Origin of the sequence: Turicibacter sp. GALT-G1, assembly GCF_025594995.1 — a bacterium.
Classification (GTDB): domain Bacteria; phylum Bacillota_I; class Bacilli_A; order MOL361; family Turicibacteraceae; genus Turicibacter; species Turicibacter bilis.
This window is the reverse complement of record NZ_JAMQUS010000008.1, coordinates 1-182,436: the sequence shown is the minus strand read 5'-3', so window position 1 is coordinate 182,436 and position 182,436 is coordinate 1. Positions and strand designations below refer to the sequence as shown.

At 34.8% G+C, this 182,436-nt stretch carries 181 protein-coding genes, 4 tRNA genes, 2 pseudogenes and 1 riboswitch; of the genes and pseudogenes, 166 read left to right on the top strand and 21 right to left on the bottom strand.

Annotated features, from left to right (window positions below):
• Nucleotides 1–357: 357 nt before the first annotated feature.
• The 20 genes from NEH74_RS02415 to NEH74_RS02325 all read left to right on the top strand — a co-directional run bounded on the left by NEH74_RS02415 (nucleotide 358) and on the right by NEH74_RS02325 (nucleotide 16,615).
• The gene (locus NEH74_RS02415) at nucleotides 358–735 is read left to right on the top strand and encodes a VOC family protein (RefSeq protein WP_055305953.1); all 378 of its coding nucleotides are present in this window, start codon (nucleotides 358–360) and stop codon (nucleotides 733–735) included.
• Between the two features lie 134 nt (nucleotides 736–869).
• Nucleotides 870–2,108, top strand: a complete 1,239-nt coding sequence (locus NEH74_RS02410; RefSeq protein WP_055305954.1) for an FprA family A-type flavoprotein — start codon at nucleotides 870–872, stop codon at nucleotides 2,106–2,108.
• Nucleotides 2,109–2,208: 100 nt separating this feature from the next.
• On the top strand, nucleotides 2,209–3,093 hold the full coding sequence (locus tag NEH74_RS02405) for a TraX family protein (protein ID WP_055305955.1): 885 nt from the start codon (nucleotides 2,209–2,211) through the stop codon (nucleotides 3,091–3,093).
• Nucleotides 3,094–3,214: 121 nt separating this feature from the next.
• Nucleotides 3,215–3,685 carry a hypothetical protein gene (locus NEH74_RS02400; RefSeq protein ID WP_055242109.1) on the top strand — a complete coding sequence of 157 codons (471 nt, stop codon included), beginning with the start codon at nucleotides 3,215–3,217 and terminating at the stop codon, nucleotides 3,683–3,685.
• 715 nt (nucleotides 3,686–4,400) lie between these two features.
• A complete protein-coding gene (locus NEH74_RS02395) occupies nucleotides 4,401–5,267 on the top strand; it encodes a S1 RNA-binding domain-containing protein (protein WP_055274816.1) in 867 nt (288 codons plus the stop codon).
• 43 nt (nucleotides 5,268–5,310) lie between these two features.
• On the top strand, nucleotides 5,311–6,183 hold the full coding sequence (locus NEH74_RS02390) for a YitT family protein (protein WP_055305957.1): 873 nt from the start codon (nucleotides 5,311–5,313) through the stop codon (nucleotides 6,181–6,183).
• Nucleotides 6,184–6,255: 72 nt separating this feature from the next.
• Complete coding sequence (locus NEH74_RS02385; RefSeq protein WP_055242115.1) at nucleotides 6,256–6,438, top strand: sporulation protein Cse60; 183 nt, start codon at nucleotides 6,256–6,258, stop codon at nucleotides 6,436–6,438.
• A 211-nt stretch (nucleotides 6,439–6,649) separates the two neighbouring features.
• On the top strand, nucleotides 6,650–7,531 hold the full coding sequence (locus NEH74_RS02380) for a YitT family protein (RefSeq protein ID WP_055274818.1): 882 nt from the start codon (nucleotides 6,650–6,652) through the stop codon (nucleotides 7,529–7,531).
• 179 nt (nucleotides 7,532–7,710) lie between these two features.
• A complete protein-coding gene (rsmB, locus tag NEH74_RS02375; protein ID WP_055305958.1) occupies nucleotides 7,711–9,042 on the top strand; it encodes a 16S rRNA (cytosine(967)-C(5))-methyltransferase RsmB in 1,332 nt (443 codons plus the stop codon).
• 230 nt (nucleotides 9,043–9,272) lie between these two features.
• Complete coding sequence (gene rlmN / locus NEH74_RS02370) at nucleotides 9,273–10,313, top strand: 23S rRNA (adenine(2503)-C(2))-methyltransferase RlmN (protein WP_055242121.1); 1,041 nt, start codon at nucleotides 9,273–9,275, stop codon at nucleotides 10,311–10,313.
• Between the two features lies 1 nt (nucleotide 10,314).
• Nucleotides 10,315–11,067 carry a Stp1/IreP family PP2C-type Ser/Thr phosphatase gene (locus NEH74_RS02365; protein WP_055274823.1) on the top strand — a complete coding sequence of 251 codons (753 nt, stop codon included), beginning with the start codon at nucleotides 10,315–10,317 and terminating at the stop codon, nucleotides 11,065–11,067.
• Nucleotides 11,064–12,368: a Stk1 family PASTA domain-containing Ser/Thr kinase gene (pknB, locus tag NEH74_RS02360; protein ID WP_082704855.1), complete on the top strand. Its 1,305-nt coding sequence runs from the start codon at nucleotides 11,064–11,066 to the stop codon at nucleotides 12,366–12,368. Before NEH74_RS02365 ends, pknB begins: the two co-directional genes overlap by 4 nt.
• Before the next feature lie 51 nt (nucleotides 12,369–12,419).
• Nucleotides 12,420–13,307, top strand: coding sequence for a ribosome small subunit-dependent GTPase A (rsgA, locus tag NEH74_RS02355; RefSeq protein ID WP_055242125.1), 888 nt, complete (start codon nucleotides 12,420–12,422; stop codon nucleotides 13,305–13,307).
• A gap of 20 nt (nucleotides 13,308–13,327) precedes the next feature.
• Entirely contained in the window at nucleotides 13,328–13,972 is a 645-nt protein-coding gene (gene rpe / locus NEH74_RS02350) for a ribulose-phosphate 3-epimerase (protein WP_055242127.1), read from the top strand.
• A gap of 5 nt (nucleotides 13,973–13,977) precedes the next feature.
• Nucleotides 13,978–14,607 (top strand): thiamine diphosphokinase, encoded by a 630-nt coding sequence (locus NEH74_RS02345; RefSeq protein WP_055274827.1) that lies wholly within the window; start codon nucleotides 13,978–13,980, stop codon nucleotides 14,605–14,607.
• A gap of 75 nt (nucleotides 14,608–14,682) precedes the next feature.
• Nucleotides 14,683–14,763, top strand: a complete 81-nt coding sequence (gene spoVM, locus NEH74_RS13665; RefSeq protein ID WP_070099811.1) for a stage V sporulation protein SpoVM — start codon at nucleotides 14,683–14,685, stop codon at nucleotides 14,761–14,763.
• A gap of 296 nt (nucleotides 14,764–15,059) precedes the next feature.
• On the top strand, nucleotides 15,060–15,434 hold the full coding sequence (locus tag NEH74_RS02340) for a hypothetical protein (RefSeq protein ID WP_055304471.1): 375 nt from the start codon (nucleotides 15,060–15,062) through the stop codon (nucleotides 15,432–15,434).
• A gap of 11 nt (nucleotides 15,435–15,445) precedes the next feature.
• Nucleotides 15,446–15,808: a DUF2089 domain-containing protein gene (locus NEH74_RS02335; protein WP_055274829.1), complete on the top strand. Its 363-nt coding sequence runs from the start codon at nucleotides 15,446–15,448 to the stop codon at nucleotides 15,806–15,808.
• A 15-nt stretch (nucleotides 15,809–15,823) separates the two neighbouring features.
• Entirely contained in the window at nucleotides 15,824–16,204 is a 381-nt protein-coding gene (locus tag NEH74_RS02330; RefSeq protein ID WP_055245026.1) for a hypothetical protein, read from the top strand.
• A 27-nt stretch (nucleotides 16,205–16,231) separates the two neighbouring features.
• Entirely contained in the window at nucleotides 16,232–16,615 is a 384-nt protein-coding gene (locus tag NEH74_RS02325; protein WP_055245028.1) for an SHOCT-like domain-containing protein, read from the top strand.
• A 408-nt stretch (nucleotides 16,616–17,023) separates the two neighbouring features.
• On the opposite strand, the gene rpmB is transcribed toward NEH74_RS02325, so the two are convergent.
• Nucleotides 17,024–17,215, bottom strand: coding sequence for a 50S ribosomal protein L28 (rpmB, locus tag NEH74_RS02320; protein ID WP_055245030.1), 192 nt, complete (start codon nucleotides 17,213–17,215; stop codon nucleotides 17,024–17,026).
• A gap of 213 nt (nucleotides 17,216–17,428) precedes the next feature.
• Here rpmB and NEH74_RS02315 point away from each other — a divergent pair, with 213 nt between their 5' ends.
• The 7 genes from NEH74_RS02315 (at nucleotide 17,429) to NEH74_RS02285 (ending at nucleotide 24,626) form a co-directional block, all read left to right on the top strand.
• Entirely contained in the window at nucleotides 17,429–17,794 is a 366-nt protein-coding gene (locus tag NEH74_RS02315; protein WP_055245032.1) for an Asp23/Gls24 family envelope stress response protein, read from the top strand.
• A gap of 14 nt (nucleotides 17,795–17,808) precedes the next feature.
• A complete protein-coding gene (locus tag NEH74_RS02310) occupies nucleotides 17,809–19,446 on the top strand; it encodes a DAK2 domain-containing protein (protein WP_055304467.1) in 1,638 nt (545 codons plus the stop codon).
• Between the two features lie 133 nt (nucleotides 19,447–19,579).
• On the top strand, nucleotides 19,580–21,625 hold the full coding sequence (gene recG / locus NEH74_RS02305; protein ID WP_055274832.1) for an ATP-dependent DNA helicase RecG: 2,046 nt from the start codon (nucleotides 19,580–19,582) through the stop codon (nucleotides 21,623–21,625).
• A 78-nt stretch (nucleotides 21,626–21,703) separates the two neighbouring features.
• On the top strand, nucleotides 21,704–22,702 hold the full coding sequence (plsX, locus tag NEH74_RS02300) for a phosphate acyltransferase PlsX (protein WP_055245037.1): 999 nt from the start codon (nucleotides 21,704–21,706) through the stop codon (nucleotides 22,700–22,702).
• Nucleotides 22,703–22,828: 126 nt separating this feature from the next.
• A complete protein-coding gene (gene rnc, locus NEH74_RS02295) occupies nucleotides 22,829–23,539 on the top strand; it encodes a ribonuclease III (RefSeq protein WP_055245039.1) in 711 nt (236 codons plus the stop codon).
• 84 nt (nucleotides 23,540–23,623) lie between these two features.
• Entirely contained in the window at nucleotides 23,624–24,397 is a 774-nt protein-coding gene (locus NEH74_RS02290) for an SDR family NAD(P)-dependent oxidoreductase (protein ID WP_055304465.1), read from the top strand.
• 152 nt (nucleotides 24,398–24,549) lie between these two features.
• A tRNA-Arg gene (locus NEH74_RS02285) sits at nucleotides 24,550–24,626 on the top strand.
• Nucleotides 24,627–24,699: 73 nt separating this feature from the next.
• On the opposite strand, the gene NEH74_RS02280 is transcribed toward NEH74_RS02285, so the two are convergent.
• Complete coding sequence (locus tag NEH74_RS02280) at nucleotides 24,700–25,353, bottom strand: M48 family metallopeptidase (RefSeq protein WP_055304463.1); 654 nt, start codon at nucleotides 25,351–25,353, stop codon at nucleotides 24,700–24,702.
• A gap of 477 nt (nucleotides 25,354–25,830) precedes the next feature.
• Here NEH74_RS02280 and NEH74_RS02275 point away from each other — a divergent pair, with 477 nt between their 5' ends.
• The gene (locus NEH74_RS02275) at nucleotides 25,831–26,100 is read left to right on the top strand and encodes a hypothetical protein (RefSeq protein ID WP_055245150.1); all 270 of its coding nucleotides are present in this window, start codon (nucleotides 25,831–25,833) and stop codon (nucleotides 26,098–26,100) included.
• A 254-nt stretch (nucleotides 26,101–26,354) separates the two neighbouring features.
• Nucleotides 26,355–26,939 (top strand): histidine phosphatase family protein, encoded by a 585-nt coding sequence (locus tag NEH74_RS02270; protein WP_055245152.1) that lies wholly within the window; start codon nucleotides 26,355–26,357, stop codon nucleotides 26,937–26,939.
• A 335-nt stretch (nucleotides 26,940–27,274) separates the two neighbouring features.
• On the opposite strand, the gene NEH74_RS02265 is transcribed toward NEH74_RS02270, so the two are convergent.
• A complete protein-coding gene (locus NEH74_RS02265; protein WP_055245154.1) occupies nucleotides 27,275–28,363 on the bottom strand; it encodes a PRK06851 family protein in 1,089 nt (362 codons plus the stop codon).
• Nucleotides 28,364–28,612: 249 nt separating this feature from the next.
• Between NEH74_RS02265 and NEH74_RS02260 the strand changes: the two genes are divergently transcribed.
• Nucleotides 28,613–29,506 carry a DUF368 domain-containing protein gene (locus NEH74_RS02260; RefSeq protein ID WP_055245156.1) on the top strand — a complete coding sequence of 298 codons (894 nt, stop codon included), beginning with the start codon at nucleotides 28,613–28,615 and terminating at the stop codon, nucleotides 29,504–29,506.
• A 340-nt stretch (nucleotides 29,507–29,846) separates the two neighbouring features.
• Here the strand turns inward: NEH74_RS02260 and NEH74_RS02255 are convergent, their stop codons facing one another.
• Nucleotides 29,847–30,932 carry a GntR family transcriptional regulator gene (locus NEH74_RS02255; RefSeq protein ID WP_082411169.1) on the bottom strand — a complete coding sequence of 362 codons (1,086 nt, stop codon included), beginning with the start codon at nucleotides 30,930–30,932 and terminating at the stop codon, nucleotides 29,847–29,849.
• 869 nt (nucleotides 30,933–31,801) lie between these two features.
• Here NEH74_RS02255 and NEH74_RS02250 point away from each other — a divergent pair.
• The 12 genes from NEH74_RS02250 (at nucleotide 31,802) to NEH74_RS02195 (ending at nucleotide 42,810) form a co-directional block, all read left to right on the top strand.
• Nucleotides 31,802–32,935 carry an exonuclease SbcCD subunit D gene (locus NEH74_RS02250; protein WP_055304461.1) on the top strand — a complete coding sequence of 378 codons (1,134 nt, stop codon included), beginning with the start codon at nucleotides 31,802–31,804 and terminating at the stop codon, nucleotides 32,933–32,935.
• Nucleotide 32,936: 1 nt separating this feature from the next.
• Complete coding sequence (locus NEH74_RS02245) at nucleotides 32,937–36,056, top strand: AAA family ATPase (protein ID WP_262941033.1); 3,120 nt, start codon at nucleotides 32,937–32,939, stop codon at nucleotides 36,054–36,056.
• Between the two features lie 303 nt (nucleotides 36,057–36,359).
• Nucleotides 36,360–37,061, top strand: a complete 702-nt coding sequence (locus tag NEH74_RS02240) for a DUF969 domain-containing protein (RefSeq protein WP_055304458.1) — start codon at nucleotides 36,360–36,362, stop codon at nucleotides 37,059–37,061.
• Nucleotides 37,061–37,975 (top strand): DUF979 domain-containing protein, encoded by a 915-nt coding sequence (locus tag NEH74_RS02235; protein WP_055304455.1) that lies wholly within the window; start codon nucleotides 37,061–37,063, stop codon nucleotides 37,973–37,975. Before NEH74_RS02240 ends, NEH74_RS02235 begins: the two co-directional genes overlap by 1 nt.
• A 26-nt stretch (nucleotides 37,976–38,001) precedes the next feature.
• Nucleotides 38,002–38,646, top strand: a complete 645-nt coding sequence (gene pcp, locus NEH74_RS02230; RefSeq protein WP_055304453.1) for a pyroglutamyl-peptidase I — start codon at nucleotides 38,002–38,004, stop codon at nucleotides 38,644–38,646.
• On the top strand, nucleotides 38,640–39,068 hold the full coding sequence (locus NEH74_RS02225) for a gamma-glutamylcyclotransferase family protein (protein ID WP_055304451.1): 429 nt from the start codon (nucleotides 38,640–38,642) through the stop codon (nucleotides 39,066–39,068). Before pcp ends, NEH74_RS02225 begins: the two co-directional genes overlap by 7 nt.
• A gap of 264 nt (nucleotides 39,069–39,332) precedes the next feature.
• On the top strand, nucleotides 39,333–39,974 hold the full coding sequence (locus NEH74_RS02220) for a YesL family protein (RefSeq protein ID WP_055243779.1): 642 nt from the start codon (nucleotides 39,333–39,335) through the stop codon (nucleotides 39,972–39,974).
• 101 nt (nucleotides 39,975–40,075) lie between these two features.
• Nucleotides 40,076–40,300 carry a hypothetical protein gene (locus tag NEH74_RS02215; protein WP_055243781.1) on the top strand — a complete coding sequence of 75 codons (225 nt, stop codon included), beginning with the start codon at nucleotides 40,076–40,078 and terminating at the stop codon, nucleotides 40,298–40,300.
• Nucleotides 40,301–40,630, top strand: coding sequence for a sigma-70 family RNA polymerase sigma factor (locus NEH74_RS02210; protein WP_055304449.1), 330 nt, complete (start codon nucleotides 40,301–40,303; stop codon nucleotides 40,628–40,630). It abuts the gene before it with no gap.
• Nucleotides 40,630–41,934 (top strand): DUF4179 domain-containing protein, encoded by a 1,305-nt coding sequence (locus NEH74_RS02205; protein WP_262941030.1) that lies wholly within the window; start codon nucleotides 40,630–40,632, stop codon nucleotides 41,932–41,934. Before NEH74_RS02210 ends, NEH74_RS02205 begins: the two co-directional genes overlap by 1 nt.
• Nucleotides 41,931–42,080, top strand: a complete 150-nt coding sequence (locus NEH74_RS02200) for a hypothetical protein (RefSeq protein ID WP_156344915.1) — start codon at nucleotides 41,931–41,933, stop codon at nucleotides 42,078–42,080. The genes NEH74_RS02205 and NEH74_RS02200 overlap by 4 nt, the downstream gene beginning before the upstream one ends.
• 217 nt (nucleotides 42,081–42,297) lie before the next feature.
• Complete coding sequence (locus NEH74_RS02195; RefSeq protein ID WP_055243827.1) at nucleotides 42,298–42,810, top strand: hypothetical protein; 513 nt, start codon at nucleotides 42,298–42,300, stop codon at nucleotides 42,808–42,810.
• A gap of 553 nt (nucleotides 42,811–43,363) precedes the next feature.
• Here NEH74_RS02195 and NEH74_RS02190 read toward each other — a convergent pair.
• Nucleotides 43,364–43,957 carry a hypothetical protein gene (locus NEH74_RS02190; protein ID WP_055304445.1) on the bottom strand — a complete coding sequence of 198 codons (594 nt, stop codon included), beginning with the start codon at nucleotides 43,955–43,957 and terminating at the stop codon, nucleotides 43,364–43,366.
• Nucleotides 43,958–44,237: 280 nt separating this feature from the next.
• Here NEH74_RS02190 and NEH74_RS02185 point away from each other — a divergent pair, with 280 nt between their 5' ends.
• The 3 genes from NEH74_RS02185 to NEH74_RS02175 all read left to right on the top strand — a co-directional run bounded on the left by NEH74_RS02185 (nucleotide 44,238) and on the right by NEH74_RS02175 (nucleotide 46,387).
• Complete coding sequence (locus tag NEH74_RS02185; RefSeq protein WP_055304440.1) at nucleotides 44,238–44,573, top strand: hypothetical protein; 336 nt, start codon at nucleotides 44,238–44,240, stop codon at nucleotides 44,571–44,573.
• 148 nt (nucleotides 44,574–44,721) lie between these two features.
• Entirely contained in the window at nucleotides 44,722–45,558 is an 837-nt protein-coding gene (locus NEH74_RS02180; RefSeq protein ID WP_055304439.1) for a hypothetical protein, read from the top strand.
• Nucleotides 45,559–45,730: 172 nt separating this feature from the next.
• On the top strand, nucleotides 45,731–46,387 hold the full coding sequence (locus NEH74_RS02175) for a hypothetical protein (RefSeq protein WP_055274862.1): 657 nt from the start codon (nucleotides 45,731–45,733) through the stop codon (nucleotides 46,385–46,387).
• A 32-nt stretch (nucleotides 46,388–46,419) separates the two neighbouring features.
• Here NEH74_RS02175 and NEH74_RS02170 read toward each other — a convergent pair whose 3' ends face one another.
• The gene (locus NEH74_RS02170) at nucleotides 46,420–46,704 is read right to left on the bottom strand and encodes a hypothetical protein (protein ID WP_055274864.1); all 285 of its coding nucleotides are present in this window, start codon (nucleotides 46,702–46,704) and stop codon (nucleotides 46,420–46,422) included.
• A gap of 271 nt (nucleotides 46,705–46,975) precedes the next feature.
• On the opposite strand from NEH74_RS02170, the gene NEH74_RS02165 reads away from it, so the two are divergent.
• From NEH74_RS02165 to NEH74_RS02150, 4 genes are all read left to right on the top strand, one after another.
• Nucleotides 46,976–49,603, top strand: a complete 2,628-nt coding sequence (locus tag NEH74_RS02165) for an SIR2 family protein (RefSeq protein WP_262941029.1) — start codon at nucleotides 46,976–46,978, stop codon at nucleotides 49,601–49,603.
• 134 nt (nucleotides 49,604–49,737) lie between these two features.
• Nucleotides 49,738–49,811, top strand: a tRNA-Cys gene (locus NEH74_RS02160).
• A gap of 871 nt (nucleotides 49,812–50,682) precedes the next feature.
• Nucleotides 50,683–51,159 (top strand): hypothetical protein, encoded by a 477-nt coding sequence (locus NEH74_RS02155; protein ID WP_068758863.1) that lies wholly within the window; start codon nucleotides 50,683–50,685, stop codon nucleotides 51,157–51,159.
• An 84-nt stretch (nucleotides 51,160–51,243) separates the two neighbouring features.
• The gene (locus tag NEH74_RS02150; protein WP_055304432.1) at nucleotides 51,244–51,522 is read left to right on the top strand and encodes a hypothetical protein; all 279 of its coding nucleotides are present in this window, start codon (nucleotides 51,244–51,246) and stop codon (nucleotides 51,520–51,522) included.
• Between the two features lie 244 nt (nucleotides 51,523–51,766).
• Here NEH74_RS02150 and NEH74_RS02145 read toward each other — a convergent pair whose 3' ends face one another.
• The gene (locus NEH74_RS02145) at nucleotides 51,767–52,084 is read right to left on the bottom strand and encodes a hypothetical protein (protein WP_055243811.1); all 318 of its coding nucleotides are present in this window, start codon (nucleotides 52,082–52,084) and stop codon (nucleotides 51,767–51,769) included.
• Between the two features lie 334 nt (nucleotides 52,085–52,418).
• Nucleotides 52,419–55,127, bottom strand: a complete 2,709-nt coding sequence (locus NEH74_RS02140) for an LTA synthase family protein (RefSeq protein ID WP_055304430.1) — start codon at nucleotides 55,125–55,127, stop codon at nucleotides 52,419–52,421.
• A 624-nt stretch (nucleotides 55,128–55,751) separates the two neighbouring features.
• Between NEH74_RS02140 and NEH74_RS02135 the strand changes: the two genes are divergently transcribed.
• The 4 genes from NEH74_RS02135 (at nucleotide 55,752) to NEH74_RS02120 (ending at nucleotide 59,677) form a co-directional block, all read left to right on the top strand.
• Nucleotides 55,752–56,993 (top strand): glycosyltransferase family 2 protein, encoded by a 1,242-nt coding sequence (locus NEH74_RS02135; protein WP_055304428.1) that lies wholly within the window; start codon nucleotides 55,752–55,754, stop codon nucleotides 56,991–56,993.
• Nucleotides 56,994–57,005: 12 nt separating this feature from the next.
• Nucleotides 57,006–57,791, top strand: coding sequence for a YwaF family protein (locus tag NEH74_RS02130; RefSeq protein WP_238581254.1), 786 nt, complete (start codon nucleotides 57,006–57,008; stop codon nucleotides 57,789–57,791).
• Nucleotides 57,792–58,251: 460 nt separating this feature from the next.
• Nucleotides 58,252–58,815, top strand: a complete 564-nt coding sequence (locus NEH74_RS02125; protein WP_055304426.1) for a LemA family protein — start codon at nucleotides 58,252–58,254, stop codon at nucleotides 58,813–58,815.
• A 61-nt stretch (nucleotides 58,816–58,876) separates the two neighbouring features.
• Nucleotides 58,877–59,677 (top strand): TPM domain-containing protein, encoded by an 801-nt coding sequence (locus NEH74_RS02120; protein WP_262941028.1) that lies wholly within the window; start codon nucleotides 58,877–58,879, stop codon nucleotides 59,675–59,677.
• A gap of 446 nt (nucleotides 59,678–60,123) precedes the next feature.
• On the opposite strand, the gene NEH74_RS02115 is transcribed toward NEH74_RS02120, so the two are convergent.
• Nucleotides 60,124–61,548, bottom strand: a complete 1,425-nt coding sequence (locus NEH74_RS02115) for a PTS transporter subunit EIIC (protein WP_055304422.1) — start codon at nucleotides 61,546–61,548, stop codon at nucleotides 60,124–60,126.
• 129 nt (nucleotides 61,549–61,677) lie between these two features.
• Here NEH74_RS02115 and NEH74_RS02110 point away from each other — a divergent pair, with 129 nt between their 5' ends.
• From NEH74_RS02110 to NEH74_RS02060, 11 genes and pseudogenes are all read left to right on the top strand, one after another.
• Nucleotides 61,678–61,869, top strand: a complete 192-nt coding sequence (locus tag NEH74_RS02110; RefSeq protein WP_055304421.1) for a hypothetical protein — start codon at nucleotides 61,678–61,680, stop codon at nucleotides 61,867–61,869.
• 967 nt (nucleotides 61,870–62,836) lie between these two features.
• Nucleotides 62,837–63,952, top strand: coding sequence for a hypothetical protein (locus tag NEH74_RS02105; protein ID WP_055304419.1), 1,116 nt, complete (start codon nucleotides 62,837–62,839; stop codon nucleotides 63,950–63,952).
• Complete coding sequence (locus tag NEH74_RS02100) at nucleotides 63,925–66,930, top strand: hypothetical protein (protein WP_262941026.1); 3,006 nt, start codon at nucleotides 63,925–63,927, stop codon at nucleotides 66,928–66,930. Before NEH74_RS02105 ends, NEH74_RS02100 begins: the two co-directional genes overlap by 28 nt.
• Complete coding sequence (locus tag NEH74_RS02095; protein ID WP_055304415.1) at nucleotides 66,923–69,340, top strand: pPIWI_RE module domain-containing protein; 2,418 nt, start codon at nucleotides 66,923–66,925, stop codon at nucleotides 69,338–69,340. The genes NEH74_RS02100 and NEH74_RS02095 overlap by 8 nt, the downstream gene beginning before the upstream one ends.
• 67 nt (nucleotides 69,341–69,407) lie before the next feature.
• Nucleotides 69,408–71,354, top strand: a complete 1,947-nt coding sequence (locus tag NEH74_RS02090) for a DUF2075 domain-containing protein (protein ID WP_055304414.1) — start codon at nucleotides 69,408–69,410, stop codon at nucleotides 71,352–71,354.
• Nucleotides 71,355–71,417: 63 nt separating this feature from the next.
• Nucleotides 71,418–72,188 (top strand): annotated as a pseudogene (locus tag NEH74_RS02085) (type I restriction enzyme endonuclease domain-containing protein); the annotation flags it as partial.
• Nucleotides 72,189–72,778: 590 nt separating this feature from the next.
• Nucleotides 72,779–73,771: a LacI family DNA-binding transcriptional regulator gene (locus tag NEH74_RS02080; RefSeq protein ID WP_055304409.1), complete on the top strand. Its 993-nt coding sequence runs from the start codon at nucleotides 72,779–72,781 to the stop codon at nucleotides 73,769–73,771.
• A 141-nt stretch (nucleotides 73,772–73,912) separates the two neighbouring features.
• Complete coding sequence (locus tag NEH74_RS02075) at nucleotides 73,913–75,346, top strand: PTS transporter subunit EIIC (RefSeq protein ID WP_055304407.1); 1,434 nt, start codon at nucleotides 73,913–73,915, stop codon at nucleotides 75,344–75,346.
• A gap of 2 nt (nucleotides 75,347–75,348) precedes the next feature.
• Nucleotides 75,349–76,827: a glycoside hydrolase family 32 protein gene (locus NEH74_RS02070; protein ID WP_055304405.1), complete on the top strand. Its 1,479-nt coding sequence runs from the start codon at nucleotides 75,349–75,351 to the stop codon at nucleotides 76,825–76,827.
• 375 nt (nucleotides 76,828–77,202) lie between these two features.
• Nucleotides 77,203–77,655 (top strand): hypothetical protein, encoded by a 453-nt coding sequence (locus NEH74_RS02065; RefSeq protein WP_055304403.1) that lies wholly within the window; start codon nucleotides 77,203–77,205, stop codon nucleotides 77,653–77,655.
• Nucleotides 77,656–77,797: 142 nt separating this feature from the next.
• Nucleotides 77,798–78,424 (top strand): EcsC family protein, encoded by a 627-nt coding sequence (locus NEH74_RS02060; protein WP_055304401.1) that lies wholly within the window; start codon nucleotides 77,798–77,800, stop codon nucleotides 78,422–78,424.
• 54 nt (nucleotides 78,425–78,478) lie between these two features.
• Here NEH74_RS02060 and NEH74_RS02055 read toward each other — a convergent pair whose 3' ends face one another.
• Complete coding sequence (locus NEH74_RS02055; protein ID WP_055304399.1) at nucleotides 78,479–79,165, bottom strand: MgtC/SapB family protein; 687 nt, start codon at nucleotides 79,163–79,165, stop codon at nucleotides 78,479–78,481.
• A 179-nt stretch (nucleotides 79,166–79,344) separates the two neighbouring features.
• On the opposite strand from NEH74_RS02055, the gene NEH74_RS02050 reads away from it, so the two are divergent.
• Together NEH74_RS02050 and NEH74_RS02045 are read left to right on the top strand one after the other, a co-directional pair.
• Nucleotides 79,345–79,674 (top strand): hypothetical protein, encoded by a 330-nt coding sequence (locus NEH74_RS02050; RefSeq protein WP_055241560.1) that lies wholly within the window; start codon nucleotides 79,345–79,347, stop codon nucleotides 79,672–79,674.
• Between the two features lie 90 nt (nucleotides 79,675–79,764).
• The gene (locus NEH74_RS02045; protein WP_262941025.1) at nucleotides 79,765–81,405 is read left to right on the top strand and encodes an SWIM zinc finger domain-containing protein; all 1,641 of its coding nucleotides are present in this window, start codon (nucleotides 79,765–79,767) and stop codon (nucleotides 81,403–81,405) included.
• Between the two features lie 30 nt (nucleotides 81,406–81,435).
• Here the strand turns inward: NEH74_RS02045 and NEH74_RS02040 are convergent, their stop codons facing one another.
• Complete coding sequence (locus tag NEH74_RS02040) at nucleotides 81,436–81,624, bottom strand: hypothetical protein (RefSeq protein ID WP_055241556.1); 189 nt, start codon at nucleotides 81,622–81,624, stop codon at nucleotides 81,436–81,438.
• A gap of 131 nt (nucleotides 81,625–81,755) precedes the next feature.
• Here NEH74_RS02040 and NEH74_RS02035 point away from each other — a divergent pair, with 131 nt between their 5' ends.
• The 6 genes from NEH74_RS02035 to NEH74_RS02010 all read left to right on the top strand — a co-directional run bounded on the left by NEH74_RS02035 (nucleotide 81,756) and on the right by NEH74_RS02010 (nucleotide 88,658).
• A complete protein-coding gene (locus NEH74_RS02035) occupies nucleotides 81,756–82,298 on the top strand; it encodes a hypothetical protein (RefSeq protein WP_055304394.1) in 543 nt (180 codons plus the stop codon).
• A 40-nt stretch (nucleotides 82,299–82,338) separates the two neighbouring features.
• The gene (locus NEH74_RS02030) at nucleotides 82,339–82,665 is read left to right on the top strand and encodes a LiaF transmembrane domain-containing protein (protein ID WP_262941024.1); all 327 of its coding nucleotides are present in this window, start codon (nucleotides 82,339–82,341) and stop codon (nucleotides 82,663–82,665) included.
• 164 nt (nucleotides 82,666–82,829) lie between these two features.
• Nucleotides 82,830–82,920: riboswitch (glycine riboswitch) on the top strand.
• Between the two features lie 175 nt (nucleotides 82,921–83,095).
• The gene (locus NEH74_RS02025; protein WP_055304392.1) at nucleotides 83,096–84,490 is read left to right on the top strand and encodes an alanine/glycine:cation symporter family protein; all 1,395 of its coding nucleotides are present in this window, start codon (nucleotides 83,096–83,098) and stop codon (nucleotides 84,488–84,490) included.
• A 195-nt stretch (nucleotides 84,491–84,685) separates the two neighbouring features.
• Entirely contained in the window at nucleotides 84,686–85,894 is a 1,209-nt protein-coding gene (locus tag NEH74_RS02020; protein WP_262941023.1) for a dicarboxylate/amino acid:cation symporter, read from the top strand.
• Between the two features lie 108 nt (nucleotides 85,895–86,002).
• Nucleotides 86,003–86,728, top strand: coding sequence for a hypothetical protein (locus NEH74_RS02015; RefSeq protein WP_262941022.1), 726 nt, complete (start codon nucleotides 86,003–86,005; stop codon nucleotides 86,726–86,728).
• 532 nt (nucleotides 86,729–87,260) lie between these two features.
• A complete protein-coding gene (locus NEH74_RS02010; RefSeq protein ID WP_262941021.1) occupies nucleotides 87,261–88,658 on the top strand; it encodes a cation:dicarboxylate symporter family transporter in 1,398 nt (465 codons plus the stop codon).
• A 49-nt stretch (nucleotides 88,659–88,707) separates the two neighbouring features.
• Here NEH74_RS02010 and NEH74_RS02005 read toward each other — a convergent pair whose 3' ends face one another.
• The 3 genes from NEH74_RS02005 to NEH74_RS01995 all read right to left on the bottom strand — a co-directional run bounded on the left by NEH74_RS02005 (nucleotide 88,708) and on the right by NEH74_RS01995 (nucleotide 91,026).
• On the bottom strand, nucleotides 88,708–89,193 hold the full coding sequence (locus NEH74_RS02005; RefSeq protein WP_055274909.1) for a hypothetical protein: 486 nt from the start codon (nucleotides 89,191–89,193) through the stop codon (nucleotides 88,708–88,710).
• A gap of 242 nt (nucleotides 89,194–89,435) precedes the next feature.
• A complete protein-coding gene (locus NEH74_RS02000) occupies nucleotides 89,436–90,149 on the bottom strand; it encodes a hypothetical protein (protein WP_055241541.1) in 714 nt (237 codons plus the stop codon).
• Nucleotide 90,150: 1 nt separating this feature from the next.
• Nucleotides 90,151–91,026 (bottom strand): AAA family ATPase, encoded by an 876-nt coding sequence (locus NEH74_RS01995; RefSeq protein ID WP_055304386.1) that lies wholly within the window; start codon nucleotides 91,024–91,026, stop codon nucleotides 90,151–90,153.
• Between the two features lie 173 nt (nucleotides 91,027–91,199).
• On the opposite strand from NEH74_RS01995, the gene NEH74_RS01990 reads away from it, so the two are divergent.
• The 4 genes from NEH74_RS01990 to NEH74_RS01975 are packed head-to-tail and all read left to right on the top strand — an operon-like array spanning nucleotide 91,200 to nucleotide 96,123.
• Nucleotides 91,200–92,546, top strand: coding sequence for an efflux RND transporter periplasmic adaptor subunit (locus NEH74_RS01990; RefSeq protein WP_055304384.1), 1,347 nt, complete (start codon nucleotides 91,200–91,202; stop codon nucleotides 92,544–92,546).
• A 15-nt stretch (nucleotides 92,547–92,561) separates the two neighbouring features.
• A complete protein-coding gene (locus tag NEH74_RS01985; protein WP_055304382.1) occupies nucleotides 92,562–93,254 on the top strand; it encodes an ABC transporter ATP-binding protein in 693 nt (230 codons plus the stop codon).
• Nucleotides 93,251–94,879, top strand: a complete 1,629-nt coding sequence (locus tag NEH74_RS01980; RefSeq protein WP_055304380.1) for a hypothetical protein — start codon at nucleotides 93,251–93,253, stop codon at nucleotides 94,877–94,879. Before NEH74_RS01985 ends, NEH74_RS01980 begins: the two co-directional genes overlap by 4 nt.
• A 2-nt stretch (nucleotides 94,880–94,881) precedes the next feature.
• Nucleotides 94,882–96,123, top strand: coding sequence for an ABC transporter permease (locus NEH74_RS01975; protein WP_055304378.1), 1,242 nt, complete (start codon nucleotides 94,882–94,884; stop codon nucleotides 96,121–96,123).
• A gap of 918 nt (nucleotides 96,124–97,041) precedes the next feature.
• Here NEH74_RS01975 and NEH74_RS01970 read toward each other — a convergent pair.
• Nucleotides 97,042–97,788, bottom strand: a complete 747-nt coding sequence (locus tag NEH74_RS01970) for a hydrolase (RefSeq protein ID WP_055274919.1) — start codon at nucleotides 97,786–97,788, stop codon at nucleotides 97,042–97,044.
• A gap of 424 nt (nucleotides 97,789–98,212) precedes the next feature.
• On the opposite strand from NEH74_RS01970, the gene NEH74_RS01965 reads away from it, so the two are divergent.
• From NEH74_RS01965 to NEH74_RS01905, 13 genes are all read left to right on the top strand, one after another.
• Nucleotides 98,213–99,118 (top strand): magnesium transporter CorA family protein, encoded by a 906-nt coding sequence (locus tag NEH74_RS01965; RefSeq protein WP_055241527.1) that lies wholly within the window; start codon nucleotides 98,213–98,215, stop codon nucleotides 99,116–99,118.
• A 49-nt stretch (nucleotides 99,119–99,167) separates the two neighbouring features.
• Entirely contained in the window at nucleotides 99,168–100,541 is a 1,374-nt protein-coding gene (locus NEH74_RS01960) for an aldehyde dehydrogenase (protein ID WP_262941018.1), read from the top strand.
• 43 nt (nucleotides 100,542–100,584) lie between these two features.
• Nucleotides 100,585–100,947: a YccF domain-containing protein gene (locus tag NEH74_RS01955; RefSeq protein ID WP_262941017.1), complete on the top strand. Its 363-nt coding sequence runs from the start codon at nucleotides 100,585–100,587 to the stop codon at nucleotides 100,945–100,947.
• A gap of 87 nt (nucleotides 100,948–101,034) precedes the next feature.
• Nucleotides 101,035–101,739 carry a restriction endonuclease gene (locus NEH74_RS01950; protein WP_055241519.1) on the top strand — a complete coding sequence of 235 codons (705 nt, stop codon included), beginning with the start codon at nucleotides 101,035–101,037 and terminating at the stop codon, nucleotides 101,737–101,739.
• A gap of 167 nt (nucleotides 101,740–101,906) precedes the next feature.
• On the top strand, nucleotides 101,907–102,035 hold the full coding sequence (locus NEH74_RS01945) for a hypothetical protein (RefSeq protein ID WP_262941015.1): 129 nt from the start codon (nucleotides 101,907–101,909) through the stop codon (nucleotides 102,033–102,035).
• 55 nt (nucleotides 102,036–102,090) lie between these two features.
• Nucleotides 102,091–103,047, top strand: coding sequence for a UV DNA damage repair endonuclease UvsE (gene uvsE, locus NEH74_RS01940; RefSeq protein ID WP_055304374.1), 957 nt, complete (start codon nucleotides 102,091–102,093; stop codon nucleotides 103,045–103,047).
• 99 nt (nucleotides 103,048–103,146) lie between these two features.
• Nucleotides 103,147–104,133 carry a serine hydrolase domain-containing protein gene (locus tag NEH74_RS01935; protein WP_262941014.1) on the top strand — a complete coding sequence of 329 codons (987 nt, stop codon included), beginning with the start codon at nucleotides 103,147–103,149 and terminating at the stop codon, nucleotides 104,131–104,133.
• Between the two features lie 128 nt (nucleotides 104,134–104,261).
• Nucleotides 104,262–107,837: a chromosome segregation protein SMC gene (gene smc, locus NEH74_RS01930; RefSeq protein WP_262941013.1), complete on the top strand. Its 3,576-nt coding sequence runs from the start codon at nucleotides 104,262–104,264 to the stop codon at nucleotides 107,835–107,837.
• A gap of 81 nt (nucleotides 107,838–107,918) precedes the next feature.
• Nucleotides 107,919–108,926, top strand: coding sequence for a signal recognition particle-docking protein FtsY (gene ftsY, locus NEH74_RS01925; protein WP_055241510.1), 1,008 nt, complete (start codon nucleotides 107,919–107,921; stop codon nucleotides 108,924–108,926).
• Nucleotides 108,927–108,990: 64 nt separating this feature from the next.
• Nucleotides 108,991–109,308, top strand: a complete 318-nt coding sequence (locus tag NEH74_RS01920) for a putative DNA-binding protein (RefSeq protein ID WP_055241507.1) — start codon at nucleotides 108,991–108,993, stop codon at nucleotides 109,306–109,308.
• Between the two features lie 264 nt (nucleotides 109,309–109,572).
• Nucleotides 109,573–110,997 carry a signal recognition particle protein gene (gene ffh / locus NEH74_RS01915; RefSeq protein WP_212723841.1) on the top strand — a complete coding sequence of 475 codons (1,425 nt, stop codon included), beginning with the start codon at nucleotides 109,573–109,575 and terminating at the stop codon, nucleotides 110,995–110,997.
• Nucleotides 110,998–111,464: 467 nt separating this feature from the next.
• The gene (locus tag NEH74_RS01910; protein ID WP_055304363.1) at nucleotides 111,465–113,003 is read left to right on the top strand and encodes an alkaline phosphatase; all 1,539 of its coding nucleotides are present in this window, start codon (nucleotides 111,465–111,467) and stop codon (nucleotides 113,001–113,003) included.
• An 87-nt stretch (nucleotides 113,004–113,090) separates the two neighbouring features.
• Complete coding sequence (locus NEH74_RS01905; protein WP_262941012.1) at nucleotides 113,091–114,269, top strand: YibE/F family protein; 1,179 nt, start codon at nucleotides 113,091–113,093, stop codon at nucleotides 114,267–114,269.
• A gap of 50 nt (nucleotides 114,270–114,319) precedes the next feature.
• Here NEH74_RS01905 and NEH74_RS01900 read toward each other — a convergent pair whose 3' ends face one another.
• Nucleotides 114,320–114,808 carry an RDD family protein gene (locus NEH74_RS01900; protein WP_055241500.1) on the bottom strand — a complete coding sequence of 163 codons (489 nt, stop codon included), beginning with the start codon at nucleotides 114,806–114,808 and terminating at the stop codon, nucleotides 114,320–114,322.
• Nucleotides 114,809–115,120: 312 nt separating this feature from the next.
• Between NEH74_RS01900 and rsmD the strand changes: the two genes are divergently transcribed.
• Complete coding sequence (gene rsmD / locus NEH74_RS01895) at nucleotides 115,121–115,681, top strand: 16S rRNA (guanine(966)-N(2))-methyltransferase RsmD (protein WP_055241498.1); 561 nt, start codon at nucleotides 115,121–115,123, stop codon at nucleotides 115,679–115,681.
• Nucleotides 115,682–115,732: 51 nt separating this feature from the next.
• On the top strand, nucleotides 115,733–116,230 hold the full coding sequence (coaD, locus tag NEH74_RS01890) for a pantetheine-phosphate adenylyltransferase (protein ID WP_055241495.1): 498 nt from the start codon (nucleotides 115,733–115,735) through the stop codon (nucleotides 116,228–116,230).
• A 225-nt stretch (nucleotides 116,231–116,455) separates the two neighbouring features.
• Here coaD and NEH74_RS01885 read toward each other — a convergent pair whose 3' ends face one another.
• Nucleotides 116,456–117,577: a nucleoside recognition domain-containing protein gene (locus NEH74_RS01885; RefSeq protein WP_068758833.1), complete on the bottom strand. Its 1,122-nt coding sequence runs from the start codon at nucleotides 117,575–117,577 to the stop codon at nucleotides 116,456–116,458.
• Between the two features lie 255 nt (nucleotides 117,578–117,832).
• Here NEH74_RS01885 and NEH74_RS01880 point away from each other — a divergent pair, with 255 nt between their 5' ends.
• Nucleotides 117,833–118,060 (top strand): ferrous iron transport protein A, encoded by a 228-nt coding sequence (locus NEH74_RS01880; RefSeq protein WP_055304357.1) that lies wholly within the window; start codon nucleotides 117,833–117,835, stop codon nucleotides 118,058–118,060.
• A gap of 31 nt (nucleotides 118,061–118,091) precedes the next feature.
• Complete coding sequence (gene feoB / locus NEH74_RS01875; protein ID WP_238581134.1) at nucleotides 118,092–120,074, top strand: ferrous iron transport protein B; 1,983 nt, start codon at nucleotides 118,092–118,094, stop codon at nucleotides 120,072–120,074.
• A gap of 78 nt (nucleotides 120,075–120,152) precedes the next feature.
• Here the strand turns inward: feoB and NEH74_RS01870 are convergent, their stop codons facing one another.
• From NEH74_RS01870 to NEH74_RS01860, 3 genes are all read right to left on the bottom strand, one after another.
• On the bottom strand, nucleotides 120,153–120,827 hold the full coding sequence (locus NEH74_RS01870) for a CPBP family intramembrane glutamic endopeptidase (protein ID WP_068758831.1): 675 nt from the start codon (nucleotides 120,825–120,827) through the stop codon (nucleotides 120,153–120,155).
• Nucleotides 120,828–121,508: 681 nt separating this feature from the next.
• Entirely contained in the window at nucleotides 121,509–122,624 is a 1,116-nt protein-coding gene (locus NEH74_RS01865; RefSeq protein WP_262941011.1) for a site-specific integrase, read from the bottom strand.
• 63 nt (nucleotides 122,625–122,687) lie between these two features.
• Entirely contained in the window at nucleotides 122,688–123,194 is a 507-nt protein-coding gene (locus NEH74_RS01860; RefSeq protein WP_262941009.1) for a helix-turn-helix domain-containing protein, read from the bottom strand.
• A gap of 169 nt (nucleotides 123,195–123,363) precedes the next feature.
• On the opposite strand from NEH74_RS01860, the gene NEH74_RS01855 reads away from it, so the two are divergent.
• Nucleotides 123,364–123,534, top strand: coding sequence for a hypothetical protein (locus tag NEH74_RS01855; protein WP_262941008.1), 171 nt, complete (start codon nucleotides 123,364–123,366; stop codon nucleotides 123,532–123,534).
• Nucleotides 123,535–123,536: 2 nt separating this feature from the next.
• Nucleotides 123,537–123,818, top strand: coding sequence for a hypothetical protein (locus NEH74_RS01850; RefSeq protein WP_262941007.1), 282 nt, complete (start codon nucleotides 123,537–123,539; stop codon nucleotides 123,816–123,818).
• Here NEH74_RS01850 and NEH74_RS01845 read toward each other — a convergent pair.
• Nucleotides 123,784–124,596, bottom strand: coding sequence for a TIGR02391 family protein (locus NEH74_RS01845; RefSeq protein WP_262941006.1), 813 nt, complete (start codon nucleotides 124,594–124,596; stop codon nucleotides 123,784–123,786). The two genes, NEH74_RS01850 and NEH74_RS01845, sit on opposite strands and share 35 nt — an antisense overlap.
• Nucleotides 124,597–124,659: 63 nt before the next feature.
• Between NEH74_RS01845 and NEH74_RS01840 the strand changes: the two genes are divergently transcribed.
• The 71 genes and pseudogenes from NEH74_RS01840 to NEH74_RS01485 all read left to right on the top strand — a co-directional run.
• Entirely contained in the window at nucleotides 124,660–125,427 is a 768-nt protein-coding gene (locus NEH74_RS01840; protein WP_262941005.1) for a Rha family transcriptional regulator, read from the top strand.
• 15 nt (nucleotides 125,428–125,442) lie between these two features.
• Entirely contained in the window at nucleotides 125,443–125,703 is a 261-nt protein-coding gene (locus NEH74_RS01835; protein WP_262941036.1) for a helix-turn-helix domain-containing protein, read from the top strand.
• A 275-nt stretch (nucleotides 125,704–125,978) separates the two neighbouring features.
• Nucleotides 125,979–126,224 carry a hypothetical protein gene (locus NEH74_RS01830; protein ID WP_262941004.1) on the top strand — a complete coding sequence of 82 codons (246 nt, stop codon included), beginning with the start codon at nucleotides 125,979–125,981 and terminating at the stop codon, nucleotides 126,222–126,224.
• A 10-nt stretch (nucleotides 126,225–126,234) separates the two neighbouring features.
• A complete protein-coding gene (locus NEH74_RS01825) occupies nucleotides 126,235–126,558 on the top strand; it encodes a hypothetical protein (RefSeq protein WP_262941003.1) in 324 nt (107 codons plus the stop codon).
• Complete coding sequence (locus NEH74_RS01820; protein ID WP_262941002.1) at nucleotides 126,558–127,343, top strand: hypothetical protein; 786 nt, start codon at nucleotides 126,558–126,560, stop codon at nucleotides 127,341–127,343. The genes NEH74_RS01825 and NEH74_RS01820 overlap by 1 nt, the downstream gene beginning before the upstream one ends.
• Nucleotides 127,285–128,130 carry an ATP-binding protein gene (locus NEH74_RS01815; protein WP_262941001.1) on the top strand — a complete coding sequence of 282 codons (846 nt, stop codon included), beginning with the start codon at nucleotides 127,285–127,287 and terminating at the stop codon, nucleotides 128,128–128,130. Before NEH74_RS01820 ends, NEH74_RS01815 begins: the two co-directional genes overlap by 59 nt.
• Before the next feature lie 185 nt (nucleotides 128,131–128,315).
• A complete protein-coding gene (locus NEH74_RS01810) occupies nucleotides 128,316–128,561 on the top strand; it encodes an AbrB/MazE/SpoVT family DNA-binding domain-containing protein (RefSeq protein WP_262941000.1) in 246 nt (81 codons plus the stop codon).
• Complete coding sequence (locus tag NEH74_RS01805) at nucleotides 128,561–128,827, top strand: hypothetical protein (protein ID WP_262940999.1); 267 nt, start codon at nucleotides 128,561–128,563, stop codon at nucleotides 128,825–128,827. The genes NEH74_RS01810 and NEH74_RS01805 overlap by 1 nt, the downstream gene beginning before the upstream one ends.
• Nucleotides 128,827–129,714, top strand: a complete 888-nt coding sequence (locus NEH74_RS01800) for a DUF1351 domain-containing protein (RefSeq protein WP_262940998.1) — start codon at nucleotides 128,827–128,829, stop codon at nucleotides 129,712–129,714. Before NEH74_RS01805 ends, NEH74_RS01800 begins: the two co-directional genes overlap by 1 nt.
• Before the next feature lie 14 nt (nucleotides 129,715–129,728).
• Nucleotides 129,729–130,472 (top strand): phage recombination protein Bet, encoded by a 744-nt coding sequence (gene bet / locus NEH74_RS01795; protein ID WP_262940997.1) that lies wholly within the window; start codon nucleotides 129,729–129,731, stop codon nucleotides 130,470–130,472.
• The gene (locus NEH74_RS01790; protein WP_262940996.1) at nucleotides 130,472–131,122 is read left to right on the top strand and encodes a putative HNHc nuclease; all 651 of its coding nucleotides are present in this window, start codon (nucleotides 130,472–130,474) and stop codon (nucleotides 131,120–131,122) included. The genes bet and NEH74_RS01790 overlap by 1 nt, the downstream gene beginning before the upstream one ends.
• A gap of 11 nt (nucleotides 131,123–131,133) precedes the next feature.
• On the top strand, nucleotides 131,134–131,709 hold the full coding sequence (locus NEH74_RS01785) for a DUF5651 domain-containing protein (RefSeq protein ID WP_262940995.1): 576 nt from the start codon (nucleotides 131,134–131,136) through the stop codon (nucleotides 131,707–131,709).
• The gene (locus NEH74_RS01780) at nucleotides 131,691–131,927 is read left to right on the top strand and encodes a hypothetical protein (protein ID WP_262940994.1); all 237 of its coding nucleotides are present in this window, start codon (nucleotides 131,691–131,693) and stop codon (nucleotides 131,925–131,927) included. The genes NEH74_RS01785 and NEH74_RS01780 overlap by 19 nt, the downstream gene beginning before the upstream one ends.
• On the top strand, nucleotides 131,927–132,370 hold the full coding sequence (locus tag NEH74_RS01775) for a helix-turn-helix transcriptional regulator (protein ID WP_262940993.1): 444 nt from the start codon (nucleotides 131,927–131,929) through the stop codon (nucleotides 132,368–132,370). Before NEH74_RS01780 ends, NEH74_RS01775 begins: the two co-directional genes overlap by 1 nt.
• Nucleotides 132,371–132,486: 116 nt before the next feature.
• Nucleotides 132,487–132,780 (top strand): hypothetical protein, encoded by a 294-nt coding sequence (locus NEH74_RS01770; protein WP_262940992.1) that lies wholly within the window; start codon nucleotides 132,487–132,489, stop codon nucleotides 132,778–132,780.
• Nucleotides 132,737–133,159 (top strand): helix-turn-helix domain-containing protein, encoded by a 423-nt coding sequence (locus NEH74_RS01765; protein WP_262940991.1) that lies wholly within the window; start codon nucleotides 132,737–132,739, stop codon nucleotides 133,157–133,159. Before NEH74_RS01770 ends, NEH74_RS01765 begins: the two co-directional genes overlap by 44 nt.
• Before the next feature lie 27 nt (nucleotides 133,160–133,186).
• On the top strand, nucleotides 133,187–133,390 hold the full coding sequence (locus tag NEH74_RS01760; protein ID WP_262940990.1) for a hypothetical protein: 204 nt from the start codon (nucleotides 133,187–133,189) through the stop codon (nucleotides 133,388–133,390).
• A gap of 43 nt (nucleotides 133,391–133,433) precedes the next feature.
• On the top strand, nucleotides 133,434–133,697 hold the full coding sequence (locus NEH74_RS01755; RefSeq protein ID WP_262940989.1) for a hypothetical protein: 264 nt from the start codon (nucleotides 133,434–133,436) through the stop codon (nucleotides 133,695–133,697).
• A gap of 227 nt (nucleotides 133,698–133,924) precedes the next feature.
• Nucleotides 133,925–134,077 carry a hypothetical protein gene (locus NEH74_RS01750; protein WP_262940988.1) on the top strand — a complete coding sequence of 51 codons (153 nt, stop codon included), beginning with the start codon at nucleotides 133,925–133,927 and terminating at the stop codon, nucleotides 134,075–134,077.
• A 40-nt stretch (nucleotides 134,078–134,117) separates the two neighbouring features.
• Nucleotides 134,118–134,414: a hypothetical protein gene (locus NEH74_RS01745; protein ID WP_262940987.1), complete on the top strand. Its 297-nt coding sequence runs from the start codon at nucleotides 134,118–134,120 to the stop codon at nucleotides 134,412–134,414.
• Nucleotides 134,415–134,438: 24 nt separating this feature from the next.
• Nucleotides 134,439–135,116, top strand: coding sequence for a hypothetical protein (locus NEH74_RS01740; RefSeq protein ID WP_262940986.1), 678 nt, complete (start codon nucleotides 134,439–134,441; stop codon nucleotides 135,114–135,116).
• 172 nt (nucleotides 135,117–135,288) lie between these two features.
• Nucleotides 135,289–135,364 (top strand) — tRNA-Ile (locus NEH74_RS01735).
• Between the two features lie 329 nt (nucleotides 135,365–135,693).
• Nucleotides 135,694–135,759 (top strand) — tRNA-OTHER (locus tag NEH74_RS01730).
• A gap of 528 nt (nucleotides 135,760–136,287) precedes the next feature.
• Nucleotides 136,288–137,013 (top strand): AAA family ATPase, encoded by a 726-nt coding sequence (locus tag NEH74_RS01725; protein ID WP_262940985.1) that lies wholly within the window; start codon nucleotides 136,288–136,290, stop codon nucleotides 137,011–137,013.
• Between the two features lie 128 nt (nucleotides 137,014–137,141).
• Complete coding sequence (locus tag NEH74_RS01720) at nucleotides 137,142–137,495, top strand: hypothetical protein (RefSeq protein WP_262940984.1); 354 nt, start codon at nucleotides 137,142–137,144, stop codon at nucleotides 137,493–137,495.
• Entirely contained in the window at nucleotides 137,492–139,174 is a 1,683-nt protein-coding gene (locus tag NEH74_RS01715; RefSeq protein ID WP_262940983.1) for a terminase large subunit, read from the top strand. The genes NEH74_RS01720 and NEH74_RS01715 overlap by 4 nt, the downstream gene beginning before the upstream one ends.
• Before the next feature lie 15 nt (nucleotides 139,175–139,189).
• Nucleotides 139,190–140,380 carry a phage portal protein gene (locus tag NEH74_RS01710; RefSeq protein WP_262940982.1) on the top strand — a complete coding sequence of 397 codons (1,191 nt, stop codon included), beginning with the start codon at nucleotides 139,190–139,192 and terminating at the stop codon, nucleotides 140,378–140,380.
• Nucleotides 140,380–141,099, top strand: a complete 720-nt coding sequence (locus NEH74_RS01705; RefSeq protein ID WP_262940981.1) for a head maturation protease, ClpP-related — start codon at nucleotides 140,380–140,382, stop codon at nucleotides 141,097–141,099. The genes NEH74_RS01710 and NEH74_RS01705 overlap by 1 nt, the downstream gene beginning before the upstream one ends.
• Complete coding sequence (locus NEH74_RS01700) at nucleotides 141,092–142,336, top strand: phage major capsid protein (RefSeq protein ID WP_262940980.1); 1,245 nt, start codon at nucleotides 141,092–141,094, stop codon at nucleotides 142,334–142,336. Before NEH74_RS01705 ends, NEH74_RS01700 begins: the two co-directional genes overlap by 8 nt.
• A gap of 146 nt (nucleotides 142,337–142,482) precedes the next feature.
• A complete protein-coding gene (locus tag NEH74_RS01695) occupies nucleotides 142,483–142,752 on the top strand; it encodes a head-tail connector protein (RefSeq protein ID WP_262940979.1) in 270 nt (89 codons plus the stop codon).
• Entirely contained in the window at nucleotides 142,742–143,053 is a 312-nt protein-coding gene (locus NEH74_RS01690; RefSeq protein WP_262940977.1) for a phage head closure protein, read from the top strand. Before NEH74_RS01695 ends, NEH74_RS01690 begins: the two co-directional genes overlap by 11 nt.
• Nucleotides 143,040–143,489, top strand: coding sequence for a hypothetical protein (locus tag NEH74_RS01685; protein ID WP_262940976.1), 450 nt, complete (start codon nucleotides 143,040–143,042; stop codon nucleotides 143,487–143,489). Before NEH74_RS01690 ends, NEH74_RS01685 begins: the two co-directional genes overlap by 14 nt.
• Nucleotides 143,482–143,856 (top strand): DUF3168 domain-containing protein, encoded by a 375-nt coding sequence (locus NEH74_RS01680; protein ID WP_262940974.1) that lies wholly within the window; start codon nucleotides 143,482–143,484, stop codon nucleotides 143,854–143,856. Before NEH74_RS01685 ends, NEH74_RS01680 begins: the two co-directional genes overlap by 8 nt.
• 4 nt (nucleotides 143,857–143,860) lie before the next feature.
• Nucleotides 143,861–144,382: a hypothetical protein gene (locus NEH74_RS01675; RefSeq protein WP_262940973.1), complete on the top strand. Its 522-nt coding sequence runs from the start codon at nucleotides 143,861–143,863 to the stop codon at nucleotides 144,380–144,382.
• A 37-nt stretch (nucleotides 144,383–144,419) separates the two neighbouring features.
• Entirely contained in the window at nucleotides 144,420–144,743 is a 324-nt protein-coding gene (locus tag NEH74_RS01670; RefSeq protein WP_262940972.1) for a hypothetical protein, read from the top strand.
• Complete coding sequence (locus NEH74_RS01665) at nucleotides 144,710–145,042, top strand: hypothetical protein (protein WP_262940971.1); 333 nt, start codon at nucleotides 144,710–144,712, stop codon at nucleotides 145,040–145,042. The genes NEH74_RS01670 and NEH74_RS01665 overlap by 34 nt, the downstream gene beginning before the upstream one ends.
• Nucleotides 145,042–146,979: a tape measure protein gene (locus NEH74_RS01660; protein ID WP_262940969.1), complete on the top strand. Its 1,938-nt coding sequence runs from the start codon at nucleotides 145,042–145,044 to the stop codon at nucleotides 146,977–146,979. The genes NEH74_RS01665 and NEH74_RS01660 overlap by 1 nt, the downstream gene beginning before the upstream one ends.
• Entirely contained in the window at nucleotides 146,979–147,674 is a 696-nt protein-coding gene (locus NEH74_RS01655; RefSeq protein WP_262940968.1) for a phage tail family protein, read from the top strand. Before NEH74_RS01660 ends, NEH74_RS01655 begins: the two co-directional genes overlap by 1 nt.
• Nucleotides 147,675–149,072, top strand: a complete 1,398-nt coding sequence (locus tag NEH74_RS01650; RefSeq protein ID WP_262940967.1) for a phage tail protein — start codon at nucleotides 147,675–147,677, stop codon at nucleotides 149,070–149,072.
• 2 nt (nucleotides 149,073–149,074) lie between these two features.
• Nucleotides 149,075–149,341: a hypothetical protein gene (locus tag NEH74_RS01645; RefSeq protein WP_262940966.1), complete on the top strand. Its 267-nt coding sequence runs from the start codon at nucleotides 149,075–149,077 to the stop codon at nucleotides 149,339–149,341.
• 13 nt (nucleotides 149,342–149,354) lie between these two features.
• Nucleotides 149,355–151,805: a sialidase family protein gene (locus NEH74_RS01640; protein WP_262940965.1), complete on the top strand. Its 2,451-nt coding sequence runs from the start codon at nucleotides 149,355–149,357 to the stop codon at nucleotides 151,803–151,805.
• Between the two features lie 301 nt (nucleotides 151,806–152,106).
• On the top strand, nucleotides 152,107–154,866 hold the full coding sequence (locus NEH74_RS01635) for a hypothetical protein (RefSeq protein ID WP_262940964.1): 2,760 nt from the start codon (nucleotides 152,107–152,109) through the stop codon (nucleotides 154,864–154,866).
• Between the two features lie 61 nt (nucleotides 154,867–154,927).
• Complete coding sequence (locus NEH74_RS01630; protein ID WP_262940963.1) at nucleotides 154,928–155,215, top strand: hypothetical protein; 288 nt, start codon at nucleotides 154,928–154,930, stop codon at nucleotides 155,213–155,215.
• Nucleotides 155,215–155,478: a phage holin family protein gene (locus NEH74_RS01625; RefSeq protein ID WP_262940962.1), complete on the top strand. Its 264-nt coding sequence runs from the start codon at nucleotides 155,215–155,217 to the stop codon at nucleotides 155,476–155,478. Before NEH74_RS01630 ends, NEH74_RS01625 begins: the two co-directional genes overlap by 1 nt.
• Nucleotide 155,479: 1 nt before the next feature.
• Entirely contained in the window at nucleotides 155,480–156,388 is a 909-nt protein-coding gene (locus NEH74_RS13615) for an N-acetylmuramoyl-L-alanine amidase (RefSeq protein ID WP_317453094.1), read from the top strand.
• A 316-nt stretch (nucleotides 156,389–156,704) separates the two neighbouring features.
• Nucleotides 156,705–157,247: an ImmA/IrrE family metallo-endopeptidase gene (locus NEH74_RS01610; RefSeq protein WP_262940961.1), complete on the top strand. Its 543-nt coding sequence runs from the start codon at nucleotides 156,705–156,707 to the stop codon at nucleotides 157,245–157,247.
• Nucleotide 157,248: 1 nt separating this feature from the next.
• Nucleotides 157,249–157,776: a hypothetical protein gene (locus tag NEH74_RS01605; RefSeq protein ID WP_195932320.1), complete on the top strand. Its 528-nt coding sequence runs from the start codon at nucleotides 157,249–157,251 to the stop codon at nucleotides 157,774–157,776.
• Nucleotides 157,777–157,941: 165 nt separating this feature from the next.
• On the top strand, nucleotides 157,942–159,402 hold the full coding sequence (locus tag NEH74_RS01600; protein ID WP_155223124.1) for an RICIN domain-containing protein: 1,461 nt from the start codon (nucleotides 157,942–157,944) through the stop codon (nucleotides 159,400–159,402).
• A 327-nt stretch (nucleotides 159,403–159,729) separates the two neighbouring features.
• Entirely contained in the window at nucleotides 159,730–160,236 is a 507-nt protein-coding gene (rimM, locus tag NEH74_RS01595; RefSeq protein WP_055241484.1) for a ribosome maturation factor RimM, read from the top strand.
• A complete protein-coding gene (gene trmD / locus NEH74_RS01590) occupies nucleotides 160,236–160,970 on the top strand; it encodes a tRNA (guanosine(37)-N1)-methyltransferase TrmD (RefSeq protein ID WP_055241482.1) in 735 nt (244 codons plus the stop codon). Before rimM ends, trmD begins: the two co-directional genes overlap by 1 nt.
• Nucleotides 160,971–161,218: 248 nt before the next feature.
• Nucleotides 161,219–161,569 carry a 50S ribosomal protein L19 gene (gene rplS, locus NEH74_RS01585; RefSeq protein WP_055241480.1) on the top strand — a complete coding sequence of 117 codons (351 nt, stop codon included), beginning with the start codon at nucleotides 161,219–161,221 and terminating at the stop codon, nucleotides 161,567–161,569.
• A gap of 218 nt (nucleotides 161,570–161,787) precedes the next feature.
• Nucleotides 161,788–162,342 (top strand): signal peptidase I, encoded by a 555-nt coding sequence (lepB, locus tag NEH74_RS01580; RefSeq protein WP_055241478.1) that lies wholly within the window; start codon nucleotides 161,788–161,790, stop codon nucleotides 162,340–162,342.
• A 77-nt stretch (nucleotides 162,343–162,419) separates the two neighbouring features.
• Nucleotides 162,420–162,974 (top strand): annotated as a pseudogene (lepB, locus tag NEH74_RS01575) (signal peptidase I).
• A 72-nt stretch (nucleotides 162,975–163,046) separates the two neighbouring features.
• Nucleotides 163,047–163,916 (top strand): ribosome biogenesis GTPase YlqF, encoded by an 870-nt coding sequence (gene ylqF / locus NEH74_RS01570; protein WP_055241476.1) that lies wholly within the window; start codon nucleotides 163,047–163,049, stop codon nucleotides 163,914–163,916.
• A gap of 325 nt (nucleotides 163,917–164,241) precedes the next feature.
• Nucleotides 164,242–165,012, top strand: coding sequence for a ribonuclease HII (locus NEH74_RS01565; RefSeq protein WP_055241474.1), 771 nt, complete (start codon nucleotides 164,242–164,244; stop codon nucleotides 165,010–165,012).
• A gap of 81 nt (nucleotides 165,013–165,093) precedes the next feature.
• A complete protein-coding gene (locus tag NEH74_RS01560) occupies nucleotides 165,094–165,891 on the top strand; it encodes a DNA-processing protein DprA (protein ID WP_055241473.1) in 798 nt (265 codons plus the stop codon).
• Between the two features lie 518 nt (nucleotides 165,892–166,409).
• Nucleotides 166,410–168,473 carry a type I DNA topoisomerase gene (gene topA, locus NEH74_RS01555; protein WP_055304353.1) on the top strand — a complete coding sequence of 688 codons (2,064 nt, stop codon included), beginning with the start codon at nucleotides 166,410–166,412 and terminating at the stop codon, nucleotides 168,471–168,473.
• 283 nt (nucleotides 168,474–168,756) lie between these two features.
• On the top strand, nucleotides 168,757–170,055 hold the full coding sequence (gene trmFO / locus NEH74_RS01550; RefSeq protein WP_055241468.1) for an FADH(2)-oxidizing methylenetetrahydrofolate--tRNA-(uracil(54)-C(5))-methyltransferase TrmFO: 1,299 nt from the start codon (nucleotides 168,757–168,759) through the stop codon (nucleotides 170,053–170,055).
• A 167-nt stretch (nucleotides 170,056–170,222) separates the two neighbouring features.
• On the top strand, nucleotides 170,223–171,131 hold the full coding sequence (gene xerC, locus NEH74_RS01545; protein WP_055274944.1) for a tyrosine recombinase XerC: 909 nt from the start codon (nucleotides 170,223–170,225) through the stop codon (nucleotides 171,129–171,131).
• A gap of 94 nt (nucleotides 171,132–171,225) precedes the next feature.
• Entirely contained in the window at nucleotides 171,226–171,675 is a 450-nt protein-coding gene (locus NEH74_RS01540) for an NfeD family protein (protein WP_055274946.1), read from the top strand.
• A 14-nt stretch (nucleotides 171,676–171,689) separates the two neighbouring features.
• Nucleotides 171,690–172,619, top strand: coding sequence for an SPFH domain-containing protein (locus tag NEH74_RS01535; protein ID WP_055241462.1), 930 nt, complete (start codon nucleotides 171,690–171,692; stop codon nucleotides 172,617–172,619).
• 458 nt (nucleotides 172,620–173,077) lie between these two features.
• Nucleotides 173,078–175,162, top strand: coding sequence for a class 1b ribonucleoside-diphosphate reductase subunit alpha (gene nrdE, locus NEH74_RS01530; RefSeq protein ID WP_262940959.1), 2,085 nt, complete (start codon nucleotides 173,078–173,080; stop codon nucleotides 175,160–175,162).
• A 17-nt stretch (nucleotides 175,163–175,179) separates the two neighbouring features.
• Nucleotides 175,180–176,145, top strand: coding sequence for a class 1b ribonucleoside-diphosphate reductase subunit beta (nrdF, locus tag NEH74_RS01525; protein ID WP_055241459.1), 966 nt, complete (start codon nucleotides 175,180–175,182; stop codon nucleotides 176,143–176,145).
• A gap of 283 nt (nucleotides 176,146–176,428) precedes the next feature.
• The gene (locus NEH74_RS01520) at nucleotides 176,429–176,824 is read left to right on the top strand and encodes a hypothetical protein (RefSeq protein WP_055241457.1); all 396 of its coding nucleotides are present in this window, start codon (nucleotides 176,429–176,431) and stop codon (nucleotides 176,822–176,824) included.
• A gap of 233 nt (nucleotides 176,825–177,057) precedes the next feature.
• Nucleotides 177,058–177,798: a 30S ribosomal protein S2 gene (rpsB, locus tag NEH74_RS01515; RefSeq protein ID WP_055241456.1), complete on the top strand. Its 741-nt coding sequence runs from the start codon at nucleotides 177,058–177,060 to the stop codon at nucleotides 177,796–177,798.
• A 277-nt stretch (nucleotides 177,799–178,075) separates the two neighbouring features.
• On the top strand, nucleotides 178,076–178,948 hold the full coding sequence (gene tsf, locus NEH74_RS01510; protein WP_055304348.1) for a translation elongation factor Ts: 873 nt from the start codon (nucleotides 178,076–178,078) through the stop codon (nucleotides 178,946–178,948).
• A 76-nt stretch (nucleotides 178,949–179,024) separates the two neighbouring features.
• On the top strand, nucleotides 179,025–179,741 hold the full coding sequence (gene pyrH / locus NEH74_RS01505; protein WP_055241452.1) for a UMP kinase: 717 nt from the start codon (nucleotides 179,025–179,027) through the stop codon (nucleotides 179,739–179,741).
• Nucleotides 179,742–179,743: 2 nt separating this feature from the next.
• Nucleotides 179,744–180,301 (top strand): ribosome recycling factor, encoded by a 558-nt coding sequence (gene frr, locus NEH74_RS01500; RefSeq protein WP_055241450.1) that lies wholly within the window; start codon nucleotides 179,744–179,746, stop codon nucleotides 180,299–180,301.
• Nucleotides 180,302–180,419: 118 nt separating this feature from the next.
• Entirely contained in the window at nucleotides 180,420–180,881 is a 462-nt protein-coding gene (locus NEH74_RS01495) for a metal-dependent transcriptional regulator (protein WP_144436935.1), read from the top strand.
• Between the two features lie 84 nt (nucleotides 180,882–180,965).
• Entirely contained in the window at nucleotides 180,966–181,430 is a 465-nt protein-coding gene (locus tag NEH74_RS01490) for a GNAT family N-acetyltransferase (protein ID WP_055241448.1), read from the top strand.
• A 106-nt stretch (nucleotides 181,431–181,536) separates the two neighbouring features.
• Nucleotides 181,537–182,436, top strand: a 900-nt coding sequence (locus NEH74_RS01485; protein ID WP_055304346.1) for a tyrosine-type recombinase/integrase, incomplete at its 3' end; no start/stop codon positions are given.

Below are 182,436 nucleotides of genomic sequence, written 5' to 3'. Positions count from 1 at the left end.
GTATTGACAATTCGTCATATCGTAAAAAAATTTAATTAGACTGTAGGATTTCTTATACACTGCTACTTGAGGATTAATGCTTCGCATGGTAGGTGACCGAGTATCAAAAAGCCTTAAGAACTATGTATTATTCAAAAAATTTGAAAGATATTTCGGCTTATATATAGTCACACATGAAGCTTATTTATTGAAGGTATAAGTCTTAAACTCATTAAATGTTTATCACATAGGCTAATAATAGAAACAGTAAATTTTTATGATTTATAAAAATGATGATTTCTTATTTATCATTTAAGGTAGCGTTTGTTTTTTTGGAGTAAAGCTAGTAAAATGATAGATAAAAGAGGGGGGAGATTAATGTTTAAAAATATTCATCATGTTGCGATTATTGCTTCTAATTATGAGGTATCGAAATCTTTTTATGTGAATGTCTTAGGTTTTGAAGTGATTCGAGAAAATTATCGTATCGACCGTAATTCGTATAAATTAGATTTAAAAATTGGAGACAGTGAAATTGAGCTATTCTCATTTCCAAATAGTCCAAAGCGTCCATCTTATCCAGAAGCATGTGGATTAAGACACCTTTGTTTTAAAGTAGATGATATAGAAGCAGCTGTTAACATGTTAAAAGATAAAGGAATTGAGACTGAAGAGATTCGTCTAGATGAATATACTAATACAAGATTCGTCTTTTTTAGAGACCCAGATGGTCTACCACTAGAGTTACATGAGTAGAAATAAATTTAAAACATAATAATGTTTAAAATTAAAGTGCATATTATTGGGAATAAAAAGGATAGTATGTTAAACTTTAAAGGTAAAAAAACTATATAAAATACTTCGCAATTTTCTAAAGGAGAGATCAGTTAATGGAGAGTTTGAAGCTAGTTGAAAATGTTTACTGGTTAGGGATTCAAGATCACGATCTTGAAGTGTTTGACGTTGTTATGGAAACAAAATATGGAACATCATATAATTCTTATTTTGTAAAAGGAGAAGACAAGGTTGCGTTATTTGATACAGTGAAAGCGCCTTATTTTGAAGACTATCTTCAAAAAATTCAAAAACATGTTTCAATTGATAAAATCGACTATATCATCGTTCATCATACAGAGCCTGATCATGCAGGATCAATTGAAAAATTAATCAAATTAAATCCAAATATTACGGTTATTGCTTCAGCCGTAGCTATTCGTTATTTACGTAACATTGTGAATATTGATTTTAAATCACAAGCTGTAAAAATGAATGATGTATTAGATTTAGGTGGGCGTACATTAAAATTCATCTCAGCACCAAACTTACATTGGCCAGATACTATTTATAGTTATTTAGTAGAAGAAGAAATTTTATTTACATGTGACTCATTTGGTAGCCATTATGCATTTGATGATGTATTAATGTCAAAATTACCAGTAGAAAAAAATGACGATTACATGGATGCATTATTAAACTATTATAATCCAATCTTCGCACCATTTAAAACGTATGTGTTAAAAGCAATTGCGACTCTTTCAGGATTAAATGTTAAGATGATTTGCCCTGGACATGGACCGGTATTAGATGCACGCATTGAAGAAATTATCAATATTTATAAAGAATGGTCAACGGAAGATTTCTCAGCAGAAAAATTAGTGGTAATTCCATTTACATCAGCTTATGGATATACAAAGATTATGGCTGAGACAGTTAAAGAAGGAATCGTAATGGTTAACCCGAATGTCACAGTTCGTTTATACGATTTAGATATTAAGAGCTTCCCAGAGGTAAAAGAACAATTATTTGCGGATTTATATGCAGCTGATGCAATTGCTATCGGAGCAACAACTGTGAATAAAGATGCAGTGCCAATCGTTTGGGATGTCTTAACAGGAATGAATCCAGTGACTCATGGTGGAAAATTTGGTGCAGCCTTCGGTTCATATGGATGGAGTGGAGAAGCGGTGGATAATGTTCATGCCCGTTTAACCCAATTAAAATTAAAAATGGTTGAACCGGTTAAGCTATGCTTTAAACCTGATGAAGAAAAATTAGCTGACGTATTAACACTTGGAAAAACAATTGGACGTAGTTTATTAGAAGGACGTTTAGTTTGTGATTTAGATTAGTTATTTAAAAGACAGTCAAATACGACTGTCTTTTTTATAGTGGTTATTTTGAGTGATTCATGTTATAATTTAAGAAAATTTTGGAAGAGAGGGTGCTTGAATGGAATTAGGAAATCAGTTAGATACCAGTCAAGGTTGTGTGATTGAAAAGAAAAAAGGATTAGATGCCTCACAATTAAAAATAATCGCTCTAGTCACGATGTTAATTGATCATATTGGTGCAATTATCATCCCTTTTTTACAAGGATATACTGAAAATATGACCACGTTTATTGCGCTTGAAGGAATGATGGTGATCATGCGTTTAGTTGGACGAATCTCATTTCCAATCTTTGCTTTTTTGGTTGTCAATGGGTTCTATCACACGCGTAATCGGAAAAAATATTTATTAAGATTAAGTATTTTTGCTTTGATTTCCGAGCCATTTTTTGATATTGCTATTTCAGGGAGATGGTTAGAATTCACTCACCAAAATGTCTTTTTCACCTTGGCTTTAGGTTTATTAGCCATTTGGGGATATGATAATATCTCTAAAGATCAAGGATTTAAATTTATAGGGGGATTATTTATTATTCTCATAGGCTTAATAGCTGCAAATTTAAGAACAGACTATGACCTTTATGGAATTCTCACCATTTTTATGATGTATCTCTTTTTTGAAAATAAAACTCGTATGAGTATTATGTTGGTTGTCCTTAATTTATTATTATATGGTCAATCGATTGGCATGTGGTCCTCTGTTTCATCTTTTATTCATGATGGATATGGCTTTGTGACGACCGATGGGTTTGGAATGATTCTACAAGTTTTAGTGTATTTACAGTGTGTTGCTCAATTGTTCTGTCTTGCTGCCTTATGGCCAATTTCGAAATACAATGGAGAGAAAGGATCAATAAAGCTGAATAAATATTTCTTTTATGCTTTTTATCCTCTTCACCTTTTTATTTTAAGTTTAATGATTGTTATTTTGAAGAATATATTATAACTCATTAGCGAAGGCTGGTGAGTTTTTTTTGATATAAGATTTTTATTCATGTAAAATAGTGTATTTTTTACTAAAAATATATTATAATTTACTTAAGTTTTAGTAAAAGGTGGTGTTGGTTATGGCGAGAATGAATATTAAAAAGGCATATAAGAAAAATTTCATGTTAGCAAAAGTGTTATATGAGGATGGCTTTTTTGCCTCTTATCATGTCTCGAAACACTTAAAAAATTTATTACGTATCCGTTCAATTTTATTGTCATTAGGTTCAGAGTGGCAACAATATGGTTATTTAGAAGCTTCATTGTATAAAAAACTTGAGGATTTACAGCATCATACACAAAAAAGTTTAAAACAATCAACCATGAGTATTAAAGAGTGGGAAGCAAAAGTGTATGAATTAGAAGCTCATGTGGAACGATTACCACTTAAGACTGGAAATGAACAGTTATTTTTATATCTTCAAAAGTTAAAAAGTTTAACGGTTGATTTAAATGATAAATTATTAACGTATCATCGCCGTTATGAGCGAGTTGAAGCTGATTTATTATTTATTATGGAACAAGTTGAAAAGGAAGACTTCGTTGCTTAATTTGAAAGAGAAAAAAAGCCTTAAGAACCCTTTAGGAGTTTCTAAGGCTTTTAATATGAGCAGATTAACGTTCATCCGAATCGCTATAAACATAAAATGAATGTTGCAAAGTCATACAGTTTTCATGACTTTATGCTTCGATATATAAGTCCAGATAAGTTTTTTACATTGTAAAAAATTTTAAATCCCTAGCAGTTGAGGATTAGATTGTCTTCGACAATCTGCCAGGTGACCCATTCCCTAGCAATGGTGGATTGTTTCACAAGTGAAGCTGCTAGGTGACCCCTGGACGATAGTCTGCCTTGCATTCCCTACCAATGGAGGAAACATGCTTCGCATGGCAGGTGACTCACGGTATGACTATCATATATTTGAGTTGCTATATTAAATGTAGAAAAGGTTTCTGTTTCTATATAGATTTGTCATCGTGTTTGAATGAGTAGAAATCTTTGGTTTTAGTTAGGTAGGGTTGATCTTTTATTTTTTCCTGCTCATGACGGTAAATGTTTTTTTAAAAATGAATATTTAATGAGTAGATGTTCAAATTTAAAAAATAAGAAAAAGATGGATTGATTTAAGTAACGTCGGTGATAATAAAATTATATGTGATTTGATACATAAAACGATTAAATAGAGTGAAAAAGCAATTTCCACTTTTCATGAATTTTGGTGCATGTTATAATATATTGACTTTAAAAGGAAAGTAAGTGATGAAATGTTAGCAGGAAAATTTCATGAAATGAAAGTGGAGCGTCAGACGCCACTTGGTTATACATTAATGCTAGATGGTGAAGAGTTCTTCTTACATCAAGCAGAAGTAACGCATCCTATCGAAGTTGGAGAAACAATCGAAGTCTTCGTTTATTATGATGCAAAAAAACGTTTAACAGCAACGATGCAAGAGCCAGCAGTGACAACAGAAGAATTCGGTTGGGTTGAAGTAGTAGATGTGCGTAAAGATTTAGGAGTTTTTGTTGATATCGGAATTAACAAAAACATTTTAATCGCACCATCAGACTTACCAATTTTCGAATCATTATGGCCACAAGTCGGAGATTATGTGTATTGTTATTTAAAAGAATCACAATCAAACTACTTATTTGCAATCTTAGCTCGCCCACAAGAGTTTGGCGGAGTTAAAGAGGAGGCGCCACAATCATTACATGGTAAAAAGGTAAAAGCGCGTGTAATTCGTACAGGTAAAATCGGAACAAACGTCATTACAGAAGAAGGATACATGGGATTCATTCATGAAAGTGAACGTCGTGAAGAACCACGTCTTGGAGAAGTAGTTGAGGGACGTGTCGTACGTGTAAAAGATAATGGTGAATTTAATATGTCATTAATTCCACAAAAGGAATTTGCGATTGTGGAAGACTCAGACATTATTTTAGAATATTTAATGGGACGTCGTGGGGCGATGCCGTTTTATGATAAATCAGAACCAGACGATATTCGTCGTGTCTTTAAAATGAGTAAGGCCTCATTTAAGCGTGCATTAGGGCGTTTAATGAAAGAGGGAAAAGTTTATCAAGAAGATGGATGGACTTATTTAAAAGAAGACACAGATTCAAACGAATAAGTCTAATTATTCATCAGGACATCAGAGAAGGAGTGTGGAACAGATGAATATTTTAAAAAATGAACAAGTTTCAATTAAACTGAAGAACTTAGGGATTATGATTATAGGGGTATTTTTATATGTGTTAGCGATGAATATGTTTATTTCGCCTGCTAATCTATATACAGGTGGAGTGACAGGGATTGCGCAGTTAATAATAGCCTTTGCTTCTTCTGCATTTGGGATTCAATTAAGTTTAGGTGGATTAATTTTCTTATTGAATGTGCCACTTTTATATTTAGCGTGGCGTTCAATTGGAAAACGATTTGCTGTCTTAAGTATTTTAACAGTTGTGTTGCAATCCATCATTTTAGAATTAGTTCCCATGGGAAAATTCTCTGATGATATTTTACTAAACGCTGTATTTGGTGGGGTGTTAATCGGTGTTGGTGTAGGAATGATTTTAAAAATTGGTGCATCAACTGGTGGAACAGACATTGTCTTCCAATATCTTTCAATGAAATTTAATGGTTCATTTGGAAAATATTCATTTGCGATTAATGCGATTATCATTTTGATTGCAGGACTTACACAAGGATGGGAAACGGCATTATATACCATCATCTCGATTTATATCACATCTGTTGTTATTGATAAAATTCATACTGTTCATCAAAACTTAACGTTATATATTGTAACGAGTAAAGAAGATGAGATGATTAAATCGCTTCAACAACAGTTATATCGAGGGATTACAATTTTAGAAGGACGCGGTGCTTATAGTAAAAATGATAAAAGTGTTTTAATGATGGTTTTATCAAGCTATGAATTATATGAGGCTCTTGCTGTTATTAAAATGGTAGATGAGCAAGCCTTTACAAATGTAGTGCAAAGTGAAATGGTTCAAGGATACTTTGTTAAAAAAGAAATTAAATAGATTTCTGTTTTTTGACAAAAATTCAAAGCTTCTAATGGTATTCTGTCTTTAATGTGATAGGAGGGAGACAGAATGTCCGTTCAAGTGAAATGTTTTGATGAAGAACATGAGCTAGATTTAGAAAGTGTCGTCAATGAATTTTTAAAAACATTACCTTATCAATCGGTCATAGATATTAAATACTCTATCTCTCACTTCAGTGATACAGAGGGACAGGTTTATAGTTATTCGGCTATGATTATTTATGAAGCATAGACAAAAAGTACCTTTTTTTAGGTGCTTTTTTTCATGGAATAATTACCTCTAAAATCATGGGATAAATTGTATGTGGATGTACACAAAATAGTAACAATTTTTTAGTTTCCTGTCGGGAGAAAACATGTTATAATTTCTCAAGAATTAAATCAAAGATTCCGTTTTAATAGAGAGAAAGCTTCATGAAAAACGGAAGTGGAGGAATTTAGTAATGGGTATTATTAAGGCAGAACATTTGAAAAAAGAATTTAAAAGTTTAGCAATGATTTCGGTTGGGATTTTACTATTCTCCATTGGAATTAACTGGTTTATCAATCCATCGGGGTTATATGTAGGTGGGGTCACAGGGATTTCTCAGTTAATTAGTCGATTCCTTTATAGTGCATGGGGGATTAAGATTAATCTCGGAATGCTTATTTGGTCAATTAACATCCCGTTATTACTAATTTCATATAAGTTTATTGGGAAACGTTTCACCTATCATACGCTATATACGGTAACACTGATGACGTTAGGTTTGAATATTGTTCCAGAAATTTCTTTTTCTGATGATGTGTTATTAAATATCGTTGTTGGTGGAATGATTTATGCTTTAGGTAGTGGAACGATCTTAAAGTATGGCGGTTCAACTGGAGGACTTGATATTTTATCACAAATTTTATCCATGAGAACGCAAGGGTCATTTGGTCAATACTCATTTGCTGTAAACTGTGTGATTATTGCAATTGCAGGATGTGTTGATGGATGGGAAATTGCATTATATACGATTTTATTAATCTTTGTTCAAATGCAAATTATTGACCGTATTCATACTCCACATCAAAGCTATACAGTGTTTATTGTCACAAATAAGCAAGATGAGGTGATTTCAACTTTACAAAGTCGATTAGGTCGTGGGATTACTATTATTAATGCGGAGGGAGCTTACACGCATCAAAATCGTAGTTTATTAATGATGGTTGTTTCAAGCTATGAATTATATATTGCTTTACAATTATTAAATGAGGTCGATCCAAACTCGTTTACGAACGTCTTACAAAGTTCACAAGTTCAAGGGAACTTCGGGCGTAAAATTGTTGATAAAACACAATAATCAAAAAGTTGCTTCTAATTTAGAAGCAACTTTTTTAAAATTTCTCAATCAATGAGGAAAGACTGATGAATTTAGGGGAGAATTGTGTGAAATGACAGATGAAAGTAGGCAGATTATGTTATAATATAAAATGACATCACTATACATACATCAGGTAAACAGGAGAACGGAGTGGTATTATGGCAAATGCCCGCGAATTGGCATTGCAGACGTTAACCGATATTTTAATAGATGGAGCTTATAGTAATCATGCTTTAAGTGAACAAATTGAAAAAAATGAGTTAACAGTTCAAGATAAAAATTTCATGACTGAATTGGTTTATGGAACATTACAACATGAACAGTTATTGAATTTTTATGTGACACCCTTCTTTAACGGAAAAGTCAAAGCATGGGTTCGTATTTTAATTCAAATGACCCTATATCAAATGTTATTTTTAGATAGTGTCCCAGAACACGCAGCAATCTCTGAAGCGGTTAAGATTGCTAAAAAACGTGGAGGGCAATTTAATGGCAAATTAGTGAATGCTATTTTACGTGAACTGACACGTACCCCATTGCCAAGTCTTGATACGATTAAAGATGAGGCGGAGCGTTTGGCGGTTGAAACGTCACATCCACTTTGGTTGATTAAATTGTGGAGTAAGCAATTCGGTTGGGAAAAAACGATTCAGATGGCTCGTGCTAATAATGAGCGTGTCAATGTGACGATTCGTGTCAATGGTGTTCGTGGAACACGTGAAGAATTAAAGCAAAAACTTGAATCGGAAGGCATCACATGTGAGTATGGTAATTTGAGCCAAGATGCACTAGTTATTTTAAAAGGTAATGTGATTAAGACGAAGGATTTTGAGCAAGGATGGTTCTATGTTCAAGATGAATCGTCAATGCTAGTCGCACGTGCGTTAAAACCAAAACATCATTCGAAAGTATTAGATACATGCTCAGCACCTGGTGGAAAAACGACACATGTAGCAGAGTTAATGCGTCAAACAGGAACGGTTTATGCCCATGACGTTTATGAGCATAAAATTAAATTAATCGAAGATAATGTGAAACGTTTAGGGTTAACAAACGTCGTAGCGACATTGCAAGATGCAACAACTTTAAATGAACGTTATGAGTCAGATAGCTTTGATGCCGTTTTAGTTGATGCTCCATGTTCAGGATTAGGTATTTTAAGACGTCATCCAGAAGTTAAAATTACGAAACAACCTTCGGATTTAGATGAAATCATGATGATTCAAAAGAAAATTTTAAATACAGTTGCCCCATTAGTTAAAGTAGGGGGAACACTGGTTTATAGTACATGTACCGTAAATCGTAAAGAAAATGACAAAATGGTTGAGCAATTCCTAGCACAACATCCAGAATATGAACTCGATCCAACATTAGTCAATCGACTTCCAGAGGTTTTACACGAGCAAACGAAAAATGGAATGGTTCAATTATTCCCAGGTGATTATCAAACAGATGGTTTCTTTATTGCTTGCTTAAAGCGCCAAGCTTAATTTCAGAAATGATTGCATGAGAATCTGTGTTTTAGCAGGATAATATATAGAAGAAACAGTCGTTTTTTTACATCGGTAAACGTGATTATTTCTGGCGTTAGCCTTAGTTTAGGATAGTTTAAGACTATAACTTTGAGTTAGGCAATGTAAATGATTGATCTGTTTCTATATAGATAGATGACTGACACAGCAATGACTTTAACGAATTTAGTAGAAATGGTGGTGCTAATATGGAGTTTAAATCCATTTTTAGTTTAAATATTGAAGATTGGCAGAATTGGTTAGTAGCCAATAACCAACCAAAGTTTCGTGCGAAACAAATTTTTGATTGGTTATATAAAAAACGTGTGCCATCAATTGATGAGATGAGTAATTTACCGAAAGATTTAAAACATTTATTAAGTGAAACATTTGATTTCACAACCTTATCAGAACGTAAAAAACAAATCGCAAGTGATGGAACAACAAAGTTTTTATTTGAATTAGCAGATGGAAACTTAATTGAAACGGTGTTAATGCGTCACAACTATGGTTATTCTGTTTGTGTGACGACACAAGTTGGGTGCCGCATTGGATGTAAGTTCTGTGCTTCTACCTTAAGCGGCTTAAAACGTAATTTAGAGGCAGGGGAAATTGTAGCACAAGTTTTACGTGTTCAACAATACTTAGATGAAACAGAAGGTCGTGTTAGTCATATTGTTGTGATGGGAATTGGAGAACCATTTGAAAATTATGATAATTTAACTCGATTCATTAATATTATTAATGATGATAAAGGGTTAAATATTGGAGCACGTCATATTACTGTTTCAACAAGTGGGATTGTTCCGAAAATTTATGATTTTGCCGAGCATCATCCTCAAGTTTCATTTGCGATTTCATTACATGCACCAACCGATGAATTGCGTACGCAATTAATGCCAATTAACCGTGCTTATCCATTAGAAAAGTTAATGGAAGCGGCGAAGTTTTATGTAAATAAAACACATCGTCGTATCACTTTTGAATATGGATTAATTAAAAATGTCAATGATACAGTAGAATGTGCAACAAAATTAGCGGACTTATTAAAAGGAATGAATTGTCACGTCAATTTAATTCCGGTGAATTATGTACCGGAACGTGGGTTTGATCGTACACCAATTGAACATATTGAACAATTTGAGAAGACATTAAAAAAACGTGGGATTAATGCAACTGTTCGACGCGAGTTAGGAAGTGACATCGACGCGGCTTGTGGACAGTTAAGAGCTAAAGAGGGGGCTTTATAGAATGTTTGACCAGATGTGTTATAAGACTGATGTCGGAAAAATCCGACCACATAACGAAGATGCTGTTAAAATTTATAAAAATCAACATTGCTCAATTATTGTAGTAGCCGATGGCATGGGAGGGCATGAAGCGGGAGAAGTCGCAAGTGCCATGGTATTAAAAACAATCGAGCAATACTTTAATGAGGACTTAACATTTGATGACTCAGAAATATTGAGAAAATGGTTAAAGAAGATTTTACATCAAGTAAATCAAGATATCTTGACGTATATTGAAGATCATCATATCTCACATGGAATGGGAACGACAGCTATTGTAACTGTGATGACTAAGTCTTTTATCGCATTTGCACATATTGGGGATAGTCGAGCTTATCTTTTATCCCATCACCAATTAAGACAGATTACAAAGGATCATACCTTCGTTCGTAAACTAGTCGAAGAAGGAAAACTATCTGAACAAGAAGCAAAAAATCATCCACATCGTAATATTATTATGAATGCTCTTGGGGTGAATAAAGAATTGAAATTTGATTATCTTGTGTTAGAGCATTATCAATTAGATGCCATCTTACTTTGTACAGACGGGTTAACATCGATGGTAGATGATCAAGAGATTCTTGCTATTTTAAGCAAACAAACGTCAACAGAAGAAAAAGTAAATTTACTGATTGAAGTGGCGAATCGTAATGGAGGAAAAGATAATATATCAGTGGCTTTATGCGAACGCCTCGAAGGGAGTGACTCTTTATGATTATCGGAACAACGATTAATTCGCGCTATGACATTAAGATGCTAATTGGTGATGGTGGAATGGCTAATGTTTATTTAGCGTATGACCGTACACTAAAACGACATGTAGCGATTAAAATGTTACGATATGAGCTTTCAAAAGATGAACGTTTCATTAAACGATTTAAACGTGAATCAGCACAAGTGATTAATTTGGATCATCCGAACATCGTTCATGTTTATACAGTTGGTGATTATAAGCAACAGCCGTTTATTGTCATGGAATATGTTAAAGGAAAAACATTGAAAGATTATTTACGTGAACATGGAGCGTTAGAACCTCAAACAGTGATTCATATTATGACACAATTAGCTGAGGGGGTTTTATATGCTCATCAAAACAATATCATTCATCGCGATCTTAAATCGCAAAATATTATGATTACTGATGATCAAGTTGTAAAAATTACTGATTTCGGAATTGCTCTTTCAAGTAATGAGGCAGATATGACACAAACGAACACGATTATGGGTTCGGTTCATTATTTAGCACCGGAATTAGCACGTGGAAATTTAGCAACTGAGCGCTCAGATATTTATGCGTTAGGAATTATTTTATATGAATTATTAACGGGAGATGTGCCTTTTAAAGGAGAAGGTGCGGTTAATATTGCCCTTCAACATTTAGAAGCAGAAATGCCTTCAATCAAGCTAGTCAAAGAGGAATTACCGAATAGTTTAGATAACATTATTAGTCGTTGTACCTGCAAGCTACCAAGCGATCGATACCACAGTGTTGATGAATTATTAATTGATTTAAACTCAGCGTTAACAACTGAGCGTGTCGATGAGCCTCTTCTAAGTGAAAGTATAAAAGATGAGGCACTTGAAAAAACGATGGTGATGTCTGACCTGAAGAAGGAGGTATCAGAAGAAATGGCTAAGAAATCAAAGAAAAAGCGTAAAGGACGAAAAGGAAAGAAATTTGACTTTTTAAACTCAGCTTTATTAGTCTCTTTCACTGTTTTCTTAATTTGTGCCATCACGCTTTATTATGTCATTATCTATCGACCTGCAACTCATAAAGTCGCTGAAGTTTATGTTCCAGATGTTTCAACGATGACAGTGACAGAGGCAGAAAAGGAATTAAAAGACATCGGACTTAAATATGCAAAAGTCATTTATATTGAAGATGAGAATTATGAAGATGGTGATGTATTTAAAACATCACCGGCTATCGGAACACGCGTAAAAGTGAAGTCTAGTGTTACGTTATATGTCGCAAAGACTCCAGAAAAATCATCTTCAACGAGACAAGAATAATAGACAATAAAGAAAATGATGAGTGAACCTGATCATTTAGTAGGTGATAATTTGAAAAAGGGAATTATTTTAAAAGCCTTAAGTGGGTTTTATTACGTTGAAGATTTAGAAAGTAAAGAAATGATTCAATGTCGAAGTCGAGGATTATTTCGTAAACAGAAAATTACTCCGTTAGTAGGAGATGAAGTTGAGTTTTTAGTTGAATCTGATGGAAATGGTTATGTGATGGAAATCGGCCCTCGAAAAAATGAATTAGTGCGCCCACCTATTGCTAATGTAGATTTAGCATTAGTTGTTTTTTCAGTGAAAGAACCCGACTTCAGTCCGAAGTTGTTAGATCGTTTTTTAGCTGTTATTGAAATGAATCGCATTGAACCTGTTATTGTGCTAACGAAGATGGATTTATTGAGTGAAGAAGAGAAACAATCAATTGAACCAACGATTAATTATTACCGTGAAATTGGTTATGAAGTCATTGAGACCTCATCTAAACGACAATTTGGATTAGAATCGATTAGTGATTTAATTAAAGATCGTATTGTTGTGATTTGCGGTCAATCAGGAGTAGGAAAATCGTCATTACTTAACTCAATCGATCATACATTAGATATTCAGGTTAATGAAATTTCAAAAGCACTAGGACGCGGAAAACATACAACCCGACATGTTGAATTACATAAGTTAAGCGAAGGCTTAATCGCAGATACACCAGGATTTAGTTCTTTAGATTTAGATCAATTAGAACCTATCGATTTATCACAATGCTTTATCGAATTCTATGAGCGTTCAGAGCAGTGTAAGTTCAGAGGTTGCTTGCATGAAAATGAACCTCGTTGTGCTGTCAAATCGGCTGTGGAGGCAGGAGAAATCATCCCAACCCGATATGAGAACTACTTACAGTTCTTAACAGAAATTAAAACTCGTAAACCGAAGTATTAAGACATGAAGGAGTAGGAAAGATGTTGAAAATTGCACCATCAATTTTAGCTGCTGATTTCTCAAAATTAGCAGAAGAAGTAAAATGTGTTGATTCACTAGGAGCGGATTATATTCATATTGATGTGATGGATGGTCATTTCGTCCCTAATATTACATTAGGTCCAGGGATTGTGAAATGTTTACGTCCTCATACAGAGTTGCCATTTGATGTTCATTTAATGATTGAAAATCCGGATCAATATATTAAAGATTTTAAAGAGGCGGGAGCAGATATTATTACAGTTCATGTAGAGGCATGCCGTCATTTACATCGTACGTTACAATTAATTAAGCAATATGAGATGCAGTGTGGAGTCGTTTTAAATCCGCATACACCACTTGAAATGATTAAACATGTTTTACAAGAGGTAGATTGGATTTTAATTATGTCAGTTAATCCAGGATTCGGAGGTCAAACCTTTATTCCGGATTCATTAAATAAAATTGCGACATTAAATCAGTGGCGTCAAGAACAAAACTTATCTTATGTGATTGAAGTTGATGGTGGAGTTAACGAGGAAACAGCCCGCTTATGTGAAGAAGCTGGGGCAGATGTGGTAGTTGCTGGATCAGCTGTGTTTAATGCAGTAGACCGTCAATTAGCCATTCAAAAAATTAAGGGGTAATTTGAATGAAAATTGCGATTATTAGCGGAGCACCAAATGCGTGGTTAGATTTAGAACATATTAAAGCGAGCTTCGTGATTGGAGTCGATCGAGGAGCTTTAACTTTAGTAGAGCATGGAATTTGTCCGGATATCGCCATTGGAGATTTTGATTCAGTGACGGAATCTGAGTTTGCTAAAATTAAAGATTCTGCGTTGGAACTTGTTCAATTACCAAGTGAAAAAGATGAAACGGATACTGAAGTGGCTTTGAATGTAGCGATGACGAAAGAAGCAACTGATGTTCGGATTTATGGATCATTAGGTGGACGAATCGATCATAGCTTAGCTAATATTCGCTTATTACTTCAGTTTGCTAAAAAAGGCTTACCGATTACATTAGTGGATGAAAGAAATCACTTAATGGTGTTAGCCTCAGGTCAGCATGAAATCAATCATCCAGGCTTGCCCTATATTTCATTTTTTGCCTTAGAGTCAACGGTAACTAATCTAACGTTAAATCGTTTAAAATATCCATTAACGAATTATGAGTTAACACAGGATGATATTCGTTGCATTAGTAATGAGACAACTGAATCTAGCTTTTTTGTCTCGTTTGATAGTGGTTATTTATTAATGATATTTAGTCGTGATTAAGTTGTAGTCATATCTTTTTCCATGAGGACATATAGTGTACAGTAATTAATATCCTTGAATAGGGGAGCGGATAAGATGAGATTTTATACGATTAAATTACCAAAATGGATCAGTGCAATTGTTGTAGGTATTATGAACATCTTTAAAAAACATTAAAAATAGTTGTCGATTTATTCGGCAACTATTTTTTATTATTGTCTTTGTTTTAAGGACGGGGGATATCATATTAAATTAGCTTGAAAATTATTTTGTGCTCATTGAATTAGAATAACGATTGAATGATATAAAACAGTAACAGTTATTTAAAACTAATTATTTTTCAAAAAATATATTGTTTTTTTAAATAATATTAATTTATATATTAATATTATTAATTATGGAGTTGGATTTTTAGATTCGTGGAGTATAATGGTAATGTAGAGACGTAGGAATTGAAAGGAGAGAAGCTTAAAGTGTCATATCTTTATGTTTTAGAGAAAATCGAAGACGGACGTCTGACAGTTCAGCAAGCAATTAAAGAGATTGAAAGAGAATCAAAACGGCGACAAAAGCATCGTTCTAAGAAGATTAAATTATTTATTGTCGATAATGGGAAGAGAATATATTTGCCGGCAGTTTCATTTGGATTGATTAAAAGTTTTTTTAGATTATGTGCTCCTTTTATTAAGTTTGATCAAGAGGCTATTAATGGGAAGTTTAGTAAAGAAGAGATACAGACTATTTTAGTAAACTTAGAAGAAGTGCTGAAGATTATGAAGGAGTATCCACCACTTGAGTTTATTAATGTGAAGTCTAAAAATACGGTTATTAAAATTATGACAAAGTAAGGAGGGTTTAGGTGAAACAGTACGAAGTGTTGGGACATTGTCCTATTTGCTATAAACGACTTTTAGTTACACAATTGACGTGCCAAGGATGTAAAACACAAATTAATGGTCAATACACATTAAATGAATTTTGTTATTTAGATAAGGAACTATTAAATTTTGCCATAGTCTTTATTAAAAATCGTGGGAATATTAAGGAGGTTGAACGTGAACTTGGAATCTCTTATCCAACCGTTAGACGAATGCTTGATCAAACAATTCAAGGATTAGGGTTTACAACAGGACAAGAAACAATCGATAAACAAGATAGTTTATCTCAGCTTGAACGAGGGGATATCACTGTTGAGGAGGCAACTGAGTGCTTAAAACGATAAAGAGGGGGAGTTTATATGGGTGATGAGTTAGGAAAGATTTTAAAAATGATAGAAAGTGGTGTTATTACGTCAGAAGATGGTCAAGCGTTGATCAAGGTGATTGATACAGCACATCGAAAAGTTAATGAGGTGAATCAGGGGATGACGGGACGTTTTTTACACATTAATGTAGACAGCCATGACAAAGAAGAAGAAGTCATTGAAATCAATATTCCTCTTAATCTTGCAAGGTCTGTTTTAAAAATGGGATTTATTCAAAAACAAATTAAGGCGCAGACTAGAACTGGAATTGAACCGGATTTAGATGAGATGATAGATTTGCTTAATCTAGATTCCATTGGTGATTTAATAACTATTGATCGTAATTCAGTAAATGTACGAATCTGGATTGATTAATGATTTTAGCTAGAAAGGATGATTAAAATGAGTGAAGAATTAATACGAGTATTAAAAATGATAGAAAGTGGTGTCATTACATCGGAGGAAGGTCAGAAACTGATTCAAGCTATGCAAAAATCTGAACAAAAAGTGGCCCGAGTAAATTCACACCCGATAGGACGATTCTTAAGATTAGACATATTATCGACGGAAGAGGGAGAAAAAGAAACAGTTCAAATTAATTTTCCATTAAATTTAGCTAAAGCCGTTCTAAAAATGGGAATTGTTCAAAAGCAATTAAATGCTAAAGTCGGTGAAAATGTTAATCTAGATATTGAAGAAATTTTAGCACTGATTGATTCAGAGGTAATGGGAGATCTAATGACGATTGATACGAAAGATGCTAAAATTCGAATTTGGATTGACTAAAGAGAGAAGAGAGAGATGAAGTAATCATCCTTAAAATGAGAAGATAATGAGGAACTTCATCGTTATGCATCAAAAGCTATATACGAATAGGCCCATGAAAAAAATCAAAATGTGGACTAAGAAGAAGTAGAAGTTGTAAAAATGTAAATAATTTGTTTAATTGTTTACTTTCTCAACAAGAGAAAATATTTGCTTGCTATCTCTATCTTTCGCTGGTAATTCCGGTATCTCATTGCAGAAGCTGTGCAATGATAAAGGCTTAACAAATTAAAGTTGTATGTTTTTGCACCTAATGAAGTGGCCGGCCATTTGTATAAGTTTTATGTTTGAGTCAATAAAGATTGATATGAAAAATTATTTAATAACATAAAAAAGGTTACCTCCGAAGAGATAACCTTTTTTATGTTATTAATAAACGCGTTCTACTTTTCCTGATTTTAATGCGCGAGCAGAAACGTATACTTTTTTAGGTTTACCGTTAACTAAGATTTTAACTTTTTGAACGTTAGACTTCCAAGTACGTTTTGAAGCGTTCATTGCGTGTGAACGAGCGTTTCCAGTTTTAGTACGACGTCCAGTTACTGTACAAACACGAGCCATTAGTAAAAACCTCCTTACTTCACATTCTTATCTAAGACTCCTATTAATTTATCATACTTTTTGTGGATTAGCAAGTTTTTTTGAAAGAAATGCAGAGAATAGTCATGTTAAGGCGGTTTTACAACTTCTAGATGACATTTTATATTTGTCAATGTGTATAATATATAGTAAAATTGAAAGTAAGAATATAGCGATGAGGGAGGTTTGTCACATATGACAGTCCAAATTAAAAATGAATATGGTCGAATTGACATTTCAAGAGATGCCCTTTCAACAGTCATTGGAAATGCAACAACAGAATGTTATGGTGTTGTCGGGATGGCTTCAAAGAATTTAGTTAAAGATGGTTTAGCTGTTGTTTTAGGAAAAGAAAACTATAGTAAAGGTGTTACACTGCGCGCAGATGAAAATAATAAACTGATTGTAGACTTATATGTAATTGTCGGAATCGGAATTAAAGTTTCAGAAGTATGTTTTGAAATTCAGAAAAAAGTTCAATATGTGATCGAAAAAACTTTCGGAGAACATGTTAAAGAAGTTAATGTGTTTGTACAAGGAGTTAAAGGGTTAGATCGCTAGGAGGAGTATTATTCATGTCGTTGAAACAGATTAATGGTATCGTATTTAAACAAATGGTAATTAATGGAGCTAACAACTTAGCGAACAGATCTAAATATGTAGACCAGCTTAACGTATTCCCTGTTCCAGATGGTGATACAGGGACGAATATGAGTATGACGATGACGGCTGGAGCTAAAGAATTAGTTTCTTTAGAAGAAGCTTCAATTGGAAAAGTTGCAAAAGTTTTATCACGTGGTTTATTAATGGGTGCACGTGGAAACTCAGGTGTTATTTTATCACAATTATTTAGAGGATTTGCAACAGGTCTTGAGGGGAAAGACGAAGCGGATATTGAAGATATTGCTAAAGCCTTAGAAAGTGGAGTTAAAACAGCATACAAAGCTGTTATGAAGCCTATTGAAGGAACAATTTTAACCGTTGCTCGTGAATCTGCTGAAGCAGCTGGTGCAAAATATGAAACAGTTGAAACAATTGTTGATTTATATGATTTAGTAGTAAATGAAATGCAAATTTCATTAAATCGTACACCAGAATTATTACCAGTTTTAAAAGAAGTTGGTGTTGTTGATAGTGGTGGACAAGGATTACTTTATATTTTTGAAGGATTCTTAAAAGCGTTAAAAGGAGAAACAATTGTTTTAGAAGCTCAAACAGAAGCAACAGGAGAATCTGCACAAACAGCTTTATCGAGTGATGAGGTAGAATTTGGATATTGTACAGAGTTTATCATCCGTTTAGATGAAGAACGTACACCATTTAAAGAAGATGTCTTCCGTGGACGTTTAGAGAAATTAGGAAACTCAATTGTTGTGGTACAAGATGAAGATATCGTTAAAGTACATGTTCATACATTAACACCAGGTGATGCGTTAAACTTAGCACAAAAACACGGTGAATTCGTGAAGTTAAAAATTGAAAATATGACGGAACAACATAATGAAATTATTGGTCAAAATGCACCACAATCAGAACCAGCGAAACGTGAACAAGCTGAATATGGAATTATTTCAGTGGTAGCGGGAGAAGGAATTAAGCATTTATTTGAAGAGCAAGGATGCCATTATGTGATTGAAGGTGGACAAACAATGAACCCTTCAACAGAAGACTTCTTAAAAGCTATTGATGAGTTAAATGCTAAAAATATTATTATCTTACCAAACAACAGTAATATCATTATGGCAGCTAATCAAGCCGCTCAAGTAACGGAAGATGTTAATGTCGTTGTTGTCCCATCAAAAACAATCCCACAAGGATACACAGCTTTAATGATGTTTAATGAACATGCATCAGTAGAAGATAATATAGAAGAGATGAATCAGGCGATTACAGAAGTGAAATCTGGACAAGTGACATATGCAGTTCGTGATACACAAATGAACGGTGTAGACATTAAAGAAAACGACTTTATCGGAATTTTAGATAAGGATATTATCGTGTCTGTTCCAGAGCGTTTCGAAAGTGCTTGTGCTTTAGTGGATAAAATGATTGATGAAGATAGTGAAATCGTCACAATCCTATACGGTGAGGGTGTCGATGAAGATGAAGCAGATGAATTAGCTGAATACATCGAAAATAAATACGATGACGTTGAAGTTACAATCTTCGACGGTCAACAACCTGTTTACTCATACATTATCTCAGTAGAATAATTTACAAAAGATGTGAGGTTTCACCTCACATCTTTTTTATGCTTTGAATGCCTAAACTGTTTATGCTAAAATATCAATTAGAGAACACTTGTTCACCAAATCATTTAAAAAATAGTTGAAAGGGCGTGATGAAATGTCACTAGCAAGTATTCCTGTTGAAAAAATAAAAGGGGTAGGTCCTTCGCTGCTTGAAAAATTACATCAATTAAAAATTGTAAGTGTGAAAGATTTACTGGAGTATTTTCCTTATCGTTATGAAAACTTTGAGTTAATTGACATTCATCGCGCCATGCATGAAGAAAAAATTACAGTTGAAGGGAAAGTTATTACAGCTTGCCAAGTTCAATACTATGGAAAAATGAAAGCACGTATGACGTTTAATGTGTTAGTGAATCATGAGGTTGTGAAAGTCGTTGTTTTTAACCGTACTTTCTTAAAAAATCAATTAAAGCTAGATACATTGATTACCGTGACAGGTAAATGGGATCTCGGACGTAAAGTGATTACTGCTACTGATATAAAAATGGGTACAGCAGATGGACGAGGGATTGAACCGGTCTATTCCCTAAAAGAAGTTCCACTTAAAACGTTCAAAAAGATTGTAAAAGAGGCCTATGATCAGTATGCGATGCAATTACGTGATGACCTCCCGCTTCAACTCAGACAACAGTATCGTCTCATTTCTTATGAAGATGCGATATTGTTTTCACACTTTCCGGAAAATAAAGAGCAAGTACGACAAGTTCAACGACGTGTTAAATATGAAGAATTATTAAAATTTCAATTGAAAATCCAATATTTACGTTATCAAACGAAAAGTGAGCGCCAAGGAGCAGAGAAGATTTTTGATGAACACCAAGTTATTGAATTTATGAATCGACTGCCATTTACGCTTACGGATGCTCAGAAAAAAGTATTAGAAGATATTAAACAAGATTTGCGTTCGGGAAGTCGCATGAATCGTTTATTACAAGGGGACGTTGGATCAGGGAAAACAGTCGTCGCGGCGATTAGTTTATTAATGGTTATGCTATCTGGGTATCAGACGGCGTTAATGGTGCCGACAGAGATTTTAGGACAACAGCATTATAAATCACTCTTAGAACTCTTTAAGCCTTATCCGGCGTTTAAAATTGAGTTTTTAAGTAGCTCGGTTAAAGGGAAACGCCGACGAGAAATTTTAGAGCAACTAGCGAGTGGTGAGATTCATTTAATTATCGGAACGCACGCCATTATCCAACAGGATGTCATCTTTAAGCAACTTGGACTTGTTATTACGGATGAACAGCACCGATTTGGGGTTAATCAGCGAAAGATGTTGCGTGAAAAAGGGGACTTTGTTGATGTTTTAATGATGACAGCAACACCTATTCCACGTACACTTGCGATTTCAGCATTTGGAGATATGGATGTCTCGATTATTAACCAATTGCCACAAGGTCGTAAACCGGTGGAAACGTTCTTGATCGATAGCTCCAAACTCGATCGTGCACTTGGATTTATTCAAGAAACGATTTTAGATCAAGGGCAACAAGCTTACGTTATTACGCCACTCATTGAAGAATCGGAAGCGATGGACGTTCAAAATGCCGTTGAAGTGTATCATTTATGGCAACATCATTTTGAGGGGAAAGCAAAAGTTGGATTAATGCATGGACGTTTATCACAAGCTGAAAAAGATGCCGTCATGGAAGATTTTGTCGCGAATCGTTCGCAAATTTTAATCTCGACAACGGTGATTGAAGTTGGGGTAAACGTTCCAAATGCGAACTTAATGTTGATTTATGATGCACACCGATTTGGACTTTCACAGCTTCATCAGTTAAGAGGGCGTGTCGGTCGTGGAAGTCAGCAAGCTTATTGTTTACTCATGAGTGATATTAAAAATGAGCAGAGTTTAGAGCGTTTAAAAATTATGACAGGAACAACCGATGGATTTGAAATTGCAGAGGCGGATTTAAAACTTCGTGGACCAGGGGATTTCTTTGGTGAAAAACAATCAGGTGCGCCAGTCTTTAAAATGGCAGATCTCGTTGAAGACTATAAAATTCTAGAAGTTGCGATGCAGGATGCTTATCATCTTGTGAGTTCAGATGAGTTCCATCATAATAATGAATTCTTAGGACTTCGTGATTATATTCAAGAGACTGTTGCCAATGAAATGCACCAATTTGATTAAAATAGTATTCTTTCTGTTATAAAATAGTTTATAATGGTAATTAGTGAAATAAAATAGAAGAGATAGGTGAACAAATACATGATTAAAATCGGATTAGATGCCATGGGTGGCGATTTTGCGCCAGAACAAACTGTCTTAGGTGCCTATGCTGCTGTTGAAAAATTTGATGATATTGAAATTAGCTTATATGGAATTGAATCAGAAATTCAAAAGTTTATGAAAGAACCACATGACCGTATTAAAATTGTTCATTGTGAGCAAGTCATTCCGATGGACGTTAAAGATCCTGCGATGGCGATTCGTAAATTTAAAGATTCATCAATGGTTCGTGCGTGTAAAGATGCGAAAACAGGTGATATTGATGCCGTCGTTTCAGCTGGAGCAACAGGAGCATTAATTGCAGCGGGAACATTAGTCGTTAAACGTTTAAAAGAAGTCGAGCGTCCAGCTTTAGCACCAGTGATGCCAACGATCAAAGAAAATAAATATACTATTTTATGTGATGCGGGAGCAACAAGTGACGCCAAACCTCAATATTTATATCAAAATGCTAAAATCGCTTCTATTTATGCACGTGAAGTGATGAATATTGAAAATCCTACAGTTGCGCTTTTAAATATTGGAACTGAAGATGGAAAAGGAACTGACTTACAAAAAGAAGCATTCGCCTTAATCGCAGCGGATCCAACGATCAACTTTGTTGGGAATATGGAAGGGAAAACGATGATTGCAGGTGAAGTGGATATCATTGTAGCAGATGGCTATTCTGGAAACATCGCTTTAAAATCAGTAGAGGGAACGTCTAAATCGTTATTATCATTAATTAAAGAAGAATTAATGTCATCCACTCGAGGTAAAATTGGAGCTTTATTATTAAAGCCAGCGTTTGCCCGTATTAAAAAGCGTATGGATGCATCAGAAGTTGGTGGTGGAATTTTATTAGGAGTTTCAGCGCCAGTTATTAAAGCACATGGATCATCAGATTCAATTGCGTTAATGAATGCGATTCGTCAGGCACGCGAAACGGTATCTAAAGATGTCGTAGCAAAAATTAGTCAGGCATTAAAAGCAGAGTAATGAGTGAATGATTTCGGCGAAAATATCATCTATTTTCGTCGAAACACGTCGTCTTAGCTTGAATCACTTGTGAAATAACAGGAAAAGGGTTATAATTATTTGGTCTTTGAATGGAGGTGAAAACACATGGCGTATTTAGATCAATTAACGGAGTTTTTAAAAGAAAATAAGATCCCATTTAAACAACTTGACCGTTATTGTCAAGCATTTACACATTCATCATACGTCAATGAACATCGTCACCTAAAAATTGAGGATAATGAACGTCTTGAATATTTAGGAGATGCAGTCTTAGAGTTGACGGTATCGAATTACTTATTTAATTTAAAACCTGCGTTATCTGAAGGGGAAATGACTAAAATTCGTGCCCAATTAGTCTGTGAGCCGTCTCTAGAGTCTTACGCGCGTAATTTAAATTTAGGAAAGCTAATGTTGCTTGGTCGTGGTGAAGAAAATTCAGGTGGACGTGAACGTCCAACTGTCTTAGCGGATGCATTTGAAGCATTTATCGGTGCGATGTATCTTGATTTAGGAATGGATACCGTGTATTCATTTGTTCATACGATTATCCATAAAGCTTATCAAAAAGGTGAAGTCACACAAGTCTTTGATTATAAAAGTACCTTGCAAGAACTTGTACAGGCTGACTCTAAAAAGGCAATCGAATATCGTATTGTCTCTGAAACAGGTCCAGCCCATAATCGTTCATTCGAGGCGATCGTTTTATTAGATGGCATCACATTAGGTCGTGGAATCGGTAAAACAAAGAAAGAGGCTGAACAACAGGCAGCTAAGGGAGCTATCGAAATTTTAGCAAAATCATGTGAGAAAAAATAATCTCATGAAGGAAGAATGCAAAACTCTATTTGTTTAAAATATGGTTTTGCTTTCTTCTTTTTCTTTTATAAGGAGGAGGCGACTATGTCTTATTTCATTGTAACGGGTGCTTCATCAGGAATTGGAGAAGCAATGTGTGATGTTTTAGCTCAACAAGGACATGATCTTATCATTGTAGCTAGACGAGTAGATCGACTTAAACAAATAAAAGCAAAGATTGAATCTAACTATCTACGCGAGGTCATCATAATGCCAGCTGATTTATCTGATCTTAGCAGTTTAAAACAGTTGCATGAAAATTGTCAAAGTTATCACGTTGTAGGATTAATTAATAATGCGGGTTATGGCTTATATGGTGAATTTTTAAATCTTGATATTGAAGATGAATTTAATATGATTGATTTAAATATTAAAAGTGTTCATTATTTAAGTAAGCTGTTTTTAAAAGACTTTGTCCGTCAAGATGAAGGATATCTATTGAATGTCGCCTCGACTGCTGCGTTTCAATCAGGTCCATTAATGGCAACCTATTATGCGAGTAAGGGATATGTCTTGCAGTTAACAGAAGCGATTGCAAAAGAACTAGAAGCAAAACAATCAAAGGTTGTAGTGAGTGTGCTTTGTCCAGGACCAGTTGATACAGAGTTTCAACAAAAAGCAGACATTAAAGTAGCAAAGTCAATATTAAAAGTTCCAACGGCAAAAGAAGTCGCAGAGTATGCGTATCAAGAGTTGATGAAAGGACAGACTTTAATTGTTCCAGGTCTTTCTAACCGAGTGTTACTCTTCTTCAATCGCTTCATTCCAAGAAAGCTAGGATGTCAAATTGTCTATAACACACAACTAAAGAAAAAATAAAAAATCGTCATTTCGACGATTTTTTTCATTAAGATTATTAGAATTTAGGTATGGAATAAGCTTAAGTTTTTAATAGTGATAAAAATCAAAAGGAATATATTGTAAAATGAAAAAAGTTATGTTAAACTTAAATAGTCGCAAATATTAAATTAGCGCTTGTAGCTCAATTGGATAGAGCATCTGACTTCGGATCAGAGGGTTGTGGGTTCGACTCCTGCCAGGCGCGCCATTTTGATTTTTATAGCCCATGGCTATATCATAGATAAAAAGCACTTTAGAGTATTCTAAAGTGCTTTTTACATTTAGATGGTCATAACACCACCGAATTTTTCAAGGTAAGCTTGGTGTTGTTTATAATTAGGGTCATACATTCCTACTTTACGCCAGAATGAACGGTCATGATTCATATGGTGAATGTGACAAAGCTCATGAATGACGACGTAATCAATGACGTTGGTTGGAGCCATTGAAAGCTTGTAATTAAACGTTAAATCTTTGTTTGAATTACAAGTTCCCCATGTGCGAGGGGAGTCAACAACGGTAATTGATTTAGCTTTGACGCCAATGATTTTTTCGAAATGAGTGACACGTTTCTTTACATACTGTTTTGTCTTTTTCGTATATAATTTCTTCAGTTGGGATTGAATTTCGACTTCTGTTTCAGGAATTTCATCTAGTAATTTATGAAGTGGGAATCCTTTTCCTAAATATAAAAATAATTCTTCATTATCATATGATTTTTGATTTGAAATATATTTTCGATTGTTTAATTTTTCTTGAAGATTTAATAAAAACTTTGATTGAGATTTCATATAGGTCATAATTTCATCTTCACTTGTTTTAGTCGGAACTTTTAATGTCAGATATCCTTCTGGGCTGACATCTAAGTTTATTTTTGAACGTTTTGAAAATTGAACCTCAAAATAAATTGGCACCTCATTAATAATAATTTGCATCTTATTACTCCATTACTCTTTAATCTTTTGTTTTATTATAACACAAATGAAAAAAAGATGACCGTTTATTCAAACTTCTTAACATTCGTGAGTAAAAAATTCATTGCTTTTATTTAGACGCTTAAGAAGATAGATCAACGTCATGTAATAACATCTGATTAAGGAAGGGCTATATTGTTTGTATGGGGACGATTAAATATTGATGTGGGGAATGCAATTGCTAAAAAAATAAGTATTCTTTTAAATGTGAAAATAGTAGTCGTTTTTATAGATATTTCCTGGGAAAATGTCGAGTGTTTTGGATAAGTGAGTATGGTGATTCATGTGCTTTAAAAAAGTAAGTGCATAGCTTAATTTTTTTGCATATTTCATTCATCTAAGCATACAGTTTAATGTGACGCAGGGCATTCTGCCAATACGAAAATGATAGTCGCATCAGATGTATTTTAAATTGTATAAGCAAAGGGAGAGAGAAATATGTGGAAAGATACTAACAATGGTTCTGTTAAACAATTCGAAACTAGACAAAAAGAGGTAGTCACAGTAGAAATTAAAAAGAAAGAAGGCGTTGCAGTCGTTGTACGTCCAAATTATGAACAGGTCATTGCAGGAATGCGTGATAACCAGGTGAAAATTTGGAATGATTTATTATTTGATCCTGTGAGTTATCATCAAATTAAAACTAAAATGGAGGCGTTATTGGTTAAAAAAGAAGCTAAAGGCAACGATAAGTCAAAGCGCCGCTAATTAAATACAAAGGCTCTGTTTTAGAAGCGTGTTGATATTTCTTTAAAACATACTAATTTACTTACATCATTGTTCGATAACTACAAGATATATAGTAGTTAATATCAATGGTTTTAAACCTCAACATTTATTTAAAACACAACCTAAAAAAGATAAAACTTTTTATTTCTCCTATTACAATCAAATCCTAAGATAGAAACGCTTTACATAAGTTGTGTAAAACTGTTAAAATAAGTATAAAACGGGGAATAAACATGAAGAAAACATTTTATTTAATGAGACATGGGCAAACACTGTTCAATGTTCGTCGAAAAATTCAGGGGGCTTGTGATTCACCTCTAACAGAGCAAGGAATCATTCAAGCAAAAGAAGCGGGAGAGCGATTAAAGGGAATTAACTTTGACCATTTCTACAGTTCAACAGCTGAACGAGCATCTGACACCTTAGAATTAGTCGTTGGTGAGTCCATTACTTATCAACGTCTAAAAGGATTAAAAGAAATGAATTTCGGAACCTTTGAAGGTGAAAGCGAAGACTTAAATCCAAAAACGCCAGAGGGATATAAAGACTTTTTCGTTCCTTATGGGGGAGAATCTCAAGAAGAAGTGAAACAACGAATGAAAGAAACTTGCCTTGGGATTATGGAAAAAGACGATCATCAAATCGTCTTAGCCGTTTCACATGCGGGAGCTTGTTTTCATTTCATGAGAAACTGGATAACTGAAGAGGAAGCAAAACAAGCGATGATGAATGGTGCTTTTTCGAATTGTGCCATTTGTAAGTACGAATATGAAAATAAACAATTCAACCTGATTGAAATAATTCGCCAAGAAAAATAAAAATGTATAATCTTGTAAAAAGTTTGGTAAAAGTGAGTGACGAGGAAGATAAATTGAGGTATGATAAGCACCTGAATATAGGATCATGGTTCATATAGGTACTCAATTTTTAAAGGTTGTCTAAACCAATGATTTACCCCAGTATCAATACCCTTAACAAACTATTTTTACCTATACTGTTAAACTAAGAACGATTTAAATAAAAACCTAATCCATTTAAATCATAGGTTGTGTTTTAGAAGAGTGTAGTTAATATTAATCACTTTAACTATCAACATTTATTTAAAACACAGCCAATACAAAAGAGGTGTATCCAAATTGATACACCTCTTTTTCTATTTGATTAAGTCATAAATTTCAGATTTAATTTGTTCATAAATCCCTTCAATAATTTGAAAGTTCATGGCTTTAATATAAATTTCTTCTAATACATCATGGAGTTTTTTTGCTTCGCCTAAAGCAGTTGTTCCTTTTTTTATAGTTGCTTTATATAAACTGGCGATTTCAGCTAATCGATCGGCATTAGCTTCATCGGTACCTGGAGTAATTAACGCTTCATACGTATCAATCACTTCATCTGTTTCAAGACTTGGAAAGTATTCATGAGGAGCCGTTGAATCGAAGAAGCAGATGTTTAGTTGAGGGATTAAAACCATATCTAATGATTCAGGGTCGAATGAACAGTGATAAATTTCAGTATCATACCCTAATGTTTCACTTTTTTTAGCTAATTCTTTTAAAAGTGTTGATTTCCCTGTTCCAGGACGACCTTTAATGAAATAACGTTTTAAATCATGTGTTAAGTCTTCAATGTAATCCACTGAACCAGTAGGAGTTGATGCACCAAAGAATCGATGTTTAACAGTTGGAGTATGGTCAATTGAAGGATATTTTAATAAGGTTTCGCAAATAACGTATCTAAATTGAGGAGCTAGGTTAAAATCCATCTCATCAATATAAATTTTTTCCCATGCATCATGAATTTTTAATGCATGAGCATATTCTGAATAAAGTCGTTCATAACAGGCACTAATTTCATGTTTTAATGAAAGAATCTCATCTTTATAAGGGGAAAGTTTTTCTTTATCCCAAGCGATCCCTAAGTTGACGTATTGCTCAATTGCACCAGGAGCCGTTGGCTCAATCACATGTGGCGCTGTCCCATCAACAATTCCAACTTTTAAAGCAGGAATTAAAACACCATCTAATGAACTTGGATCAGATGAACAATAAATAAACTCAATATCGTAACCTAAATCATAGAAGTCAGCGCCAATTTCTTTCATCAACGTTGATTTTCCAGTTCCAGGCCCTCCTTTTAAAATATATAAACGTTCAAGCCCTTGAAGATTTGACTCAAAATAATTACAAAATCCACGGGAACTATTTGCACAAGCAAAATACCCTTTAATAGTTGCTGTCATTCAGATGCCTCCCTTAAGCTCACAATACATTATCCATTATTATCTTATGGGACAGTGCCTAAAAGGTGAATAATATCTTAAATTTTGTCTCAGGATGTAAGTGTTTTAACAATGGTTCTTGGATTGAAGTCTTTTTAAGATTATGTTAGAATTAATTTTGGAAAAGATTATCTTCTGTATACATAAAGTGGATAATATTAAAAGTAGAAATAACGGATGAAAATATTAGAATAGGTAAAGGTGAAAAACATGTTTATTGTTAATTTAATTCGTGGTTTTTTTATGGCCTTAGCAGATAGTGTGCCAGGTGTATCAGGAGGAACGATTGCATTTATTTTAGGATTTTATGATGAATTTATTGGATCATTAAATACACTTGTTTCAAAAAATAGCAAAGAGGAAAAAATTCAAGCATTACAGTTCTTGTTAAAAATTGGAGTTGGATGGGCTATTGGGATGATTACATCCGTTTTATTCTTAGCTTCAATCTTTGAAGAGCATATCTATAGTATTAGCTCTGTCTTCATTGGATTTATTATCTTTTCAATTCCATTAATTATTAAAGCGGAGAAAGAGACAATTAAAAATAAATATCTAAATATTGTTTGGACCATTACAGGGATTTTAGTGGTCGTAGCCATTACGGTCTTTAATCCAGTAGCGGGTGGCACAGGGTTTGAAGTTTCGTTAAGTCAGTTAAATATTGGATTGATTTTATATGTATTTATTGCTGGAATGATTGCCATCTCAGCTATGGTTTTACCAGGAATTTCAGGATCAACTTTATTGTTAATTTTCGGATTATATACAACGATTATTAGCTCAATCAAAGAAGTGTTAACGTTTAATTTTTCGTATTTACCTATTTTAATTGTATTTGGATTAGGAGTTATGATCGGGATTTTATCAACGATTAAAATTATTCGCCATTTCTTAGAAACAGCACGCCCTCAAATGATTTATTTAATTTTAGGATTAATGATAGGATCATTATATGCTGTTTTTATGGGACCAACGACATTAGAAGTTCCACAACCTCCAATGTCACTTAGTACCTTCAATATTATCTTCTTCATTATTGGAGGGGCCGTTATTATTGGATTAGAACAGTTCAGTAAAGTTATTGAAAAAAAACATAAATAATTGAGAAATAGCTGATGATTGTCAGCTATTTTTTAATAGCGTGTGATAAACATTTCCTTAATGAAGTAAGGCAAATTTCTATATTATAGTAGTGTTTTATTTTTATAAGTTGTATTGATAAACAAATTAAGTATAGTTACTCTTTGAAAAGAAACTAAATTTTTTTAGAGATAGGAGATAAGGGATTAGTACTTTTAACTGAAAGGTTGAAAGTCTTCCTTTGCTTTGTATTAAATGAGTGGGTAATGATTACACTTTTTTAAGTTACCTAAGATAAAAGAAGACTTTTGATTAAAGTAGAATAATAAAAAGAACTCGCTTCAAACGAGTTCTTTTTCATTTATAGTTTTTTTACCGATTGTCGTACAATTAGCTCCGGTTCATAAACATATTTAATCTCATAATCAGGATTTTCAATCATCATTAAAATAGATTCGGCTGCTAATCGTCCAAGCTCTTTTCCTGGATGAGTCACACTCGTTAAAGAGATCGTCCCGATTTGACTTAAGCTCGAGTTATCAAAGCTCACAAGCGATAAATCCTCAGGAACTGATAATTCGCTATTTGATAACAATTGCATTAACTTCATTGCAATTTGATCGTTGTAACAAACAATCGCCGTTGATTGATCTAATTTTTTTAGTAGAGTAGGAAGATTTTCGATTGAGAATTGTTGTTCTGCATTTTCAGTTGAATACCAGATAATCGTTGATTCATCCACGGATAAGTTTTGATCATACATTTCAGTTAAAAATCCTTTATAGCGAAGATTCCCTTGTATGTCATCATATTTGAAGATTCCAGTAATCTTTTGGTGTCCCTGCTCAATTAAATAGCGTGTGGCTAAGCGGCCCCCTTTTTCGTCATCGACGACAACGAAATTACAGTTTAGTGACGAATAGTAGTTGTTAATGAAAACAACTGGAATCCCACGATCAGCAAACTGACGATAAATATCAAGATTTGGATTTGGTAAAGCAGATTTTGTACCTTCAACTATTAAACCATCAATATCTGATTTTAAGAGTGATAATAATTGTTCTCGCTCATTATTAATCCTATTTCTTGTTAAGCGTAACGTCGTATTATAACCATTACTCGATAAAACTTTCTCCACCCCAGAGATGATTGCAGGAAAAATATAATCATCTAGATTCGTTGTCACCAATCCAATATTTTTAGAAATTGTTTTAGCTTCAGAGAAAATCTGACTAACATAAGTCCCGCTTCCTTGTTTTTTAAGAATTAATCCTTCTTTTTCAAGAACAGAAATGGCTTGGCGAGCAGTTTGACGACTAATTGAGAACTTTTCACACAATTGATTCTCACTGATTAACTTTTCTCCCGCTTTAAAGGTATGATTATAAATATTTTGTTTAATCCACTCTGCAACGGCTAAGTATTTAGGTAAGTTTTGATTAAGAATAAATATCGCCCCTTATCAAGTCATTTTTGTTTTTAAAAAAAGTTGTCTGTTAATAGTATATATTTTTTTTACAGAGTTAAGCAATGATTTTGAAGTAATTAAATGAGCTTGTATCATCCTTGAAGAATTGATAGTACAACTTGATTTGAAATGAGTGATTATGTCAATAATCCATAAAAAAAACGATATATAAACAAATAAGTAGTCTACCTCTCAAGTAGCAAGTAAAAAATACTGATATGTTGTACCTATCGAGACAGCCTATCGTCCAGGGGTCACCTAGCAGTTTCACTTGTGAAACAATCCACCATTGCTAGGGAATGGGTTCCCTAGCATTTTGGAAGAAAATGTATCATTCACTGATAGGGCTGGGTCACCTAGCGATTTCTGAAAGAAATCTATTCCTCCATTACTAGGGCTTGGGTCACCTAGCGATTTCTGAAAGAAATCTATTCCTCCATTACTAGGGCTTTAAATTTTCTCTGAAGAAAGTTTATCTGGACTTATATAGTAGCTGTCAAAATATAACCTGTGTTACTTTAAATAAAAATCACAAGACAGCAGGAGTGTGAAATCTTGAGGAAGACATAATTAGTTAATATAACATCTTCATAAGGGCCATTAGTCATCAATCGTAGTCGAATATCCAAAGTCATAGGATGAGTTTTATATCTTTATCACTAGATGGGATACCAGGTTGTGTTTAAATTCGGATAAAAAAATTGTCAATTGACGATTTTTTTGTATGTATTTCCTTGGTAATAAAGTAAGAAACTTGTCGATAGTTTGGAACCTAATTTCATTGACGGTTCTTGTAAAAAAAGCTTATAATGAGAACAAATATTCGCTTTTTTGAGGAGGAAATTGGTTTGAGGTTTTTACATTTAGGAGATTTACATTTTGGTAAAATTGTTAATTCATTTTCAATGATTGAGGATCAACAGTATGTGTTAGAGCAGGTAAAAGAGTATGTTAAAAAGTATAAACCAGATGCTGTTTTGTTAGCAGGAGATATTTATGATCGAAGTGTTCCACCTGCGCGTGCGGTTTCATTGTATAGCCAGTTTTTAAGAGATGTATTAATGGAGTTAAAGACGCCAGTTTTGGCGGTCGCAGGTAATCATGATGGGGCGGATTTAATCAGTTTTGGTCATGAATTATTTGAAGCTGCTCATTATTATGTAGCGGGGCGTTATACGAAAGAGATGAAAAAAGTAGTTCTACAGGATGAGCATGGACCTGTGAATGTTTATTTACTTCCCTTTGCTGATTACGCGGTTGTACGTGAAGCGCATCAAGATGAAACCATTAAATCACTCGATGAGGCAATGAGGGTCACACTTGAATCTAACCCGATTAATAAGGAAGAGCGTAACGTGTTAGTGACGCATGCGTTTGTTGTTGGTGGAGAGGACCCACAAGAATCAGACTCAGAGAAAAAATTAGTGGTTGGGGGAAAAGAGTCTGTTTCTGCTACACATTTTGAGCCTTTTGATTACGTCGCCCTCGGACATTTACATCGAACACAAAAAGTTGGTAGTGATAAAATTCGTTATAGCGGTTCGTTACTCAAGTATTCATTTTCAGAAGAAAATTATCAAAAATCGGTCACGATGATTGATTTAAGTGGAACAGGAGAGCTAACGTGTGAACTTTTACCGTTAACGCCAAGACGTGATTTAAGAACGTTAACAGGACAGTTAGATGATTTGTTGAATCAACCAGGTAGCGAGGATTATTTACGTGTCATCTTAACGGATAAAGGCCAATTATTAGAACCGATGGCAAAGCTACGTCAAGTGTATCCGAATGTGATGATTCTTGATCTCCTTGAAAATAATAGTGACTTTAAAGGAAGCGGATTAACAAAGAAAGCTCGTGAACAAAAAACACCTGAGCAATTGTTTGCTGATTTTTACGAACATCACAAGGGAGAAACCATCCATGAAGAAGGAGCTCAGCTTATTACACAATTAATTCAACAATTGAGAGGGGAGTGTTAACATGAAGCCATTGTCATTAAAGATTACGGCTTTTGGGCCTTATGCGAAGCAAACGACGCTGAATTTTAAGGAAGATTTAGACGGGCAAGATATTTTTGTTGTGACAGGACCAACGGGTGCAGGTAAAACAACGATTTTTGATGCCATTTGTTATGCGCTTTATGGTGAAACGAGTGGAGGTAGTCGTACAGGAAAAGAGCTCCGCAGTGATTTTGCAAAGGATAGTGAGTTAAAAACTGAGGTTGAGTTTAGTTTTAGAGTGAAGGATAAAACGTATCAGATTACACGTGCCCCCCAGCAACTTCAAAAGAAAAAGCGTGGAGATGGATTTAGAGAAGTTCCTGCAACAGTGGAGTTACTAGAGGTAGGAAGTGAGCAGGCGCCAATAACGAAGGATGGTGAGGTAAAAGAGCAAATTCAACAAATCATTGGATTGAAAGTTGAGCAATTTCGTAAGATTGTGATGATTCCACAAGGAGATTTTAAAGAATTTTTGCTTGCGAATACAACGAATAAAGAAGAGATCTTACGTAAGATTTTTGGAACTGATTTTTATAAAACGATTCAGGAACAGCTAACTCAACAGGCCAATGCACTGAAGCTAGAGGTGGCAGATACACAAAAGTCAATTCAGGCAGAGTTAAAGCTCATTAAAACGGATGAAGAACATGTGATTGAGCTAGAACAGCCATTAACGAACGTATTAGCAATAGCTAAAGATCAGCAAGCCGTTTGGAAAGCATCGGCGAATACGTTAACTGAGATGTCAAATCGCTTAGATGAAATGATACAAGAGCATCGCACTCATCATGAAGCGGGAATGAGATTGAATGAGAAGTTTACACAATATGAACAAGTGATTCAAACACTAGAACAATTAAATCATTATCAAGCCTCGATTTCAGAACGAGAAAAACAGATACAAGAGGCAAAATCTGCACAAGGTCTCATTAATTTAGAGAATGAGTGTCTGAAATATCAAGTCCTGCAACAGGATACAGCAACGAAACAGCAGCAGTTAATGCACTCATTAAAAGAGTGTGAAACAGAGTTCATTTTAGTAGAAAAGTGCTATACTGCCATAGAGTCATTAAGACAGGAAATTGCTAGTTTAATTCAGTCAAAGAGTGACTTAGCACGATACATCGAAGGAGTCACTCATTTAGAACAAAAATGTCAGTTACTTGAGAGTCTTAAAAAAAGTGGGCAGACATTAAAGACTGAACTTGAAGTCGAAGAAGGTCGTTTAATCGTGTTACGTCAAGAAGTGTCACGATTGGAGCAATTGACATTGCAATTAGCGACTTTTAAAGATCAACAACATACGTTAAATTTGAAACAGTTGAAATTAAATGAAGATTTTGAATATGTTCAGTCACTGGTTAATCGACTCCATTCGTATGAAAAAACAACGAATTTGATTGAAACACAGCAGATTTATTATCAGCAATTGATGAGTGACGCTACGACTCAGCGTCACGCTTATGAACATCAAGCTGAGTTGTTCATTAATGCAGCCGCCATACGATTAGCGAATGAATTAAAGGTGGGTCAAGCTTGTCCGGTCTGTGGGTCTTTAGACCATCCAAATCCACGTCGTAGTGATGAAAAGATTTTGTCGAAAAATGAGCTCGACCAGTTTCGCTTTGAGGTAGAATCATTAGAAAATAAAGTGCGTCAAGTCCAACAGGAGCTAACAGTGTTACAGACTACCCAATCAGAAGAGCAACGCTCATTAAATGAATTGGTTCAAACATTACAAGGACGACATGTCGTTTCATCTGATTTCAGATTAAATCAAGAAGTCGCTGATCAGTTAAGTGAGGTGTTAAGAAAAGAGACTCATGAATTAGTACAATTAATTGAAAAAGTTCATTTAGATGTTGAAAGATTAGAGAATGAGATTCAACGATTGACACAATTGAAGCTTGAGATTGAACCATTAGAGCAGCAGATTGATCAAAAGCAAGGTGTACTTCAAGAGCAACGAGACCGTTATAAAGCTGAACAGCGTTCAAAAAAAGATTTAGAGGAAAGTATTCCAGAAAACTATCGTTCATTAGACGTATTAAATCAAATGATGAGTGAGGTCGAATTGAGAAAAGTTGAACTGGAACAAAATATTTCTTCAAGTGAAGCAGATTATCAACGAGTCACGACACAAATCGCTGGTTTAAAAGCGGCTATTGAAGAGGTTAATCAACAATTAGCTTATTATATTGAACAGTTTGAGCAATCTAACGAGGCCTTTTTTGAACAAATTCAAACTTATTTTGAATCAGTTGAACGTTATGAAGAGGCAAAACAGTGGATTGAATTATTAGCTCAACTTGAGCAACAGGTTCAAAATTATTATCAAGAGCTTCATACGGCAACGAAGATGCAAGAAATGCTTCAAGAAGAGTTAAAAGGTAAAGATCGTGTCGATTTAAGTGTCTTGGAAGAAATGATGGCTGAACTTGATCGTCGAAAAGCTGAAATAACGAAAGATCGTGCGACATTAATGGCGAACCTTGAACAAAATGAGATGATTCTAAACTCTGTCACCAAAAAATATCAAACGATTCAAAAACGAGAACAAGAGTATGCGATTGTTGGTGAGTTAGACTCATTAGCCAATGGACGTAGTGGTGGAAAGATGTCTTTTGAAACATATGTGTTATCCAGCTACTTTGATGAGGTATTAGCGGCAGCTAATGCAAGACTTCAGAAGATGACCTCACGACGTTACTATTTACTTCGTCGTGAAGAGGTTAAAGGTGTAGGGCGTAAAGGATTAGATTTAGATGTTTACGATAGTCATACATGCAACAATCGTCCCGTCAATACATTATCAGGTGGTGAGAGTTTTAAAGCTTCGTTAGCACTTGCATTAGGGCTTTCAGATACAGTGCAACAAAATTCTGGAGGAATTCAATTAGATACGATGTTTATTGATGAAGGATTTGGAACGCTTGATTCGGAGTCGCTTGATCAAGCAATTGATATTTTAATGGAGTTACAGGATCATGGTCGATTAATTGGTGTAATTTCACATGTGAATGAATTAAAAGAAAGAATTCCAGCTAAATTAGTTGTTGAAACGGATGGTGCAGGAAGTCAGGCTTATTTTAGAAAATAGTACAGAGAAGTTAAGTTTTATCAAATTTAGAGGGTACAAAAGAACTTAATCATTGAAAAACCTGAGAAAATCTATCACTTTAGTGTTGATTTCTCAGGTTTTTCTTTGTTTTTTTACAATATTTTAGATATCAAATTAAGAATACGGTTCTTAGTGTCGTTTATAGATAAAATAGCTGTTAGAGATAATGATTTGTATTATTTTTATAGAAAAATCGATCTCATTCCATAAAATGGATGTCGAAATGTGTCAGAATTGTGTTATAATTTTTTTAAGACAAAGAAAATCAAAGGAGGAAATGATGTGTTAAGTTTAATCGGTGTTTTTATTATCATTATTGGGTTCATCTTAAAAATCGACACACTGGCCATCGTTGTGGTAGCAGGGATTGCCACAGGGTTTGTTGGAGGATTAGATTTTAATGAAATTTTAACAAAGTTAGGGGAAGCTTTCGTTGCTAATCGTTATATGACGTTATTTGTTATTACGTTACCGGTTATCGGATTAATGGAGCGTTATGGTTTGAAAGAACGTGCAGCTTGGTTAATTAGTCAATTAAAAAGTGCAAAAGCGGATGGTGTTCTTTCGATTTACTTAGTGTTCCGTTTATTAATGGCAGCGTTAAGTATTCGTATGTCAGGCCATGTTCAATTTGGTCGTCCATTAGTTTTACCAATGGCTGAAGGAGCAGCTCGCGCTAATTATAAAGAGTTAAATGAAAAAGATTCTGAAACCATTAAAGGGTTAACAGCAGCAGCTGAAAACTATGGGAACTTTTTTGGACAAACCTTATTTATTGGTGCTCCTGGAGTAATGTTAATTGTCGGAACTTTAAATGAATTAGGTTATACGGTTGATTCAAAGCAAGGACCAACAACAATTGCGTTGTATACGTTACCAATTGCAGTGATTGCCTTAATTCTTGGGGTTATTCAGTTTAAATTGAACGAGAAAAAAATGCAACGCGCACATGGTGTGAGCAGTAAGAAAGGAGGAAATAACTAATGACGAATGTACTTTTATTTGTTATTTATGCGATTATTGGATTAATTTGTGTTTCCTTAGCTGTCTCAGCTTTACGTACTAAAGGACAACAAGCACGTGTTGGAACGGCTCTATTTTGGTCGCTTTTAGGGATTATCTTTATTTTAGGTGATTATATTCCAGCTAATATTGTTGGAGTTTTAATTATTGTAATGGCCATCTTATCAGCTACAAAACAGGTTAAACTAGTTAGCTTCAACACAACGACAGAAGAGTTCAAAAAAGAATCAGCAGCTAAGATTGGAAATAAATTGTTTATTCCAGCGTTAGTCTTAGCGATTTTAGCATTCGTGATTGCCCAGTTTACAAACTTAGGATCGTACAATGCCATTGGATTAAGTGGGATTGGAGCGTTAATTGTCATCTTATTGATTTCAAAATCAAGTATTGGGGAAGCTAATTCTGAGGCGACTCGCTTATTAAGTCAAGTTGGACCAACAGCGATTTTACCTCAAATCTTAGCCGCTCTTGGAACTTTATTTACGATTGCTGGTGTCGGTGATGTGATTGCTGGTGGAGTAAGTCAAATGATTCCTACCGGGAACATTTGGTTAGGGGTAACAGCGTACTGTGTTGGGATGGCGTTATTTACAGCAGTTATGGGAAATGCCTTTGCAGCCTTCTCAGTTATTACAGCAGGAATTGGAGTTCCATTTGTCTTTGCATTAGGAGCCAATCCATTAATTGCAAGTGCCCTTGCTTTAACTGCAGGATTCTGTGGGACATTATTAACGCCAATGGCGGCAAACTTCAATATCGTTCCCGCTTCAATTTTAGATATTAAAAATCAATACGGTGTCATTAAAGCGCAAGCTCCATTTGCGGTTATCATGTTAATTATTCATATTATTTTAATGCGTTTTTTAGCATTTTAATTTGTTGATTTGAGGAGGAATTGTAGATGAAAAAGATTTTAATCACTGGATTTGATCCATTTGGTGGAGAAGCCATTAACCCAGCAACAGAATCTGTCAAACAATTACCAGATGAAATTTTAGGGGTACAAATTTTAAAACGTGAAATTCCAACAGTTTTCGATCGTAGTATTGAGGTGTTATACGGAATTTTAAAAGAAGAGCAACCAGATGTTGTCATTTGTGTAGGACAAGCAGGTGGACGACCAAATATTACAGTTGAGCGTATTGCGATTAACCAAGATGATGCTCGTATTCCTGATAATGATGGAAAACAACCGATTGATCGTACGATTTTTGAAGAAGGACCAGCGGCATACTTCTCGACGTTACCAATCAAAGCAATGGTACGTGATATGAAAGAAGCAGGAGTTCCAGCTGCTGTTTCAAATACAGCGGGAACATTCGTTTGTAATCACATCATGTATGGAGCTTTACATTATGCGGCTTTACATCAACCTAACTTAAAAGCTGGATTCGTTCATATTCCATATTTACCAATGCAAACAGTCGATAAACCAACGATGCCATCGATGTCACGTGATGAAATTGTTAAAGGGTTAACGACGTTAATTAAAACAGCTATTCAAGTCGAAGAAGATGTTAAAGAAACAGGAGGAGCTGTATGCTAACACATCAAGAAAATGAGTTACCTATTTTCGTTTATGGAACATTGATGTTGGGAGAGCGCAACTATATTGAGATTTTACACGAAAACTTAGAACATCATGAATCTGCTAGTGTAAAAGGCGAGTTGTATTATTATCGGAAGGAAGATTATCCTGCATTAGCGGATGGAATTCATACGGTACAGGGACAATTATTCTATGTTAAAAATTTAGATAAGGTTCTTCAACCACTCGATGTGATTGAAGGGTATATTGCTCCTAATCATCCAGAAAATATGTATGATCGTAAAATTCTTGATGTTAAAACTGCTAGTGGGGAAATTAAAAAAGCCTATGCTTACGTGATTAATCCACGATTAATAGAACTTGAACCTAACGAGTTTAGCTTAATGGAGACTCGTTGTTGGAAAACATTTAAAGGTTAATCAAAAGAAAACAGGTCCAAAGTTTTGGACCTGTTTTCTTTTTGCTGATTGTAGAGTAATCATCTCTTGACGATATAAGTGAAAATACAAAAACAAAATGAAGTTGAAATTAGAGAGTATTGCCTTCTTTTAAATCATATGATGAAGTTATCATAAAAAGCACAAAAATTGCAACAATTTGTGAAGAAAAAATTACCTATAAATGGTATAATAACGATTAAAAAGATGTTGAGATAGTTGACTGATTTTAGGGGGGATTTTAAAATGGAAAAACAGTATGATGATAATTTATTTTTTAAATTGATTTACACATTAAGTGATATGGCAATTCTATCTATTTTATGGCTTATTGGGTGTTTGCCTATCCTAACAATTGGCGCATCGACAACTGCGTTACTTTATGTGGCTGGTAAAAAAGTAGGTGGAAAAGAGCCTAAGATAGTTTCTGATTTTATCAAAAGTTATAAAGAAAACTTTGTTCAATCACTTTGGATTACACTTGTCTTAGGAATTTTGTGGTTTAGTAGTCTCACTTATTTTATGATGGGGCTTTCCTCATTAAAAGATGGCTTTAATCTGTCATTGATTATCATGATTTTAGTTGCTTTTGAGGTCATTATGATTAGTATTTATATGTGTGCTTTATTAGCAAAGTATGAATTAAAGACATTCACAATTATTAAAAATTCATTTTTATTTACACATGCTTATTTTTTAGAATCTATTAAAGCCTTTGGAGTGATTGTGAGCATGTTATTCTGCTTATTGATGGTACCAGGTCTTGTGATTATTTTACCAGGAGCTATCGCTTTAATTGCAAGCTATTTTGTTCGCCAGTCTATTCTTAAGTTCCTTGAGCGTCAAGAAATTTTAAAAGAATTAAATGAAGAAGGATTAGATTTTTAGAAGACCAAAATTTTTGGTCTTTTTATATTTATTTGCAACTTTTTAAGATGAAATTCTGTCTAAGAGAGTGGATCCAAAAGTCAGATTATAAGGAGGATGAAATGAAAAAGGTTATCATGATGCCATGGTGTCGAGATTATAGTCAATTAGAGGAAGTACAACTGGTTAAAAAAGCAATGAAACAAGATGATTTAGCATTTTTAGAATTAATGAAGCGTTATGAGGGCTATTTTACTCAGATTGCTTATCGATATGTGAAGAATGATCAGGAAGTTTTGGATTTAATCCAAGAACTAGCTTATAAAGGGTTATTAACGATTGGGTAGTTGAAGGAACCTAAGTATTTTAAAACATGGATGACCAAAATTTTAATGAATTTAGCGCTTGATTCGATTCAAAAAGTAGATTTTTTAGAACTTGATGAAGGGATGATGAAGCATCATCATGTTTTTTCAATTGAAGAAAAAATCGATTTGCATGAAGCCATCAAGAACTTACGACCTGAATATCAATCCGTCATTCATTTAAAGTATTTTGATGATTTAAGTATTGAGGAAATTGCAACTCAACTTGGAATGAGCTCAAATACGGTCAAGAGTCATTTAAGAAGAGGGAAGCGAGAACTTCGATTGATGTTAAAGGAGGGGAGTTGCTAATGAATTCAAAAGCATATGAAGAAGCCGTATTAAAAGGGATAACGCGTGCTAAAACTGAAATGAAGCAACATAAAAAAACGATGAAGTGGAAAAAAACGATGTCAATAGCAGCCTCTGTTGGAATCGTAGGTATCATTGGATTAAGTCAGCCAGAGGTGGCAAAAGCATTACAAGGAATGACGCAATCATTCAATGCGTTCTCGGCACATTTATTTGGGGAACCAGCCGGAAGGTTTCAAGAAGTGGCTAAAATGATTGGGGTATCAGAAGTTGATGAAGAAACAACTATAACACTAGCTGAAGTTGTATTAGATGATAATCTTTTAATGATGGCACTAACGGTAGAGAGTGACTTTTTAGCTGGCTATGAGAAATTAAATGAAAATGATTTTTTTAATTTAGATTATTATTTATTCGTTAATGGGAAAAAAACGATGGCTAATAGTCCAAAAGTTCGCCAAATTGATGAGAAAACCGGAGCCATTATTATTGAAGCAAGTATGGGCGATCTTCATTTACCAGATGAAGTTACCATTGATTTAAGAATTAGTCAGTTAACACGTGGATTTGAGTCATTAAAAGGAAAATGGAATTTTAAATTTAAAGCCTCTAAATTATTAGGAGGAGAACGTTTGAATCCGGATGCTACAATAGAGTATGAAAGGACAATGATTTCAGCCAATCAAGTCGTAAAAAGCCAGTTAGCTAATACGATTTATATGAGTGTTGAAGGGGAATCGGTTGATGACGTTTTTTATGAACTAGGAGATTTGGTCATTAAGGGTTCAAATGAAGAGCTTTACGATGTAGATGATGTTCAAGGGAGCTTTGATTCTGAGAAAAAAGAGGCAACTTTCAAATTAAGAGTGAATTCGAATTGGTCAGATTTAGAGTGGATTGAGATTTATCCCAGAACAACCGAGCCGTATCGTTATATTGTGAAAGATAAAATTCATTATCAGATTTATCAAACACCAAACACTCAAGTGATTGATGATGAATACCAAGCGATTACAAGAAAACCAACTGATCAGGAATTAGCCTCAGGATTTGCATTAGATGAAGTCATTTATTATTTGAATTTACAAAAATCAACCGAATTTAAAATTCTAACTGAGTTTATTGGAGAAGAAATATGGGGAAATTCAACTGAAAAAGTAATGATAGAAGATATTGAATTAATGGAGGATGAAGTGAAGATTATCTTTAGACTTCCAGATACTTATTGGCCACATAATTTAAGTAGTCTTGTTTTATTTGATGAAGAGTTGAATGATTATGCTCGACGAGAAGGACAATCGTGATGGCGGTAGAAGATCAATCGCAAGGGTTATATAGTGTCAGAATTGACTATATTGATACATCAAAAGCTTATACGATTGTTATTCCTTTGATGCCTGAATTAAGTGAAGAAGCGCCAGCATGGAGTTTGCGAATTCCGTTAAAATAGAGAAAGTTTTAAAGAATTAGGAACCAAAAAAGAGCCCTATGTCATATATTGGACAGTAGATAAGGGCTCTTTTTTCATAAGTCAGAACGACCTTTATCAGAAATGTAAGAAAAATTTAAAAATCTTCATCAACCATTGTTGAAATAATCGACAAGAGGTCATATAATAAACGTGAAAAACAAAAAAGAAAGGGTTTACATTAATTGGGGGAGAGGTTATGAAAGATGAGAATTTAAAAATTGTATTACCAGATCATTTACAAGGGCGTTCGTTAACCACGAAAGTTATTCCAATGCTATGTGGATTAAAAACGATGCTAACCCATTTAGTTGAATTAAACGGAGATGCTTCAATGTTACGTCAGTGGGAGAAACGTTGTTATAAGTCATATTGTATTAATGAAATCCAAGACTTACTATTAGAAAGTTATCAAGAAGATTGGCCTGAAATTTTGAAAGAACACCTTTTAAGTAAAGATCCTTGTGAACTAGGAGCTAGTGCGATTGATATTTATTTAGTGGCTTATATCACTGAAACATTTGGAGTTGGAAAAGATATTTTTATTCAATGTATTAAGGACATGGGAATTTCAACGAAAGATAATACAGCCAATGCGATTTGGAAAGTTGGAAAAAATGATGGAGTTTACTTAGGTTTATTAAACTCTGATGGCAGCATTCGGGATATTAATTTTTTCCGTCAATGGACGCATACGGAGTTTGTTTATTAAGGAGGGATTTCCATTAATTCATTTAAATAAGTTCAGACATAGGGGAAAAAGAGAACCTATGTCTTTTTTGTATGCTTACAAGTTAATCAAAATTTTGTTATAACAGTAGCATTAGAGAGCAGGGAATAAGATGAGTATCAAACTCCATTGTTGGTCCAACTAGGTGTGGGAAAATGACACTTATCAATTTAGTACTCAATTAAGAGATGGACAGGATACCGAAGAGGGGGGGAATTTATCTCAAGGACAAAAGTAGTTATTAGGTATTGATTAAATCATGCAACGGCATACCACGTTCATTGTGCTTCATCGCTTGTCAACCATTTAAAAGCTGATCAAATCTTCTTGAGGAATAATGGATAGGTGATTGAGTAAGGAAAACATGATGAGCTGTTAGAAAAGAAAGGTTAAACTCAAACCATTAATTATCCTCTGAATAGGACAGTATGATGGATGAATTGGAATTCATCGTTGTACAGGGAGAGTAGGGATATAAAAATAAAATAAAAAAGAACACCATTACGGTGTCCTTTCGCTTGAATGGGAATATTTTTTATTGTGCTTCGGATGGATCAATGGAATGAATGGTTAATGTCGTTCCATCGTGTTCTAAGTGACCAATGATATCCCCTGCTTCACTTAAACCGATTAATGAAAAATTATCACCTGTAAAATCGGGCGAGTAAGCCATCCAGATATAAGTTCCTTCAACGGCTGATTCAAAGATTTTGGCACTATGAGCAATGCTAAAGGTTGGTTCCGTCACAAGCACTTCAAATAAGTCAGGATTTTTAGTGACTCCAGCATAAATCGTATAGGGAATATCATCCGATTGACGAAGAGCGACATAAGTTAACCCAGCTTGTTCTTCTAGGGTCGTTGTTTCATATTGAATCGAACCATCGATATATTCATAACCAGAAAAGCTACGATCTAAAAAGGCAAGAGAAATCTGTTCTTCACCTGGTACTCGATAAAGTATAATCGATCCTTCTTCCGTCTTTTTCTCATAAAGGACTTCAAGAGCGCTTAAACCCGCTATAGTCATGGCTTCTTCTGTTGTTTTGGCACCAGAGTTATATTGTAAGACAAAGACGACGAGTAAGGCCGTGATAGATAGAGATAATGTAGCGATAATTTTTTTCAAATAGGTCAACCCTCTCTCTTATGATAAGTTTGATACATTATATTAAGCACGTTTTTGGTTTACGATTAGAGTGACAAATGATTACAAAATGAGCACAGGGATTAACGAGTCAATTCACGAAGTCCGATAAAATGAATCAAGGAAAAAGATTTATTTTTAAGGAGATGTCGAAATAAAGGAGGAGCTATTTGCTTCATAAGAAAATTGAAGGGTTATGATTTACATTTTTTTCTAATGCTTGTACAATGTAACGTGAGATTTATTTGTTTATGGGGGAGTTATGGAAAGAAAAGAGAGGGCGTATTTACAGCATTATTTATCGACAGCTAAAGAACGAAAGCAGACAGTGAATCAGAGTCAGTCGTTCAAAAAAGTGCGGAAATTACAACAAGGTGAAGAAATTAAATTATATGATAAAGTCAAATTATTAAATTTAACAGATCATCTTATTTTAAATGTGATGATTGTCCCTGATCATGAGGTGAACTTATTTGAAGGAAAATGGGGTGAAACTTCAGAATTAGGCCATCTGATTTTAGAAGGCTCAGTTTTAACAACGTTTGAGTGTCAAGAAATTGAATATAAGATTTTATCTGTCAGTGGAATGAGAGGATAGAAAGATGTCTTACTTTAGGGGAGACATCTTTTTTTATGCGTTTTCTTTTAAAAATAATGTCTAAAATGGTGAGGTGAACCATACAATGACAATGTAGTAAAAAAGACGACTACAATCGAATATCTTTGATAAAAGGGGAAATGGGTTCATGAGATTAAATCATCAATTCTGTACAACTTTTCAGGGACTAAATTTAAATTTAGAAGAGTTGTTAGGAAAATATGCTGCTCGTGAGTATGCTTATCGAAATTTAGTGGAATATGATATTTTAAATTACAGTATCTGTGTACCAGATCATTTGAATACGATGACCAATTGTGATGGTTATGAGTTTATTGCTTATGAGGCGAATCAGTATCATGATTATAGTATCGCGCCTCTAACCGTGACGATTAGTAGTCAACGACTTAATGACGCATCTTTTCAAACGAAGACAGACAAACTAGCCTTTTTAAAACGGATGGTTGGGATTATGCAACATCAATTTTCAATTAAAACTATGACTGAAGCCATGATCGATGGTTATCCAGCTGTGATTATCGAGCAGGCAATGAGTACCGCTGGAAGTCAAACGTATGCGATGCTTATTTCTAATCAATGTTTGACACAAATTTCAGTTTCTCTACACGGAAATTTTACGAATGCACGCGAAATCACGCATGCGATTGTGACGTCATTTAAAGTGAATTCGACACCAAGTCCTCAAAATGCCTCTTTAACCACGATGGAGAACCATCATGAGGTATTTGAACTAGAGGAAGAATATCGTTTAAAAGAATCGGTTCAGTATGTGATATCCCCTTCACATACTGAACCGGTGGATAATTTTTATATTCAAATAAAAGACTTGAAGCGGGATACACAGAGCGCTGTTGCTTTTTTAGGATGCGATGATTTAATTGATTTAATGTTTTGTACTTGGGGAAATACCGTTAATCATTTAGCTAGACTGATGATTGAAGCAGATCAAAAAGAGGAATATTAGGTGTTATTTTCACATATAAATGGTAACGGAATGTCTAGATAAATATTCATTTCATCACTAAAGAAGCTATGGCTAATTGTGGTCATAGCTTTTTAATATGTCAAGTTTAGGCGAATCATTGAATATAATGTACTATCAAAGTCATAGAGACACTTAAAGGAGAGGAAATCTAATGAAACAAATAATGAGTGTGATTTGTTTTTCGTTAATGACTCTTTGCTTGGTAGCTTGTTCAATGAATGGTAAAAAAGTAGATGAGGGATTAGATGATCGAGAAGATGAATGGACGATTCCACTATCGAATGAACAAGTCGCAGAATTAAATGAATACTTTAAGGCATTGACTGTTACACATTTTGCTGATTATGAAGAAGGAGACGACTGTTCGTTACAACTATTAAATTTTTCCTCACAACTTTTGCAGTTAGACTATCCGGCGATGGTTGAACCGATGTGGCGGGAAGATGAAGCCTATGCTTCTTTTGATAAAAAAATGATGTTTTCATTGATAGAGCAGTATTTTAATCAAGAGGCACAATTGTCAGGAATCTATATTGATTTAGGAGATTATGTGGCACGACCAGATATTAAGTTAAAAACCTATCAAATCTATCCTGAAATTTATCAATGTCAGTTCAATGATGATGGAACTTATACGATTGATTTAGATTTATATGAAGTGGATGAAACAGTGATAGAACCCATCTCTTTAATTAAAAATTGGCATCAATCTATTGAGTGTCATCAAGTTGGGGTGGCAAGTGTAACCCTTCAACATGATGGAAATGAAAGTTATATTATTAGTTATCATCCCATTTATTTCGAATAAAAAAAAACCACCAGTTCTACTGGTGGTTTTTTTTAGATCATTTGATCAGTTTCCATGATACCTTCAAGAATGTGATCAAGTTGATTCAGTTGAAGTGTTACAGTATTTAATTCCGTTTGACGCTTTTTATAAACCATTTGTAAATTCCAAAGCGATTCATAAAGAGGCTGTACGTCTGTTTCTAAAAAATTTGGATTAAGTTCAATCCCATGAATATTTTCTTCTAATAGGGTCATTTCAGTTTTTAGTGATGCTAGTTCATGTTTGATTTTAGAAGCCTTTTGTTGTAAATCTTCGTATGTCTCTTTTAAACTCATTTCAATCACTCCCAGTATTAATCTAAATTTAGTTTATCCTAATGAGATGCTTTTATCAGGAGAAATAGATATTTTGGCTAAGAGAGGTGTGTGAACGGACCATAATGAAGGCTAAAGGATTATCTAACTGTTTAAAAAATCATTGGTCAACAACTAAGTACGATTTTAATTTTGAACGTTTCTAAATCTGATTTTATTGTACATTAATAGATGAATTGGAGTATGTAATCATCGAAAATTACATAAATTAGTAATAATGGAGGTGAGGGAGGTGAAGTCCTTTACGCAAGAAAGTTTACGGATTATCAAAAAGGCATCAGAAGATAACAAGCTAGTCATCGTTGTTGGAGCAGGTGTTTCGATGTTATCTAATTTTCCATCATGGAAAGAAGTCATTGATCGATTTTCTGGTCCATTTTCAGAACAAAAAGAACGCTATTCGCAAAATGAATACTTACGAATTCCACAAAAATATTATAACCTGCGTGGACATAAAGAGTATTATGATTTATTACGAGATATTTTTGATCTCGATTTACAAAGTAATAAAATTCATGATGAAATCTTAAACTTAAATCCGATTCATCTCATTACAACGAATTACGATGATTTACTTGAGCAAGCGATTTATGCGCGAGGACTTTTTTATGATGTCATTGCAAAAGATGAAGAAGTATCGCAAACGCGAACTAAGAAATTCCTCATTAAAATGCATGGCGATGTGAAACATCAAAATGTCGTGTTAAAAGAGAATGACTATCTCTCTTATAGTAGTCAGTTTCGTCTCATTGAAACAATGGTGAAATCTGTTATCGCCTCAAATATTACACTTTTTATTGGATACTCATTAAACGATCGAAATATGAAACTTATTTTAAATTGGGTGAAAGAATTACAGGGAAGTAGTTTTCAACCCGTTTATCTATTATATTTAGAGCAAACGTTGGATCAAAATAACTTTGATTATTATAAGTCACAAGGCATCCATGTGATTGATGTGAACCATCTTTTATCGAATGTGGATGATGCAACGTATGAACAACGCTATTTAACATTTTTTCAGGCACTTTCAAAACTAAATCTTGATGAATTATATCGCTATTCTAGCGATGATAATGAGCTTGGTGAGCGACTCACGCCTCTTGATGAATTAAATCGAGTCCGCTTAAATGATTTAAGGCATCTAATCAAAGAAGAAGTGACTGAAATGGGAGTCTTAAACTTATCTAAACCTTATGTTCTAGATGAACGGACGTGTTGGCAACTTAACAAAGCAGGGATTAGGACGGTTAAATTTCCAGATGGATCGGTGCATTCTATTCAAAATGATGATAAAAATTATTTGCTGCCACCGTATACGAGTGTCTTAACCGAGTGCATGAACCAAGGAGATGGGATTTGGCAACATTATCACCGTGCCTACTATCAATTTAAGCATGGGAATTTATTGTTAGCCTATGATTTGTATAAGAAAACAGCGGTAGAGGCGTTTAAATGTAAACATTATTTACTTCATTTTCTTGCTCAGTTTAATCGTTATTGGACCGGTCGCACGATTCAACGATTGTTAAGCAGTGAGCAATCACAGCAGATTGTGGATGAAATTCGTCAATTGAATTTAGAGTTGATGTATCATCATCTACCTGCCTCGTTTAAACGAAAATATGCCTTTTTAGCGGATTTGAGTAACTTTTATTTTATTTATAAATACTTAAATGATATGATTCAACTCATTAATGAATTGCCGAATCAAGACCAAGCGTTCGCGAGGTTAAATTTTAAGGCACAAGAATTATTTGAATTTATGCATGAAAATCAACTCGTGATTGATCAATATTTAGAAGTTTCGCACTTGTATAAAAGTTATATTGAAGCACGTTTGTATCATAATAGTGAGGAGTTAGACTCCTTTACCGTGCATTTGATTATTAAATATATGGGTGAAGAAGAACTCAAGCATCTCATGAAACGCCTCAATCGAAAACAGTTTCAAAACCCTCATGTCAATGAGTTAATTCTTTATTATAAACAGCTTTTAGCAGTCTTAACCCAACCTAATCTTACGACACTGATGAAAGTCCATGTTCAAAAGATGGTGAAGATCACTTTAGCTCTTCTTTCAGTAATTCAATTGAAGGAAGAAGAGCTACTAAGTATGTTACAGTTGTTGTTTAATGATGGTTCATCTATGATTTTGATAACGGATTGTCTCAACTTTTTGAGAGCTCAACTCAATCAATCTTCTCAGTTTCCAAAAGCAGTGGAGAACTTAATAGAAGAACAGCTCACTCATCAATTTATTAAGAAATATTTATTAAATGAGGAGATTGAGTCTTGCTACATTCAGTTCACGTCATTCTTAAGTCAACCGGTAGAAAAATTACGCCCATTGATTGACCTTTATTTGACACAGATTGATAGCTTTGAATTAGTAACCTTAACTCCAGTTATTGATGAGGAACTTCAAATGAAAGTCAGTGAGGCGTTAACAAGACGATTAAAAAAAGAATTTAATTTCAAGTTACTTAGACAAGCCTTTGAGTTTAAACTAGAGCTAGCTTATGATGAATTTGAGCAGCAAATTAAAGCACATATCACTCATCATCCAAAGGATTTATGTGCAGTTGGTGAGCTTATTGCGTGTGGTGTCCTCGATAGGAATAGCTTTGAATTTTTCATGAACCAAGATTCATGTGCTTATTTTTTAACTCATTATGAACAAATAGAGCAAGCCCCTTTAGAATCAGATTGGTTTTGGCAGTTATCAAGAGACATTCATCAACGCCTAGCCAAGACACATCACTACCAAGCCATTAAACAAGCATTAATTCAAAAAATCCGAACAAAGGTTGCAGCTCCTGAGCTGATTGACTTATATTTTGACTTATATCATCATTAGTTAGTCGTTGAAATGGAATCAATCCTAAAGAATGAAGTCTTTCATAAAAGAAGCTTCATTCTTTTAAAGGTTATAGTCATCATTTAATACCTAGGCGCATAGAATATGATGTAAGGGAAGAAAACGAAACATCGGGCGCTATAGCCAAGCGGTAAGGCAAGGGACTGCAACTCCCTGATCATCGGTTCAAATCCGATTGGCGCCTCCATTTTTCTTAGACTACAAATGATCATAAAGTCTGTCAGAGTGAGTCATGGAATGAATCCTTGTGACAGGCTTTATTTTTATGACGATGAACAATTAAAAGACTCCTACTAATTAAGGAGTCTTTTGATTGTTCAATTAATAAAAGGGAGAAATGGCATCATAGGATGGTCTAGTTCAAATTCAAGGTGTTTGTTTTTAGGAGGGGAAATGACAACCTGATTTGATTGATATAGTAGTGATAGCTTCTGAACAAGATGAGTGGATCATTCATCGGAGTTAAGGTTGAATCCATTTGAGATGGGTTGGCTGTGATGATAATATTTTGGTAACTGTAATGTTGAGATGATCCTTATTCAAGTTAAGGGAATATCAGTTATTAAACTCATTATTAAATACAATGAAATCAGGTTGAATATCTAGATTTGTTAGTCTTTGATTTTTCGTTTCAAGGAGATAGATATCTCTGAATTGCCCTTCAATAAGGGGAGTTGTAGCATAATATCCATAGATTTAAGTATTGAGAAGATGAATGATAAACTAATTAAACTAAACAATAGAAATAAACTCAATAAAGAGAACCGCATCAGATGCCTCTTGTACCTTCATCTTTTTTAAACTGTTTGAGACTCTTTTTCACGAGGTATCTTTCTCCTTTATCAGGGGGGATATCATTTAAACAGACTACTTGAAATCATCACTTCTTGAAAAAGAAATGGTTGTTTTATTCCAGATGGGTGTAGGAGTTTGAGCAATTGTTTGGTATAATTTTAAGTAATCAGAATCAGGGGAACGGTACGATATATTGGGGAGAAAAGAGAATGTGCCACGCTGTGCGAGATTGATAAGTAGTAATCAAGAAGGGATGGATGACTATGTTAAATTCTTATTTTTATTTAACGATGAATAATGATTCAATTGTTTGCCAACAAAATGCATTAAATGATGACCAAATTTTACGTGCGATTTTCTTAATTTTAAGCCGTTTGGAACGTGATCCGGATTTAAAGATGGCACGTCATTGGATGCTAGAAAGTGAAACATGCTCATTAGAAGAATTAGAACAAAAACTGTTAGAGTTTAAACGTTTAATTCATGATAAAGATGATAGTGAATTATTACTCGAGTTTGATGTGGAAAAAATTAATGTAAAGGCTCATACAAAACTTGTTGGAATGTTCTGTGCTATTGCTTACCTTTATACAGGATTAGATGTGGATGGAATTATTAAGAAGAATCTTCATCAAGATATGGTGAATAACGGAATTGAAAATATTAAGCGTCACTTAGATAAAGAAGGATTAAAACCACATCGTATTGTTAATCATGTAGTAAATAATCAAGTTTGTTAATTAATCCTTATTTTACAAAAGTTTAAAAATAATTTAATTCTCTTCAACGTATACTATTAATAGGACGAAGGGAGAGATTGTAGAATGATTGATAAACAAGCGGGGAATTTAGAAATCGATGTGTTTTCAGGGGGGAAATACGCGGTAACTATGAACGGGAAATCAAGTGAACGAAAAAATCGACTTGAAGAGATGCCACACCCAGATTTTATAAGTTATTTAAAATCGACTTGTTGTCAACGAAATGATGCTTTATTTTACAAAAAAATGACGTATAAACCACTCACCCCATTCAATCATCAAATCCATCAACACCTTATTCTAACGATGCGTACACAATATGAAGTGCGACCAAATAGCTAACAAAAAAGGGGGGACTGTCTCAAAATGAGAGAGTCCCCCTTTTTAATCATGATTTACCAGAATGAGATCATAAAGATTGATTGATTTAATAGTTCATTAAATTGTAAATGATGTTTATTTTGAGATAGCCTTTTTGATCTCAGTGCAAGGAAGTTTCAGTGAGTGGTGAGGATTAAGTGAATGTTGAGTAAACGGAAAGGAGGTTAAGATTAAGAGAGAGTCCTTCCGACTGAAAGCTATTCCTTTACGGATTAAAAAATAAATATTTGATTGGACAATAGAATATCATGAAACACATAAGGATGATCAGATAAATAAGGATTGGATTAGGGTGATAGGGGAGGACCATTGCAGCAATGGTTGAACAGATTCCAAGTGCGATCCGATAGCCACCTTCAAAGAGGCAAAGTTCATCTTCATCAATCGAATGCTCATATCGCTCGCTTAACTCTTTAAGTTGAGAGGATTTCTTCGGAACCCAATTTAATAAAATCATCCCTGTTCCAATGAGGATGAGAGAAATTCCGATGGTAAAGAAAAATAAATGAATCATCCATATCATTTTGATCGCCCCTTTATTATTCATGACCTACCTTGTTGAAGAAATTATAGAACATTAAAGGTGTGAGATTTGTAGAAAAAGAGAGTAAAAAATAATATTCTGACTTTTAGTACCAAATGTTCTGTTGAGTTAACCAGAGATAATGTTAGTGGAGATTTTTTTAGTATCATTTTTTAAAAGGGGTCTTATCATAAATCATTTGAAGCGTCAAGTTCGTGTTTAATAAGAATCGTTCGTCAAAAGTATCCACTTTCGTTACATGAAGATGAAGAAAACTGTCAATGGTAGTTTCAATCAATAAAAAAATCGGAGGCCGGTTGGCGCTCCGATTTTTTTATTCAGGGATGGTAAAGAATGAAGATAAGGTATATTCTTTTCCTTCAAGGATATCATATTGAATAAGTTCAAGTATTAATAAGAGTTGCTCTTGATGCTCTGTGAGTTCATCCACTTGGTTTTGATTAGCATCTAATTTGAAATTGTTATGTAAGACGCTAAATTCTTCATATAAATCTAACAAGAAGACATAGAACGGTGATAAGGGTAAGTTTAATTCACGTAAAATTAAGGGTGCAATAAAAATTGGACTGACATCATCGATATTTTCAATTTGAAAATCATCCATATTCGACATGATTAACAGTGGTGTTTCAAAGAACAGTTTGGCACGCAAAGCATCTGTATCTTTTTCAATGTAGCCATGTTGTTCATGAATGTCCGACTGGAAGTTAATCAGATGATCGCCAAAGAAGATGACTAAGGTTGGTTCATCGTAGTTTTCAATTTTAGTGATAAACTCTTTTAATGCAAGATCCGTTTGCTTTAGCCCTTCTGCGTAAGTTTCCATTTCAGTATTGTGTTCCCCATTAGCATCAAGGACTTCAATCGTATTTTCACCAAACTTTTTATCAAAAATGGCAATATGATTGGCCATGGTTAATCCGTAAGCAAAGATGGGGCGATCGGCTGCTTCTAACTCGGCATAAAGCTCATCAAAGACTGATTGATCTGAGACATACTTCTGACTATCGATGTAGTCGAGATGTTTCATTTTATCAATGGATAAGAATTCATCAAATCCTAAAGCTGGATAAACTTGACTGCGTTTATAGAAGGCTGCATTATTCGGATGAATGGCAACCGAGGTGTAGTCCAATTGATCCATAAATGAAATAAAGGATGGGATTTCAGGTTTTGAGCTCAGTGCTTGTTGGAATGGAATGGTTCCTTCAAGTAAGAGCGAATTGGTGAACCCAACTAAATATTCAAATTCAACATTTGCTGTTCGATTTCCTTTAAACGGTGATAAGAAATGACCAGACGAATAAGTCTCTAGATACTGACGAAGATTAGGAAGCGGGTCTTCACTAAATGTTAATTGGTTGAAGATGGTTGGATCACTTAACGATTCACTCACAATGGTAATGATGTTAGGTTGTTGACTTAAATCAGCTGATTCATTATAGTCTTCGGCTTTCTTCGTATAGTCATCCATGATCTTTTGTAGGTTTGCTTCAGTATAGTGGTCATTTTTGATCATTAAATCGTTTTGGAGATTTGTAATAAATCCAAATAAGAATCCATTTTGTTGGTAATTATTTAACTGATTCCACTTCGTAAAGTAAACGGTACTGTTGACTAAAGGCTTAAGTGGTGACTTTTCATAATAGAAAATTGAGGCTAAGTAGGCGATAAAAATCGCGAAGAAAATGACTCTTAGCTTCATTGTCAATTTAAAGCCTTTGCGACAAATGAAGGATAGGATGGCAAGTAAAGCAATGATTACCAGGAGTCCGATGATAAGTGTCGGTGATAAGAGGTTTTTTACGTAGCCAATAATCTCATCTATATTTGAAATCATGGATAGATCCGATGGATAAATCGGTTCCCCAACGACTAACATTTTATAATAGTTGGCGATAGCCACGATCAACATCACAAGTGAAGAGAGGCTAATGGCTAGAATTAAGTTGTTAAAGAAGCAGAAGAAAAGTACACTAACCCCTAAAATAATCGTTGAGGCTAAAAACATTAAATTCACGTGATGAGCAATCCAAGTCATCGTTACATCAAGGTTTGGGAAGAAATAGATTACTTGCATTATTATCAGCATAAGCATCGAGCTTAATAGAAGATAAAAGATGGTGCGACACCAGTTGCGGGCTTGTTGATGGTTATTTGTATGACATTTTTTAAATAAATATATTTCACTAGTCGTGATCAACACAAAGAATCCAGCCAATAGCTGAGGTCGAATGCTGACATTGGCTAGCCCAATCCATTTAAATAAGGCAATGAATAAAGCTGGTAAACTAAAATAGAGAATGGTCATTGAGTTTAAAGTTGAACCTGGAAGTTTAACTTGTTTTTTACGAATGAGGCTATTGATTAATGTTAATAAAGAAAGATAAACACTTCCAATCATCCCGATATAGGCTGGAATTAATAGTAGAAGATGATCACGAGAAACTTTGATTTTAATTTCTTGCTCCGTTGTACTGAACAAATCAACAGTTTTAATAAGACGTTCATTTCGGTAAATTGAAACTTTTCCTGAAGTATTCGTTTTTAAAAAAGAGATACTTACCGATTCATTGGTTAGATTAGCTAACGTCAGCGGTGAGGTCGAGGTGGTTGATAGTGTTTCTTTATAAGACCAATCCGTTGAATCATTAAAAGTCTCTAATGCGATACTTTCATTATTGACACTAATCTGATTGATTTCGATTGAATTAGCTTCTTCATTTGGAACAAGATGAATTGAATAAGGTGACGTTAAAAAAGAAAGTGGTCGATCAATTGTCAGATTAGTCCAGCCTAAGACGACAACTGTAACTAAAAGGGTAATCAATTGAAGCGGCTGTTTAAAGTTAAACACCGTTTTAAACGTCTCCCTTTTAATCAGATAATAGTAAATAACAAGCCAACCAATCGAAGCGATGATGGCTATTAGTAAATACTCTGTTTGGCTATTGACCCAAGAGAGGATTCCATAGGTGGTCAGACAGCCGATTAGGATCCTTAGTAATGTATTATTTTTCATGATTATTATTCCCTCCCTTATGATAAAAAATAGAAGGACCGCAACAGATGTGCGAGTCCCATTTCGAACGTTTAACTTAATTGATACTTTCTTATTTTAAAGCAATTCGAGCAAAAAAGATAGAAAAAAATCGAATTAGATAACGGGAAGTATTGACAATCTGATATCCTAATTAGACATTCTCACATATCAGTCCCCTACTTTTAAATATCAAATAACTGTGTCCCTTTTGTCGAAAAAACTATGGATTTAGTGTGAAAAAAATCTAAAGAAGATGGAGTTTTTGTATAGATATGTGACGATGACTTGATAAAAAGAGTCGTATCTTTTTAAATATAGAAGAGAAGATTTAAGAATGAGGTCAATTAACGATGGTTAGTTAACCATGAAATGACAAAAAAATAATGAGTCGTCGTTAAATTGACCAGAATAAAGAGAGCATTTTATCCATTACAAGCATGTCATCAGGTTTAAAAAAAGTGTCAAATTCTAAAAATCCTGGTATAATGTTGTTTTGTTGAAATGAATTGAAAGACAAAAAGGTTGTCTTTAAGTCATAAGAAAGTGAATGAGTGAGTTCTAAAAAGCATTATAATGACTGCTAGGTCAATTAAGGAGAGTACTATGGAAAAGATTATTTTGATTAACTTAGTGATTGCCATTATTTTTTGTATCTGCTATAGTTATCAATTTTTGTATGTCATCGTGTCTTTGATGAAAAAAGATAAACCTCATCAAGAGACGAAAGCACATCGTTTTGCTGTGTTAATCGCAGCCCGTAATGAAGAGACAGTCATTAATCATTTAATAGATAGTATTAATACACAGACGTATGATCAAGGAGAGGTCACGGTTTTTGTTGTCGCCGATAATTGTACGGATCAAACGGCAGCATGTGCTCGAAAGATGGGGGCTATTGTCTATGAGCGATTTGATCAAACAAAAATTGGAAAAGGGCATGCCATGGAGTTCTTACTCAATCAAATGGAAAAAGATTATGCACCATTTGATGGTTATTTCGTGTTTGATGCGGATAATGTCTTAGATCAAAATTATATTTTAGAAATGAATAAGACATTTTCGGATGGTTATGACATCATCACCAGCTACCGAAATTCAAAGAACTATGGCGACAACTGGATTTCTTCTGGATATGCCATCTGGTTTTTATGGGAATCGGAGTTTTTAAATCGAGGTCGTATGTTACTAGGCACAAGTTGTGCGGTTTCGGGAACTGGTTTTTTCTTTAGTCGACGTATCATTGAGAAATACGGCGGTTGGAAATTCTTTTTATTAACAGAAGATATTCAATTTACAGTGGATAATGTCTTAAGTGGTGAAAAAATTGGTTATTGTCGCCAAGCTATGCTTTATGATGAGCAACCGGTAAAATTCCAACAATCGTTCAGACAACGTATGCGCTGGGCGAAAGGATTCTTTCAAGTTTTTCATCGTTATGGACTAGATTTATTTAAAGGTTCTTTGCAACGTAATACCTCTTGTTATGACATGTTAATGGTCATCATGCCGGCGATTATTTTAACGCTTTTTACGCTTATTTTTAATGGGAGTATGATTTTATTTGGAGATTATACGACTTATCAAGACGATTTAATTATGATGATGATGGGACGTATGATTTTAAATATGTATTTCATGTTAGTCTTTATCGCGACGGTAACGACAGCTACACAATGGAAAAATATTCATACGACAAGCTTTAAGAAAGTAGCTTACATTTTCACGTTCCCATTCTTCATGTTTACGTATATTCCTATTACGATTGTGGCGTTCTTTAAAAAAGTGGAGTGGCAACCGATTGAACATAGCCGTGCCAAAACATTGGCTGAGATTAAAGAAGGGTAGGCGTAGATGATGATGAGTCAGTTCGGATCATTATTTTTTGCTCCGTTAGATGCTTATCCCGCAGCGGGAATGTTTACAACCCCACATTTAATTTCACTCGTTGTTTGTTTGATCATCGTATTAGTGGCTTTAAAAGCCTCATTAAAGAAATCATGGGAGCAAGTGATGAAACTGACACGTGTGATAGCCATTGTTGTGACACTTTTAGAAGGGGTGAAAATCGCCTATAACTTCTACTATGGTTATACATGGTTAGATGCGTGGTTTCCATTATCATTTTGCTCGTTATTCATTTACGCCACATGGATGAGTGGCTTTGGAAAAGGATGGATTAAAAAAGTAGGGGATGCCTTTATTGTGATGGGCTGTTTACTCGGCGGAATTGGTTTCTTATTATTACCAACCACCTCACTGATGCGATATCCAATCTGGCATTTCTTATGTTTATATAGTTTGTTTTTCCATATGTTGATGATTTATCTAAGTGTTTTATATCTTTGGCATCGTTGCGTGCCGATCAATCGTTACACGTATGTTTATTTTAGTGTGTATTTCTTAATTTCAGCTTTAATTTGTATTGGATTAAATACGATTTATGACTCTAATCTCATGATTCTTCGTGAACCTTATAACGTTCCATTTCAATTTATTCAGGAGATTAAAGCTCAAAGTCAAATGGCTTACACGTGTTTAGCCACGTTAGCTTATCTCATCGGACCAGGATTATTTGCATTTGGAATAAGTGCTTGGTTGAAAGCAAAAAAAGTAAAGAACCAAACAAGTGACTTTTCTTATTAAGGAAGTCACTTTTTGAATGGTTTAATTCTTCAGTAAAAATGAAAGGTAATACGTTAGAAGTAGAAGGCATGTCTAGGCTGATCTCATCTTAGTAGAAGCATCTTATGTGGGATATGGATTTGGACTTAGTTGGTGTGAAAATGAGGGATGAGGAGGATTTTTCCTAAATGATGATGGTGAGAGGTCAGAAGAGAAGGAATTAATTGAAGTTCAGGGAACACCAAGAATTGTTCAAGGTAGTTGCGCTAAATGGTTATATTTAAAAATCATACGTTTAACGATGAACGAAGAACGCAGAGTAGAAACTGTGACTCGATACTTCATCTTTTAAAGTGGCTGTCTTTTGTGGACAGCCTTTTAGATAGGTGATAAAAAACAATTGATGCGGTTAAAAACAGTATTGTTTACCAAATTTATGCTATAATAAATGTATTAAAAAGAAAATAAAGGGGTAAAATGAATGAAAAAAACAACTACTATTTTAATTGGAGTTTTTGTGATTATTCTATTAATTGCAGGTTATTTTATTTCTAGTTATAACGGAATTGTTGCAGCTGAAGAGGACGTTGATGCTCAGTTTGCAAAAGTTGAGACACAATTACAACGCCGTTTTGATTTGATTCCTAACTTAGTCAGTGCGACACAAGGTTATATGCAACATGAAAAAGACGTATTCACAGCTATTGCTAATGCGCGTTCAAAATTAGCGGGAGCGACAACTGTTAATGATAAAGTTGAAGCGTCTAATGAATTAGAAGGAGCGCTATCTCGCTTATTAATGGTAGTAGAAAATTATCCAGAATTAAAAGCTGATACGCAATTTACAGCCCTAATGGATGAACTAGCTGGAACTGAAAATCGTATTGCAACAGAGCGTAATCGATATAATGAATCTGTTCAAACGTTCAATGCAAAAATCCGTAAGTTCCCAACTAGCTTTATTGCAAGTATAATGGGTGTTGAAAAACGCGATTATTTTGAAGCTCAAGCAGGTGCAGATCAAGCACCAAGTGTTAATTTTTAAGAGATAAAGGAAAGGGTTGCGAGGTTTGCAGCCTTTTTCAATATTTAAAAGGGTGAAAAGTATGGAACAAGTCATAAAGAAGTGTAGAGGATATAAGAAAATAAAGTTTACGTTGTTACCGAAGTTATTTTTATTGATCGTAACATTGGTTAGTCTTTTTAATCTGAGTTCGTTAGACATACAAGCAGTTGTGAATCCAGATCAAAGTTTTTATGTCACCGATAAAAGTCACGTCTTAACTCATCAAACAAAAGAACATATTTTAGAGATTAACTATGTGTTTGAAAAAACAAAGGAACGGCCACAAATTGCAGTTGTCATCATTCCAACACTGGATGGCAGTGATATTGAAACCTATGCGGTTAAGCAGTTTGAGAAAATGAAAATAGGGAATGAAAAATATGACAATGGGGTTCTTATTTTACTAGCAACGGAAGATAGGGAAATCAGAGTCGAGGTTGGTTATGGACTTGAAGGGGCTTTACCTGATGGAAAAGTTGGCCGAATTCTCGATGCGTCTATGGAAAACTTAGCATCAGGTCATTACTCGCAGGCGATTGAAGATATCTTTAATCAAATTGTTTTAGCTATTCAAGATGAATATGCCTATGAAGATGTCTTTAACGGGACCGTTCCTAAAGTTGAATCCGAAGAAATGAATGAGTTACCTATTTTTGGGATGATTATTGGTGTCATTGTTGTTTATTTTATCGTCTGCCGAGTGATTGGGATTAACTCAGTTGATGCGCTAATCTTACTGATTAACCTTCTTTCACAAGGGTCAAATCATTCTTCATCATCACATCAATCAAAAGGTGGAGGCGGCCGATCTGGAGGTGGCGGTGCCTCACGAAACTTTTAAAAAATAAATTAAAACGAGTTTTTTACTTATGAAACGATTAAACAGAGTAAATGAAAGGAGCTATCTTTGGCGAAGATAGCTCCTGTTCTATATACAAACAGAAATGTTTTCTACATTTAATACAGCAACCGAAATATGAGATGGTTATGCCGTGCAAGGCAGACTATAGTCCAGCTAAAAGTTTTTACGATGTAAAAAACTTATCTGGACTTATATAGTGACTAAACTAACAAGAATAAATGGAGTGTATTAAAAGGTTGAAGCTTGTTAAAGTCAGCTTTCTTTGACTTCATTAAATGAAAATTATCACAACGTATTCATATCATGCTTCAATTCTGTGTTCTATTTTAATTGATTGATGAGATTGAAGTTCAAAATGGATAAAATTTAAACAAAAATAAGTAAAAAGTGACTTTTCCTATTAGGAAGGTCACTTTTTTGATGAATTAGTTTTCTAACGATGTTTTTAAGATAGATGGACTTTGAGACACGACACATGCTTCTTTACGTTGTTTCTTCAAGGTCCAGAAAAATGTTAAGCTAAATGAAACCGTCATTGAAATAATAATACAGATGATTGCATTGATTAGGTTAGATAGTCCATCCTCCCCGATGTAAACTGGTAATGATAAAATCCCTGAAGTCGCTGAAACATAAGTTCTGACATTCGTTAACCCAGCCCAGATTCCAGCACAACCTCCACCAATCATAGCCGCAACAAGCGGATATCTTAATCGTAACGTCACTCCATACATGGCAGGCTCTGTAATCCCCATAAAGGCGGTTAAACTACTAGGTCCAGCAATACCTTTTAATGAACGATCTTTTGTTTGACAATAAATTGCAAACGTTGCAGCAGCCTGCGCCATATTTGAAGCAAACATTGGTAATCCCATTAACGTTGCATAACCAAGTGTGGCATACTGAGCAAGTTGAATTGGTAGTAAACTGTAGTGCATCCCTGTCATGACGAGTAACGGACAAATCATGCCCATCATAATCGGTAAAATCCATCCGACTTTTTGGTCCAAGATCTTAAATAGACTGGCTAATAAATTACCCGCCATCGTTCCCAGTGGGCCAATGGCAAGTAAAGCAAGCGGCGCCATCACAAGTAGAACAACCATTGGAACGAAAAAGATTTCAATGGATTTTGGCGTGTAGCGTCTGACGGTTTTCTCAACGAAAGACATGACCCATGTAATTAAAATCATCGGAACAACAGATGCCGAATAAGAAGCGAGAACCATTGGGATTCCTAAAAAGGTAACGGCTTCACCGGCTGATTTTAGTTCGACGAGGTGAGGATGAAGTAAGATACCTGCTAATACGACGGCTAGATAGGCATTACATTTAAATTGCTTAGCAGCCGACATCGCGAGTAAAATCGGCATAAAATAAAAGGCTGCATCTCCAATAAAGTTTAAAACATAGTAATTTTGTCCTGTTTTATCAATCAGATTGGCTGCTACTAATAACGCGAGTAACGCTTTAATCATCCCAGCACCAGCAATTGCACCAATCACAGGCGTAAAAATACGAGAAATCGTATCAAGTATTCGAGAAATTAATGATGTTTTACGTTGATGAGAGGGTGTCACCATAGACGGAGCAGACTGCTCACGTAAGAGTTCTAATTGATCATACACTTGTTGAACCTTTGGTCCAATGACAATTTGAATTTTTGTCTGTTGAAGCACTACATTAATCACGCCATCTAATGCTTTTAATTGATTAACATTCACGAAGTCCATATTTTTTACATCTAAACGTAAACGCGTCATACAATGCGACAAACTGAAAATGTTGGCACTTCCCCCTAACGCCTCTAAAATCATAGAGGCTAAATCATTTGATTGTTTTCTTTTCATTCTATGCTCCCCTTTTAATCTAAATATTATTTTCCATTTTAACATAATAAGGTAAAAAATAGAATGTTATGGATAAAAGTGTAAAATAGTAATCATTAGACAATAGACGTAAAAATAGGAGGATTTTATATGAGAAGCAATGGTGCAGTCCGACTACTCATAATTTGTGAAAATACAACTGGAAAAACAAAAATTAAGATTTCAAATACTAGTGGAGTCGTGGGACCACTCCTTTGTGACTTAGGAGTTGGGAGCAATTTCATCAGACAAGTGGAAACAATCTTTAAACCATATGCTATTTTAAATGAGGAATACGTATAAATAGATAAAAAGAGAGTTCTAAATCAATTTCATTTATATAAGTGAGGATGAAAATTTTTATTGTGACTTATAGTTTTATGAATAACAAATATTTAGAAATAATAGAAAAAAAAGAGTGTGGTAATGGTCCGGAGAAGTTAAAATGGAAAATAAAAGATTGCACTATGTTTTAGATAAATGTTGATGTTTGAAACAGCTGACTGTATTACCTATATTCAATAAGTGATGGATTGAAATTTAGATGATTCAAGTCCAATAATTATTTAAAATAGGGCCTAAGATTAAAGGGACTAGTTTGTATTAAGATGTAACCTATAGAATCGACACTTTTTATAGTGTCGATTCTATAGATTATATTTTAAATAAGGTCATCTCCTTTTTATGCTCATTTAGTTAGATTGAATAGTTACAGAATAATTAGATTTATAAATGAACAGATTAGAATGTATAAAGCTCTTTGCCCGAGCAGATGAAGATTAGATTATATTATATTCGATGATCACGCTAGGGGGGGCAGTGATGAAGAGAACTGTGAAGAAATTTGAGCTTAGTCAATGTATGTTTGGGAAATAAAAAAGCTGATTTATTAAAACTTAAATTATGTCAATTTCTATTTTTAAAACACTTGTATCTACAATGATATTGACAAAAAATGATTAATTATGTAATTTTTATATGTACGCGATAAAATAAAATATTTCAAATATAGAGCAATGCTTTTCTTATATAGGAATTAAAATATTTATATAGAAAATGAGATTTTTTTTATAGTTTTAATATTAATCTTAGTTTTTAGACCATTTTGGTACTAACAAATCCTATGGTTGCGCTAAAGCTTTTGCGATGTAAAAAACTTATCGAGATTTATATATAAGAAAATTAAATGTTGTATTTTTTTCTGAGCTTTATTTATATTCTATTTTACTGCATACAAAAATGCAGTTTTTTTATTTAGGAGGAATCTATAATGCTTGAAAAAGAGCTTTATCGAATAATAACCAATGTCATGCACGGTATTGTTATGTGTGAGCAAGATGAAGATAAGAAAGATATAGTTTATAAATCACTTAATGAGTGGTGGTTTATAGCATTTAAATATAATTTAATCGATAAAGAGGGAATGTTGGTTGCACCTAGTAATGAAACAGACATGATCTTAAATTATCTAAGTATCCATTCAGAAGATTGGATTGATCGAATTGTGAATCAACCAGAAAATTTAAAATTTAGTCTTTGTTTTGAACCTTTATTAGAGAAAATATCAGAGACACGATATGTTATCACGGATGAGGGAAGACTGACAGCGGCGATGTGTTTGGATTATAATGTTGATAAAGAACAAAATAAAGTATTTGAATTGTTACGAAGATTAGATGCAATAAGTTATGTTAAAGTACGAAAGTTTATAATTGAACATCCAATAGCTACTTTACCTCAATTAGGGAAGTTGCGTCGTATTTTAACACAAAGTGGATGTAGAGAAAATTTTATTGATGATTTTTATGCTTATTGCTATGAAGAAATTCCATCCAATGCAGTTTATCAATGTCCCAATTGTCAATGGACTGCGATAAAGGAGGATGAAGGATATAGATGTTCACATTATCGTTGTAACCTGGTTATGAAGCAGATTTCTCCTAAAAAGATTAATATAGATAGGGGATATAAAAGGGTTAAGCCAGGCATAAATCTGTTTATAGTTATTCCAGGATTATTAGAGTTAGAGATTAAGAAAAAATGCGATAGGCTTAACGTTGAATGTGAATTATGGCCAGATAAAGATAGATATGACTGTAAAATTACTTTTGAAAACCAAATGTTTTTTGCTATTGATGCCAAAGATTATCATAGTCCGTATCGATTGGCTTATGAGTTGGAAAATAAGCTTTCAAGTTATAATCCTCTTAATGGAATACGGAATTTTATTGTGGTTCCGGATGATTCAGGTAGAAATCGTAAGGACTATTGTCAAGTAGTAAATAATAAGTTACCTCAGAATATAGAGTGTTTGACATTTACAGATTTAATAAAAAAAGTAGAGGAGCAAATAGATGTATGTTCGAAGAAAGTATCAAAGAGTTAGAAAGGTTAAATAGAGGCACGACAAAAAATATAGATGTAAAGGATTTGAAAGAAGTATGCTTAATTGAGAGTTTTTTATTATGTTGCTATGAGAAATTTGCGATATCTGACATAAAAATGGTTCAAGTAATTTTGAAAAAATTTCATAAGTGTGGGAGAAGTGAGTTTGATTATCAAGATTTTCTTATTGATAATGTTGTATATAATTATAATAAATTTACTTCTTTAAAAACATTCAAAAAATATTTTAATCTGTACGAATCGCTGGACGATACATTTAAACTATTGAGTATCAAGAACGAGAGGGTTTCTCCTAAACAGGGGTATAAGAAGAGTAAGCGTTATAAAGAGTATTCGTCACTTTGGGTTACAAAGCACGTTAATTTAGGCATGGATATAAATTTTGCCCCCAATATATCGCAATATACATTTAGGCGAAAAGAGACTATCTATGAGATTGATTTAAATGGGGTTTTAATAGATTCAGCGGAGTATTATCCTAAAATAAAACCTAAAAAGGGAGATAAAATTGAATTTACTTTTAAAGAATTAGCTTATTTAGCAAAAGAAATGGATGAAAAGTTAAGTATAGCTGGAGAAAAAAGCGAAAATTATTTTTCTCGTTTTGATCGAATGACAATTAAAAAAGTTAAACAAGGGAAAATAACAAAAAACAGTATAATCAAAGTTGATAATATAGCTTATATTTTAGGTATGGTTGGATCAGGAAAGTCTACTTTAATGCATATTTTAACTTATGGTACAATCAAAAAAGGAAATCGGGCTACTTTAGTATTAGAGACCATTACAGATGTTCATAAAGTAGCTCAAATTTTTAAAATATTAGGATTTTCAACTGCTGTTGTAACAGGAAGAACTACCATTCTCCAGCAAATGAAGAAACTTAAAGAGGAGGGAGATATGTTCTTGTCACAAGAATGTGCACCATATTATACAGCCCCCTGTCCAATACAAGGTGCCATAAAAAATTACCGTCATTTAGAGCGGATAGAATTTGGTTCGGAACCTTGCTATTCACTTGAACATAATAATGCAAAATATATTTGTCCTGTTTACTTTAATTGTCCAAGAAAAGCACAACATTTAAAGATAGCACATGCAGATGTAATTATTACTACAACGCATTCTCTAGTTTATGGAAGGACACCTCTGTTGGAAGGAGGAATTTCCATGCCATTATTAGATTTTATTTTGAATTACATAGACTTAGTAATGATAGATGAAGTTGATAAAGTCCAAGTGACATTAGATGATATTTTTTCTAAAAAATATGAATTATATAATTTAGTTTCCGATAATTATGATACATGGAGTTATTGGAATCATCCTAAAAATCAAAAGAGAAAAACAAAGAAAATCCGATGTTTATTAGATGCTTACGATGATTTTAAAAAATATTACGATAAGCTTCATTATTTTTTAAGTGATGGGACAAATACGAAGATTGAAAATTTACTTAAATGTGAAACTTGTTTGACGGATAAAATTATTATTGAAAAATTTGTGGATGATTTAAAATTAAAAGAGGATTTATTGAACTATAGTAACTTAAGTAATCTAGTTAGTATAGAAGAAAATGCTATACTTGCAAATTATGAAAATAGTTTATTAGGTACAGCAGAAAATATAAGAGAGTGTTTTAATCAAGTAAGAAAGCATTATGTTAATTCAAAAGTAAGCGAACTTGAGTTTGAATTTGTATTTCTTTTTTTATGTTTAGATAAAACTGTGAAGTCATTTATAAGATCTGCGGAATTACTAGAATATGAAGATAAGGCACAATTAAAATTACCGTATATTACACGTAATCCACTTCAGTCAATAATGCATTTAATACCAGAAGCGCTATTAAAGCATATTTTTGGTTATATTTATGATAAAGAAAAAATGGATTTTACAGTATTTCGGCAATTTGGTTTAGGTCGTTCAATTTTATTAGACTTACCTTTTATGAAATTAAATGAGAAAGGAGAAGCATTAGGACCCCAAACAATTTTATTTTCTGGTACGAGTTATGCTCCAGGATCATATCGTTATCATATCGAACGAGATGTTACATATATTCTTGAACCAAGAGAGGAAATTCAACAGTTTATTCGGAAATCATCTTTAACAATTATTCCTACAAATGTAAAAGTATCTGGAGTCAATGATAAAGATGATGCATTATCTGAAATTGTAATAGCATGTCAACAATATATCCAGTCAGAATTAGATAAAAATCATCGTATCTTACTTATTGTCAATAGTTATGAGCAGTGTAAGCCTGTGCAAGCAATAATTAATGAAATTTGGAGAAGTGTAGAGTGCTATTCGTTAATAGAAGATGATAAGGAAGAACAGGTAGGATTTGTTAAACGTGGAAATATTGAGAGACTAAGGCTAATAGCTCCGGCTTGTCAAATTCTTATTGCTCCTGCAACTTCTATTGAACGTGGATTTAATATAGTAGGAGAAGATGGTCATTCGTTATTTAATTCTCTATTCTTTTTAGTTCGCCCAATGGAAGTACCAAAAGATATTAGTCGCACAATGATTCAGATTAATGGTTTAGCTTATTCGTGGATAAAAAAAGTAAATCAAGAGCAAGAGGAATTGGATATCGTGGATTTACGGGGATTAGTAAATCAGTTTTGGAAGGATGCATTAGCGGATTATTATGAGGTAGGAAGTATGCCAGAACAATTGAAAAGTGAAATAGTTATTTCACGCTTTATTTTAATTATGCAGATTTTTGGACGTTTACTTCGAATTACTAATTTTGAAAAAACTCCACCACATATTTATTTTGCAGATGATGCTTTTATCAAATCAGGAACAAGTAATTTTGATTTATTACAAGAGATTTGTAAATATCTTGAAAGATTATTAGATAGTGATGAAGATAAGGAGCTAAGTCATTTATTGTATCTACCATTTTATACAGCATTAAAGAAAGGGTTAAATGGTTATGAATAAAGAAGCATTGTTTTTACAGGGATTTAATTTACGTAGAAATCTTACAGAAAATTTATATGTAACACATATTCCACTTAAGTGGAGTGAATTCTTTAAAGATTATTTATTTGAATTTAAAAATGGCCAACCAACTAGACTCGTTAAAACTCAATCGCTCAAGGAGATAATTTATGCTATTTCTCCTCGAATTGTTTATTGTAATGATTTATATACAAGAGAATCGAATCCTTATTTAATTCTTAGTACAGAGGACATTGATAATGAATATTTAATTTATGCAATACAAGTATGGGGAGAGAATCAGATAGTCAAAATAAAAGATATTGATAGAAAAAGAGCTTTTCTTCAATGGCTAGATGAATTATCGATAGAGGACTTAGCTCCATCTAAAAAAATAAATATTCCTTTATTAAAATCGGGAGTAGACCAAACGAATGGTAAAATATTCGATTTGATACCTAAATTACTATGTCTGCAACTTATGAAAGACAAAATAAAGGTTCATCAATCTGAATTAGAATTCATGATTGCAATACACAAAGGAAAGAGTCGTATATATAGTAAACCAGAGTTACTTTTTAATTCATTAAAAAATCGAAAGGATTATTTTTCGCTTAGCTTAGAGTTTACTTTGCAAACAATCCCAAGCGAAAGTTGTTATAAAGTCCTTTATACTTCCAAAGTTTCGCGTTGGTTAAGTAAGGGAATTTCTTATAAATATTTAATAAGTAATAATGTGACAGTTTTTAAAAAGATATCTAGTAATCAATTATTTACACTTGAGGTTACAAAGGATAAAAAGGACATTATTTGGAAAAGTGATACAGTAAAACTTTATAAAGAGTATTTCAATGAATCGCTTCCTCCTGTAAAAGAATGGATTAATAGCCCAAATAAGTATCATGACAATCAATTATATGGACTTTATCACCCACAAATGGGTGGAGGAATTACAACAATTGAATCAGGTTTAAAAATGAATGATAAGTGGGATATTTATAATGAGATTAAGAGGTCTTGCTCAGAATGGTTATGTCCGATTAAAGGATTGAACGCAATGCGAGTTACTGGTTTTTCAAATGTAGACTATGATAATTATAAAGAATTATTAAAGCAAATGACGGGAAAAGAGCACTTAGTAATTGAGATTTATTCGTATAGTTCTAATGAAATTAATTCTATATTAAAACGAGAAGTATTAAAAATTATTGGTGCTACTGAAGGCTTCCCTTCATATATCACAATTAAAGAAATCTATAATCCAACTATTTTATCAGCATTAGATCCAGAAAAGCAAGAATCTGAAAGACATCATTTACGAATTTCAGAGATTCAAAATCAGGTTAAGTATACTTCTGATTTAACAGTAGCATTTGTCTTATTACCATATAAAGATAGTGATGGTAATAATTATTTTGAGGATAATACAGACCCTAAAAAGGCAATTAGAGCTGGATTGGCGCGTCAGGGTAGATTGACACAATTTATTGATGATCGTATTGAAAGTGACATCAGTCATCGAGTTGATGCAGCTATTCGTGATATGATTCGGCAGTTAGGGTATCTTCCGCAGATTCATGCACCTAAAAAGAATAAAGAACTTAATCAAGTAATAACAACGGGAATTCATGTCATAAACTTTAAAAAAACCCCCTATGGAAATATAGATAGAATGGCGTTGTTTTTGACAGCTATTCCTCATAAACATGAAATAAGAGTGGAGTGTCCTGCGCTTTGGAGAGGCTCTAAACGATATTGGGAAGCTTGTTTAGAATTTCAAAAATTAGCTACCATAGAGTCTTATAAAAAAGTTACTAGAACAAGAGTTAGTCAAGATATTAAACAAAAAGTTATAACTTTACTCCATGATAATAATGATCAATTACTTGTTGTGGATAGCAATGGTGTAACAAGAAATTACTGGAAAATGTTGACTAATAAAACACTTGAGGCTGTAGAGAAAGAAGATACATATACTTTAAAAAAATTAATGTTCGATAATGAAAAAAGTATATCGTTAACAAAAGAGCATAATTTAAGAATTATTCGTACTCGTCAGAATTCAGAAGTATTTGACTATTTAACTCCTCAAAAAGAAAATGGAGCATGTGAGAGTAAAAGTGGTTTATTTATATCATCTGATATTTTTTATAGTATAGGGGAACGACCAAATCAAGGACCATATACTAAAGCAGGATTGAAAAGCTCTAAGTTAAAGACGCCAACAGAGCAATATAAATATGTAGATATGATTGAATTTTATCCAATACATTTAAAAGTAGAAGACGAGGCAAAATCTTGGGTATCTTATTTGCATCGTTATCGTAAAGAGGCAATTCAATATAAAGGAACCTTAAGGAATACATTAGTACTTCATTTAGCTATGAAGTTAGAAGAATATATTTATTAGGGTTTGGGATAACTTAATCAGAGAATGTGATTTATATAGGTTAACTAAAGATAAAGGTGTGATAGGAATGATTGTTTATGAAGCGACAAAGGGAGAATTTTTAGAGCATATTTTAAATGATCAGTTAACGATGAAAATTTATGAGAATTATAAGAAAAAGATTGGGAGAACATCACAAAATGAGATTCGCTCTTGGGATAATTCGATGCAATATATGTATAAGGTGTTACAAACGAATGAAATTCCAGAAGAGGCTGGTGTTGCCATTGAGTATAAAGTGCCAACGACTTCTAAACGTATTGATTTTATTTTAACAGGGATGGATGAGTCAGAGAAAGATTCTGTAATCATTGTTGAATTAAAGCAGTGGGAGAAAGCGGAGCTTGTTGATTATAAAGATGGAATTATTAAAACAAGGTTTGCGCATGGAGTTCATGAAACAGCTCACCCATCTTATCAGGCTTGGTCATATGCTAGCTTAATTGAAAATTATAATGAGTCGGTTCAAAGTGGAGAAGTGAATCTTTATCCGTGTGCGTATTTACATAATTATGTCTTAGATGAGCAAGACGATTTAATTAATGAACACTATCAAAGTTACTTAGAGAAAGCACCTGTTTATGCAAAAGGTGATGTCTTAAAGTTACGTGAATTTATTAAGAAATATATTAAATTACCTGATCAGAAACGTATCTTATATAAAATTGAAAACGGGAAAATTCGTCCCTCAAAGTCATTACAGGATTCTTTAAATTCAATGTTAAAAGGAAATGAAGAATTTGTCATGATTGACACTCAAAAGGTTGTATATGAAGAAGCAATTGAATTAGCACGTCAATCTTATCGAACAAATCAGAAAAATGTTTTGATTGTTGAAGGAGGGCCTGGAACAGGAAAATCTGTTTTAGCGATTAATTTATTAGTTAAATTAACGTCTGAAGATATGGTTTGCCAATATGTGACGAAAAACAGTGCACCACGTGCGATTTATTGCGAAAAGTTACAAGGCAATTATAAAAAATCGTATATTAATAATTTATTTAAAGGTTCAGGTTGTTATTATGAATCTGATCAAAATGAATTTGATGTTCTTATTGTAGACGAAGCGCATCGTTTAAACGAAAAATCAGGAATGTTTAAAAATAAAGGGGAAAATCAAACAAAAGAAATTATTAATGCTTCTAAATTTTCGATTTTCTTTATTGATGAAAATCAACGAGTAACAGTAGCTGATGCCGGAAATAAAGATGTGATACATCATTTTGCTAAAGAATTAAATGCGGATGTTTATGAAATGAAGCTAGATTCTCAATTTAGATGTAATGGATCAGATGGTTATTTAGCATGGCTTGATGATGTTTTAGAAATTAAAGAGACGGCTAACTTTGATGGATTTGAGTTTGAATATGATATTAAAGTTGTAGAGACGCCTCAACAAATGCAGCAATTAATTGAAGAGAAAAATAAAATTAATAATAAAGCTCGTATTGTAGCCGGATACTGTTGGGAATGGAAAAAAGATGGACGCAATAATTCAAACTTTAAAGATATTCAAATTAAAGAGCATGATTTTTCAATAAGTTGGAATCTTGGGAATTCTTCAACTTGGGCAATTGATTCTGAGTCAGTGAATGAAGCAGGCTGTATCCATACATGCCAGGGGTTAGAGTTTGATTATGTAGGAGTTATTATTGGAAATGATATGCGATATGAAAATGGTAAAATTGTAACAGATTTTTTCCAACGTGCAACTACAGACCAATCGATTAAAGGTTTAAAAGGCATGTATAAAAAGAATCCAACACAAGCTCTAGCTTTAGCCGATGATATTATTAAAAATACCTATCGTACTTTAATGACACGTGGTCAAAAAGGTTGCTACATCTATTGCACTGATAAAAATCTGAGTGATTATCTCAAAAAGCGTCTGGGGCAATTTGATAAAGTTATTCGTTATATTCCAGTTGGAGATGACTATGGTTGGTCAATGGCTGCAGAAGACGAAAAAGAATAAGATGAAGTTTTTAAAGAAGATATTAGCATAAATTATTAATGTTACGAATTATTAAAAGACGTATTTAAAATTTGTATAAGTTTTCTAGAAAAAGAAATGAAACAAGAAATTTCATACTTTATTGCGGTGCGCTCGTTTATCATGAAAACAAATAAAACAGGAACACCGGATTTAAAAGAAGTGAATCATCGTATTTCAAAAATGCTAGAAGAAGCGATCTTAGGTGATGAAGTCTTAGTTCTTTCTGAAGCGGGAAGCTCAGATAATTTTGACTTATTAACAGAAGAAAACCTTCAAAAACTTCAAGCGATGCCACAAAAAAATATTGCCACTAATATCTTGATGCGTGTTATGAAAGAAAAGGTCGATAGCTTAAAGAAAGTTAACTTAGTCAAAAGTAAAGAATTCTCAGAAAAGCTACAACGCATCTTAGAACAATACAATAATCGTCATGATGAAGAAGATGTGTATCTCGTATTAGAAGAATTAATTAAATTAAAAGATGCCATTTTAATTTCCATTGAAGAAGGAACTCAACTCGATTTAACTTATGAAGAAAAGGCCTTCTTTGATGTCTTAACAGAAGATTTAGAAATTTTAGAAACAATGGATCGTGAGGTACTATTAATGATTGCTAAAGACTTAGCTAAAGTCATTAATGATACCATCAAAGAAACAGGAGATGAATGGTACAAAAGTGAACGTGCGCAAGCCAAAATGCGTACCAAAATCAAACGCCTCCTAAGAAAATATGATTACCCACCAAACAAAAGTGAACAAGCCATCAACCACGTCCTCGAACAAGCTGAATTACAGTGTATGAGTATGAGATAGACAAAAGAGTTAAGTGTAATATGCACTTAACTCTTTTAAATTTAGGATGTGTTTTAAAAGAATGGTGATTTTGAGTTGAAATTCTGATGATTAATCATAATTAAATGGTTACTGTCTTAATCAAGGATTTGATTATTAATCGTTTTAATAATCAATACTTATTTATAAAAGAGCCTAAATTCATTTTATTACTGTTTTTTCCCCGATAGTTTTAACGGATAAACCTGATAAGATGCTTGGTTGTTTTTTTAATAAATCATATAATTTTGATAGGTAGTAATCATTGCATTTAATAGGAGTATTGAGGTATTCATTTAGAAATTAATACTTCTATCGATAGCATCAATAATATTTGTAAAGAAAATAAATAATGGAAAGATAACTACGTCAAATAATTTTCGTGAAATTTTTCGTGATATTAAGGAGCTAAATTCACTAATATAAGTTTATTTGTATTTGTCGTCTCAATCGTATTTTTACGAACTTTTTTGGTCTTCTATATCATTACCTTGTTAAAGTAATAAAATTTAATCTATAATAAAAGAGATAAAATTGTTTTAATTTTAGTGAGAGTTAGTAGGAGGATAAGGATGAATAAAGCCTTAACAATTAAAGATATAGCAGAAATTGCTGGAGTAGCGAAAAGTACGGTATCTCGATACTTAAATAATGGAAAAGTAAGTGAAGAAACAAAAGAAAAAATAAGACAAGTGATTGAAGAATATAATTATGAACCTAATGCCTTTGCACAAAGTCTTAAAGCAAAAAAGACTAAATTTGTAGGGATTATAGCACCTGGGTTAGACTCGATTGTTACCTCAAAGGTCATTATGGCAATAGATATGACGTTACGAGAAAATGGGTATAATCCATTAATCATCAATACAAGTTTAAGAAAAGATTTAGAAATTGAAAGTATAGAAAATTTAGCTCGATTAAAAGTTGATGGAATTATTTTAGTGGCTACAGAGATTAAAGAGATTCATCAGGAAGTCATTCATCAATTAAATGTCCCATTTGTAATGATTGGACAAGGAAGTGATGGAATTATTTCTATTATTAACGATGATTACCAAGCTGGATTTGAGATTGGAAGTTATGTTCAAGAAATGGGACATGAGAATGTCATTTATTTAGGAGTGCCAGAAGATGATATTGCCGTTGGAATCAATCGTCGTAATGGTGTTATAGACGGCTTACGTAACAACAATGATTCGATTCATATCCGTGTATTAGAATCTGACTTTACGAGTGAACTAGCGGAGAGAGTTATCGATGAGGCTTTAATGGAAAATCAGCCAAGTGTCATTATTTGTGCGACTGATCGTATCGCATTAGGAGCTAGAAGGGCTATTTTACGTCATAACCTAAGTGTGCCTGAAGATATTTCATTGACTGGTTTTGGTGGCTATGATTTGGCAACCTTAGTAACCCCTCCTCTGACCACGATTAAATTTGAAAATGAAAAAACTGGTCAATTGGCAGCTGAAACAATCATTGACTTAATGGCTGAAAAGAAAGTTCCGGATTTACAGATTATTGGATATCAACTCATCAAATCGGAAAGTGTTAAAAGAAAATAGAAGTAGAAGACAATCAGTTTGAAAATTGATTGTCTTTTTTGTAAATGCTTGCTGAAAGGGGTTGTAATAGATAAAATAGTATGCTATATTATCCCTGTAACGTGTGGAACCGGTTCCTATTAATGAGAGGAGAAATGAGATATGTCTAATAAAAGAGAAACTTATCAAAAAATTTCAGAAAAATTATTAGTGTTGCTTGGTGGAAAAGAAAACATACAAGGAGTTGCCCACTGTGCGACACGATTAAGAATTGTATTAGTGGATAATTCATTAGCAGATTTAGATCAAATCGGGGAATTAGATTTAGTTAAAGGAGTGTTTGTAGCGGGGGATCAGTTACAAATCATTTTTGGTGCAGGAATAGTTAATAATGTTTATGATGTCTTTACAGAAGTTAGTGGAACGGAAAAAATGTCTTTAGGTGATGTGAAGGCTCAATCAGCACAAAAACAAAATGCTTTCCAAAAGGCGATTAAATCATTGTCTGATGTTTTCGTCGATATTATTCCAGGGTTATTAGCAGCTGCTTTATTAATGGGATTAACAGGTTTACTTGAGCAACAAGGAATTTTTGGTTCTCAATCTGTTGTAGAAATGTTCCCATCTTTATCTGGTATTAATCGCTTCTTATCCATTTGTTCAACAGGGATCTTTACTATCTTACCAATGTTAGTTGTTTATTCAGCAACAAGACGTTACGGAGGAACACCCGTTCTTGGGTTAGTCATTGGAGCTATTATGTTACATCCGGATTTAGCCAATGCTTACTCAGTTGGAAATGGAACAGTTGAACCAGAGGTTATTAATATTTTTGGATTAAATGTTGAATTAGTTGCCTTTCAAGGTGGAATTATCATCGCTTTAATGATGGGATTCATTACAGCTAAATTAGATATTTTCTTTAATAAAAAAATTCCTGATATGGTTAAACTATTCTTTGCTCCGTTATTAACAGTAGTTGTGGCTGCGTTATTATTATTTACAATCATAGGTCCACTAGGACGTAGTTTAGCAGATATCATCACTTATTCATTATTATGGGCAACAACAAGTTTAGGCGTATTTGGTTACATGTTATTTGCTGGAATTCAACAAATTATTGTTATTACTGGGATCCATCACGTGATTGGAGCAGTTGAAGCACAATTAATTGCTGATACAGGACGTAACTTTATTATGCCATTAATGTCAGTTGCATTAATTGCACAAGGTGGGGCAGTTTTAGGATTCTTACTTTTAAATTGGAAAGATGATAAAACAAAACAAATCTGTATTTCTTCATTTGGATCAATTTTATTTGGAATTTCGGAACCTGCTATTTTTGGAGTGACATTAAAAAATAAATTCCCATTAATTGCAGGATGCCTTGGAGCGACACTAGGTGGAGCATATGTTTATTTGGCACATGTCACAGCTATTGGATTTGGAGCAACGGCTATTCCTGGAATTGCAATCGTTGCAGCTGAAGGAAATGGACATTTAAACTATATTATTGCTCATTTAATTGCCTTAGTGGCAGGATTTATTTTCACATATGCCTACGGAAAAGTAAAAGGTAAAAGAGAGGTAGCTTAATCATGAGATATAAAGAGCCTAAACATCGTACCATCCTAGAAACGACAAAAGAAGAATTAGCTCAACTTCTAGAAAAGTCAAAAAATGACAATTGGAAACCGATTTATCATATTCATCCAGAATTCGGACTATTAAATGACCCGAATGGATTAGCTTATTTTAATGGATATTATCATCTTTTTCATCAATGGTATCCTTATGGAACAACACATGGAATGAAGCATTGGGCTCATTTAAAATCTAAAAACTTAGTTGAATGGACACGTGAAGAAGTCGCTTTAATACCGACTGAAGACTATGAAGCTCATGGAGCTTATTCAGGGACATCTATTGAAATAGATAATAAGTTATACTTATATTACACAGGCAATATTAAATTAGATAAAATGAATCGAAGTTCCAACCAATGTTTGGCAATTATGGATGGTGATGGTAATATTCAAAAACATCCATCGAATGCATTAATTGAAGGGGTTCCACAAGGATATACGGGACATGTTCGTGATCCAAAAGTATTTAAAAAGAATGATCAATACTATATGATTTTAGGGGCTCAGCGATTAGATGAAACAGGAACGTTCATTGTGTATCAATCTCCAAATGGGATAGAGTGGAAGTTACTTGGAGAATTAATCTTAAAGAACTTTAATCAAGAGTTTGGTTATATGTGGGAATGCCCAGATTATGCTCAGATTGATGGAAAAGACTTGTTAGTCTTTTCACCACAAGGAATTGAGCCACAAGGAGAGAAATATAAAAATTTATTCAATGTGACGTATGTTATTGGAAAATTAGATATAGAAAATTTAACGTTTGAAGTCGAATCATTTGATGAGTTTGAACGAGGATTTGATTTTTATGCGACTCAAATGTTCAAAGGAAAAGAAGAGCAAACATTATTGTTAGCATGGGCTGGTTTAGGGGAGTTCGAGTATCCAACAGATGAATTCGGATGGGCACATTGTTTAACCTTCCCAAGAGAGATCACTATTAAAGATAATAAAGTCATTCAATTTCCAGCCAAAGAACTAGAGCTATTACGTCTAGACGGAATGAGTGAATCAGGAGAATGCCAAGGATTTGCTTTATTACCAAATGAAACGAATACGTATGAGTTAAATGTGACACTTAAACCAAATGACGCGAATACGTTTGGATTGAATTTAGCCGTTTCAGAAGAGGAGCGTTTAATACTCGAGTTTAATCAAAAAGAACAAACTGTGACTCTTGATCGAAGCGAGTTGAAGCACCAATTTGTTGAGGAGTTCGGGACGTATCGTCAAGCAGATTTAAATATTGGTGAAGTGCTTGAAATTAAAGTTTTAATGGATAATAGCATTGCTGAAATTTTTATCAATAATGGGGAAGTAGCTTTTACAACTAGACTATTCCCATTAAAAACATCGACAAATATTGAAATTTTTAGCGATGGATCAATGATGTATAACTATGAAAAATATCTTTTAAAACGTGGTATCTAAGATATTTATTTTTAAAAAGAAAAGGACTGTCAAAATTCTGACAGTCCTTTTTACTATATAAGTCCGAATGTATTAAACTAATCGGAACTTATATAAACATTCAAATTTGCAAGACTTTATTGATAAGAAATAAATAATTCTGTTAGAGGATTCTAAAAACTAAACAGAGGAATACGCTAATCAGGCTAAAAGCATATTAGTGAAAATAATTAGTATAAGGTAATAATAAATAGCCGTACTGATAATAAATAATGGACTTCTTTTATTTATTGTATTTTTAAGAGATTAGAAATTTAAAAACTTTTTAATTAAACCATGCACGTTTGCCGTTTCCTGACGTATTTTAAAGTAGATGCTGATTGGTGGGGTGAAACGATGAAAAAGGTAGAGGATTGTAAATTTTTGAGTGGAAGTTTTGTGGAGGATAGAATTAGGGAAGCGTTTAAGAAAAATGAGTATTGTCAGCTTTTTGAGCTGAGTTGTAAGTATCCAAAAGAGGCTGTTCAGTTTGCGCCATATCAGACGTTAAAGACGCGTTTAAAAGAACGAATTAAAGAAGACATGCGTTATCAAATACTAGATCGATTTAAAGTTGAAACGATCGAACATCTTCCATATAAATATGTAGAGGAGCTTGAAAACTTTATCAATCATGAGTATTGTCCATCAAAAGGACTAGTCAAAGAAATTTATAATTTAAGTTTATTTTATGATTCTGTTCGTCTAAGAACGGGTTTAAGGTTAGATGAAACAAGTGTGAAAGGAAATTATAAGCGTGAGCTAACCTTCTCTGAAGATTTAAGACGAATTATTGATGCAGAATTTTAAAGGCGTTAGATCGTAGGTCTAACGCTTTTTCGACGTTTAAATTTCCAATTTTATGTCATCACACACGCGAGGTTACTTGACTTGTCATAAGATAATATCACTCAAAGACACTAATAGTAAAAAATTCTCGAGGTGAAGCAGTATGGAAAGCAGTAGTCAATTAACTGAGTCTAAAATGATGCAAGTCTTAGAGTGGGGGTATGAAAAAGCAATTCAAGGACTTCCTGGTATGGAGTCGGCAGAAGAGTTAGCTAAACGTTATCTTGAAAAGTATGACACCGTTGATGAATCCATTGATACCTTCATCAATTGGCAGTGTGCAAAATGTGCAACCAGTGGATTTATCACTGGATTAGGGGGACTATTAACATTACCAGTTGCCATTCCAGCTAACATTAGTTCCGTTATTTTTGTTCAAATTCGAATGATTGCAACTATTGCAAAAATGAGAGGATATAACCTCAAAGATGATCAGGTTAAAACATTAGTTTTTGTCGCTTTAACGGGTCAAGCGGCGACAGATATTTTAAAACAAGCTGGGATTACGATTGGCTCAAAAGTTGGGATAAATTTAATTAAAAAAATGCCAATGAAAGTCATTTACCAGATTAATAAAAAAGTAGGATTTCGCTTAGTAACCAAATTTGGCCAAAAAGGGATCATTAATTTAGGAAAATTAGTCCCTATTGTTGGTGGTGTTATCGGTGGAACGGTTGACACCGTTGGAACCTTAACTGTCGGAAAAACAGCTAAAAAACTCTTTATTTAACTATTCAGCCCCCGTAATATGTAAAAAAATGACGCCTTGCGTCATTTTTTTTGTTTAATATTCGGTCATTTTAACGGATACAATCTGTTCATTTTCATTAATATCATTAAATAGTGTTGTAGCATCCAGTGTTTTACGAAGTTTTTTGGTTGAGAAATTGAAGGATATTTCAGTGATATCGTCATGTAAACCAAGAAGTTCTAAATCAAGAATATGCGCATGATACTTTTTTGCCGTAGCATTTAAATGCTGTAAGGTTTCATTTAATTGATGACATTGAAGATTAATCGAAAAGCGGCGATATTTTCCGAAGGGAATGAACGTGGAAGCATGTTCGAAAACAGTGAGCGTTAAGATAACCGCTACAAATCCAATAATGGAGATGGCGTAGGCTCCTGATCCAACGGCAAGTCCTAAACAAGCTACGACCCAAAGACTAGCGGCTGTTGTTAATCCTTTAATGGTGGTTCCTTCTTTTATAATCGTTCCCGCTCCTAAAAAACCGATACCAGAAATGACTTGAGCACCTAAACGAGAGGGATCAACGTTAAATTCGGCTCCAATATGAGTAGCATTAAATGCTCCAAGTTGCATGATGGCACAGGAACCCACCGCAACAAGCATATGAGTTCGTAATCCGGCGGGACGATGCGTACTTTCTCGTTCCCATCCGATGAGACCACCAATAAACATGGCTAGTAAAGTGCGAAAAGTAATATTGATTAAAAGTTGATAGTTCATTAGTGTTTCCCCCACATTTAAAACGGTTTATGTTTTACGATATGAAAAATAAAAGTCAAATAGAACGTGCAATTGTTTGAAGTGATGATTTAGATCATCTCTCAGAAGTTTTTTTGCTTGATGAAATCAAGTATAGTTTCTTGATTCTGCTCCACACTACTTTTGAAAGGAGTGTTGTTATGCAAAATCAAACCCAAGTGGTGAATTTAAATTTTTTAAATGATCGTAAAGAAATCGTGACTTCTAATGAAAAGTATAAATGCGTCTATTTTAATTTTGAAGTTGGAGATGGATTAGCCAAACATCATCATGACGGATATGCGACAGTGCTCGTGTTAAAAGGTGCCGTGAAGATGACCTTTGAGACAGAGAATGTTCCACTGGCAGATGAAAATGTTTTTGAATTAAGCGAGAATATGATGTTATCGTTTGATGCGCGTGTTGTTCATGACTTAGTGGCAAAAGCACCATCACAAGTTTTAGTGACGATTTCAGAACGTCTAAGTTAAGAAGTGAGAACTCTCACTTCTTTTTTTATGTATGAAGATCCGACAAAATACCACATAATAAGTGTATCTAAGCTATGGCGAGGTGGGATCATGAATTTATATAATTTTATGAATGAGATTGATGAAACCATTTTAAATCGAGGGCTTCTTTATTTTAAAGATGGTCATGTGCTAGGAACAAAAGTGTTATCAAATGGATGGGTGGAAGTGTTGGTGGTAGGGCATGATGACTATACGGTCAGCGTTCAACTAGCAGACGACGGTACCATCTTAAAGGCAAATTGTGCATGTCCGTACCGAGGAGGTCCGATTTGTAAGCATGAAGTAGCTGCTTTTTATTCCCTCTCTCATTCCTTTACTCCAAAAGAAAGTCCTTTAGCCAGTCTTTTAAAAAGTTTATCGATCGAAACATTGGTGGCAGAGCTTTTAAAAGTGGCAGATGAAAATCCAATGATTTATGAACGGTTGATGGCCTATCAGCAACCACAGGATCAATTAGCAACGTTTGAAAGACAGTTAGAGGAAATGGTGGCTAAACATATTCAGTTCGGTCATGAGATTTCAGGAAAAGCGGTGCAGCACTTCGTTGATGATTTATATGAGTTGCTAGGGCAGATAAAAGAGCAAGCGTCTGTTCAATTAAAGGTCGAAATGATGCTTTTATGTCGAGAGGAATGTGAGGGAGTCGATAATCAAATTGATGATTCAGATGCCATTTTTTCTGAGTTTTTAGGGGAGTTACATGCTCAGTTGCAAAGCCTTATTTTTGCGACCATCGATTATCATCAAGACATTGATGAGGTTTATTCATTATTGATGAGTCGATTACAAAAAAATGCTACATGGGTTGATTTTGAACTCCTTGATTTATTGTCGGAGTATGGGCGAGACCCACAATACTTACAACAGATGATTGAGTATATTGAAACGATGGTTGAAGTGGTTGAAGATAAGGTGAAAGGGTCTTTGTATAAAGTGTGGTATGAATTACTGGCGAAGTATCAGGAAGAAAGTTTAGATGCGTTCCTCGAATGTCATGCGGATGTGCCGGTCTTAACCGAATTTCGAGTGGAGCAATTCGTTTCGCAAGCAAGGTATGAGGAGGCTATTCCGTTGATTTTAGAGCTTGAAGCGTTTGAAGAAAATCGTTTTGATGCGACATGGAAACTGTATCGCTATACGATTTATGAAAAAATGAAAGATATAGAGGGGATGAAAAAACTGGCGTATGAGCTCTTTGTTGGAGGGAATTTTGATTACTATGCGAAATTAAAAAAACTTTATGGGGAGGCGTTTCCTTTCATTTATGAATCCCTAAAATTAGAGATGCGACGATTAGATAAGCAGGAGCTTTATTTGAAAATGATTGAAACAGAAAAAGATCAAGAGGCACTGCTGGCTTATGTGAAAGAGGACTTACGTTACATTGAAAGGTTTGCAAGTTTACTTTGGGACACATTTGAAACAGAGGTGCACCATTTATATGAGCAGTATATTAAACAGGAACTCATGAAGGTTAGTCATCGAAGTGGTTATCGTCGAATCTGTGCCATTTTCAGACGATACCGTCCCTTTACAACCGATGAGGCGTATGAGACACTTATTCATCAATTAATCGCGATGTACCCCCGACGACGAGCCTTGATTGAGGAATTACAGTGTTTACTTCACGAATTAGAGGAAGAAAGCTCAAATCAGCATGTCGAGCAACTATCAATAGATATCGCTTAAAAAAAGATGACCTGAAAAGGTCATCTTCTTTTAGTTATTCATGGTCATATAGTTAATCACAAAACTATGAACTAGCTCGTCTTCACTGGCAAATGAGGTTTTATAGTAAGTATGATAGTTAAAGGATTGAATGTAAACATTCGGGTTATCTTTCAGCCAGTTGTTGACGGTCTTCACCAAAATCTCTTCCCCTGCTGTGCTTGAAAAGATTTTAATCATAGAGACTCCTCCTTTAACAAATGAGATAATACATTATATGTGTCAAAAGTCCAAAAAATGCTTCATCTTTTGTATGAAATTGATGGATTTAGGATTATAATAGAATAATTAGTTAGAAATGAGGCGTTAGTATGAAGAAGTGGATTTGGATATTGAGTAGTTTAGTGCTATTGATCATCGGGGGTGTTTATGTCAATCGTCATCTTCCCGAATGGATGATTAAAGGTGGACTCGCGTATGTACAGCAAACGGATTATGCGTTAATCTTAGAGTCAGATAAGGTTTCGCTGAATGCAGACCAAAAGGCTGTGGCCAAAGACGTGTTGCAAACAATGACCTATGATGTGAAAGGAACCCGTCTTTTAGGGGATGAAGCGTTTGTGACTGTTGAGGTGACGCTTGTTGATTTAATGCAGCTTATTGTGGATGAAAAAGAAGCGATTTTTAAAAATACGTTATCGGATTGGAAACAAACACTGAATGATTTATTTAATCAGCGAATAGAAGGGGTTGTCATTCGACAGTTAGCACTTGTTTTAGAGCAGACAAGTGAGAAGCCGATGACAACTGTCACGATTGAGGTTCCCTTTGTTCGAGAATATCTATGGTGGAAACCTGTGATGACGAAAGAATGGATCGAAGCCATCGTACACGATTATTTAACGCACGAATAGGGAGCGGATGTGTCGCATATGCTTTTTTTAGAGGAGCGTGATGCGCATGAAATTAAGTCGCACCGATTTATTTTGGGGAATTGCACTTATAGTGATAGGAATTGGGTTTGGTGGAGAAGCGTTAGGATTATGGAATTTTGAAGTGTTTTTTAATGGCTGGTGGACGTTATTTATTATTGTGCCTTGTCTAACCAATATGTTTGAATCAGGAATTAAGCGATCAAATACCATTGGTTTGACGATCGGTAGTTTGTTGTTATTATCGAGTTGGAATGTGGTACCAGAGGAGTTAGTTGTTCCTCTTTTATTAGTTGTCATTGGGGGTGTTTTAATTTTTATCCGTCCCTGGTCTGACAGAAATGATTAATCATTTCTGTCTTTTTTAGTTGCTTTTTAGGGACAAGGGGAGTAAGATAAACATATATTAATTAAAAATAGACACCGGTTGAAACTTTATAGAAGAGTTTCCCTATGGGAACACCGAAGGAGTCATACTATCAGGTACTTGTTAGCAAGTGAGGACTGTAAAGTGGACGGAACTCTGGAGAGACCTATTGATTAGGCGCCGAAGGGGCAAGGCAGTGATGCTCAATCTCTCAGGCAAAAGGACAGGGATATTATCGACTTTTTTGAGACGCTTTTTTTAGCTGCCTCAATTTTTCGTTAATGCTAACTCCAGAGTCATCTTTTTAGGATGGCTCTTTTTTGTTAGTTAGGTGAATAAAAGTGCTCTTGAAAAAGAAACATCCCTTCTTTTTTAGGCAACCCGTCGGGTGTGGAAAAAAGGAGACGATTGTATGATTCAATTTTTAGACCAGTTAGATAGTTTTATTTGGGGACCCCCTCTACTTGTGTTATTAGTCGGAACAGGAATCATGTTAACCATTCGTTTAGGATTGATTCAGGTGACTAAACTTCCTCAAGCGTTAAAGCTGATTTTTAAATCTGATGATTCGGGTGAAGGTGATATTTCTTCATTTGGTGCGTTGTGTACCGCTTTAGCGGCAACGGTTGGAACTGGAAATATTATTGGTGTGGCCACAGCTTTAGCAGCAGGAGGACCAGGTGCATTATTTTGGATGTGGTTCGCGGCTTTCTTTGGAATGGCAACGAAGTATGCTGAAGGTGTTTTAGCGATTAAATATCGTCAGCTTGATGAGAATGGTCAGGTAGCGGGTGGCCCAATGTATTATATTACAAACGGAATGGGTGAAAAATTCAAACCGTTAGCGATTTTCTTTGCGTTTAGTGGGGGCTTAGTCGCGTTATTTGGAATGGGGACATTCACGCAAGTGAATGCCATTACGAGTAGTATTGAAAATACGTTACATCTTCCAGCTGAGGGAGTTGGTCTCGTGTTAGCACTATTAGTGGGGATTATCACTTTTAGAGGCATTAACTCGATTTCAAAGGTGGCAGAAAAAGTGGTACCTGTTATGGCAGCCTGTTATCTTATCATCTGTGTCACCATTTTAGTGATCAATCACGCTTCACTTCTCCCAGCTTTTGAACTGATTTTTAAAAGTGCATTGACCCCAACAGCAGCGGTTGGTGGATTTACGGGAGCAACGGTAGCGATGGCCATTCGAAATGGAGTTGCGCGCGGGGTCTTCTCAAATGAGTCCGGACTTGGAAGTGCACCGATTGCAGCGGCGGCAGCGAAAACAGAGTGGGCAGCTGAGCAAGGATTAATTTCCATGACAGGAACATTTATTGATAGTTTAATTATTTGTACGTTAACTGGATTAACACTCATGGTCACAGGCGTTTGGCAAATGTCTGATGTTGCCACAGGAGCGTTAACAGAAACCGCGTTCAATACAGTTTTACCAACGATTGGAGGACTTCCATTAGGATCCGTATTATTAATGGTTTGTTTATCATTATTTGCTTTTACCACAATTTTAGGTTGGAACTATTATGGAGAGCGTTGTTGTGAGTTCTTATTCGGCGTGAAAAGTATTATACCGTATCGTTTGATTTTTGTTTTAATGGTAGGACTTGGAGCTTTTCTACAACTGGAGGCTGTGTGGTTAATTGCTGATATCGTTAATGGATTAATGGCACTCCCAAATTTAATTGCGATTGTCGCTTTAAGTGGAGTCGTTGTTGCCGAGACAAAAGCTTACTTTGAACATCTTCAAGAACGCAAGCAACAATCAGTGGAATCTATCCAAGCGATGGAGGATTAATTTTATCATTTAATAAATAAAATCAGGTGTAGGAGTGAAAAGAACCGGATCACATTTATTAAATGTTGAGAAAGGCCTTATAAAATAAGACAAAATGACTATAAAATTTTTATGTTTGTAAAAAAAAACTTGAATTTTCAAATTTATTTGCGATAATAATATCAATATTCAAAAGAGAAAAAGGAGGATGAAAATATGAAAAAGTTACCGTTAATTGCACGCATTGTGATATGGCTTTTAATCGGGATTGGTCTGGGGGTGATCTGTCGCACCACGGCGTTTGAACTACCGATTGCTATGACGGCAACCTTTCGTACTTTGTTTGGAGCCTTCTTATCTTTTGTTATACCGTTAATTATTCTTGGACTGATTATTCCTGGAATTGCTTCCCTTGGACGTCAGTCAGGTAAAGGGTTATTATTAACAACTGGGTTAGCCTATGTGTCAACGATTTGTGCAGGATTAACTGCTTTTGTGATTGGGAAGGTTTTTTTACCCATGTTTACAAGTGGTCTAGGCTTATTACCCAGTGAGGGTTCTTCGGTGTCACCTATCTTTACCATTGATATTCCAGTACTGATGAGTGTCATGAGTGCTTTAGTTCTCGCTTTTATTTTAGGGATTGGATTAGGTGCTAACAAAGATAGTGTGTTATTAAAAGTTTGTCAAGATTTCAGTGATATTATGATGGGGGTGATCGGTAAGGTGATTGTTCCTATCGTACCACTTTATATCGGTTCCGTTTTTTCAGAATTAAGTTATAGTGGAGAAATTTTTGTAACCATCAAATCATTCTTAATGGTTTATGTTGTTTTATTCTTATTACAAGTTGGTTATTTACTAATTTTATATAGTGTGGCTGGAGGGATTAAACGTAAAAATCCATTTGCTTTATTAAAGAAAATGTTACCTGCTTATTTGACCGCTATTGGAACACAATCTTCGGCTGCAACGATTCCTGTAACACTTGAATGTACAAAATCAAATGAAGTAGATGAGGAAATTTGTGAGTTTGTCATTCCATTATCAGCTACGATTCATATTGCAGGTGATACGATGACACTTGTGCTCACATCTATGGCGATCTTCTTTATGAATGGTCAAGTGCCAACGTTAGCACAATATATCCCGTTTATTTTCATGATTGGTGTGATTATGATTGCTGCCCCAGGAGTACCAGGTGGAGGTGTCATGGCTGCTTTAGGTTTATTAGAGTCAATGCTTGGATTTGGAGCACTTGAAACCCCATTAATGATTGCCTTACATGCGGCACAAGATAGTTTCGGAACAGCGACAAATGTCACAGGAGATGGAGCTATGGCCATTTTTGTTGAGAAATTGATGAAACGCTCAAAAGAAAAGTCAACTCAAGCAGTTGGCGTTGAACCAGTTATTCACGATTAGTGATTAAACCAGTTACGGAAAGTAACTGGTTTTTTTATGTTTAATAGATATATTTTCCTTCTTTTTCGACCATACTACGATGGAATCAATAGGAAAGGGTGGTAGGGTATGGACTTATCGAATTATGAGTCTTTACGTGCATGCTCAGCCGATGAGGTGCTTCATCAATTAAGGCAAGCAAATCAAAAGTTAGAAATTTATGCTGCGGAGATTAATCCTGAACTTTTTGTCAATTTACAATTACCAACATTTCCAAAAGCAGATGTCATCATGTCTAAAGAAGTCTTAACCGTTTCAGATGATGAGTTTTTAGCGTTATTTCATCGTGTTTTTTATGAATCTTTACAGGTTGAAATCGATTTGAAAGAAGAGAAACGAATTAAATACTTAAAAGGTTGGTGCCTGTTAGCGATTGTGTGTGTTTCCATTTTATTCATTAGTTTTAGTCAAAACCAGGAACTCAAAGTTTTAATGTTTATCATCGTCATAGCACTTTGTGTGTGTTTATATGAGTTACTTAAACATAAAACGAAGTTATTTGTCTCAGACATTAAACGACGAACGAATTTTAAGGTGATGGCGGATAGCTTCCTTGGATTTTTACCAACCGTTTATATTATTGATCAACAGATGTACATTGGAGCTAATTTGTTAAAACGTCCATGTAGTATGGAGTTTTATTCTGTTGAATCTGAAGCTGAGCAACAACAGCTAAAATCAATCTATGAGCATTATGTGATGGCTAATAGACGCATTCAAGATGAGTTTATTATTGGTCAATATTTCGAACGAATGCATTCGGATGAGCTGTCTAGTATGAGTTGGCAAGATTAGATTATCTAAGAACTTAAGCTACGTTGATATATAAGTCCAGATAAGTTTTTTACATCGTAAAAACTTTTAGCTGGACTATAGTCTGCCTTGAACGGCATGATCATCCCATATTTCGGTTGCTGTATTAAACGTAGAAAACATTTCTGTTTGTATATAGGCAATCTAATCAGAGACTTTTTTGATCATTAGTTTTTGTTTAAGAGGTTATTTTTGAGCGATTCATGTTTAGTATTTGCTATATTAGAATACTTTTTTGAGGAGTCGAATTAATTTATGAAAGTATTAGGTTATAAAAACTAATTATCAAATTGAATAGAAGTAAATCATTAATGAGGAAAGTAATTAAATCTATTGTTGAAAAAACAAATCCATATTTTTATATAATGTTGAAAAAAAGTCGAAATAATGTAAGGGATTAAAGAAATGAATTTAGATACTCATGTGAGGAATAAAAACAAATCGCTTGTAAAATGATGTCAAATTGAGTAAACTATTATTATTTGATAAAATATATTGGAGGTTATTGCGACTCATGCAAAGTACATTTTTTACAGATTTTTTATATTTAACAGATATTAAGACGATTCTTTTTATCGTTGTGTTATTTGCTTTATTCTTTGTAATGAAGCAAATGGAGAAAAAGAAAGTTAAATTTTCAACGCGTATGTTATCTGCAACTGGAATCGGATTGGTCTTAGGACTTTTAATTCAAGTAGTCGGGGGATTCCCAGATGCACCACTTGAGGTGCCATTCATTGCAGAAATTAATAAATGGTATGGACTATTTGCTAATGGATTTATGGATTTATTAAAAATGTTAGTTATTCCATTAATTTTCGTCTCAATCATGCGTGTTATTATTAACATGAAACAAGGTGAAAATTTAGGGAAATTAACAGCTCGTACGTTAGGTCTTTTACTTGGAACGACTGCTATTGCAGCGATGATTGGATTAGTGGTCGGTAACTTATTCCAATTAGGTGTGAATTCACACTTAGTAGCTGGAGAGGCAACGATTCGTGAAGTAAGTTCACTTGTAGATACGTTACGTGGATTATTACCATCTAACCCAATCGCATCGATGGCAAATGGAAATGTTGTTGCGGTTGTGATCTTTGCAGCCTTCTTAGGACTTGCTACAAAGCGTCAAACGAAAAAATATTACGATATTGTCAAGCCATTTATTGATTTAGTTGAAGCTTTTTATAAAATTATCTTAAGTGTTGCGATGACAATCATTAAATGGATGCCATATGCTGTTATTGCCTTACTTGCGAATACGATTGCAGGGCGTGGAATGGCTGCTCTTGGGGAAGCTATCGACTTTATTTTAGCTACATATATTGGTGTGGCCTTAATGTTTGTCGTACATTTAATTTTAATTGCCTTAAGTGGATTAAATCCATTCCGTTATGTGAAAAATGTTTTAGATGCCTTAGTTTTAGCTTTTACGTCACGTTCATCACTTGGAACATTACCAGTAAGTATTGAAAAGTTAACTGATAATGTGGGACTAGATAATGGGACAGCAACGTTTGTTGGAAGTTTAGGTTCAAATGCCGGAATGAACGGATGTGCTGGAATTTATCCAGCTTTAGTGGCCATTACAGTAGCCAATATGACAGGAACACCAATTGATATGACATTTATCGTTATGTTAGTGATTGTCATTGCCTTAGCTTCATTTGGTATTGCTGGTTTACCAGGTTCTGCAACAATGGCTATTTCAGTTGTTTTATCAGGAATGGGAATGGGAGAATACTTCCCATTAATTGCAGGGATTATTGCGATTGATCCAATCTTAGATATGGGACGCACGATGTTAAATGTTAATGGAACATTAACAACGGCAGTTTTAGTTGGAAAATCATTCAACAAAATTGATCAGGATGTTTACTACGGACGTAAACAAGTCGTGACAGAAGAATAATAATAAAAGACGGATCGTTTCATTTGAAATGTTCCGTCTTTTTAGTTTCTTAGGCTTTCATTTCTGTGATTCCCATATCCAGTAATTGAAGTTTAATGGATCCAATTTTTGAATCTTTAGCGACTTCATACTTTGTTGGTTCAATAGGTTCTAAAGCACCAACGATATCGATAATCTCATGGTTATCTGATAATCCTTGTGTCGTAATCACTTTGTAGCAGGCAATGATTTCTTTATCTTCTTGATGTTCAATTTTAGTGTATTCCGTATAGCTATTGGCTGAGACTTCATTCCATGCGTGGAAGAATTCGATATTAAAGTTTAAAGCTTTTAAATGCTCACGGAAAATATCGATGCGTTCAATTAGATAGGCATCTTTTAAATCGTCTAATTCAATCGTCATTAAGTCATTTAAAAAGGTTTGTTGTTCTTCCTTTGTTGCCAAACGTGTTTGATTATCTTCATCCATTGTTAATTGTTGTTGATAACAACCATATACTTTCGTATTTAATTGGATTTTCCATTCTGCTTGCATTGGTTTAACTCCTACATCTATTAGTTTTTCTGATTGTATTTTACTATATTTTTGGTTAAATGAGTAGGAAATGTTAGTTATGAATGATGATTATGGTGATTAGTTTCTCTTTAGTCATAAAATTGTGATGGGTATCCTCAAAAGTCAGTAATTTTATAGGGGGAAAGAAGTGATAGTAGATAACTATTTACTTTTATGAGTGTTTTAGAATTTTATTAAATGATATTAAAAACATCGAAACTTTAGGATTTCGATGTTTTTAATTGGTCAATGAAATTAAAGAAGCTTTGTAAGCTTGAAAGATGATGGGTTTCTGTAATTCGTCCTTTTAATCCATTGATAAATGCTTCGGTGTACATAATCGGAGCGGGACGCGACTTACTGTATCGGTATCCATTTTCTTGCATCATGCATCGTAAATAACGTTCGTGATAAAGAGATGAGGTCGATACGAGACGACGACTTAGATCATTTTCCATATATTCAGGATCACTGGAAGAGACGTTGTAATGTGTTAAAAATGGTAAAAACTTTTCACTAGGTTGCGCTGGGAAAAAGTCACGATTTCCAAGTAACCAGGTTTCGAGACACTTATTTTGAACAAAGATGACAAATGGGCAAGTTAGAGGTTTCGGATAATTTTTGATTTTTTGGGTGACGATTTCGGTTCGCCTTTCTGTGCCCTCCTCATCACCATCTAAGAAAATTAAGAGGTAGTCAATTTTTTGAGTGTCATTAATCGTCTCAATCGTTTGTCCGAGGACATTTTTTGAAGGGGACGTTGCATCGGTTCCAAGTATTCGCGGATAGCCCAGTCCACTAAAAATAACATATTGATTTTCTGTCATCTCATCGATCGTCGGTGCCCGAGTGATAGAGGGAAGTAAGAGTGGAATCCAGTGATCAATAATTTTATGGCCGGATTTTCCATCTTCAACGAGAATGTAGAGATTCATGTTATAAGACCCCCTCAAATTCTAATCGATTCATTAATTCAAAAAAGGCATCATATCTCGTTTTTCCGATTCCGAATTCTTCAGCTGATTGGGCATGGATTGTCGATTGTTCTCTTGTGATAATCTGCCATGATTCACTCGGAATATTATTGATGATATAGGGATGATGACTACTTAAAATCAGTTGAAGATCTTCACGTGCGACTATTTGTTCGAGTAAAGGTCCCATACAGTTTAACCCGAGTCCATTTTCAAATTCATCAATCAAGAGTAAAGATCCAGATTCGCTTAAAATCACTTCAGTTAAATAATAAAAAGTTTTAAGCATTCCATCTGATAGAGTTTCGATGCTTAACCATTCACCACTTTTTTCTTTGAAGAAAAGGTGAAGAGCAGATTGAGGGGTACATTGGACTTGAATATCTTCAATCGAATCAAAGATAAGTTGAAAAATTGAGAGAATCTCTTCTTTTTGCTCGTTACTTGCAAGGATAAACCGTTTGGTGAATGAATTCGTTTGTCTGATTTGATTGATAGGTTTCATCAAGTTAATAGAAGGAAGTTGGGTGATTAAATCTGAGGGAGCATCTAATAATGCTTCATTGCACCAAAGTCGAATGATAACCGGATGATGATCTTCTATATAAACGAAGTAATGATAGTGTTGATGGTTTAACTCAAAGCGTAATTCATACTCTCCATCTTCAAGGTCGGATGAAGATTGCCCCATTAAAAGTTTAAAAAGGCTATCGATATAGGTCAAAACTTGACTTTTTCCAGAACCTGAGACTCCGACTAATAACGTGAGCGGATGAAATGATGAAAGATTAACACAAAGTCCCGTTGCACTACTCGCACGCAATGACTCCAATCGCACAGTGATCGCCCCCATTTTATTTTTACTTAGTATAAGATATGAAAAAATGAGTTAAAGTGTGAATTGCCCGTATTTCTTAAGATTTTCTTAATAAAGAGGTAAACGACAAAAAAAACAAAAATCTACAAATTTGTATGTTATAATTAAGGAAAAAAATCAGGAGGCATCGAGGAATGGGAAAAAAAAATAAAGTAAAAATCATGCTTATAACTCTGGTTGTTGTTGTAATTGGAGTTGCAGGATTTTTTATGTGGAAGAGTGGACCGTCTAATAATGGATTAATCGCCTATGTGGATTCGGTTTCAACGATTACAGATCTTGGGAGTGGAACTGGATTAAATAATCGATATAGTGGGGTAGTAGAGCCACAGGAAACGATTGAAATTAATCGTAATCAAGAGCGACAAGTCAAGGAATTGTTTGTGAAAATCGGTGATAAAGTTGAGGAAGGTACAGAACTTTTTGCTTATGATACAGATGAAATAAGTTTAAGTTTAAGTCAAGCCGAATTAGAGTTAGAGCGCTTGGGGGCATCTATTATAAGTTTAAATGAGCAAATTAAATTATTAAACTCACAAAAAGCTTCAGCACCCGAAGATCAAAAATTAGACTATACGTCACAGATTTTAAATACTGAAAATGACTTAAAACGCGCAGAGTATGATAAAAAAAGTAAAGAAGTTGAAGTTGCGCAATTAAAAGCTTCACTAGAAAATTCAGTCGTGAAAAGTACCGTTTCAGGAGTGGTGAAATCAATTAGTGAAAATGGATATGATATGTATGGTCAGAATGAAGCATATATTACGTTATTATCAACGAAAGATTATCGAATTAAGGGAAAAGTGAGTGAGCAAAATATTTGGCAATTACAAGCTGAGCAACCGGTTATTATTCGTTCGCGTGTGGATGAAACACAAACATGGAGTGGTATGATTACGCATGTCGATTTAGAAAATACAAAGTCTAACAACAATAATAATTACTATGATAGTAATGGTGAGAGTGGAAGCACTTATCCGTTTTACATTGAGCTTGACTCAGCGAGCGGTTTAATTTTAGGACAACATGTTTATATTGAATTAGACAATGGACAAGATGAGGTGAAAGAAGGCGTTTGGTTATATGACTATTATCTTGTCCATGAAGAAGATGGAGATTATGTTTGGGTTGCCACAGAAAATGATAAATTAGAAAAACGTAAAGTTACACTGGGTGAGCTAGATGAAGAATGGATGCGATATGAAATTTTAGATGGTTTAACAGTAGATGATTACATTGCTTTTCCAGATGACCGTTTAAGTGAAGGAATGTCTTGTGAGCGAATGCTAGGATCAGGAGGATATTTATCAATGGAGGAGTCAGATTTCAAAGAAGGATTTGAAGGAGATTTTAAAGAAGAATTCAATGAAGAAGTTGAAGGGGAGTTCGATGAAGGTATTGAATCTGAGGTCATAGAAGAAACTGAGAGTACAACCATTTCACCGTCTTCAACGACAAGTCAAAGTGCCAGTAAACAATAGGGGGGAGGCTGAGCAATGATTTTACAGTTAGAAAATATTAATAAACACTATTTACAAGATAAACTTGAAGTCCCTGTCCTAAAAAATATTACGTTTGAAGTGGAAGCGGGAGAATATGTCGCCATCATGGGACCTTCAGGATCAGGAAAGTCAACCTTAATGAATATATTAGGTTGCTTAGACCTCCCTTCATCAGGAAGTTATCATCTTAATGGATTAGATGTTTCAAAATTAAATGATGTACAGTTATCAGATTTAAGATTAAAAGAAATTGGATTTGTTTTTCAAAGCTTTCAATTGTTATCACGCCAAAGTGCGCTTGAGAATGTAGAGTTACCATTGACTTACGCTGGTGTTTCAAAACAGGAACGTCGTCAACGAGCGACGTTGGCTTTAGAGCGTGTTGGATTAGGTGAACGATTACACTTTAAACCGACTCAGCTTTCAGGGGGACAAAAACAACGTGTTGCGATTGCAAGGGCGATGGTAAATAATCCAAGCATTTTACTAGCGGATGAACCGACAGGTGCATTGGATAGCAAGTCTGGTGCGCAAATTATGTCACTTTTTAAGAAGCTAAATGAAGAAGGCGTCACAATTGTAATGATTACTCACGATCGTGCAATTGCAGACCAAGCTCAGCGAAAGATAGAAATTTTAGATGGAGAGATTGTTTATCATCCAGAGAGAGGGGGCGTGGATCGATGAAAAAAGCACCTTTAATAATTGGCGCTTCGTTGCTTTCATTTGGTTTGATTGGTGGAGGAGTTTATGCTTATCAGCAACTAAGTAGCGGCTCAGCGATTGAGGTACAACCTGTTGCGTACATTAGTACGTCATGGTGGGGCGACGTGAATGAATCAGATGGTTATGTTACATCGGATATGACACAAGAGGTCATGCTTCAAGATCGCAAGGTAATCAAAGAGGTACTGGTTCAAGAAGGACAACAAGTATCGATTAACGATCCATTGTTAGTTTATGATAGTACGTTAGTTGAGTTGGAACTTGAAATGCAGCGACTAACTATCGAAAGTTTAAAAGTAAACATTGATTCAGCTAAACGTCAGTTACAAAAATTAAATTCAACTCAACCGATTGCAAAAAGTGAAGGAAACCCAGTGACCACAATGCCCGTGTCATTAACAAGAACACGAACAACAGAAGGAGAACAAGAAGAAGTTTTAACCTATGCCACAGCGTTAACACCTCTTGAGGATGGAACTTATTCTTTAGAAGTTAAAGCTTCAGCCAAGTTAAATGTGTCATTCTTATATCGTTTAAAGGGGTTAGATGAAGTGGGACAAACTCAAATTTCACAACCGATTCAGTTAAGTTTGACTCTTTTATCGGATGATGGATCACAACCAATGATTAAAGTATTAGATGGATCAAGCTTAGAAATTCCAGCAGAGTTTATTGAAATAACAGTTAGTGACTATTTTAAAGAAAGTATACCTGATGAACCTGAACAAAACCAACCAGATCATGAGGAGAAGCCTGATCAAAAACCAGAAGAAGAACCAGAACAGCCGATATATCCAGATCAGGAGCCTGAAGAGGAACCTGATATCTCACCAGATCTCCCTGATTTACCACAAGAAGGGTATACTAAAGAGGAGTTAGCACAATTAATTCAGGAAAAAAAGACAGAGATTCAAACATTAGAACTTGATTATAAAGAGGCACTTCTAAAAGAAGAGAAGATTAAAAAAGAAATTGAAAATTTAACGGTTCGTAGTAGTGTTAACGGAGTGGTCAAAAAAGTTGGCGATCCAAGTGTCGGTTCGATTGAAGGATCAGCATTTATTGTTGTTAGTAGTGATAGTGGCCTTTATTTAAAAGGAACGTTAACAGAATACCAATTAAATGAGGTGGAACCTGGACAAATGGTAGAGGTGATGTCATGGGATACAGGAAATAGTTATATTGCTTCTATCACAGAGATATATCCATACCCAGTCGATGATCCGTATTCGTATGGGAATCAAAATGTTTCTAAGTATCCTTTTGTCGCTTATATTGAAGATGCCACCGATTTAAAAAATAATATGTCTGTTTCGGTTCGAGTTCAAGAAAACGTTGAAAATTCAAATGCTTTATATTTAGACATGGCTTACATTGGTGATGAAAATGGACGCAAGTTTGTCTATAAAGTTGATGAAGACTTCCGTCTGAAAAAGGAATACATTCAAACAGGGAAAGTCATTTATGGTTCGTATATGGAGATTCTTTCAGGTGTTAATGAAGATGATCAAGTGGCCTTCCCATATACTAAAAATATTAAAGATGGTGTCAAAGCTAAAGAGATGACAAATATGTGGGGGTACTAGATATGATAGAAAATATTCAACTATCGTTAAAAGGAATCTGGTCCCATAAAATGCGTTCATTTTTAACTATGCTCGGGATTATTATTGGGATTGCTGCGATTATCGCTATTGTCTCAACGATTAAGGGAACGAATGAACAAATTAAGCAAAATTTAATTGGATCAGGAAATAATGTAGTAAATGTAAAATTAAGCCAAGATGGTTATGAAGTCGATGCAGGACAAGTGCCTTATGGAACTCCTGTGATGACGAGTGATATTTTAGAGGAAGTTAAAGCGATTGAAAATGTAGAAAATGCTTCGTTCTATGTGAGTCGAAGCTATGCTGATAGTATTTATTATCAAAATACGGTATTAGATGGGGCATCAGTGAAAGGAATTGATGAGCATTATTTCCAAACGACAGGATATTTGATTAAACAGGGACGTTCATTTATTCCATCAGATTATGAAGAGTTTCGTAAGGTCGTTATTTTAGATCAAAATGCGGCAACAAGTATCTTCCAAGGAACTGATGCCATTGGAAAAACAATTGAGATTATGGGGGAACCATTTATTGTTGTTGGTGTTGTTTCACTACCAAGTAGCTTCTCACCTGTGATTCATTCGATTGAAGATTATTATATGTATCATCAAGATAACGGTGGAGCCCTTTATATTCCAAATGCTGCTTGGCCAATCGTTTATAGTTATGATGAGCCGCAACATTTAGTTGTTAAGGCAACTGATACGGATGCGATGGGACAAGTCGGGCGAGAAAGTGCAGATTTATTAAATATGTATTTAGGAGACAATAATGTACAATATAAAGCAACCGATGTTTTAGAACAGGCTAAACAATTACAAGAATTAAGTGCCGCAACGAATCAACAGTTGATTTGGATTGCAAGTATTTCTTTACTTGTTGGTGGAATTGGTGTGATGAATATTATGCTCGTTTCTGTTACAGAACGTACGAGTGAAATTGGATTGAAAAAAGCCATTGGAGCCCGAAAAAGTGTGATTCTCACACAGTTTTTAACTGAAGCCGCAGTATTAACAAGTTTAGGTGGTGTCATTGGGGTATTAGTCGGTGTTGGACTGGCTCAAGTCATTTCTCGAATTTCTCAAACGCCAGTGGCCATTAGTGTACCGGCTATCGTTTTATCAGTCATCTTTTCAATGATTATCGGAATTGTCTTTGGATTATTACCATCCATTAAAGCAGCAAACTTAAATCCAATTGATGCCTTACGCTATGAATAGTTAGTTCTAAAAGGTACTCAAACATTTATTTATTAGAATAAATTCATTCATACTAAAACGCTAAAAAGCCTTAGAGAAACGAGCTGAATGGCTCTGTTTTCTAAGGCTTTTTAGTTATTTATCTTTTCTTTTTACCTAGCTTTATTTTTTTCAGTGCTTCTGTTTTAGTTCTTCTTTTATCGTTAGTCATCAATTAAAAGGAGAAGTGAAATAAGATAGTTTGGTCATACAGTGCGTTATCAGTACAACAACTAGCTGTTATTGAAGATAATCTAACGTTTCATGAGTAGGAAATGGAGTTAGAAGAAGATGACGGCAGGGATACAGAAATCCTCTTTTAAGTATAGCTTAACTTATTGTTTAAAGTTTTGGATATGAGTTCTATATATAAACAGAAATGTTTTCTACATTTAATACAGCAACCGAAATATGGAATAGCTATGCCGTGCAAGGCAGACTATAGTCCAGCTAAAAGTTTTTACGATGTAAAAAACTTATCTGGACTTATATATATAAATAGATAAGTAGTCTACCTCTCAAGTAGCAAATAAAAAATACTGATCTGTTTTACCAATCAAGGCAGACTATTGTTCAGGGGTTCCCTGGCATTTTTGAGAAAATGTATCCTCCACTGCTAGGGTATGGGTTCCCTGGCATTTTTGGAGAGAATGTATCTACCTCTAGTATGGCTTAAAAGTTTTTATCATCTGAAAAACTGATTTGGATTTATATAGACTAGAGCCACAGTTGGTATATAATCTTGATTAAAAGAATTTTGTCTTTTCTTATATTTAAAGATAGTGAGAGGCGTGAAACGTTACTAATAAAATGATTGTTTTTTATGAGCTAGACAGGAAAATGAAAAACCACCATCTAATATGGTGGTTTAGTTGAACGCCCTGTTTAAGGGAGTTTTATTTATTCGGTTAAAGCTAACTCTTCTTCGTGAATTTTATCAATGGGTTCATCTTGTTGAACGCTATTTTCAATTTCACGGTAATGATCCATCTTTACACGAAATAATTCTCCATTTGTTGGGGGGGTATAGGTAATAGCATTTGCTCCCGCTGCAATGGTTTCAAGAATTGATTCATCGGTTGGTCCGCCAGTTGCGATAATCGGAATGGTTGGGTATTGTTGGCGAATTTTACGCACAATGCTAGCTGTTTTAGAACCACCACTGACATTTAAGATATCAGCTCCAGCATCAATACGAGATTGAACATCTGTATGTTCAGAAACAACTGTCACGACGACAGGAATATCAATCGTTTCCTTAACGTATTCAATGGTTTCACGAGGTGTGGGTGCATTTAAAACGACGGCAATAGCACCTTGGAATTCGGCATGTAAGGCAATGTTTGCTGAACGCGTTCCATGTGTTAGTCCTCCACCAACACCACAAATAACAGGAATGTCTGAAACGGACATGATCGCTTGAGTAATCGTTGGTTGTGGAGTGAATGGATAGACGGCAATGACCGCGTCTGCATTTGTATTTTTAATAATTGCTACGTCTGTTGTAAAGATAAATGATTTTAATCGTTTACCAAAGATACGGATTCCACTTGCATTTCGAATCACATCTGGGACACGAACGAAATTTTTACGCAAGTTACTCGTTACCTCAGGTACAAGTTTTTCGGGAATATTTACTTTATTCAAACTGTCACATCCTTTCGTAATGTCCATAATTACAATATATTCATTATATCGAAATTGTCTGAAAAAGTTAATAATATCCGATTTTTATTTTATAATTCTCATAGGAATTTCTCGAAATTTACGCTTTTTATAAAAATTTCGCACTCGTTTCCATTATATTTGTCGACAGGTGAAAAAACTTACGTCTGAAGGTGGTCAATTCTAATGATTAGTAGTATACTTGAAAAGGAAAAGAATCCTGTTATATTTCTTTAAAGGGTGCAAAGACTAAGTTTAATACTAGTTTTTGTTCTTTTACTATGTTTATGAGACAGTTGGAGGTGACATCAAGTGGAAGATTCCATTCCCATACGGACAATTAAATTAATCACATGGATGTCACCAAGTGTCGATGACATCGTGTGAGACTATAAGAGGTGATTCGATGAGAAGTGAAGTGAATTTCATTAATTCACTAACAAGTGGCGGGTTTGAGTGGGTTAACTTAATTAATCCCACCCATCAAGAAGTAGAAACATTATGTAAAGCACATGACTTAGAGTATGAAACAGTTATTACAGCACTTGATGAAGAAGAGCGTTCACGTGTTCAAATTGAAGATAACTTTACGATGATTATCGTCGACGTTCCTGTCTCATTTGAGTCTGATACGTATTACTCAACTGTCCCACTTGGGATTGTTAAAACAGATCGCATGCTTTTAACATTATGTACACAAGAGTTAAATGTATTTAGCAAACGCTTAAAAGTCACAACAACAAGTATCAATGCACATATTTATCAAATTTTATATACGATCTCGATTCAATACTTAGGTTATTTACGTGTTATTGAACGTAAGAGTAGCCAAGTTGAGCGTGCCTTACGTCACTCACCACAAAATGAAGATTTAATCGAAATGTTGGACTTACAAAAAAGTTTAGTTTACATGTCTTCATCCCTTCGTTCAAACCAAATTGTATTAGAACGTTTAGTCAAGCTTGAAAAAAATGATACACCGGAAGCTGAAATGTTAGAAGATGTTATCATTGAAAATAAACAGGCGATTGACATGTCAAAAATTTATGGAAACATCTTAAGTAGCAACTTAAATGTCTTTGAAACAATTATTTCAAATAACTTGAATATGGTCATGAAATTTTTAACGGTCGTCTCAGTGATTATTGCGGTTCCAACCGTCGTTTCAAGTTTCTGGGGAATGAATGTTCCCGTCCCATTCCAAGAGAATAAATACGGCTTTTTAATTGTTTCTATTATTTCAGTTATTATTACGATCTTAGCCGGTCTTTACATTAATCGTAAAGAAAACCGACGTTATAAAAATAAATAGAAGAGCCCATCTGCCTTGCAGAGGTTTTTTTCTTTCTTGAGGTGATCACATGAACTTAAATGAACAATTACAACGACAAAAATCTTATTTACATCACCACGGACCCATCTCAATTCAACAACGACTGAAGGCATTAATGCAATTAAAGCAAGCAATTAAGCAGTACGAAACAGAGTTAGAAGAGGCACTGAAAAAAGATTTAGGAAAGTCTTCTTTTGAAGCTTACACCTCAGAGATTGGTTTCATTTATTCGTCCATTGATTATACGATAAAGCATTTAAAGAAATGGGCACGTCCTCGTCGTGTGAAGAGCGATATAGCCCAATTAATCGGAACATCTTCTGTTTATCCATCCGCCTACGGCGTCGTTTTAATTATTGGACCTTTTAATTATCCCGTTCAACTTTTATTAGAACCATTAGTAGGAGCCATTGCAGGTGGAAATGGCGCCATTTTAAAACCTTCAGAGCTTACCCCAACCGTTGAAAAAGTATTAGTTTCATTAATAGAAACAGCCTTTAGTAATGAGTATGTTTCTATTGTAACTGGTGGAGTTGAGATTAATCAGGAACTGCTTGATTTACCATTTGATTATATTTTCTTTACCGGGAGTGTACGAGTTGGTAAAATTGTCATGCAAAAAGCGAGTCAACATTTAACTCCAATCACACTCGAACTGGGAGGAAAGTCTCCGGTGATTATTGATGAGACAGCGAATTTGAAGCGGGCAGCTAAGCGTTTAGCTTGGGGAAAATTTATGAATAACGGTCAGACGTGTGTGGCGCCAGATTATGTCCTTGTTCATCATCAAATCTATGAAGCTTTTTTAGAGGAACTGATTCAAGTGTTGATGAGATTTTATGGTGAGAATCCATATTTAAGTGAGGACTATGGTCACATCGTAACCGTCCAGCATACGAAGCGCTTAGCTCAGCTCATTGAAGAGAACCGCGAAAAGATCATTATTGGAGGTGAGGTAAGACTTGATGAGAGATATGTGTCTCCAACCGTTTTTAAACACGTTTCTCTAGATGATTCTTTAATGGAAGAAGAGTTATTTGGACCTTTATTACCGACGATGAGTTATCGAACGCTTGATGAGATTGATCAGTGTCTAGCTTTGCATCCTAAGCCTCTTGCTTTTTATGTTTTTTCTGAAAATCAGACCTTTGCGAATCATTTGATTCAACGTTATGCCTTTGGAGGGGGATGTATTAATGATGTTGTAACACAGGTAGCATCTAATTATTTACCTTTTGGTGGAGTGGGCCCATCTGGTATGGGGCGTTATCATGGAAAATCAAGTTTTGAGACGTTTACGTATGAAAAAGCGATTGTTAAACGTTCAACGAAGGTTTCTGTTCCACTCGTATTTCCACCTTATCAGAATCGTTTACGATGGATCAAAAAAATCATGAAGTAAGTGATCATCATTTGGCATATTATTTAATAAAGGAGGAGAAAATATGTCGTGTCTAGGAAATTTAATTTGGATGATTTTTGGAGGATTTATTAATGCTCTCATCTGGTGCTTTTTTGGAGCGCTATGGTGTTTGACCATTATTGGGATTCCAGTTGGACTTCAATGTTTTAAACTAGCTAAGTTACAATTTGCACCGTTTGGAAAGGAAGTTGTAACGGTGAATACATCGGGTGGAACTTTTGTTTTAAATATTGTTTGGCTTTTATTTGGTGGTTTAGAATTAGCACTGGTTAATTTAGTTAGTGCGATTTTTCTAACAGTGACAATTGTTGGTATTCCGTTTGCGCGACAAGCGCTAAAATTAGCGATGTTATCCTTAATGCCATTTGGAAAAGAAGTGTTGTAAACGTCTCATATTGGGGCGTTTTTTTATTTTTTTGGTAATTTTTGTTTAAAAATACGGTTCTTTTCTCATACTAAAGTAGGTGATATAATGGAAAAAAGAGTCGTTTATATAGCTTATTTGATTATTGCATTTGTCATTTTTAACTTTTTTTATGGGTTTACCGATTGGGTTGCCTCTTGGCAGATGTGGGATTGGTATCTCATTATTTTACTGTTAACCATTGTGAGTTTACTCATCATTAAATATAAACAAAACCAACGGAAATTAGCGGTGGAGCAGTATGCAAAAGAGAATGATCGACGACGGATTCAGCTAAGTCAGTTGTTACTGTTTGAACAGTTAGATAAATTGAATGATGAACTCTTCCATGAGTTATTACAGCGTTTTTTTGAGCTTCAAGGATATGAAGAGCTTGAAGTCAGCTCGAATCCAATAACATGTGGTTACGATTTTATGATGTGGAATCAGGGACAAAAAATTATAGTAAAATATTTTAAACGCGTTCCGATGATTGAAAACTTATACACGGATCCTGAAGGATTAGATTTTGCTCTTGGCGAGCTAGTGACTTTAAAAGAAATTCGTGAGTTTTATGGAAGTATGAAAGATTATGACATTCAGGCAGATATAGCTATCGCTTTAAGTACGAGTGATTTTGAAGAAGAGGCGTTATTGTTTGCAAGTCGAAATGGTATCAAGTTGATGAATGGTCATGAATTTTATGAGGCACTTAATGGACTAAAGGAGGAAAAGACAACCATTTCTCCTTCACCACAAGTTTCAGTGTCTTGATTTGCTCCTTTGATGAACTGTTTCATACACTATATAAGAAGCAGTGCTTTTGGACATCAAAAAAAATTTGATTTCTGTCGTCATTTTTTGTGAAAGGAATTAAATGATGTTAATGGTAATGCAGCCAATAAATCTTGTAGTCGAACAAAGTAAAGGATGGTGATTAGATGTTTTGGAGTGGTTTTGTAGTTGGAAGTGCGGTGACCTTTATTGAGTTAACTATCTATAGCTGTTTAGTGGTTGCTTCGCGTGCTGATCAACAAATGGAAGAGGAACTTAACCAGGAAAATAAATAGTTTTAATACCCTTGGATAAACTAACAGTAAATTAAAGAATCCGAGGGTGTTTTTTATGAGAGTTCGATTTGGTTATGTTGCGATTGCGATGCGTTTAGATAAAGTTACAAGTTCATCTCCTGTGACATATAAGAAGTATTCATCTATTGAGTCTGAAAGGGAACGTTTAAGTTTACTTAAACGAGTGACTCAATCGAATCTAATTGATTTAATAAAAATTTTAAAGTATAACATTGAAAATGACATTCATTTTTATCGCCTCACGTCAAAACTCATTCCACTTGCCACCCATCAAGATGTGGTATGGAATTATTCAAAAGTGATTCAGACCGAATGTCACGAAGTAGCTAAGTTAATCAAACAGTCTAATATGCGAGTCGATGCGCACCCCGATCAGTTTAATGTCTTAAATAGTGTCAATGAATCGGTTATCGAGTCTTCGATTCGTACACTTGAGCATCAATTAGATTTATTTGATTTATTTGACATGGAGCATGGAAAGCTAGTCCTTCATGTGGGAGGAAAAGCGGGTGGAAAAGAGGCGGCACTAGAACGATTTATACATACCTTTGAGCGGCTACCCTCACGTCTTCAACGGGCACTTATTTTAGAAAATGATGATAAGACCTATTCGGCTTCAGATGTTTTAGGTCTTTGTCAACGACTGCATATACCAATGGTATTAGATATTCATCATCATCGTTGCTATAATGAAGGAGAATCATTAGAATCAATGGTAGAATCTATTTTTAAGACGTGGGAAGCCGATTATTGGCCACCTAAAATTCATGTGTCAAGTCCGAAGGAGTTTGAGACTGATCGTCGTCATGCTGATTTTATTGAAGTAGACGATATCCTACGATTTTTAGATTTAATTAAACCGTTAAATCAAGATATTGATGTTATGATTGAAGCCAAGCAAAAAGATTTAGCTCTCCACCGATTAGTTCATGAGATTAAACAAGCACGGCCAAAGTGGCAGTGGCTTGATCATACGACCATTGAAATTTAATAAACCACATAAAAAACAGATTGCTTATTCATGAAGTAGTCTGTTTTTTAATACAGTTTAATAAAGAGATTGAATAGAACTAAAGGAGCGAATAAATAGATGAGAAACTTAGTTAAAGAAGATTTTAAAGGGGTTATTTCAATTGAGGAGCATGGAAAATGGGTTTTTAAACAAGCGTATGGAGAGGCTGATCTTGCCAATCAACGCCTTAATCGATTAGAAACAAAATTTCCTATGGCATCAGGAAGCAAAGTATTTATTGCAGTGGCCATTTTACAACTTATTGAGGGGAAGTTTATTTCTTTTGATAGCACACTTGGCCAACTCTTACCCTTTGATTGGCACCATATTGATAAAAATATTACGGTTCGTCAATTATTGACACATACGTCAGGATTACCTGATTATTTTGATGAGTCGCTTTGTACGGACTATGCGAAGTTATGGGAGAATTATCCGAATTACCGAATTCGAACGTCTCAAGATTTACTTCCCTTATTTCTTCATAAACGCATGGCATTTCCGAAGGGGCAAAAGTTTCAGTACAATAATGCCGGGTATGTAGTCTTAGGATTAATCATTGAAGCTGTCACTAAATTATCGTTTGATCGTTATTTAGAAAAAATCATTTTTACTCCTTGTGAAATGGAGGATACTGGCTATTATGAGCTTGATCGATTACCACTTCACTGTGCAACGGGTTATTGTCTAGATGAAGAGACACAAACTTATTACAGCAATATTTATAGCCTTGATGTGAAAGGAAGCGGAGCAGGAGGAGCCTATACAACAGCAAAAGATATGGATCGCTTTTGGACGTGTTTGATGAAAGGAAGATTAATTTCTCAACCGATGGTGAATGAAATGTTATCTCCTCAAGTGAAGGAAGATTGGTATGGTTACGGGGTATGGCTTAAATCGTTAGATGATGGTCACTATCTTCCGTTTATACAAGGGAGTGATCCAGGAATTAGTTTTATTAGTTCTTATGATCGACAGAAGTGTCGAACTATGACAATGATGAGTAATTTTGCTCAAGATGTTTGGACCTTACACGGGAATTTTTATAAGGATTTAAACAACTAAGTCTTATTTTAACCAGACGTTGGAATTTAGGATAGAACTAATGTTTGAACTCATGCGTTGTCCCTTTATTTTACGACAAACATTCGGTATAATAATAAAGTTAAGAATGTAGATAAAGGATGAAACGTATGTATTTAAAAAGAATTGAGACAATTGGTTTTAAATCCTTTGCAGATAAAACTGTCGTTGAATTTGAACAAGGTGTCACTGCGGTCGTTGGACCGAATGGATCCGGAAAAAGTAATATTTCCGATGCGATTCGTTGGGTACTAGGTGAGCAGTCAGCTAAGAGTTTACGTGGGGGGAAGATGGAAGATATTATCTTCGCCGGAACATCAACTCGTAAACCATTAAACTTTGCTGAAGTGACGCTTGTTTTAGATAACAGTTGTGGAAGTTTACCAATTGATTATGAAGAAGTCAGTATTACGCGCCGTGTTTATCGTACGGGAGATAGTGAATATTTAATTAATAAACAAAAAGTGCGTTTGAAAGATGTCGTCGATTTAATTATGGATACAGGGATTGGTCATGACTCTTTATCGATCATCTCTCAGGATAAGGTTAAGGCAATCGTTGAGGCGCGCGTTGAAGACCGCCGTGTAATTATTGAAGAAGCGGCTGGTGTATTAAAATATAAAATGCGTAAAAAAGAAGCGACTCGAAAGCTTGAATCAACAAGTGATAACTTAAGTCGTGTACAAGATATTATTTTTGAGCTTGAGGACCAGGTTGAACCGCTTCGTAAGCAGTCAGAACAAGCTGAGAAGTACATGGTCTTAAAGCAAGAATGTAGTGATTCTGAAATTAGTGTGTTAGCTTATGATATTAAAACTTTAAATGACCAAATGGAGCGTTCAAAAAAGGAACGTAAAGATGTTGAATTTGAGCATGTCAGTATTAATGCTAAAATTGCTAATGATGAACGTCGTCGTGATACGTTAAAGCAAAATCAGCAAGCACAAGAGCGCCAGTTGGAACAATTACAAGCTGATTTAGTTGAAACATCAGAATGGATTCAAAAGCTTCAAGGTCAACGTGATGTTTTAAAAGAACGTCATAAAAATGCGTCATCTAATAAAGAAGAATTAGCAGAACAACAAGCACAACTTGAATCACGTTTAGAAACTTCACAAGTCGAGTTGAAAACAGCTGAAGAGGCCATGACAAAGACGAAGACATCGTTAGAAACGAAGCAATCACAGTTACAGAAGGTCTCTGAAGAGTATCAACATTTAGAAGAAAACTTAAAGATTCAATTAGATACGACGCGTGACGCTTATTTTGAAGATGTGAATCGGTTAGCGAGCGTTAAAAATCAATATATTGCGATTAATCAGCAGATTAAGCGAACAGAGACCACGCTTGAGCGCATCAATGAGGATGAGGAAAAAGCGTTACTTGATCGTGACGCATTAGTTCAAGAGCAAGAGACATTTAAAGCACAGTATGGAAAGTTTGAGACATCGCTAAAAGAAAAACGAGATTTATATCAACAATTATATAAAGAACATCAACAACGCTTAAAGCAGGCAGAGATGGAAACAAATCGTCATCGTCATTTAACCCATCAGTTAGATAAGATGAATAACCGTTTGCAATGGCTTGAAGATGCTCAAAAAGATTTCTCTGGATTTAATGAAGGGGTTAAAAAGATTTTAAAAGCTCGTGAACAGGGACAAGTCTCTGGGATTGAAGGGGCTGTTGCTGAGTTAGTTACGGTTCCAAAAGAGTTAGAATTAGCGATGGATGTCGTCTTAGGGCCAGTCATGCAACAGATCGTCACGACCAATGATGATTCTGCTAAAAAAGCCATTGATTTTTTAAAGAAACATCACGCAGGACGTGCCACGTTCTTACCATTAAACGTTATTAAATCACGTCTTTTACCACTGGATGTTCAAAATCGTATTCAAGGAAATCAAGATGTGGTAGGTGTAGCTTCACAATTAGTTGGCTATGATCAACGTTATCGACAAATTGTTGAAAATATTTTAGGAAATATTATTGTAACCAAGGATTTAAATGTGGCGAAAAATTTAGCAAAACAGCTGAATTATCGTTATCGTATCGTAACGTTAGAAGGTGACGTGATTAATGCTGGAGGGGCGATGACCGGAGGGGCTGTGAAGCGACAAGGTTCATCTTTACTTCGTCAAAAAAATGAAATTGAAGATTGCCAACGTCAAATTCAGCAATTAACGGATGAGTTAGAACAGTCAAAAGTACTTCAAGAAGAATGGGCACAGACCGTGAAGCAATCTGAAAAAGAATTGCAAAAGGTACAACTTGCTGGTGAACGCTTAAAAGAGAAGATGTCTGAAGTGAATCAACAGAAGTTAGCGTTTGAATATCGTGAAAAATCACAAAATGAACGTGAGCAATTACTTCGTATTGAACGTCGTGAACATGAAGCCGAATTAAAACAATTAGTTGAGAAGAATAATCAGTTAGCAGAAGATCGTTTAGTTCTAGAACAACGTATTGAAGAGGCAAAAGCAACAATTGAGACGTTAGAAGAACAACTTGAACAACAAGAAGAATTAAAATCTCAATTATTACAACAGATGACTGAATTAAAAGTCGATGTGGCAAAACTTGAAACGGCATTACATAATGAGTGTGCGACGTTTGAGCGTTTAAAAGGTGAAACTGAACAAGCTAGAATACGTTTAAAAGAATTATTAGATAAAATTGCTGAAAGTGAACAAGCATTACTTGGAAATGACGATGAAGTGGTTCAATTAGAAGCAAACTTAGCTGAGAAGAAAGAAAAACGTGAAGGCATCATTGAACAGATTCAAGATCAACGTGTCACGTTAACAAAAGTCAGCCAAGAATTAGAGACACTTGAACGTGAAGTTCGAGAAAGTCATAAAGTGCAACAAAAGATGGCTGAGTCATTAAATCAATTAGATGTTTCAATTGGGAAAGTCGATGTTGAGATGGATATCATGATTAAAAAGTTAGAGGAAGAGTATCAGATGACGTTTGATCATGCAAATGAAAATTATCCATTAAAAGGCTCAATTGAAGAAATTAAATCACGTATCCGTAGTATTAAAGGTCAAATCGCTGCACTGGGTGAAATTAACGTTGGAGCGATTCAGGAATATCAACGTGTTAAAGAGCGTTATGATTTCTTGACGACACAGCGTGATGATTTAATCGAAGCGAAAGCCACGTTAGAAGAGACCATTAATGAAATGGATCAAGAGATGACGGTGAAGTTTAAAGAAACGTTTGATCTGGTTCGTGAACAATATATGGAGATCTTTAAAAAATTATTCGGTGGTGGAAGTGCGGATTTAGTGTTGACCGATCCTCATGATTTACTTCATACAGGGGTAGAAATTATTGCTCAACCACCAGGAACGAAGTTAAAGACTTCGAATTTATTATCAGGTGGTCAAAAGGCATTAACATCAATCGCGTTATTATTTGCTATCTTAAAAGTTCGTACGGTTCCGTTTTGTGTGCTTGATGAGGTTGAAGCCGCACTCGATGAAGCGAACGTCGCACGCTATGCGAACTATTTAAAGGCATTTAGTAATGAGACGCAATTCATTGTCATTACTCACCGTAAAGGAACGATGGAAAAAGCCGATGTTTTATATGGGGTGACGATGCAAGAGCGTGGAGTGACGAAATTAGTTTCAGTCCGCATGGATAATGTCTCAGACTATATGGATGACGAAAAATAATAGTCAGATGGCTAAAAATGTGATAGAGTAACAATAAGTAGTAGTTAACTATAATACAATATGATGATTGAGGTGGCATCTATGGGTTTATTTGATCGTTTGAAATCGATCGTTCTTGGAAAGAAAGAAGTGTCTGAGACAGAATTACGTGCTCAGCAACATTATAAAGAAGGTATGAAGAAAACACGTGGGAACTTGTTAAAACAATTACAATCAGTGTTTTCAAGTTATACAGATGTGAATGAAGAATTATTTGAAGAATTAGAAGATATCTTCATTATGGCAGATATCGGGGTTTCAACGGTTGTTGAATTCATTGATCAATTAAAAGAAACTGTTCGTGAGCATAATGTAACAGATCCAAAAGAGTTACAACGTATCATGGTTGATAAGTTATTTGAAATTTACGTCAAGGGTGAGATTGTTAACTCAAACTTACGTATGAATAAAGAAGGTTTAACAGTTATTTTATTTGTTGGGGTTAACGGTGTTGGAAAAACGACATCAATTGCTAAAATTGCTCATCAATTAAAAGCTAAAGGAAAATCAGTATTATTGGCAGCGGGAGATACGTTCCGTGCGGGTGCCATTGAACAGTTAGAAGTTTGGGGAGACCGCATTGGTGTAGATGTTGTTTCTTTAAAAGAAGGTTCAGACCCATCAGCGGTTATGTTCGATGCTATTAAAGAAGCGAAGGCTCGTAATGTGGATGTTTTATTATGCGATACAGCGGGACGTTTACAAAATAAAGTTAACTTAATGAAAGAGCTTGAAAAAATTAAACGTGTCATTGAACGTGAAGTACCAGGTGCGCCTCACGATACGTTATTAGTTATTGATGCAACAACAGGTCAAAATGGAATGAGTCAAGCAAAAGCATTCTTAGAGGCAACAGATGTTTCTGGAATTGTTTTAACTAAATTAGATGGAACAGCTAAAGGTGGAATTGTTTTAGCAATCCGTAACGAAATTGGAATTCCAATTAAGTATGTTGGTTTAGGTGAAAAAGCAGAAGATTTAGTTCATTTTGATATTGAACAATATATTTATGGTCTGTTTGCAGACTTATTTGAAGGTGACGAGAACTAATCGATGTTACGTTTGATTTTAAAATAAGTCGGTAGGCATGATAGATTGGACTGGGGGCAAAACGATGCTAGAGAAAGTCAATCGAATGAATGAGCTATATGATACTTATCAAGAGTTATTAACGTCTAAGCAAAAGGTGTATTTCGAACTTTATTATCAAGATGACTTATCACTCAGTGAGATTGCAGAGCAGTTTGAGGTAAGCCGAAATGCAGTATTTGATAATATTAAGCGCACAGGTAAGTTGCTTGAAGATTATGAAGATAAGTTACAGTTATTAAATAAGCGTGAAGCACGCGAAAAGATTATTGATCAGATGATGTTGCATACATCGGATGAACAGTTAGTGAAATGGATGAATGAGTTACAATCACTTGACTAAAAAAGAATAAGTTAAATTTACAGTGCGAAATTAACTTATTCTATTGTTAGACTGGGTGAATGATGTTTTTATATAGAAACAAAAATGTATTTCATATTTTTAGGATGAGTCATAGTTTCACAAACCCTTTGGGACTAAGACATCCTATCGTCGCGGGGTAACCTAGCGATTTCTGAAAGAAATCTATTCCACCACCGCTAGGGATTAAAAGTTTTTCAATTAGCAAAAACTTATCGCGACTTGTAGATATAGGAGGTTTATAAAATGGCATTTGAAACATTATCAGAACGCTTGCAGTCAGCACTAAAAAGTGTTACACGTAAAGGAAAGTTAACGGAAAAAGATGTTGACGTGATGATGCGTGAAGTCCGCTTAGCGCTACTTGAAGCCGACGTAAATATTAAAGTCGTACGTGAATTTATTAAAGAAGTAAAAGAGAAAGCCATTGGGGAGACTGTTTTAAAAAGTTTAACACCAGGGCAACAAGTTATTAAAATCGTTAATGAAGAGTTAACGAAATTAATGGGTGAAAATGCAGCTGAATTAAACTTTGGACATACGAAGCCAGCTGTGTTTATGATGGTCGGATTACAAGGGGCCGGAAAAACAACTCATACAGGGAAATTATCAACTTACTTACGTAAGAAAGAGAAAAAGAATCCGTTATTAGTCGCTTGTGACGTGTATCGTCCAGCAGCGGTTGATCAGTTAAAAACAATTGGGAAACAATTAAATATTCCAGTTTTTGAAAAAGGAACATCAATGAATCCGGTCGATATTGCCAACGAAGCAATGGCATATGCGCGTGAAAATGGTCACGACTTAGTGATTATCGATACAGCCGGACGTTTGCATATCGATGAGCAATTAATGGATGAGTTAAAAGATATTAAAGCGTTAGTTAAACCACAAGAAATCTTATTAGTTGTTGATGCCATGACAGGACAAGATGCGGTAAATGTAGCACAGTCATTCCATGAGCAATTAGATTTAACAGGGGTTATTTTAACAAAATTAGATGGGGACACTCGTGGTGGTGCGGCTTTATCAATCCGTAAAATTACAAATGTTCCAATCAAATTCATGGGGATGGGAGAAAAACTTGATACATTAGAAGTATTCCACCCTGAACGTATGGCATCTCGTATTTTAGGTATGGGAGATGTTATGACATTAATTGAGCGCGCTCAAGAGAATTTTGATGAAGAAGAAAGTATGAAGTTAGCAGATAAAATGATGAATGCAACATATGACTTCAATGACTTCTTAAAGCAAATGAAGCAAATGAAAAAACTGGGTGCATTTGAAGATATCTTAAAACTGATTCCTGGAGTAGGGAATCAATTGAAAGATATTAATATTGATCCAAAACAAATGGCTCGTGTGGAAGCAATCATTTACTCAATGACAGAACAAGAACGTAAAAACCCAGATTTAATTAATGCAAGTCGTAAAAACCGTATTGCTAAAGGGTGTGGATGTGATATTGCTGAAGTTAATCGTTTAATTAAGCAATTTACAGACATGCGTAAAATGATGAAGAAATTCTCAAACATGGATCCACGTCAAATGGAACGTATGGCAGCCGCTATGCAACGTGGTGGAGGAAATCCAATGGCTGGCCTTGGTGGCATGATGGGACAAGGTAAAAAAGGAAAAGGTAAAGGACGTGGAGGATTCCGCTTCTAATAAAGAAGATCGCTAAATAGGCGATCTTTTTTTTTGTGATAAAAAATGAATAGTTAACAAAAATTTTTTCCGCAAAAAGGTGAGACATTTGAAATTATTCTGAAAGATGAAATGATATTAATAAAAATTTGGTTGCATTTATCATAAAAAAGAGTCTTTTACAAAAAAATAAGGAGGAAAAGATGGCTTTAATAAAGTTAATGCATAGAAGATAAAAAGCATGTTTATATTTTTCTCATTATGTTGAGAATGCCATGAACTATGTTCTTGTATGGGACTATTACAAATAAGGATTAAGAAAAAAAAGAGTGAACTAAATCATTTGGAAATATCAAATGATACGCTATGTATTAACTGTTTCTTCACAAAATTAACACACAATTTATGGATAAAGCATCTAATAATGGTTAAAATGAGGTTGTTGATGAACAATACAGATTAATAATAAACAGGTGGAGGGACTTATAATGTTCAAAAAATGGTTAAGTGTTATCTTATCAGTAGCAGGTGTATTAGCCTTTATAACAGGATGTTCGACCAATGAAATAGATAGAGGTGAAACATCACAAGAACCAAAAGTGACAGCAGAAGCTAAAGAAGGTGAAATGGCAACAAAAGTTCCTAAATATGTGTTTATGTTCATTGGGGATGGAATGTCTCAAGTTCAAGTGAACTCAGCACAAGTTTACGAAGGAAGTAATGTATATGGAGACGTTAGGACATCAAATTTAAGTTTTACACAATTTCCTGTTACAGGCTTAGTTACAACCCAAAATTCTAGTTCTTTTGTTCCAGATTCAGCATCAACGGCAACATCCTTGTCATCAGGTGTTAAGACGCATAGTGGGGTCATTGGTCTAAATGTTGATAAGACAGAAGCGACGAAAACTATTGCTGAACAAATGAAAGAATCTGGTAAAAAAGTTGGAATTGTATCATCTGTCACTTTAAATCATGCGACCCCAGCTGCCTATTACGCTCATGTTGAATCACGTGGAATGTATTATGAAATTGCTAATCAATTAGCAGAATCTAACTTTGACTACTTTGGAGGAGGATCCTTATCTCAACCAACAGGAAAAGATAACAACGAAAAAGATGCTTTCGAAATTATTAAAGAAAATGGATATACAATTGCCAATACCAAAGAGGATATTTTAGCTCTAGATGAGAATTCAGGCAAAGTTTATGCGGTAAGTCCGGTTTTACAAGATGGTGGGTCACTGCCATATTATATCGATACAAAAGCGGGAGATTTAACACTAACTGACTTTGTTCAAAAAGGAATTGATGTATTAGATAATGATGAAGGGTTCTTTATGATGGTTGAATCAGGGAAAGTTGACTGGTCATGCCATGCTAATGACGCAATGACAGCCATTCAAGAAGTTTTAGGGTTTGAATCAGCAATCGATGTGGCGATTGCCTTTGCTAATGAGCACCCAGAGGAAACGTTAATTGTCGTTACGGGAGATCATGAAACAGGTGGTATGAGTATCGGATTTGCGGCAACTGGTTATGATACAGCATTCGATTTATTAGACGCACAAAAAATGTCTTATGTAGCATTTGATGAATTAGTTAAAGCGAAAAAAGAAGAAAATCCAAACTTAACATTTGAAGAGATGTTACCAATGATTAAAGAAAACTTTGGCTTATTAACAGCTGATGATGAAGCTGCAGCAGTTAAAGAAAATCAAGCCTTCGTTTTAAGTGACTATGAATTAGCAAAATTACAAGCTGGATTTGAAGAATCAATGAAAGCAGTAGAAGATCGTACATCAAGTGAGGAAAATGACTTATTATACGGTGGATATGATCCATTATCTGTGAGCTTAACACATATTTTAAATAATAAGGCGGGAATTGGATGGACTTCATATGCACATACCGGAACACCAGTAGCTGTGTATGCCATGGGAGTAGGATCTGAAAAATTTAGTGGATTTTATGACAATACAGATGTTTATCATAAATTAGTTGAAGTAACAGGTTTAAAAGAATAATCCATATTGAGATAAAACTAGTTAAGTTAAATAATTAACAAGACTGGTGAAAACCAGTCCTCTATCATTTTGAAGGAGTCGTTTGTTTTGACGTGGTTAAAGAATAAAATCAATCGAAAAGAATGTGTTATGATTGGAGTTTTTATCGTTTTACTTGCTCTTTTATGGTGGATTCCAACGGGGTTTCAAAAACAAATTTATGTTAATTCAGAAGGTGTGAAAGCAAAAGTCGTTGAAGTAAATAATAAGGGTGTTTATTCCACGGGGATGATTCAACAAGGGGACCAACGTTGCACAATTGAAATTTTAGAAGGTGAACACAAAGGACAACAAGTTGAAGGGATGAACTTGCTGACTGGAAAGTTAGAGTTTGATAAAATGTTTAAACCGGGCGATGAGGCTTGGGTATTGTTAGAGTTGGACTCATCGAATGAGGTTATCTTCGCTAATATGGTGGATTATTATCGAATCGATCAACAAATTTTCTTAATTGGATTATTTGTTATACTAATCATTGCCTTTTCGGGCTTTACTGGAGTTCGGACATTGTTGTCGTTTTCCTTTGCTTTATTTAGTATTGTGAAGATTTTAATTCCATGTCTGCTAAAAGGAATCCCTCCATTATTAGTTGCCTTAATGGTTGGAAATTTATTGACAGTTATAACCTTGCTATTAGTCGCAGGTTGCAATAAAAAGGCATATACGGCAATTATAAGTTCGATGATTTGTTCTTTAATGACGTGTCTATTAGCTGTTGTATTTGGGGATCTATTTAAGATGCATGGAGCCGTGATGGATTGGTCAGAGTCTTTACTTTATGCAGGATATCAACATTTAGATTTAACGGCCATTTTTCAAGCGGGAATTTATTTAGCTTGTTCAGGTGCCATTTTAGATTTATCGATTGATATTTCAGCTGCTTTAGACGAGGTTATTAAAAATAATCCAAGTGTTTCACGAGCAAATTTAATTAAATCGGGGCTTTCGATTGGAAAATCCGTCGTTGGGAGTCAGACAACAACGTTATTACTTGCTTATATGGGAAGTTATATTACGATTTTAATGGTTTATATGGCACAAGGAACACCATTAATGTCTATTTTAAATTCTCAAAAAGTTTCATCTGAAATTCTTCATACGTTTGTTGGGTGTATTGGGTTAGTTCTTGTTTCACCACTAACAGCTATCATTTGTGGGATTGTTTATTGCCCAAGACATCATTGTGAAGCAGGAATTGAAACATCACCACTTATTCCAGAAAATTAATATAATAAAAAGCGCCCTGTTTAATGACAGCGCGCTTTTTGATAGGTTCTTTATCTAATTGTTCGTTGAGTTTGGTAATTTTGATAATAATCATCTTCGGCAAATTGATTGGCTTCATAATTTTTAATTTGAGGCTTTAGATCGATGACCTCAGTTTTAAAGATGAGATCATGTAGTGTTCGATGGTCGCTACGTTCACTGCACATGAAATAACTGATGATATGGCTCAGTCCAAATGTAAGTATGAATAACGAATATTTGGTTAGTTCTCTAAGCTGAATTTCCCACCAAGCTAAAGGAGTATGTGACTTTAAATGTAGTGGTTTCAGTTTGAAAATAAGCTTGCCTATACTTTGACCTTGATTTAGACACGGAATTAGAAAGATTAAAAGATATAACCCAAGGATAAGGATAACTTTTTGTAACCAGCCCATTAAGGTAAAAGCACACATAAAAATAAATAATATAGTCATTCCAAAATCAAGGAGATAGGCGTTGCTGCGTTGAATGAAATTTGCGATATAAATTGACTCTTTCACACATTCACCTCTTTAATCCAATTTGTGGATATTATAACATTGAAACGTCTTTGTGTAAACGTTTAAAATAGGGAGGTTAAGAGGTAGTAAACTAGAGACAGTTGTGCTTAAAATACAGGGAAATAAAAAATAAGCCGCCTAGGGGTGGCGGCTTATTATTCATACTTTGACCATATGTGAAAGGGAGAGGAGAAGTATGATAGAAGAATAGGGGGGATTATTTTTATAGTAACCTCTCGGCTACAATTATAATATTGACATTAACTATATTTTCTATACAATTAAATTAGAAAAATATTAGGAAGTGATAAAATGCGAGTTGTTGCTGGAACATTAAAAGGACGTAGCATCAAGGCAGTTAAAGGAACAAATACGCGACCAACGACAGATAAGGTTAAAGAAAGTATCTTTAATATTATTGGCCCTTATTTTGATGGTGGAGTAGCATTGGATTTATTCGGTGGAAGTGGAAATTTAGGAATTGAATCATTAAGTCGTGGAATTGATCGTGTTATTTTTGTCGATCGAGAAACGATTGCTATTAATACGATTAAACAAAATGTTAAAGATTTAAAAATTGAAGATCAAGTTGAAATTTATCGAAATGATGCATTTAAAGCATTGAAAGCCATTGTCAAACGTGGTTTACAATTCGATTTAATTTTATTAGATCCTCCTTATAAGGGGCAACGTATTAATGAGATTATCGAGTTTATTCATGAAAATGAGTTATTAGCTATAGATGGAATTATTATGGCCGAGTGTTTAAAAGAAGATGAACTTCATGAATCAATTGGAGATATTCATCAAGTTAAACGTGAAATTTATGGAATCACCGCTATTACCATTTATAATCGAGTAGATGAAAACTAATTCACTGATTCATGATTACTCATGAGTAGTGTTAACGTGGAGGATATAGGAATGGATAAAGTAGGACTTTACTCTGGAACGTTTGATCCGGTGACGAATGGACATTTAGATGTCATTGAGCGCGGTTATGAACTATTTGATCGTCTTTATATCACTGTGGCGCAAAATATTAATAAGAAAACATTATTTACAGTTGAAGAACGTGTAGAGATGTTAAAGTGTGCGACAGCACATTTACCTAATGTAGAAGTGATGGTTTGTTCAGATAAATTAGTCGTAGATTTTGCTAAAGAAGTGGGAGCTAAAACGATTTTACGTGGTCTTCGTGCGGTTACAGATTTTGAATACGAATTTCAAATTGCAACGACGAATAAGCGATTAGCACCTGAGATTGAAACGGTCTTTTTGATGACAAAAGCAGAAAATATGTTTTTATCGTCATCAACGACAAAAGAAGTCGCTCGATTTGGAGGCGATGTTTCAAGTTTTGTACCTGACTTTGTCAAAGACGCGTTAGAAGAAAAATATAAAATATTACAAATGAAATAATGTGAAGAGATAAGTAAGGTTTGCTGTTACTTATCTCTTTTTCTTTATCCTTTCATTTTTATAACTAGTGTGGTATCTAATACAAGATTGCTTGGGAATAGTGACTAATACTTCAGCTAATAATGGACTAATTTTAAAGGAAGAGACTGAATTAAAGAACGAAATTAAAGGAGGTTTGCTGAAATTATGGATTAAAAAAGCTTATCCATTATTTTGGATAAGCTTTTAAGCTAGTTTATGTTTGACTCTTATTTTTATTTGGTGGTATAGTTTTAAAACGAAATAAGAAGCAAATAAGACCACGGTCAGTGGAATGAGAGAAGAGTCCACTGTAGATGGAGTTGAGTCGAGAGGAAGGAAGACATCTATATCCTCTCTTAAGACTGTTTTCCATGTCAGTAACACGATGAGTGCACTCGTACATCCATGAAGGAGTCGCATGATGAAATATTTAAGATAAGGAATATTTAAGTTTTTGGCAAACATAAAACTTTGTGTGTGGACAGATAGACCAGTAAAACTAATAATAAAAGCAGTTAAGACGAGTTTAGTTTGAAGAGGAGCGGTTGTTTGCGAAACTTTAGTGACTCCTTGGGTAAATTCAAGAATTCCTGCTACAAGTGGTTCTATTGACGCTAGACCTATATCTTCAATAAAAGGATGCATAATGACATTGAAGAGTTGTGTAATCTCGATAATATTAAACGTCTCAGAAATGATGTAGAAAAAGACGATAATTCCTCCAACACGGATTAACGTTTGAAGACTACTTTCAATACAGTCAATCAAAATAGCAGAAAATGATTGATTTGGAAATTGAACGGTGACTTGGCGAATTGTTTCTTTGGAGCGAAGTAAAGGATAACAACAAATAAAGACAGCAATTGATCCTAAAAGATGCGCTATTAATAATAAGTAACCAATCGTGGTGGATTGATACAGCACGACGCCTACCGTTCCGAGGATGAAGAGGGGGCTGGCAAAGTTGCAAAAATACATGAGTCCTTCCATTTCTTTAGCACTAATTAAATGTTGATCATAGTAATCTCGTGCCATCTTTGATCCTGATGGATTTCCACTAATCATGCTCAAAAACATAACAAAAAATGTAATGGGTGATAAGTGAAGTAGGTATTTAAATAATGGCGTGAGCAGCTTACCGATTAATTGCGGCACTTGATAATAAATCATGAGACGCGTCAGTACAAAGAATGGAAAGAGTGAAGGCACAACTTTTTCTGCCCAAGTGACAAAACCAGTTTTGGTCGCCGCAATAATAGGCGCTGGTTGCAGTAATAAGATAATAAGAAATGCAAGAAGAACAACAGAATTCATGATTTTTTTCATAGATAATCACCTATAATGAATGTATTGTAAAGGAAGGGAAAGTATGTCTTTTTTAAATTGACACATAACTACAAGTTATATGGATTCTAAAGTAGGTAGTGAATACTTTTTCATGAAATCATCAAGATGAAGTTAGTTTCATAGGCGTTTTAATAAGTGTTAAAAGAGGACAATTCGATTGGAATAGACATCAAGTTTTGCATATGATATAATATAATCAATGAGAATTATTATCAATCAAAAGGAGACATGATGATGACTTTATCGACATTAAAAAAAGGTGAGAGTGCGTTAATTTTAGATTTTAAAGATTTGTCAGATAGTTTCAGCCGTCGACTTTATGACGTGGGAATTTCCATTGGCTCAGAAGTTACGATGTTAAATATTTTAAACTTTGGACAATTATTTTATATTTCAATTGATGATGTTGATTTTTGTATCCGAAAACAAGATGCTAAAAAGATAACTGTTGAAAAATTATAAGGAAAATTAGGAGGTGAGTTGCTTGCGTTTAATGTTAATTGGAAATCCTAACGTGGGTAAAACAACATTATTTAATAGCTTAACAGGAGCGAATGCTCATGTTGGGAACTGGAGTGGGGTCACAGTTGATAAACTGGTAGGGAGTATTAAAAAAACGAATGATGAGCTAATCGACTTACCAGGAACTTATAGTGTGACGCCAAGTAGTGAAGATGAGGGAGTCGTAACTTATGCCCTTTTAAATGAGTCATATGATGGACTTTTAAATATTGTCGATGCAACGCATTTAAAGCGTAATCTTCATTTAACGATTCAGCTGCTAGAAGCAAATGTTCCTATCTTAGTGGCCATGAACATGATGGATGCTCTTCATAGAAAGGGATTAAATTTAAACCTTGAGAAATTAGAAAAAATACTGGGGGTTGATGGAGTCCTTATTTCTGCTCGTAAAAATGAAGGAATTGATGAAGTGATTCATCAAATACCCGCATTAACACTAAAAAAACCATTTCGTCTATATTATGGTGTCATAATTGAAACAGCTATTTCTCAGATTTTATCGCTTCTTCGTGAGACTCCTCAACATTTAGATCCCCGTTGGATTGCGATTCAGGCATTAGAGGGAAATGAGGGAATTTATCAATCACTATCTCTTGCAAATGAAGTATCCATTCGTGGGATTGTCGAGGAAACCGAACGAAAAATTATAAATGAAAAAGTCGCTTTATCATTAAAAGGTGCTATTTTTAATAAACGACGCGAATTTATTCATCAACTTTATCGTGAGTGTATGGAGACGATTCCTGGTTTTAAAGTTGAAACGAAGCCTAAGTTAACGAAGGTCGATCGTTATTTAACACATCCGATTATCGGAACGTTGATTTTTCTCGTCCTGATGTTCTTAATTTATGTGGTAACATTTGATTTAGTAGGAAATCCAATCTCCGATGGATTTAGTGCCGTATTAGATGAATGGATTGTACCGAATCTATCAAACTTCTTAGTGTCATTAGGCGCCAACCCAGATGGTTTCATTTATGGGGCACTCATTGATGGATTAGTTGCAGGGGTAGGAGGTGTGATTGTCTTCTTACCACAAATTTTAATTTTATTCTTCTGTTTATCGCTAATGGAAGCAACTGGATATATGGCGCGAGTTGCGATTGTGATGGATTATATCTTCTCAGGGTTTGGACTAAATGGGAAGGCGATCGTCCCGCTTGTGACTGGATTTGGGTGTAATGTTCCTGCGATTATGGCGACGCGTACGATTCCTGATCGGAATGAACGTATCAAAACGATGATGGTGATTCCATTTATGTCGTGCTCTGCTCGTTTACCGGTTTATGTCTTATTTGTTGGAATGTTCTTTGCGAAGTATCAATCTCTTATTATTATGGGATTATATTTACTTGGTATTGTGATTGCTTTATTAAGTGCAAAACTGTTATCAGTTTCAATCTTTAAAAAGACAGAAGATAATTTTATTTTAGAGGTTCCACCATATCGTGTTCCACAAGTCAAAAATTTAATTAGCCAGACGCTTAATCGTGGAAGTGATTTTATTCATACGGCTGGGAAATTTATTGTCTTAGGATCGGTTATTTTATGGTTATTACAAGAGATGGGGCCAGCAGGATTACATGTGGCGAGTGATGAAAGTTATTTAGCAATGTTAGGTAGTGTCTTAGCTCCGTTATTTCTTCCTCTTGGCTTTGGAACATGGCAAGCAGCTAGTAGTTTAGTAGTAGGATTTTTAGCGAAAGAATTAGTGGCCTCATCTATGCTAATTATTTGTGGGGCGGAAGCGGGGATTTTAACGTTATTTACACCACTTCAAGCCTTTAGTTTTTTAGTGTTCTCTTTACTTTATATTCCTTGTCTATCAACGGTGGGGGTCATGTATCAAGAAACGAAATCAGCTAAGACAACAGCGTTAATGGTTGCGTTTGGATTAATTGTTGCTTACCTCGTTAGTTTAATTGTTTATCAGTTAGGATTGATCATTGTATAATATGGACTTTTTATAACTCCTTTTGAATAGAAATTTAGGCTATAAAAAAATCACGACATCAAATGTGTCGTGATTTTTTTAAGTTAAAAATAAGGTGATAAAAACTAATACGGTTGAAATGAAGTTTTGTACAGCGTGTACACCAATTGAGTACCAAATATTTTGATGACGATAATAGGTATATCCTAATGCAATCCCCATCGCCATGTATTGAATAATATAGATGAAATCTCCTGCACTAATGACGTGAATCATTCCAAATAAGAAACTACTTAGGAAGATTCCGAGCCATGGATGTTTAAGAAGCCCTCGCATAATAGTGAAGCGGAAAACAACTTCTTCGGCTAGAGGGGCACATAAAATCGTCATACTTGCCATTAAAATCGGATGGAATTCCATAAGATTCGTAATGACTTGTTGATTGATTGATGACTCAGCTGATTGGGTAAAGAAGATGACAATCATACCTGAAACGTATGACGCTGCAAATAAAAGACACCAACTAACTGCAACTCCTTTTATGAAGTGTTTAATGGAAGTAATTTTTTTAAATTGCTCAGCTAGCTCACGACCAAAGAATGCGATGGAAACAATGACTAAAACGATATATGAAATTAAGTTTGCAAACACTTGAATATCTACATCGTTTGTGCAAAATGTGGCTAATAAGTGAAATGAAATCGTTGGTAATAAAAACATCACAAAGATATAAGTAAAGATTAATAAGGTTGACTTTGCTTGACGTAAATTCATTTGACACCTCCTAATAAATGATGATTGTTATGATTTATTATAGCATATCACCCTTTAAAAAGAAATAAGACAGCCGTTGTTTAAAAACAGAGAAAACATCGACATAAAGTTCTTTTTTAGAGAAATACTGTCTTGGTTCGCATGTATGTTAAATTAGACATACTTCAGCCCCACTTTTTTGATAGGTGAGAATGCTTTTGAAAGCTGCTGGAAAAGTTTTAAGTTTGTGAATGGATGGAGAAATTTTGAGGGAATGGTAAACAAACCATTTAAATGATTTTAACTGATTTTATTTATTGAGATGATTGGATGTGGGAATCTTAAGAGTGAAATAGTCGTTCTTCTTTTTTGATACTAAGACATCTCATAGTTTCGATGGGTTCCCTTCCATTTCCAATAGAAATATGTCTTCTACTGTCAGGGCGTAGTTAGTTTTTACAATGATAGATCAATGAATGGTTGAAAGACTGAAGGTGGTCTTTCTTTTTTTGTTGAATAAAAAACTTTTTTGTATTACCATAATAAAGATAAATTAATATAGTTATACAAAAAATATTTCTACTAAAATATGATATTATCAACGTTTTTAATGGTTTTGTATTTTCTTTGATGTAATGTTTTTTAATGAATTTTGATTATTTGCCACCATTTTGCCACCATACTTTTATTTTGGTGGCAATTTTATTTGTTGAATTTTCTTTCGAATAATTTGATGGCATCTACTTCGCCTTCTTTTGTAACATGACTATATGTATCAAGCGTAGTCGTGATACTACTATGACCTAAACGTTCTTGAATAACTTTTATATTAACACCTGCATTTAACAACATAGTGGCGTGAGTGTGTCTTAGTGCGTGGAATTTTAAGTCAACTCCTAATCGCTTACTCATTCTAGTTACTTTAGATGTAAGTGATTCCGGAGGAATAGGCGAACCATCTTCATTGCAGCAGACAAAATCTTGTTCTGTATAATATACGTTTCCGTAAAAATCTTTATTAGATAGTTGTTGTTTTCTATGCTCTAAAAGAGCATTTACTAATTTATCTGTCATCAATAACGTACGATTACTAGATGAAGTTTTTGTTGGTGATAACTCTAATCCAGTACCAACTTTATTCAATAGTTGTTTATCGAAAGTTATAAGTTTATTCTCTAAATCAACATTATCCCATGTTAATCCTAACACTTCACTTCGGCGCCCTCCGACTTGAGTTGCGATTAAAAAAGGGATATAATAACGAGTGTCTTTTAAATCTTCAAAGATGGTATCTAAATCGTCCAACGAAACGATTGCCATCTTTTTTTCTTCGCTTTTTTTCTTCAACTCTAAACGATCTAGAGGGTTATAAGAGATAATCATTTGCTTAATTGCTAATTTAAAAATATTATTTAAGACTTTTTTAATTGCAGCTATTGTATTGTTAGACAAACTTTTTTGCTTTTCTGCAAAGAATTTTTGAAGTATTTCAGGTGTAATACTTGTCATTTTTATAAATCCTAATTCAGGAATAATGTGATTTTTAAGCATACTATTGTATTGAACTAATGTGTTATATCGACAAGAATTGCTGGCGACATTCTCATACCAATAATTTGAGAATTCTTGCAAGGTGTAACTAACATTATTTTGGACAAAGCCTTGCTTTTCGTATTGTTGTAAAACTTCACGTAAGGCAGTTTCTGCTTCTTTTTTAGTTCTAAATCCACCTTTTTCCTTCTTCTTGTAAGCGCCATCTACTTTAATTGTAAAGTAATAACTCCATTTTTCACCACGTTTACGTACTGAACCTTTCATTTTATCACCTCAATTTCATATCTTTAGAAAACAGGATAGGGTATAAACCTTATCCTGTTTTTTTTATTTAACTACTTTTAATTTTTCTTTGTTTTTGTCGCTTGTGGTATTCGTAACAGAATAATCCGTATTTGGCGCTAATTTTGAGACACTTTTTATATATGCCTCCTCAGCTAATTCAACTTCAGTTTTAATTGATTGTGTTTCTTTAGCTTGAGGAGGGATATTGAATGTCTTGGTTGCAAATTCAAGTATATTTATTCTAGTTTGTGAATCGAATTGCAGAAACTTTTCTAATAACTCCATTTCGAAATCACTCATATTAAGAGATTTAATATATTCGGCAACGTCATTATCGTTTTGCGGAAGAAATATTTCGCCTTCTCCGTTTAGAAGCCAATATTTGTTTACATTGAATTCACGACAGATATCATTAATTGTCCTTGAGCTTACTGAGCGTCTTCCAGTTTCATAACATGCTATTTGCCCTCGAGATAAATTTAATTTCTCTGCAAACTCAGCTTGATTAAGATTAAGTAGTTTTCTTAATTTTTTTAGTCTTTCTTGCATGATTTAACCACCTTTCGTAATTATATTATCATCATTTTGTAGCAAAAGATACAATTTTATTCAAAAATTTTAAAGAAGTTGTTGCAAAAGCTACAAAATAGTGGTAATATTGTCGATGCGAGGTAGCAAACGTTACAAAAACTATGCCTCACTAAAGGGAGGTGAGAGAATGGAGAATTCTGCCGATAAAAAACCTGAAGTGTTTAGTCAGCTTGATGCGTTCAGATATATTTTGAACAACATGGATACAGTTGAGCAAAAATGCTTCGCAAGTTTTATTCATGGTATCGAGTTCCAAAGAATGCAATCATCTTTTGATAATAAATTACAGGAGGCGTAAAAATGAACAACATTCAACTGGGAGTATCTCAATCAAAGGGATATGAAAATGAAGAAATTTTTATAGTGTGTTGTGAAGTACAATATGGTAGCGGAAGTGCAAATTATTTTTTAACAGATTTAGATGGGGCATTATCAAAAAGAATTTGTGATGCTATGGTGTTTAAAAATAAAAATACTGCTCATAGATATGCGAGCAGTATCGAGTGTGTTTATCCGAATATTAATTTGTTAGGTAAAGTACAAGAAACTACTTTTGGTTTTCTATTGGATATGATGTTCTAAAACATAGATCTAATTTGCGATGTGCAAAAGAAATCATGGTTAATAAATCTATCGCATCTTGTTTATCAATATTCCAATGAATTTTAGCTTCATGCGCTGCGATATTTCGAAACATGGAAAAAATACCTAACAATAGATTTCTTAACCCAATATGTTCATTGCGTTCGGATGCGGTCTGAAGTGAATTAAGTGCTAGTAAAGGTCTTTCTCTATCAAAGGCTTTATGAACTAATGTTGAAGCATCATCTCCTAATCCAGTTTTTGAACGTATTTTATCAGATAAACTCTTTGTTGCCTCTAAAACTGCATGAAAATAGTTATCTTGAATAATTTCTTCTTTACAAAACTTCAAAACATCTGGATGGATATTTCGATCGAAAAGAATTTTATGGATTTCAGATGCTCGTGACTTAGCTTCATTAATTGTATTCGCTTTTAATGTTTGGCGTATTTTCCCATCGTCACATAATTTCAAAGATGAAAAAACCAGTACTTGATTTAATTCGAATAATATTTTTTGAAATTCATCATTCTTATTGATGAACGATACCGGTGAACAAGAGTGTTCTATAAAGTGTAGTACTTGATTTGAAGCGTTGTAACGATTTTGAGAGTATTCGAAAAAAGCATTAATTCTACGCCATTTAGTATACTGTGGACAATCTTGATAACCAAAATTTTCAAACAGTCCGGTTATTTGAGAACCAGTAAGAGAATCGCCAATTATTTTACTTATTTGTTCTAGTACTATCGGTTCTAATTTGGGAATAGGTGCCATAATTTCACCTCCTTTCGGTGAAATTATAACAAAATATGACAATTTTATAAAGGAGGAAGAGAAATGAACAATATCAATATTAAACCTTTTTACTCAAAAGGCTATGAAAATGCAGAAGTAATCAACATTCAAAATAAAGACGGAGTAGCAGTTGTAAGTAGTCGAGTGGTGGCTTATGACTTCGATAAACGTCATGACCATGTATTACGAGATATTAATAACATTATCGAATCTAATACAACCCAAAATTGGGGGCTACTATTTATCGAATCTCAATATAAGGCTTCAAACGGAAAAATGAACAAAGAATATCTACTCACACGAGATGGATTTAGCTTACTGGTTATGGGGTTCACAGGGAAAGAAGCTTTGCAGTGGAAATTACAATACATTGAAGCTTTTAACAAAATGGAGGAGCAGATTAAACAGGCGTCACATAATCCATACGCTAACTTATCACCAGAGTTGCAATCAATTATTATGCTAGATCAAAAGCAACAGATGTTAGAACAACAAGTTCAAACAGTTCAACAGAAGGTGAATGAAATTGAAGAAAATGCTAAGTTGGACCCAGCTGAATATAGTTTAGTTTCTAAACGAGTATCATCACGAGTGTATGAAGTTCAAAAAGAGCGTCAAATGAACTTAAATAAAAAACAGATTGGAGAGTTATTCAGAGCGTTGAACAGAGATATTCTTGAAATTACAGGAGTTAAGACACGTACACAATTACGTCAAAAGCATTTAGATATGGTGCTTGATTTTATTAATGATTGGTATCCATCAAGAGCAGCAATGTTTAACATTAATCAAATGAGTTTAGAGATTTAAGGAGGGGTGCAAATCATGGTAGATAAAAAAGAAAATCCAATTCCAATTCCACAACGTTTTGCAGTAACGTTGGAGGAGGCTGGTTATCTTATGGGGGTATCAGCTCAAACAATATCTAAATACATCAAGGCAGGGTTGATTCGTCCATTACGACCTAATAACAACAGTATTCGCGTTCGAGTACAGGATGTTGAGGAGTTGTCCGAGCGTATGGTTGGTCATGTTTTCGACGCTAACGAGATGGCGTTAAAGCCTATCGAAGTATACGGAATTTAAGGAGGAAGAGGAATGGATTTAAAAGATTGGTTAATAGTTGTTTTGATGTTTTTAACAGCAGCAGTCTTTATTGGAACAATTATTTATTTAATGCAGTTAATGGGATATTAAATTTTTTCGCTCTAACTTAGATAATTAATGAAATATCTAAATTAATTTTAAGGCTCATTTTCTTCGATTTAAAGGTGTTTGAATTTTCACCAGTGTTGTTTATCGGATTTTTATTTCAAACACCTTAGACAAAGAAAAACAACAAAATTTGGAGGGATTAAACAATGGGAGTTATGGATATTCACACATCAATGGATAAAGTGATTATATTTGGAATTTTATTTGTTAAAGAGTCGAATACGGTTCAAATTCGCCCACATGGATCTTTAAAAGAAATTGTGAGATTGAATATTCAATCAATTGGGGAGTTACAACGCTTTGCGGTGGAATGGTATTACAAGAATATTTATCATCAAAACTTTGGTGGAAGAGAAATGGCACCTTATGAGGTTGTCTTAAAGAATTATTAGGAGGTGCTGTATGACTTATTTGCTTGCAGTAGATGCAAAACTGAAAGATTTGATTAATGAAAAAATTGAAAATTGGGAAGAGGGGAAAAGTTGTACATTTAAATTTAGCTTCACAGAAGTTGGATTACTTCATGAGCCATCAGAAAGCGACTTAGATATATTAGTTGCTGACCTTCCGTACATTGAATCGTTGGAAGTCGGAAAAGATGAAACTTTATTAGTCACGATTGACAAACATACGTTAAAAGCAGCGTACGAAGCACAACTTCAAGAATGGATAGAAGAGAGTGATTTGAAACAGTTTGGTCGTTATGAGAGTTGTGGGTGGATTTGATGGCTGTATATCGACAAGTCTATATTACATTTTGGCAAGACGAATTCATCTTGGAGCTAACACCTGAAGAAAAGTATTTCTATCTGTATTTAATGACAAATTCTAAAACATCGCAGTGTGGAATATATCAGTTACCGATTAAGGTTATGGAAATGGAATTAGGATACAACAGAGATACAATCATTAAACTTATTGAAAGATTTGAGCAATACGGAAAGATTGCATATGATGAATCAACTAAAGAAGTGGCTTTGGTTAATTGGTTGAAGTTTAATCCAATAAATAACATCAATATTCAAAAGTGCGTAGAAAAGGAATTGCAAGGAATTAAGAGTGACTTTTTAAAGGAAAAATATAACCCCCTTATAAGCCCCTTACAAACCCCTTGCAAGAAAAAAGAAAAAGAAAAAACAAAAGAAAAAGAAGAAGAAAAAGAACAAACAGATAAAAAGAAAAATAAAAAGAAACCTGCTAACGCAGATTTCATCTCGCTATTTTCTTCTTATACAACAAATGAAAATCTAATTGAAGCATTAAGTTCTTTTGTTGAAATGAGGGTTTTAATCAAAAAGAAACCAACTGAACGTGCTATGAAGATGATTTTGAATAAATTAGATAAACTAACCTCTTCAGATGAAGAAAAGATTTTAATCTTAGAACGATCTATCTTAAAAAATTGGACAGATGTTTATGAGTTAAAGACTCAGAAGCAAAGGGGGAATACAGATGCAAAGTCTATCAGAACTATTGGGGAAGTCGACTCAACAGGACGCCAGTATCTCTAATTTAACGGAAGTTGAACGAGTTCAGTATTTTGTCAATGTAGATAATGCACGTCAAGGACATCTGAATCAGAAAGACTTCGACTGTAAGGTTTGTTTAAACAAAGGATGGATTGCAGTGGTTCAACAACATAATGACATCGTTACTCAAGCTACAAAAATATGTGGATGTATGGAAGTTCGAAAAATGATTCAAAATGCACGTTTAAGTGGGATGGGCGAATTATTAGATCATCGTTTAGAAAATTTCAAGGTTGCGGAAACGTGGCAAGGAATTGTACTTGAAGGAGCTAGAAATTACTTAGAACATCAAGGTGACTCGTGGTTTGCTATTTTGGGTCAAAGTGGAGCAGGAAAGACAATGATTTGTTCAGCTATTGCTAATAAATTATTGAAACGATATAAGAAAGTCAAATATATGGCTTGGACTGAATTTACGGAGAAGCTTAAACGAATGAGGTTTGATGTTGACCGTGATGAATACTTTGATGAATTTAGTAAAGTTGAGGTCCTATATATTGATGATTTCCTAAAAGGAAGTGTTGTAGATGATTCAGGAAAGTTGAAGGTTAATCCAACCGATGTAAAATACGCCTTCCAGTTGATCAATGAACGATACAACAAGAGATTAGTCACTATTATTTCATCAGAGTTTATGATTGATGAAATTAGAGATTATGTTGATGAAGCTGTTGCAGGCCGCATTAATGAACGGTGTAAAGAGTTCTGTCTACAGATTAAGAAAGATGGAAATAAGAATTATCGTTTTAAACAAGGAATAATTTTGTAGAAAGGTGGTGATATGAATGCTGTATAAAAATAAAAAAAAGAGCACAACTGCTACCAACAGTCATGCTCAAGGACTTTTATTCGCGAGATAAAATCCGATTACAGTATACAGTATGTGCAAAAAATACGCAATTTATTCGTTAAAAATATAAAAATATAGACATTTATTTTAGGAGGAAATGAGTTATGGAACGTAAAATTGATGAATTAGGAAGATTAGTGATTCCAATGGAGTTTAGAAGAGCTTTAGGGTGGACAACAGGAACGAGAGTCAAAATGGAGTTAAAGGGTGGTTGCATTAATCTTACGAAGAATGAAAGTCGTTGTTCATTCTGTGGTAGTGTACATGAGTTAAAAGACGTTAAGGGTGTGCGAGTATGCGATCGTTGCATCATTGATATTAAATATGGTGAGTTCCAGGAGGTGTATTAATGATGCAGTATGAAATGAAGGCTAGAACGGCATATCAAAAATTTAAGTTAATCATGGAGCTATTTGAGCATTACGCTCAGCTCCTGGTTGAACAATGTTGGTTAGAGGTTGTTGTGTTTGAAATTCCTAGAGTGAATTTGACACGTCAGGATCAAGATGATTTACGCTACATCATTTCATCTAAGGTACCAGTTAGGGTTATATTTCAAAGAACTATGCGCAGAACGATTCAAGTGACAGTTAAAAGAATCAAGGGGGAGTGTTAATGGAGCTACAAGTATTAAATCAAGTTGTACCAGTGATTGAATTCAACAAGGAAGAGTTAAAAGAAGTTTTACAGGGTCATTTGGTGAAGTATAGCAATCTAGTCGTTACTGCTGAAACAGAGAAAGACTGTAAAAAAGCTAAAGCGGAGTTAGGAAAATTAGAGACCGCCATTGAAACATTTCGTAAAGAGACTAAAAAGGCATTATCAGAGCCTATCGTAAATTTTGAATCAGACTGTAAAGAGTTAGTGGCACTAATCCAGGAAGTCAAAAAGCCAATCGATATTCAATTAAAAGAGATTGAGGAACAACGAAAGGCAGAAAAAGAAGTTTTAATTCATGAAGAAATTGAAAAAATCATCGTTGAGTATGAGTTAGACGAAAAGCATAGCGCTCAAATCGATATAAAAGCCACGTGGCTTAATAAATCGACTTCAATGAATAAAATTACTACCGAGATTAAAAACCTCGCAGAAACGCTGAAAATCGCCCAAAACAGCGTGATTCGTCACCAAGAGATTATTAAGGCTACATGTGAAATGCATAATGCACGTTTAAAAACACCTTTAGATGCGACGGGATGGATTGAGTTATTAGCGAGTGGCGAGGAAGTTCAAACTATTGTTGAGAAAATTCATGCAGAAGGTAAACGACGTTTAGCAGTTGAAATTGAGGAAGAGGAGAGAGAGGCTCAAGAGATTTTAAACACTCCAGAACCAACTCCAGTAGTACATTCAGAACCGATTGAACCTGTTGGTTTATCAAAAGAGGCTCAAGGACCAAAGTTGTGTGCCACATTAAGATTTTACGGAACAGCCGCACAGTTTAAATGTTTAAAAGATGTCATGACTAAAATCGGAATCAGATACGAAAAAGTAGATTTATAAGAGGAGGAATGAAAATGAATGCAATGCAAATGCAACAACAAAATAACAAAGGTGTAGAAGTGATTAAAACAGATAGTGGAGAGATTAAATTATCTATCCATACGATTAGACAATATTTAGTTAATGGGCAAGGAAATGTGACTGATCAAGAAGCAATGATGTTCTTAGGGCTTTGTAAAGGGCAAAAATTAAATCCATTTATCAAAGAGGCTTATTTGATTAAGTATGGAGATAAACAACCTGCAACGATGGTTGTCTCTAAAGATGTATTTATGAAGCGTGCTATTAAGAATCCTGATTTTGAAGGTATTGAGTCAGGGGTAATTGTTTTAAACAGTTATGGTGAAGTGAAGTATAAAAAAGGAGCTTTCTACCTTAAGGATCGTGAACAATTAGTTGGTGCCTGGGCGACAGTGCATCGTAAGAGTTGGAAATATCCAATTAGCTTAGAGGTTAATTATGACGAATACGTCGGACGCAAAAGCAATGGAGAGGTTAATGCACAGTGGGCTAGTAAGCCGGCAACGATGATTATTAAAGTTGCCGAAACACAAGCTTTAAGAAAGGCATTCGTAGAAGACCTTCAAGGAATGTATGATGAAAGTGAAATGAATGTGACAGTTGATAATAATGTGGTAGATGTTGTTGATACTCAAGCGCCACAGGTTAAGCAGGAAGTCATTGAAGAACCTAAAACACAACAAGAGATTTATCAAGAGTCGATTCCCGTGGTTGAGAATGGAAATGATATCTTCTAATGTTAGAGAAAGCTATATTTTTTGATTATACAGAAACCGAAAAGGGTGCGTGGTTTAAGGTCCACGTCCCTGGATGGTTTGCTCCAAAGCAGCTTATTAAAAAGTTTATGTCTGGAGTAATGAAACTTGATGATGGTGTAACTATATCAGCAAAACAAAGAAAATTATTATATGCATTGTTCAAGGATATTTGTCTTTATACAGGGTATGAAGTAGATGAACTAAAGGAGCTTCTAAAGATTGAGTTCATGGTTGATAGAGATCGTGATTACTTTAGCTTATCTAACGTAGATATGAAGATTGCTAGAGAGTTTATAGAGTATATTCTTGAGTTTATGTTCTTGTGGGACGTACCAATTAACCCGAAAGTTGTTATTTTGGCAAGAGAAGTCAATAACTTCTTATATTTATGCCTGGTGCATCGTAAATGTGCGGTATGTGGTTGTAAGGCAGACATTCACCACCACGAAAATCTAGTCGGTATGGGTATGGATAGAGCAAGACATAATCATGAGGACTCGAAATATATCGCCTTATGCAGGGTTCATCATAATGAGTGTCATAACTTAGGGCACAAGACTTTTGAAAATAAATATAAGCTCACAGCAATTAAGTTGAATGAGAGAACGATTAAAGAGTTAAGGATTTAGGAGGAAGAAAAATGAAGTCGGGGATTAAAGATGGCATTAACTTAAGGGAACGTAAGGTTAAACGTGGTTATTTACGTCAAGAAGAGATGAATCAAATCATTATGTTAGCGTCTGTACATCAATTACTGATGGGGATTCGCTCGCTTCACGGACATGGTGACAAGGAGCCTGTTTGGAGCAAGTTTGAAAAGAGTGGAATTATTACTAAAGAGCAAAGTAAGAATTTAAAAATGGCCACAACTTATCAACGTAAATTCTTAGAGAGTTTTATTGAAGATAATCTAGACCGTAAATCGAAAGAAACAGTAGCTAAACGTCTTGCAAAGTGGGAGCTCCGTGTTGCAGATGATTATCAAATCAAAAAATTAGAAAAGATGTTATCAAAATGTGGTGAGCGTACGTTGAGCCTAGGTGATTTTCATTCGTTAATTGATGGAAAGTTATACGCTGAGTGTAAAGGTTGCACCAAAAACCGTAATGAATGTAAGTTGCGAGATTTTTACGAAGCTAATTTTGTGCCACCAGTTGAGGATCTAGGAAAAGTCGAAAGTGGCGAAGTGGCATGTAATTGCGAGTATGCATATTAAGTTGGAGGGATATCGTGAAAAATCCATGTTTTCGTAGCAAGGATGACCAATGTGCCAAAAGGCGTGTTGGTTGTCGAAATACTTGCCTAGATTGGCGTGATTATGAAGTAGCTAAGCAACAGGAATATGCGCAACGTAGAAAAGATGCTATAGCATTACCGAATACGGTTAAGGCAGATTTTAAAACGGAGTATTTAAGATGGAAGGCGGGGCATTAATGACAATTAATGAGTATAAAAGTGAAAATGGGTTAACAAATAGTCAATTAGCTGATTTATTAGATGTTTCTGAAAGTAGCATTGAAAAATATTTAATGGGAGATGCAACAAGTGCAGCTATTGCTAAGAGAATGTCTAAGTTAGGGATAGAACATCCATACCGACGTGGTCATGTCAAAGGCGGAGAAGATGTGCCAGTTAAGAAACATACACGTAAAAAGGTTAAAAGTGATTTCGATAGCAAAATCCTTAAAGAATATCAAGTAGCTATCATTAAAGAGTTTGGAAATACTATCGTGTCGAAGAAACATAAAGCAGAGGATATTATTAATGAGTTTGCTAAATTTGGATTGAAAGTTGAACTCGAAGACTTTCGTGAAAAAACTTATCCAGGATGGGATACACACTATGTCGCAACTTGCATAGGAGAGTTGAAGTGCTAAGAGATATTGTAATTGGTGCTATTGGGGTTTTATTGCTTTTAATGTATATCGGTTGTCTATTATTTATCAACTATTGGTGGATGCAATTAATGTTTTGAAATAAGGAGGATTACGCAGTGGATGGAAAAGGCAGTAACATTTGTAAAAAGGCTGTAAAAGTTTTTGGCGCAGATACGCAGGAAATGATGTTCGTCGAGGAGTGCGGTGAGTTATTCCAAGCATTGTCTAAAAAACGTCGTGGATTTAAAGAAGCAAATATTGCAGAAGAGATTGCAGATGTGGAAATCATGTTAGAGCAATTGAAACATATCCATAAGTGTCATGGCGAGGTAGATCACTGGAAAGAGAAGAAACTTATGAGGCTATGTGGGCGCATTGAAGAAAGGAGAGGTAACCGTGACGCTAGTTGAGTATTTAGAGGTTAATAAGATGACACAGGTTGAACTGGCTAAATTAACGGGAGTGCCAGTAGAGTCAATTAATAGGTATATCAATCACGGAGGTGGTTTCAGCCCTAAGTACACACATGCGTTAAGAACGGTTGGGATTGATATTAAGAACAAAAGAGAAAGGGAGATTAATGGGTTTGACCAGTTTAAGTTTTCAGTACAGTACACGCTTAATGCGACAAAGAAAGCTGATGTGATTTATTGTTGGACTAATGAGCAAGTCGATTATGCTACTAAGTGTCTGAATCGTAGGAAGATAGCTTATTACAGTTATTATAAGGATTGTTACTGGGTGATTCACTATGACAAGAGTTTAGATATCGAAGAACAGGTATGCTAAAAAACTAATTTTAAGAGGTGGTAGCTAGTGACAGATATAGGATATAAATTGAAAATGATAAACGGTGATGTATTTTATGTAAAAGCTAATGAAGATATCGATGAAGTTGCGATGTGGGTTACCAAAAACTCGAATGGTCATGGGTTTACAGTTGCCGGTGATGGAACTTATATAAGAATTAGAGATATTGTTAGTATAGAAAAATGCGTGTTACCAGAATACATGATTTAGTTAGTGAAAGATGCTTTAAAAATATATTTTAGGAGGTGGAGTAATGGAGAGTTTTATCGTAGACGAAAGAAGTGTTAATGGCGGTGTTCAAAAGATTTATAAGTTTGATAACGGATATGGAGCGTCCGTTGTCAGACATCTTTTCTCATACGGAGGAGAACAAGGTCTGTGGGAAATGGCTTTATTAAATTTTGATGATCTATCTTGGCATATCACTTATCGTGAAGATTTCGCGAATGGCGATGTTGCTGGTTATTTAAGTGATAAAGATGTCCTAGAATTATTGGAATGGATCAAATGGCTATAAGCCGATTAAAAATATAGTTTTAAAAGAATTAGGAGGTTATAGCGTGGATGTTTTTCATTCCTATTACCATATAAGGTTAGACCACTTGCTTGACCGTATACATCATTCAAAAACATGGGAAGAACACTCAGAGTTTCGTTCTAAGTATTTTTCTTATCAAGATTTATTATATGAATTGGGATTTAATTTTACAAAACAATAAAATTGATGTTCTATGAGGTGAAAGTGTGGAGAAAATAGTAGATTTACCTTGCAAATGCGGACGTATTTATTGTAGGCCAGTAGATGAAGATGATAATAAAAATGAAATTGTAACTTTCACTTGTGAATGTGGAGAACAGAAAATGATTTTAATTGCCGAAAGATGTATTTTGGAGTAAGTAAATTAGAAGTTTATAAACGTTTAAGGAGGGATTAACTTTGGTAGTTAATATTGATTTGTTATATAGAGATAAAAACGAATATAAAAAAGGTGATATAGTTGTAACCAAAAGAAAGGATAGAAGTGGTGGAACGTACTATTATCAAATTGTTTACTATCCGCATATTGAGGGTCGCTATGGTCTTGTGTACTTGAATTTAATGGACTTTGATAAAAAATATATTGCTAGTAGTCCGAACAAGTGCGTTGAAATTTTGTTAGAAAAAGTTAATACGCTTGAGGTTGTTGATGTTATCAAGGCAGAAGATATTTTGATAACTACGAAATGTAATTAAAATCAGAATTTTAGGGGTGAGAGTGTGTTAAGAAATGCTTTAGAAAAAATAGTAAGAGAACGCGAGAGTGTTGTTAGAGAATTTGCACTAGAAGCAAAACGTGAAGGGTTTGCTGTAGTTGGGGTATTTGAAGGGATAAAAGCGGACCCTGTAAGTGGAGTAGCTCACCACCAATTAAACCTTGAGAGATTTATGACTGAAGGGGAACTGAAAGAACGTTGCCTCAAGGATCAAGATTGGCAATCAAATATGACATTAAACCTTAATGATTCAGAGGTTGTGAAGCTTTTAGAGAATTCTATTACTGCCAAAGATATCCTACAACAGTACTCATATGAAAAAAAACGAATTGCAATGTTAGAATTTGATAGACGGTGCATTGAGGGGCGGACTATTGTGAAAGTGACAAATTACAATCCAGGGAGTGGAGGAATCACTTTAGAGGATAAGTATTCAAATCGAATTGAAAGTTTGAACGCCATAGATAGAGAATTGATAGAGCTGAATTATAGTACAGGACGCGTAGAGAAAGCTTTGGAGTTAGTTAGGGATGTGAATGAGATAGGATGTGATGCTTTGTTGTTGAAACATGTACATAGTGATTCGTATGATGCAATAGCATTAGCGTTGAATTGTTCGAGAAGAACTGTCATTTACAAGATAAAAGCAGCAGAAGAGCTGTTCGAGAAGATTACGAAGTGATTTGCACTTTTTTTGCACCATGTTTGCACGAAATTAGGGTTTTTACGTGATATTATGATAGTGTAAATTAACTACGACGGAATGAGTGGTTAGGTCTTATTACTCACAATAATATGCATTAACCGCAATACTGAAATCGAGTTGATCGCAGAGGGAGAAATCCCTCAATCATGCTCCTTTAGCTTAATTGGTAAAGCTATCAGCTCATAACTGATAAGATGTAGGTTCGAATCCTATAGGGAGCACCAAAAACTTTTTGTAAGTCGCGAGGTATTTAAACTGTACGCGCTGTATCTATGGTCGCTTAAGATTGTCATAGATAATTCCTTTGTGAGTTGGAGGTAAAACTCTGGAGATTGGCATTCCAGTCGAACGGTTTGCAGAGTTATCCGAAAAACTACTGTATAGCTATGTGTAGACGTATACACGCGTTTCTTTCTATGTATTGTAGTGACATAGACACCTCTTGGCGAATTGACACCAACAGGTGAAAAAAACTTCCCACTCGCTACAACGAGGGGCTTCCCGGATTGAAGTTTTAAAAGTTTTATAAGACCGTTTTGTAATTAGTAGATAATGCTCATATGGTAGAGCAGCATGATTAAAATGTATGCTGTAGGTTCGAATCCTATAATGAGCACCAATGTCGTTATAAAGGCTGTAATAACAAGTTGGACATCTAATCAAACCTTTTTATTGAGCCTCTTATGAGGCACTTGTCGTGATAGCTTATATAGGTTAAAGCGTAGGTAATCCAAAACCTAAGAAGTTGGTTCAATTCCAACAAGCGGCTCCAATAATATGGGGAGAATTCCCCGCCATGTTACGAATACGAACGATAGCAGAGATTGTTGCTTCAACAGTTTAATTGTGAGATTTTATTATTAATGAACCTCCTTTCGTTAATAAAACTTTTGTTAAGTATTTTTCAACACTGTGGTTATCCTTTTTGATAGCCACTAAAATGTCTGTGTAGCTTATGTTAGTAAAGCTTTAATACGGTGAAGTTGGTGCAAATCCAACCGCAGGCGCCCCCTAACTTAACCTAAAGTCTCTTCAAGTCTTTAGGTAATTCTCTCTTTTCATCCCAATATTTATAAAATATCCCCTGTTTTATAAGTTATAGGCACACGGAAACGTGTGTTTTTTTATTGTAAGGAGTTACGAGAAAATGGCTAGAGAATTTAGTAAGAAATTCTATAAAAGTAAGGCATGGAAAGAGTGTCGAGAATATATATTCAAAAAATATGATGGAATTTGTGTCTTTTGTGGCAAGCCCGGTGAAGAGGTTCATCATAAGATATTTTTAAGACCATCAAATATAGATGATCCAGAAGTCACATTAGGTGAGAATAATTTAATATTGCTATGCAAGGATTGTCACTTTAAAGAACATGAAAAGACTAATCCAGGCTTTAAGAGCAAAAGAAAAAAAGTGGTCGAGAACGGCTGTTTTTTTAATGAGCATGGAGAGTTAGTATCGCAACAAGTGAACATAGTATACGGAGCTCCTGGGAGTGGAAAGTCTACCTATGTAAAAGAACATATGAAAGATGGAGACCTTGTTGTTGATTTAGATTTATTAAAGCAGGCGATATCATTAAAATCTAAGTCGGAAGTTCCAGACAATCTCTTAGATACTGCTATCGAATTGAGAGATAAGCTTTATGAGTTGATTGAGGATAAGACTGTTGATGCTGAAAACATTTGGGTCATAGCATCTTTACCTAGACGAGAACAAAGACTTGAATTAGTTAAAAGATTCAATGCTAATTTAATTTATTGTGAAGCAACGGTACATGAGTGCATTGATAGAGTGCTGTTAGATATAGAACGAACAGATAAACAAAAGCAAATTGATATTATAGATAGTTGGTTTGCTAACTATGAGAAGTAGTATAGCCCCCCCATTCAAAGAGTGTGGCACCACCACAGGGGACCGATGGAGGGGGACACTTCTGTAACGCACAGGTCGCGCATGAGCCCCCCCTCCCAAAAACAAAAAAACAGGAAGGAGTGATTTGTATGGATAAAACGAAAGATGAACGAATTAAGGCGGAGATAAAAAGACTTAAAACGATTTTTGCAAAGTTAAATGCAAAAGAAAAAAAATTTTTAGAACCCTTAATTCAGCGTGCTGCGTATATGAAAATTCAGCTCGAAGACTATGAGAAAGACTTGCTAGAGAAGGGTTATGTTGAAATGTTCAGTCAGTCAGATAAGCAAGCACCCTATGAACGCGAACGTCCAGTGGCGCGTCTTTATACCACACTAAACGGAAATTATCAGAAGATTATGAAGCAATTAAGCGATCATATTGAACATGTTCCAGTCAAAGAAGAATCAGATGGGTTTGAGGAGTTTATTAACTCACGATGATTAAATATGACTTAGATTACAATCCAATTCGCCTTTATTATGATGAAATAATCTCAGGAAAAGTAACGGTTAGTGTGAAAGTGAAGCGAGTGTATCAAAAGTTAGTTCAAGATTTGGATAATGAAATGAGTGAATGGGAGTATGATCCTAAGCGTGCAAACCATGCTATAGAATTTGTTGAGAATTTTTGCAAACATTCAAAAGGTAAAATGGGTGGTAAACCATTCATCATGGAATTATGGCAACGTGCTATGACTGCTGCGTTATTTGGTTTCGTTCATAAAATAGATGGTGTGCGTAAATATCGTGAGTTCATTTTAATTGTCGCTCGTAAAAATGGGAAATCGGCTTGGGCGAGTGCTATCGCTTTATATATGCAAATGGCGGATGGAGAACCTGGTCCTGAGTGTGTGAGTGCGGCAACAAAAAAAGACCAGGCGAAAATCGTTTGGTCAGAAGCAAAGCGAATGGTTAAAAAATCGCCTGTATTATCAAAGCGAATGCGTTGTTTAGTTGCTGAAATTGTTTCAGATTTCAATGATGGTGTGTTTAAACCATTATCTAGCGACTCAAACACGTTAGACGGATTAAACGTTCACTGCTCAGTGATTGATGAATTACATGCGATTGAGGATAAAAACCTTTATGATGTAATTGTCGATGGGATGACTGCTCGTGAGCAACCTATCTCAATCATTACAACAACAGCTGGAACTGTTCGAGAAGGTATTTTCGACATCAAATATGATGAGTGTGAGCGAATTATTAACGGATATGATTCCGGTGAGTATGTCGATGAGCGAGTGCTACCAATAATTTATGAGTTGGACAACAGAAAAGAATGGACTGATCCTGATTGTTGGGCAAAAGCTAATCCGGGTTTAGGTACAATAAAAAATTTAAACCAGTTAAAAGCAAAAGTTGAGAAAGCGAAAGCTAATCCGTTGCTAGTGAAAAACCTGCTATGCAAGGACTTTAACATTCGAGAAACATCTAATGAAGCTTGGTTAACATTTGAACAAATTAATAACACGACTAAATATGACCTAGAATTGTTAAAACCTCGTTATGGTATCGGTGGAGCCGATTTATCGTCGACAACGGACTTAACAAATGCTACGGTCATTTTTATGTTACCTAATGATCAAAACATTTATGTTAAGCAGATGTACTGGCTTCCGGAAGATTTATTGGAACAACGTACTAAAGAAGATAAAATTCCATATGATATATGGCATGATTTAGGCTTATTAAGAACAACACCAGGAAATAAGGTTCATCACAAGTTTGTAACTGAGTGGTTCTTAGAAATTCAAAACGAATATGACATTTATATTCCGTGGATTGGTTATGATAGCTGGTCAGCTACTTATTGGGTTGAAGAAATGAAAAATAACTTTGGAAAAGAGTCGATGGAACCTGTTATTCAAGGTAAAAAGACGTTATCAGGGCCTATGAAGTCGTTAGGAGCTGATTTGAGCTCGAAAAAAATTATTTATGATAATCATCCAATTCTTAAATGGTGTCTAACTAATACATCGGTTGAGGTTGATAAAAACAACAATATTCAACCGGCCAAAGGGAATTCATCAAGACGACGTATCGACGGAACTGCAGGATTATTAAATGCCTATGTCACACTAGAACGTCACTATGATGAATATATGAACATGATTTAGGAAGGGGGTGAAAGTATGGGAATTTTGGATAGAGTTAAAACAGTTTTTAATAAAAATGTGACAGTCTCTAGATTTGAAATGATGACGGAAGCGGGAACAGGTTTTTATTCCTTTAACGGTGAATTATACAAGTCTGACATCATTCGTGCTTGCATACGACCTAAAGCAAAGGCCATCGGGAAGTTAGTTGCTACTCATGTACGAGAAGATGAAAAAGGATTAAAAATTAATCCTGATGCTTACATGAGATTTTTGCTAGAAGAGCCTAATCCATATATGAGTGGGCAAATGCTACAAGAAAAGGTCATTACACAATTGATGTTGAATAATAATGCTTTTATATATATTCACCGTGATGATAATGGCTATCCAGTTGAGCTATATCCTGTGCCAGCAACGTTTGTTGAAGCGATTTATGATAAATACGGATTTTTGTATCTAAGATGTACGCTAAAAAACGGAAAGATATGTACTTATCCATATAGCGACATCATCCATCTACGACGTGACTTTGCTAATCACGATATTTTTGGTGATAAGCCGCATGATGCGTTGATTCCGTTAATGGAAGTCGTGACAACAACAGATCAAAGTATTGTTAAAGCAATTAAAAATAGTAGCGTCGTGAAATGGTTATTGAAATTTAATCAAGCATTACGCCCAGATGATATCAAGAAACAAACGAAAGATTTCGTCAAAGACTACTTACAAATTGACGGTGAAACAGGTGGAGCAGCTGCAACAGATGCAAAATTTGACGCTAAACAAGTAGATCCAAAAGATTACGTGCCTAATGCGGCGGTCATGGATAGAACTAAAGATAGGCTTTACTCATTTTTTAACACGAATGACAAGATTGTCAAAAGTGATTATGATGAAAACGAGTGGAATGCCTATTATGAAAGTGAAATTGAACCGGACGCCTTACAGCTATCTAACGAGTATACGAGAAGATTATTCACTCGAAGAGAGCGTGGGTTTGGGAACAAAATCATCTTTGAATCATCAAACTTACAGTATGCTTCTATGACAACTAAACTTCAATTGGTCCAATTGGTTGACCGTGGAGCGATGTTGCCAAATGAGTGGCGACGAATTTTAGGAATGGGACCTATTGAAGGTGGAAATAAACCAATTCGCCGACTTGATACAGCAGTTGTTGGTAATGGTGATAATACAGATGACTTGAAAGGGGGTGAAAGCTAGTGAATGAAAACTTAAATCAATTTCTAGAGGTCAAGAATGTAACAGAGAGTACGGCTGACCTCTATTTTTATGGCGACATCGTATCATCATGGTGGGGAGCATGGGACGACACCGACCAATACCCCGAATCGGTCAAAAAATGCATGGATAAAGCTAAAGGAAAAGATTTAAACATCTATATTAATTCTGGTGGTGGTTCGGTATTCGCTGGAATGACGATTTATAACATGATTAAACGTCATGAAGGGAATACGACAGTGTATATTGATGGATTAGCAGGTTCAATTGCATCAGTTATCGCTTTAGCAGGTGATCGTGTTGTTATGAGAACAGGTTCAACGTTCATGATTCATAAACCGTTATTTGCGTTATGGGGCGGATACAATGCCGATGACTTTAGAAAGATGGCACAAGATTTAGATGTTATTCAAGAGTGCATCATGCAAGTATACAAAGAGAATTTAAGGGACGGCGTCAATCCGGACGAAGTAGAGCAAATGGTGAATGAAGAAACCTTTATGTCTAGTGAGAAAGCTTCAAAGTATTTCAATATTGAAGTGGAGCGTGGACATCAAGCCGTTGCTTGTTCAAGTGAATTTTTAGAAAAGTTTGCAAAAAATCAACAGATGATTCCAGTCGCTAAAAAAGATAATCATCAAGAACGAATTCAAGCTAAATTGAAATTATTAAAATTGAAAGGTGGAAATAACCATGAATAAAGAAAAATATTTAAATAAGCGTAAACAATTAATGACCGAAGCCGAAAACATGATTGATGAAGGTCAAGTGGCTGAAGCTGAAGCGAAAATGAAAGAAGTAGAGGAATTAGATACGACATTTGAAAATGCCGCAAAAGCACAAGCGAATTTAAATGCATTGCGAGGGAATTCGGTCGTAACAGATATCTCAAACATGGGAGCAACAGTAAAAGATTACGGTGTATTAGATTCGTTTTCAACCGAAAAGGAAGTGGGAGTGATGGCTATGAAAGATGATAAAAAGCTGTATAATACAGCCTTTATGAAAACTTTAATGGGAACAACATTAAATACAGAAGAAACAGAAGTTTTTAATTCAGTAAATGAAAAGTTCCGTAACTCGACACAAACTGCTGAACAACATCAAGTTTTAATTCCAGAAACAATTAAAGAGGGAATTTGGAAAGAGATTGGAGAATTGCATCCTATTTTTGCAGATGTTCGTCCAACTTATGTTAAAGGAGATTTAACCATTATCAAGGAAGAGACAGAAGGAACAGATGCAGAATGGGTGGATGAAAAAACAGAAGGAACAGATGCAGATACTGCTTTCGGTACTTTATCATTAACTGGATGTGAATTAGTTAAATCTATTCGTGTTTCATGGAAAATGAAAAAAATGTCGATTGAAGCATATCAGCAATACATTATTACGCATTTAGCAGAAAAAATGGCTCGTGCGTTAGCATTCGGTATTTTAAAAGGGAAAGGAAAACCTAGTGCCTCTGAACATAAACCACAGCCTAAAGGAATTATCCCAACTTTAGAAGGTGAAGGTTCTACACCGCAAGTTGTTCAATTTGATACAAATATTAAGTACACGGATTTAACGAATTTAATGTCTAAAATTAAATCTGGGTACTTAACTGGAGCAGTTATTTATGCTAATAACAAGACGATTTGGAATCAGTTAGCTAATGTTGTTGATGCAAATGGACGACCATTATTTATTCCAGATGTTACAAATGGTGGTGTTGGGCGAATTTTAAGTGTTGTTGTTAAAGAAGAAGATGTTATGGAAGATGATGAATTATTATTAGGTAACGTTGGACGAGGATATGTAATGAATATTAATGAGAATGTGACTCTATATCAAGAAGATCATGTTAAGGCACGTGCAACAGACTATATGACATACGCTATTGTCGATGGTGATGTGTTAACAACAAAAGCATTTGCTTTATTAAAAAAGCAGTAAGCCGCACTGTGATGGAAATTGAAGCGCCTAAAGTAGAAGCTGAAGTGGAGGTTGCTGAGGCGGCTGTTGTAGAAGAAAAAACAAAAAAATCAGAAGGGAAAAAGAGTGCGAAATAGCACTCTTTTCTCATAAAAGGACGTGATTAAATGTTACAGGATGTTAAATCATCAGTCCGAATTATAAATAACAAATTCGATGTAGAATTACTAGATTTGATTGAAGCAGCTAAAACCGACTTGCTTATCGCCGGAGTGACTAAAAATGATGAAGATGATCCACTCATTAAACGTGCGATTATTTTATATTGCAAAGCTAACTTCGGACTAGATAACAAAGATTCAGAGAAATATCAAAATTCTTATGAGAATTTAAAAGAAAAATTATCATTGTGTGGTGATTATAACAATGTGGAATGATATTGCATATCTCGGTCGTATTGAAACCGTAGAAAATCAATACGGTGATATTTACGATACGATTGCTTATGATCAATTAGTTTATTGCAATAAAAAGTCAATTCGCCAAAGCGAATTTTATCAAGCACAAGCCGTAGGGTTAAAACCAACGCTTGTTATTGAAATCATGCTATCTGATTATGACGGTCAAGAGTATGTGACGTTTAATGATGAAGAATACAGCGTACTTCGCACATATGAAACGTCAAAAGAAAGAATTGAATTGACGTTAACTAAAGGTGTTACTCATGGCAATGCCTAAAAGCGTCATACGAATCAATAACAAAAATGGAATTACGTTTATTGACAATGTAGACAGAACTAAATACACATTACGAGAGCTTACGAGAGCAGCCCTGCGTGACACTGGAAAGTATGTATGCAATCGATTCAGAAAGAATTATTATTCTGCTTTCAAACGGAAGAAGCACCGCGTTGGTCGTGCGACTCAATACTGGGTTCGAAAACGCGAAAATAATCTTCAAGTCGGCGTAAAGCCGAATGGATTCTATGGACTATTCCAGGAGTTCGGAAGTAGTAAAACTAAAAAGCTCGGTCTACTTCAAAAATCAGTAAAAAATAATATTCCGATGATCGTCAAAATTCAATCTCAATATTTGAGTGCATTAGAAAGCGAAGCAAGAGCGATTGCCCTCATTCGTGATAAAGAGTATAAAGGCGGTGCTGATGGTGAGTAGAACGCTTGAAATCAGGACGATTTTAAAAGGAATCATCGAGGAATGTGGATGTAAAGCTTATTACGAAAGAGCAAATAAGAATACCGTATATCCATACGCTGTGTTTGAGTTTGAAACTACCGACATTTCCGACAACGTGAAGCGGGAAATTGAAGTAACGATTGACATTTGGGATAAATCAGATGATAGCCTTACGGTTGAAACGTTAGCAGATGAGATTATCCATTCAGTTAATTACAAATTCTTGTTTCCAAACGGAGAATCGTTGCGAATTTATGGTGTGAGAAAAAGATCGTTGCCAGATGAAGATGTAGCATTAAAGCGACGACAAATCGAATGCTCAGTTATTTATTTTGAAAAGGAGTGATACTATGGCAAAAGTGAGTAAAACAAATGAAACCTTACTAGGAGAAGGTGTCTTTTATATCGGCGACGTTCCAATCGGATTAACGCGCGGTGGAGGACAATTCCTGGTTGAACGTGAAGTTCGACAAATCGAAGCAGACGGCGATCGAGGAAATGTTAAAGGAAGAAATGTCATTGACAAATCAGTTCCCAAACTTGTCATCAATGCACTACAAATCATTGGTGAGAATTTACCTAAGATGTATCCTGGATTAAAGGTGACTGAAGAGGATAACAAAAAAATCGTGACAGGAACAGGAAAGATTGTAGATAGTGATTATCAAGACTTTGTTAAATTTGTCGGTATGACTGATAAAGGTAAAGAAGTCGTTATCACAGTTGAAAATGCCATCAATTTAGAAAATATCGACTGGACGTTAGCTGATAAAGATGAAGTCGTTCCATCGCTAACATACACAGGTTGTTATGAAGAAGAAAGTCCTGAAGGCTATGAACCTTGGTTGATTGCATACGTAAAAGAGGCTTAGTCCTCTTTTTATTTTTATTAAAAAAGGAGAAATCAAAATGCGACAGTTAAGTACAAGCGATTTATTTAAAGCAGCGCGCTTAATTAGAAAAATGGGAATTAAAGAAGATTTAAAAAAATTTGCTGAAGGAATTAATGCAGATCAAAATCAAGAAGAAGTGGGAATTGACATGTTAATGTTAATTTTTGAAAGAGCAACAGATGAAACATCTGAACAATTAATTTATGAATTTTTAGCAGGACCATTTGAAGTAGCTCCTCATGAAGTGAAAGAAATGGAATTATTCACGATGGTGGAGTCATTATTCAAAGTGGCTGATGTTGAAAAATGGAAGGGTTTCTTCAAAGGAGTGCTTCGATAGATAGCGTTGCTGATGAGGAGTTTCTATTAAGCCGTTATCATAATATCGACTACATTATGTCGTTCGACTATGAGTATGGTATCGACTTTATTCATCAGGCCTACGACAAAAGATTGGAAGATCGTTTATTCCAACAATGGCTGGCGGAGATTCCTCACATGCAAAAACGTGTGTCGTTTGAAGAATACAAAAAAGAGCGACTCAGACCACGAATTAAAATTGAAAAACGATTCAGCAAAGAAGAGTGGCTATTGAAAGCACAAGAAATTGAAGAAAAAACGAAAAGAGGTGGTTTCTAGTGGAGATCTTTAAACTCTTTGGCTCGATTTACGTTAATAACGACAAAGCAAATAAAAGTATTTCAAAAACTGGTGAAGAGGCTAAAAAATCAGGTGGATTACTAAGTGAATTAGGTGGTATTGCCAAAAAGGTTGGTGGATTCATCGCCGGTGCATTTGTTGTTACGAAGGTTGTTGACTTTACAAAAAAGATAGCAACAGTCGGAATTGAATATAACAAATTAAAAGAGCAGTCGGAAACGACTTGGACCACGCTTTTAGGCAGTCAAGATAAAGCTATTGAGCAGTTGAAACGGATTGAAGAGTTTGCTGCTAAGACGCCATTCTCAAAAATGGGTGTTGATAGCATGGCTAAATACCTTCATAACGCCGGATATGAAGGAGAAGCTGTATTTGATACATTAACTAAAATTGGTGACATGGGTTCAGCTTTTGGGGTACAAGAAGATAGTCTAGTTGAATTAACACGACAATTCTCACAAGTCCAACAAGCAGGATACGCCTATACTGAGGACTTAAATATCCTCGCTGATCGTGGGATTCCAATCTATCAAGCGATTGCTGATGAAGCAGGGGTTACGGTTGCCGAAGTCAAAAAAATGGCATCCGAAGGAAAGTTAACGGCTGACGTTTATAATGCTGCAATTGATAGCATGGCTGAAACAACAGCCGGTGCGATGGATGCACAGTCACAAACATTTGGCGGAATGATGTCAACGTTAACAGACAACTTAGAAACGTTAGCGGGACTATTGACCGAAAAAGTATTTGATGCTTTAAAAGGACTTCTTGAAAAAGTGTTACCAGTGGTTGAGGCCTTTTCAGAAGCTTATGCACAAACTGGAAGTTTCAAAGAAGCATTAATGCAGACACTTGAACAATTTGGATTAGAAAAATGGAGTGAGCTCATTACTTCAGTCGAAGATACATGGAAATGGATTAAAGATTTAACAACAGAATTCTTTGAAAATAAAGAAGCAATGACGTGGGTAGGAATAGCGCTAGGAATCCTAACGGCGCTCGTTGTTGCTCATAACTGGGCAACTATCGCTGCTAATGCATCAATGGCTATTCAAGAAGGACTTCTATGGGCGATGATTACAGCTGAGACAATTGCTACCGGAGTAACGACAGCATTTGGTGCGGCAGTTGCCTTTTTAACAAGTCCAATCACGCTCGTCATTCTAGGAATTGGAGCTTTAATTGCCATTATCTATTTGCTTATCACCAATTGGGATCAAGTTAAAGAAGCCGGTGCCAAAGCTTGGGAATGGATTAAAGATAAATGGAATGAAGCAGGGGTGTGGTTTAACTCAACAATCATCGAACCAATTAAAAACTTCTTTAAAGGCTTATGGGATAATATCAAGACCAAAGCTGGAGAAGCGTGGGAAGGGGTTAAAAATAAGTGGAATGCTGCTAGCGAATGGTTCAAAAACACATTTGTCGAACCAGTTAAAACAGCATTTAAAACACTGGGAGATAACATCAAGAGCTTTTTAACAAATCCTCTTGAAAGCATTAAAAGTAGCTTTAAAAGTGCCTTTAACTGGATTATCAGCAAAATGAATACTGTCATTGGTGGACTTAATAGTTTTCAAATCCCTGACTGGGTTCCAGTGCTAGGAGGTAAGGGGCTTAATATTCCAAAGATTCCAATGTTATATAAAGGGACAGAATATTTTCAACCGAGCAAAACATGGGGGAATATGGCAATTGTCGGAGAACAAGGCCCTGAGTTGATTTCTAATCTTCCGACAGGATCTAAAGTACATACAGCGGATGAAACAAGAGATTTACTATCTGGAAATGGTGGAGGGGTGTTTATCTTTCAGTCTATTCTAGACGGTCAAGCTGTGGCAGAAACAACAGCAAAATATTCAGATATCATCAATGGAAGTCGATTAAGTATGACTGAGAGAGGGTTGATTTTATAATGCTAGGTATTATTAAAAATAATCAACATAGCTATAAAGATTTTGGCTTAACCATAAAATCTAAAAAAATCAATACTGCTAAAAAAAAGAAAACCACTCTAACGGTTCCATTTATGAATGGGAGTTATGATTTCAGCGAGTTGTATGGTGAACAAAGCTATGATGATAGAGATTTAGAATATACCTTTAATCTAGAGGCTTCTGACAAAGTTAGATTAAATATAGCTAGAAGAAAAATTACTGAATGGCTAAGTGATGGTGGAAGACAAATCATAAAAGATGATGCCTTTCCGGGCTATTACTTTATAGCTGAATGCGTAGCTGTAGATGTTAGCGAGAAAGGGAGACATGCTGAAGTCAAAGCCTCATTTGTGGCTGATCCATTTATGTACGGTAACAACTATGAAGGGCATGATATATGGGATGAATTTTCTTTCGAAGATGATTACGCTCAAGCAACTTCTTTTACTATCGATGGAACGTCAACCATAGAGCTATACAATTTAAGTTCTGTAAGTGTGATTCCAACCATCATTTGCACAAATAAGATGGAAATTTTGTTAGGTGGAGTGACTTATAAGTTTGAAGCGGGAATTATTAAAGATTATCGTTTTAAATTGCAAAAAGGGAATAATGAATTGAAAATTAAAGGCAACGGAGATATACGTTTTGAATTTAGAAAAGAGGTGCTTTAAATGTATCTTGTAACAGCAAATAATGGCGAAGGTGATATCTATTTAAATGTACCCTCTACGAACAACAATGCCCAACGTATTACTGGAACTATTAAGAAGGGGATTAATGTGATTGATAGTTTTAGTTTTGCTATTTATCCTAATAACACCGCCTATTCACAATTGAAACAACTAAAGACAAAAGTTCGAGTTTTCAATGAAAAAACTAATAAATTAGAGTTTATCGGGAGAGTATTGATGACAAAACCGAAGATGGACTCTAATGGGTTGCTTCTGACGAACGTAGTCTGTGAGTCGGAATTGGGATACTTGATGGATTCAGTTACGAAATATGGAGAGTATCATGATATCAGTGTCAGAGACTGCCTACAGATTATTATCGAAAATCATAACGCTCAAGTTAGCGAAGATAAGCACTTTACTGTAGGGAAGGTTGAGATTACTGGAACTTTGTATCGTTACTTAGGTTATGAAGAATCATTAAACGCAATTAAAGATAAGTTGATCGAACGCCTAGGTGGCGAACTAAGTATTCGCTATGAAAATGGCGTAAGATACCTCGATTATTTATTAGAAACAGGAGTGCATACATCAACAGAAATTCGATTAGCAAAAAATCTATTGACGATAGAACAAGAGAAGGACCCTACACAAGTAGTGCCTCGAATTATTCCATTAGGAGCTAAAATTGAGGATTCAGATGAACGGATAACCATAGCTAGTGTAAATGACGGTGTTGATTACATAGATGACGTAGAAGCTATTGAAACATTTGGATTAGTGGCTAAATCTGTGACATGGGATGATGTTAATTATCCGGATATTTTGATGAGAAAAGCTAAAGAGTATCAAATAGCTAATAATCGAATTTTAAAAAAACATAAGATAGATGCCGTTGATCTATCCTTAATTAATCTAGATATTGATAGTTATGAAGTAGGTAACTATTATCCAGTTATTAATCCATTAATGAATATTAACGAAGAATTGCGTGTCATTGAGAAGACAATTGTAATCGAGAGCCCAGAACAATCTAGCTTAACAATCGGTGATAAATTCGAAGATATTAAAGATTATCAACTTGGTATGTTAAAGTCGGCTAAGTCTGTCGAAGTTTTAAGAGGTAATATCTCATCCACTGTAACGATTGTAGGAGAAGTGAATACAGAGCTACAAAATACTGTTGCATCTGTTACCCAGATAGGAGACAACCTTAATACAACAAATGCAGTCGTTTTAACCCATAATCAAGCATTAATAGACTTAAGTAACCAAATGTTACAAACAATGCAAGAAGTAAGTCATTTGAAGGAAACGACATCAACTATTAGCGAGAAAGTTACTACAAACGGGAATAATATTGACCGTTTAAATAAACGACTGACGTTAGGAGTATAAAGATGGAAGAATATAAAATTATTAAAGCTACCACATTGACTGAATCTGAACAAACGCTATATAGCAACACTTCAGGGGCTGTAGTTAAAACAATCGTACTTCAATCAACAAATCCAACAACAACGAAAGCAACCCTGTCATTTGACGGAGTTGCTTTTAATTTTGAATTAGGAAGCGACGTAACTAAGTTTGAAGGGCCTGTGATGACTAAAGCAATTAAGGGTAGTGGTAATGGAGTTAATGTCCATATTACAGGATTGCAACTATAAGGAGAGTGAGAAAATGGCCAATATTACAAATTATTTGAATAAAATTAAAACAGCCGTATATGGCAAGGATGTTCGTGGTGCTATTCATGACGCAATTAAACAAGTCTATGATGATGCATCAGTTAATCACGACAATGCAAATATGGAAGTTAAAATGGCTCGTGGAACTCATAATACATTAAATGATCGTCTAGATAAATCCGAACAGAAATTAGACGAAACTAATGCACAATTGTCTGTCGTTAAAGATCAATCGGATAGTTTAAATTATTACGTCCATCCGCATCACGGGAGTCGTAAAGTGGTTATGGAAAGGAATGTTGATTTTAACAGTAAATATTTCCGCATCCCATTCATGACCGTTTGTAAAGACGGAACAATTGTTGCGGGTGGCGACATTCGTTACAATGGAGGAGCGGATCATGGTTTTATTTCATTAGGAGCTAAACGCTCAACAGATGGCGGCAAGACATGGGAGAATCCAGTTGTTGCAATTGCGAATAAAGGTGTTGACACACAATATTCACGTTGCATGGATGGAACGATTTTATATAATGAAACACTTGATAAATTATTTTTATTAGGAAACTCATGGAAAACAGGTGACACAGGTTGGTCATTAGTTCAAACAGAGGGACGTGATCCTAATTGGGATGTTTTACTATCAACTTCAAGCGACAGAGGGCGTTCGTGGTCAACACCTATATCACTAGCTAGTTTACTTCCTAACGGGTATAACGCTTTTATTGGCGGTGTCGGACAAGGGATTGTCATGGGTAACGGAACAATGGTATTCCCTATTCAAATCAATCCAACAGGAAAAGCGAGTGGAGATGGACGAACAAAATCAGGGATTATTTATTCCGTCAATGACGGGTCATCATGGCAAATGAGCGCATCATTCACCGATATGCCATGTTCAGAGTGTATGATTGTTGAATGGGGTGGTGCATTATGGTTAAATTGCCGTTCGGATAATAACGAACACCGCATGATTTACAAAACGACGAATTTAGGAGCAACATGGACGTATGTTCAAAACTTATCTGAAGCGAGTGAGAGCGGTGTAAGCTGTCAAGGTAGTATAATTACTGTCCCTTACGGTCAAGAGGTCTATGTCTTATCATCTAACCCGAAAGAAAAAACAGAACGAACAGCTTTAACAATCAAAGTAATGAACCGTTCCGCAAGTGATTGGATTGACGTAACAGTTGTTTATCCATGGGGGTATGATGGTTATTCATGTTTAGCCTATGATAAGTGGAATCAAAAATTATACATTATTTATGAATGTGGAAATTTAATGTTTGAGGATGTAACATATATTCTCCCTACTTTAAAAGGTTTATATAGTCAAGGGGTGAATAACTCAACGTATACTAAAAACCATTTAGGGAGTAAAAATGCCAATATATACATTGATGTTATTAATGGGAGTGATAATAACGAGGGTGGCTCACAAACAAAACCAGTTAAAACATTTGAACGTGTGAGTGAAATAGCAAGAAAATATAAAAATAGTTATGTCCACCTAATGCAATCAGATATTTCAAGCGTTGATCTAACATTAACTAACATCCCTGGGAATGTTCAACTTAATTTATTAAATGCAAGTGGCGTTCCTTATGTGTCGGTTGGATCTGCTTATATTAGAGGGTGTGGGGATGTTCGTTTTAATTTCACCACACGCTTGACTCGAATGTTGAAAGCCGGTGAACGTTATTATGCAATAGCACTTGAAGATAGTCGTGTTCAATGTGCTAATGAGTTTCAATTCCCTCTATTTGTTCGTCCCGAAAATGGTGTGACAGCTTATTATACAATGTTTGCTGATGGTTCAAGTTTTTCATCCGCTCACGTTAGTTTTTATGACACAGAAGAGGGTGAGGGCAAAATCCCATCTCAATGTTTAGCCTTTTTACAGCGAAATAAATGTGATTTAACATTTGTTATTAATGCGTCTAGTAAATTACCAACAGTGCCTAAACCATATATTTTAAGTCCCGATAATATCTATGTGAATCATCGAGTTAACATCGCTGATATTAACGCTAAAAACTATTATGATTATGACGGTGGATTTAAAAGACCATTAACTGAACTATGGTACAATCACTATTGTTCAACACGTTCAAATGTGCATGAGAGCGTGAATAACAGTAGAACGGTGACGAATGTATATTTGAATGGAAATGTTCATCATTTATCATTTAGTATCTATTTCAATGAATTATCGAATGACCTTGCAAATGGTACGGTGTTATTTAGACTTCCAACAATTGCAACACCAAAAATTACTCAATATTTAACAGGAGTAGCCTATAAATTTGATTCAACTGGTTCAAAAGTGGTTGGGGAATATGGAATCACGCTACAAGTTAGACATGATACGGGTAACGTGGAAACCGTTGGAATTTTACCAACTGGTGTTGCTCAAATTATTTGTTCAGGTGTTTTAGCATAAGGTGCGAAAATTTTTCTCCCTAATTTACTCAATATTTAACAGGAGTAGCCTATAAATATGATTCAACTGGTTCAAAAGTGATTGGGGAATATGGAATCACGCTACAAGTTAGACATGATACGGGTAACGTGGAAACCGTTGGGATTTTACCAACTGGTGTTGCTCAAATTATTTGTAGTGGTGTTTTAGCATAAGGTGCTAAAATTTTTCTTTCTAATTTAGGAACAATTGGGTAATAGTTAATTGAAAATGACGTTTTAAGCTGCCGTTTGTGTAGCTTTTATTTATATGGAGGTGCAAGATGAATATTTTTAAAGGAACCTTAGATACACGACAACAAAACGGAGTTATCGCTTCTATCAATCAATTCGATAACGCAACTTTAGAGTTGAAAATTGTTACTGATGGACAAATTGACAATGTTTGGGATGAGCCGCGTTTCGAATTAATCGGAATGAAACGTGACAACAACCCTGTTCGAGAGGTTGATCAAGATCATTTTACGATTTTAAGTAAAGAAGAACATAAAGTGCGAATCGAGTTGAAAGAGCAATTTTTAACGTGTCGTGGAACTGTTAAAATGCAATTAATCATCAAAGATGGTGGTCGAGAAAGCACAACTATCTTTTATTTGCTTGTAGGTCAAAGTTTAGATCGAGATATTATTGAAAGTCGCGTGGATGTTAAGGTGTTAGATGATTTAGAAACATATATTCAGACAGGGCGCGAGGTTATTTATGACGCACAAGCCATCGTTACCGACCTCAAAGATGAAATGTCGGAGTTTAACGCGTCATCATCGGAAAAAGAAGCGGAACGACAAGCTAGTGAGTTAAATCGAGCATCTAAAGAGTTAAACCGTATCGACAATGAAGAAACTCGTGTCACAAACGAACATGATCGTGTTACGAACGAAGAAGATCGCGTGACAAATGAAGAAGAACGTGTCGCAAATGAACAGGATCGTGTAACCAATGAGCAAAATCGCCGATTAGCCGAGAACACTCGCATCGCACAAGAAAGAGCGCGACAAGATGCTGAATTACAACGCAACTCTATCTTTGAAGAAAATGAAACTATTCGTAAAGATGGAGAGAAAAAACGAATCACCAATGAGAATGAGCGCGAGAAAAAATTTAGCACATGGGAAGAACGCGAAACTACTCGATTAAGATCAGAAGAAAATCGCATTATCCAGGAGCAAGTGCGCGTTGCGAACGAAGAAACGCGACAACGCCACGAACAAACTCGTCAGAATCAAGAAGATTATAGACAACGTACCTACACGCAATTCAACGAAGCAGAAGCTAGTCGTGTAAATAAAGAGTTGCAACGACAAACGGCTGAAGAGAACCGTGTAGCTGCTGAAGCCAACCGTCAGAACAGTTATGCAGACCGCGAGAACGAGCGTGATCGTCAGTACGCTGAATCAGAAAAAACACGCAACGATGCTTTTGAACAAAACGAAGTGAACCGCCAATCGGAATATACGACGGCTGAACGTCAACGTGTTGAAAGTGAAGAATTGCGTAAATCTCGCGAGCGTGAACGAGAGACTGCAGAATCTCAACGCGCAACAACTGAACGTGAACGTGTTAATGCGGAACAAAAACGAGCAGCCGACTTCAACCGAGAAATCGAAAACATTCAAAATACGATGAATCAAGCCGTGTCTAATGTGAATGGAGCTATCGACACCGCAAATTCAACGATGGAAGGCATTGAACAACGAGCAGAAGAATGTCTACCGGTCATCGAACAAAGTTCAAATGAAATTGAACGAGCGCGTGTTGACTATATCGGCAATCAACATTCATCAATCAAAAAAGCTAATGATGCGAATGTTGATTGGTTGTTAGGTGAAGTGAACACGGCACATTACGAGGGGCAACATATCACAGCTCTTGATACTCTTGAAGGGCGAGCTAAAAGTGCAACTTTAAAGGGTCAGACATTGGTGAATTTAGTGCCGAAAAAAATTATCGACCATATCGCTTCTAGTGATTGGGATGGTTATTGTTGCTTAGTCCAAAATTCAAAACAATCATTCGACCAATGGAGAGCATTACAAGATTTAAAACCAAACACGAAATATTATATAAGTTGCTATGTTGAAACTTTTGAGGATGCTAATAATAAAGATTATTGTCTTAATAACCCAAGTGTGGAATCTATTTTTGAGGATTCTATGATAATCAATGGTGTTGGGCGTTATCAATGGCTTTCAACAACAAAAAGCGAATTAACTGATGAAATATTTATTGTTCTACGTAGTCAAAATGCACATGCAAGAGGGGCAATTAAAATCAGAGATATTATGATTATTGAATATCAAGAAGGTATGAAAAATTGGGATATTCCTTACTTTGAGGGTATACAATCAGTTAAAATGCCTGTTTTAACAACATCGAATGAAGATGGTACTAAAACAAACATTTTAACGGTAAATGAAGATGTGACGTTGCGTTCAAACGGGGATATTTGTGATGAACTTAACTTGTTAACCGGACAATTAACGCAACGTATTGGCGAAGATGGAGTGGTTTTATCTCAAGAGGTTGTTAAAACAGTTGATTTAAGCGACAATCACGTTTATTCATATAAAGATGTGACTCACTACGATTGTTCTAGCGCCGAGGGTTCTTTAGTTCCGACGTTATCAATCGATGTGCCAACTAATCTTCCAGCAGTCGTAACAAGACAACGAGTAACGATCCAAGAGTTAGAAAAAGAAAATGTAGCATTAAAAAACGTAATCGAGGAAACGGCAAATTCTAGCGTCAATGGCGACTTGGAGTTAATGTCATCTCAATTTGAGTTAGATTTCCGATTATTTGAAATTGAAATGAATTTAGATATGCCTATGATGGCGATGATGAGAGGAGTTAAAAGCATGGCAATGACAGTGTATCAACAAGCAAAAACTTTAATCTTAGCAGGGAAATATGAACGCGAGGGCATGGAATACAAATTAAATCGATACAAAGCAGCAGGGCGCATTACTGTTGAAGAGTATGAAGAGTTAATCGCCTTAATGGACGCGCGCGAATTAGTAGATTAATCCAATAAAAAAATAGGTCACTCATTGAGTGGCCTTTTGTATTGAAAGGTGGTGAGGAAGCGTGAGTTTAGAGTTATCAAATTATGTAGTTCTGACAGGAATTCTAATTGTTGTGGGGTTATTCTTAAAAAAGTGGGAACCTCCTATAAAAAAGCAATATGTCGCACTGTCTCTGCTAGCGATTGGATTAATATTAGGTCACTTAATGGTTAATTATGCAGCCTACGGATTTTTAATGGCAGGATTAGTATTTTACAAAGATGAGCTAGTGGAAGAGGTTAAATTAGTCAAAGAGAGTGTCATCGCAGTAAAAAAAGAAAAAGATTTAACGAATGGAGAGGATAAATAATGGATTTAAATTATTTAAGTGAGTTTTGCATTCCAGTTATCGTAGGAATTTGTGTCTGCGTTGGGTATGTAATCAAGACTAGTATTCCTGGAATTCCTAATAGATTCATCCCTCTGATTATGGCGGTCTTAGGATTAGTTTTAAATGTTTGGATCGCTCAAGGAATTGATGCGAATATTGTTTTAGCAGGTTTATTCAGTGGATTAAGTTCAACAGGATTACATCAATTGTTTAAAAATTTTATTAACATGGAGGAGAAATAATATGAATATCGTTAAAAATCTAGTTTCTGAAAGCAAATATAGCGTTAAATGTCCTTATTCTATGACACCAGAGTTTATCGTCGTTCATAACACAGCAAATGATGCAACAGCTCAAAATGAAATCAAATATATGATTAGCAATGACAACCAAGTGTCATTTCACTTTGCAGTAGATGATAAAGAGGTGATTCAAGGATTACCTCTAGATCGTAATGCCTGGGCTTGCGGTGATGGAACAAATGGTAGCGGAAATCGCAAAGGTATTCAAGTTGAGATTTGCTACTCGAAGAGCGGTGGAGCTCGTTTTGAGAATGCCGAAAAGAATGCCGCTAAATTCATCGCTCAGTTATTGAAAGAACGTGGATGGGGCGTAGATAAGGTTAAGAAACATCAAGACTTTAGCAATAAATATTGTCCTCATCGCACATTAGACAAGGGATGGGCTTCATTCGTAAATATGGTTAAAGACTATTTAAATGAATTAAATAATCCAGTGCAATCCACTCAATCGTCTAGCATTTCTGTTGGAGATAAAGTGAAAGTTAAGACGACAGCAACTCATTACGCAACAGGACAGTCTATGGCTTCATTTGTGAAAGGTTCAACGTATGAAGTCACTCGAATTGAGGAAAATAAATTATTATTATCTGACATTGTATCTTGGGTATGGGGTTATGATGTTGATAAGGTCGGATCTACAACTCAATCAAATTCAGATAACTCATTTCTAGTCGAAATTATCTGTGGCGAGTTAAATATTCGTCAAAAAGCAGATTTTAATTCTAAAATTGTCGGAACAGTTAAAAAAGGTGAAGTATTTACTATCGTTGAAGAAGAGAATGGCTTAGGTAAGTTAAAAAGCGGTGTTGGATATATTAGCATGAACACTAAATATGTAAAACGTAAATAATGTGTTATAATAGAATCATAGGCGTTAGCCTAAATAAAATAAAAAAATCAAATATCACATAAAAATCTCTATCAGACGAAGATTAAGTAAAAAGAGGTAGATTCGGTTCATTCCGTTTCTACCTCTTTTTTATTTTTGAATGAATTAATGAATTTATGGCAATAATTAAATTCATTAGGAATAATATTATAAAAAATGGTATAAAATTAAAAAAATAATGAAATTCGACAAAAAACGACATTTCTAGAGTGGGGTAATGTTTATAATGAAAGTGATATTTTTTAAAGATACAACAAAAATGAGGGGGAGAGTTGCTATGGAGAATATAAATCAACCAATTACAGATAGAAACGAAGTAACAAAAAAAGCACAGGAACTTTACCTCAATGTATTTGAAAAATACCCAACATTAGATGATTACAGAGTATCTACAGATTTAGATAAAGTTCTAGATTTTTTGAATATTGTAGCAGTTTCAATTGATTTTAAGGAAATTTTAGATGAACATGATGATATTGCTGGATTGTTGTCAAAAGAAGATGATGAGTGGTATATATATACTAATAGTGAAAATCCTGCCTATCGTCAAAGATTTACAATTGCTCATGAAATTGGTCATTACTACTTGAATCACATCTCAAAGGAGACTCCAAATGATGTAATGTGGCGAGATAAAGTTTCTACACTTGGTACAAATCCGATGGAAACAAGTGCAAATGCATTTGCTGCCGAACTATTGATGCCTGAATCATTAATTGATGAAATGTATCAATTAGGATATAGCGCACGAAAGATGGCGTATGAGTTGCGAGTTTCTATAGCAGCAATAAATAATAGATTAGATTATTTGGGGTATTAGGATGATAGAACAACAGGATGCGATTGAACAAGTAGAGGGAAAAGAACAAACAGAGATAAAGAGAAGATTGGGGAAAATTTCCAAGGCTAGGGGAAATATAACTGATAATGGATTATCTAAGGTGGTTAAAGAAGAGGTTTCGGAGTTTTTACATAAAGAGATTTCTTTAGAAACTGTTAAGTTTACTAATAGGGTTTTACGTTCTTGGATATATAAGGAACTAGCTGAATTATTATTAAGAGCGCTAGTCTTAGGTTTTTTCTGTCTTCTAATGTTTAAGCAAGTCATATTTATTAATGAATTAATAATGGGAATAGCGAAAGATGGTTGGGAGCTTAATGAGTTTACGTTAAATCTCTTTGTATCTGTCGTATTCATCGAAATCACTACACTAATAGGTATAGCGATAAGATATCTTTTTAAAGAGAGAACAACAAGTGTATTAGATATAGCAAAAGAAACGATAAATAATGTTAGTCTTAATAACATGAATTATACTCATCAAGATTATAAAAAAGGTAGCAAGTGATTAAGTTCACTGCTGCCTTTTTTGATATTTCTCATTTTTCTTGTAATTACAGTAGTATAAGTTAAAAATTCATATGTTTTGTGAAAAATATGGAAAAATAGGTTGATTTTTTTGTAAAAAAATGTAAAAATAACATATGATCAATAAAGAAAGAGGGAAAATAATATGAGAAAAATAATGAAATACTATTCAGGTATTGTACTATGCTTAATGTTGATTTTGTTATTAACTCCTAAGACTAGTGCCAAAGTTGTAGCATCATCAGATAGCATAACAAATAATTCTATAAAATTGCTTGCTTACCAGTATCCATGGGATTTTAAACAAAAATGGGTGGAATTTAAGTTTGTTGATCAGGGAGACGGTACTGCAAAATTAAAGTGTTACTCGAATGGTGAGTTTATAAGTCCATATGATATTGAATCTAGTTTAGCGTTATACGACTCATTATACTTTACTCTTACTAATATTTATGGATTTTCTGGAACCAAATCAATGTATAGAGGGACAGCGATGCAAATAGTAAGTTACTATTTAGAATCACTAACTTTCACGTATGACGTGGATACGCTTCAGATAATAAGAAAGGAGAATATAAGTCCAGATTTCAGTCGAGAAGGTGAATCTATGTTTACCTATCATGGTGAAATTCATTCTAATCTTCAGAACAAGGATTTTAATATGAGTTTTTGGGAATCGGTATTGACAGAACAGTGGAGATTTAGAGTTAGAAGAGATGGATTATATGCAGAATATATCAATCAAGATAGAATCCCAGATGGGGACTATATTATAGAAACATCCGAGTATGAAAATAGAGTGTTGAGTCAGTTACCAGGAAATAATATTGGAGTAAGTGATTATGTTGATAATGTTGAATCTCAAATATTTACGCTCCAATATGATGACTTGAATAAAGCTTATAGGATAAAATTAAAGAATAGTAATAATGTGTTACACTGGAATAAAAATAGTGGAAATGATGTTATAGCAGGAACGGATGTATCGGGCACAGATACCGTGGCCGGTGAAAGACTATGGTATTTACATGACACAGGAAATGGAACTTATAGAATTTCTAGTGCAAGGAATCCATCAAAATTTCTAAATCTTGATGCAAATTACACTAATATAAGTGTAGCAAATGAAAGGAATAATATAAAACAGCAGTTCAAGTTCGTTAAAGTAGGTGAGAAAAAAAGTTTGTCAGATGGGCACTGGAGAATTGTTTCTAAACTCGATAATAATAAAACTTTGAATGTTGATATAGGTGGACGTGATCCCTGGAATGTAACTATTTGGGATAATGCTAATGTGAGTCAACAACAGTGGGAGTTTGAATATGATTATAGTAAAGGAGCGTATAGAATAAAGGATAAATATTATAATCTATATTTGTCATGGGATCCTAGTGGTTTGTCAACTAGTGTTAGGTCTATGGGAGGTTATCATACGGGAGCATACTGGGTGTTAGAATATGTTGGTGATGGGTATTATATTTTTAAAAATTATCATAATCAGAATATGGTGTTAGACTTAACCAATTCAAATACGAAAAATGGAAGTAATATTATAGTAAATCAAAAAAGTAATAGTAATAATCAAAAATTTAGGATTTTTCGATAAAACTGCTATCAAGGATGGGGAGGAAGAAATAAAAAAACAACAGACGGCTTTTGCTATCTGTTGTTTTAATTTTGCCACTAATTTGCCACTAAACATAGTGAATAACATTGAATTACTTTGGATTGTTATGTGTAATTTATAAATTGATATTTAACTTTCTAAACATCATAATACCAATGATTATGAACGTTTGTGTAAGTTTCTGTATTATACTTGCGGTGATATGATATAATATTACCATAATAAAGATAGTGTTAGTTAGCAATTGGCCCTTCGTTAGCGCTAAGCTAACAAAGCGTGCCACTCGCATAGAGGAGGTTTTAAATCATGGATTTTTTACAAGTTGGAAAAATCGTCAACACTCATGCTTTACAAGGTGAAGTGAAAGTTGTTTCAAATAGTGATTTTAAAGAGGATCGTTTTAAAAAAGGAAGTCAATTAGTGATTGATTTTAATGGAGAATATGTGGATGTGACAGTGGCAACGCATCGCGTTCATAAAGGAGCCGACTTATTAAAATTTAAACATTTAAATTCTATTAATGATGTTGAAAAGTATAAAGGATGTGCATTATTAGTTTCAGCAGATGATTTAGAAGAATTAGATGAAAATGAATTCTATTACTTTGAAATTATCGGATGTCAAGTCGTAACGACGGATGGAGAAACAATCGGAGAGATTAGTGAAATTTTAGAAACAGGTGCCAATGATGTTTGGGTCGTTAAACGTCCTGGACAAAAAGATGCCTTAATTCCTTATATTGAAGATGTAGTTAAAGCGGTCGATATCGAAACGAAACAAGTAACAATTCAAGTGTTAGAAGGGTTATTATAATGAAAATTGATGTTTTAACGTTATTTCCAGAAATGTTTTCAGGTGTTTTTAACGACTCGATTTTAAAACGTGCTCAAGAGCGCGGAGCTGTTGAGTTAAATACAGTTAATTTCCGTGATTTCTCAACGAATAAGCATAAAAAGGTTGATGATTATCCGTATGGTGGGGGAGCGGGAATGTTACTAGCTCCACAACCAATTTTTGACGCGGTTGAATCCGTGTGCCAAAACACCAAGACAAAGCCACGTATTATTTTAATGTGTCCACAAGGTGAGCGATTTACGCAAGCTAAAGCAGAGGAGTTAGCGAAAGAAGAGCATTTAATCTTTATTTGTGGTCATTACGAAGGGTTTGATGAGCGAATTCGTGAGCATTTAGTGACGGATGAATTATCATTAGGTGATTATGTTCTAACAGGCGGAGAGTTAGCTGCCATGGTAATGACTGATGCAGTCGTTCGCTTACTTCCAGATGTATTAGGGAAACAAGAGTCTCATGAAAATGATTCATTTTCAATGGGGTTACTAGAATTTCCACAATACACACGTCCTGTTGATTTTAGAGGCATGATGGTTCCACCTGTGCTAACGTCAGGAAATCATAAAGAGATTGAGAAGTGGCGTCATGAACAGTCGTTATATCGCACGTATACACGTCGACCTGATTTGTTAGACAGTCGTGAATTAACCGATCATGAAAAAATATTAATTGAAAAATTTAAACAACAATCATAAGATAGAGAGCTAATCGCGAAGTCGATTGGCTCTTTTTTAGACAGAGTTTGACAATTAAGGAAAGTATTAAAAGATTTTTAGACAGTTGTAAATAAAAAAAGAAGATTTTTGCGAATAATTATAAAAAATCATTGAATTAACGAGACGATTGTGATATGATTTCAAACGTGCCAAAGAGCACTACCCCAAGTTCCGCTGAATTAGCAAACTAATTGAATGAACTTGCGTAATGAAGGAGCGTGAGATTAATGAGTCAACAATTAATCAATGAATTAACACAATCATACTTAAAAACAGATTTACCAGAATTCCGCGCAGGAGATAACGTACGTGTACACGTTCGTATCAAAGAGGGTAACCGTGAGCGCGTTCAGGTATTCGAAGGTTTAGTATTAAAACGTCAAAATGGTAACGGAATTAGCGGAACTTTCACAGTTCGTAAGATTTCTTTCGGATGTGGAGTTGAGCGTACATTCCCATTACACACACCAATCATCGAAAAAATCGAAGTTACTCGTCGTGGTAAAGTTCGTCGTGCAAAACTTAACTACATCCGTAGCTTATCAGCTAAAGCTGCTCGTATCAAAGAGCGTCGATAATTTTACTTTTTCAAAACAATTACCTCAATTGCAATCAAGATGCCCTAAAAACTTAGTTTTAGGGCATCTTTTTTTTATGAAATACTTCAACTTTATGGTAAAATTAACAGTAAACTGTATGTTCAAACTGGCTTTAGCTAATACTAGAGGGTAATGTTCAATCAGATTATCAGCTAAGTCAGGTTGTTAACTGAAAATATAATGGTGGAGTGAAGGGAATGAAAAAAGTATTTAGTGAGATTTTTGATTGGGTAAAGACATTTGTTATTATTTTTATTGCCGTAACGCTCATTCATAAATATGTGTTTACTCCAGTAAAAGTAGATGGACCATCCATGTATCCAACGTTGCATGACGGAGATTCTGTTATTTTATGGGAGCTTGGGTATGAGCCTGAGCCATTTGATGTGATTGTTTTTGAATATTCACCAGATGTTTATTACGTGAAACGTGTCATTGGTGTTCCAGGTCAAACTGTCTCATATCATCAAGATCAACTTTATATTGATGGGGAACCGATTGAGGAACCTTATCTTGACGAAGGAAAATTACTCGTTTCTTATAGTGGTGAATTTACTTGGGATTTTACTTTGCAAGAAATTTGTCAATTTGATCCATGTGACGTCATTCCAGAAGGCTATTATTTAGTGCTTGGGGATAATCGTCCGCATAGTAAAGATAGTCGTCATATTGGTTTAATTAGTGAAGATCAGATTCTAGGTAAAGCAACATGGATTCAATGGCCACTATCAAGTTTTGGTCGAATTGAATAGTTTGAAGCAGGTAGAAGAAGTGACGTTTTTAATGTCAGTGAGTGAAATGAAATAGGGATTAGATTAAACATGGTGAGATGAAGTCAATCTTAGGTGAAGTCTTTGATTGGATTAAGACATTTATGATAATTTTGATTGCAGTAACTATCGTTCATCGATTTATTTTTACCCCGGTAAAGGTGGATGGTGCATCGATGTATCCAACGTTACATGATGAGGATACCGTTATCTTGTGGTAGCGTGGTTATGAGCCAAATGCATTTGATGTGGTTGTGTTTGAAGTATCCACGGATAAATATTATGTCAAACGAATTATTGGACTACTCGTTCAAACGATAGCTATTGATCAAAATTAACTTTATATGGATGGGGAATCAATTGAGGAACCTTATCTTGATGAAGGGAAATCACTCATTTCATCTAATGGACTGTTTACGTAGGATTTTACATTACAAGAGATTTGTCAATTTAATCCGTGTGAGGTAATTCCTGAGGGGTATTATTTAGTGCTTGGAGATAATCGTCCGCATAGTTTCGATAGTCGTCAAATTGGATTAATCCATCAAGATCAAATTTTAGGTCAGGTCATATGGACACAATGGCCAGTTTTACATTTTGGTAAAATCGAATAATTAGGTAGGAATTAAAGTTTTAAATGGTGATAACCTACTATTAGGTTAAAAAACAACTTAGGGAGTGACAAGATGACAGTACAATGGTTTCCAGGGCATATGGCAAAAGCCCGTCGTCAAATTCAAGAAAAATTACAATTAGTTGATATCGTTTATGAGTTGCTAGATGCACGTATTCCATATTCATCGAGTAATCCAATGATGAATGAAATTATTAAACATAAACCGAAATTAATCATTTTAAATAAAGCGGATATTGCAGATCCTAATGTCACACAACAATGGTTAAATTATTTTAAACAAAAAGGTCAACCCGTCATTACGATTGATGCGCTTCATCAAAATGCCATCAAGCAAATTACGGAAGCTTCAAAAGAAATCCTAAAAGAGAAGTTTGAAAAAGAAAAAGCGAAAGGATTACGTCCGCGTCCAATTCGTGCGATGATTTTAGGAATTCCTAACGTTGGGAAATCAACGCTAACTAATAATCTAGCGAAACGTAAAGCGGCACAAACTGGAGATCGTCCAGGGGTTACAAAAGCACAACAATGGATTAAAGTTGAAAAAGAATTAGAATTATTAGATACACCAGGAGTATTATGGCCAAAGTTTGAAGAAAAACGTGTAGGTTATAATTTAGCTGTTACTGGTGCCATTAAAGATACGATTTTACATTTAGATGATATTATTTTGTATGCTTTAGATTATTTAATTGCACATTATCCAGATCGTTTAGTTGAACGTTATAACTTAAGTGGTCAGTTTGAAGATAAAGTTGCTGTATTAGATGAGATTGGACAAAAGCGTGGATTTTTACAATCAGGTGGCTATGTGGATTATGATAAAGTTTACGAGATTTTACTTCGTGAAATTCGTAGTGTGAAATTAGGACGCTTATCATTTGAGTTACCTAGTGATATTCCAACATCAGAAGAAAAATAAAGACATAAAAAGAGTCGTTGGATTCAATCTTGTTTGAATCATCGACTCTTTTTTTAAAATTAAGATGTAGTTAAAGGAAAAAAATACAAAAAATGACTAATATCATGAAAATTAGTCTATAATGTGAGGGTTAGTAAACTATTTGTGAAAAATAGTAAAAATTAACTAGAATCCACCTTAGAATGATGTTAAAATAAGAAAGAACGAGAAAAAAACAGTTTTCTCTACAAAAAAAGACATAAATTTGAACATAGTTGACTAATGTAAAAAACATTGATAGAATAAATAAGTTATCGCTTTTTACTTTAGAAAGGTGAGCTGCTCAATGATGGAAAAGTATACGGTAGATGAAATAAAAAAAATATTACAACAAGATGTAGTTGATGAAGCTTTTGTTGAACGATTAAAATCCGATGAACGTAGTGGTGTTCAAAAGCTTGTTAAACAATATGAAAATAAAATGCAAAAGGAATATGACGAATTCCAAAAATTTATTACCATGTCGATTTATGAAAATGAGCTTCGCTATAGTGGTGTTGAACTGATTGCAGGTATCGATGAGGTAGGACGTGGACCGTTAGCTGGGCCCGTCATTGCAGCAGCTGTCGTTTTACCAGCTGATTGCTGGTTATTTGGAATTGATGATTCGAAAAAGTTATCAGAAGCTAAGCGTTTATATTTTTATGAAGAAATAAAAAAACATGCGATCAGTATTGGCGTTGGAATTTGTACCAGTGAAGAGATTGATCGATTAAATATTTATGAGGCGACTAAAGTAGCAATGGAACGTGCGATTGCAAAAATGGATCCTAAACCGCAGCATTTATTACTAGATGCGATGACGTTACCGAATGTAAATATCCCTCAAACGCCAATTATTAAAGGAGATTCAAAAAGTGTCTCAATTGCTGCAGCAAGTATTATTGCTAAAGTGACACGTGATGCCTATATGAAGCGACTAGGACAAAAATATCCAGCTTATGGATTTGAACGTCATGTTGGTTATGGAACAAAGGAACATTTAAAAGCCATTGAAGAAAATGGAATTATTTCAGAGCATCGTCAATCTTTTGAACCGATTCGCTCAAAATTTTAGAAGAGATTACTTTTTGTAATCTTTTTTTATTTTAACAAAGAAATGAGTGACGATGAGCGTACATTAACTTAGGTGATTAAAATGGAATTACGAGAAAAATTAATTGCATTAAGTGTTTTAAAAAATGGTAATTGGTTTAAAATGTATGATGTTTTAAAAGATGATATTAAGTTGAAGCAAATCACACAAGAGCAAGTGACACAAGCTAAGTTAAAATTAGGAGAAAGCAAAGTATTAACGGTGTTAGATGAGGAGTATCCATCCCTTTTCAAAGAGATGATTCGTCCGCCGTTTGTGTTGTATTATCAAGGTGATTTGATGCTATTAAAGAAGAAAAAAATAGGAGTGATGGGGAATCGTAGGCCCTCCGCTTATGGAATGGAATCATGTAAAGCCATTGTTGGAAATTTGTTATCACAGGATGTCGCTATTGTAGGAAATTTACAACTTGGAATCGATGCTATTGCCCATTTGTTGTCGGTTAGAAGTGGAAAAACCATTGCCCTTTTATCGTCGGGCTTTTTACATGTCTATCCGCAAGAAAACTTTGAGCTTTATAAACGGATTGCTCGAGATCATCTGGTGATGACTGAATATCCACCACATGTTTATCCAAGTGCACCTCAGTTTTACCGAGCTCATCAATTGGTGCAAGAATTAAGTGAGGTGATGGTCGTTATTGAAGCGGTCAAAGAAGATAAGCGCTTAAAACTTGCGCAACAGCTAGTCGAGGAGGGAAAAGTGGTTTATGCTCTACCAGCTCCGTATAACTCTATTCATTCTGAAGGAAGTTTAAACTTAATTAAGAATGGCGCTTATTGTTTGACACATTATCAGGACGTTCTTAATATGTTAGATTGGGTGCATAGTGAAGAGTAAGGTAGCTAGATTAATAAGATGTGTCATTGATGAAATCTGATTTTAGAATCACCTCTAAAGTCAGATTTTTTTATATTCGCAGAAAATACGACAGTATCTATTTTTTTCTGCATTCTGAGATGATTTATTCGACTTAAATCAGGATGAGAGGAAAAAGAATGGAGCATGGAAATGGATGGATCACGGGGTGAAATTGCTAGAATGAGTTGAAAAAAATCAATAGTAGGTATAAAAAGAGACATTGGTGAAACAGTAATTTTGAATGAATCTATAGATGAAAAAAGTAAAAGACCCTCATGTTTATCTGTAATTTATAATGAAATTGTTGACAAGAGGAAAAGAAACCAGTAATATTTTTTGTGTTTTATTTTGACTATTTGCTACAGATAAGCGTTGAATGAATCAGCAGACTCATTGAATGTTTTTAAAATAAAGTCGAATAATAGATGAAAGATTAACTTAGCTAAGTTTAGAAGCTAAGCCGGTTATTAGTTATTGAGATAGAAAAGGTGATAGGTATGGGGAAAAATTTAGTAATTGTAGAGTCGCCTGCTAAAGCTAAAACGATTGAAAACTACTTAGGAGCAGATTATGTGGTTCTATCAAGCGTTGGTCATATTCGAGATTTAGCAACGACAGGTCCAGGAGGTTTAGGTGTGGATGTTGAAGACCACTTTAAACCCAACTATAAAAACGTAACAGGAAAATCAAAGGTCATTAAAGAATTAAAACAAGCAGCTAAAAATTCAGATGCTGTTTACCTCGCAACTGACCCCGACCGCGAGGGAGAGGCGATTAGTTGGCATTTAGCAGATGTTTTAGGACTTGATGTTGATTTAGAGCGTCGAGTAGTATTTAATGAGATTACAAAAGATGCGATTTTAGAAGCATTCAAACATCCACGTGCGATTGATATGGATTTGGTTCGCTCTCAAGAAAGTCGTCGTATTTTAGACCGCATTATTGGATTTAAATTAAGTAAGTTATTACAAAGTAAAATCAAAAGTAAAAGTGCGGGACGAGTTCAATCAGTAGCATTGAAGTTAATTGTTGAACGTGAGAAAGAAATTCAAAAATTCGTTAGTGAAGAATACTGGTCAGTTCATGCTATGTTTGAGCGGGAAAGTGCAAAAATTGAAGCAGAATTAGTAAAGAAAGCTAATAAGAAGATTTCAATTGCGAATGAAGATGAAGTCAAAGCCATCTTAGCTGAATTAAGTGATCCTTATGTAGTGGAAAAGGTTGAAAAGAAAAATAAATCAAAACAACCGAAGTTACCATTTATCACTTCAACTCTTCAACAAGAAGCTGCAAGTAAATTAGGTTATAATGCGAAGAAGACAATGACAATTGCTCAAAAATTATACGAGGGGGTTAATATCGGTTCCGAAACTGTTGGATTAATTACATATATGCGTACCGACTCGACTCGTTTAGCCGATAACTTCGTTGATGCAACTAAGTCATTTATTAAACAAAATTATGGTGCAAATTATGTTAAAACAGGAAGTACAAATGCGAAGAAAGTTAAAAATGCACAAGAAGCGCATGAGGCTATTCGCCCATCATCAGTCGCGCGTACACCAGAAGAGATGAAACCTTATTTAAAACGTGATGAACTGCGTTTATATAAACTCATTTGGGAACGTGCTGTTGCGAGCTTAATGAAAAGTGCAACAGTTGAAGCGACAACGATTGAAGTTCGCTCAAATGATTACTTATTCCGCGTTAACGGTCAAGTGCTAGTGTTTGATGGATATTTACGTGTCTATAGCTATGAAGAAACAAAAAATGCAGCTTTACCACGTTTAAGTGAAGGGGATACGTTAGCGTTAGTTGATGTTGAACCACAACAACATTTTACTCAACCACCTGCTCGTTATAGCGAAGCGAAATTAATTAAGGAAATGGAAGAGTTAGGGATTGGACGTCCATCGACTTATGCACAAACAATGGAGACGTTAAAAAATCGAGGTTACGTGACACTTGAGGATAAAAAGTTTAAGCCAACGGATCAAGGAATTTTAACAAGTGAGAAATTAGCTGAATTCTTCTCTGAGTTTATTAATGTGGAGTATACTGCAGAGATGGAAAATAATTTAGATGAAATTTCAAAGGGACAAAAAGTTTGGTACGATGAATTAAAAGTCTTTTACGATCATTTTATGCCAATGCTTGAAGATGCTCAAAAAAATATGGAGAAAATTGCTCCAGTTGAAATTGGGGAGGAATGTCCAGAATGTGGTAGTCCACTTGTCATTCGTCGTGGGCGTTACGGTGAGTTTGTCGCATGTAGTGGCTATCCGACATGTAAGTATATTAAAAAGGAAACAAAAGAAGAGGCTGCACCCGTTTCGACAGGAGTTAAATGTCCGAAATGTGAAAAAGGTGAAATCGTTGAAAAGAAAACACGCCGTGGAAAAGTCTTCTATGGATGTAATCAATATCCAAGCTGTGATTATGCACTTTGGCATAAACCAGTTGATAAGAAATGTCCAAAATGCGATAGCTTGTTAGTCGTTAAAGGGAAGAAAAATGAAATTCAATGTCCGAATAAGGAATGTGACTATAAAGAAGAATAATCAAAAGCCCACCTTTTAGAAGGTGGGTTTTTAAAGCAAACAGACAGAGGGTAAAAGTTTATGTTATAATAAAGTCATTCAGGATGTTAGGTTAATAGGTAAAAGAGATTGGCTTAAGCAGATGAAGAAAAGTTCAAGGAATTCTCCCGCTTCATCGCCTTGATTTGAGATTTGTCGTATTAGCGCCGGGCTTATTGCAAAATGTATTAGCAGAATCCGTAATTTATGATATAATTCTCATTTGTAACCATGTGTTAATTCGCAACTTAGGAGGCAAGTTAAAATGAAATTTGTAAATGTTATTGGAGCAGGTTTAGCTGGTTCGGAAGCCGCTTATCAATTAGCTAAACGTGGAATTCAAGTTAAGTTATATGAAATGCGCCCAGTGAAAAATACACCTGCGCATCACACACAAAACTTCGCAGAGTTAGTTTGTTCAAATTCACTTCGTGCAGATGGGTTAGCAAACGCTGTTGGAGTATTAAAAGAAGAGATGCGTATTTTAGATTCATTAATCATGAAGGCAGCCGATGCGAATGCGGTTCCTGCAGGTGGAGCATTAGCAGTTGACCGTGAAGGATTTTCAGGACAAATTACAGAATTCTTAAGTAATCATCCAAATATTGAAGTCATTCGTGAAGAGTTAACTGAAATTCCTGAGGGACCAACGATTGTTGCAACAGGACCATTAACGAGTGATGCTTTAAGTGCATATATTCGTGAAATGACAGGACATAACTCATTCTACTTCTATGATGCAGCAGCTCCAATTATTGAAAAAGATTCAATTAATTTTGATAAAGTTTATTTAAAATCTCGTTATGACAAAGGAGAAGCCGCTTATTTAAACTGTCCAATGTCAGAAGAAGAGTTTAATGCTTGGCATGAAGCTTTAATCAATGCAGAAGTCGTTCCAGTTAAAGAATTTGAAAAAGAAGTCTTCTTTGAAGGATGTATGCCAATCGAAGTAATGGCGAAACGTGGTCGCCAAACGGTTTTATTTGGACCAATGAAACCGGTAGGGCTTGAAGATCCAAAAACAGGAGAGACACCTTATGCTGTTGTTCAGTTACGTCAAGATAATGCAGCGGGAACTTTATACAACTTAGTAGGATTCCAAACGCATTTAAAATGGGGAGAACAAAAACGTATTGTTCAAATGATTCCGGGATTAGAAAATGCTGAAATCGTACGCTATGGAGTTATGCATCGTAATTCATTCATTAACTCACCAGTATTACTTCGCCCAACATACCAATTTAAAACACGTGAAGATTTATTCTTTGCGGGGCAATTAACAGGGGTTGAAGGATACGTTGAATCGGCAGCATCAGGAATGGTAGCTGGAATTAACATGGCGAAATACATGTTAGGTGAAGAATTAATTGAATTCCCACGTGAAACAGCTATGGGATCAATGGCTTACTATATTACTCATACGTCTCAAGATGGTTTCCAACCAATGAATGCGAACTTCGGATTATTCTTAGACTTACCAGGACGTGTTAAGAAAAAAGAGAAAAAAGCTCTTTATGCTGCACGCGCCATTGAAAAAATCAATGAATGTAAAGAATTAATCTAATCATTGATCAGTGTGAGGGAGAATTTGTTCTTTGGTGAATCTGAAGACTTTCAGCCTCTTTATCTGCTAAATGAAGAAGAAAAATAGCTTCAGGCAATTAAATAAACGATGAAGGAAAACAGTACAATAAGTACTGTTTTCTTTATACGTAGAGGGAGTGAGGAATAATGAGAGAACTGGTTAATCGTTATCTAGAGTATTTAACGTACGAGAAGCGTTATTCAACTCATACGATTTTAAATTACAAAAAAGACTTAGAGGAATGGCAATCTTTTTGTAAGCAGGAGCTGATTGAGCCGTTAGATGTGGAGTATAGCGAAGTCCGTGCGTATTTAAATTATTGCTACACGCATCAATTGAATCGAAGTACAGTGAGTCGTAAACTTTCATCTTTACGTTCGTATTATCAGTTCTTATTAAAGGAGGGTGTCATTTCTCATAATCCTTTTTCGATGATTAAGGCACCTAAAGGAGGACAAGTTTTACCAAAGTTTTTATATGAGGAAGAAATGGTTGCCTTATTTGAAAGTATTGATCAATCAACGGTACTAGGATGTCGAAATTATGCATTATTGGAAATCCTATATGCCACAGGTATCCGTGTTTCAGAGTGCTGTGGCTTAACCTTAAAACAATTAGATTTTGAAACAGGGATGATGTTAGTACACGGTAAGGGTGGGAAAGATCGATATATTCCATTAGGGGAATTTGCAGTGGAATCAATCCAAGCATATTTACAACAGAGTCGACCTAGGTTACTAAAAAAATCAAAGATTGAAACCGATTATTTATTTTTGAATCATTATGGACTGCCATTAACAGAACGAGGGGTAAGAGATATTTTAAATCGATTAACGAAACAAACGGCAAATCATATTAAGTTGGCTCCACATATGATTCGCCATACGTTTGCGACACATTTATTAAATCATGGAGCAGATTTGCGGGCTGTGCAAGAACTGTTAGGTCATGAGCATTTATCGAGCACTCAAATTTATACGCATGTTTCGAAAGAACATTTAAAGCAAGCCTATGCGTTAGCACACCCGCGCGCTAAAAAGATGGAAAATAAATGAAAGCAAATTCGCTAGATGTATCAAATGAGGAATAAATTTGCTATAATGTAAAAGTAACAGTGTAAGAGTAACAATTAGAATGGAGTGAGAGAAGATGGTCAGTTTAACGAGTTTGGTTTTGGGGATTCCTTTCACATGGCTATGGTTTTGGATTGCTATTGCCTTTGCTGTTATTGAAGCATTGACTTTAGGGATTGTTTCAATTTGGTTTGCAATCGGAGCTTTAGTTGCCATGTTATTTGCCTTTGTTATTGATTCATTTATAGTTCAACTCCTTATCTTTTTGGGAGTCTCATTAGTCTTAGTGGCGACCACTCGAAAAGTAGCTGTTGAAAAGTTAAAAATCGGTCAAGTCAAAACAAATGTTGATGAGTTGATTGGAAAAGAAGCTGTGGTAGTAAAAGAGATTAGGCCTTATACGACCGGTGAAGTAAAGCTTGATGGTAAAGTATGGCGTGCGATGTCAGAAAGTAAACAAGTATATAAAGTAGATGAAATTGTGACTGTGTTACGTATTGAAGGAGTCACAATTATCATTAAATAAAGGGAGATGGAAAAATGGCTTATTTTATCATTGCTATTGTGGTTGTTATTATTATTTTAGTAGCAGCTAACATTAAAGTGGTACCTCAGGCAAATGCCTATGTTATTGAGCGCTTCGGTGCTTATGCTGCAACTTGGACTGTTGGGCTTCATGTTAAAATTCCAATTATGGATCGCGTTGCAAATAAAGTGTTATTAAAAGAACAAGTTATTGATTTTAGACCACAACCCGTTATTACAAAAGATAACGTGACGATGCAAATCGATACAGTTGTCTTCTTCCAAATTACAGATCCTAAATTATTTACGTATGGGGTAAGTAATCCATTTGCTGCTATTGAGAATTTAACAGCAACAACATTACGTAATATCATCGGGGAATTAGAGTTAGATGAAACGTTAACTTCACGTGATATTATTAACTCTCGTATGCGTTCAGTGTTAGATGAAGCCACTGATCCATGGGGAATTAAAATTAACCGTGTAGAAGTTAAAAATATTATTCCGCCACAAGATATTCAAGCGGCCATGGAAAAACAAATGCGTGCAGAACGTGAACGTCGTGAAAAAATCTTACAAGCAGAAGGAGAAAAAACATCTGCAATTTTAAAAGCGGAAGGATTAAAAGAATCACAAATTCTTGAGGCAGAAGCTCGTAAACAAGCCATGATTTTATCGGCAGAAGCAGATAAAGAAGCTGCGATTCGCCGTGCAGAAGGGGAAGCAGAAGCCATTTTAAAAGTTCAAGAAGCAACAGCTGAAGGGCTTCGTATGCTAAATGAATCTCACCCAACAACAGAAGTTTTAACACTTAAATCATTTGAAGCTTTAGCACAAGTAGCAGATGGAAAAGCAACAAAATTAATTATCCCATCTGAAATTCAAAATGTTAGTGGGTTAATTGCTTCACTTGCTGAAACGTCACAAGTGGTTAAAGAAGACTAATTGATACAGAAAAAGACCTTTTAATAAGGTCTTTTTTTTAGTATAACAGGAAACTTCCTACTATCACTTATTAATAATAGATGTCTTTAATAGACAGGGTCTAAAGATAAGCAGGAAGACTAGAGGGGACTTGGGAAGTGATAAGAGGTAAAGATCTGTAGTAAGAATTTAAACTTTTATTTGTATCATTCATGATAAAGCTGATAATTTAAGTATGTATCATTGGAGCTAAAGTAACCTAACCATATGGGTTACTTCTTTTTGTTTGGTGAGGTATGAGGGTGTTTTTAATGTGAATAATACAAAGGTCGGCACTCCATGAAAAAAGAATAAAAATAAAGGGTATTTTTTGCATTTTTATATACAAAAAAAACAGTTCGTTTTAGTAGAAAAAGTCGAAAAAAATATGTTATTATAAATTACCGTATTGAAAGAGAGTCTCTAAAAGGAGTGAGCATATGGAACAGAAATATATTCAGTTAAATAATGAATTAATGCAAAAGAAAGATGGATTTTATCAGTTACAAAAAGATCGTGAAGCAGTTCAAGCCTTTTTAGAAGAAGTAGAATCGAAAATGAAGCGATTTGAGACAGAAGCGGCACGTTTACGCTGGCTAATTGATGAGAATTATTATGAAGATTTCTTTAGATTATATGAATTAGACGATATTTTAAGTATTCGTGAGACTGTCTTTTCTTATGAGTTTAAATTTCAATCGTTCATGGCGGTTTCAAAGTTTTATAAAGATTATGCTTTAAAAACAAATGATCATCAGCAATATTTAGAGTATTATGAAGATCGAATTGTAGCCGTTGCATTATACTTAGCGCAAGGGGATGCAAAGAAAGCAATGGATTATGCCGTTGCAATGATTGAGCAGCGCTATCAACCAGCAACACCTACATTTTTAAATGCGGGAAAGGCTCGCCGTGGTGAAATGGTGTCGTGCTTCTTACTAGAGATGGATGATTCACTCAATTCAATTACATATAATATTAATACGTCGATGCAATTATCAAAAATTGGTGGTGGAGTGGCATTGAATTTATCAAAACTTCGTGCGCGTAATGAGTCGATTAAAGGAATTGAGAATGCAGCGAGCGGTGTGTTACCTGTTATGAAATTGTTAGAAGACTCATTCAGCTATGTCAATCAACTTGGTCAACGTCCAGGAGCAGGAGCCGCTTATTTAAATATTTTTCACTGGGATATTGAAGAGTTTTTAGATACAAAGAAGATTAATGCAGATGAGAAAAGTCGAATTCAGACCTTATCGATTGGAGTAGTAGTCCCAAGTAAATTCTTTGAATTGGCCAAAAAGAATGAACCAATGTATGTCTTTGCTCCACATACTGTTTATCAAGCGCTTGGAACACATTTAGATGATTTAGATTTAGATGTGATGTATGAAGAACTTGTCCAAAATGAATCCATTAAAAAACGAGCGTTAGATGCAAGACGTCTATTAACACATATTGCAAAGATGCAATTTGAATCGGGCTATCCGTATATGGTTTTTAAATCAAATTCAAATGATGCTCACGCACTGAAAGAGATTGGGCAAATTAAAATGTCTAATCTTTGTACAGAAATCTTCCAATTACAAGAAACTTCAACGATTAATGATTATGGACAAGAGGATATCATTCGCCGAGACATTAGTTGTAATTTAGGATCATTAAATATTGTCAATGTGATGGAGAAGCAATCGATTCGAGAAAGTGTCTATAGTGGAATGGACGCTTTAACGAGTGTTAGTGAGCTTTCAGCTATTTCCAATGCACCAGGCATTAATAAAGCGAATCATGAATTACATGCTGTTGGATTAGGGTGTATGAATTTACATGGCTTTTTCGCCAAAAATAAAATTGCTTATGAAAGTGATCTTGCGAAAGAATTTGCACGAACATTCTTTATGATGGTGAATTATTATTCAATTGAGCGTAGTATGCAAATCGCGATTGAAAAAGGCCAAAGTTTTACCGGCTTTGAGCACTCTGAATATGCGAATGGTAACTATTTCAAGAATTATCAAGAAATAGATTATACGCCAACTACTGATCGTATTAAAGCATTGTTTGGAGATATGATGATTCCTACAACGGAAGATTGGGCTAAACTTGCGACGGCTGTAAAAGAAAGTGGAATGTATCATGCCTATCGCTTAGCGATTGCCCCAACACAAAGTATTGGTTATGTCCAAAATGCAACGGCAAGTATTTTACCGATCGTTGATTTAGTGGAGCGCCGTACATACGGTAATGCAACGACTTACTATCCAATGCCGTATTTAGGAGAAGATAATATTTTCTTTTATAAATCAGCGTACCATATGAATATGATGAAGGTATTAGAGTTAGTGGCTGAAATTCAACCTCATATTGATCAAGGAATTAGTACGACACTTTATGTCGATAGTAATACGAGTACACGTGAGTTAGTTCGTTACTATTTATATGCCCATCATTTAGGATTAAAAAGTTTATATTATACGCGTACAAAAAATCTAGCATTTGAAGAATGTACAACATGTTCAGTTTAAGGGGAAGGGTGAGAAAGGTGAAACAACGATATCAAGCAGTGAATTGGAACGCACCAGATCATCAATTTTATGATGATTTATATTTAAAGCAAACCGAACAGTTTTGGCTACCTGAGGAAATCCCAGTCTCAGAAGATAAATCAACATGGGAAACATTAGCTCCTGAAGTTAAAGTTACGTATGAGCGAATCCTTGCAGGATTAACGTTATTAGATACAGAACAATCGACAGGAATTCAAAAAATTGCTGAAAAATCACCAAGTCTTTTTGTGAAAAGTATTTTAGCGTTATTTGCAGGATTTGAGAGTATTCATGCGAGGTCGTATTCAACTATTTTTCAAACCTTGTGTACGACAGAACGAATTGACGAATTATTTGACTGGATCGAAGAAACAAAATCCCTTCAACAAAAGGTTGATCGGATTATGAAGACTTATTACAGCATTGAAAATGAAGAGTCTCTTTTTATGTCAATGGTAGGTTGTTTATGTTTAGAAGGAGTTTGCTTTTATAGTGGATTCTTTTTACCGTTATGGTTAGCGGGACAAGGGAAAATGGTGAATAGTGGAGAAATTATTAATCTAATTTTACGTGATGAAAAACTTCATACCGTTGGTGTTGGCTTTTTTGCGCAGGAATTATTTGCAACATTTGATGCCGATAAGCAGCAAGAACTTAAAGCAAAAACTTATTCAATGATTCAGGATATTTATGAAATTGAGTGTGATTACTCAAAATTGTTATATAAAGAAATTGGAATGCTAGATGATGTGCAGACGTACATTCAGTATAATGTGAACTATGCATTACAATGCCTGAACTTTGATCCGCTATTTGAAACAACTGAACAAGATATTAATCCAATCGTAATGAATGGAGTTTCAGTTGAAACAAAGAATCATGATTTCTTCTCAACAAAAGGGAATGGTTATATTAAAACGACGAAGGTAGAACCATTACAAGATTCAGATTTTGAGTTTTAATGTGAAGCACGCGTAATAATGATTACAACATAAAACCTGTTTTTTCTACAAAATAAGCTATTTTATAAAAAAGTAGCTTATTTTCTTTGTATAACCAGTCGATTTCGACGTGAAAGCGCGTCATTTACCAGAAGAATTTTGTCGAATTTTGAGGGATTCGAAAAAACATTACGAATGGCGTCAAAATCATGGAAAAAAATACATAATACTGTTGATTTTGACTGTTACATTGGATAAAATTTGTTTATAGTCATAGGGAGAAAACAGGTAACGAGGTGATATTGTGCAAACAATTTTGTTGGTTAGTGTCATCATAATCATATTATTAATTGGATTAGGAATGTTAATCTATTTCTTGATTCCAAAACAAGGTGAACAACAGCAAGTTAAGGATGAAATTGAGGAACACTTCGTAACTGATGAGCAGTATTCAAATGAGCGAGTGACTGTTGTCGATGTGCAATTTAAAGGATATAATGGAAAATTTACATATGCAGTGATGCAACAAGAAATTAGAAAGGGACAATATGTATTAGTTTTAACACAGGATGGAATTCGTTGTGCAAAAGTAATTACGGATCCAAAAAGTATTAAGACTAATCAACTTTCATTTCCACCATTTTTATTACAAACCATTATTTGTGTAGCAGATGAGGCAGACTTAGAATACTATAATTAGGTAAATAGAAGATGATAACCTCACTAAAACTTTCTCGTTGAGAAAGTTTTTTTTATATAAAGCTAAAAAAATTGAAGATTCGATTGAAAAAAAAGGCGAAGTATGATACATTTATTCATGGCATAAAAATACACACACATATGGAGCGAATTGTCGAGTGCTATGAATTATAGTGGCAATTAGTGATGAAGTATGTGGCGGCCGAACAAATTTAAATTTAGGAGGAACTTACAATGGCTATTATCTCAATGAAGCAATTGTTAGAAGCAGGGGTACACTTCGGACACCAAACTCGTCGTTGGAACCCAAAAATGAAAAAATACATCTACACAGATCGTAACGGAATCTACATCATCGACTTACAAAAAACAGCTAAGAAATTAGATGAAGCATACTACGCTTTACAAGAAGTTGCTAAAGATGGTGGACGTGTTTTATTCGTAGGAACTAAAAAACAAGCTCAAGAAGCTGTTAAAGAAGAAGCTATCCGTGGTGGACAATTCTGGGTTAACCAACGTTGGTTAGGTGGAACTTTAACTAACTTCAAAACTATCCAAGCTCGTATCGCTCGTTTAGAAGAGTTAGAAACTATGGAGCAAGATGGTACTTTCGAAGTATTACCTAAAAAAGAAGTTATCACATTACGTAAAGAAATGGATCGTTTAAATAAATTCTTAGGCGGAATCCGCGATATGAAAGAATTACCAAGCGCAATCTTCGTAATCGATCCTCGTAAAGAGCGTATTGCAATCGCTGAAGCTCGTAAATTAAACATCCCAGTATTCGGTATCGTAGATACTAACTGTGATCCTGAAGATGTTGATTACGTAATCCCAGCTAACGATGACGCTATCCGTGCGGTACGTTTAATCGTTGGTAAAATGGTTGATGCAATCATCGAAGTTAACCAAGGTTCTGCTGAAGAAGTAGCTACTGAAGAAGTAGTTGCTGAAGAAGTAGTAGCAGCTGAGTAATTTGATAATGAATACCTTTTTCTCAATATGAGTTAAAGGTATTTTTTTTGAAAACTACTTAATCATTAATAACGTTCAGAATGATAATTTAAAATTAAGTGAATAAAGCTTTTAGAAACCTGTTACAATAGATAGGGAGTATTTAAGACTGAATTCGTTTAAATAAGTGATTGAGGTATTCAATGACTTGCAATATTTGTGTTTTTTTGTTATTATCAAGAAGATGCAACTATAAGCAAACTCTAAATTTTTATAAAAAACATTAGGAGGAATCATAATGGCAATTACAGCGGCTATGGTTAAAGAATTACGTGAAAAAACTAGTGCAGGTATGATGGACTGTAAAAAAGCATTAGTAGAAACAAATGGAGATATGTCTGCTGCAATCGATTGGTTACGTGAGCGTGGAATCGCTAAAGCGGCTAAAAAATCTGATCGTGTAGCAGCTGAAGGATTATGTTCAGTAGCAATCGAAGGAAACACTGCAGTTATCTTCGAATTAAACTCAGAAACTGATTTCGTTGCTAAAAACGAACAATTCTTAACTTTATTAGATAAATTAGGAAAAATCTTAGTAGCTAACAAACCTGCAACAGTAGAAGAAGCTTTAGCAATCGAAGTTGAAGGAACTACTGTAGATGGAATGTTAATCGAAGCAACTTCAACAATCGGAGAAAAAATTACTTTACGTCGTTTAACTGTTGTTGAGAAAGCTGACAACGAATTCTTCGGATCTTACTTACACATGGGTGGACGTATTGCTGCGTTAACTGTTGTTGAAGGTAAAGAAGAAGTAGCTAAAGATGCTGCAATGCACGCTGCTGCAATCAACCCTCAATACTTAACTGTAGAACAAGTTCCTGCAGAAGTTGTAGCTAAAGAACGTGAAATCTTAACTCAAGAAGCATTAAACGAAGGAAAACCAGCTAACATCGTTGAAAAAATGGTTGAAGGACGTATCCGCAAATTCTTAGCAGATGTATGTATGTTAGAACAACCATTCGTTAAAGATGGTGATGTAACAGTTGCTAAGTTTGCTGCAAACAACGGATCAACTATCAAATCATTCATCCGCTTAGAAGTTGGAGAAGGAATTGAGAAAGTTGTTGCAAACTTCGCTGAAGAAGTAATGAGCCAAGTTCGCGCATAATTACGATTCATATTTAAGGGACACAGCACTGTGTCCCTTGCTTTGGATATAAAAGGATGAGAAAGTGGGTGCCGTAATGTCTGCATATAAACGTGTTGTTTTAAAGCTTAGTGGTGAAGCTTTAGCTGGAGGAAAAGGGTTTGGTATCGATGCCGAAACTGTACAACAAATTGCTTTACAAATTAAAAGTGCTTACGAAACTGGTGTAGAAATTGCCATTATTGTAGGTGGAGGAAATATCTGGCGTGGTAAAACGGCTAGTGAAATGGGGATGGAACGCTCAAGTGCTGACTATATGGGGATGTTAGCGACAGTTATGAATGCCTTAGCTTTACAAAATGCTTTAGAAGCTTGTGGAATTCAAACGCGTACACAAACATCAATTCATATGAATCAAATTGCTGAGCCATATATCCGACGTCGTGCTATTCGCCATTTAGAAAAGGGACGTATCGTGATTTTTGGTGGAGGAACAGGGAACCCTTATTTCTCAACAGATACAACGGCTGCTCTTCGTGCGGCTGAAATTAATGCCGATGCTATTTTAATGGCTAAAAACGGTGTTGATGGAGTTTATAACGATGATCCTCGTTATAATCCAAAAGCAACTAAATACGATGAATTAACGTATTTAGAAGTATTAAATCAAGGATTACAAGTTATGGATTCAACAGCGGCTTCTTTATGTATGGATAATGATATTGAATTATTAGTGTTTAATATGAATGAATCTGGGAATATTAAGAAAGCCGTTGCTGGTGAACAAATTGGAACAATTGTAAAGGGGAGATAATCATGCCTAAAAATGTATTAACAAATGCTGAAACTCGTATGAGCAAAGCAATCGACTCATTAAAACGTGAATTCGCAGTTTTACGTACAGGTCGTGCTAGCGCTGCTTTATTAGAAAACATCCAAGTGGATTACTACGGAATGCCAACTCCAATTAATCAAATGGCACAAGTGACAGTTCCTGAAGCTCGTCAATTAGTGATTAAGCCATATGATAAATCAACATTATCTTCTATCGAACGTGCCATCAACGAGGCTAACATCGGATTAACTCCAAACAACGATGGAGAAGTTATTCGTTTAAACGTACCTGCTTTAACAGAAGAGCGTCGTCGTGAATTAGCTAAAAAAGTTAAAGGATTTGCTGAAGATGCAAAAGTAGCAATCCGTAACGTACGTCGTGATGCAAACGATGATCTTAAAAAATTACAAAAAAATGGTGAGATCACAGAAGATGCATTAAAAGGTTACACAGAAGATGTACAAAAATTAACTGACAAGAAAATCAAAGAAGTAGACGCTGCAGCGGACGAAAAAGAAAAAGATATCATGTCAATCTAGTTTTATAGGACTACCTATTTGGTAGTCTTTTTTATTTTTAAAAAGTTAAATTAGGTATAGATGGTTAAAAACTAGAATAAATTGAATTGTAATTAAAGCGGGATAGGGAGGAATTGAGGTGGGAATTCAAGAGTATCATACCTTTTATGATTACATGAAACAGGCTAACTTAACTGCCAGCGAAGAGGATTATATTGAAATGATTTATCGATTAGCACAGCCTAATAAAATAGAAATCAGAGTAAATGAATTAGCAACTTCATTAAATATAAAATCATCTTCTGTGACCAAGATGATAAAAAAATTGAATGAAAAGAATTTAATCATATATGAACGTTATGGGAAAATTCGTTTAACAAATGAGGGATGGAAAGTCGCTCAGTATTTATATCAACGGCATCATCTAATCTATCAATTTTTACAAGAGATTGGTGTTCAACAAGATTTATTAGATGAGACAGAAAAAATGGAACATACAGTGGGGCAAGAAACCCTTCAGTGTTTGAATAAATTAATAGATTTCTTTATTCGTTTTCCTCAGATTCGAGAACAGTTTCATCAGTTTAAAAAAAGACAATGAATATTGTCTTTTTTTTCATTTTTTTAGAATTGTCACGTATGATGATAAGGAATAATGTAAAGGACACGAAGGAGTGTTAATATCATGTTTAGATTTAAAGATGTGGGTTATTTAACAGATGGAGAAATTGATTTAATCATTGAAAAAAAAGTTCCAGCTCATCTTGAAAAATTCGCCGCACCATCCTACCATTTTCAAATTAAACAGCATTTAATGCCTTATGAGATTGGAAAAATTGATATTCGAGTTGGATATAATGAAAATACATTTTATGGAGGAAATATAGGGTATGAAATATATCCCCCTTATCGTGGTCATCATTATGCAGCTAAAGCTTGTCAAATTATTAAACGAGTGGCCCAATTACATGGGATGAATTATCTGTATATTAGCTGTCTTCCAGATAATCTTCCATCAAATAAGACGTGTCAACGTTTAGGAGCTCGATGGTTAGGGAACTACGTCGTTCCTTTTCATCTTGAAATGTATATGATGGGCGTTCGAGAGATTAATGTTTATGAATGGAATTTGAATGCCTATAATCGTTGATATTATCATATTCTTGAGTTTAGTGCTTAATCAAAGCGTTCAATACTTGCTAAAAATATGTTCCATTTCCTTTTAACTAAAATTCATATGAAATGGAGACTAATTTATGGCTACTAAAACGGTAAAAAATAGGCTTAGAATCAATCAAACTAAAGAGATGACATTGAAACAACTTTATGACGAACATATGGAGTATAGCAAGGCTAGAAACTTTAGACCACAAACCCTAGAGAATAATGAATTTAACTTTATTGTGCTATCGGATTACTTTGGAGAGGATTGTTTAATTGAGGATATAACACCAAAGGCTATGAATGGTTACATCAATTATTTAACTAATGAACGTGGAATCAAGGTTATTAGTGTCAATGAAAGACTTAAGTATATTAGAAAACTCATGAATTATGCTTATAAGTGTGGTTATTGTGCTAAGTTTAATATTGAGTTGCTAAAGGATACAACGGAGAACAAAACCCCACTAACACAAGAGGAAGTGCAAAAGCTAATTGCTAAGCCAACTAAAATGACCTTTTCAGAGGTAAGGTCATGGGCAATAGCTAATTTAGTCTTATCCTGTGGTATTAGGTCACGTAATGTTAGAGAGGTTAAAGTTAGTGATTTAGATTTACACAATCGTACGCTTTATTTAAGGGATACAAAGTCGCATAAGCCACAAACGATTTACTTGAGCCATAGTATTATCAAAATACTTAATGAATGGCTTAGAATCACTCAATTAAAAGGAGATAGTCCATTGTTCCCTAGTGTTTATGGTGAAGAGTTAAGTGCAAGGTCATTAAAGAATATATTTAGAGCGTATGCACGTTCTAGGGGTGTTGAAACGAGTTTACATATTCTTAGACATACTTATGCTCGTGATTTAGTGAAAGCTGATGTGAATGTAGTCATTATTAAGGAATTGTTAAATCATTCGTCTTTAGAAACTACTCAACGTTATATAAAATTATTTGGTTCAGAGATTCAAGATGGATTGTCAACACTAAAC

Excerpts from the sequence above, each read along its gene's own strand:
- NEH74_RS02415 (WP_055305953.1), top strand. The coding sequence starts at position 358 with ATGTTTAAAAATATTCATCATGTTGCGATTATTGCTTCTAATTATGAG.
- NEH74_RS02410 (WP_055305954.1), top strand. The coding sequence starts at position 870 with ATGGAGAGTTTGAAGCTAGTTGAAAATGTTTACTGGTTAGGGATTCAA.
- NEH74_RS02405 (WP_055305955.1), top strand. The coding sequence starts at position 2,209 with ATGGAATTAGGAAATCAGTTAGATACCAGTCAAGGTTGTGTGATTGAA.
- NEH74_RS02400 (WP_055242109.1), top strand. The coding sequence starts at position 3,215 with ATGGCGAGAATGAATATTAAAAAGGCATATAAGAAAAATTTCATGTTA.
- NEH74_RS02395 (WP_055274816.1), top strand. The coding sequence starts at position 4,401 with ATGTTAGCAGGAAAATTTCATGAAATGAAAGTGGAGCGTCAGACGCCA.
- NEH74_RS02390 (WP_055305957.1), top strand. The coding sequence starts at position 5,311 with ATGAATATTTTAAAAAATGAACAAGTTTCAATTAAACTGAAGAACTTA.
- NEH74_RS02385 (WP_055242115.1), top strand. The coding sequence starts at position 6,256 with ATGTCCGTTCAAGTGAAATGTTTTGATGAAGAACATGAGCTAGATTTA.
- NEH74_RS02380 (WP_055274818.1), top strand. The coding sequence starts at position 6,650 with ATGGGTATTATTAAGGCAGAACATTTGAAAAAAGAATTTAAAAGTTTA.
- rsmB (WP_055305958.1), top strand. The coding sequence starts at position 7,711 with ATGGCAAATGCCCGCGAATTGGCATTGCAGACGTTAACCGATATTTTA.
- rlmN (WP_055242121.1), top strand. The coding sequence starts at position 9,273 with ATGGAGTTTAAATCCATTTTTAGTTTAAATATTGAAGATTGGCAGAAT.
- NEH74_RS02365 (WP_055274823.1), top strand. The coding sequence starts at position 10,315 with ATGTTTGACCAGATGTGTTATAAGACTGATGTCGGAAAAATCCGACCA.
- pknB (WP_082704855.1), top strand. The coding sequence starts at position 11,064 with ATGATTATCGGAACAACGATTAATTCGCGCTATGACATTAAGATGCTA.
- rpe (WP_055242127.1), top strand. The coding sequence starts at position 13,328 with ATGTTGAAAATTGCACCATCAATTTTAGCTGCTGATTTCTCAAAATTA.
- NEH74_RS02345 (WP_055274827.1), top strand. The coding sequence starts at position 13,978 with ATGAAAATTGCGATTATTAGCGGAGCACCAAATGCGTGGTTAGATTTA.
- spoVM (WP_070099811.1), top strand. The coding sequence starts at position 14,683 with ATGAGATTTTATACGATTAAATTACCAAAATGGATCAGTGCAATTGTT.
- NEH74_RS02330 (WP_055245026.1), top strand. The coding sequence starts at position 15,824 with ATGGGTGATGAGTTAGGAAAGATTTTAAAAATGATAGAAAGTGGTGTT.
- NEH74_RS02325 (WP_055245028.1), top strand. The coding sequence starts at position 16,232 with ATGAGTGAAGAATTAATACGAGTATTAAAAATGATAGAAAGTGGTGTC.
- rpmB (WP_055245030.1), bottom strand. The coding sequence starts at position 17,215 with ATGGCTCGTGTTTGTACAGTAACTGGACGTCGTACTAAAACTGGAAAC.
- NEH74_RS02315 (WP_055245032.1), top strand. The coding sequence starts at position 17,429 with ATGACAGTCCAAATTAAAAATGAATATGGTCGAATTGACATTTCAAGA.
- NEH74_RS02310 (WP_055304467.1), top strand. The coding sequence starts at position 17,809 with ATGTCGTTGAAACAGATTAATGGTATCGTATTTAAACAAATGGTAATT.
- recG (WP_055274832.1), top strand. The coding sequence starts at position 19,580 with ATGTCACTAGCAAGTATTCCTGTTGAAAAAATAAAAGGGGTAGGTCCT.
- plsX (WP_055245037.1), top strand. The coding sequence starts at position 21,704 with ATGATTAAAATCGGATTAGATGCCATGGGTGGCGATTTTGCGCCAGAA.
- rnc (WP_055245039.1), top strand. The coding sequence starts at position 22,829 with ATGGCGTATTTAGATCAATTAACGGAGTTTTTAAAAGAAAATAAGATC.
- NEH74_RS02290 (WP_055304465.1), top strand. The coding sequence starts at position 23,624 with ATGTCTTATTTCATTGTAACGGGTGCTTCATCAGGAATTGGAGAAGCA.
- NEH74_RS02280 (WP_055304463.1), bottom strand. The coding sequence starts at position 25,353 with ATGCAAATTATTATTAATGAGGTGCCAATTTATTTTGAGGTTCAATTT.
- NEH74_RS02275 (WP_055245150.1), top strand. The coding sequence starts at position 25,831 with ATGTGGAAAGATACTAACAATGGTTCTGTTAAACAATTCGAAACTAGA.
- NEH74_RS02270 (WP_055245152.1), top strand. The coding sequence starts at position 26,355 with ATGAAGAAAACATTTTATTTAATGAGACATGGGCAAACACTGTTCAAT.
- NEH74_RS02265 (WP_055245154.1), bottom strand. The coding sequence starts at position 28,363 with ATGACAGCAACTATTAAAGGGTATTTTGCTTGTGCAAATAGTTCCCGT.
- NEH74_RS02260 (WP_055245156.1), top strand. The coding sequence starts at position 28,613 with ATGTTTATTGTTAATTTAATTCGTGGTTTTTTTATGGCCTTAGCAGAT.
- NEH74_RS02245 (WP_262941033.1), top strand. The coding sequence starts at position 32,937 with ATGAAGCCATTGTCATTAAAGATTACGGCTTTTGGGCCTTATGCGAAG.
- NEH74_RS02235 (WP_055304455.1), top strand. The coding sequence starts at position 37,061 with ATGACGAATGTACTTTTATTTGTTATTTATGCGATTATTGGATTAATT.
- pcp (WP_055304453.1), top strand. The coding sequence starts at position 38,002 with ATGAAAAAGATTTTAATCACTGGATTTGATCCATTTGGTGGAGAAGCC.
- NEH74_RS02225 (WP_055304451.1), top strand. The coding sequence starts at position 38,640 with ATGCTAACACATCAAGAAAATGAGTTACCTATTTTCGTTTATGGAACA.
- NEH74_RS02220 (WP_055243779.1), top strand. The coding sequence starts at position 39,333 with ATGGAAAAACAGTATGATGATAATTTATTTTTTAAATTGATTTACACA.
- NEH74_RS02215 (WP_055243781.1), top strand. The coding sequence starts at position 40,076 with ATGAAAAAGGTTATCATGATGCCATGGTGTCGAGATTATAGTCAATTA.
- NEH74_RS02205 (WP_262941030.1), top strand. The coding sequence starts at position 40,630 with ATGAATTCAAAAGCATATGAAGAAGCCGTATTAAAAGGGATAACGCGT.
- NEH74_RS02195 (WP_055243827.1), top strand. The coding sequence starts at position 42,298 with ATGAAAGATGAGAATTTAAAAATTGTATTACCAGATCATTTACAAGGG.
- NEH74_RS02185 (WP_055304440.1), top strand. The coding sequence starts at position 44,238 with ATGGAAAGAAAAGAGAGGGCGTATTTACAGCATTATTTATCGACAGCT.
- NEH74_RS02180 (WP_055304439.1), top strand. The coding sequence starts at position 44,722 with ATGAGATTAAATCATCAATTCTGTACAACTTTTCAGGGACTAAATTTA.
- NEH74_RS02175 (WP_055274862.1), top strand. The coding sequence starts at position 45,731 with ATGAAACAAATAATGAGTGTGATTTGTTTTTCGTTAATGACTCTTTGC.
- NEH74_RS02170 (WP_055274864.1), bottom strand. The coding sequence starts at position 46,704 with ATGAGTTTAAAAGAGACATACGAAGATTTACAACAAAAGGCTTCTAAA.
- NEH74_RS02155 (WP_068758863.1), top strand. The coding sequence starts at position 50,683 with ATGTTAAATTCTTATTTTTATTTAACGATGAATAATGATTCAATTGTT.
- NEH74_RS02150 (WP_055304432.1), top strand. The coding sequence starts at position 51,244 with ATGATTGATAAACAAGCGGGGAATTTAGAAATCGATGTGTTTTCAGGG.
- NEH74_RS02145 (WP_055243811.1), bottom strand. The coding sequence starts at position 52,084 with ATGATATGGATGATTCATTTATTTTTCTTTACCATCGGAATTTCTCTC.
- NEH74_RS02140 (WP_055304430.1), bottom strand. The coding sequence starts at position 55,127 with ATGAAAAATAATACATTACTAAGGATCCTAATCGGCTGTCTGACCACC.
- NEH74_RS02135 (WP_055304428.1), top strand. The coding sequence starts at position 55,752 with ATGGAAAAGATTATTTTGATTAACTTAGTGATTGCCATTATTTTTTGT.
- NEH74_RS02130 (WP_238581254.1), top strand. The coding sequence starts at position 57,006 with ATGAGTCAGTTCGGATCATTATTTTTTGCTCCGTTAGATGCTTATCCC.
- NEH74_RS02125 (WP_055304426.1), top strand. The coding sequence starts at position 58,252 with ATGAAAAAAACAACTACTATTTTAATTGGAGTTTTTGTGATTATTCTA.
- NEH74_RS02120 (WP_262941028.1), top strand. The coding sequence starts at position 58,877 with ATGGAACAAGTCATAAAGAAGTGTAGAGGATATAAGAAAATAAAGTTT.
- NEH74_RS02115 (WP_055304422.1), bottom strand. The coding sequence starts at position 61,548 with ATGAAAAGAAAACAATCAAATGATTTAGCCTCTATGATTTTAGAGGCG.
- NEH74_RS02110 (WP_055304421.1), top strand. The coding sequence starts at position 61,678 with ATGAGAAGCAATGGTGCAGTCCGACTACTCATAATTTGTGAAAATACA.
- NEH74_RS02105 (WP_055304419.1), top strand. The coding sequence starts at position 62,837 with ATGCTTGAAAAAGAGCTTTATCGAATAATAACCAATGTCATGCACGGT.
- NEH74_RS02100 (WP_262941026.1), top strand. The coding sequence starts at position 63,925 with ATGTTCGAAGAAAGTATCAAAGAGTTAGAAAGGTTAAATAGAGGCACG.
- NEH74_RS02095 (WP_055304415.1), top strand. The coding sequence starts at position 66,923 with ATGAATAAAGAAGCATTGTTTTTACAGGGATTTAATTTACGTAGAAAT.
- NEH74_RS02090 (WP_055304414.1), top strand. The coding sequence starts at position 69,408 with ATGATTGTTTATGAAGCGACAAAGGGAGAATTTTTAGAGCATATTTTA.
- NEH74_RS02080 (WP_055304409.1), top strand. The coding sequence starts at position 72,779 with ATGAATAAAGCCTTAACAATTAAAGATATAGCAGAAATTGCTGGAGTA.
- NEH74_RS02075 (WP_055304407.1), top strand. The coding sequence starts at position 73,913 with ATGTCTAATAAAAGAGAAACTTATCAAAAAATTTCAGAAAAATTATTA.
- NEH74_RS02070 (WP_055304405.1), top strand. The coding sequence starts at position 75,349 with ATGAGATATAAAGAGCCTAAACATCGTACCATCCTAGAAACGACAAAA.
- NEH74_RS02065 (WP_055304403.1), top strand. The coding sequence starts at position 77,203 with ATGAAAAAGGTAGAGGATTGTAAATTTTTGAGTGGAAGTTTTGTGGAG.
- NEH74_RS02060 (WP_055304401.1), top strand. The coding sequence starts at position 77,798 with ATGGAAAGCAGTAGTCAATTAACTGAGTCTAAAATGATGCAAGTCTTA.
- NEH74_RS02055 (WP_055304399.1), bottom strand. The coding sequence starts at position 79,165 with ATGAACTATCAACTTTTAATCAATATTACTTTTCGCACTTTACTAGCC.
- NEH74_RS02050 (WP_055241560.1), top strand. The coding sequence starts at position 79,345 with ATGCAAAATCAAACCCAAGTGGTGAATTTAAATTTTTTAAATGATCGT.
- NEH74_RS02045 (WP_262941025.1), top strand. The coding sequence starts at position 79,765 with ATGAATTTATATAATTTTATGAATGAGATTGATGAAACCATTTTAAAT.
- NEH74_RS02040 (WP_055241556.1), bottom strand. The coding sequence starts at position 81,624 with ATGATTAAAATCTTTTCAAGCACAGCAGGGGAAGAGATTTTGGTGAAG.
- NEH74_RS02035 (WP_055304394.1), top strand. The coding sequence starts at position 81,756 with ATGAAGAAGTGGATTTGGATATTGAGTAGTTTAGTGCTATTGATCATC.
- NEH74_RS02030 (WP_262941024.1), top strand. The coding sequence starts at position 82,339 with ATGCGCATGAAATTAAGTCGCACCGATTTATTTTGGGGAATTGCACTT.
- NEH74_RS02025 (WP_055304392.1), top strand. The coding sequence starts at position 83,096 with ATGATTCAATTTTTAGACCAGTTAGATAGTTTTATTTGGGGACCCCCT.
- NEH74_RS02020 (WP_262941023.1), top strand. The coding sequence starts at position 84,686 with ATGAAAAAGTTACCGTTAATTGCACGCATTGTGATATGGCTTTTAATC.
- NEH74_RS02015 (WP_262941022.1), top strand. The coding sequence starts at position 86,003 with ATGGACTTATCGAATTATGAGTCTTTACGTGCATGCTCAGCCGATGAG.
- NEH74_RS02010 (WP_262941021.1), top strand. The coding sequence starts at position 87,261 with ATGCAAAGTACATTTTTTACAGATTTTTTATATTTAACAGATATTAAG.
- NEH74_RS02005 (WP_055274909.1), bottom strand. The coding sequence starts at position 89,193 with ATGCAAGCAGAATGGAAAATCCAATTAAATACGAAAGTATATGGTTGT.
- NEH74_RS02000 (WP_055241541.1), bottom strand. The coding sequence starts at position 90,149 with ATGAATCTCTACATTCTCGTTGAAGATGGAAAATCCGGCCATAAAATT.
- NEH74_RS01990 (WP_055304384.1), top strand. The coding sequence starts at position 91,200 with ATGGGAAAAAAAAATAAAGTAAAAATCATGCTTATAACTCTGGTTGTT.
- NEH74_RS01985 (WP_055304382.1), top strand. The coding sequence starts at position 92,562 with ATGATTTTACAGTTAGAAAATATTAATAAACACTATTTACAAGATAAA.
- NEH74_RS01980 (WP_055304380.1), top strand. The coding sequence starts at position 93,251 with ATGAAAAAAGCACCTTTAATAATTGGCGCTTCGTTGCTTTCATTTGGT.
- NEH74_RS01975 (WP_055304378.1), top strand. The coding sequence starts at position 94,882 with ATGATAGAAAATATTCAACTATCGTTAAAAGGAATCTGGTCCCATAAA.
- NEH74_RS01965 (WP_055241527.1), top strand. The coding sequence starts at position 98,213 with ATGAGAAGTGAAGTGAATTTCATTAATTCACTAACAAGTGGCGGGTTT.
- NEH74_RS01960 (WP_262941018.1), top strand. The coding sequence starts at position 99,168 with ATGAACTTAAATGAACAATTACAACGACAAAAATCTTATTTACATCAC.
- NEH74_RS01955 (WP_262941017.1), top strand. The coding sequence starts at position 100,585 with ATGTCGTGTCTAGGAAATTTAATTTGGATGATTTTTGGAGGATTTATT.
- NEH74_RS01950 (WP_055241519.1), top strand. The coding sequence starts at position 101,035 with ATGGAAAAAAGAGTCGTTTATATAGCTTATTTGATTATTGCATTTGTC.
- NEH74_RS01945 (WP_262941015.1), top strand. The coding sequence starts at position 101,907 with ATGTTTTGGAGTGGTTTTGTAGTTGGAAGTGCGGTGACCTTTATTGAG.
- uvsE (WP_055304374.1), top strand. The coding sequence starts at position 102,091 with ATGAGAGTTCGATTTGGTTATGTTGCGATTGCGATGCGTTTAGATAAA.
- NEH74_RS01935 (WP_262941014.1), top strand. The coding sequence starts at position 103,147 with ATGAGAAACTTAGTTAAAGAAGATTTTAAAGGGGTTATTTCAATTGAG.
- smc (WP_262941013.1), top strand. The coding sequence starts at position 104,262 with ATGTATTTAAAAAGAATTGAGACAATTGGTTTTAAATCCTTTGCAGAT.
- ftsY (WP_055241510.1), top strand. The coding sequence starts at position 107,919 with ATGGGTTTATTTGATCGTTTGAAATCGATCGTTCTTGGAAAGAAAGAA.
- NEH74_RS01920 (WP_055241507.1), top strand. The coding sequence starts at position 108,991 with ATGCTAGAGAAAGTCAATCGAATGAATGAGCTATATGATACTTATCAA.
- ffh (WP_212723841.1), top strand. The coding sequence starts at position 109,573 with ATGGCATTTGAAACATTATCAGAACGCTTGCAGTCAGCACTAAAAAGT.
- NEH74_RS01910 (WP_055304363.1), top strand. The coding sequence starts at position 111,465 with ATGTTCAAAAAATGGTTAAGTGTTATCTTATCAGTAGCAGGTGTATTA.
- rsmD (WP_055241498.1), top strand. The coding sequence starts at position 115,121 with ATGCGAGTTGTTGCTGGAACATTAAAAGGACGTAGCATCAAGGCAGTT.
- coaD (WP_055241495.1), top strand. The coding sequence starts at position 115,733 with ATGGATAAAGTAGGACTTTACTCTGGAACGTTTGATCCGGTGACGAAT.
- NEH74_RS01885 (WP_068758833.1), bottom strand. The coding sequence starts at position 117,577 with ATGAAAAAAATCATGAATTCTGTTGTTCTTCTTGCATTTCTTATTATC.
- NEH74_RS01880 (WP_055304357.1), top strand. The coding sequence starts at position 117,833 with ATGACTTTATCGACATTAAAAAAAGGTGAGAGTGCGTTAATTTTAGAT.
- feoB (WP_238581134.1), top strand. The coding sequence starts at position 118,092 with ATGTTAATTGGAAATCCTAACGTGGGTAAAACAACATTATTTAATAGC.
- NEH74_RS01870 (WP_068758831.1), bottom strand. The coding sequence starts at position 120,827 with ATGAATTTACGTCAAGCAAAGTCAACCTTATTAATCTTTACTTATATC.
- NEH74_RS01865 (WP_262941011.1), bottom strand. The coding sequence starts at position 122,624 with ATGAAAGGTTCAGTACGTAAACGTGGTGAAAAATGGAGTTATTACTTT.
- NEH74_RS01860 (WP_262941009.1), bottom strand. The coding sequence starts at position 123,194 with ATGCAAGAAAGACTAAAAAAATTAAGAAAACTACTTAATCTTAATCAA.
- NEH74_RS01855 (WP_262941008.1), top strand. The coding sequence starts at position 123,364 with ATGGAGAATTCTGCCGATAAAAAACCTGAAGTGTTTAGTCAGCTTGAT.
- NEH74_RS01850 (WP_262941007.1), top strand. The coding sequence starts at position 123,537 with ATGAACAACATTCAACTGGGAGTATCTCAATCAAAGGGATATGAAAAT.
- NEH74_RS01845 (WP_262941006.1), bottom strand. The coding sequence starts at position 124,596 with ATGGCACCTATTCCCAAATTAGAACCGATAGTACTAGAACAAATAAGT.
- NEH74_RS01840 (WP_262941005.1), top strand. The coding sequence starts at position 124,660 with ATGAACAATATCAATATTAAACCTTTTTACTCAAAAGGCTATGAAAAT.
- NEH74_RS01835 (WP_262941036.1), top strand. The coding sequence starts at position 125,443 with ATGGTAGATAAAAAAGAAAATCCAATTCCAATTCCACAACGTTTTGCA.
- NEH74_RS01830 (WP_262941004.1), top strand. The coding sequence starts at position 125,979 with ATGGGAGTTATGGATATTCACACATCAATGGATAAAGTGATTATATTT.
- NEH74_RS01825 (WP_262941003.1), top strand. The coding sequence starts at position 126,235 with ATGACTTATTTGCTTGCAGTAGATGCAAAACTGAAAGATTTGATTAAT.
- NEH74_RS01820 (WP_262941002.1), top strand. The coding sequence starts at position 126,558 with ATGGCTGTATATCGACAAGTCTATATTACATTTTGGCAAGACGAATTC.
- NEH74_RS01815 (WP_262941001.1), top strand. The coding sequence starts at position 127,285 with ATGCAAAGTCTATCAGAACTATTGGGGAAGTCGACTCAACAGGACGCC.
- NEH74_RS01810 (WP_262941000.1), top strand. The coding sequence starts at position 128,316 with ATGGAACGTAAAATTGATGAATTAGGAAGATTAGTGATTCCAATGGAG.
- NEH74_RS01805 (WP_262940999.1), top strand. The coding sequence starts at position 128,561 with ATGATGCAGTATGAAATGAAGGCTAGAACGGCATATCAAAAATTTAAG.
- NEH74_RS01800 (WP_262940998.1), top strand. The coding sequence starts at position 128,827 with ATGGAGCTACAAGTATTAAATCAAGTTGTACCAGTGATTGAATTCAAC.
- bet (WP_262940997.1), top strand. The coding sequence starts at position 129,729 with ATGAATGCAATGCAAATGCAACAACAAAATAACAAAGGTGTAGAAGTG.
- NEH74_RS01790 (WP_262940996.1), top strand. The coding sequence starts at position 130,472 with ATGTTAGAGAAAGCTATATTTTTTGATTATACAGAAACCGAAAAGGGT.
- NEH74_RS01785 (WP_262940995.1), top strand. The coding sequence starts at position 131,134 with ATGAAGTCGGGGATTAAAGATGGCATTAACTTAAGGGAACGTAAGGTT.
- NEH74_RS01775 (WP_262940993.1), top strand. The coding sequence starts at position 131,927 with ATGACAATTAATGAGTATAAAAGTGAAAATGGGTTAACAAATAGTCAA.
- NEH74_RS01755 (WP_262940989.1), top strand. The coding sequence starts at position 133,434 with ATGGAGAGTTTTATCGTAGACGAAAGAAGTGTTAATGGCGGTGTTCAA.
- NEH74_RS01725 (WP_262940985.1), top strand. The coding sequence starts at position 136,288 with ATGGCTAGAGAATTTAGTAAGAAATTCTATAAAAGTAAGGCATGGAAA.
- NEH74_RS01720 (WP_262940984.1), top strand. The coding sequence starts at position 137,142 with ATGGATAAAACGAAAGATGAACGAATTAAGGCGGAGATAAAAAGACTT.
- NEH74_RS01715 (WP_262940983.1), top strand. The coding sequence starts at position 137,492 with ATGATTAAATATGACTTAGATTACAATCCAATTCGCCTTTATTATGAT.
- NEH74_RS01710 (WP_262940982.1), top strand. The coding sequence starts at position 139,190 with ATGGGAATTTTGGATAGAGTTAAAACAGTTTTTAATAAAAATGTGACA.
- NEH74_RS01700 (WP_262940980.1), top strand. The coding sequence starts at position 141,092 with ATGAATAAAGAAAAATATTTAAATAAGCGTAAACAATTAATGACCGAA.
- NEH74_RS01695 (WP_262940979.1), top strand. The coding sequence starts at position 142,483 with ATGTTACAGGATGTTAAATCATCAGTCCGAATTATAAATAACAAATTC.
- NEH74_RS01690 (WP_262940977.1), top strand. The coding sequence starts at position 142,742 with ATGTGGAATGATATTGCATATCTCGGTCGTATTGAAACCGTAGAAAAT.
- NEH74_RS01685 (WP_262940976.1), top strand. The coding sequence starts at position 143,040 with ATGGCAATGCCTAAAAGCGTCATACGAATCAATAACAAAAATGGAATT.
- NEH74_RS01675 (WP_262940973.1), top strand. The coding sequence starts at position 143,861 with ATGGCAAAAGTGAGTAAAACAAATGAAACCTTACTAGGAGAAGGTGTC.
- NEH74_RS01670 (WP_262940972.1), top strand. The coding sequence starts at position 144,420 with ATGCGACAGTTAAGTACAAGCGATTTATTTAAAGCAGCGCGCTTAATT.
- NEH74_RS01665 (WP_262940971.1), top strand. The coding sequence starts at position 144,710 with ATGGAAGGGTTTCTTCAAAGGAGTGCTTCGATAGATAGCGTTGCTGAT.
- NEH74_RS01655 (WP_262940968.1), top strand. The coding sequence starts at position 146,979 with ATGCTAGGTATTATTAAAAATAATCAACATAGCTATAAAGATTTTGGC.
- NEH74_RS01650 (WP_262940967.1), top strand. The coding sequence starts at position 147,675 with ATGTATCTTGTAACAGCAAATAATGGCGAAGGTGATATCTATTTAAAT.
- NEH74_RS01645 (WP_262940966.1), top strand. The coding sequence starts at position 149,075 with ATGGAAGAATATAAAATTATTAAAGCTACCACATTGACTGAATCTGAA.
- NEH74_RS01640 (WP_262940965.1), top strand. The coding sequence starts at position 149,355 with ATGGCCAATATTACAAATTATTTGAATAAAATTAAAACAGCCGTATAT.
- NEH74_RS01635 (WP_262940964.1), top strand. The coding sequence starts at position 152,107 with ATGAATATTTTTAAAGGAACCTTAGATACACGACAACAAAACGGAGTT.
- NEH74_RS01625 (WP_262940962.1), top strand. The coding sequence starts at position 155,215 with ATGGATTTAAATTATTTAAGTGAGTTTTGCATTCCAGTTATCGTAGGA.
- NEH74_RS13615 (WP_317453094.1), top strand. The coding sequence starts at position 155,480 with ATGAATATCGTTAAAAATCTAGTTTCTGAAAGCAAATATAGCGTTAAA.
- NEH74_RS01610 (WP_262940961.1), top strand. The coding sequence starts at position 156,705 with ATGGAGAATATAAATCAACCAATTACAGATAGAAACGAAGTAACAAAA.
- NEH74_RS01605 (WP_195932320.1), top strand. The coding sequence starts at position 157,249 with ATGATAGAACAACAGGATGCGATTGAACAAGTAGAGGGAAAAGAACAA.
- NEH74_RS01600 (WP_155223124.1), top strand. The coding sequence starts at position 157,942 with ATGAGAAAAATAATGAAATACTATTCAGGTATTGTACTATGCTTAATG.
- rimM (WP_055241484.1), top strand. The coding sequence starts at position 159,730 with ATGGATTTTTTACAAGTTGGAAAAATCGTCAACACTCATGCTTTACAA.
- trmD (WP_055241482.1), top strand. The coding sequence starts at position 160,236 with ATGAAAATTGATGTTTTAACGTTATTTCCAGAAATGTTTTCAGGTGTT.
- rplS (WP_055241480.1), top strand. The coding sequence starts at position 161,219 with ATGAGTCAACAATTAATCAATGAATTAACACAATCATACTTAAAAACA.
- lepB (WP_055241478.1), top strand. The coding sequence starts at position 161,788 with ATGAAAAAAGTATTTAGTGAGATTTTTGATTGGGTAAAGACATTTGTT.
- ylqF (WP_055241476.1), top strand. The coding sequence starts at position 163,047 with ATGACAGTACAATGGTTTCCAGGGCATATGGCAAAAGCCCGTCGTCAA.
- NEH74_RS01565 (WP_055241474.1), top strand. The coding sequence starts at position 164,242 with ATGATGGAAAAGTATACGGTAGATGAAATAAAAAAAATATTACAACAA.
- NEH74_RS01560 (WP_055241473.1), top strand. The coding sequence starts at position 165,094 with ATGGAATTACGAGAAAAATTAATTGCATTAAGTGTTTTAAAAAATGGT.
- topA (WP_055304353.1), top strand. The coding sequence starts at position 166,410 with ATGGGGAAAAATTTAGTAATTGTAGAGTCGCCTGCTAAAGCTAAAACG.
- trmFO (WP_055241468.1), top strand. The coding sequence starts at position 168,757 with ATGAAATTTGTAAATGTTATTGGAGCAGGTTTAGCTGGTTCGGAAGCC.
- xerC (WP_055274944.1), top strand. The coding sequence starts at position 170,223 with ATGAGAGAACTGGTTAATCGTTATCTAGAGTATTTAACGTACGAGAAG.
- NEH74_RS01540 (WP_055274946.1), top strand. The coding sequence starts at position 171,226 with ATGGTCAGTTTAACGAGTTTGGTTTTGGGGATTCCTTTCACATGGCTA.
- NEH74_RS01535 (WP_055241462.1), top strand. The coding sequence starts at position 171,690 with ATGGCTTATTTTATCATTGCTATTGTGGTTGTTATTATTATTTTAGTA.
- nrdE (WP_262940959.1), top strand. The coding sequence starts at position 173,078 with ATGGAACAGAAATATATTCAGTTAAATAATGAATTAATGCAAAAGAAA.
- rpsB (WP_055241456.1), top strand. The coding sequence starts at position 177,058 with ATGGCTATTATCTCAATGAAGCAATTGTTAGAAGCAGGGGTACACTTC.
- tsf (WP_055304348.1), top strand. The coding sequence starts at position 178,076 with ATGGCAATTACAGCGGCTATGGTTAAAGAATTACGTGAAAAAACTAGT.
- pyrH (WP_055241452.1), top strand. The coding sequence starts at position 179,025 with ATGTCTGCATATAAACGTGTTGTTTTAAAGCTTAGTGGTGAAGCTTTA.
- frr (WP_055241450.1), top strand. The coding sequence starts at position 179,744 with ATGCCTAAAAATGTATTAACAAATGCTGAAACTCGTATGAGCAAAGCA.
- NEH74_RS01490 (WP_055241448.1), top strand. The coding sequence starts at position 180,966 with ATGTTTAGATTTAAAGATGTGGGTTATTTAACAGATGGAGAAATTGAT.